We start from the raw sequence: 167754 nt of genomic DNA on the forward strand, positions 1-167754 counted from the left end.
GGGGGGGCCCGGGGGGGGGGGGGGGGGGGGGGCCCCCCCCCGGGGGGCCGGGCCGCCCCCGCCCGCCCCGGGGGGACGGGCCGGCGCGGCCACGACGCTCAGAGGACCCGCTGCACCCAGCCGTACTCGTCGGCCGCGTTGCCGCGCTGGATGTCCACCAACTGCTCGCGCAGGCTCATGGTGACCCGGCCGGGCTCGCCGCCACCGGTCAGGAACTCGCCGTCCGGGAAGCGGACCCCACCGATCGGGGTGATCACCGCGGCGGTGCCGCAGGCGAACACCTCCCGGAGGCGACCGCTCGCCGAGTCGGCCTGCCAGTCGGCGAAGCTGACCGGCCGCTCCTCGATCCGGTGCCCGGCCGCCCCGGCCAGCGTGAGGATCGCGTCACGGGTGATGCCCGGCAGGATCGTGCCGGTCAGCGGCGGGGTGACGATCGAGTCGTCGTCGTAGACGAAGAAGACGTTCATGCCGCCCAACTCGTCCACGAACCGGCGCTCCACCGCGTCCAGGAAGACGACCTGGTCGCAGCCCGCCTCGATCCCCTCCGCCTGGGCCGCCAGCGACGTCGCGTAGTTGCCGCCGCACTTGGCCGCGCCGGTGCCGCCGGGCGCGGCCCGGGTGTAGTCCGGCGAGACCCAGACGGTGACCGGCTTGACCCCGCCGGTGAAGTACGCGCCGACGGGTGAGGCGATCACCATGTAGAGGTATTCGTTGGCCGGGCGGACGCCGAGGAAGACCTCGCTGGCGAACATGAACGGCCGCAGGTAGAGGCTGCCGTGCTCGTCGGTGGGGATCCACTCCTGGTCGATCTCGATGAGCTTGTGCAGCGAGTCGACGAACACCTCCGGCGGCAGCTCCGGCATCGCCATCCGCTGCGCCGACGCGACGAACCGGGCGGCGTTGGCGTCCGGCCGGAACATCGTCACGCCACCGTCGGCCGTCCGGTAGGCCTTGAGCCCCTCGAAGATCTCCTGCGCGTAGTGCAGCACCGCGCTGGCCGGGTCCATCGGGATCGGGCCCCGCGCCTCCACCCGGGCGTCGTACCAACCCTTGCCCTCGGCGTACCGGATGGTGACCATGTGGTCGGTGAAGACGCGACCGAACCCAGGGTTGGCCAGCAGCGCGCCCCGGTCGGCGGCGGATACCGGCGTGGGATTCGGACGGATCTCGAAGTCGAGCATGTCACCACCGCTCATCGCGCTGACCTCCCTGCGGGACAACGGCATGCGGGACCGCACACCGAATTGGCTGTGCCTGAAACTTACCCGAACGGCCGTTCAGCGGGTAGCGCCGCTCGGGCGAGACCGTGCGACCCGGCCGAGCCGAGGCCGGGCCGGTCGCTGGTGGGGTCGGGGCGGTCAGGCTACCGCGTGGGCGGCGAGACGATCGCCGACCTCTTCGGTACGTAGCGTCACGCCCGGAGTGCGGCTGGCCAGCTCGGCGGCGACCGCCGCGTTGACCCGGGCCGCGGACTCGGTGTGCCCGAGTTGCTCGAGCAGCAGTGCGGCGGAGAGCACGGCGGCGACCGGGTCGGCGATGCCCCGCCCGGCGATGTCCGGCGCGGAGCCGTGTACCGGCTCGAACATCGAGGGGTACGCCCCCTCGGGGTTGATGCAGCCGCTGGCTGCCAGCCCGATCCCACCGGTGACGGCGGCGGCGATGTCGGTGAGGATGTCGCCGAAGAGGTTGTCGGTGACCACCACGTCGTAGCGCTGCGGCTGGGTGACCAGGAACATCGCGGCGGCGTCGACGTGCTGGTATTCGGTGGCGATGTCCGGGTGCTCGGCGGCGACCACGTCGAAGGTGCGGGACCAGAGCGACCCGGCGTGGGTGAGCACGTTCGTCTTGTGCACCAGGGTGACCTTGCGCCGCTCCCGGCGCGCGGCGCGGGCGAACGCGTCCCGGATCACCCGTTCCACGCCGTGCCGGGTGTTCAGGCTCTCCTCCGTGGCGACCTCGGCGGGGGTGTCCCGGTGCAGCGAGCCACCGGCCCCGGCGTAGAGGCCCTCGGTGCCCTCGCGGACGACCACGAGGTCGACCTCGCCCGGCTTGACGTTGCCCAGCGGGCCGGCGACCCCGGGCCAGAGCCGGGACGGGCGCAGGTTGACGTACTGGTCGAACGCGAACCGGAGCTTGAGCAGCAGCCCCCGCTCCAGTACACCCGGCGGAACCGTCGGGTCGCCGACCGCGCCGAGCAGGATCGCGTCGTGCCCGGCCAACTCGGTGAGCACCGAGTCGGGCAGCACCTCTCCGGTACGGTGCCAGCGGGCCGCGCCGAGGTCGTACTCGGTGGCCTGCACGTCCGGCAGCACCGCGTCGAGGACCTTGCGGGCCTGCGCGACCACCTCGGGCCCGATGCCGTCTCCGGCCACCACCGCGATCCGCGCCACGACCGCACTCCTCTGCTCAACGGTTCCGTCTCGGCAACGGTACGTCGCTGTCCCGCCTCCCGGTACGCGACGTCCAAAATGTGAGAAAGCAGGATGCACAGCAGCCTCTCAGCTGGGACTCATGAGCCGGTCATGTCCGCTGCCTACGGTGTGGTCAGTGGGTCACGGGGGCCTGCTGACAGGTGGGTCGCGACGACGCGGCGCCGAGTGCGAGGGGGCAGATGCGATGCGCATCGACGAGCAGCCGCGGACCCGCTGGCCGGATCCGTCGGCGTTCCGCAACCGTCGTCCGGACCTCCGACTCGGCAGCCGCCGCAACCGGATCGACCCGGCCGGCGCCACCGAGGGCCGGATCGCGGTGCAGCACACCGTGCGTACCGCGACCGCCGAATACACACTTCTCCTCAACGCGCCCGAGTGGCTCGGCCGCCGGGGCGTGGGCGAGGCGTTGCGGGACAGCGTCGCCGAGCTGCGCGCCGTCGACCTCACCTACGGCCCCAACCGGCCGGAGAGCCTGGTCTCCCGGCTGCGTCGGGGTGAGATCAGCCCCGACTCGTACGCGCCGCTCGCCGACCTGGTGGACCGCTGCGCGGCCATGCGCGCGGCCACCGACGGATGGTTCGACGCCTGGGCGGTGCCCGGCGGCTTCGATCCCGGGGGCCTGCTCAACGGCTGGGCGGTGGAACGGGCCGCCGAGCGGCTACGCGCCGCCGGCATCCACGACTACGCCGTACTCGCCGGAGCCGACCTCGTCGTCCGCGGCCGCGCGCCGCACGGTGGGCCCTGGCGGGTCGCGGTGCACCACCCCACCGCACCCGAGCGCGCACCGCTGGTGCTGGAGATGACCACCGGCGCGGTCGGCACCTCCGGGGTGACCGGGCGGCAGGGGCACGTGGTGGACCCGCACACCGGTGAGCCCGCGGATCAGCTCGTCGCCGCCACGGTCGTGGGCCCCGACCTGACGATCGCCGACGCCTACGCCACCGCGTTGTACGCCGCCGGCCCCACCGGCCTGGCGTGGTTTCGCGGCAACTCCCAGTATCGGGCGCTCTTCGCCCACCGGCGCTGACTGTTGCGATCGGCCCCCACGCTCTCGGCAACGACCGTGGGGGCCGATCAGCGACGAGTGCGCGTGGCTCGCACAACCGAGGGGTGCGGACCGGTCGCGCCGGATGCCGACCGCGCCACCCGAAGACGGGCCGGCGCCTCGAACTCGGCCAGTGACCGCAGTACGTACGCTAGCGAATCGACGCAACTCGCCGCAAGAGTCTCTACACCGGACCGTCGTGACGGGAGACTCCGGGCCCACTTGTTGACCGGCGGCGAGGCAGTTTCGACATGGTGAACGGCGGATGGCACGCTATCCGCCGTGAGTTTCGATCTGAGCGTGTGGGCCCTGGAGGACGGGGCGACGCCCGAGGACGTGCGGACAGCGGTAAACGGTTGCCGGCAGGGGCGACACGTGGACCGTTACCCGGACCCGCGGGTGGTCAGCTTCTACCGGGCGATCACCGCCTCCTATCCGGACCGTCACCCCGGCGCGAACAGCCCGTGGGCGGTGGCACCGCTGCACGCCGCCCACGACCATGTCGAGCTGAACCTGCACCCGACCTGCGCGGACCAGGTGCTGCTGGACATCGAGCGGCTGGCCGGCGAGCACGGGCTGATGCTCTTCGACCCGCAGGACGGCTCGGTCTACCCGCCCCCGGCCCGCCTGCCCGGCTGACCCACCGGCGGCACGCACGGAAATGACGAGGGGCCCGGCGAATCGCCAGGCCCCCCACGGTGTTTGTCGGCTGCTACTCGTCGCGCAGGTCGGCGGCGCTGGCCGCGGTGGCACCGATCGACTCGGCGGCCGAGGTGAGCAGGTCGGCGCCGAGCGCCTGGTCGACGGTGAGCGTCATCAGCGTCTCGCCGCCCGCCTCACGCCGAGCCACCTGCATGGCGGCGATGTTGATGCCCGACTCGCCGAGCAGGGTGCCGACCGTGCCGACGACACCGGGCCGGTCGGCGTAGCGCAGGAAGAGCAGGATGCCCTCCGCGCCGATCTCCACGTCGAAGCCGTCCACCTCGGTCAGTTTGAGCACGTCACGAGCACCCGAGTGGGTGACAGTGCCGGAGACACTCACCGTCCGGCCGTCCGGCAGCGCGCCGCGTACGGTGACGAGCGTGGGCTGCTCGGCCGTCTCGGCCAGGGTCGCCAGGGTGACCTCGACGCCCCGCTCCGCGGCCAGGTGCGGCGCGTTGACGTAGGTGACCTGCTCCTCGACAACCGAGCTGAACAGGCCCTTCGTCGCGGCGAGCTTGAGCACCGACACGTCGTGCGCGACGATCTCGCCGCGAACCTCGACGGTGACGCTCGCGGCGATGCCGCCGGCGACAGCGGTGAACGCCCGGCCGAGCTTCTCGGCCAGCGGCAGCAGCGGCCGCACGTCCTCGGCGACCACGCCGCCGGCCTGCACGTTCACCGCGTCCGGCACGAACTCGCCCTGCAACGCGAGCTTGACGCTCTTCGCCACGGCGAGACCGGCCTTGTCCTGCGCCTCGTTCGTGGAGGCGCCCAGGTGCGGGGTGGCCACCACGTTGTCGAAGGCGAACAGCGGCGAGGAGGTGCACGGCTCCTTGCTGTACACGTCGACACCGGCACCGGCGACCCGGCCCTCGGCGATGGCGTTCGCGAGCGCCTGCTCGTCGACGAGGCCACCACGGGCGGCGTTGACGATGCGGACGCCGGGCTTGACGATCGCCAGCTCCTTCTCACCGATCAGGCCCACCGTCTCCGGCGTCTTCGGCAGGTGGATGGAGATGAAGTCGCTCTCCCGCAGCAGCTCCTCCAACCCGACCAGGCGTACGCCGAGCTGCGCCGCACGGGCCGGCTGGATGTACGGGTCGTACGCGATCAGCCGGGTGCCGAACGCGGCGATGCGCTGCGCGAAGAGCACCCCGATGCGACCGAGCCCGACCACGCCGACGGTCTTGCCCTGCACCTCGACGCCCGTGTACTTGGACCGCTTCCACTCCCCCGCCTTGAGCGCGGCACTGGCGCTGGCGGTGTTGCGGGCGACGGCGAGCAACAGCGCGACGGCCTGCTCGGCGGCGGAGACGATGTTGGAGGTGGGCGCGTTGACGACCATCACGCCGCGCGCGGTGGCGGCGGCCACCTCGACGTTGTCCAGCCCGACGCCCGCCCGGGCGACCACCTTGAGTCGCGGCGCGGCGGCGACCGCCTCCGCGTCGATCTGGGTCGCGCTGCGCACGATGACGGCATCGGCCTCGGAGAGCGCCGAGAGCAGGGCCGGACGGTCGGTGCCGTCGACGTGCCGGACGTCGAAGTCGTGGGCGAGCACCTCGATGGCGGCGGGGGCGAGTTCTTCGGCGATCAGTACGACAGGAGTCATCGGTCCTCGTAGAGGTCGTGTTTGCGATCGGCGCGGGCGGCCGGGCGCCGCACTGCGCCCTGCGCTGATCCGTGCCGTGGCCGTCAGGTGCCGGCTGCTGCACCTACCCGCGATCGTAGGGGCCCGGCTGGGCGGCGTGTTCCGGTCTGCGGGGTGAGGGCCCTCACACGCCCGGTCGAGCGACGGACATCGGCCGTTCACCGCACCGACACGGTTGCTCGCGCCCGCTACCACCGGGTGCACAGCCCTCCGGGAGGAGCCGCCCTCGTCGCTCGCCGTGCGCGTCACGCTGCTCCGACGGCTGACCCGCGTCGATCCCGCGCGGTTCGGTCCGAGGCTGGCCGAGGCGTTGGTCACCCGGTCCCAACAGGTGAACATCCGGCGCGGCGTCGTGTCCCGACGCACCACCGCCGCGGACCAGGCGATCGAAGACCGCTGACGCGGAGCGCCACGGCCAGCGGCCGGCGACCCGCGCCGGGGAGAGCGCGGGATCGCCGGCCGCTGGTGGACCGTTGTGGGTCGTACGGGTCAGGCGGTCTCGGTGATCGGGCGGTCGACCCAGCTCATCATGCCGCGCAGCTTCTTGCCGGTCTCCTCGATCGGGTGCGCCGCGCCCTCGGCCTGCCACTTGGTGAAGTTGGGCCGGCCAGCCTCGTCCTCGGCGACCCACTCGCGGGCGAACTCACCGGACTGGATCTCACCCAGGATCTTGCGCATCTCGTCCTTGACCCGGGAGTCGATGATCCGCGAGCCGCGGGAGAGGTCGCCGTACTCGGCGGTGTCGGAGATGCTGTAGCGCATCTTCGCGATGCCGCCCTCGTACATGAGGTCGACGATCAGCTTCAGCTCGTGCAGGCACTCGAAGTAGGCGACCTCGGGGGCGTAGCCCGCCTCGGTGAGCACCTCGAAACCGGTCTGCACCAGCGCCGAGGCGCCGCCGCAGAGCACCGCCTGCTCGCCGAAGAGGTCGGTCTCGGTCTCCTCGGTGAAGGTGGTCTTGATCGCGCCGGCGCGGGTGCCGCCGATCCCCTTGGCGTACGCGAGGGCGAGGGCGAAAGCGTTGCCGGTGGCGTCCTGCTCGACGGCGACGAGACAGGGGACGCCCTTGCCGTCGGCGTACTGGCGGCGGACCAGGTGGCCGGGGCCCTTCGGCGCGACCATCGCCACGTCCACCTCGGCCGGCGGCTTGATCAGGTCGTACCGGATGTTGAAGCCGTGGCCGAAGAAGATCGCCTTACCCGGGGCGAGGTTCGGGGCGATCGACTCCGCGTAGATGGAACGCTGGGCGGTGTCCGGTGCGAGCACCATGATCACGTCGGCCTCGGCGGAGGCCTGCGCCGGCGTGAGAACCCGGAACCCCTGCTCCTCGGCCTTGGGGCGGCTCTTCGAACCCTCCGGCAGACCGATCACCACGTCGACGCCGGAGTCACGCAGCGACAGCGCGTGGGCGTGGCCCTGACTGCCGTAGCCGATGACCGCGACCTTCTTGGCCTGGATCAGGCCGAGGTCGGCATCGTCGTCGTAGTACACCTCAACGCTCATGAGAACTTCCCTTTCGTACGACGGCCGGGGCGGCCCGTCGTGGTCTGTGCGGATTATTTCGGGTACGGCCCGGCCGGGCCGACCGGTGGCGGTCAGGCAGCCCGGAGCGCGGGCCCGGCGGTGATCGAACGCGAGCCGCGCCCGATCGCCACAAGCCCGGACTGGACCATCTCCTTGATGCCGAAGGACTCGAGGTCACGCAGGAGCGCGTCGAGCTTGTCCGGGGTGCCGGTGGCCTCGATGGTCAGCGTGTCCGGTGCGACGTCGACCACCCGGGCGCGGAACAGGTTGACGGTCTCCAGCACCTGGGACCGGGCGTTCCGGTCGGCGCGGACCTTCACCAGCAGCAACTCCCGGGCGACCGAGACCTGCGGATCCAGCTCAACGATCTTGAGCACGTTGACCAGCTTGTTGAGCTGCTTGGTGACCTGCTCCAACGGAGAGGACTCGGCGTTGACCACGATGGTGATCCGGGAGACGTCCGGGTTCTCGGTCTCACCCACGGCGAGGCTGTCGATGTTGAACCCGCGCCGGGAGAACAGGCCGGAGACCCGGGCGAGCACGCCGGGCTTGTTCTCCACGAGCACGGACAATGTATGCATGGTCATGCCACGGCCTCGCTTCGCTCGGTCGTGCCACGACCGTTGGCAGGGCTGAGCCTGCTGATTCGTTCGCTGTGCTCACTCATGTCAGATGTCATCCTCGTCGAAGGTCGGGCGGACGCCGCGGGCGAACATGATCTCGTCGTTGCTGGTGCCGGCGGCGACCATCGGCCAGACCATCGCGTCCTTGCCGACCACGAAGTCGACCACGACCGGAGCGTCGTTGATCTCCATGGCGGCGGCGATCGTCTTGTCCACGTCGGCGGCGTTCTCGCAGCGCAGCCCGATGCAGCCCAGTGCCTCGGCGAGCTTGACGAAGTCGGGGATGCGGTGCTTGTGGGTGCCGAGCTCGGTGTTGGAGTAGCGCTCGTTGTAGAACAGCGTCTGCCACTGCCGGACCATGCCGAGATTGCCGTTGTTGATCACGGCGATCTTGACCGGGATGCCCTCCAACGCGCAGGTGGCCAACTCCTGGTTTGTCATCTGGAAGCAGCCGTCACCGTCCACCGCCCAGACCACCGTGTCCGGCTTGCCGACCTTGGCGCCCATCGCCGCCGGCACCGCGTAACCCATCGTGCCGAGACCGCCGGAATTCAACCAGGTGTTCGGCTTCTCGTAGGAGATGAACTGGGACGCCCACATCTGGTGCTGGCCCACCCCGGCCACGAAGATCGCGTCCGGGCCGACGATCTCGCCCAGCCGCTTGATCACGTACTGCGGGGAGAGCGTGCCGTCCGCCGGCTCGTCGTAGCCCAGGGGGTAGCGGTTGCGCAGGTCGTCCAACTGGGTCCACCAGTCGCCCAGATCAGTGCTCCGCCCCGCCGACCGCTCGACGGTCACCGCGGCGATCAGCTCGTCGATGACGTGCTTGGCGTCCCCGACGATCGGCACGTCCACGTGCCGGTTCTTGCCGATCTCCGCGGGGTCGATATCCGCGTGCACCACCGTCGCGTCCGGGGCGAACGAGTCCAGCTTGCCGGTGACCCGGTCGTCGAACCGCGCGCCGAGCGCGACGATCAGATCCGCCTTCTGCAGGCCGTAGACCGCGGCGACCGTGCCGTGCATGCCGGGCATGCCCAGGTGCTGCTGGTGCGAGTCGGGGAACGCGCCGAGCGCCATCAGCGTGGTGACGACCGGGATGCCGGTCAGCTCGGCCAGCCGGCGCAGCCCGTCCGTGGCGCCGGCCTTGAGGACACCGCCGCCGACGTAGAGCACCGGCCGGCGGGCGGCGGCCATCAGCCGCGCCGCCTCCCGGATCTGCTTGCCGTGCGGGTGCAGGGTCGGCCGGTAGCCGGGCAGGTCGAGGGTGGGCGGCCAGGCGAAGGTGGTCTGCGCCTGGAGCACGTCCTTGGGGATGTCGACGAGCACCGGGCCGGGCCGGCCGCTGCTGGCCAGGTGGAACGCCTCGGCCAGCACCTGCGGGATCTCCTCGGCGTTCTGCACGAGGAAGTTGTGCTTGGTGATCGGCAGGGTGATGCCCTGGATGTCCGCCTCCTGGAAGGCGTCGGTGCCGATCGACGGGCGGGCCACCTGCCCGGTGATCGCCACCATCGCCACCGAGTCCATGTACGCGTCCGCGATCGGGGTGACCAGGTTCGTCGCACCCGGGCCGGAGGTGGCGATGCACACGCCGACCTTGCCGGTGGCCTGCGCGTACCCGGTCGCCGCGTGCCCCGCGCCCTGCTCGTGCCGCACCAGGATGTGCCGGACGGTGGAGTCGTAGAGCGGGTCGTACGCCGGCAGGATCGCGCCGCCCGGAATGCCGAAGACGACGTCGACGTCGAGCGCCTCAAGGGACCGCACGAGCGAGCCGGCCCCGGTGACCTGGGCCGGTGCGGATGGCCGTACCGCCGGGACGGCCGGGGTGGCCGGGGTGGCCGCGGGGCGTGCGACGGCCGGGTCGACCTCGACGGTCGGGTCGGCGGCCGCACGGGCCCTGCGGGCGGAGTGGGCGAGGGTCTCGGGCGTGGGTCTCGTCATGACGGTTCTGGCCTTCGGCTGGAGTGGCTGGTGGCTAGTCAAGCGATGCGACACGGGCGGGGCCCGCCTCGCCAGGTTCCGATGGCAATAAAAACGGCCCTCGTGCAGATGCACGGGGCCAGCGCACTCTCGATGAGGGAGAGTGCGCTCAGGTAAGTACTCGCAGCGACCGGTACGACGACATGCGGCTAAGCCTGACGCATCTCACGCGATGAGTCAACTGCTCCCACATGTTGGTCAACGGACGTCGGCGAGTCGCCCGGCGACTCGCCATCGGCAGACGGGTTGACCTGCTTGTACCCGCCCGGAACACGGCGTGGCGCGGGCGGCGGCGCGGACCGCGCGCCAGGTGAGGTGGCCGCCTCCAGCATCGCCTCCAGGTGCTCGGCCGGCACCCCCCAGCCGAAGAGCGCGCCCTGGCCGAAACGGCAGCCGGCGGCCACCACCGCGGCCAACTCGGTAGGTGTGGTCACCCCCTCGGCGATCACCTCCAGCCCCAACTGGTGGCCCAGGCGCATGACGATGTCGACCATCGGGGCGAACGCCGGACCGTCCTGGCCGACCGGCCGGACCGGCTCGTGCTCGGCCACCAGACTGTGGTCGATCTTCAGAATGTCGATCGGCAGCCGGCGCAACTGCCCCAGCGACGAGTAGCCGGCCCCGAAGTCGTCGAGCGCGATCCGGACCCCGGTCAACCGCAGCGCGGTCAGCCGCCGGATCAGCTCGTCCAGGTCGGTGGCGACCGCGTGCTCGGTGACCTCCAGCACCAGCCGCTGCGGCGGCACGTGGTGGGCGCGCAGCGCCTCGGCGACCTGGACCACGTACTCCGGGGCGTGCAACTCACGCGGGGAGACGTTCACCGACACCCACACGTCGTGGCCGTCGGCCAGCCAACGGGAGAGCTGGTAGCAGGCCTGGTGCAGCACCCAGGCCCCCAGCGGGGCGATCATCCCGCACTCCTCGGCGAGCGGGATGAACTCGTCCGGGCCGATGTTGCCCAGCTCGGGGTGGTGCCAGCGCAGCAGCGCCTCGGCGCCGACCGGCCGCACCGACGGCAGCGACGCCACCGGCTGGAAAGCCAACCGCAGCTCGTCGCGATCGATGGCGCCACGCAGCTCGTGCTCCACAGTCGTCCGCCGGCGCAGCAGCTTGTCGTACGCGGCGTCGTAGCGTTCGATCCGGTTCTTGCCGCGCTGCTTGGCGTAGCGCAGCGCCAGGTCGGCGTGGCGCAGCAGCAGCTCCACGTTCGGCTGGCCGGCCCACCCCGCCACCCCGATGCTGACCGAGAGGAAGACCGGCCCCTCCGGCTCGTCGTACGGCCGGTTCAGCACCCCCAGCAACCGCTCGGCGACGCGGTCCGCCTCGGCAGTGCGGCCCTGCATCAGGACGGCGAACTCGTCGCCGCCCAGCCGCGCGGCCGCGTCGCCGGGGCGCAGGTTGCTCCGCAGCCGCCGGCCGACCTCGGCCAACACGGCGTCACCCACGTCGTGGCCACGGATGTCGTTGACGTTCTTGAAGCCGTCGAGATCGAGACCGAGCAGCACGCAGGGGGTGCCCGCCTCGGCCCTGTCCCGCAGTGCGCGCAGCAGCCCGCGCCGGTTGGCCAGCGACGTCAGCGGGTCGGTGTGCGCCAGCTCGCGGAAGTGCGCCTCGCGCTCGGCCAGGCGGCCCGCGTAGTCCCGGACGTCGCGCAGGGTGAGGTGTTGCCGCGCCACCAGGGCGAAGCCCTCCGCGCTGCTGGCCACGACGCCCGCCACCGTGAAGCGGCCGTCCTGGGCGAGGTGGTACATCGCCGAGGCGGCCATCGCGACCATCGGGGCGATCGCGTACTCGCCGTCGCGACCGATCAGATCCACCTCGATCTGCCCCGGCCGGTCGGCCCCGTGCACGGCGAGCGCGACTGTCAACAGACCGGCGGCGAGCACCGCCGCACCGGTCAACGCCATTGTCGGCCCGGTCTGGCAGAGCCCGGCACTGAGACCCATCCCGCCGCAGCTGACCGCACCGATGCCGACGCCCAGCGCGGCGAGCCGTCGACGTGGGGTGGCAGCCCGGAAGATGACGATCACCGCGAGCCCGGCACCGAGCGCGGCACTCACCGTGACCACCAGGATCGCCGGGCAGGCCGTCGGGGTGGCGGCGCCGAGCAACCGGGTGGGCTCGGAGAGGAGCACCCAGCCGACGAACCACAGCGCCGCCGCCATCACCAGCCCGTCCAGGGCGAGCCGGGCCGTGCCCGCCGCGGTCGCGGCCACCCCCGGCAGCCGGAGCAGACCGCCGGCGAAGGCCAGCCCACTCACCGCGGTGCCGATCGCCACCGCGATCGCCCAGCCGGTGCGCTGCCCCTGCTCGTGGGCCCAGTGGTGGTTCGCGCTGAGCACGGAGACCACCCCGGCCAGCAGGCTGAGCAGGGCCACCCCGGCCGCCGCCGCGAGCAGCACGTGTGCCTGCCGGCGCGGCCCGGTGCGCCGCCGGGCGACCTGGGTCAGCAGCACGGCGGCCACAGCGGCGACAAGCCCGCTGAGCCCCGCGACAGCGACCATGCCCGGGGGGAGTTGCACGCCTTAAAGAGTGCCGGATCGACGCTCCCCGTGGGGGGCTGGGTGTGCATCTGTTGGGACACGGCGCATACGCGGGACGGTCGGCGTGGCGACGGTGTCATGCTGGTACGTATGCCTGAGCTGCGGTCGAGGACCTCCACACACGGTCGGACGATGGCCGGCGCCCGGGCCCTCTGGCGGGCCACCGGGATGACCGACGACGATTTCGGAAAGCCGATCGTCGCCATCGCCAACAGTTTCACCCAGTTCGTGCCTGGTCACGTACACCTCAAGGACATGGGCGGCCTGGTCGCCGACGCGGTCGCCGAGGCCGGCGGGGTGGGCCGGGAGTTCAACACCATCGCTGTCGACGACGGCATCGCCATGGGCCACGGCGGCATGCTCTACTCGCTGCCCAGCCGGGAGTTGATCGCCGACGCGGTGGAGTACATGGTCAACGCGCACTGCGCGGACGCCCTGGTCTGCATCTCCAACTGCGACAAGATCACTCCCGGGATGCTGCTCGCCGCGCTGCGGCTCAACATCCCGACCGTCTTCGTCTCCGGTGGGCCCATGGAGGCCGGCAAGACGATGGCGATCGAGGGCGTCGTGCACAGCAAGATCGACCTGATCGATGCGATGATCGCCTCCTCGAACGAGTCGGTCACCGACGAGCAGCTCGGCGAGATCGAGCGCTCCGCCTGCCCGACCTGCGGCTCGTGCTCCGGCATGTTCACCGCCAACTCGATGAACTGCCTCACCGAGGCGATCGGGCTGGCACTGCCCGGCAACGGCTCGACGCTCGCCACCCACGCCGCGCGCCGGTCCCTCTTCGTCGAGGCCGGCCGCACCGTCGTGGAGATCTCCAAGCGGTGGTACGACGGCGACGACGACTCGGTGCTGCCGCGCACGGTCGCCTCCAAGGCCGCCTTCGAGAACGCGGTCGCCCTGGACGTGGCGATGGGCGGCTCCACGAACACGGTGCTGCACCTGCTCGCCGCCGCCCGGGAGGCGGAGCTGGACTTCGGCGTCGCCGACATCGACGCCATCTCCCGGCGGGTGCCCTGCCTGGCGAAGGTCGCGCCGAACTCGCCGAACTACCACATGGAGGACGTGCACCGGGCCGGTGGCATCCCCGCGATCCTCGGCGAGTTGGACCGGGCCGGGCAGCTCAACCGGGACGTGCACGCCGTGCACTCCCCCTCGCTGGCCCAGTGGCTGACCGACTGGGACGTGCGCGGCGGCTCCCCGACCCCGACGGCCGTCGAGCTGTTCCACGCGGCGCCCGGCGGCGTGCGTACCGTCGAGCCGTTCTCCACCACCAACAGGTGGTCGTCGCTGGACACCGACGCGGCCGGTGGCTGCATCCGGGACCGCGAGCACGCCTACTCCGCCGACGGTGGCCTGGCCATCCTGCACGGCAACCTGGCCCCGGACGGCTGCGTGGTGAAGACCGCGGGTGTGCCGGACGACTGCCTGACCTTCCGTGGGCCGGCGAAGGTCTACGAGTCGCAGGACGACGCGGTGACCGCGATCCTCGCCAAGGAGATCGTCGCGGGCGACGTCGTGGTGATCCGGTACGAGGGCCCCCGGGGCGGGCCGGGCATGCAGGAAATGCTCTACCCCACCTCGTTCCTCAAGGGTCGTGGGCTGGGCCGGTCCTGCGCGCTACTCACCGACGGCCGCTTCTCCGGCGGCACCTCCGGGCTCTCCATCGGCCACGCCTCCCCCGAGGCCGCCTCCGGCGGGTTGATCGCCCTGGTCCGCGAGGGCGACGAGATCGTCATCGACATCCCGGGCCGCTCCATCGAGCTGAACGTGCCGGCCGACGAGTTGGAGGCACGACGGGTGGCCGAGGAGAAGCGCGACAAGCCGTACACCCCGACCGACCGGCAGCGGCCGGTGTCGGCGGCGCTGCGCGCGTACGCCTCGATGGCCACCTCGGCCAGCGACGGCGCCTACCGCCGCGTCCCGGAGTAGGACGCGCGTCTATCTGATCGACACGAGATCAGCGATATCGGGGTATCCGGCCGGGCCGGATACCCCGATATCCGCGATCTCGTGTCGATCGATCGCGAAACCTCCCCCGTACGCCCGCGTCGGCCGGCGAAAAGCCGGTGCCCCTGGGTGGACCGCATGGGCTAGCGTGGCGTCCGTCTATCTGGGAGGACCCAGGTTCCTACGGGGGGAATAGCTGTGCACGTGGCACTGTGGAAGAAGACCGCCGTGGTGGCGGTCGCGGGGCTCACCGCGCTCGCCGGCACCGCCTGCGGCCCGCAGCCCGGGTCGACCGAGGCGCCCGAGAAGCAGTCCGGCGTCCTGGAGTTGCTGGCCAGTGATCTCAAGGGGTCGCTGCAGAAGACGGTGGATACCACCACCAAGACCGACTCGGTGACCGTGAAGATGGTCGGCACCATGGGCGGTCAGAAGATCTCGGTGCAGGGTGTCCTGGACCTGGGTGACACGCCCAAGGCCGAGATGAAGATGACCGACCCGGAGGGCACCACGGTCAGCGTCCGGATGATCGGCGTGGTGTTCTTCGTCGAGGTTGCCGAAGAGGACCGTGCGAGTACGGGCGGAAAGCGCTGGGTGAAGATGGATCTGAGCGCGGTGGCCGGCAACAAGGCGGGTGCGGAACTGGGCAAGCAGTTCGACGACATGGACCCGGTCAAGCAGGTCAAGACGCTGCTCGCCATCGAGGGCACGACCGTGGTGGGGCAGGAGACGGTGAACGGGGCGCAGACCGTCCACTACACCGTCACCACGCCGGTGGACACCTACCTCGCGCAGATCGACTCCAAGCGGCGAACCGAGACCGAGCAGGCGCTCGCCGCGCAGGGCGTCAAGGAGCTCAAGATCGACCTGTGGGTCGACGAGCAGTACCGGCCGCGTCGGGCCGGCCTGGGCATGGGCAAGATGGGCGACATGCTCATCGACTACACCGACTACGGCAAGGCGGTGACCATCGAGGCCCCGCCGGCGGCGGAGACCGCCGACCTGGCCGAGATGCTGAAGGGCCTGACCACCACCGGCACCTGACAAACACCGGATTGCTGCCCGGTCGGCGAGGAGACTCACCGGCCGGGCGGCGCCGTCTCGACGTGTGATCCGGCCTCCTGCCGAAGCCGCTGAATGCACACCCACCAGGCGCCAGGCGGGCAGTGCCCCGCGGATCGCTGCAGGGCACGACGTGGGCTCCCTGCGGGAGAAGGCCGGAGTTTGGCAGACGGGTCAGGCCGCGATAACGACGAACCGGACGGGTTCGTCCAGTACGGCTGCCGCTCCGGGGAGGTCCGCGAGACGTGCAGCGAGGGTGGCCCGCGCCAACCGCTCCGGCAGCGCGGTACTGAACTTCAACCCGGCGACGGCTCGGGCGTTCACCTCCGGCAGGCAGATCCGCTGCCCGGCGTCGGCAACGAGGGACCGCCAATCCTGTGGCGACAGGTCGGTACGGAGCCGGATGGTGTAGTCATCGAACCGCTGCGACGGGTCGACGACCTCGCTGAGGGTCGCCGTCAACGTCGCATTCGCCCGTAGCCCGGCCCAGGTCCACCAGAGCAGATCCCCCGCGGTGGTGCGAACGGCCAGGCTGCCGCCCGGATGTACCAGTGCCGACTGCTCATCGCGCTCAACTGACAGCCGAGTCTCCGCTCGCGTGGTCAGTTGAGCCGGCGGATCCGCACCGAGGAGGACGTCTCGCATCGCGCGAGTCAGTGCGTGTCCCGACCCGATCCAGCCCGACACGGTCCAGCGGGCCCGCCCGCCTCCGTCTGCCGACTCGACGAAGCACCGGCGACGACGCCAGTCGACGTACGTCACCCGCCAGGGCCGCCCGCCGAGTAGGAGCCGGCGTTCGCCGGGAACCTTCTCGGTGAGCAAGGTGGGGTCCACCCGCCCCAACTCGGTCCGGCCGTGCAGCACGGTGAACTCGGGCGGTCCGGTGAAGACCGCGGTCATGTCCATGAAGTGGCGACGGCCGAAGCGCCGTTCCGCCTCCGGCCCGATGAAGAGCAGTCCGCCGTCACTGTCGAGATATCCCTGGTCGAGCAGGTGGCGGACGATCGGCTCCGCGCCGGACCCGAAGGGTCCCAGCCCGTTCCATGCTGCTGACCACAGTCGGTCGCCGATGCGGTGTTCCTGCAGACAGAGCGCCATCACCTGCTGGGCAACGATGTGCCGAGGCTCGGGCGGCGGGACAACCGGCTCCACCCATCCACCTCCCCACAGCAGCAGCAACGCTGCTGCCTTGATCAGCTCCGACCCGCTGCGGCAGAGGAGGAGACAGTTCCGGGTGCTGCCCGGTCGGCGGCCCGTCCGCCCCAGTCGTTGCAGGAACGACGCCACCGTCGCGGGTGAGTCGATCTGGATGACCCGGTCGAGGTCACCGACGTCGATACCGAGTTCTAGGGTGCTGGTGGAGACGATGACGCAGTCGCGGGCCTCGGCGAATGCCTGCTCAGACCGGCGTCGCTCGTCGGCAGAGAGGGAGGCGTGCGACAGGAAGGTGGTAATTCCACGCTCGCGCAGCAACTGTCCGAGTTCCTCGACGGTCTGCCGGGACTCGCAGAAGACCAACCGCTTCTCCCCACCGTGCAGGGCAGAGATGACTTTCGCGGCGTTGGTGAGGGATCCGACGTAGTCGAGTTCGATCTGCGCGGCTGGCAGAGCGGCGACTCCTGCGGCTGGCTTGTCCCTCAATTTTGGTGCGATTACGCGACCCGCCCGGGACCCTGATCCGGATCCCTGTAGCCAGGCCAGTAGCTGCTCGGGGTTGCCGACCGTTGCGGATAGTCCCACCCGCTGCAGCGGACGGTCGGTTACCCGCGTCAATCGTTCGAGGACGGCGAGCAAATGCCATCCCCGGTCGTCCCCGGCGAACGCGTGCACCTCGTCCACCACCACTGCCCGAAGGCCGGCGAAGAACAGCCGGTGGTCGACGTTGACGCTGACCAGCATCGACTCCAGGGACTCGGGCGTGCTGAGCAGGATGTCCGGACGCTGCCAGAGCACGGCACGGCGGGCGGACATGGAGACGTCACCGTGCCACAGCGCCACGGTACGTCCCAGCCACCCGGCGTACCGCTCGATCCGAGGCAGCAGGTTGTTGAGCAACGCCTTCAGCGGGCAGAGGTACAGCAGCGAGGTGCCGGTCCAGTTCTGCTCGCCCATGCGGGACAGTAAGGGGAAGAGGGCTGCCTCGGTCTTCCCTCCGGCCGTCGGTGCGAGAAGCAGCGCGTCGTCACCCTGCACCAAGGCCCCGATCGACTCACGTTGCAGAGGCCGAAGGTCGGGCCAGCCAAGACTGTTGACGACGTGGTGCAGGACAACCGGGTTGAGTAGGCGCTCCTCGTTCACATCGACAGGTTGATGTCGTCGGCCGAGGCAGCGTTGCGCTCGACCTCGGTCAGCTCGTCGGAACGCACCGTCAGTTCGTAGTCGCGGCGCGGATCCCAGTCGTCGAACTGGTCGACACGGTCGAAGACGTCGGCGACAAGTTTCTTGAGATAGACGCGGGGTGCCACACCAACCTGGCCGCCGAGCCGACCCGCCACCGCGCGGGCCAGTTCGCCGAGGTAGGTGTTGTCAACGAGGTCAGAGACCCGGCTGCTGCCATAGATCTCCCGAACCCGAACGCCGAGTTGCACAAGTGCGTCCTCCGTGAAGCCGGACAGCCGCAGTTGAGTGGCTCGTGGGTTGTCCCAACGGGGTTCGGCCCCGAAGTCAGTGGCGAGTCGCTGCGCCAGCGGGGGGAGCCGCTGCACGCCCTGTTGACCATCGAAGAACGCCGGAGTCCCGGTGATCAAGAGGAAGAGGCCCGGGAACCGGCCGGCGTAGATGTCATCGACGAGTTGTCGGAGCGCATTGAGCGCCTTGTCCCGGGCGTCTGAGCGGACCCGTTGCAGGGTTTCCACCTCGTCGAGCACCACGAGGAGACCGGAGTGCCCGCTGTCCTGCAGCACCGCGAGCAGGCCCTGGAGGAAGCTCAATGCGCCGAAGTGATCGAGGTCGCCCTTGACACCGGCCGCCCGCCGGGCGGACGCCGCCACGTGTGGTTGCCCACCGAGCCATGCGGCGAGCCCGTCGGCGGTGGCCTGGTCACCGACGGCGACGGCGGTGCGATAGCCGCGCAGAGCCGCCGCGAAGCCAGGGGTACGCCGGGAGATACCCGCCAGACGACGTTCGAGAAGCTCGCCGACCTCCCGGTCGAGGCCCTCGGCGTCCGCCTCGGAAACCTGACCCCCGGCCAGGACGTCCTCTTCAAGCGCGAAGATCCAGCCGTCCAGCACGGGTCGGAACGCGCTCGGGGTGAACTGTTCCGTCGTCAACTGCTCGACGAGTCGTCGGTAGACGGTTTCCATTCGATGCAGCGGGGTCTCCAGCTCGGAGATCTGCACCTCGGCGACCGCGAATCCGCGCCGCTTTGCCTGCTCCCCCAGCCAGCGCGTGAAGAACGTCTTTCCGGCGCCGTAGTCGCCGCGCACTGCCTTGAAGACGCTGCCGCCTCCAGAAGCCCGGTCGAGGTCCTCCGCGAGCGCGGCTGTGAAACGGTCCAGTCCGACCGCGAGTGCATCCAGACCGTTGGAAGGAACTGCCCCGCGCCGAAGCGCGTCGATGATGTCCCGGCGCCGACGGGCGCTTACCTCGATCGTCACGTCGGCTCCAGCCCGAACTGTTCGATCATCAGCGGGATGTCCAGTTTCGCGGTCCGTCCGTCCGGGTCGAGGCTGAGAACCGGATACCCCTCGACCTGCAGCAGTCGTCGTAGAGCGGTGAACGTGCCGGGCATCCGGTGGATCGGGACGCCGGCCCGGGTGGCCAGCGTCTCCAGGCCCGCTCGTCCGTTGCCGATGATCAGCGTGATGAGCATGGCGGCCACCCGCTCGTCAGGGATCGGCGCTCTGGGGTCCCGGCGGTCCGCGTATACGGAGCTGGCCAGCAGCGCGTTGACGAGCACCAGTGCTGGCTCCGCCGGGGCCGGTGGCGCCGCGAGTGGTGGCGGAGCGGCGGGTGTGGACGAGGGCAGGTCGAACAGACCCTCGTCCTGCGCTGGTTTCTTGGGACGAGTGGGCGGCCTGGTGCCTGGTCGGGGAGCCACGACAGCGGTGTCGTTCGACGCCGGCTGCCGGATCGGTTCCCGCCACCACTCGGGGCTGGAGACCGGAGCGCCGGCCCACCCCGGCACGGCTTGCTCGTCCTGAGCGGCAAAGACCAGCAGGGGGATGACGACCTCGGCGGGTGCGGCGCCCCCGTGGTACCCGGCCTTTCGAGGGCCGTAACGCAGCTCCTCCCGCCAGGGCAGGACCACCCGACCGTCGTTGAGCGCCACCCGGCTGCCGGTGAAGATCAGTTCACCATCGCGGGGCCCTACTGTCCCTGGGCGCCACCGGTTCTCGCTGGAATCCGACGACAGCAGCACCGCCTCCGATCCACGGTCGACGACGTGGCCATGGTCGGAGACCAGCACCACCACGCGGTCCTGGGCGATCGCCAGCAGGTCGCGCAGACCATTGACGGTGTCAGTGCTCCACTCGATGGTGCCCGGGTCGCTACGGTCCAGGGCGTCGTCGATGGTGTTAATCACGGCCGCCACCATCGGGACGGCCGTGTCAGCGATCGCGGCAGCAACCTCGGGGTCAACCGCCAAGCCGGCCGGCGTACGCAGATCGGACTTGTGCAAGAGGACGCTGTCTGGGAACTGCGCAGAGAACGCATTCAATTCCGCGGCGCGATCACCGACGGTTATGCGTCCACTGAACAAGCTGCACCGGTTGACGACCGTGACGGTCGGAAGGGCGGCGAGCACCCCGGTTCGAGGACCCCCGTCGGGGGTCAGCTCGGTCCAGGCCCCACTGCGCCCCAGAGAGTCGGCGATCTCGATGCCGGCCGCCGCGCTCATGCCATCGAGAAGCAGCAGCAGGATCCGGCGGCCGTTGTCGAGGATCGGCCGGACCACCCGGTCCAGGACGTCCTCCACCCGGAGCAGGGCTCCGGGCTCCCGCTCGGCGCCGGTCATGTCCTGCAACTGCTCGGCGAACTCCCGGTCGTGTCGGGCGCGGCGCACGTCGACAGCCGCGTGCAAGGCACGGTACGCCTGTGCGACCTGCTGGTCGACGTCTCCCGCGAACACGTCGAGTCGGGCCCGGTCCACCCACCCGTCGTCGCGGATCTGCCGCTGCACGGCGGCGAGCATGGTGGCCGGCCCACGGCCCTCGCTGATCGCCAACCAGCGCAGGAGCCGCACGGCCATCCTTGCGGTCTCCACCCGCGAGCGGTCCGCGGAACGGTGTGCCTCAACCTCGGCGAGCCGGTCCTGCGCCTTCTCGATCAGGTCGCGGGCGGGTGGGACTGCGGCGGACGCGGGCAGAGCCAGCAGGACCGAAGCGCCGAAGGCACGCATCCGCTGGGTGAATCCGGCTGGCAGCAGGGTGCTGGCGACCAGCCGCTCGGTCACATCGATCTCGGCGGCGATCTCCTCGGACCGCCGCAACATCCGGTGCGCGTCATGCCGTACCGCATCGTCGCCGTCGAGTGCGCGGTAGATCCATGCTTCGGCGGCCTCGACGAACGGGGTCGCCTGACGCTCAGTGAGCCGGGTGCCGCCGAAGCGTGGCTCCAATCGGGTACGGGCGACCGCGACCTCCACAGCCGGTGCCTTTTCCGGGCTGCGCGGCCAGAGGACGCCGGCCAGGAGACCGAGCGGGATCGCATCGGTGCCGTGCCCGGCCCGCACGGCGGCCAGCACCGGAACGGCGATCGGCCCGGCGACTTCGGCCAGGAAGGCGGCGATGCCCTCGGCCCAGGCGGCGGGTAGCTCGACAAATTTCATCTGGGTGGGCGCGTCTGTGCTCCACTGGAGCAGCCCGGCGCCGTCCAGCTCGTCCGGATCCAGCGCGAGGACCGCTCCGGCGAGGTGCCGCAGCGCGTGGTCGCGGGTGAGGATGGTGCCGGCGGGGGGCGGCCAGCCGTCGGTGGGGGCCAGTTCGGTGAGCGCGTCGGCGACCCACCGACCGGTACGCACCAGGGTCGAGTCCGGCCGTACCTGACCACCGAACGCCTGCCCGACCAGGTCCCAGGGGTCGACGCTGCGGCCGGTCTGCAGGCTGACGTGGGCGAGCAGCCCGTCGCCCAGCTCGGTGTCGGTCAGGTTGGTCAGCAGGACGAGTTTTTCGTGTGCCGCCCGGTCGGCGAGCGCGGCCCGCGCCGCGATCGGTGTCGGACAGGGCACGACCCGTACCCGGGTGTCGCCGATGGTGAGGACGGGTTCGTCGGTCCACTCCGGTCGGGCGAGCAACACGATCGCCTCGGCGTCGTCCCGTTCGGCGAGCCATGCCTCGACCTTGCGGCGGACGGCGGCAGGGCGGACGGCCACCCTGGTGACGCTCACTGCCGCAACTCCTGCCGCTGCACCTGCCAGGTCACCTCGACCCGCCGGCCGGCGTTGACCTCGGCCCGGATCTGCTCGGTCAGGCGGTTCAACTCGTTGTCGTCGGTAACCAGCGTCCGGCTGACGGGCGTTGCACCGACGGGGTCGCCGGGGGTACGTGGTCCGGGGATGAGCGTTGGATTGACGACCTGCGGCGGTGTGGCCTTTCCCCCCGGCTCGATCGGCGGCGCGTCACCGCCGTTGAGCGGGACCTTGGGCGGTTGAGGCTTGTTCTCGGCCAGCAGGGCGGCGGCGGCGCCCACTGCCTGCTGGAGTGCCTTGGCCAGATCTGATCCGTGGTGCTCATCGCCGGCCGCGGCACGCAGTTGCTCGACGACGACCCGGGCACGGTCGTCGGTGTCGGCACGCGTGGCGAGCGCCGCGACCAGGGGCCACTGGGTGGCGGCGAGGGCGTGGATCAGATTCTGCGCCTGCTTGTAGACGCCGCTCGCGGCCTGCCCGTCCAGCCCTGCGAGGTGCTCCTCACCACCGGCCACGACGGCGACGAGCACCACGTCGTCCTGCTCATGGGCAACCTGGCTGAGCAGATGGGCGACGCGACGCGCGGTGGCGAGCCGGCCGGTGGTGGCCGTCTTGTCCAAGCCGAGGAGATCGCTGTGTCGCTCGAGTTCGTTGACGAGCTGCCCACCGACGCCGGTGTACTCCCTGGCCACCTTTCGCATGGTGCTGGCGAGAGTGCTGAGGTTCGCCGGGTTGCGGAACAGCGGCAGCACCTCGCCGAAGAACGGCTGACCGAAACGGACGGCGGCCTTCCAGGTGTCGTCGTCCGGCATCGGCGGGTGGCGCAGCTCGAAGCGGTCCTCGACCCCGTTGACGGCGGCAACACTGGTCTTCCCACCGTTGTCGTACCAGCTGAGCTGCTGCTCCAGGGCGAAGACTGCGATGATCAGATTCTGGAGGTCGCGGTCGAAGCCGCGGGCCTTGGGCAGGTCGAGCAGCTTGCGCAGCATGTGCACCGGGAAGTGGTCGCGGTAGTCCTCCTTGGCTGCCTCCTGCAGCAGGTGCCGACTCCAGAAGCAGGTGCTGATGTCGAGCACGTACCGGTGGTCGACCAGTTCACCGAGCTGCAGCGGGTTGCAGATCCGACGGAGGGTCTTCTGGTCCACCGGGGAGGCGACGGAGACGCCGTGGGTCGGGTCGGCGGCGGCCTTCCGGGCGTACTCGAGCACCTTGGCCAGGTCCGCCCTGGTGAGCGGCTTCTCGTCGACGGGCAGTGCCGGGGTGCCCGGGTACGACCACTCCAGCAACTCTCCGGTCAGATTGCGGAACGCGTCGGTAAGCGTGCCGCCGCGCGGGTCGCCGATGCGCAGCCCCTCGGCCAGCGTGTGCAGGACTCCGACGGTGTCGTCGTGCACGTCGGAGGGCTGCACGTTGGCAGCCCCGTACGCCTGCTTGAGTGCGGTGATCAGACCGTCGCGGAGCTGGGTCTGCCGTTGCAGCAGGTAGACCCGCCCCTGCTGCCGGTCGGCCTTGGGCCAGTCGGCGGCCAGGGTGTTCAACCGCTCCCCGGTGCCGCCAACCCCGAGCAGGTAGTTGATCTTAGCGAGCTGGGCGACCCGGCCCATCATGTCGTCGGTCAGATAGAACGGCAGCCAGAAGACGGTGTTGGAACCCCTGGGCAGTTCCTCGATCCGGGCGCGGTCGTCGCTGCGCGGGCGGTCCTGCGGGTCGAACGGGTAGTCGACGACGATCCGCCACGACTCACCGGGAGCGATAAGCGCGGCGACCGGCATGGCGTCCCGGTCCCGAACATTGCCGAACTTGACCTGGACGATATGCCGTCGGCCCCGCCAGTCGCGTGGTTGCTGAAGCTCCCCGTGGCTGCCCTCACTGCCGGCGAGCCCCATTTCCCCGCTGATCAGTTCGCGGAGCAGTTGCTGCCGTACGCCGGCGGAGGTCTCACCGAGCGGAACGAGTTCGAGCAGCTTGTCGAAGTCGACGGTGTGCAGTTTCAGCGAGACGACCGGGTCGTGGTCGTCGGTCAGGTGCAGCTCACCGGCGTCCTGCTCGATCTTGCGCAGCCGGTTGAGGACCATGGTGTTCTCGTAGCCGGGGATCGGTGCGGCAATCGAACCGAAGTTCAGGGCGTGCAGCTTCGCCGCGGTCAGGCCGTGCAGGGCCGGCACCTCGGGCACCAGCGCACCGAGCAGCACCGTCTTGACGAGCTTGTCGTCCAGCTGGAACTGCGTGCTCGAGGCGGCCTTCTCCTCGTCGGTGCCGTTGAGGGCGAGCAGGATCGGGCGCAGCTTGCGCAGGTAGAGGGACCGGGCCGCCTCGAACTGCTGCCGCAGCTTGGGCCGGTCGGGCAACTCCCCGTGCAGCACCAGCGGGTCGAAGAGGGCGGCGACTCCGATCAGGTCGTTGACCCGCAGGCTGTCCCGCCGGTCGACCAGCAGCTCGGTCATCACCTTCAACGCGGTTCGCTCTCGCTGCAGCGCCTGGGACAGCGCGACCAGGGTCGCCACGAGGGCCGGCGAGAAGGGGTAGAGCTGCCGGAAGGCGGTGGCGTCGGAGCCGATGCCGGCGTCACCGTACTGGGCGCCGAGCAGCAGGATGTCCCACACCTCGCGGTTGTGTCGAACGGCGGCGAAGGCGTTGTCGATGACGGCCCGGGCAGCGGCGTCGTTCGGCTTCAGCAGCCGGTTCTCGGTGATCTCGGGCAGGTTGGTGTCGGCGAGGATGATCTCCCCCAACCGGCCCTGCACGCTGCGCATGACGTGCGCGAGCGCCTCCCGCTCGGTGCCGCCGACCTGCGGGCCGAGGAACTCCTCCAGGTTTCGCTGGCGGGCGACGAAGGAGATCAGTGGCAGCGGTCGTGCGGAGTCGGCCGACTCGACCAGCTTGTTGAGCTTGGCGCCCTCGGTGTTGACGAAGGTGTGGTCGGCGATCCGCCCGGAGAGCCAGAGGATCAGCTCGTCGAGGAAGAGCACGATGGCGTCGTACCCCAGGGCTTTGGCATGCCGGGTGATGACGGCGAGGCCGGTGTCCAGATCGAGGTACTCGGCGCTGTGCACCGCGCCACTGAAGAAGGTCTTGGTGAGCGCGCTGACCAGGGCGTCGCGGTCCTTCGTGCCGGGCGGCTGAGCGGCGGCCTCGGCGTACCGCTGGGGGGTCCACCCTTCGGCGCGCGCCCGCAGCGCGGCAAGCCCGGCGCCGCCGGCACCGGGCCCGGCAGTACCGCCTCCGCGTAGCGCGGCGAAGAACGTGTCGTCACCCATCGTCGCGCGCAGGCCGGCCGCGTCGGTGAGCAGCGCGTCCGACCGGTGTACGGCGGGGGCTGGCGCGTCCGGGTGCAGGTCGGTGACCTGGCGCAGGTAGCCCTCCAGGATCGCCTGCTCCACGGACCGCGCGTCGAGCATGTGCAGGGTCAGGGTGAGGAACGTCCGCTGCGGCAGCCACGCGTCGGCCGCGACGACGGGCCCTTCCAACCCACGGATCTGCCGGGCCTTCGAGTTGTGCGCCAAGATCTCCCGCAGTACGGCCATGAAGTGCGACTTGCCGGAACCGAACGACCCGTGCAGGAACATCGCCTGCGACCTGCCGGTGGTGACGGCATGCCCGATCTTCTGCAGCGCGCTTGTGAAGTTTTCCCGGAGTTGGTCGGTGACGACGTAGCGGTCCAGGTCGGCCCCTTCGGCCGCCTTCACCACGAAGTCGCCCTCACCGACCGACGTCGGGATGTCGATCAGGTCGCGCAGCAGCGTCACGGGTGTTCCTCCAGCCTCCCCAGGGTGCCCGACACGCTACCCACAGGCATGGATGTCCGGGTACCACCGTGGTCGGCGCAGTCTGCCCACCAGAACCGATGGTTATGGACGGATAGTGGATCCATCGCCTGTTCGTCCGAGAAGCCGCAGATCAAGCCCGTGCCACGGGGCAGGCCCGAGCGGGCAGCCCAAATCGCGAAAGCGAGTCAGATTCCGGACAGATCTACGCCCATCGTTCTACAGCGCACGTGGACGGGTCGAACATCGGGTCCTCGATCGCCTTCAGCAGCGGTCGGGATGCCACATGCTCCGGCCTGATGTGCCGCCCGAGCACCACGACCGCCACCGACGACGCGCCAGCGCTCCTCAATGCGTACGCCAGCGACTGCGCCCGGGAACCGGTCGTCCAGGTGTCGTCCAGGATCAGCGGCCGAACGCTGACGCTCTCGACCGGAAGCTGGACCGTGAACCAGTCGCGCTGGAACGTCCGCGTCTCGGATCCGTGGCGGGGATTGGACAGCGCCGCGAGCCACGGCAGCCGAAGCCGATCCCCGATCAGATCCTGCAGGGGGTGCGGATGAGCCTGGCCCCGGGTGCTCGGCACGACCACCACGTGGGTCGGCGCACCGCCCATGCGATTAGCGACGCAATCGAGGTGTCGCTGCAGGAACAGCAGCAGCAGTGCGAGCAGATTCCACCTAGCCTGGGCCGACCCCGGCTTGGACTTGTACAAGCGCAGGTGGTGGTGATGCTGACCGGTACGCGGCGAGTAAGCGATTGGCACGACCACGTCGGCGAGCAGGCCACCAGACGCCGTCTGTTGTTCCTGGCAGGGGTAGCAGTAGTCGAACCCGGGAGTGCGGACACCGCGACACGTCGGGCAAATCCAGGGCAGGACTGGCAGGGGATTTCGAAGGAAGTTCCGCTGGGTCTCGACGTACTCCCGGACCCTGGCCCACGGGTCAGAGGCTGGCGAAATCAGGGAAGCCCTCCAACTCCGCCGCAGCCGGTGAACGGTCGAGAATGGCGTCGACCGCCTCCACCAAGTCCATGGTGCCGTGCGCTACGTGGACGCCGGGCCGCTCAGCGAAGGCGCGTGCCCAGTCATGCCGCATCACCTGACTGGTGAGCACCACGGGCCGGCCGTGTTGTAGAGCGAGCCGCGCCTGGATCCGGGCTCCACTGCGTTCGCTGGCTTCGATGACCACGGTGGCGGCGGCGTAGCCGCTCATCACCGCGTTTCGCATCGGGAAGCTCTGCTTCGTCGGGGCGGCATCGGGCCAGAACTGGCTGAGCACCAACCCGACCTCTGCGATGTGCTCCTGGAGGGCACGGTTGACCGTCGGGTAGTGGTGACGAATGCCGGTGCCGATGACCGCGACGGTGCGGCCCCCTGCCGCGAGTGCCGCCTGGTGGGCTGCGGTGTCGATCCCCTTCGCCAGACCGCTGACCACCGTCACACCACGGCGGGCCAGCGACTCTGATACTGAGCTGGCGATCTCGACTCCTCGATCGCTCGCTTCACGGCTGCCGACAACCGCGATGGCCCGAGCGTCGGGGCGCGACTCACCTCTGGCGAAGAGCACTGGCGGCATCTCGCGGATGTCACGCAGCTGGGCGGGGTAGTCGTCGTCGAAGAAGGCCCGCACTGTGATGCCCTCGGCCCGCCAGCCCGCGAGGTCGCCGGCCGCAGCCTCGATCAGCGAGTCGACAGAGCGGGTGTCGGGAAAGAGCGTGTCGGTCTGCCCGACGACCCGGCGCAGGACTGCCAGCGCGGTGCCGACCTCTTGAATGCCGTGCACGGCATCAGACCAGCCGAGGTCTGGCTGCCGCAGCAGCGCGATCAGCGCAGCCCGCTCCACCGTCACCCGGTCCATGCCCCTGATCGTAGAGGCAACTCCCGGCCGCCCGGCCCACCGGCCACGCGGAGCCGGCAGAGAAGCCCGGCGCACCTCAGATCGCCCCACATGATCGAACATATGTTCCCTCAGCCCTCAGGTCAACCGAAGATCGCGCAGGTCGGGGGCTTCGGCGAGGAGTCGTACGCCGTCGTCGTCGTGGCGGTGCACTGCGCAGCCGGCGCGGGTGAAGCGCACGGTGACCGCCTGACCCGCGTGCCGGGAGGCGAGCCGCAAGAGGTCCGGCTCGGGGTCGGCGACGAGATCGCGCGACCCCGACCACGGCATCGGGATCGGTGTCGCCGGGTCGGTGGGGGCGGCACTGGCGACGGCGTCGGTCAGGCACTCCCGGCACCAGGCGAGGGCGGCGGCCAGGCTCGGCCGGTAGGGCAGGTCGTCGGGGCTCACGGCTGCGTCGCGGGGCTTCGTCTCGACGGACCAGCGCAGGCCGTCGGCCAGCAGCGGGTCGCCGGCGTTGTGCCGCAGGTCGCAGACTGCCACCACGAGGGCCAGGTCGAGGCCGAGGGCGAGCCGCAGCAGCTCGACCAGCGGCGGCGCGTCGGGAGGCGTCGCCACCACGATCAGCCGGCCGGCTGTGGTGCCTCGCCCGGCAGCGTGCACGTGCTCACCCACCGGGTCGGAGCCGACCCAGGGCAGGGTTACGTACCCGTCGCGCAGGTCCCGGTCGAGGTCGTGCCCGCCGTCGGCGTCGCGGAGGTCGTCCGGTCGCGCGCCGAGGACGGCGGCCCAGGAGCCGAGCCGGTAGCGGTCCGGGAGCTGCACGACGGGCCGGCCGTTGGGTTGGGTGGCGACCAGCGGCGCGACCTCGGGTGTGCCGGCCTGCCAGGCCAGGTGCACCACCCGGTGCCGCAGGTCGGTGACAGTGACCGACAGGGCCCGGTGCAGGCGGTGGGTGTCGCCGCAGGTGAAGCAGTGCAGCGCCGATGGGCGCAGGCCGGCACCCCAGCAGTGCGGGCACTCCGGGTCGGCCGGGCGACCGCCGAGCCGGCAGTCGCAGGCACGTAGCCGGCTTCCGGGCCGGCAGTCCGGGCAGGGTCGCCAGTCGACCAGCTCGCCCAACCAGGACGCTTCGGGTGGCTCGTAGCCACGACTCAACGGCACCTGCACATGCCGGACCACCTGGCCGGTGGGCTGCTCCACGAGGATCTCCGCCGGCTCACCGGCTCGCAGCGTGGTGTGCCACCAGCGGCCGTCGCGCCAGAGGGCCTGCGCACCGGGCAGTTCGTCGCCGTGGACAGGGTCGACGCTGTCGGCGAGGACGCGTCGTTCGAGCTGGTCGACGTCCACGGCAGGGGCGGCGGGTGGGCGCGGCGAGTCGGGGCGCAGCAGCCGGGCGGGAGCGGCAAGGCCGCGCTTGGCAAGGCCACTGAGCGCCTTGGCAACCTCGGTGCAGGCCAACACCTCCGACAGGTCCCGGCACCAGCCGAGCGGTCCGAGCGGCACCGGGGAGCCGGGCACCTCGTACCGGATGGCCCAGCAGAACCCCGCGCCCTGCCGACGGGCCTCGACGACAAGGTCGAGCAGCAGCAGGTCGGCCAGCGCGCACAGCCGGGCCAGCCGTGCGGCCGATTCGACAGCCGCCGGGGCGGTGGATCGGCCCAGCACCAGCCGCCAGGGGGCGTGATCGGCCCGCAGGATGGCGTGGGCCTCCAACTCCTGCCGCTGCGCTGCGGGCAGGTCGGGTCGCCACTGCCGGTCCAGCCACAGCGAAGGCACGTCGGCCTCGCTCAGGACCGCGCCGACGGTGGCGGCGAGTTCGCGTACCCGATCGGTGAGGTCGACCACCCATGCACCCGCCGGGTCGCGGTGGGGGTCGAGGCCGCCGGGCACGACCTGGTGGGACGCGACCGCGCCGGTGTCCAGGTTGGCGACGGTGACCACGAGCTGCGCTCGCCGCTGGCCGCGCCGCCCGCAGCGATAACAGGGGTACGTGATGCTGCCCGCACCGCGACACTGCTCACAGCTCCGGTACGCCTCCCGGCGCGGCCCGAGCACGTCGGCGTCGGCGTCGGCGAGGAACCGGTCGCCGTAGGTGGTGCACCGGCACGGTTCCAGCGTGAAGGTCATTCCGTCGCACTCCGGGCAGACGACGACGGGCGCGGCGGTCACCGACACCGCCGGGGCGCGCAGTCACCGTCGTGCTCCACCCTCCGCACGCACCGCCGGCCGCCGTCGAGCAGAAGGTCGCAGAAGACCCGATGGCGTACGCCCTGCGCGTCCTCGGCGGACACCGTGGTCTCGCCCGCGTCCACTTCGGCGAGGAAGGTCAGGGAGCGGGCCAGGGTGCCGGCGAAGTGCTGGGCGGCCGGCAGATCGGCGGCGGTGAACGGCAGGTGTGCCACCCAGCGGGCGCTCATTGGACGGCCGCCGGCTCGGCTCGAAGAAACGCACACATACCTTCTCCTCAGTGACGGGTTATTTGAACAATCGGCGGCAGACGGGAATTGCGCGGTCATCGCCTTTGTCGGACCCATCTTGTAAGGTCAGAGGCACTATCGCAATGAATGTGGACTCACACTGTTCCATTATTTGTGGGCAACATTCCCCTGTTGCAGAGCGGCCGTCGGGATGTTGCAAAATTCAACAGGAAGGAGAGCCGCGTGACCGACGACATGGGCTCGACGGTGCCCCGACGGCAGCTCGGCAGGGCGCTACGCGACCTGCGCACCGAGGCGGGGGCGACCCTGGACGCCGTCGCCGAGGCGCTGGAGTGCAGCCGGCAGAAGGTGTGGCGGATCGAGAGCGGGCTCGGCTCGGTGCGCGGCGTCGACGTCCGGGCGATGTGCGAGCTGTACGGGGCGACGGGCGAGTTGACCCGGGCGCTGACCTCCCTGGCCGGCGAGACCAGGGCCAAGGGCTGGTGGCACGCGTACGGCGACGCAGTCCCCGAATGGTTCGAGCTGTACGTCGGCCTCGAATCCGCCGCGTCGAAACTCCGGTTCTACAAGAACACTCTCGTGCCGGGCATTCTGCAGAGTCGCGACTACGCTCGAGGCATCTACCGCATCGATCAGCCCGATATGAGCGAGGACGACCGGGAGCGGGCGGTCGAGCTTCGCCTGCAGCGGCAATCCCTGCTGACTCGCCGCCTGCCACGAGCGCCGCAGGTGCAGGTGGTGCTCTGCGAATCGGTGCTCCTCCGTCCGGTAGGCGGTTCCGAGACCATGGCGGATCAACTCCACAACCTGCTACGGCTGACCCGCCTACCTAACATCGCGATTCGCGTGTTACCCCTGATCGCGGGGCCCCACCACGGGACCGTTGCTGGCGAGTTCGTGCTCCTTAATTTTCCGCTCGGCAACCGAAGCACGCCTGAGCCGCCGTTGGTCTACAGCGAGGCGATCACTGGCGCTCTCTACCTCGACCGTCCCAATGAGTTCGCGACCTATGAGAAGGTCTGGTCGAGCCTGCTGTCGCTCGCTCTTGATGAGGGACAATCGTTCCAACTGATCAACAAGATCATCGGGGAGGTTCACCATGGTTGACCTGACGGGCGCTTCCTGGCGCAAGAGCACCCGCAGCGCAGGCAACGGCGGCGAGTGCGTCGAGGTTGCCGACAACCTGCCCGGCATCGTCGGCGTCCGCGACAGCAAGGACCCCCTCGGCCCGGCCCTCACCTTCACCCCCAACGCCTGGGCCAGCTTCGTGCGCTCGGCCCGCACTTCCCGCTGAGGACTCGGTGGGTGTCTCGGGGTCTCCTGGGACATCCACCCGGTGCGGGCCTGCATTCGCTGGCGCGGGCATCCCCACCAGCGCTCCGTTCAGTCGTCCCGTAAGGGCGCAGAGGGGTCACGAGATTGTGAGCGTGCGGAACGACTTCGGCGACCTGATCCGCGCGATGGCGCGGCGTGACTGGGGCACGGTGGACCAACTGCTAAGCGGGTTGGAAGCCTCTGGGTGGCAGGGCGGCAACCAGGTTATCGGCACCGCTTTCGCCATCGCGATCAACGACCGGTTCGGCATCACCCACTCCCCCACCGACGTCGCCCGCTTCGTCGCCGACACACGCGCCCAGTTTTCCGGCCTGGAGTCGCTGCCCACCCTGGAGATGGAAGGGCTCGTCCGCGCGGCCCTCGGTGAGGTCGGGCTGATCGACAATCTCAGCCCCGAGATCGCCCTCCAGATGCAGATCGTGATCCTCGGCAAGCTGCTCCAAGACCGCGACTTCACCGAGACGCAGCTCGAAGAGTTCATCGCCGACGTGGAGCGCATGGCCGCCGAGTACCTCTAACCAGCAGGGCTGCGTGCGCCCTTCATCTCCGATAGTGTCCGTCCGACCACGCAAACGTGAACTCGTTGCGCGATCGTCAGACGGAGGGCGGCATGGCCAGCATCGAGGAAGTCAAGGCAGCGCTGATGCAGGCCGCCGAGCAGGGCAACGCCACGATCAGCCAGATCCGGGCCGCCGCCGAGAACACCGAACAGATGCTGACCCGACTGCGCGCCATCTCCGCCGGCACCGGGCACCCGACGATCGCCGAAGCCATCGCTCGCGGCGAGCAAAGCAAGCAACGCCTGGCCGAAGCCATGGCCCTGGTGCAGGGCAGCTCGGAGGCGGCACGCCGCTACATCAGCGTCCTCGGCTGAACGCCGACCCACCCGATGAGCGTTGGCGAGGTCAAGGCGTCCCTGCGCGCCGCCATCGAAGCCGCCCGCCAGGGACGGCGGGTGTTCGACCAGGCAGCTTCCGACGCGGAGACGGCCACCCGAATGGCGGACGCCGTCCTGCGCGGGAGTCAAAACGAGGACGTGACGGCAGTCCGTAACGCGCTGGCCGCTGCGGGTGCAGAGGTGGAACCCAGCCGCCGCCGCTTCGACAACACCGTCAAACACGCAGCCGACTACCTCACCCGGCTCGGATGAGCGCCAGCATCGCTGCGCTGGTCGCGCAGCTTCTCGCCGTACGCGGAACGCTTGATGCCGCCGCCGTCACGGCGCTGCGAGCCCAAACGGATGCCGAGCAGGCCCTGGCACACCTGGTTGGGGTCCAGCGGGGCAGCACTGACCAGCGGTTGAGCGCAGCCGTCGCGGACGCCGAGGTGGCCCGCGACAAAGCCGGCCGCTACGCCCGCCTCCTGGCCGAGGCCGCCCGCCACGTCACCAGGTACATCAACACCATCGCCCCCGGCGCCGCATCCTCCGGTCCAGATGATGCCGCTTCGCCGTCCGGGGAACGTCTGGTGACTGAGGCCGAGAGGCGTGGCCGACGGGCCGACATCGCTTGGCGGAAACAGGTCCAGAAGGCCGACAGCACCGAGGACAACCTGAAGAACGCCGAGACCAGCGCCAAAGAAGTCTTCAAGTTCTTCAAGCAACAGCAGGACGGTGCCACGAGCAGCACGACGAGCCCGCAATCCACGCCGGCTCACGAACGGCCGCAGGTCGACAGCCCGGTGACCGCCGTAGTCATGGCGGCCGGCGCGTTGGCGGTGACCGCAAAGGCCATATGGAACCATGGCAAAGCTCGACGATCGAGGAAGCGAGACGATGATGATCAGGCCTGAGTTGCCGGAGTACATCCGCACCATGGTGCGTGGCGATCACGCCGCCAACGACGCGGTCGAGGCAAGGCTTGACGCCGAGGGGTGGGACGGGCTTCCCCGCTTCCTCGCGGCAGTCTTCTTCCTCGCCGTCGATCGCCGCTTTGGCGAAACCGCCGGGCGTTCGGAGGTCATCACGTTCGTCGGCGACCTCAGAGCGGGGTTCGCCGGCGGTGGGCCGGAGATCAACGCCGAAGCCGCAGAGACGCTCATCATGTCGATCATCGATCCGTCGGTCGACTACTCAATCAATCAGGACATGATCGGTCGTATCCAGGCAGCCACGGTGCAGAAGATCCTGACCGAAGAGAACCTGTCGGACGGCGAGCTGGACGCCCTGCTCGCCGAGGCGGTCAACCTGTCTTCAAGATCCTGAGAAGCGGGCAGCAGCGATGACAGGAAACGCCGGGGCATGCTTGTTAGCACAACGCCTGCCCGCCGCCGTGCGTTGCTCGCATGGATCCGCTTGCAAACCGACCATCGCTAGCTAGTCCCCCCTTCCGCAGAACCGCCGATGATGTCGAAGATTGTCGGGGTTGATCGGATGCTTCGAATGCAGCCGCAGCTTGCCAATCTTGTCGCCACTGACGGTCCATCGCACCGTGAGATTGCTGTCGATGTAGATGGCGAAGGCGTCGAACTGGACGTGGTGGTTCGGGCAGAGACAGAGCACATTGTCCATGCGATCCGAGCCCTCGTGAGGCCTGCCCAGCCCTCTGATGTGGGCAGCCTCGCTGTAGTAGCCATACCGAGTCGCCAGCCGGGTATCGCAGATCTGACAACGGTGCCCATGGAGCCGCTTGACCTTATCGACGATGGCCGAGTTGCGAATGATGCGATCTGCGCTTACCGCCCTCCGCCTTGCCGGCCCCTGACCATCTCCCTCGGACCCGGCAGTGTCCTCTGCGTCCAGCACCCCCGATGCGGAGTCGTAGCCGGCAAGACCCACGTCCGCCAGGAGCGCCGCCTTGTCGATGTCGATCGGCAGCGCAGACGACAGGACGGCCACCGCGCGGCCCCGAGTCTCCGGATCACCGAGCAGAGCCGTCACTGCTGAGGCGAAACCAATTAACGGGGCATCCGCACCCACGGCACGGGGATCCGAGCCGTGCCTTCCGTGGAAGCCGGAACGATCGACTTCCCAGAGTTCGCTGCCGCTGACGATCTCCCACAGCCCGCCGTCACGCAGCTTTCCGGATAGGTCGGTCTCGCCCGGTCTGCCGTCAGTCCCGCCGTACCGCTGAAGGATTGACTCAAGGTCGGACCTGAGGTGCTGTGGCGCCCCAGGGTGACCGTCAGCGGAGGCGATCTGCCCGATATTCCAGAGCACGGTCAGAGGCAGGCGCCTCGCGGACGGGTCGGCGTCCTGCCCATGAAAGGCATCGACGACTCGTTCCAGCGCCTTGAACAGCCGCTTGCGGCTCATCTTGGGAGGAGCGATGACGGCCGGTTGGCGGGGCGCGACCCCTGCCGCGGCCAGCAGCGGCCGGATGGTGGCGTACTCAGCGGCACTGACCAGGGTGAGGCTCCGCAACGGAACGCCCAGCCCGAGCTGACGCAGGATCGGAACGGCCGGAACGGGCTCCTCAAGGCGCTCGACGTCGCCGAGCGCCATCATGTGCTCCCAGGTCTGCCCGTCGTCGTCTGCCCCCCAGACCCGCTTGGCCGCAGCAGGGTTGTGAAGAAGGTGCAGGATCCGGGCACGCGCGCAGAACGCCATGTCGGCGTAGAAGAGCACGTCATCGCCGACCCGCCGGTCGCGCAGCGCTCGCGCCTTGTAGTTGTTCACCTGGTTCGTCGGCGTCGAACCCCAGAGGCGAGCAACCCCGTCTGGGTAGAGCGCCCTGAGTGCCGCCAGGTCGGGACCAAGCTCCGCCGCAACGTCCCGTAGGCGGATCCCCTGTTCGACCGAGTTTTTGTAGTTCTGCGGCCCACGGTCCTTGGTGCTACCTCGCGGCTGCAGGACCAGTTGGGGTACGCCGCTGACGATCTCCACGTAATCCACACTCCCAGTTGGAGAGTCTCGTCTGCCAGCATCGTCGGGTGCGACAACATGACAGTCTTGGTCCAGGCTGGCCCTCACGCACGAGCGAGACTTGAGCGATCCACTCCCAATTGCGACAGCTCCGCATCGACCAGGTCGCTGAAGAACTGGGCCGGCGAGCCGGGAAAACCAGGGCGCTCATCGGCGTACCACTGATGCAGCCACGGCTCCAGCTCAACGATGCCGGCAAGCAGCGGCAGCAGCCGGTCCGCCGGCCATGCGGCCTGCAACTTTCGGTCCAGGTAAACGGTCGCCAGCGCCTGGGCCTGGGCGAGGTGGTCCCACCCGGCCCAGCCGAGCAGCTCCGTGCCGTCCCCATCGCGGCCCGCCTTCGGGTACGAGATGAAGCGCTCCTTCGGCACGTCGAGCTTGCCGCGCGCCCGCCAGTACGACGGCTTCACGAAGTCCGCCGACGTGTACTTCGGCGGCACCGCGACCTGCACGTCCTCGCCCGCGTCCTCCAGACGCTGCTGCGCCCAGGTGCGCTCCCACTGCGCCCGCTTCCGCAGCCCGGACGGCTTGTACCGGTGAACCGGCAGGTAGGGCACATGCTCGTCGGCGACCAGCTTGGCGAGCGTCTTCGTCAGGTCGTAGTCGTCACGGCCGACCCACAGCTCGAGCACCGAACGGAAGTCCTCGTCGTGGCGCACCCGGTCGGCAAGCTGCGCCACCGACTGCGGGATCGGCCGTTCCCCCCACAGCTCAGGCGACTCCAACCGGTCGAGCAGCCAGTCCCGCAGCGCCTTGGTCTGCATGGCATCCCAGCCGTCGGTTGCCCAGCGCCGCTTGCACTCCGGCCGCTCGATCAGCGCGATGTTGCGATCCGACTCGATGACCTCGATCCGCCGCTGCACCAACGCCCGGTAGTCATTCGGCCAGTGCGCCGGCACCTCGATAATCGGCGTCGATCCGTGCCGCGCATACCACTGCGTCTCCACCTCACCAGCGGCCATCTTCCGCGCCAGCACGATTTCGAACGCCCTCTCCCCCAGCGCCAGTGCTGGCGGCTCGGCGCAGGTCAGGTCCTCGTCACGCAGCCCATAGAGCCGGTAGACCTCCCAGTCCAACTCCTCCTGCACCGCGATCATCTGGGCCCGAGTCGTGTCGTAGTCGACCTGCGCCGCCCGCAGCCGCTTCCGCGTCGGCACGCCGGACTCCCCGACGGCCGTCGGTGTCAGGCTGGCGAGCCGCTGCGCGAGCAAATCGAGCAGCCGCGCCCGCTCCAACGGGTACGCCGCCGGCAGCGGAAACTCCTGCAACTTGGTCCCGGTGAACTCGTAGCGATCAGACCACTGTTCTGCGCTCACCCGGGCACCGTCGCCACCAATCGGGTCGCCGCCCTTCGGGTAACTGACCTGCTTGAGCCAGAAGCAGGCGGTCGAGCTGTTCAGCACCCCCAGCAGCCGCAGGTGATCGTCCTCCGTCGCCCCCTTGTTCAACTTAATCACCGGAGCGGTTTGCTTAAAGACTTTCCCACCCCTATCCAGCACAAATTGATTATGCGTAGCCACGAAAGCCATGCCGATTCCGAGTGCGATCGCGAAGCGCTCCGGATGCCAGCGACTCCACTCATACCATGTGAGGCCGATTTCAGCATGAGTACCCCCTGGCTCTCTTCGCTGTTCAAGCACGCGTGCAGTGAGCCAAAGAATGCGCCCAAGCATCGGGTCATCGATTGCTGCACGAAGATTGATATCGTACGGGAAAAGCGACTCCGTGGCGGCATTCATTACCCAGTCGCGCATCGCTTCTCCAGTGACCAATGGCACAACAGCTGCGGGTGCGACCCCGAACCTACGCCAAGTACCAGGAGATGAGAAGTAGCTGTCGTCAGACCCCGTATGAGTCACTCGCCCAATAGCGGAAACTAACCCCTGAACACGGCTTTCATGCCGCGCAAGTCGATCTACCAATTCTTGTGCGCCGCCACCGGAGAGGCTCCAAGGAAACCGCGCGAGTCGGTTTCGCTCCTGGTCACGCACCGTGACCCATTCCGTCTCCGAATTTGGAAGCTCGATCTGCTGCTTGATAGCTGACCAAACCAGGCCTAAATGCGGGCTGTCCGGCCGCCCCGGCTCACCTCGAACACCAAGGACGGTACGGACCGTCGCGCCTCGGCGGCGTTCGTTCGGGCGGCCAATCAGTATGACTGTTGGGGTCCCGTGACCGGGGATGTATGCCCCGGAGGTGTCGATTATCTCGGTCAACTCAACTCGTTGCGCAAAGTAGTCCTCGATAAGTTTCCTGCCGAACTCCCGCTTCATGAAGCCGTTACCGGTAATCTGGCCGACGCGGCCCGCGCCGTCGCCGTGCTCGTCCGACCGCTTAGCCAGCTCGAAGAAGCGCTTGGCGAACGGCACTGTCAACCCGTACTGCCGATGGCAGACGTCTGGATAGATTTCCCGGTAAAGCCCGCTGCGGGCCGAGTCGCCGACGGCGATATAGGGCGGATTGCCGACCACCACCGTGTACTGCCCCTTACGCAGGTAGTCCGCGAGTACGTCGGCGTCCTCGGTCGCGTAGGAGAAGGCGCTCTGGCCTTCGAGCACCGCCAACAGATCCCCTTGGTGCCGCGACTTGCGGCCCCAGTCCAGCAGAGAGTCACCCGTAGCCACCCGAACTAGCCAAGCCGGTGTGCGTTCCAGCGACGTCAGGCCGCACACCTTCATCGCGGCAATCAGCAGCCGGAACCGGGCGATAGCCACCGCGAACGGGTTGATGTCCACACCGGTGACCTGCCCGAGCGCCCGCTCGACCAGCACCCGGATGTCGGTAGCAGGCTCCCGCTGCCGCCACTTCCCCACCAGGCGACCGAACGCACCGAGCAGGAAGTGCCCCGACCCACACGTCGGGTCGATGACCGAGGTCGCCGGCAGGCCGAACTCCCGAACCGCCGGCTCGAACGTCCGGTCGAGGATGAACTCCTCGACGAAGTCCGGCGTCTGGAGCAACGCGTACGTCTTCTTCGCGTGGGTCGACAGATCCTGGTAGAGGTCGCCCAGGAAGCGGGTGTTGAGGTCGTCGACCCGCAGCGACACCAGACCCGGCCCGCGCCGGAAGAACTCGGACAGCTTCTCGGCCGCCTCACCGGAGATGCCGAACCGCCACACCGGGTTGTGCTCGTCGAAGATCTTGCCAGTGGCCTTGAGCGTCGCCAGGTAGCCGAACGCCTCTCGCAGCCACTCCCGGTCGTTGTGCCGGGGGTTGTCGATCAGGTACTGCTGACGGTGCTGCACCGCCCGATCGACCGGCGCCGCCGGCTCCGGGCCGCCGATCCACAGCGGTTCGACAAGCGCGTTGTCCTCGCAGAAGCGCACGAACACGCAGCCGAGCACCCAGGCCACCGCCGCCTGGTCGAGGAGATCCTCCAGCCAGGTCTCGAACGTCCCCGCCGTACGCCGCGCCTCAGTCGCCTGGGCGTGCTCCTTGCGCAGCGACGACTCCAACTCGGAGTCCTGGGCGACCTGGTCGCGCAGGTCGTCGGCGAGGGCGGTGACCTGACCTTGCAGCGCCTTCAGCGCGATCATCGGGGGGTGGTCCTCTCCAGGGCGGGGGTGGGGGGCCAGTCCTCGGGCAGCCACAGCGACTGGCTGGCCGGCGAGGTCAGCGGCAGTTGCTGCCCGTCGAGCAGCACCGGCTCGGTGCGCCGGGCCGGCACCAGCAGCAGGCGGGCGGCCGGGCGGGGTCGGGTCGGGTCAGCCAACTCCTGGATCAGCCGAAGTTGCTGGTAGCGGGCCAGCGGCGCGGCCTCGGTGATCAGCACCGGGCGGTCGGTTTCGGCGAGCGCCCGCTCGATCGCGGGGACCACCTCGTGGCGCACCAGCTCGACCAGGGAACGAAAGTCCGTGTCGGTCGGTGAGCCGTTGTCGGCGGCGACGATCGCCTCCCACGGGAAGCCAAGTGTGCGCAACTCCCGCAGCAGGATCGCGGTGACGTCGACCTCCACCAGGTCGAGCCGGTCCAGCAGCGCTCGCCGGGCGCGGCCGAGCCGTCGGATCGAGGCGAGAAGCACCACGAAACCGCTTCGGTCGATCACCCCGGCCAGCCGGGCCGTCGCCTGGGCTGCGGCGTCGGGTTCGAGCAGCGGCCCGACCGTGCTCAACACCCGGGTGCCGGTGACCGACGAGGTGCGGTCCGGCGGCGTGTAGCGGCCCGCCACCGGATCCCACACCAGGGGAATCTCGCGGAGCAACGCGTCCAACGTCGGCCGGGTCGGCAGGGGCAGGGCGTGCGGAAATCGGGTGCGGACTCTGGCGCGTACCGTCTCGGGGTCGAGGCTCTGACCGACAAGCGCGCCCGCCGCGAGTCGCAGCGCGCGCTCGGCGGGCATCTTCGCCGGGTAGAGCTGGCCCTGCGCGTTGACGGCGGCCTCGCCACCGCTGCCGGCAGCGGCGAGTTGCAACAGCCGGGCATCGCTGAGTGCCGGCATACCGGTCGGCGGCGGCTCCAACGCCCGCAAATCCTCGACGGCCCGGGCCCGCGTGGGCAGCGGGTCCGCGCCGGCCAGCGCGACCGCGCGTCGACCCAGCCGAACCACGTACCCGAGCAGGTCCGCCGCCGTCTGCACAGTGCCCGGGTCGTCCGGCTCCCGACCGATGAGTACGTGGTGACTGCCGCGCAGCCGCTGCTCGGCGAGCCGGGCGTCGCCGCCCCGGGCCAACTCGGTCTCCACGGCGGCGCGGACCAGGCCGATGGCCTGGGCGGTACGCCGCGGTTCGGCGGAGTACGAGCCACGGGCCGCGATCAGCGCCTCGGCCACCTCCTCGGCCGACATGGCCCCGCCCCGAGCGTCCAGCAGCGCGACGACCTCGTCGCGAACCAGGCCCAGCGCGGCGTTCGGTTGCCAGTCCCGGCCGATCACCCGCTTGAGCAGGTTTGATATTTGCGGCTGCTGCTTGCCGGTGGCCCGGGCCACCTCGGCCTGCGACGGCCACCGCAGGAAGGTGCCGTCGACGGCGGTCTGCCCGAGCAGCACCTGCAGCGTGGCCCGCTGCCCCGCGTTGCGAGTGGTCTCCGCCGGCAGCAGGCTGGCGCAGAGCGCCTCGACGCCCTGGGCGTGCGGCCGGGCCGGGATTGGCTCGGGGTCCGACCCGAGCAGCTCGCGCAGCTCACGGGTGCGGGCCAGGATCTCCTTGCGGGTCGCATCCGGCACCCCGCGGGCCCGGGTCAACGCCGACGGCTCGGCGTCCAACAGCTCCCCGACGGTGAGGATGCCGAGCCGTTCCAGCGCCGACCGGGCACGGGCGGTCAGCTCGGTGGCTTCCAGCGGCGACATCCGGTCCACGGGCGCGACGGTGCCGATGTCATCGGTGCCCGCCGCCGGCTCCGGGATCTCCCGGAAGACCGCCCGCCAGGCGTCGGTCATCTCGTCGAGGGTGTCGAAGCGGTTCGCCGTGTCCCGGGCCAGGGCCTTGGCGAAGAAGGCGACCAGGCGGTCCGCGACGGAGACGTCGAAGGCGGCCGGATCGAGGGTGACCTCGCTGGAGATGGCCGCGGGGTTGGCACCCTCGCCCCACCGCGGCAGGGTGCCGGTGGCCATCTCGTAGAGGGTCACCGCAGCGGCGAACCGTTCGGCGGCGGCGTCGAACCGCAGCCGGCGCGGCGGCCCCAGGAACGGGTCCAGGTAAGCGGTGGTGCCGGCGGTCAGCTGATCGGCCGGCACTGCGGCGAGCGAGAAATCGAAGACGCACAGGTGTGGTTGCTTGTCCTTCGGCCGGGGCCGCGACGCCAGGTTGGCCGGCTTGATGTCGCGGTGCCACACGCCCTGCCCATCCAGGAAGGCGATGATCTCCAGCAGATCGCGGCCGTAGCGCTCCAGCAGGTCCAGCGCCAGCCGGCCGCCGCGCAGATCCTCGGCCAGGGTGCGCTGCCCGGCGTTTTCCAACAGCAGGGCCGTCCGGCCACCGACCTTGATCGGGCCCTGGACCAGGGCCGCCACCCGGGAGTCGCGCAACTGCTCGACCGTACGGGCCTCGGCGGCGAAGCGGTCGGCGAACTGCTCGTCGCGCGCCACCTTCAGCACCAGGTCGGGACTGCCCTCCGGACCGCCCCGGCTGACCAGCAAGGCGATCGCTGTGGCACCGCTGCCGAGGTTGCTGAGGACCGTCAGACCGCCGTCGAGCACATCGCCGCGGTGCGCCTGCAGCGGGTCGACCACCGGCACCGGCTCCGGGGAGGTCAGCTCCTCCCACACCAGGTCGATGCAGGCCCGGAAGTCGCCGATCCGCTTCATCCGCAGCGCCGGGTCGCCCCGGGTGGCGTCGTAGACGGCCTCCACCAGCGCGTACGGCATGCCGTCGGCGACCGAGTCGAGATGCAGTCCGCCGTCGGCGACCGCCGCGAGCAGCTCCTCCGGCGAGGTCGCCGGTTCCGCCCCTGCGAAGATCCGGTAGGCGAGCGCGCCCAGCGAGAAGATGTCGAGCTGATGGCCCGGCAGCTCGTCCAGGGTGGCCGCCTCCGGCGCCTGGTAGCGGCGAACCGCGTCGTCGAAGAGGATCTCCAGGCTGGCCGGGTCGGTCGGGGAGCCGAGCGAGGTGAGTCGGGTGCCCGGCAGCCGGCCGCCGGTCTGCCAGTCCGTCACCAAGAGGGTCGGACGGGCGCTCTCCGGGTCGCAGACATAGATCGCCCGAGGGCTCAGGGAACGGTGTGACAGTCGCCGGGAGTGTGCGTGATCGACGATCTCGGCGAGATCCTGCGCGAGCTGGAGTCGTTGGGCCAGTTGCAGCTTGCCGTCCCGTTCGCCCAACCACTGGTCCAGGCGGACCCACTCCGGCCGGTGATCGAAGACGACCGCGGGCCCCCACGGATGCTCCACCAGATCCAACGCGCGGGCGATCCCCGGATGGTGGATGCCCTGCAACAGGCGGAACTCCCGCTCGGCGGCCCGCCGGATCGCCGGCACGTCCTCCTCGGTCGCCCGGCTGGTCAGGTAGAACCGCACGCGGCGCAGCAGGGAGGTGTCGACGGTGTGGTCGGCCAGAAAGTCCTGCCAGCCGAGGCCCTCGGCGAAGGGCCGCTGGTGCAGGACCAACTGGTTGACCCGGCGGTCGGCAACTGAGGGGCGGATCCGCGCGCCCCGGACCAGCTCGACGATCTGCCGCCCGCGCACCGCGTCGACATGGTGCCTGGAGTCGACCGGCCGGGCGAGCAGCATCTCCTTCAAACCGGGCAGCTGGGACGAGTTGCCGTCGAGCCCGTAGACGTGCTGGCGGCCGATGTCGTCCAACTCGGAGCGCATGTTCCGCGCGTGCAGGAACACCGCCGCGTTGACGTAGGGGACCCGGGATCCGTGCGGGGCGTACTGCTGTAGCACACTGCGCAGCCGCTTGGCCTTGCGGTTGGCCAGGATGAGCGGGCTGTCCAGCGTCCGCCGGCTGCCGCCCGGCATCCGGCGACGCCACTGCTGGCCATCACCGGCGATGACGCCCTGCCAATGCTTCAGCTCCAACACATAGAGGCCGCTGGAGGTGAGCACCAGCGCGTCGACCTCGTTGATCGAGCCGTCGGTGCCGACAAACTCCACGTTCGCCCAGACGTGGTACGGCTCGGCGTCCGGCAGGTACGACGCCAGCTCGCGCAGACCTTCCTGCTCGTGTGGGAACGCGCTCGAGTTGATCTGCTCCCAGCGCGGCGAATCCTCACGCATACGCCACCGTCCGCGCCCGCGCAGTCATGACAACCACTCCCCACGAATGCCCTGTTTCCGGTCCCGGGGACGGTACCGTCGCTTTCGGACAGTGCGCAGTCCTCCAGATGGCGACAGGATCGACTGGCCTTGCGGCCCATTCGACCCATTGACGGTCACACCGGCCGCCGACCTGCTCGTCCTTGGCCGGTAACGCCATGGCACCCGCGCCTCGCAGAGTCCGAATTCCGACACCGTTGCTCAAGGCTCGTCGAGTTAGCCATCTGCGCTGCCCGGCGCCCTGTGCGCGGGCTGCTCCTCTCGGACGGGAGACCGAGGACTGCCCTCGGCGACCTGCACGACGCCGGGCGCGGTCTGCACCCGTGTTGTGCGGGGTGGAGGCACCAGGCCGGCGAGGAACTCCTGCGTCTCTGGGTCCACCGAATGGATCAGCGTCCCGCGCATGCCCCGCGTCAGAAGGACCTTGTAGGCGTTGCGGATCAGCCGATCCGCTCCCGCTGACACTCGCCCGTCCCTGATGATCGCGCTGTCATCGGATTTCGTCGGATCGGTGCGCAACCGTCCGTCACGGAACACCAGATCCTCGCCCAGAATCACACCCGACCAGTCGTATTCGAAACCCTGCGCCGTGTAGATGCAGCCGATCTGGTCGAAGCCCCGTGGATCGGTAGCCCAGTAGGAGCCAGACGGGATGCCCTTCGGTGGGTGGTCGCCCGCCGCGTTCCACGGCCTCCGCCACCCGTTGATGGAGACATCCGGAACAAGTTGGCCGCCGCGAGGCAGCTCGTGCCACGGCCAACAGAAGCCGGCCGAGATCCGAGCCGATTGGCCGACGACGTGGCGTGGTCGCAGCAGATCCTCCATCTGCTGCGGTGAGGCGGCCAGCGCGACGCGGTAGTCGTCGTCGGCCGGCCAGCGATAGGGGGCACCTTCGGTGAGCCCGAGCAGGTGCATCACCCAACGCTCGTACCGGGGGCTGCCGCCGCAGCGAAACTGCGCACCGAGATGGATGTAGTCCACCTCGAGGTCCAAGCTCTCCGCCGCCTCGCGGATCATCCGTACGCTTCCCACCTCGTTCGGACGAACCACCTGATTGTCATCGAGCAGAAACACCGGAACCTTGGCGACCGCGATCAGTTCGTGAACCTGCGGGACCTTCCCGCTGAACCCGCCGCGGCGGGTTGACCTGTTGCGGATGCGGTGCGCCTCATCGCAGATCAGCACGTCGAGACTGTCCGGCGGCGATTTCATGAAGTCCAGGAAGTAGTTGAACACCGGGGCGGTCCGCTGCTCCGGGTCTCGGGGCTGCCTCCTGGCGTATGCCTGCACAGTCTTTTTGAACGCCTTGGACCCGGTGGCGTGAGAGACGGGACGCTTCTCCCGAGCAAGGTCGGCCAGTAACGTGAGCGCGATGGCGCTCTTGCCGCTGCCCGGCCCGCCGGAGACCAGCACGACCCGCTTGCGCCGTCCCTGGTCCGCCCAGCGGACTCCCCGCATGACCAGCTCGTAAGCGGTGCGCTGCTCGTCCAACAGCACGAGATGACGGCGACTCGCCACCTCTTCCGCCACCACAGCCAGAAGCTGATTACTGGGCCGAGCGGAAGCGTTCAGCAACCGTTCCGCCGCCGCCCTGTACCGCCAGGGCGCAAACCGCTCGCGCAGGTAGGTGCGCAGATCCTCAGTCCGGTCCTTAGTGAAGACCATCCGCCGTTCGGCCGGCGCGGTGAGGCTGCGAGTGGGTAGGTCAGGGATCTGTTGACGGTCGGCGTTGTGCAGGAACACGAGACCATGCACCGACTCCGGCCATTCCCACAGCACGGGCAGAAAGTCGGCGAGGTAGGAGCAGTATGTCTGCACCTGCAGCGCGGGGTGCGGCTGCGGCTCCCGCATTCCGGGGACCCGCACCAGGTTCTCCGCCTCGTCGTAGACGGTCGCCCAACTCCACTGCTTGAGCTCCACCACGGCGTAGACCGGCCGGTTCGACGATCGCTCAGCGCCAGCGAGGATCACATCGATCCGCCGGCTACTGCGAGGGAGTTGGCACTCCACGAGCGCGTCGAGATCGCCGAGCCCCACCGCACATAGCTCAACGGCCAACGCAGGGAGACTCTCCTCCCAGGAGGTCCGCTCGCTGGCATTCACCTGAAAGCCCGCGGCGGCCAGATGGGCGGCTACCCGACCTGCCAACTTGCCCGCCTCGGCGAGCTCGAGAATTTGATTGGGTGTGGTCTGGAACGCCAGCACTGACAGGCCCCCGAGGCACGAAGATCTCGTGCGGTGGGGGCGTGTCCTTCGTCGGAAGCCCGTCGATCCGCTGAACTGACGGTCACAGTATCGACGCCGTGTGGCTGCCGCTACCCGGCGTCGACCTCGAGCCTGATCTCCGGTGCCCGCCGGACACGCACCAGATCGCGCAGGTAATCCCGCGTCTCCGGGTCGGTCGCGTACAGCACCGTGCCGCGCATGCCCCGGGTCAGCAACACCTTGTAGGTGTTACGAATCAAACGGTCCACTTCCGCGTCGCCGACGGACTTACGGCTGCGGATCGATGAGTCCTTCGACTCGTCGCGGCGGGTCACCAGCCGGCCGTCCCTCGCCACCAGGTCTGGGCCGATGATGACCCCCGACCAGTCGTACTCGAAGCCCTGGGCCGTGTAGACGCAGCCAACCTGGCCGAAGCCGTTCGGGTCGGTGGCCCAGAACGCGCTCCCCGGCGCCTCGCCGACACTGCGTTCGCTCCGGACGTTCCACGGTCGCGCCCAGTCACCGATTGTCACGTCCGGCACCAGAGTGCCGTCGGGTCTCGGATCGCTCCAAGGCCAGCAGTAGCCGGCCGACATCCTGGCCGTGCCGCTGGGTCCCTGCCGCTCGGCTAGGTACGCCTCCATCTCCTCCGGTGACTCGGCGACCCGCACGTCGAACCGGCCGTCGCCGGCCCAAACGGACGGCTCGCCGCCGTCGAGGCCGAGCAGATCAAGAACCCATTCCTCATACGCCTCACTGCCGCCGCAGCGGAACTGGTCGTGCAGGGAGACCACGTCGACCTCCACGCCTAGCTTCTCCGCGAAGGCGGAAATGACCTCGACACTGCCCAGCTCACCCGGCTTCACCACCTGATGCTCGTCGAGCAGGAAAACAGGCACCCGGGCGAGCGAGATGAGCTCTTCCAACTGCGGACGGGCGACGTTCCGGCGGGCCTTGGGTGTGTAGCGGTTGACCGACGTCTCCCGTACCCGGTGCGCCTCGTCGCAGATCAGCACCTCGATGTCGTTCGGGTCTGCGTCCATGAAGCTGTTGAAGTACTTGAAGAGGCTCTGCAGCCGGGGGGATCCTTTGCCGGCGTAGCGACGCAGTGTCTGGGTGAAGGACCGCGAGCCGGTGGCGTGCAGCACCGACCGGTTCTGCCGGGCCAATTCTCCGAGGACAGAGAGGGCAATGACGCTCTTGCCGCTCCCCGGCCCGCCCGCCACCACCACCGCACGCTTGTGGTTCGCCGTCCGAGCCCGCTCGACGGCGCGCATGACCAACTCGTACGCCACATGCTGCTCATCCAGCAGGGTGAAGTGCGAGCGTTCCTTCAACTCGGCGGCGGCGTACTTCAGTAGATGCCGGCTGGGACGCACGGTGCTGGTCAGGAATCGGTCCGCCGGGCCTGCTCCCGAAGCGGGTGCGAACTGGCTGCGCAGGTAGTCGAGCCACTGCCCGCGACGCTGCCCGGTGAAGACCCGGCTCTGCTCGCTGGACGCTCGGTCGAGCAGGTCGGCAACGTCACGATCCACCGCGTTGTGCAGGTAGGCGGCACCCCTCAACAGCTTCTGATCGCGGCCGAGCACCCCCAGAAAGTCGTTGAGGTAGCGACAGTAGTCCTCTACCTGAATACCCGGATGCAGGCGTGGACCATGGACCTGCTCAACAGCGACGAGCGTTTCGGAATCCTCGAAGGCCGTGGCATAGGACCACTGTTTGAGTTCGACGACGAGGTAGGAGTCATCTCCGGTATGTGGATCAACACCGGCCAGCACCGCGTCGACGCGTCGGCTGGTCAACGGAAGTTGATACTCGACGAGTACCTCGACCTCGGCCAAGCCCGCGTCGGCGAGATCCTGCGCGAGCACCGGGAGGCTACGCGCCCAGGACCGCTTCTCGGCGGGGCTCACCCCATGACCGCTGTGGCGGGCCCTCTCGTTCAGCACCTCCACCAGGGTGGCATCGCTAGCGAGACGCAACAGACCAGCAGCGGACGTGCGGTACGCCGACATCGACAGGTGCCCCCGGGCAGCACGAAGAGATCGTGCGGATGGGGGGCATATCCGTGCATCGGAAGCCCGTCGGACCGCCTTACTGCCACGACTTTAACGGGAAGATCAACCAACGGCTACGACCGTGGCGCCTTCGCTGCGGACCCCTTGGCACTTTCCACGGGGTAGCGTCGAGCTGAGTCCGCCAGTTTGTCGATCGCCGCTTCCACCAGGTCGATGTCGAGGACGTCGGCGAGCCGGACGAGATAGATCATGACGTCGCCGATCTCGGCGCGCACCCGTGCGCCCGCCAGCGGGTCTGCCATCACCTGGGCAGCCTGCTCCGGCGTAAGCCACTGCAGCTCTGCCAGCAGTTCGCCGACCTCACCGGAGAGCGCCATCGCCAGATTCTTCGGCGTGTGGAACTGCTGCCACTCGCGCTCCTCGGCGAAACGCCGAAGTTGATCGGTGAGCCGGGCGACACCTGCCGCGGATCCTGCATCCGATTGGCTGCCCATAGCGGAGATCCTCACTTGGCCGGGTTCGATCTTCTCGTCATTGTCGCCCACACCGAGCGAGGCCAAGACCGAGGGCAGGGTGAGGGCGGCGGCTCAGGACGCGGCCCACGGACCGCTGATGAACGTGCCGTTTTCGGTGAACGGACTGACGTTGGGCAGGCACCCGCCCAGGTCGATCGTCTGGGTCATCATGACCGGACCCGGCTTGCCCGGCGCGCCGCACTTCATGTGCGCGAAGCCGAGGAAGTGGCCGAACTCGTGGTTGATGACGCCGGCGTGGTACTCGTCGATGCTGACCGGGTAGCCCGGCGAGCCCTGGAGCCACCGCCGCAGATTGATCATGATGGTCTTGCCGTACTTGCAGGAGTAGACCCCTTCGGTGTCAACGCCGCTCGCACCGCACAGCCTGTCCACAGTCCTCGGCGTGGCGAGCCGGACATCGACGTCGATACGTGCGGCGCTGACCCGCTGGAAGGACCACGATGCCCGGCTCAGATTCACCGCCTCGTTGGTGACCGGGTGCTGCGCCGAATCGGCCCACCCGTTCGGCGCCGCCAACACCTGCTCGATGCTCTCGGCGAACCGGTCCGGCTTCCAGGCCGGGATGTCACCCCAGGCGATGCCCTTCTCCACCGAAACGCTGTAGCGCACCCGCTTCTTGCCCTTACCGATCACGCGACCGTTGCCGGCGGCGGTGGAGAAGGTGCCGGCTGCCCTGGTGGGAATCTCCGCGTCGGTCGGGATCTCCGGAGTCGGGCTGGAGGTCGGCGCATCGCTGAGCAGCGGCTCACTCGAACCCCAGCGCGGGGTGTCGGCGCCCCCGGAAGCCGGCGCGGACGCCAGACCACAGGCGGCGGTCGCCAGCGCCATCGCCAACGAGATCGGCACGAGCAGCCGTCCGTCGATCCGCACGTCGAAACCTCCAGTAGCGATCACGGGTCACTAAGGAACACCGGAAGGCTACGTGACTGCCTGTAAGGAAATTGTCAGGATGATCGGCGCCGGTGGCCGCGTAAAAGCGTATAGATCCGGCATGAAACACCGAAGGGGATCACCCTAGGTGACCAGTGCAGTCGGTTTGAGCGAGATCAGGCGGCTGCTACGACGTGATCGATCACCAGGTGGGCGGCACCCGTGATGCCGACGTCCTGACCGGCGGTGACCCGTTCGATGAGCAGGGTCTGGGTGGCCAGCGGGAGGCACCGCTCGTAGAGGGTGGCCCGCATGCTGGCCAGCAGCGGCTCGCAGTCGGCGAGCCGACCACCAATGGCCACCACCTGCGGGTTGAAGAAGTTGACCACCACGGCCAGGATCTCGCCGACGGCGCGGCCGGCCTGCCGGGCGAGGGCGGTGGCCTGCCGGTCACCGTCGTCGATCAGGCGGATCACACCGGTCAGGTCGGAGACCGCTACGCCCTGAGCACGGAGCGCGGTGACCAGTGCGGCACCGCTGGCGACCGCCTCCAGGCAACCGGCGTTTCCGCAGGTGCACGGTGGCGCGGGATCGGCCACCACCCGGCAGTGGCTGATGTCTCCGGCCGATCCCTGCGCGCCCCGGTGCAACCGTCCACTGGAGATCACACCGGAGCCGATCCCGGTGCCGGCCTTGATGTAGACGGCGTGGTCCAACTCGGAATGCGCGGTCCGGTGCGCGCCGAGCGCCATCAGGTTGGCGTCGTTGTCCACGATGACCGGCACGTCGACCTGGCCGGTGCAGAACGCGGCGACGTCGAAGCCGTTCCAGCCGGGCATCCGCGATGGGCTGACGATCCGCCCGGTGGAGTGCTGCACCGGACCGGGAATCCCGATGCCGACGCCGCGGAGCGCGTCTGCCGCCGAGCCGCCGGACGTGGCCACTGGATCGCTGCCCACCAGCGTGGTGACCTCGGCCAGCAGCGCGCCGAGCACCGCCTCCGGGCCGTCCTCGATGCGGACCGGCAGGGTGCGGGCCTGGACCACCCGACCGGAGAGATCCAGCGTGCCGACGCGGGCGTGATGCGCGCCGAGGTCGATGGCGCCGACCACGGCACCACCGGTGGGCACGGCGAGCTGACGGGGCCGTCGCCCACCCCGGGACCGCCCCGCGCCGGTTTCCTCCAGCAGCCCCTGGCTGATCAACGCCTCGACCCGCTGGGAAACCGTCGACGGGGAGAGCCCGGAGAGGCGGGACAGGTCGGCCCGACTGACGGCGGCACCGGTGGCCACCCAGCGCAGTAGCTCCCGGGGGCCGCCCCGGAGGACATCGCGTGGCGCGTCGTCAATCGTCACGTCAGCTTCTTAGCACCCGGAGTTTGTTCAAGCAACCGGTTGACTTAGTTTGCTGGCTACCTTTAGATGGCGCTGTTGGTTCGATATGAAGTCGACTTAGTTTTGTTGCCGAAGGAAGTGAGGCCGCCTGGTGGCACCGGAGACGACGGGTGCGGATCGACCCATGGTGTCGGTACGGGGCCTGCACAAGTGGTTCGGTCCGCTGCACGTGCTCAAGGACATCGACCTCACGGTGGCCGCCGGCGAGGTGGTCGTCGTGGTGGGGCCCTCCGGCTCCGGCAAGTCGACGCTGTGCCGCTGCCTCAACCGGCTGGAGACCGCCGGGAAGGGCAGCATCGAGATCGACGGCGAGCCGCTGCCCGCCGAGGGCCGCGCACTGGCCCGGCTGCGCGCCGATGTCGGCATGGTCTTCCAGTCCTTCAACCTCTTCGGCCACAAGACGGTGCTGGACAACATCACCCTCGGCCCCACCCGGGTCCGCCGGATCCCTCGACCAGAGGCGCGGCAGCAGGCGATGACCCTGCTGGAGCGCGTCGGTATCGCCGACAAGGCGAACCACCACCCGGCCCAACTCTCCGGCGGGCAGCAGCAGCGGGCCGCGATCGCCCGGGCCCTGGCGATGCAGCCGAAGGTGCTGCTCTTCGACGAGCCGACCTCGGCCCTCGACCCGGAAATGGTCAACGAGGTGCTCGACGTGATGGTCTCCCTGGCCGCCGAGGGGATGACCATGATCGTGGTGACCCACGAGATGGGTTTCGCCCGTCGCGCCGCCGACCGGGTGGTCTTCATGGACGACGGCCGGATCGTCGAATCCGGCGCTCCCGACGACTTCTTCGCAGCTCCGCAGACCGAGCGGGCCCGCGACTTCCTATCCAAGATCCTCCAGCACTAGCCCCCAAACGGGAGGGTGTCATGTCAATACTCAAGATGAGCTTCACCGGGCGGCGGTCGCTCGCCCTCACCGCCACCGCGGTGGCGGTGGCCCTCGCCGCCGCCGGCTGCGGCGGCGACAGCGGCGGCAGCGCTCCGACGCTGCCCGGCAACCCCGGCCTGGGCGGCGACGGCGTCATCGCCCAGTCGGTGTACGACGCCGCACCGGTCGCCACCGACGCGGACATCCCCGCGGGCTCGGCCATGGACGCGATCCGCAAGCGCGGTTACCTGAACATCGGCGGGTCCCTGGACGCGCCGTTGCTCGCCCAGCAGAACCCGGTCAGCGGCACCATCGAGGGCTTCGACGCCGACATGGCGAAGTTGCTGGCGAAGTACATCATCGGCAAGCCCGAGGTGAAGACGACGACAATCGGCACCCAGACCCGGGAGGCCATGCTCCAGGCCAAGTCGGTCGACGCTGTCTTCCAGACGTACACGATCACCCCGCAGCGGGCCACCCAGGTCGCCTTCGCCGGCCCGTACCTCACCTCCGGCCTCGCCGTCGGTGTCCGCAAGGACGACACCTCGATCAAGAGCGTCAAGGACCTCGCCGGCAAGACCGTGATCGTCGGGGCGAACACCCCCGCCGTCACCGCGCTGCCCTCCGCCGCGCCCGGCTCGAAGCAGATCGCCTTCGGCACCGACCCGCAGGCGTTGCAGGCGCTGCTGCAGAAGCGCGGCGACGCGTACGTGCAGGACTTCACGCTGCTCGCCTCGGGCGCCAAGGCGAATCCGGGGATGAAGGTGGTGGGCGAGCCGTTCACCACCGAGTCGTACGGCATCGGCCTCAACAAGGAGGACGCGCAGTTCAAGGAGTTCGTCAACAACTGGCTGAAGAAGATCCAGGCCGACGGCACGTGGGCGAAGGTCTGGGAGGGCACCCTCGGCTCGGTGGTGGAGGGTGGGGCGCCCACCCCGCCCGCCCTCGGCTCCGCCGACGGCTCCTGAGCAGCCTCCCGTACCGATGGAAGCCCTCACCGCCCACCTGAGCGAGCTTGGCCACGGCCTGGTCACGACTGTCGAACTGACAGTCGTGACCACCGTCGGCGCGATGCTGCTGGGCATCGTCGTGGCCACCCTGCGGATCGCCCCCGTCCCGCTACTGCGCGCCATCGGCACCGCGTACGTCGAGGTGTTCCAGAACCTGCCGCTGCTGGCGTTGCTGGTGCTCTTCGTGTTCGCGCTGCCGACCATCGGCATCACGTTCCCGCTGTTCACGTCCGCCGCCATCGTCATCGCGGTGTACGAGGGGGCGTACCTGGCAGAGGCGATCCGCGCCGGGATCAACACGGTCGGTGTGGGCCAGGCCGAGGCAGCCCGCGCCATCGGGCTCACCTTCGGCCAGTCCCTGCGGCACGTGATCCTGCCGCAGGGACTCCGGGCGGTGATCCAGCCGATCGGCAACATCTGCATCGCGCTGCTGATGAACACCTCGCTGGCCGCCGCCGTCGGCGTGGTCGAGCTGACCCAGGCGGCCAACAACGTGAACCTGGTCGAGGCCCAACCGATCGCCGTCTTCACCGGCGCGGGCCTCGCCTACATGCTGCTGGCGCTGATCATCGGTCAGGTCACCGGCCTGCTCGAACGAAGGCTGGCGATCGTCCGATGAACAAGACGCAACAGATCCTCTTCGACGAGCCCGGCCCCCGCGCCCAGCGGCGGATCCGGATCGCCACGGTGCTGGGCGCGATCCTCCTGGCCGGTGCCCTGGTCGTGGCCGTCAACCAGTTCGCCAGCCACGGTGAGCTGGCCGCCGCCCGGTGGGAGCCGTTCACCACCTGGCCGATCTGGCGGTACCTGCTCAACGGCCTGTGGGCGACGCTGCGCGCCGCCGCCGCGACCGCCGTGCTCAGCGCCGCGCTCGGGCTGCTGCTGGCGCTCGGTCGGCTGTCGACGCATCGACCGCTGCGCTGGCTGGCCGGCGCGTACGTGGAGATCTTCCGGACCGTCCCCACCCTGCTGCTGATCTACGTGACGCTGTTCGCCCTGCCGCAGTACGGGCTGAACTTCCCGCTGTTCTGGAAGCTCGTGGTGCCGCTTGTGGTCTCGAACTCGGCGGCGTTCGCGGAGATCTTCCGGTCCGGCATCCTGGCGCTGGACCGTGGGCAGACCGAGGCCGGCCTCGCGGTCGGGCTACGCCGGGGGCAGGTCATGGCGCTGGTCGTCCTGCCGCAGGCGCTGCTCCAACTCGCCCCGTCCCTTGTCAGCCAGCTGGTCGGGCTACTCAAGGACACCTCCCTCGGCTTCGTGGTCAGCTACACCGAGCTGCTCTACAGCGGGCAGGTGCTCTCCTCCTACACCCACCTGCTGATCCAGACGTTCCTGGTGGTGGCCCTGATCTACCTGGTGGTCAACGCCTCGCTGTCGAAGTTCGCCCGCGTACTCCAGGCCCGCAACGGCCGCTTCGGCGGCCGGCGCGGACGGCAGACCGCTGAGCTTGCCCCGCCACTTGTCGAAGGGAACACCCCCCGGTGACCATCTTCCGCTACGCCGAACTGGCCCGGGTCGTGCGCAACGGCTTCGTCGAGAGCCGGCACTACGGCAGCGTCGTGGTACTCGCCCCGGACGGGAAAGTCGCCCTCGCCGCCGGCGTACCCGACGAGCCGGTGCTGCCTCGCTCCACCCTCAAGCCGGTGCAGGCACTGGCCTGCCGGGTCGCGGCGGGTGACGAGCTGACCGGCCCGGCGCTGGCCCTCGCCGCCGGCAGCCACACCGGCGACGACCGGCACGTCGAGGTGGTCCGGGCGATGCTGACCGGGGCCGGCCTGACCGAGGACGCGCTCGGTTGCCCGGTGGACTGGCCGGAGGACGAAGCGACCCGGGACCGGCTGATCCGCTCCGGCGGACAGCGCGACCGGATTCGGATGAACTGCTCCGGCAAGCACGCCGCGATGCTTGTCGCCTGCGTCGCCCGGTCCTGGAGCACCCACGACTACCTCGACCCCGACCACCCGCTCCAGCGGGAAACCGCCGCCGCCGTCGCCCGGCTGGCCGGCACGCCGATCGCGCACCACGCGGTCGACGGCTGCGGCGCACCGCTGTTCGGTCTGCCGCTGACCGGCCTGGCCCGCACGTTCCAGGCGTTGGTCACCGCGCCCGCCGGCAGCGACGAGGCGCTTGTCGCGCAGGCAATGCGCCAACACCCGGAGTACGTCGGCGGCTGGCACGGGCACCCGAACACCGACCTGATGCGGGCGCTGCCCGGCGTCCTCGCCAAGGGCGGGGCCGAAGGCGTGCTCGCGGTGGCCGCACCGGATGGCCACGCGGTGGCGGTGAAGGCGATCGACGGTTCACCCCGAGCCACCACCGCCATCGCCCTCGCCGCCCTCGACGCCGTGGGCGTACCGGTGGGTGGGGCTACCGCACTGCGCCAGGTGCCGGTGCTCGGCGGCGGCGTACCCGTCGGCGCCGTCACGGCCGTCATCGACTGGACCACAGCATCGCCCCGCACGTCTCGCACGGAAGAGGAAGAATCATGAACACATTCGAGATCTGCATCGACAGCGTCGAGGGAGCGGTCGCCGCCGAGGAGGCCGGCGCCGACCGGGTGGAGTTGTGCTCCGCGCTCTTCGACGGCGGGCTGACCCCCAGCCTGGGCACCATCGAGACGACCCTGCGCGCGGTCAGCCGGATCCGGGTACACGTGATCGTCCGTCCGCGGGCCGGCGACTTCATCTACTCGCCGTTCGAGGTCGAGGCGATGGAGCGGGACGTCCGGGCCGCGGTTGCGGCCGGCGCGCACGGCATCGTGATCGGCGCGTTGACCGCCGAGGGCGACGTCGACGTGCCGACCACCCGCCGGCTGATCGCCGCCGCGGGCGACGCCAGCATCACCTTCCACCGGGCGTTCGACATGACCCGCGACCCGCACGCGGCGTTGGAGCAGCTGATCGAGCTGGGCGTACAGCGGGTGCTCACCTCGGGTCAGGAGGTCAGCGTGCTGGAGGGCGCTCAGCTCATCGCCGACCTGGTGCGCCGGGCCGCCGGCCGGATCATCGTCATGCCGGGCGGTGGCATCACCCCGCGCAACATCGCCCGGATCGTCGAGGCGACCGGCGCCGACGAGTACCACTTCGCCGCCCTGGTCAGCTCGGACAGCCCGGCCGTGCACCGCAACCCGGCGCCGCTGATGGGTGGCAGCCTGAACCGGCCCGAGTACGAGCGTTCGGGCACCTCCGGCGCCCTGGTCGGCCAGGTGCTCGCCGCCGCCCGCGCCTGACCCCGTCGTCAGCCTCGCCGAGCGGTGCGTCTGGAGAAGACTCCTTCAGACCCACCGCTCGGCGACCCGTCTCAGTACGCGACCAGGGCGATGATCAGCGAGGACACCGCGCCGAGCAGCAGCGCGACGCCGGTGCTGAGCCCGACCACCGCACTCACCGCCGACGCACGGGCCCGAGCCACCGGGACCGCCACGACCGCCGCCACGGTGACCAGCGCGGCGACCAGGTGGATCAGCCGGTAGCCGAGCAGCTCTGCCACCGGGAAGAGGTGGACGCCCACGACCAGGGCGACCCACGGAGCGATCAGCTCGCGACGCCGCAGCAGGGCGAGCAACCCGGCGCCGAGGGCGGCGACACCGAACTCGATGCCGACGACGATGCCGAAGGTACGGCTGGTGTCGGCGTCGAACGCCGTCCCGTCCGACCAGTGGCTCCCGGCGAGAAGACCTCCGGCGGTAGCGGTGAGCAGGGCGAGGACCGAACCGGCGATGAGCACCGGCCGCCACGGCTTCGGGGGCGATTCCTGAGCCCAGCCGAACCAGCTGGAGGCGAAGAACCCGAAGACGAACGCTGTCGCCGCCGCGTCTCGGACATGTTCGGTGATCACTGTGCTCCTCGGGGTGCCGTCCGCCGTGCCGCGCCTGCCGCTGGACTGCGATGAGCGGTATACCGCAGAGGTATAAATATGCCGCTGAGGTATATCACTCACCGCACCACCTGGTCCGGCGCGGGCCGAGCGACTATCGCCGCTCGATGTCGTTGACGCAGCGCAGCACCGGGCGGGCGGTCAGCGCAGCAGGGTCCAGCGGCCCGGACACCCGCACGGTGAAGGTCGCCGACTCGCCCGGCAGCAGCGTGACAAGTGCCGCGTCCGCGGTGGCGGAGGCGTCCAGCCGATCCGGGAACAGCGTCAGGTCGCGCAGCACCGTCCCGGCCGTGACCCGGACCCGCTGCCCGCCATCGAACGGCTCGACCGCCGCCTCCCAGGCCGCCGAGGGCCACTCCACGTCCCGGTCCTCGGCGAAGAACCACAGCGCCCGCTCGGCGGTCTCCCCCGCCTCGGCGATCACCAGCTCCCGCCGGGCGTCGTCGGGCCGGACCAGGTACGTCGGCAGCGCCAGCAGCACCGATGAGTACGCCGGGACGTCGAGGTCGACCGAGATCTTCGCCCGGGGCTCCCCGTCGAGGGTCAGCCGGGTCACCGAGGCCGACGCCTGCCAGGTGGTGCCGCCGTCGTTGACCGCGACCAGGGCCAGCCCGCCGTCGCGGGGCTGCACGGTCAACAGCCGGTCGGCGTACGCGTGGCGCAGCGCGTACCACAGGGGTTTGCGACGGCCGTCGCCGTCGACGGCGGACCAGGAGGTCACCGGCCAGCAGTCGTTGAGCTGCCAGACGATGGTGCCCGCGCAGATGCCCCGGTGGGAGCGGAAGTGCTCGACGCCGAGCTGGATCGCGCGGGCCTGGTTGAGCTGCGTCAGGTAGTGCCAGTCGTCGAAGTCCACCGGGGTGGGCAGGTGCGCGTCCAGGCCGCGCTGGAGTTTGCCGTCGCCGCCGGCGGCCTTCTGGTGGTGCGCCATCCCGGGTGAGTCATGCGCCAGCGGCTCGTCGGAGATCGCCCGGCGCAGGGTCGCGTACGCCGGTGGGGCCTGATAGCCGAACTCGGCGACGAAGCGGGGCACGTACTCCCGGTATCTCGTGTAGTCGTGGGTGTTCCACACGTCCCAGATGTGGGTGGTGCCGTGTGCCGGGTCGTTCGGGTGGATCGCCTCGGTGCCCGACCAGGGGCTGCCCGGCCAGTACGGGCGGGTGGGGTCCAGCGCGCCGACGATCCGGGGCAGCACGTCGAGGTAGTAACCACGTCCCCAGGTGCGCCCGGCGAGGGCCGGCTGCCAGTCCCAGTCGTGCCAGCCCCAGATGTTCTCGTTGTTGCCGGTCCAGAGCACCAGCGAGGGGTACGGCGCGAGCCGGGTCACCTGCTCGGCGGCCTCGGCGGCCACCTCGCCGGCGAACGGCTCCTCCTCCGGGTACGCGGCGCAGGCGAAGAGGAAGTCCTGCTGGACGAGGAGCCCGCGCTCGTCGGCGAGGTCGTAGAAGTCCGCCGACTCGTACCGGCCGCCGCCCCAGACGCGCAGCAGGTTGACGTTGGCCTCGACGGCCTGGTCGAACCGTTCGGCGAGGCGGTCCCGGGTGATCCGGGTGGGGAACACGTCGTCGGGGATCCAGTTGACCCCGCGGACGAAGACCGGGGCGTCGTTCACCGTCAGCGCGAAGGGGGTGCCGTGTGCGTCGGGGGTGGTGTCCAGTCGTACCGAGCGGAAGCCGATGCGGTGCGACCAGGTGTCCAGGGTCTCGCCGTGCGCGTGCAGGGTCACCTCGATCGGGTGACGGGTCTGGTCGCCGTACCCCCGGGGCCACCAGAGCGCGGGCTCGCGGACGGTGAGGGTCAGCACGGCCGTGCGCTGCCCGGCCGGGACGACCGTCTCGGCGTGCGCGCCGGCGACGACCGCCCGGACGGTCAGCGCGACGTCCGCGACCCGCTCGATGTCGATGTGCAGCTCGACCCGGCCGTCGCGTCCGTCCATCGTGACGAGTGGACGGACGCCGGCCAGCCGGGCGGTGGACCAGGCGTGCAGGCTGATCTCCTGCCAGATGCCGGCGGTGACCAGGGTCGGCCCCCAGTCCCACCCGAAGTTGCAGGCCATCTTGCGGATGAAGTGGAACGGCTCCGGGTACGCGTTGGGCCGGTCGCCGAGCCGTTCCCGCTGCGCCTCGGCGTAGCGGTACGCGGACTCGAACGCCACGGCCAGGTCGTTGTCGCCGTCGCGGAGCAGGGCACGGACGTCGAATCGGTAGCCACGGTGCATGTTCGCGGTGCGGCCGACCTCGACGCCGTTGACGGTGAGCGTGGCGACGGTGTCCAGGCCGGCGCAGACCAGGTCCACCCGGTCGTGGTCGCCGGTCGGGTGTCGGAAGCTCGTGCGGTAGTGCCAGTCGGTGCGCCCGATCCAGGCCAGGGCCAGTTCGTTGTCGTCGAGGTAGGGGTCTGGAATCAACCCGGCGTCGAGCAGGTCGGTGTGCACGCAGCCGGGCACTGTCGCCGGCACGGCCCGCCCGGCGATGTCGGCGGGCACCCGCGCTCCGGATGCCGCCCGCAGGGTCCAACCGTCGTAGAGTGCCTGTCGGCTCAACTCCGCACCGCACCTTCTGCATCGAAAGACGCCTACTGAACCGGATAAGCTGAGCACCGTACGGTTCGGAATTCGGACTGTCAACGGCCAGAGAGCTAAGGGAGCACGCCGGTGAAGCGGCCGACAATCGCCGACGTCGCCCGGCACGCCGGGGTGTCCAAGGGCGCCGTGTCGTACGCGCTGAACGGGCAGCCCGGTGTCTCCGAGGCCACCCGGCAGCGCATCCTGGCCATCGCCACGGAGATCGGGTTCAGTCCGAGCAGCGCCGCCCGCGCCCTCTCCGCCGCCACCGCCGGGGCGGTCGGCCTGGCCCTGTGCCGACCGGCCCGGATCCTCGGCGTCGAGCCGTTCTTCATGGCGCTGATCAGTGGCGTCGAGGCCGAACTGTCCGCCCGCTCGTACGCGCTGACGCTCCAGGTGGTGGCCGACCCGGACGCCGAGATCGCGGTCTACCGGCGCTGGTGGGGCGAACGTCGGGTGGACGGGGTGCTCGTCTGCGACCTGCGCACCGACGACCGCCGCATCGCCGCGCTGGAGCAGCTCCAACTGCCCGCGGTGGTGATCGGCGGACCCGGCGGCACCGGCGCGTTGGCCAGCCTCTGGTCCGACGACGCGGCGGCGTTGACCGAGACGGTGGAATACCTGGTCGCGCTCGGGCACCGGCGGATCGCCCGGGTCGCCGGCCTGCCCGACCTGCGGCACACCGAGATCCGCACCGACGCGTTCGCGGCGGTGTGTCAACGGCTCGGCCTGGTCGACGCGGTCACCGTCTGGTCCGACTACACCGGCGAGGAGGGCGGGCGGGCCACCCGCCGCCTGCTCAGCTCCGCCCAGCGGCCCTCGGCGGTCATCTACGACAACGACGTGATGGCCATCGCCGGGCTCTCCGTCGCCCAGGAGATGGGGCTCAGCGTTCCCGGCGATCTGTCCATCGTGGCCTGGGACGACTCGCCGCTGTGCCGGCTGGTGCACCCGTCGCTGACCGCGCTGGGCCGGGACATCCCGGCGTACGGCGCGCACGCCGCCCGGCAACTGCTCGCCGTGATCGGTGGGGAGCCGGTGAGCCGGGTGCAGGACGAGACGCCGCAGCTGACCCCCCGGGGCAGCACCGCGCCTCCCCGCGGAAGATGAACCGGTTCAGCGAGATGCGGACGGGAACTCCTCGAAGTATGCCTCGACCCGTTCGGCCGTCGCCGGGCGGGCCAGCGCGAACCCCTGCCCGTACCGGCAGCCGCCCCGGCGGGCCACCTCCACCTGCGTCGACGACTCCAACTCCTCGGCGACGATCTCGACGCCCAGTCGCTCACCGACGTTTACCACCACGTCGATAAGCGGCGGCTGCCCGTCCGGCCGAGCGCCCACCAACTCCGGACCCACCTTGAGCAGGTCGATCGGCAGCCGGCGGAGCTGGGCCAGCGAGGCGTGCTCGGCCCGGAAGTCGTCCAACGCGGTGCGGACCCCAAGCGACCGCAGACCGGCCAACCGGGCCACCACCGTCGACAGGTCACCCGCCACCTTCGGCTCGCTCACCTCCACCACCAGCCGCTCCGGTGGCACCCCGTACGCGGCCAGCACGGCCGCCGCCCGCTGCACGAAGTCGGGCGTCGTCAGCTCCCGGGTCGTGACGTTCACCGCCATCCACAACTCCCGAACGCCCACCGACCAGTCGGACAACTGCCGGCAGGCCCGGTCCAGCACCCACCACTCCAACTCGCCGACCAGGTCCAGATCCTCGGCGACCGGCAGCAGCTCGGCCGGGAGCACCGTGCCGAGCACCGGGCTGCGCCACCGCAGCAGCGCCTCCGCACCCACCGGCTGCCCGTCGGCCAGGTCGACAACCGGCTGGTAGACGAGGTCCAACTCGCCGCGGGCCACCGCACCGGGCAGTTCGCGTTCCAGGTCGAGGCGGCGTACCAACTGCTCCTCCAGGAACGCGTCATACCACTCGACCCGATCCCGGCCCAGTTGCACGGCCCGCCGCCGGGCCAGCTCGGCCTGCCGGAGCACGTCCGCGGGCCGGTCACCGCTCACCTCGGCCAGGCCGATGCTTGTCTGCGCCCGCACCACCGCACCGGCAACCTGGTAGGGCGGGGCGAGCGCGGCCAGCAGCCGGGTGCCCAGCGCGTACGCCAGCACCGGGCCGGCGGCGGTGACCACCGCGAAGCCGGCGCCCGTGCAGCCGGTGACCACGTCGTCGGAAGCGATGACGGCGCGGACCCGGTGCACCGCCTCGGCCAGCACGTCCTCCCGGGCGGTCGGGCCGATCCCGTCGGTGACGTGCAGGTCGACGAGCAGCAGCGCGCCGGACGGGGCCGGCACGTCACCGATCGCGGCGAGGGCGTCCAACAGGGCTGCCCGGTCACCGGGCGGACCATTTCCCGCCGGAACGGGCCGCCGGCTCAGCGCCGACCAGCCGGCGTCGTCCTCCGCCGGCCAGGTCGAGCCGGCGCCGTACGCGGTCAGCGGGCCAGCCGAATCGCGCTGGTCGTGCGGGTCGTGCACGGGCGCCGTCGACGGAAGATCACCGAGCCAGCGCGGCTGGACCGCGTGGCGGTGCCGCACCGGGCCGGCGGCGGGTCGGCGGTGCGCGGCGGGTCGGGCCGAGCCGGGTGCGTCACGGCCGCGCAGCAGCTCGCGCAGCACCAAAGGCGGCACCGCCGCCAGCGCCAGCACCACGCTCGTCCGATCCGGCGCGTGACCGGAGCCCAGGTGCGGCGCCGCCGCCAGCAGCAGCACCGCGGCGGGGAGCACCGACCGGGGCCAGGCCGACGCGACCGGCTCCGCCGGCGCGGTGTCGCCCGCGTCCGCCGCGTCGACCGCACCGACCGCGACGAGCAGCAAACCGAGCACCAGCGGGGGTACGACCAGCAGGGTCACCCGCCCGGTCGGCGCGGACGGCAGCGCGGCCAGCAGCACCAGCCCGCCCACGGTGAGCAGGACACCGCCGCGGCAGACCGCCGTCGGAGAACGTCGCCGCGGCCCGGCGAACGCGGTGAGCGCGGCCATGCCCAGCCCACCGAGCGCCAACGCCGCCACCAGCCGGACCGGCACCGGCGGGCCGACAGGGGGCAGCAGCAGCCAGCCGGCGAGGGCCAACCCGACGGCCGGGCCGGTCGACTCGACGAGCCCGCGCAGCCGGACCCCGACGGTCGGGCGCGTCCGTCCGGGAAGCCGGCACAACCCCGCCCCGGCGAGGGCCGCCACGAGCAGTGCCCCCACCAGCGCGGCAACGGTGCGCCAGCCGCCGCCCAGCGGCAGTGCGACGGCGGTCAGACCGGCCGTCACCACCGCCGCGTCGAGCAGCACGCCCGCCGTCCGCGGCGCCGGGTCGACGCGGCGCGAGACGGCCAGCCGGGAGAGCCGCACCCCGGCGAGGGTGGCGCCGGCGCCGGCCGACAGGGCGATCACCACCGGAGTCGGCACCAGGTCGAGGGCACCGGCGAAGAGGAGCAGCGCCACGGCCGTGGACGTGGCGGTCTCCGGTGTTCGGCGGGGGACGAGGACGCGGAACGGGTACGCGAGGAGCACGGCGGTCGCCTTCGTGAGGGGGCACGGGGCGGTACGACGGTGCGGGACATCGAACATTCCTGGTCCGCTGTCCAACAATTGTGAACGATCGGCGGCCACATCGGTTACGTGTCGGTCACCCAGAGGAGGCAACGACAGGTGTCACTGTACGACGTACCACCCCCTCGGCACCGCCCGCCGCGAGCCGCAACGGCCGGGAGTGGGATCATCGGAGGGTGAGTAAGCCCGACACGGTCCGCTTCCGACACAACCAAGCCATCCTGGTCGCCTCGGTGATCGCCTTCATCGGTGCCCTGCCGCTGGCGAACGCCCGGACGTACCTGCTGCCGGTGCTGCTCGTCCCGCTCGCCGCGGGGGTGTGGGCCTGGCGGGCCGGCACCGAAGCCGACGCGCGGGAGCTACGGCTACGGGCGTTGGTCGGGCAACGCCGCCTCACCTGGGACCGGGTCGTCGAGCTGACCGCCGACCGGCGCGGGCGGGCGGTCGCCCGGCTCGACGACGGCCAGCAGGTCACCCTGCCGGCCGTCCGTGGCGAGGACCTGCCCCGGCTGGTCGCGGCCACCGGTCAGGCGCTCCCCCACGCCGGCTGAGCTGCCGGGTCAGTAGCCGTCGATGACCGCGTTGATCAGTGGCTGCCCGGCGGCGAACCGGCGAACCTGGTCACCGACCAGTCGGTAGGCCCGCGGCAGCAGGCCTCGCACCGACCCGGCCACGTGCGGGGTGAGCAGCACGTTCGGCATCGCCCAGAGCGGCGAGTCGGCGGGCAGCGGCTCCGGGTCGGTGACGTCCAGCGCGGCCGAGATCCGGCCGGTGCCCAGCTCGGCGACGAGTGCCTCGGTGTGTGCCACCGGCCCTCGGGCGGCGTTCACCAGCAGCGCCCCGTCCGGCATCGCGGCCAGGAAGTCCTTGTCGATCAGGCCACGCGTCTGGTCGGTGAGCGGCACCAGCACCACCACCACGTCCGCCTCGGGCAGCAGTCGGGGCAACTCCTCGACCGCGTGCACCCCCTGCTCCGGGCGGGCCGTCCTGGCGACCAGGGTGAAACTCACCTCGAACGGGGCGAGCCGGTCGCGCACCGCGGAGCCGATCGAACCGGCCCCGATGATGAGCACCCGCTTGCCGGTCAGCTCGTCGGTCGGGGCGTTCCCCTGGTACGCCCAGCGCCTGTCGGCCTGGGCACGGACGAACGCCGGGAACGCCCGTAGCTGGGCGAGGATCGCGGTGACGACCCACTCGGCGGTGGACGGGTCGTGCACGCCCCGGGCATCGCAGAGGGTGACACCCGGTGGGGTCCGGCCGGCCCAGGCGTCCGCCCCGGCGGAGAGCAACTGCACCACCGCCAGGTCGGGCAGCTCACGCAGCAGCGCCGTCGCGTCGGTGCCGGTCAGGAACGGCGGCACCCAGACGCGGACGTCGGCCACCTCCGAGGGCAGCCGGTCGGCGTGCTCCAGGACCTCCACCGTCACGTCCGGGGGCAGCTCGCCCATCAGGTTCAGGCCGGCCTGGTTCGGAATCCATACCTTCACGTCAGCCGACGATAGTCCCCGCCACCGCGGCCGGCGCGGTGCGGGCGCGAACCGGCGTCGCGGGGGATGGCGCGCGGGGCTGGGGCGGGCGAGACTCAGCACACCGATGTTCGACCCGGCCCTGGACGAGGTATAACGAAGGGTCGGAGGTCCGGTCGGCCTCCGCCCCAGCAGACAGGTGCTCGATGACCGACGGCTCCCCCGGCACCGCCCGGCGTCCAACCGCCTCACCTGCGGCGCTCGGCGACCCGGAGCGGCTCCGCGCGCTCGCCGACACCGGGCTCGACGCCGCCCCGGACGAGGCGTTCGACAGGTTCGCCCGGCTGGTCAGCGACCTGCTGGACGTGCCGGTCGCGCTTGTCTCCCTGGTCTCCGCCGACCGGCAGTTCTTCCCCGGCGCGTTCGGGTTGCCGGAGCCCTGGTCGGAGCGCCGGCAGACCCCGTTGAGCCACTCGTTCTGCCAGCACGTGGTGGACATCGAGGTGCCGATGGTGCTGCCGGACGCCCGGCTCTACCCCCGCGTCCGGGACAATCTGGCCATCGACGACCTCGGCGTCGTCGCGTACGCCGGGATGCCGCTGACCGACCTCTCCGGGCGGGTGCTCGGTTCGCTGTGCGCCATCGACAGCAAACCGCGCGCGTGGACGACCGCGCAGCTACGGACCCTGGCCGACCTGGCTGCCGCCTGCTCGTCCGAGCTGCGACTGCGCATCGCGCTGGACGGCGCGCAGGAGGCACGGCGGCGGGTCGTGCAGGCACACGAGCGGCTGGAGCTGCTGGCCGGGGTGAGTGAGACCCTCGCCGGCACCCTGGACGTGGGCACCGCGCTGCGCCGACTCGCCGCCGCCATGGTGCCGCTGCTCGCCGACTGGTGCCTGCTCACCCTGATCGGCCCGACCGGCCTGCCGCGCGAGGTGGTCTCGGTCCACCGCGACCCGGCCCGGACGGCGGACATCGACCGCTTCGGTGAGTTGCTGCGCACCGGGCTGAGCCCGGACTCGTCGATCCGCGCGGTGCTGCGGACCGGCCAGCCCCGGCTCGGCAGCATCGCGTCGCTGGCCGACGTGACGAGGGGCACCACCCACCCGGAGATGGCGCCGATCGCCGCCCGCCTGGGCATCGCGTCCTACCTGAGCGTGCCGGTGCGGGGCGTCGGCGGCACCGTGCTGGGCGCGATCACCCTGGTCAACGGCACCGGACGGCAGCAGTTCGACGACCGCGACCTGCTCACCGCCGTCGAGATCGGCCGCAGGGCCGGCCAGGCCGTCGGCAACAGCTCGATGTACGGCGAGCAGCGACACGTCGCCGAGGTCCTGCAACACAGCATGCTGCCGCACCTGCCGGTCGTCCAGGAGCTGGAGCTGGCGGCCCGCTACCAGCCGGCGGCCGACCGGGTGGAGGTGGGCGGTGACTGGTACGACGCGTTCATCCAGCCCGACGGCGATCTGATCGCGGCGATCGGGGACGTGGCCGGGCACGACATCGAGGCCGCCGCGACCATGGGTCAGCTACGCAACCTGGTGCGGGGCAACGCCTTCGGCCGGCCGGACACGGTCGGGGAGCTGCTGAGCAACCTGGACGGCGCGATCCGTGGGCTGCGGCTGCCCATCGCCGCCACCGCGACGCTGGTCCGGATCTGCCCGCAGGACGCCGGTGTCCACGAGGTGACCTGGTCCAACGCCGGGCACCCGCCGGCCCTGGTGGTCCGCGTCGGCGGGACTGTCGAGATGCTCGACGCGACACCGGAGCCGCTGCTCGGCCTGGCCCGAGCGTCGTCGCGGACCAGCCAGTCGACGAGCCTGGCCACCGGCGACACCCTGCTGCTCTACACCGACGGGCTGATCGAGCGGCGGGACCGATCCATCGACGAGGGCCTTGCCGAGCTGGTGGTCCGGCTGACCGGCGCCGACACACTGCCCCTCGACGAGCTGTGCGACCTGCTGCTCGCCTCGATCCGCCACCGCGAGGACGACACCGCGCTGCTGGCCGTACGGGCACGGTGAACCGTGCACCGGCCGGGGTCGCGGGCACCCATCGGACTCGGCCGGGCCGTCCGGCGGGCTACCCTGGGCCGGGTGAGAGCCCGTCCCCCGTACCCTCGCGTCCGTAGCCTTCGGGTGGCCCTCGCGGCGTCCTGCGCGGCAGTGCTGCTCAGCGCGGGTTGCAGCTTCGGCGAACCGGAGCCCGACCCGGCCGGCGAGCCGCCCAACCTGCCGACCCCGTCCGCCTCGGCGAGCCCCGGCGGCGCCGGCCAGCAGGCGGTGGCGACGGTCCTCGCGAAGGGTCTGCGGGTGCCCTGGGCCATCGCCTTCCTGCCCGACGGGGCCGCGCTCGTCACCGAACGGGACAGCGGCCGGATCGTCCAGGTCGGCCCCGAGTCCGGGCCGGACGGTCTGCGGATCCGCCCGGTGCAGACGATCGCCGACGTGGCCGCGGCCGGCGAGGGCGGCCTGCTCGGCATCGCCGTCTCCCCCGACTACGCCCGCGACCGGACGGTCTTCGTCTACTACACGGCCGAGCGGGACAACCGGGTCGCGCGGCTGCAACTCGGTGGGCAGCCCACCCCGATCCTCACCGGCATCCCGAAGGCCAACGTGCACAACGGTGGCGGGTTGGGTTTCGGCCCGGACGGGCAGCTCTACGTCAGCACCGGCGACGCCGGCCAGCGCCCCCTCTCGCAGGACGTGAAGAGCCTCGGCGGCAAGATCCTCCGGATCACGCGGGACGGCAAGCCCGCGCCGGGCAACCCGTACGCCGGCTCGCCGGTCTGGTCCCAGGGTCACCGCAACGTGCAGGGCTTCGCCTGGGACGGCGCCAAGCGGATGTACGCCGTCGAGTTCGGCCAGAACACGTGGGACGAGATCAACCAGATCACCAAGGGCGGCAACTACGGCTGGCCGGAGGTCGAGGGGCGATCCGGTGACCGGCGGTTCACCGACCCCGTCACGCAGTGGGCGACCGAGGACGCGTCCTGCTCGGGTCTGGCCGCCACGGACCGGTTGCTGGTCACCGGCTGCCTCCGCGGCAAACGCCTCTGGGTGATGGAGCTGACCGACACCGGCACGCTGCTCGGCCAGCCCAGTGAGCTGCTCACCAACCGGTACGGCCGACTGCGCGCGGTGGCCGCCGCGCCGGACGGTTCGCTCTGGGTGAGCACGTCCAACCACGACGGGCGGGGCAACCCGGGCGGCGACGACGACCGACTCCTGCGGGTGGTCTTCGCGGGCGGCGACGGCGGCCGCAGCTGACGTTCGTCACCATCCGTTCAGGTTTACCAAGATCTTCCGACGGGCAGGTCAGAATTTCAGCATGGACGGGCAGCGCGACGAGCAGCACGACGACGCCGGGGACCGGGACACCCCGGTGACCGACGGCGATCCGCCACGCCCCACGCGTTCGCTCGTCGGCCCCGGCGGCCCGCTGCGCCGCGTCGGGCTGATCGTCGCCGTCCTCGCCGTGGCCCTGGCCGGGGCGGTGCTCGGGGTGCTGGCCGGCGGTCAGGTCGACACCGACATCGGGCCGTTCCGGGCCAACCTCAGCATCTCCCCCGCCCGCGACGGCGGCACCACCGTCGACATCCCGCCGCTCGGCGCGTTGCTGCTCGACAGCCACGACGGGCCGACCCACCTCACCGTGCGGCTGGGCGCGCTCGACCAGGGCCGCACCGAGGCGCTGATCGACGACCCGGCCAGCATCAGCCGGGCCAGCCAGAGCGCCGTGGAGGACGTCCGCTCCGGTGTGATGCGGCTCGGCCTGCGGGCCCTCGGCGCGTCGGTGCTCGTCACCCTGATCCTGGCCGGGCTGATCTTCCGCAACGTCCGGCGGACCGCCTGGGCGGGTGGCCTCGCGCTGCTTGTCACCGCCGGGAGCCTCGGCACGGCGGCGGCCACCGTCCGTCCCCAGGCGATCGAGGAGCCACGCTACGAGGGGCTGCTCGTCAACGCGCCGGCCATCGTCGGCGACGCGCGCCGGATCGCCAACGACTACACCAAGTACGCCGAGCAGCTGCAACGTCTGGTCGGCAACGTCAGCCAGCTCTACACCACCGTCTCGGCGCTTCCGCTGCTGGAGCCGACCCCGGGGACCACGCGGGTGCTGCACGTCTCCGACATGCACCTCAACCCGACCGGCTGGCAACTGATCCGGACGGTGGTGGAGCAGTTCGGCATCGACGTGGTGATCGACACCGGTGACATCACCGACTGGGGCAGCGAGCCGGAGGCCTCCTTCGTCGGCTCGATCGGCCTGCTCAAGAAGCCGTACGTGTTCATCCGGGGCAACCACGACTCCGGCAAGACCGCCGCAGCCGTCGCCCGTCAGCCGAACGCGATCGTGTTGAACAACTCGACGACCACGGTCGGCGGGCTGACCATCGCCGGCATCGGCGACCCCCGCTTCACCCCGGACAAGAACACCTCACCCGCCGGCAGCGGCCTGACCCCCCAGGTCGCCGACCAGGTGATCGACGCGGGCGAGCAGCTCGCGACCACGGTGCGCCGCTCGCCCCAGCCGGTGAACATCGCGCTGGTGCACGACCCGGCGTCGGCCGGGCCGCTCGCCGGCACCTGCCCGCTGGTGCTGGCCGGGCACACCCACGCGCGGCAGGTGTCCCGGTTGCCCCAGGCGCCCGGCCAGCAGCCCACCGCGCTGATGGTCGAGGGCTCCACCGGCGGCGCCGGCCTGCGCGGCCTGGAGGGCGAGAAACCGACTCCGCTGACGATGACGGTTCTCTACTTCGACCAGCAGAAGATGCTCCAGGCGTACGACGACATCACCGTGGGCGGCACCGGTCAGTCCCAGGTCAACCTGGAACGGCACGTGGTGGCCGATCCGGCGCAGGGCACGCAGGCGTCGGTCACCCCGACGCCGACCGGTGGCGCGCCGGAGTCACCCAACCCGCTGCAAAGCCCGACCCCGAGCCCGACCGGCTGATCCTGGCCCCACGCCGCCGGCATGGCACCACTGCGCCGGCGCGGCCGGGTCAGCGCAGGGCGATGGCGGCGAGGGCGGCGTTGACGATGCTGCCGGGCAGCAGGTCGTGCAGGTCGTACAGCTCGGCGACGGTGCCGGACTGGCCGAACTCGTCCACGCCGAGCGGCACCGCCGGCGCGCCGACGGCCGACCCGAGCCAGGCCATCGCGTGCGACGCGGCGTCGTGCACTGTCACCACCGGCACCCGATCGGCGAACGCGGACCGCAGCGCGCCCGGCACGCTGGGCACGGTGGCCGTCCGTACGCCCTGGCGCAGGGTGCGCTGCCAGGCCCGGTAGAGCCGGTCGAGGCTGGTCACGTCCACCACGTGCGCGGCGATGCCCTCGTCGGCCAGCTCCGCGGCGGCGGCCAGCACCTCGGGCAGCACCGCGCCGGAGGCGGCCAGTTGCACCACCGGGGCGTCGACCAGATGCGGGTACGCCTGGTGCGCGTCGACAAGCCGGTACGCCCCGGCGACCACCTGTCGACGCAGCACCGCGTCACCGAGCCGGGTCCGGGCCGCCTCGAACGGCGCCTGGTCCAGCGGTCGCGTGCTCAACCGGAAGTAGTACGCGCCGTCCTCGGCGGGCGCGGCGGTGGCCGCCGGTGTCGACCCACCGGCGATCTGCCCCAGCGCGTCGCAGAGCAGCCAGTCCAGGCTGGTCGCGTACGCCGGCTCGACGAAGGTCACCCCGGGCAGCTCCAGGCCCACCGACGCGGTGATCGTGGACTGGTGGGCGCCGCCCTCCGGGGCCAGGGTGATGCCGGACGGGGTGCCGGCCACCACGAACCGGGAGCCGGAGTAGGTGCCGTACAGGAACGCGTCCAGGCCGCGCAGCACGAACGGGTCGTAGACGGTGCCCACCGGCAGCAGCGGCTGCCCGGACAGGTCCCAGGACAGGCCGAGCTGACCGAGCAGCAGGAACAGGTTCATCTCCGAGATGCCCAGCTCGATGTGCTGCCCGGCGGGGCTCTCGGTCCAGCGCAGCATCCGGTCCTCGGTCCAGGAACGCTGCTCGGTGGGTGCGAACACCCCGGTCTTGTTGATGAACCCGGCGAGGTTGGTGGAGGTGGCCACGTCCGGGGCGGTGGTGACCAGGTAGCGGCCCACCTCCCGGTGTCGCGCCAGGTCGACCAACACCCGACCGAAGACCTCCTGCGTGGAGATCGACTTGGTTGCGCGTACTCCGGTGCTTTCCGGGACGGTGACCCCCAGCGCGCGCTCGCGGGGCGCGCGGGACAGCGCCTCCCGGCGGGCGCCGGCCCGGATGCCGGCCGGTGACGCCGGGTCCAGGCGGTCCCACTCGGTCTCGGCGGTCAACCCCTGCGCGGCCCGCAGCGTGTCGACCTGCTCCGAGCTGAGCAGCGCGGAATGGTTGCGCGGATTGCCGGCGATGGGCAACCCCCAACCCTTCACCGTGTACGCGAAGACGACGCTGGGACGGTCGGTGACCGCGTCGCACTGGGCGTACGCGTCGAGCATGGCGGACAGGTCGTGACCGCCCAGGTCGGTGACGAGCGGGCTCAGCTCCTCGTCGCTGACGTGGGCGATCAGCTCGTCGATGCCGGCCGGGGCGCCGTCCAGGAACTGCTTGCGCAGCACCGGGCCGGTCAACCCGAACAGCGACTGGTACTGCTCGTTGGGCATCGCATCGATCCAGTCGCGCAGCGCCTCGCCACCCGGCCGGGCGTACGCCTCGGCGAGCCGACGGCCGTACTTGACCTCCACGACGTGCCAGCCGGCCGCTTCGAACTGGCCGCGCCACTGGTTGATCCGGATGCCGGGAACCACCCGGTCCAGCGACTGCCGGTTGAAGTCGACGAGCCACATGACGTTGCCCAGCCCGGTGGTCGCCGGGTCGGCCACCGCCTCCCAGATGTTGCCCTCGTCCAGCTCGGCGTCGCCGATCAGCGCCACGAACCGAGAGTGCGGTCGGGCACCGAAGTGCGCGTCGACGTACCGCCGGGTGGCGGCGGCGAAGAGCGGCGCCGCCGCGCCCAGGCCGACCGAGCCGGTGGAGAAGTCCACCTCGTCGGGGTCCTTGGTGCGCGACGGGTACGACTGGAGGCCGCCGCGGGCCCGCAGCCGGGGCAGGTAGGAGCGGTCCAGGTTGCCGAGCAGGTACTGGATGGCGTGGAACACCGGGGACGCGTGCGGCTTGACGGCGACCCGGTCCTCGGCGTCCAGGTGCGCGAACCACAGAGCGGTCATCGCCGTGACCAGGGAGGCGCTGGACGCCTGGTGGCCGCCGACCTTCACACCGTCGCCGGTGGCCCGATCGTGGTTGGCGGCGTCCACGATCCGGGTGGCGAGCCAGAGCACCCGCCGCTGGATCTCGTCGAGGACATCGAGGTCGTGCTGGGTCACGGTGGCTCCATTCGGGCGTCGCCGTTGACGCCCTCGTGCGGGGTGGCCGCAGACGCGGACAGGGGGTGGCGGCAGGCCGCCGGGCGGCCTGTTTCGGGTGTGCCGGTCAGCCCTGGACGCCGAGGCGCTCCAGGATCAGCTCACGCAGGGTCTTCGCGTCGGCCTGACCCCGGGTGGTCTTCATGACCGCGCCGACGAGCGCGCCGACCGCCGCGACCTTGCCACTGCGGATCTTGTCGGCGATGCCGGGGTTGGCGGCGATCGCCTCGTCCACGGCGGCGGTCAGCGCGCCGGTGTCCGACACGACCTCCAGGCCCCGGCTGGTCATGATCTCGGTGGGCGAGCCCTCACCGTCGACCACGCCCTCCAGCACCGTACGGGCCATCTTGTCGTTGAGCTTGCCGGCGTCGACAAGCCCCTGCAGCTCGGCGACCTGGGCGGGGGTGGCGCCGATCTCGGCCAGCTCCACGCCGCTCTCGTTGGCCCGGCGGGACAGCTCACCCAGCCACCACTTGCGGGCCGCCGCCGGGGTGGTGCCCGCCGCCACGGTGGCCTCGATCAGCTCGACCGCGCCGGCGTTCAACACCGACTGCATGTCCAGGTCGGAGAGGCCCCACTGCTCCTGGAGCCGACGCCTGTGCACCCGGGGCAGCTCCGGCAGGGCGGCCTTCAGCTCGGCGACCCAGGCCGGGTCCGGTGCGATCGGCACCAGGTCGGGCTCCGGGAAGTACCTGTAGTCGGTGGCCGTCTCCTTCGAGCGCCCCGGGGTGGTGTCACCGGTGTCCTCGTGGAAGTGGCGCGTCTCCTGGGTGATCCGGCCGCCCGCGTCGAGCACCGACGCCTGGCGCAGCATCTCCGAGCGGACCGCCCGCTCCACCGACCGCAGCGAGTTGACGTTCTTCGTCTCGGTGCGGGTGCCCCACTCCGCGCCCGGCAGGTTGAGCGAGGTGTTCACGTCGCAGCGCAGCGAACCCTCCTCCATCCGCACGTCGGAGACGCCGAGGGTACGGATCACGTCGCGCAGCTCGGCGACGTACGCCTTGGCCACGTCGGGGGCGAGCGCACCGGTGCCCGTGATCGGCTTGGTGACGATCTCGACGAGCGGGATGCCGGCCCGGTTGTAGTCGACGAGCGACTCCGTCGCGCCGTGGATGCGGCCGGTGGCGCCGCCGACGTGCAGCGTCTTGCCGGTGTCCTCCTCGAGGTGCACCCGCTCGATCTCGATCCGCACCGTCTCGCCGCCCACCTCGACGTCCAGGTAACCGTCGACACAGATCGGCTCGTCGTACTGGCTGATCTGGAAGTTCTTCGGCATGTCCGGGTAGAAGTAGTTCTTCCGGGCGAACCGGCACCACTCGGCGATCGAGCAGTTCAACGCCAGGCCGATCCGGATGATCGCCTCGATGGCCGCCTTGTTGGCCACCGGCAGCGAACCGGGCAGGCCCAGGCACACCGGGCAGACCCGGGTGTTCGGCTCGCCACCGAAATCGGTCGGGCAACCACAGAACATCTTGGTGTTCGTGCCCAGCTCGACGTGGGTCTCCAGGCCGATCACCGGTTCGAAGCGCGCGACGACCTCGTCGTACGCGGGCAGTGTCGTGGTCATGAGACGCTCCAGGCGCGATCCGGACAGAACCGGTCCAGCCTAGTGGGGTTGTCCGATCACGGTTCGCCCGGGTTTACCGACCCACCGGCGATCGCCAAAGGCCGGGTGTGTCCGCGGCGACACCCGGGTATCCGTCGACCATGACGAATACGGGGAACGATCGATCCATCAACCAGGCCGCGCCGGGGCGTCGGCCCAAGACCATGGTGTTCCTGCTGGCGGTGCTGGCCGCGTGGGTGGTGACGCTCGTCCTCTGGCGTGCCGCCGGCGGTGAGCGGACGCCGGGAGACCTTCTGTTCCTGGTGCTCATGCTCGCCATCCCGTTCCTGGTGTGGCCCGCCGCGTCGCGGCTGGGCAGGTGGGCGGACTCGCGCAGCCGCAGCCGGGACAGGTCGTGAGGCCGGCACGCCCGGCGTCGGCCCGGCCGGTGATCCTCGCGGTGGTCGCGGTGTGGGCGGTGGCCGTCGTGGTCACCCTGATCACCTGGTTCGCCGCCGGAGAGGACCGGAACCCGGACTCGCCGGTCGCGTTGGTGCTCGGTATGGCGATGCCCGGGGTGGTGGCGGTGGCGATCGCGTACGCCCTGGTGCACCTGCTCAACCGGCGGCGTGCGGATCGGGGGCGGCGGTGACCACCGAGGAACGGACAGCCCCGGACGAGCCGGTCACGCAGGGGCCGGACCGCCGCAGCACCTACGCGGTCGCCGCGCTCGTCGTGGTCGGCGCCAGCGTGCTGGGCGCGGCCGCGCTTGTCGGCGACGGCCGGATGGACGCCGACAATCTGCTCGCGGCGTTCGCGATGATCCTGATCCCGTCGCTTGTCGGCGCGGTCGTCGCCCTCGTCTTCGGCCGCCGGCTGCTCAGCCGGCTGCCCCGGACGGCCGGTGCCGATCCGACGACGAGCCGGCGGATCGCGCAGGCACTACGCGACGGCTCCACCGACGATCCCCGCCTGGACGCGCTGGCGCGCAGGGAGGCCCGAACCCGGATCAGTCAACGCTGGCTGCTGTGGCTGTTCGCGGTGGGCGTCCTCACCCAACTACTGGCCCTGGTGAGCGCGGACCGCCCGTTCACCCGCGTCCTGGCCGTCCTGCTGATCCTGCTCTGGGGTGGTTCCGCCTGGTATCGCTGGCGTGGTCTGCGGGAGGCCCGCCGCTACCTCGCCGAGCCGCCGAACCGGCCCTGATCGGCACCCCACCTACCCGAACGCGCGATCGGCGCCGAGGGACACGTCCCCCGGCGCCGATGCGGTGACACCCGTCCTACAGCGCCGGCGGCGTGAACGTGCCGACGGCGGACTCCAACGCGGCGGCGACCCGGTACATCCGGTCGTCGGCCATCGTCGGGGCCATCACCTGCAGGCCGACCGGCAGCCCTTCGGAGAGGCCACAGGGCACCGAGATGCCCGGCCCGCCGTACAGGTTGGTCGGGATCGTGTACAGGTCGGCCAGGTACATCTGGTACGGGTCGGCGGTGCGCGCGCCGATCGGGAACGCCACCGACGGGGTGGTCGGCGAGATCAACGCGTCGACCCGCTCGAACGCGGCGGTGAAGTCGCGGGTGATGAGCGTCCGGACCTTCTGCGCCTGCCCGTAGTACGCGTCGTAGTAACCCGACGACAGCGCGTACGTGCCGACCATGATGCGGCGCTTGACCTCCGGGCCGAAACCGGCCTCCCGGGTCAACGACATGACCTCCTCCAGCGACCGGTTGCCGTCGTCGCCGACCCGCAGGCCGAACCGGACGCCGTCGAACCGGGCCAGGTTGGAGGAGCACTCGCTCGGAGCGATCAGGTAGTACGCCGGCAGCGCGTACGCGAACGTCGGGCAGGAGACCTCCACGACCTCGGCGCCCATCTTGGTCAACGCGTCCACCGACTCGCGGAACGCGGCCATCACGCCCGGCTCGGCACCCTCGCCGACGAACTCGCTCACGATGCCGAGTCGCACGCCGGTCAGGTCGCCTGTCGCCCCGAGCTTCGCCGCCGCCACCACGTCCGGCACCGGCTGCGGGATCGAGGTGGAGTCCCGCGGGTCGTGCCCACCGATCACCTGGTGCAACAGGGCCGCGTCGAGCACCGTACGGGCACACGGGCCGGGGGTGTCCAGCGACGAGGAGAAGGCGACCAGCCCGTAACGGGAGGTGCCGCCGTAGGTGGGCTTCGCGCCCACGGTGCCGGTGACCGCGCCAGGCTGGCGGATCGAGCCGCCGGTGTCCGAGCCGATCGCCAGCGGCGCCTCGTACGCGGCCAGCGCGGCGGCGCTGCCGCCACCCGAACCACCCGGGATCCGGTCCAGGTCCCACGGGTTGTGCGTCGGCCCGTACGCCGAGTATTCGGTGGAGGAGCCCATCGCGAACTCGTCCATGTTGGTCTTGCCGAGCATCACCGTGCCGGCGGCACGCAGCCGCTGCACGATCGTCGCGTCGTACGGCGGACGCCAGCCCTCCAGGATCTTGGAGCCGACGGTGGTCGGCACACCCCGGGTGGCGAGCACGTCCTTCACCGCGACCGGCACACCCGCGAGAGGGCCCAACTCCTCGCCGGCGGCTCGACGCTCGTCCACCGCGCGGGCCGCGGCGAGCGCGCCGTCACTGTCAACGTGCAGGAAGGCGTGCACCCGGTCGTCGACCGCGGCGATCCGGTCCAGGTGCGCCTGCGTCACCTCGACGGCGGAGGTCTCACCGCCGGCGACAAGCGTGGCGATCTCCGTCGCCGTCATTCTGGTCAGATCGCTCATGCCGTCACTCCGCTTCGCTCCGCGACGCCATGAGGCACCACGGCGCTGCACTGCTGATTCGCTCGCTGACGCTCGCTCATGCCGTCACTCCGCTTCGCTCCGCGACGCCATGAGGCACCACGGCGCTGCACTGCCGATTCGCTCGCTGACGCTCGCTCATGCCGTCACTCCGCTTCGCTCCGCGACGCCATGAGGCACCACGGCGCTGCACTGCCGATTCGCTCGCTGACGCTCGCTCATGAGGCCACATCCTCGGTCAGGATCCGCGGCACGCGGAACCGCTGGTCCTCGGCATCGGGCGCGCCCGACAGCGCCTCCTGCGGGGTCAGGCACGGCGTGACCACGTCCTCGCGGAAGATGTTCGTCAACGGCACCGAGTGCGAGGTCGGCGGAATGTCCGCGGCGGCGACCTCGCCGACCTGGGCGACCGCCTGGAGGATCACGTCGAGCTGACCGGCGAACGTGTCCAGCTCCTCCTCGGTGACGGCGAGCCGCGACAGGCGCGCCAGGTGCGCGACCTCCTCGCGGGAGATGGCGGCCATCCGTGCCCCCTTCTGATGTCCTGCTGGTCGGGCGGTGTGCCGGCCGCGCGACGACTGGAGCGTGACGCGCGGTGACCGGAGCGAGTCTATTGTTCCGCTCCGGTGCCGCGTCCCCGGACTCCCCCTCCGGCGGCCTCGGGTCAGCGGGTGGGGCGGCGCGCGCTCTCCGGCTGCGGGTGCCCACCGGTGGGGCGCACCGGCCGGTACCGGGCCAGCCAGGTGACCAGCTCCGCGGCGGGCATGGGTCGGGCGTAGAACCAACCCTGCGCCGCGTCGCAACCGGCGGCGTGCAGCATCCGCCAGGTCCGCTCGTCCTCGACGCCCTCGGCCACCACCCGCAACCCCAGAGCGCCGGCCAACTCGATCATCGACCGGACGATCGCCGCGTCGTCGGCGTCGTCGGCCATGCCGAGTACGAACGACCGGTCCACCTTCACCTCGGACAGCGGCAGTCTGCGCAGGTGCTGCAATGACGAGTAGCCGGTGCCGAAGTCGTCGAGCGCGATGCCCACCCCGATCCGGTGCAACTGGGAGATGGTCGCCAGCACCCGGCGCGGGTCGGCCATCAACGCGCCCTCGGTGATCTCCACCTGTAGCCGCTCGGCCGGCACCCCGGACCGGGCCAGCCGGTCGGCGATCTGGTCGGCGATCTCGCCGGTGTGCAGATCCCGCACACTGACGTTGAGCGCCGCGCGCAGGCCGATGCCGGCCGCCGACCACCTGGCGAGTTGCCCGACCACGTCGTCGACCACCCGCCGGGTGAGCAGCCGCATGACGGCGCTCTGCTCGGCGACCCGGATGAGTTCCTCCGGGTCGACCATGCCCCGCCGCGGGTGTCGCCACCGCAGCAGGGCCTCGACACCGACCACCTCGCCGGTCGCGATGGCAATCTGCGGCTGGTAATACATGGTGATTTCCCCGGCGTCGTCGGCCGGCCCGTCGTCCGCGTGCGCCCACCCCGTCGCTTCGAGCGGTCGCCCCGGTGCGTCCGACCCGATGCCCCGCCGTGGCCCGAGGTCACCGTTGCCCAGCGCGGCGACCGCCCCTCCGTTCGGCGACCGACGGCCGTTTCCGAGCCCGGCGCGTCGCTCCCGACCCGGCCGGGCTCCGGTGACCGCGGCACGGGTGTTGCGGCCCCGGATCGGGTCGGCACCGGTGGCGATCTGGTTGATCAGCTCGTCGGCGTGCAGCAGCGCGGCGTCGTCGCGCCGACGGCGTCCCCACCACCGGCCACCGGACCGGGGCGCCGTCGCGATCGCCGGCGCCGGGTCCGCGTGTGGCGCGGCCTCGGCCGCCGCCCCGGTCGGCAGCGCCGCCCCGTCACCGCCGCGCACCTCGGCCGCCGCGTCGAGGGGTACGCCGACCACCCGCTCCGTACCGGCCACCTCACCCGACACGCCGTCCCGACCCCGCCCGTCTCCCCGGTCGGCCTGGTCGGCGTGGGTGGCCCGGTCTTCCTGGTCCGGCGATCCCCCGAGGTGGCTGTGACCAGCCCGCTCGGCGTCGAAAAACCCGTCGACCGGCGGGCCGGATTCCAGCACCCGACGCAGGTCGGCGAGGAGGCCGAGGCGCTCGGCGGAGTTGTGGTCGGACTCGGGGGCGTAGACGGCCACCGTGTCGTTGCGGTGCTTGGCGTCGTACATCGCGACGTCGGCGTGGCGCATCAGAGTGGCGAAGTCCTCGCCATGCTCGGGGAAGAGGGCGATCCCGATCGACCCGCCCACGTCCAACGGAAGCCCGTCGAGCGGCACCGGCTCGGCCAGCGCCTCGACCACCTGGTCGGCCAACTCCCGCGCCTGACCGACGTCGGTCAGCCCGGTCATCACGATGGCGAACTCGTCGCCGCCGAGCCGGGCGATCATCTTCGGTCGGGGCCGGACGTCGGTGAGCCGCGCGCTCACCTCGACCAGCAGCCGGTCGCCCACGGCGTGCCCGAGGGCGTCGTTCACGTTCTTGAAGCGGTCCAGGTCGATCAACAGCAGCGCCAACTGACCGTCGGGTTCGCCCCGAGCCGTCCGGTCGGCATGCACGTGTACCTGCTCGGCCACCTCGGTCAGCAGGGCCTTGCGGTTGGGCAGGCCGGTGAGCGGGTCGGCGGCGGCGAGGTGCTGCTGTTCGACGGTCAGCCGCGCCATCCGGTAGACGGCGAACAGCGGCACCAGCACCAGCGGAATCAGCGCCGCGCTGACCCGCGCCGCCGCGACCAGCACCGGGGCGAGCAGCAGTAGCGAGCCGGTGGAGAGCAACTCGAAGCCGAGCCCCTGCCGCAGGGTGGGCCACCACCGGTCGCCGAAGCGCAGTCGCACCGCCCAGCTGACCAGCCCGTAGTTGACGACGAACCACGCCAGCGTCGCCCCGGCGACGGCGGCCACGTCGGTCCAGTGCAACCGCCCGCCGGAGAAGATGGTGCCCGGCCCGAGCAGGATCACGCCGTACGCGGCGGCGAGGGCACACGCGTACTGCCCGACGTTGAACGCCGTCCGCCACGGCGCGTGCCGCATCCGCCAACCCGAGACGACCACCCCCACCGCCTGCACCAGCACCGCCGGGCCGAGGCCCCAACCGAGCAGGATCGCGAAGGTGAAGCAGGTGGAGGGGAACACCGCCGAGGTCTGCCGGCGCCCCGGCGGGACGAACGGGCGGGCGTCGCAGATCACGGCGAGCGCGGCCATCGTCCAGAACGCCACCGGCAGCCGGGACACCTCGTCGGGAAGCGTCGCGAGTGGAACGGCGGCGGTCGCCGTGGCCACCACCAGGATGCCGACGACGAAGGCAGCGAACGGTGCCACCCGTCCCGGGGGCAGCGAGTTGCGTGGGTCGGCGACCTCCACCACACCTCCCGACCGACCGTCGGCGTGCCGGTGCGCACGCCGTGACCCAATGAAACGCCCTCGGGCCCCGGTTTCCCGGTAGGACAGTCACGAATCGGTCGTAGTCGTAATTAAGTTGGTATACGTGACCAGTCGTCGCGCGGCACCGCCCACCCGGTCAGCCGCCCGGTTGAGCGACCTCCCGTGCGGCGTCCGGGCCGGCGTCCAGCAGGAGTTGGAACCCGGCCTCGTCGAGCACCGGCACCTTGAGACTGGCCGCCTTGTCGGCCTTGGACCCCGGGTTGTCCCCCACCACCACGAAGCTCGTCTTCTTGGAGACCGACCCGCTGACCTTGCCACCCCGGCTCTGGACGGCCTCGGCGGCCTGGTCCCGGGAGAAACCGGCGAGCGTGCCGGTCACCACCACGGTCAACCCCTCCAACGGGCGCGGCCCTTCGTCGCCCGCCTCCTCCGCCATCCGTACGCCAGCGTCGGCCCACTTGCGGACGACCTCGCGATGCCAGTCCACCGCGAACCACTCCCGGAGGCTCGCCGCGATGGTCGGCCCGACCCCGTCGACCGAGGACAGCTCCTCCTCGGTGGCCGCGTCGATGGCGTCCATCGAGCGGAAGTGCCGGGCGAGCGCCTGGGCCGCGGTCGGACCGACGTGCCGGATGGAGAGCGCCACCAGCACCCGCCACAGGTCCCGTTCCCTGGCGACCGCCAGATTGTCCAGCAACTTGCTGGCGTTGCTGCCCAGGCTGCCGTCCTTGTTGACGAAGAACGGGGACCGGGACAGCTGCTCGGCATCGAGCTGGAACAGATCGCCCTCGTCCGCGATGACCTCCGCGTCCAGCAGGGCCGCCGCCCCCTTGTAGCCGAGCGCCTCGATGTCGAAGGCGCCGCGGCCGGCAAGGTGGAAAACCCGCTCGCGTAGCTGGGCCGGGCAGCTGCGGGTGTTGGGGCAACGGATGTCGATGTCGCCCTCCTTCGACGGCGCGAGCGGAGTGCCGCAGGCCGGGCAGGTGGTCGGCATGACGAACGGCCGGGCGTCGGCGGGACGCATGTCGACCACCGGGCCCAGAACCTCGGGAATCACGTCACCGGCCTTGCGCAGCACCACCGTGTCACCGATCAGCACGCCCTTGCGCTCGACCTCACGCGCGTTGTGCAGGGTCGCGAGCGCGACGGTGGAGCCGGCCACCCGCACCGGCTCCAGCACGGCGAACGGGGTCACCCGCCCGGTCCGCCCCACGTTGACGTCGATGTCGAGAAGCTTGGTGGTGACCTCCTCCGGCGGGTACTTGAAGGCGATCGCCCACCGGGGCGCACGGCTGGTCGAGCCCAGCCGGCCCTGGATGGAGACCGGGTCGACCTTGACCACCACCCCGTCGATCTCGTGCTCGACGTCGTGCCGGTGCTCGGCGTAGTAGCCGATGTATTCCACGACGCCGGCCAGGTCGGGAACGACCCGCCAGCGGTCGCTGGTCGGCAACCCCCAGGACCTGAGCGCCGCGTACGACTCGGACTGTGCGGTGGGCTGGAACCCCCGGCGGGCGCCGATGCCATGCACCACCAGGCGCAGCGGCCGGGAGGCGGTGACCCGCGGATCCTTCTGCCGAAGGCTGCCCGCCGCGGCGTTGCGGGGGTTGGCGAAGGGCGCGCGGCCCTGCTCCACCAGGCCGGCGTTGAGATCGGCGAACGCGGCGACCGGGAAGTAGATCTCGCCCCGAACCTCGACCAGCTCGGGAATGTCCGGGAATTCGGCGGACGGGGTGAGCTGGCCGGGCACGCCCCGGATGCTGCGCACGTTGGCGGTGACGTCCTCACCGGTGCGGCCGTCGCCCCGGGTGGCGGCCCGGACCAGCCTGCCCTTCTCGTAGGTCAGGTTGATGGCCAACCCGTCGACCTTCAGCTCGCACAGGTAGGGCGCCGGGCCGCCCGCGTCCCGCTCGACCCGCTCGGCCCAGGCGGCCAACTCCTCGTCGGCGAAGGCGTTGTCGAGCGAGAGCATCCGTTCGGCGTGGGTGACCGGGGTGAAGTCGGTGGAGAACGTGCCGCCCACACGTTGGGTGGGTGAATCGGGCGTCCGCAACGCCGGGAACTCCGCCTCCAGTGCCTCCAGCTCGCGCAACTGCCGGTCGAAGTCGGCGTCGGGAATCGTCGGCGCGTCCAGCACGTAGTAGCGGTACTGATGCTCGGTCAACTCCTGACTGAGCGTGGCATGCCGCTCCCGGGCCTGCGGCGTCGGCTCAGCCCCGGCCGCCGCCTCCTGCGCCGGGCTGACCTGCTGACCGATCTGCTCCTCGGACACACCGCCACCTTCGGACACGCCTGCGACCTCCCCTGATCACGCTACTCCGGCACGGTATCGGGCCGGTGGGACAATCCGTCGCCCGCCCGCCCGCCCGCCGCGCTCGCCCGCGCTCGCTCGCCCGCCCGCGCTCGCCGCGACGTTCCTCTCCGCCGCGATCCATGATCACTTAATGCTCAGCAGTTCTCGACAGGCCGATCCAACTACTCAGCATCAGGTGATCAAGGGGTGCCGCGGGCCGGTCGGGCAGTCGGTCGGGCAGCCGGGCGGGCAGTCGGGCGGGCAGTCGGGCGGGCAGTCGGGCGGGCAGTCGGGCGGGCAGTCGGGCGGGCAGTCGGGCGGTGGGGTGGTCGGGTGGTGGGGTGGTGGGGTGGTGGGGCGGTTGCGGTGTGGTTGGCGGGCGGCCCGGGCGGCGACGTGCGAGGATCGCCGGACGGTGCGGCCGGTGGGCCGCGGTGAGGGCGGAATACGTCCGCTGACAGGCACGTGGCGGAGAAACTCCGCCGACAGGCACGAGGCGGGAGTACCCGCCGGTGGGCAGGCGGCGGGGATGCGTCCGTCGGTGGGCAGGAGGTAACGCGATGCGCGAGGCACTGCTCTGGGCGGCGGCGATCCTGCTGGCAGTTGCCGCGGGTTGGGCATGGAACAGCTGGCGGCACCGGGTCTCGACCCGCCCCTCGGGCACCCGAGGGGACCGCGGCGCCACGGCCCGTACCGGTGGCCGTCGTCCCGCGCCGCCCCGACCGCGCGGCACCGACCGGCCGGCCACCAAGACCCGCTCACGCGACACCGACCGGCACGACACCCCGGCACCCGGAGAGATCTGGTGGGCAGACGTGCCGTACGCCGACGGCAGTGGCTCGAAGGTGCGGCCCTGCCTGGTGCTGCGAACGGACTCCCGGGGCGCGGACGTCCTGAAGATCACCAGTCAGGACAAGAGCGACCGGGACGACCACGTACGGATCCCCACCCTGGACTGGGACCCCGGCGCGGAGCACGACAGCTATCTCAGCCTGACCGAGCCGATCCGACTCAGCTCGGCCGCCTTCGCCGACCACGCCGGCCGCTGCGACGCCGACCTGTGGCGCAAGGTCCGCAGCCTGCGTCACCTGCCCACCCCCTGACCCTGGTCGGACCGGACGCCGACCGTACCGGCCCTCGTCGGGGCCGCGCCGGGCGCTGATCCACTCGGGTCCCCGGAAACCGCGGCATCCCAGCCCCTCGGACACCCCAACTTTCAGGAAGCCGAGTCGATCATGCCGGCGGGCCGGACCAGCCCAGCCCAGGCCAGCCCAGCCCAGGCCAGGCCAGGCCAGGCCAGGCCAGCCCAGGCCAGGCCAGGCCAGCCCAGGCCAGGGCCGGCCAGGCCGGGCGGGGAGGGCGGGCCGGGCGGGCCGGGCGGGGAGGGCGATCAGTCCCAGGCGGCGCCGAGGGTGGCGAGTTGGTCGGCGTACTCGATGCGGTCGATCCACCCGGTCGGCCAGGCGGCCATGCCGGCGGCCGCGCCCACGAAAGCGCCGGCCAGGGCCGCGATCGAGTCGGAGTCGCCGGCGGTGGTCGCGCCCCGGGACAGGGCCGCCACCGGGTCGTCGGCGTGCCGTACGGCGCAGAGCAGCGCGGTGGCCAGCGCCTCCTCGGCAATCCAGCCCTCCCCGGTGGCCCGGCACGGGTCGCCGCCGTCGTCCGGCAGGCGCAGAGCATCCGTCAGTCGGCCCAGCACCGCCAGGCACTCGTCCCAGCCTCGGGCGATGAACGCCTCCGGCGTCCCGACCCCCGGGCGCTGCCAAAGATCACCCAGCCACTGCTCCCGGTAGACCAGGCGCTGGGACCGCGCCCGCTCGGTGAGGATCGCGGGTAGCTCGGGCAACGTGGCGCCGGCGCGTAGCGCGAAGACCGCGTACGCGGTCAGCTCGCTGGCGGCCAGCCCGGTCGGGTGGCCGTGGGTCATCCCGGCCTGCAACTGCGCCAACCCGGCCATCGTGTCCGGGTCCACGTTGAGCAGGCCAACAGGGGTGACCCGCATGTTGGCACCGCACCCCTTCGACCCGGCCACGGTCGCCTCCTGCCAGCGCAGCCCACGGCTCAACTCCGCGCAGGCACGCAGGCAGGTCATGCCCGGGGCGCGGTTGTTGTCCGGGCTGACCGCCCAGGCCAGGAAGCGCCGCCGCAGCAGCGGCTCCACCACCTCCGGGGTGAGTGCGGGCGCGTCGTGCAGCGCCCAGCCCACCGCGAGTGCCATCTGGGTGTCGTCGGTGACGAGCGCCGGCTCGCCGGACAGCTCACGTGGGCCGGTCGGGCCGTACCGGTGTTCGATCTCGGCGACGGTCAGGAACTCGGTGGGCTTGCCGAGGGCGTCACCGTAGGCGAGGCCGAAGAGCGAACCGGAGGCGCGCAGCGCGGGGATGGGCATCACGGCGGCCATGATGCCCGGCCGCCGCAACCCCCGTCCGACTCAGTCCCAGCAGAGGCAGAACGGATGGCCGGCCGGGTCGGCGTAGACCCGGAAACCCTCGCCCTCGCCCGGCAGCCGCCGCGCACCGAGCGCGAGTGCCGCCTTCTCCGCGCTCTCGATGTCGTCCACCGTCACGTCCAGGTGGAACTGCTGAGGGCGCTCCGGATCCGGCCAGACCGGAGGGCGCAGGTTGAGCGCCTGCTGGAAGGCGAGACGAGGTTGGTGACCGGGCGGACCGCCCAGCACCACCCAGTCGTCTTCCGTCTCACCCTCGGCGAGAGGCACCCCGAGCAACTCGGCGTAGAACGTCGCCAGCGCCCGCGGATCCGGGCAGTCGATCACCACTGAACGCAGCTGTCCAATCATGACCGTCATCCTGCCCACCGGGTACGACAGGAAACCTCACACCTCGGCGAGCCGCCGGCCGGCGTCCCGGCACGCGGCGAGCACCGCCCTTGCGTACTCCGGGGTGGCACCGGCGAGCCCGCAGGCCGGGGTGACCACCACCTGCTCGGCGAGCTGCCGACGGGGAAAGCCCAGACGGTCCCAGACCTGGCGTACCCGATCGGCGATCTGCGCGGAGGTCGGCGCGCCACCGGCCGACGGCGGTCGGGTCGGCGCGGCCCCGGCCAACAACCCGAGGCCGGCGTCGAGCGCCTCGCCGAGCGGGTCCAGCTTGGTGACCAGGTCCAGGTCGAGGGCGACCGCGACGGCGCCGGTGGAGCGGATCAGCTCCAGCGGCACGTCCGGGGCGCAGCAGTGCACAAGCGTCGGTACGCCCACCGCGTCGACGATCGTGCGCAGCAGCGCGGCCGCGTCCACCGAGTCGACAGCCCGGTACGCGCCCAGCCCGCTCTCGGTCGGCACCCGCCCGGCCAGCACGGTCGGCAGCGACGGCTCGTCGAGTTGGAGCAGCACCGACGCCCGGGGCAGCCGCCGGGTCACCGCCGCGACGTGGGCGCGCAGCCCTTCGGCGAGGGAGCCGGTCAGATCACGGACCGCGCCGGGGTCACGCAACAGACGGCCGCCGATCGGCAACTCCACGGACGCGGCAAGCGTCAGTGGACCGGCGGCCTGCACCTTGATCGGCCCGGCGTACCCCTCGGCCTGCTCGGCGAGCTGGTCCAGGTCACGTTCCATCAGGTCACGGGCTCGACGCAGGTCGCGGCCCGGGCGCGGGGCGACCCGCCACCGTCCGGCGTACACCTCGACGGGCAGCTCGACAAGCAGCCCGGCGGACCGGCCGATCAGGTCCGCGCCGGGACCACGGGCCGGCAGCTCGGGCAGATGGGGCAGCTCGGGAAGCTCACCGAGGACCACCCGCTGGGCCTCGCCGATGTCGGTGCCGGGCAGCGAACCAATTCCGGTTGCCGCGCCGGCCGGCCAGGGCCACGCCTGATCTGTCACGGCCGAAGGCTATCCCGCGGACACCCAGGCCGTGCGGTCAGCCGGTGATGGTGGCGGAGCCGAGGACCACGTCGCCGGCCGGATCCGCCCGGTACGCGACCACTGCCTGACCGGCGGCGACACCGCGTACCGGCCGGCGCAGCTCAGCGTGCAGCAGGTCGCCGTCGAGGGCGACGGTCGCCGGCACCACGTCGCCGTGCGCACGCAGTTGCACCTCGCACTCGACAGGCGCGTCCGGGCGTGCGCCGCCGGTCCAGACCGGACGAACGGCGCGGACCTCGGACACCTCCAGCGCCTCGGCGGGGCCGACGGTCACCGTGTTGGTCTTCGGCGTGATGGAGAGCACGTAACGCGGGCGGCCGTCCGGGGCCGGCCGGTCCAGGTGCAGCCCGCGTCGCTGCCCCACCGTGTACGCGTACGCGCCGCTGTGACTGCCGACCACCGCGCCGGTGCTGGCGTCCACCACGTCGCCGGGCGCCTCGCCGAGCCGACCGGCAAGGAAGCCCCGGGTGTCGCCGTCGGCGATGAAGCAGATGTCGTGCGAGTCCGGCTTGTCGGCCACGGCCAGGCCACGCTCGGCGGCCTCGGCGCGCACCTGCGCCTTCGTCGAGTCGCCCAACGGGAAGATCGACCGGTCCAGTTGCTCGCGGGTGAGCACGGCCAGCACGTACGACTGGTCCTTGGCGATGTCGACACTGCGCCGCAGCAGCCCGTCCGCGCCGAGCCGGGCGTGGTGCCCGGTGACCACCGCGTCGAAGCCCAGGGCCACCGCCCGGTCCAGCACCGCCGCGAACTTGATCTTCTCGTTGCATCGCAGGCAGGGGTTCGGCGTGCGCCCGGCGGCGTACTCGGCGACGAAGTCGTCCACCACGTCCTCGTGGAAGCGGTCGGCCATGTCCCACACGTAGAACGGGATGCCGATCACGTCGGCGGCCCGCCGTGCGTCCCGGGAGTCTTCCAGCGTGCAGCAGCCGCGCGCCCCGGTCCGATAGGTCTGTGGATTTCGGGCCAGCGCCAGGTGTACGCCCGTCACGTCGTGCCCGGCCGCCACCGCCCGCGCCGCCGCCACGGCCGAGTCAACCCCGCCCGACATAGCCGCCAGAACCTTCACCAGCGAACCCCCTTCCCACCCCAGTTCCCCACGACAACCCTATCCACCACCCCCGAAAACCCCGGAACCCACGCCCACCCACCCACCCCACCCACGCGATCTTGCACTTTCTGCGGTGACATATGCCGCACAAGACGCGAACCGCCAACCGAAAGTGCAAGATCGCCGGAAGGAAGGGGCGGAGCCCGGGACGGGGGTGGGGGTGGGGCGAGGGCGAGAGCGGGGGTGGGGGCGGCTAGCGGGGGGTGCGGAGGGCTGCGGCTCGGCGGGCTCGGTCGACTGCTGCCGGGAGGGCCGCGATCAGGGCGTCGACGTCGGCCTGGGTGCTCGTGTGGCCGAGGGAGAAGCGCAGCGAGGAGCGGGCGCGGTCGTCGTCGGCGCCCATCGCCAGCAGCACGTGAGAGGGCTGGGCCACCCCCGCTGAGCAGGCCGACCCCGTCGAGCAGGCGATGCCCTGGGCGTCGAGCAACAGCAGCAGGGCGTCGCCCTCGCAGCCGGGGAAGGAAAAGTGCGCGTTGCCGGGCAGCCGGTCGGTCGGGTCACCGTTGTAGATCACCTCGGGCACCGCCCGACGAACCCGCTCGATCAGGTCGTCGCGGAGCGCGGCCACCCGGGCCGCGTACTCCTGCTGGCCCTTGACCGCCGTCTCGACGGCGACCGCGAAGGCCACGATGCCGGCCGTGTCCAGGGTGCCGGAACGGATGTCACGTTCCTGGCCGCCCCCGTGCAGCAGTGGCGTGGCCGGCACGTCCCGGGCGAGCAGCAGCGCGCCCACCCCGGTCGGGCCGCCCAACTTGTGCCCGGTGACGGTCAGCGCGGCGACGCCGCTGGCGCCGAAGTCGACGGGCACCTGACCGACCGCCTGGATGGCGTCGGTGTGGAACGGCACACCGTGCTCGGCCGCGACGGCGGCCAGCTCGGCGACCGGCTGGATGGTGCCCACCTCGTTGTTTGCCCACATCGCGGTGACCACGGCCACCCGGCCGGCGTGCTCGGCCAGCTCGGCGCGCAGGTCCTCCGGGTCGAACCGACCGGCGGCGTCCACCGGCAGCCAGCCGACCTCGGCCCCCTCGTGTTCGACGAGCCAGTCGACAGCGTCGAGCACCGCGTGGTGCTCGACGGCGCTGGAGACCACCCGACGGCGGTCCGGGGCGGCTCCCCGGCGGGCCCAGAAGATGCCCTTGACCGCGAGGTTGTCGCTCTCCGTGCCGCCACCCGTGAAGATCACCTCGGACGGCCGGGCGCCCAGCACCGCGGCGACCTTCTCGCGGGACTCCTCGACCCGGCGGCGGGCACGACGACCCGCCGCGTGCAGGGAGGACGCGTTGCCGACCTCGCGGGCGGTAGCGACGTACGCCTCCAGTGCCTCGTCGAGCATCGGAGTCGTCGCCGCGTGATCCAGGTAAGCCATCGCCGTTCAGCCTACGGCCGACACCGCGGCGCCCGGATGGCGGAGGGACCCGGCACCGGGGCCGGGGTGGGATTTCCCACCCCGGCCCTGGCGGCGGCCCAGGTCAGGCGGGCACCGCTGTGACAACGATGTTGTCGCGGTACTTGCGCGCCTTGGCGTCGAACGGCCCGCCACACGTGATCAGGGTCAGCCGCGGTTTGCCGTCCCGGGCGAAGTACCGGTCCAACGGAATCCTGGTCTTCGCGTACTCCTCCCGGGCGACGACCCGGTACCGCCGCGCCGTGCCGTCGCTGCCGGTCGCGGTCAGGGTGTCGCCCCTGTCGAGTTGGCGGAGTCGGAAGAACGCCCCCCTGCCCTGCGTGGCGCTGTCCACATGACCGGCGATGACCACCGAGCCGGCGGTTGCCTCCAGGCCGGGCCCGTAGCGGTACCACCCGATCTGGTCGACGCTGGGCGGCACCTCGAACTCGTTCGTCCGCTCGTTGATGCCCACCGCGTTGACGGTGGCGGTGACGTCGATGTCCGGGATCACCAGCCGTACCGGCGGGACGACCCCCGCGTCGGCCGGCAGCTCACCGACGGTGACCGGCACCGACGGCGCGCTGGCGTCCGCCGGTGGGTTGCTGGCCAGGGTGGTCGCCTCCTCGGCACCCACGTTCCCCGCCGGTTGGGAACCGCACGCCACCACGGCGGCGACGGTGAGCGCGGCAACGCCGGCGGCCAGGGCCGCCAGCGCGCCGCGGTTGCGCACCGTCACTTGCGACCGGTCCGCGCGGTCGCCATCCGCACACCGCCGCCCAGCAGCAGGAGTACGCCGGCACCGGTGAGCACGTACCACCAGGTGTCCACGCCCGTGCCGGCCTGACCGCCGTCACCGCTCGGCACGCCGCCCGGGGCGGAGTGCAGGCCGGTGATGGTCTGCGCCACCACGTCGAGGGTCTTGCCCTCGGCGGAGCCGATCGCGTAGACGATCGTGGCGGTGCCCTCCTTCAGGTTGAGGTCGGCCGGGCCGATGGCCACGGTGTCGGTGCCGGCGAGCACCACGTCGGCCTTGACGCTGCCCGCGTCGACGTCGCCCTTGGCCTCGTTCGGGTTGGTGAGGCCCTTGAAGACCGGGGTGCCGCCGGCGCGTACGTCCACCGCCGGTGCGGCCGCGGTGTGCCGGACGATCAGCCGGGCCTTGCCGGCGTCGACCTTCGAGACGTCGTTCACGAACGGGGTGATCTTCGGCTGGCCGGCGGCGTCGAGGTGGGCCGCGATGCTGATGTTCGCGCCGCCCGGAACGGCCGCGTCGTCGACCTTGAGAATCGCGCTGCCGATCGGCTCGCCCGGCTTGGTGAGCGCGATGTCGTAGTCGCCCTCCTCCAGGTTGAGCGGGCCGGCCACGTCACCGGGCTTGAAGTTCTCAAGCGTCTTCTTGCCGTTGACGTAGACGTCGACAGGGGTGTCCGGGATGCCGTGCACGACGGAAACCTTCGACGTGGCGGCGTACGCGGGGGTGGCGGTGAGTGCGCCGACTCCGGCGAAGGCCAGCGCGGCGACCGCGCCGCCCGCCGCGACCCGACGCAGGTACGAGAACTGCATGTCTGCCTCCTGGTGATTGGTGCTGATTCGTCAGGCCTGGCTTGCAGAACGGGTTACGCCGCCGTTCCGACGCGCGGATGCGGGCCGGAGGCACTTTTCTTTTTCGGCCCCACCCGCATCCGAACCGGGGTCGCGAGACGAAGAGCTGCTGAGATGACATCGACCGGGAGAGTGGGGCGGAGACTGTGGCAGCTACAGTCGGGCATGCCCCATCGAAGGCGAGCCGCCCGATGACGGCCCTGCACGAGGAACCGGACCCCCCGGTGGACGACCTCGACCCGCGCTTCCGCGCCGGTGACGACGCGGCGCTGCGCGAGGCGTACGACAGGTACGGTCGGGCCGTGTTCCACCTGGCCACCTCCATGCTGGCCAACCGCGCCGACGCCGAGGACGTCACCCAGGCGACGTTCGTCGCCGCCTGGCTGGGCCGGGACACCTTCGACCCGGCCAAGGGATCGCTCATCGGCTGGCTGCTCGGCATCGGCCGGCGCAAGGTGATCGACCGGATGCGCGCCTCGGCGCGGGAGACCCGGGTGGTGGAGACGGTCCGGCAACTGCCGGAGCCGGCACCCGCCGACCCGGACCCGGACCGCGTGGTGGACCGGTTGGTGATCGCCGACGAGTTGGCTCGTCTCCCGGACGACCAGCGACGGATGCTGGAGCTGGCCTTCTACGACGACCTGACACACCAGCAGATAGCCACAGTGACAGGCGTGCCGTTGGGCACCGTGAAGAGCCACATCCGGCGCGGCATGGCGAGCTTGAAACGCAGATGGGAGGTGGACGGTGCAGCACCTGGACCACGAGCGGCTGGTCTTTCTGGCGCTCGGTGAGAGCGAGTCGGACAACGGGGAGAGCACCCACCTCGGCACCTGCGCGCTCTGCCGCGCGGAGGTGGCGACCCTGCGGCAGGTGGCCGGCCTCGGCACCGAGACGCAGGGTCTGGCCGACCTGCCCGACCCGCCGGAGCACGTCTGGCAGGGCATCGCCGCCCAGGTCAGCGCGGCGGAACCGTCGCGGGCCGAGATCCGTCCGCGGCACATCCCCGGGCAGGCCACCGGTTCGGTGGCCGAGCCGACTGTCACCCGGCTGGATTCGGCGCGCCGGTCCCGTCGGAGCGCCGGCTGGTCGCGCTGGGCGGCCACCGCGGTGACCGCGGCAGCCGCCGCGGCGGTCGGTGTGCTGGGTACGGTCTCCGTGCTGCGGCCGGACGACCCGGCGCCCGCTCCGACGCCTGTGGTGGTGGCGAGCGCGCCGCTGGCGGCGTACGGGTCGACGCCTCCGGCGGCCAAGGGCGACGCCCGGGTTCTGCGGGACGGCCAACTACATCTGCACGTGGCGAATCTCCCGCGCGTCCCGGGGTACTACGAGGTCTGGCTGATCAATCCGACGACGATGGAGATGTTCTCGGTGGGCACCCTGGGTGGCGGTTCGGACGCGCTGCTGCCCCTGCCCCCGAATGTCGACCTCACCAGCTATTCGGTGGTCGACGTCTCCGCCGAGCGGTACGACAACAACACCCGCCACTCCGGCGACAGCCTGTTGAGGGGCACCCTGACGGGCTGATCGGCGGGCCGGTTCAGCTCCCCGGCCCGCCGATCAGCTCCCCACGAAAAAGAAGTGGCCGCCCCGATCGGGGGCGGCCACTGTCGTGTCGCAGGGTCACTTGCGCTTGCGGATCTCCTCGGCGGCCTGCGGGACGATCTTGAACAGGTCGCCCACCACGCCGAAGTCGGCCAGCTCAAAGATCGGCGCCTCGCCGTCCTTGTTGACCGCGACGATGGTCTTCGACGTCTGCATGCCGGCCCGGTGCTGGATGGCACCGGAGATGCCGAGCGCGACGTAGAGCTGCGGGGAGACCGTCTTGCCGGTCTGGCCCACCTGGAACTGGTGCGGGTAGAAGCCGGAGTCGACGGCCGCGCGGGACGCGCCGACGGCCCCGCCGAGCAGGTCGGCCAGCTCCTCGACCAGCTTGAAGTTGTCGGCGTTGCCGACGCCGCGACCACCGGAGACGACCACGCCGGCTTCGGTCAGCTCGGGCCGGGAGCCCTTCTGCTCGGCGACCCGCTCGACGACCATGGCCAGCTTGTCGGCGTCGGTGACCGACACGGTGAGCTGCTCGATCGTCGGGGTGGCCGCCGCCGGGGTGGGGGTGACCGAGTTGGGCCGGACGGTGACCAACGGCAGGCCCTTGGTGACCTTGGACTTGACGATGGCGGAGCCGGCGAAGGCGATCTGGGTCGCGGTGCCGTCGGCGTCCAGGCCGACCACGTCGGTCAGGATGCCGTTGTCCAGCTTGACGGCGAGCCGGGCGGCGATCTCCTTGCCCTCCTGGGCGGAGGCCAGCAGGACGGCGACCGGCTGCACCCGCCGGACCAGCTCGGCCAGCACGGTGGCCTTGGGGGCCACCAGGTAGCCGTCGATCTCGTCACCCTCGGCGGCGTAGATCTTCTCCGCGCCGTACTCGCCCAGCTTGCCGCTCAGCGCCTCGGCGGCGCCAGTCCCGCCGAGCACCACCGCGCTGGGCGTGCCCAGCTCACGGGCGAGGGTGAGCATTTCCAGGGTGACCTTCTTGACGCCGAATTCCTTCGTGGCTTCGACGACGACGAGAACCTCAGACATGTCAGACCCCCCTCTCACACGAACTTCTCGGTGGCGAGGAACTCGACGAGCTTGACGCCGCCCTCGCCCTCATCAGTGATCTTGGCGCCGCCGGAGCGCGGAGGGCGCTTGCTGTGCTCGACGACGGCGCTCGTGGCGCCGTCGAAGCCCACCTCGGTGGGCGCGACGCCCAGGTCGGCCAGGGAGAACGTCTGCACCGGCTTCTTCTTGGCGGCCATGATGCCCTTGAAGGAGGGGTAGCGCGGCTCGTTGATGGTGTCCCAGACGGAGACCACGGCCGGGGTGGCGGCGGTGACGACCTCGTAGCCCTCCTCGGTCTGCCGCTCGACGGTGAGCGTGCTGCCGTCGACGGTGAGCTTGCGGGCGCCGGTGAGCGCCGCGACGCCCAGCCGCTCGGCGATCATGTGCGGCATGACCTGGACCCGGCCGTCGGTGGACTCCGCGCCGCAGATGACCAGGTCGGCGTTGAGCTGACCGAGCGCGGCGGCGAGCACCTTCGAGGTGGCGACGGCACAGGAACCGTGCAGGGCGTCGTCCAGCACGTGCACGGCCTTGTCCGGGCCCATGGAGAGCGCCTTGCGGATCGACTCGGTCGCCCGGTCCGGACCCATGGTCAGGATGGTGACCTCGCCGCCGTGCGCCTCCTTGATCTTCAGCGCCTCCTCGATGGCGTACTCGTCCATCTCGTTGATCACGTTGTTCGCCGAACCGCGGTCGACGGTGTTGTCGTCATTGCGCAGGTTGCGGTCCGCGCCCGAATCAGGCACCTGCTTGACGAGTACGACGATATTCATCGCGCTTCGACGACCCTCCTGTGTGGTGATGCGATTCGCTCGCCCGGTCTGGGGCGCAGCGTCGCGCGTCGGTCGACGCCAGGTCAACCGCGGGCTGCTGTGCAGTTGCCCACGACGCAATGTTACCTGCCGGTAGCTTGCGCTCCCCGGGGCACTCCGAGTGACACAGCTCACCGACGGGCAGACGGTCAGGCCGGGTCGGCCAACGCACCCCGGATCTGGTCGATGGCCGCCGCCTCGGCGGGCGCCACCCCGGCGTGCGCCCGGGCCACCCGGTCCGCCGCACCCAACACCACCGAGCGGTACGCGTCCACGTCCCCCGGTGACTTGTCCCGCAGGATCCGCACCGCGTGCCGCAGCGCCGGCAACACCACCGACTCGATCTCCAACTGCGAGTCCCGGGGAAGCCGCGGCAGCGGACCGGTGGTGAGCGCCTCCTTGACCGTCCCGCTGGCGTCGGAGAGCGCGTTGGACGCGGCGAGGCTCTCCCGGATCACCCCCAGCACCCCCGGGTCGGCGTTGGAGACGAGGAAGACGGCACCGAAGGCACCGGTCTTGAGCGTCAACCGCTCCTCGTCCGTCAACCGCTGTTCCATGATCACGGAGTGTAGACGTACGGGGTGGTGGTGGTGACCGCGACGAGGCCGAGCCGCTGGAGGATCGGCCGGCTGTCCTCGGAACAGTCGACCTGCATGAGCGTCCGGCCTCGCTGGTCGGCCAGCCGCGCCCGGTAGTTGACGAGCGCCCGGTAGATGCCCCGTTGCCGCCACTGCGGCAGGGTCGAGCCGCCCCACAGGGTGGCGAAGCCGGTGTTCGCCGGGAACCGCACCCAGCCGGCGCTCACCACCGTCTCGTCCGTCTCGGCCACCACGACGGTGATCGAGTTCGGGTCGGCGTCGATCTCCTTGGCCAGGCCCGTGACGAGATGTGAGCGGTCCGCCTGCCAGACCTCCGCCTCCATGGCGGCGATCCGCTCCAGGTCCGCGCGCGAGATCACCTCACGCAGGCGTACCCCCTCGGGGGTGACCGGCAGCGCGGCGGCCAGCGGGGCGACCGGCCCGACCACGACGGTCTCCCGGTCCTCCGGCACGAAGCCGGCAGCGCGCAGCCGGTCCGCCAGGTCCGCCGGTTCGTCGTGCTCGTTGAGCTTCCACTCGACCGACTGGCCGCGCTCGCGGAACAGGGCCACCTGCCGGGCGATCAGCTCGTCCAGCGCGTCCCCGGTGAGTCCACCCAGGTCGCGGTAGGTGAGGAAGCCGCCGGCGTCGAGCCCGACGATGCGCACCAACGGCCCGTCCCGCTCCACCGTCACGCCGGCCGGAACCGGGTCGGGGATCTCCGGGCGGAGTTGATTGTCGTACGCGGCGCGCAGCGTCATTACGTCGAGATCAGTCACCGAGTCAGGCTAAGCGGGATGGGAAGCGGATAATCTCCGACCGTGTGGGCGGCGATCAGGCGATGGTTCGACCCGGCGGAGCTGGGCACGGTCGGTGAACAGCCCGACTACCGCTTCTCGCTGGCCAACGAACGGACCTTCCTCGCCTGGCTGCGCACCGGGTTGGCGCTGGTCGGCGGCGGGTTGGCCGCCGCGCAGTTCCTGCCGCCCCTGCCGATGAGCCACCTGCGGGAGGCGATCGCCGTCGCGCTGCTCCTGCTCGGCGGTGCCGTCGCGATCCGGGCCGTGGACCACTGGGCGCGTACCGAGCGGGCCATCCGGCTCGGTCAGGGGCTGCCCGCGTCCCGGTTTCCCGCCATCCTGGCCCTGGCCGTGGGCGCCGGCGCGGTGCTGCTGGTGATCGCCGTGCTGCTCCGAGCGGTCGGCGGGCGGTGAACACCGGACACGACGCCGGGCTGCAACCGGAGCGCACCCGGCTGGCCTGGCGACGCACCCTGCTCACGCTGACCGTGGTGACCGCGCTCGCCGTCCGGCTGGCGTCCAGTGGCGGCCCGTTCGGAGCAGTGGTCGCCGGTGCGGCCGTCCTGGTCTGGGGCGGCGCGCTCGTGCTCTGCTGGCCCCGGAGCACCGGCACCGGGGCGGCCCGCACCGGCGGCCGGACGTTGCCGCTTGTCGCGTTGGCCACCGTCGGGCTCGCGTTGCTCGGCGTGTTGGTGACCGTTCGCGGACTGTGGTGACGCGACGCGGTGCGCCATGATGGGTGCATGGTCCGGCTGTACGTTCTCCTCTTCCTGGTGCAGATTGTCCTCGCCGTCTGCGCGCTGATCAGTTGCCTCTCCGCCGAGGAGGGTCAGATCCGTGCCCTGCCCCGGATCGCCTGGGTGCTGATCATCCTGTTCTTCCCCCTGGTCGGGTCGATCGCCTGGTTCGTCGCCGGACGGGAGCCCGCGGCCCGCGGGGCGCGGCCCGTCGGCGGTGGTTCCACGGAACGGCAGCCGCGTCGCCCGCTCGCTCCCGACGACGACCCGGAGTTCCTCCGCTCGGTGCAGGACCGCTCCCGCCAGCAGGACCAGGAACTCTTCCGCCGCTGGGAGGAGGACCTGCGCCGGCGTGAGGACGACCTGCGCCGCCGCGACGGTGAGCCACCCCGTGAGGGTGACCGGCCGGAGGTGTGAACACCAGCCCGGCCGCGCCGGTACCGGCGGGCGGCACAATCGGCGGAGTGCAGATCAGCCTGCTCGGCCCGTTGCAGGTCCAGGTCGATCCGACGACGACGATCGAGATCCACGGGGCGCGGCTGCGGCGGCTGCTGATCCTGCTTGCCCTGGTGCCCGGCCGGGTGGTCAGCGTCGCGCACCTGGTCGACGCCCTCTGGGAGGACGAGCCGCCGGCCGCCGCGGGTAACGCGCTCCAGGCGCTTGTCTCCCGGCTCCGCCGGGCCGTGCCGGGGCTCGGAGTCGACGCGCGTCCCGGCGGCTACCAGCTCACCCTCGACCCGCAGGCCGTCGACCTCCACCGGTTCGAGGCCACCGTGCTCGCCGGCCGGGCACTGCTGCCCGCCGCCCCGGAAGCCGCCCGCAAGCTGCTCGACGAGGCGCTCGCGCTGTGGCGCGGGTCAGCGCTGGCCGACGTGGCCGACGCCTCGTTCGCCCGCGCCCCGCTGGCCCGGCTGGACGAGCTGCGGCTCACCGCCACCGAGGAGCTGATCGAGGCCCGTTCGGCGCTCGAGGAACCCGCACACCTGGTGCCCTGGCTGCGGGAACTGGTCATTGCGTACCCGCTGCGGGAGCGGTTGGCCGGCCAGCTGATCCGCACCCTGCACCGGGCCGGCCGCTCCTCCGAGGCGCTCGCCGCGTACGAGCGGCTGCGCACCGACCTGGCCGAGACGCTCGGCGCCGACCCCGGGCCGGAACTGGCGGCCCTGCACCTGGCGGTGCTGCGCGGTGAGCGGGCCGACCCCGCACCGTCCGACGTCGAGGCGGCGCCCCGCCCTGCGCCGTCGGCGGCGGCTCGCGCCCGGGGTGCCCTGCCGACGGCGTTGACCAGCTTCGTCGGCCGGGAAGCGGCCGTCGACCGGGTCGGGGCCCTGCTCGACCGGGCTCGGCTGGTCACCCTCACCGGGCCCGGGGGCGCCGGCAAGACCCGGCTCGCGATCGAGTCCGCCCGCGAGGTGGCGGCGCGGTTCCCGGACGGGGTCTGGCTCGTCGAGCTGGCCCCGGTGACCGATCCGGCCGAGGTGCCGCAGGCGCTGCTGGGCCCGCTCGGCCTTCGGGAGCAGGCGTTCTTCGCCGGCAGCCGGTCCCGGATCCCACCCGGGGAGGCCACCGAGCCGACCGTACGGGCCATCGACGCGTTGGCCAGCCGACGAGCGCTGCTGGTCCTGGACAACTGCGAACACCTGCTGGACGCCGCCGCCGAGTTGGCCGACCGCCTGCTCGCCGCCTGCCCGGACGTACGGGTGCTGGTCACCAGCCGGGAGCCGCTGGGCATCACCGGCGAGGCGCTGCACCCCGTCGAGTCACTGGAGCAGCCGCCCGTGGGCGCAGACCCGGTCACCGCGATGACGTACGCGTCGGTGCGGCTTTTCGCCGACCGGGCCGCCGCGGTGCGACAGGACTTCCAGGTGGACGACCGCACGGTCGGGCCGGTGGTGGGCATCTGCCGGTCGCTGGACGGCATGCCGCTCGCCATCGAGCTGGCCGCCGCCCGGCTGCGCGCCATGACGGCCGAGCAGGTCGCGACCCGGCTCGACGACAGGTTCCGGCTGCTCACCGGCGGCAGCCGGACGGCGTTGCCCCGCCACCAGACGCTGCGCGCGGTGGTGGACTGGAGCTGGGACCTGCTCGACGATGCCGACCGGGCGCTGTGGCGGCGACTTGCCGTCTTCACCGGCGGCGCGACGGCGGACGCCGTGGAGCGGGTCTGCGGCGGCGGCGAACTGGCCGCGCCCGAGGTCCTCGACCGGCTCTTCGCCCTGGTGGAGAAGTCACTGGTGATCGTCAGCGATGCCGGCGAACCGCGCTACCAGATGCTGGAGACGATCCGGGAGTACGGGCTCGACCGACTGGGCGAGGCGGGTGAGGAGCAGCGGGTCCGGCGGGCGCACGCCGACGAGTTCCTCCAGCTCGCCGAGCGGGCCGACCGGGAGCTGCGCGGTCGGGACCAGTTGCGCTGGGTCCGGTCGCTGCGCGCGGAGCACGACAATCTGCACGGTGCCCTGCGCTGGGCGATCGGGGCCGACGAGGTCACCCGGGCGGTCCGGTTGACAGGTGCGCTCGGGTGGTACTGGTGGTCGCGCGGCAACCGACTGGAGGGCGCGGACCTCGCCCGGGAGGTGCTGGCGTTGGCCGAAGGGTCCGTCGGGCGGCCGGGCGGGGACGACGGCGCACCGACCGCGACCGCGTTGGCGACCGCGTACCTCGCCGGGGCGTTGAACACCCTCAGTGCCCACGCCGACTTCGACACGGCCCAGGTCTGGATGCGCCGGGTGGTGGCGCTGGTCGACGGCGGCGCCGATTCTCCCCTGCTGCGCATGGCCGGAGCGATGACCCTGATGTTCGATCCGGCCACGCAGGTGCAGGGGCTGGCCGCGTTGCGGCGGCTCTTCACCGACCAGGACCCGTGGGTGGCCGGGGCGGCCCGCATGATGCACGGGCACACCCGGCTCAATCTGGGCACGCCGGCCGAGGGCGCGGCCGACGACTTCCGGGCCGCGTTGGAGCTGTTCAGCGGCGTCGGGGACCGGTGGGGTCTGTCCACCACGCGCTTCTCGCTGGCCGAGCTGGCCGGTCGAACCGGTGATCGGGACTTCGCCATCGACCAGCTCCGCGCCGCCCTGGGCGACATCGAGGAGTTGGGCGCCGCCGAGGATGTGCCGCAGATGCGGTCCCGGCTGGCGCAGTTGTACTGGCAGGTGGGCGAGCACGAGCTGGCCCGCACGCTGCTCACCGAGGCGCAGCAGGAGGCCGAACGGCTGGGCGCGGACGAACCGCGGGCCGGCGTCGCCGCCGTCTGGGCGGAGCTGCTGCGCGACTGCGGCGACTGGGAGCAGGCGGCCCGCTGGGCGGATCGGGCGGCGGACCTGGTCCGGCGGCGGAGCATCGCGCCGCAGTGGAGTGCCATGCTGGCCACCTCGCTCGGGCACGTCGCCGCCGCGCAGGGGGAGCTGGCGGTCGCCCGTACCCACCTCGATGAGGCCCTGGAGCTGGCGCTCGCCTCCGGCGACGCGCCGGTGGTCGCGATCACGCTTGTCGGTTACGCCGACCTCGCCCTGCGCAGCGGGCGGGCGGGCGTGGCGGCCACCGTGCTCGGCGCGGCCGACGGGGTACGCGGCGGCGACGACCACGGCGCGCTGGACGCGATCCGGGTGGCGCTGGCCGCCCGCTCGGCGCTCGGCGAGTCGGAGTTCGCCGAGGCGTACGCGGGCGGCCGGCGCATCCGGTCGGACGGGGTGCCGGAGCTGCTGCGGGTCACACTCGACGCTTGAGACCGCGCACCGCCAACGGCGCGAAGATCACCGCGATGCCGGCACCCCAGAGCAGCGTCTGGAGGACCGGACCGGCCACCGGGCCACTGACCAGGAGCCCGCGCAGCGCGTCGGCCACCACCGTCACCGGGTTGACCTCCACCCAGCTCTGCAACCAACCCGGCATCCGGTCGGTGGGTACGAAGATGTTGCTGGTGAACGTCAGCGGGAAGATCACCATGAAGCCGAAGATCTGCACCTTGTCCGGCTCGCTCACCAGCACGCCGACCAGCACCGAGATCCACGACGCGGCCAGCGTGAACGCCAGCAGCAGCGCGAACGCCCCGACCACCCCGAGCAGCCCGTTGCCGACCCGGAAACCCAGGATCGACCCGACGCCCAGCAGCAGCGCGATCGACCAGGCCTGCTTGACGGTGTCGGCGAGGATCCGGCCGGCCAGTGGCGCCCACCGGGCGATGGGCAACGCCCGGAGACGGTCGAACACGCCCTTGGTGAGGTCGTTGTTCAACCCGAACCCGGTCGTCATCGTGGCGAACAGCGCGTTCTGCACCATGATGCCGGGCAGCATGAAGGTCAGGTACTCACCTGACGATCCGGCGATGGCGGTGCCGAACACGTAGGTGAACAGCAGCACGAACATCACCGGCTGGATGCTGAGGTCGAGCAGCTCCATCGGGTTGTGCTTGATCTGCACCAGGCTGCGCCACGCCAGCGTGAGGGTGTGGCGCAGCCCCGCGGCCGGGCTGAGCCGGCGAGCCGGCGCCAGCGGGGCGGGGAGGGTGGCGGCGGTCATGCCGGGGTCCTTTCCAGGTCGGTGTCGGCCGGCGAGTCCTCGGCCCGGTGGCCGGTGAGCGAGAGGAAGACCTCGTCCAGGCTGGCGCCGCGCAGCGCCAGCTCGGCGACCGCGATCTCGGCGGCGTCGAGGCGGCTGACCACCGCGGGCAGCACGCCCGGATCGTTCACGGCGACGGTGACCGCGCTCTGGGCCACCTCGGGGACCGCACCGGACACCTCGCCGACGATCGCGGTCACGATGCCCAGGTCGGTGCTGTCGGCCGGCCGCACGGTGAGGGTCTGACCGCCGGTCTTGGACTTCAACTCCTCCGGCGTGCCCTGGGCGATCACCCGGCCGTGGTCGACGACGGCGATCTCACCCGCGAGCTGATCGGCCTCCTCCAGGTACTGGGTGGTGAGCAGCACCGTCACGCCGTCGGAGACCAGGGTGCGGACGATGTCCCACAGGTCGTTGCGGCTGCGCGGGTCCAGGCCGGTGGTCGGCTCGTCCAGGAAGAGCACCTGTGGCCGGCCGACCAGACTGGCGGCGAGGTCCAGCCGGCGACGCATGCCACCGGAGAAGGTCTTGGCGGCCCGGTCGGCGGCATCGCTGAGGTCGAAGTCGGCGAGGAGTTGGCGGGCGCGCTGTCGGGCGTCGGCCCTGCTCAGACCGAGCAGCCGACCGATCAGCAGCAGGTTCTCCGCGCCGGTCAGGGTCTCGTCGACCGAGGCGTACTGGCCGGTCAGACCGATCAACTGGCGCACCTGGTGCGCGTCGCGCACGACGTCGAAGCCACCCACCGTGGCGTGCCCCTCGTCGGCGGCCAGCAGGGTGGCGAGCACCCGCACGGCTGTGGTCTTGCCGGCGCCGTTGGGCCCGAGCAGACCGAAGACGGTCCCGGTCGGGACCTCCAGATCAACTCCGGCGAGGGCGGTGGTGGCGCCGAAACGGCGTACCAGTCCCTCCGCGCGGATCGCGTGGTCCATCGCAACTCCTGTCGTCGTCAGTGGTGACACCACTGTGGGCGACAGGGCTGACATCCCGCCGATCCCGCGCTGACGTTACGACGACGGGAGCCGATTTTCCGCTGATTTAGCTGCGGGAATACGCCGCGCCGCCGCCCGCGGACGGGCGACGGCGGCGGCGGGTGCGACTCAGGCCAGGTTCGACGACCGGGGGTACGCGTCGGTCGGGTCGGTGAGAACGTTCACCAGGTACGGCACTCCGGCGTCGAACGCCCGTTGCAGGGCCGGGCCCAGGTCGGCCGCCTTGGCGACCGTCTCCCCCGCCCCACCGAGCGCGCTGACCACCGTGTCGTAGCGCAACTCCGGTTGGAGGTCGGCGGCCACGTCGTAGCCGTACATGGCCTGCATCGGGTGCTTCTCCAGCCCCCAGATGCCGTTGTTGCCGACGACGATCACCACCGGCAGCTTCTGTCGGACCAGCGACTCGACGTCCATCAGCGAGAAGCCGGCGGCACCGTCACCCATCAGCACGCAGATCTGCCGGTCCGGGTGGCTGACCCGGGCACCCATCGCGTAGCCCATGCCGGTGCCCAGGCAGCCGTACGGGCCCGGGTCCAGCCAGGTGCCGGGCTGGGCGGGCTCCAGGTAACGCCCGGCGTACGACACGAAGTCGCCGCCGTCGCCGATGGTGATCGCGTCCGGGTCCAGCACCCGACGCAACTCGCCGTAGATCCGGGCGGGGCGGATCGGGTCGGTCTCGGCGGCCATCTCGGCGGCGTCCCGGGCCTTCGCCGCGTCCTCGGCCACGCGCAGGTCGGCGATCCAGTCGGTGTGGTCGGCCCGGTCACCGGAGTGGTCGGCCAGCGCCGACAGGATCAGGCGCAGGTCACCGGCGGGGGCGACGGCCGGCTGCACGTGCGTCGCCCGCTGGCTGGGCGCGTCGACGATGTGCACCACCTTGGCGTCGCCGAAGTCGCCGAAGCTGAGCCGGAAGTCCAGTGGGGTGCCGACCACCACGACCACGTCGGCACCGGAGAGCGCGGCCCGACGGGCCTTGGCGAACGCGAGCGGGTGCGTCGGCGGGAGGGAGCCGCGGCCCATGCCGTTCGTGAAGACCGGCACCTGCAACGCCTCGGCCGCCTCGCGCAGCGCGGCGACCGCGTCGCCCGCGTACACGTCGGAGCCGGCGATGATGACGGGTCGCTGCGCACCGGCGATGAGCAGCGCGGCGCGGCCGACCTCCTCCGGGTCCGGCACGACCGGGTCGACGCCGGAGACGGCGGGCAGGTCGACCTCGGCGACCGAGAAGACCGTCTCCAGCGGGAAGTCGAGGAAGGCCGGACCACGGTGCGGGGTGAGCGCGGCGGTGAGCGCGGCGCCCACCGCACGCGGGATGTCGTCGGTGCTGAACACCGTCTCGGCGTGCTTGGTGACCGGGGTGACGAGCGGCAGGTGGTCCATCTCCTGGAGGCTGCCGGAGCCCCAGCGGAACGCCGGCGCGCGTCCGCCGAGCACCAGCACCGGGGAGGCGTTGAAGAACGCGCTCGTCATGCCGGAGATGCCGTTCGTGACACCGGGGCCGGCGGTGAGCACCGCGAGACCGGGCCGGCGCTGCAACTTGGCCACCGCCTCGGCGGCGAACACAGCGGACTGCTCGTGCCGGACGTCGTAGATCGGGAAGTCGGTCTTGTACGCGGCATCGTAGAGCGGGAAGACGTGCCCGCCGGAGAGTGTGAACATCTCCCGTACGCCGTGCGCGCGTAGGGCCGCGAGCGCCAACTCGCCGCCGTGACCCTCGATCCGCTCCGTCATGTCGCTCCCATCGTCCGTGGCCGGGATCACAGGTTACCGGCCAGTCACTTGACCGTCCGACGGTGGTCCCGGCCGGTGGACGCTACCGAGGTCAGGGGCAGTTGGAGGGTGGACCGGCGGGTCAGCGACCGGTGAAGTCCGGCTTGCGCTTCTCGACGAACGCCGTCATGCCCTCGCGCCTGTCGTCGGTGGCGAACAGCGCCGCGAAGAGTTGACTCTCCCAGGCCAGACCCGAGTTCAGGTCCATGTCCAGACCGCCGTCGACCGCCAGCTTCGCCGCGCGCAGCGCCTGCGCCGGCCCGGTCAGGTACGGAGTGATCAGTTCCACGGCGGTGTCGTACACGTCGGCGGCCGGGACGACCCGGTCGGCCAGGCCGATCCGCAGCGCCTCCGGCGCGTCCACCATCCGCCCCGACATGATCAGGTCCTTGGCTCGGGCCGGGCCGATCAGGCGGGCCAGTCGCTGGGTGCCGCCCGCGCCGGGGATGATGCCCAGCCTGATCTCCGGCTGGCCGAGCTTGGCGTCCTCGGCGACCACCCGCCAGTCGCAGGCCAACGCCAGCTCACAGCCGCCACCGAGGGCGTACCCGGTGATCGCGGCGACCACCGGCTTGGGGATCCGGGCGATCGCGCCGAGCGCGCTGGACAGGTTCGCGGCCCGATCAGCCATGTCCACGTAGGACATCTCGGCCATCTGCTTGATGTCGGCGCCGGCGGCGAAGACCCTCTCGCCGCCGTACACGATGACGGCGCGGACCTCGGGGTCGGCGCCGGCCGCCGTGGCGGCGGCGCGCAACTCCTCCTGCACCTGGGTGTTGAGCGCGTTCATCGGCGGCCGCTCCAGCCGGATCGTGCCGATGCCGTCCCTGGTCTCCAGCCGAACGAACTCGCCCACGCTGCCCTCACTTCCTCGTCGAAGTCGCGTGCCAACCTTACGACCCGGCTCGTTTGGGTAAGTAGTGTGGTGTCAGCCCCGCGGGCGGGAGTCCAGCCATGACGACGTATTACGACGACAGGTCGGTGCAGGTCACCTCCACCACCTTCCGAGCCGACGGTCGCAGCTACGCGCTCGCCGACATCACCATGATCTGGCACCGCCGCGGCAGCCGTTCCTGGCGCGTCCTGGTGGGGCGCGGCGCGATCGGCGCCGCCCTGGCCGGTCCGTTGGTCGCGGCGGTGCTCGGCATCGGCGTGGCCGTCTGGCTGCACCGCTCACCCACCGTGACGATCGCGATCGTCGGCGCGTCGGTGCTGATCGGGCTGGCCGTCGGGCCGGTCGCCGACTTCCTCTTCGAGCACCTGGACCGCTCGTACGCCCGGGGCAGCCGTCAACTGGAGATCTGGGCCCGCTGGCGCGGCCAGCCGGTGCGGTTGCTGCGCACCGGCGACGCGTTGCGCTTCGGTCAGATCTACCGGGCGGTGCAGCGGGCGGTCGAACACAGCCAACCGGCCCGCCCCGCCAGCCGCCGATAGGGCCCCCGCTCAGAACCGGTTCGACGCGGACGGCGAGTGTCCAAGATCTGAGCGAACCTCACGCACCGGAGGCGGATGTTGCCTGTCGGTGGTTAGGCTTAGTGATGACCCTCTATTACCGGGACGACGCGGTGCAGGTGACCTCCGAGTCGATCCGGGCGGGTGGTCACGTGATCGCCCTGCCCGACGTGACGTTCGTCTGGCACGCGCGGGGGCAGAAGACCCTCGCCGTCCGGGGCCGTGTGCTGGGGCGCGGTGTCCTGGTGCTGCTGCTCTCGCTGCCGCCGTTGGTCGCCGTGGTCTGCGTGCTGTCACTGGCGTGGTCCGCTCAGGACCGGGGCAACTGGCAGCTGGCGCTGATCATCCTCGCCGCCTGCGCGGTCGGGGCGCTGGTGGCGCTGCCGTTCCTGGAGATCCCCCTCGGCTGGCTGGACCGCTCCTACGAACGGGGCAGCCACGTGCACGAGCTGTGGGTGCAGCACCACGGCCGGGAGGACCTGCTGGTGCGCACCCCGGACGCGCTACGGTTCGGGCAGATCTACCGGGCCGTGCAGCGCGCCGTCGAACAGCAGGGGGACCATCGATGACCACCCGCCGCGGCGAGGCCGTCGCCCTGGCCGGCCTGCTCGCCGCGGCCGGCGTCACCCACCTGGTACGCCCCGGCGTCTACGACCCGATCGTGCCGCGCGCGTTGCCCGGCCCGGCCCGGTTCTGGACGTACGCCAGCGGAGTGGCCGAACTCGCGGTGGCGGCGGCGGTCGCGAACCCGGCCACCCGTCGGGCCGGCGGTCGGGCCGCCGCCGCGCTCTTCGTCGCCGTCCTGCCGGCGAACGTGAAGATGGCAGTGGACTGGCGGCGCCGACGCCCGACGAAGCGGGCCATCGCGTACGGCCGGGTGCCGTTGCAGGCGCCGCTGATCTGGTGGGCGCTGCGGGTGGCCCGCGCCGACACCGCCGAACGGCACTCACGCTGACCGGCGCCGTCGGGCGGTTGTGGCACGGCCGACGCACACTTGACCCCATGGCGATCCCCCTCCCCACCCCGGCCGCCGTCGTCGGTCTGACCCGCTCCGCTCTCGACCAGGCGCTCGGCTCGGCCGCCTCGATGGCCGCCGTGCCCACCCGCGCGTTCGCGGTGCTGGACGGGGTGGAGGCGCTGCTGGCCCGGATCAACGGCGTGGTGGACCGGATCGAGACGACCCTGGACCGCACCGATCAGGTGCTCACCGACGCCGAGGCGGCAGTCCGCGAGGTGGCCGTCATCAGCGCCGCCGCGACCACCGCCATCGACACCGCCACCGAGGTGGCCGCTGCCGCCGCCGTGGTGGTCGCCGAGGCCGACCGGGTGTCCCGATCGGCCGACACGGTGGTCGCCGAGGCCGACCGGGTGGCCGGCCGGGCCGCCGCCACCGTGGGCACCGCCGCGGAGGCCGCCGCCACGGCGGCCGAGCTGCTGGCGGCGTACGAGCCGGCGCTGCGCCGGGCCGCGCCGATGACCGCGAAGTTCGTCGAGGAACTGAGCCACGAGGAGATCACCGCGGCGATCCACCTGATCGACGAGCTGCCCAAGCTCAGGGAGCACCTGACGGCCGACATCCTGCCGATCCTGGCCACCCTGGACCGGGTCGGGCCCGACCTGCACGACCTGCTCGACGTGACCCGCGACCTCAAGCTCGCCGTGGCCGGCATTCCCGGGCTGGGCATGCTGCGTCGGCGCGGCGAGAAGCTCGCCGACGAGCCAGCCGGCTGAGCCCACACCCGCGCCCGTGCGGAGGATCAACAGTCGCAGGTGATCGTCGCGGTTGGCGCGGTCAGGTCGTCGACCGGACGTCGGGTCAACCCGGTCTCCGTCACCACCGGCAGCCCTTCCCGCACCCAGTACTCGAACCCGCCGAGCATCTCCTTCACCGGATGACCGAGCCGGGCGAACTCCAGCGCCGCCCGGGTCGCGCCGTTGCAGCCCGGTCCCCAGCAATAGGTCACCACCGCCGAGCCTGGCGGGATCAGGCCCGCTGCCCGGCTCGCGATCTCGGCGGTGGGCAGGTGCACCGCGCCGGGGAGGTGCCCCTGCGCCCAGGCGGCCGCGCCCCGGGAGTCGACCACCACCAGGCCCGGGGTACGGGCCGACAGGTCGGCGTGCACATCACTGACGTCGGTCTCGACGCTGAGCCGATTGTGGAAGTAGGCGGCGGCGGTGGCCGGATCGGCCGGCAAAACGGCGAAGGTGAAGGTCATGCACCGATCCTGGCGGTCGGTCCATCGCCAGACGAGTGGCGGAAAAGACGTTCTGCGCTAACATCCCGCCATGCCGATCCTGGCCACGACAACCGGCCGGCGCCCGCTACCAGCGCCCCGACGACAGGCGGCCGCGCACCGCGTCGCCGTGCTCGCGTACCCGGGGATGTCGGTGTTCGAGACCGGCATCGTCACCGAGGTGTTCGGGTTGCCCCGACCCGAATTCGACGTCGACTGGTACGACCTGGTGCTCTGCGCCGAGCAGCCGGGGCCGGTGCCGGTGGTCGGCGGGGCCAGCCTGCACACCCCGTACGGGTTGGCCGAGCTGGCGGCGGCGCGGACGGTGATCGTGCCCGGCGTACCGGACGTGACCGCTGACCCGTCGCCTGAACTGATCACCGCGCTCCGCCAGGCGCACCGGCGCGGTGCCCGGCTCATGTCGATCTGCTCGGGCGCGTTTGCCCTGGCCGGGGCGGGGCTGCTGGACGGTAGGCGGGCCACCACCCACTGGCGGTATGCGGAGCTGCTCGCACGTCGTTATCCGCGGGTCGAGGTGGACCCGGACGTGCTCTACCTCGATGACGGTGACCTGCTCACCAGTGCCGGCAGCGCGGCTGGGCTGGACCTCTGTGTGCACGTGATCCGGCGCGACCATGGCGCGACGATCGCCAACGCGGTCGCCCGACGGCTGGTGATCCCCCCGCACCGCGACGGCGGGCAGGCCCAGTTCGTCGAGGCACCGGTACCCGCCGACCCGGACGACGACCGCATCGCGGGCAGCATCGACTGGGCCCTCGCCCATCTCGCCGAGCCGCTGAGCGTGGCCCAGCTCGCCGGGCGGGCGCACATGTCGTCCCGCACCTACCTGCGGCACTTCGCCCGGGCCACCGGGACCAGCCCGATCCGTTGGCTGATCGACAAACGGGTCCGCGCGAGCCTGACCCTGCTGGAGGAGACGGACGCCCCGGTCGAACAGGTCGCCCGCGCGGTGGGCTTCGACTCGCCGGTCACCTACCGCCACCACTTCGGCCGGGTCATGCTGACCTCGCCGTCGGCGTACCGGCGGGCCTTCCGCACGGGCGCGGATCAGCGGACGTAACCGCCGAGACGCTCAGGCCGGCGCGGTCAGGCCGGCGCGTACAGCTCGTCGATCTCGGCGCGTTGCGGTAGCGCCACCGAGGCACCGAGCTTGCGGACGCAGGCCGCGCCCGCCGCCGACGCCCAGCGCACCGCGTCGACCAGGTCGCGTCCCTCGCCCCAGCCGACGGCCAGCGCGGCGGTGAACGCGTCGCCCGCGGCGGTGGAGTCGACCACGTCGACACGTACCGCCGGCACGTGCACGTCGGTGCCGTCCCGGTCGACGTACCGGGCGCCCTCGCCGCCGAGAGTGAGCACGGCCCGGGGGGTCAGGCCGAGCAGCGCCCGGGGGTCCTCCCGGCCTCGGCCGGTGAGCGTCTGCGCCTCGCCCTCGTTGACGACCAGGACGTCCACGGCGGCGAGCAGCTCGGGTGGGAGGTCCCGGGCCGGGGCGGCGTTCAGGATGACCCGGGTGCCGGCGGCGCGGGCGGCCACCGCGGCGGCCGTCACGGTCTGCACCGGGATCTCCAGTTGGGCGATCAGGACGTCCGCCGCGCGTACCGTGGCCAACTCCTCCTCGGTGAGGCCGACAAGCGCGTCGTTGGCGCCGGGAGTCACCATGATGGCGTTCTCACCCTGCGCGTTGACCATGACCAGCGCGACCCCCGAGGTGCCGTAGACCACGCGCAGTTGGCTGGTGTCCACCCCGGCGGCGGTGATCCGGGCCCGCAGGGTGACACCGAAGGCGTCCGAGCCGATCGCGCCGAGGAAGGCGCAGGAGGCGCCGGCCCGGACCGCGGCGACGGCCTGGTTGGCGCCCTTGCCGCCGGGCACCATCACGAAGTCGGTGCCGAGCGTGGTCTCACCCACCCGCGGCAGCGCGGGCGCCATCGCGACCAGGTCCATGTTGGCGCTGCCCACCACGGCAACCCGGGTCTGCGGCACTGTCGTCTCCGCCCTGTCGTGGCGCTCAGGCGGCCCGCGCGGTGTAACGGTCGCCCGACCGCTCGACCACGAGCGGCAGACCGAACGTCTTGGAGAGGTTGTCACCCGTCAACGTCTCGGCGAGCAGACCCTGGGCGACCACCCCGCCCTCGCGCAGCAGCAACGCGTGGGTGAACCCCGGTGGGATCTCCTCCACGTGGTGGGTGACAAGCACCATCGCCGGGGCATCCGGGTCGTACGCCAGCTCGGCCAGTCGGGCGACCAGGTCCTCCCGACCGCCCAGGTCGAGCCCGGCGGCGGGCTCGTCGAGCAGCAGCAGCTCCGGGTCGGTCATCAGGGCACGGGCGATCTGCACCCGCTTGCGCTCACCCTCGGAGAGGGTGCCGTAGCGGCGCTCGGCGAGGCCACCGACGCCGAGCTGGCTCAGTAGTGCCCGCGCCCGCGCCTCGTCGGCCGGGTCGTAGTTCTCCCGCCAGCGGCCGACCACCGACCAGGCGGCGGTCACCACCACATCGGTGACCCGCTCGTCGGCGGGCAGCCGCTCGGCGAGCGCGGCGGTGGTGAGCCCGATCCGGGTACGCAGCTCGTTGACGTCGGTGCGACCGATCCGTTCGCCGAGCACGTGCGCGACACCCGTGGTGGGGTGCAGCCGGCCCGAGGCGAGGTTGAGCAGGGTCGTCTTGCCCGCGCCGTTGGAGCCGAGCACCACCCACCGCTCGTCCAACTCGACACGCCAGGTCAGGTCCTGCAGGAGGGCGGTGCCGGACCGGCGTACCCCGACGCCGTCCAGGCTGACCACCAGATCCGGGTCCACAGGCGCGGCGCCGGCAGCGCCATGGATCAGGTCACCAGTCACCACACCATCCAACCACGCAGCGCCGGGGCGCCCCCCACGGGCGGCGCCTCGGTCATAGGGTGAAGCGCCGTGTCGTTGATCACCAAACCCGGAGGACGGCTGATGTTCCGTCAAGATTCGGAGCCGCGCGGATGAGCGCGGTCATCGAGATCGAGGGTCTGCGCAAGGCCTTCCGCAGCCTGCGTAACGGCCGGCGGGTGGCGGTGGACGGGTTCGATCTGCTGGTCGAGGCCGGCCAGGTCCATGGGTTCCTGGGCCCCAACGGCTCCGGCAAGACCACCACCCTGCGGGCCCTGCTCGGGCTGGTACGCGCCGACGGTGGGCGGATGACAGTGCTCGGTCAACCGTCGCCGGAGCTGCTGCCCCGGGTGGCGGGGCAGGTCGGCGCGATCGTCGAGAGCCCGCAGTTCTTCGGCAACTTCACCGGGTACCGCACGCTGCGCCTGTTGGCTCGTGCCGGTGGGGTGCCGGTCTCGCGGGTGGACGAGGCGCTGGAGATGGTGGGTCTGCGCGACCGGGGCGACGAGCGGGTGAAGGGCTACTCGCTGGGCATGAAGCAGCGCCTCGCGGTGGCGTCCGCGCTGTTGAAGGATCCGCGGTTGCTGATCCTGGACGAGCCGGCGAACGGGCTGGACCCGGCGGGCATCCGGGAGATGCGGGACCTGATGCGGTCGCTGGCGGCCAACGGGGTGACAGTGCTGGTGTCCAGTCACATCCTGGGCGAGATCCAGTTGATCTGCGACCACGTCACGATCATTTCGCGGGGGAAGCGGGTGGCGGCGGGCCGGGTGGACGAGGTGCTGGCGGGCCACGACCGGCACGAGTTCCTGGTGCGGGTGGCCGAGCGGGAGCGCGCTGTCGAGCTGCTGCACGCGGCCCGGTTGACGGCGGTCGTCGACGGCGAGGCGCTCGTGGTGAGTGGCGTGAGTGACCCGACGGTGGTCAGCCGGGTGCTCGGCGAGCAGGGGCTGTGGGTGGGCGAGTTGACGCCGCTTCGGCCGGATCTGGAGAGCGTCTTCCTGGAGCTGACGGGGGCGTACGCGCACGCGTCGGTCCCCCGGCAGGTCGACGGCTCGGCGCTGCCGGACGGCTCGGCGCTGCCGGACGGCCAGCGGGGCGAAGCTGTGATTGATCTCGATCGGGGAGTGGACGCGTGAACCTGGTTCGTGCCGAGTTGGAGCGGCTGACCGGTCGCCGCTTCGTGCAGCTCATGGTCGTCCTGTTGGCGTTGGCGTTCGCCGTGACGGCGGCGACCACCCTGGCCGGGTCGCACAAGCCGAGCGCGACCGAGCTGGACTCGGCGCGGGCGCAGGCCGCCGAGCAGCGGCAGAGCATGGAGGTCGCGTTCCAGGAGTGCCTGGCCCGCAGGGGCGCCATGGTCCCGACGGAGGACGACGGGTTCTATCTCCCCGCCGACTGCTCCGAGTTCGATCCGGCCCTGCGGGAGCAGCTGCCGATCGCCGCCGACTTCCTGCCGGGGGTGTTCAGCTTCGGCCAACAGGCGCGGCCGCTGCTCTACTTCCTCATCGCGTTCCTGGTGCTGTTCGGTTTCCTGGTCGGCGCCTCCTACATCGGCGCTGACCTGAACTCCGGCGGGGTGGTGAACCTGCTGCTCTGGCGGCCACGCCGGTTGACGGTGCTCGGGGCCAAGTTGGGCACCCTGCTCGGCACGGTGCTGGTGCTGAGCGTGCTGGCGTCGGTGGCCTACCTCGCCGCGTTCTGGGTGATCGGGCAGACCGCCGGGTTGCCCGGTCGGTTGAGCAACGACTTCTGGAGTGAGCTCGGCGCGGTGCACGGCCGTGGTCTGGTGCTGGTGTTGCTGGCCGCCGCGCTGGGCTTCTCGATCGCCACGCTGGGTCGGCACACGTCGGCGGCGCTGGGGGCGGCGGCCGCGTACCTGGTGGTGTGGGAGTTGGGGGCCCGGCTGGTTCTGGAGATCGTCGATTTCCGCCAGTCGGACCGGTTGATGCTCTCCAGTCACATCGGGGCGTGGCTCACCGGCGAGGCGCGGTTCTGGGATGCCCAGCGGTGTTCCGGCACCGCCTACTGCGATGGCTACTACAGCCTGACCTGGGGTTCCTCGCTGCTGGTCCTGCTCGTGCTGACCGGCGGACTGACCGCCGCGGCGTTCGCCGTGTTCCGTCGCCGCGACCTGCTCTGAGTCGCGGTCCGCCGGGTCGCACGCGTGATCGCGGGCGACCCGGCGGCACCGGTCGCAACTCGGCAAGAGCTTGCAACCCGCCAAGCTGCGGTGAAATATTCCTCCACATGACCGGCGCAGCGGGCTCAGCCGACCGTGGAGCCGAAGACCTCGTCGCGTACGGCGTCCAGGGCGGTGCGCAGCGCGCCGTGCAGGATCGGCTCCTCGGTCAGCCCGGTCGGCACCACCCGCGGTCGGACCAGGGTGATCGCCGCAACCTCGTGCTGCACCCGCTCGGCGAGGGCGGCGCCGCCGGCCTGGCCCACCTCGCCGGCGAGCACGACCAGGGGCGGATCGAGCACCACGCAGGTGCTGGCCACGCCCAGCGCGAGCCGGCGGGCCAGCTCGTCGAGCATCGGGCCACCGTCGTCGCCGGCCGCGACGGCCGCGCGCACCGCCTCGGCGGCGTCGGTGTCCGGGTAGCCGTGCTCGCGGGCCACCGCGCGGACCGAATCCGCACCGATCAGCTGCTGGAAGGCGGGCTTGGCTCGGCGGGAGACGTCGCGTGGAATGGGCGCGCCGGGCACCGGCAGGTAGCCGATCTCACCTGCCGCTCCACTGCTGCCGTGGTGCAACCGCCCACCCAGCATGATCGCCAGGCCCACGCCGGCGCCCACCCAGACCAGCACGAAGTCCGCGAGCCCCTGCGCGGCGCCGGACTGCGCCTCGGCCACCGCGGCCAGGTTGACGTCGTTCTCGAAGACCACCGGGGTGTGCAGGTCGTCGCGCAGGGCGGCGAGCAGACCGCTGTGCCAGCGCGGCAGGTTGAAGGCGAACGTGATGTCGCCGGTGCCGGGGTCGACCAGGCCCGGGGTGCCGAGCACGATCCGCCGTACGCTGCTGAGCTGCGCGTGGGCGCTGCTGGCCGCCTGCACCACGGCGTTGTGCACGACGCCCACCGGGTCGTCGGTGTCCCGGGTCGACTGCTCCACCCGGCCGATGACCGCACCGGTGATGTCGGCACACGCGGCCACCACCCGGTCCGGTCCGACGTCCACGCCGACCACGTGCGCGCTGCCGGGGCTGACCGCGTAGAGCTGTGCGTTCGGCCCCCGCCCGCCGGCCTGCTCGCCGACCCGCGTGACGAGACCGCGCTCCTCCAACCGCTCGACAAGTTGGGACGCGGTGACCTTCGACAGCCCGGTCAGCTCGCCGAGTCGGGCCCTGGTCAGCGGGCCGCGTTCGAGGAGCAACTCCAGTGCCGCACGGTCGTTGAGCGCCCGCAACAGACGGGGGGTGCCGGGCAGCCGGGTCGCACTCATGACACGTCCTCTAGTTTTAGTAAACTTTGCTAACTGTAAACCGACCTGCGAACGGGTAGCCGTAGCGTAACGGCCACCCGACAGTGGGACGCTCCGCCGATTCGGCAGGGCCAGGACCACCACCGGTATGACGTTTCGTAGCCGGTGGGGCACCGAAGGGGGAAGATCACGTGGGGTTGGACGCAGGACTGCGCCGGCTGGCACTGGGCACGCTGCTCGCCGCGTACCCGGGGCCCGTTCCACCCGACTGGGCGGTCGAGCTGCTGGCCGACGGGTTGGCCGGGCACACCCTGTTCGGCACCAACGTGCACGACCCCGCCCAGGTGGCGGCGAGTACCGCCGCCCTGCGCTCCGGTCGGCCGGACGCGCTCGTCGCCATCGACGAGGAGGGCGGTGACGTGACCCGGCTGGCACATGCCACCGGGAGCCCGTACCCCGGAAACGCCGCCCTCGGCGCGATCGGCGACGTGGCCCTCACCCGGCGGGTCTACCAGTCGATCGGCGCCGAACTGGCGGCGCTCGGCATCACCGTCAACCTCGCCCCGAGTGTCGACGTCAACACCGCCGACGAGAACCCGGTGATCGGCACCCGGTCGTTCGGCGCGGACCCGGTGCGGGTGGCCGCGCACTCTGCCGCCGCCGTGACCGGGTTGCAGGCCGCCGGCGTGGCCGCCTGCGCGAAGCACTTCCCCGGGCACGGCGCCACGGTCGCCGACTCCCACCACGAGCTGCCCACCGTGGACGCTCCACCGAGCCTGCTGCGCCAACGGGACCTGCCGCCGTTCGGGGCGGTCATCGCCGCCGGTGCCCGCGCCGTGATGACCGCGCACATCCGGGTGCCGGCGCTGACCGGCGCCGATCCGGCCACCTTCAGTCGGGCCGTCCTTGTCGACCTGCTCCGCACCGACCTCGGCTTCACCGGCGCCGTCATCACCGACGCGCTGGAGATGAAGGGGGCCGCGGTCGCCGCCGGCGGGGTCGGGCCGGCCGCGGTCCGCGCCCTGGCGGCCGGCGCCGACCTGCTCTGCATCGGCGCGCGGGTCGACGCCGCACTTGTCGAGCGGGTGGCCGCCGAGATCGTCGACGCCCTCACCGACGGCCGGTTGGCGACCGCCCGGGTCGAGCAGGCCGCCGGCCGCGCCGCCGAACTCGCCGCCTGGACCCGGACCGCCGCCCGGTCGACGACGGCCGGCGACACCGAGCTGGGGTACGCGGCAGCGCGTCGCGCCATCCGGGTGGACGGCGTGCTCACCGGGCTGGACCGGCCGCTCGTGGTGCAGTTGCACACCGAGTCGACGATCGCCGAGGGCCGGGTGCCGTGGGGGCTCGGCCCGCACCTCGACGGGGTGCCGGAGATGCGCGTGATCGCCACCGAGACCGATCCGGCGACGCTGCGCGGGTTGGCCGGTGACCGACCCATCGTGCTCGTGGGGCGGCACCTGCACCGGCTGCCCGGCGGCCCGGAGCTGGTCGCCGGGCTGGCCGCCGAACATCCGGTGACAGTGGTGGAGATGGGGTGGCCGGCACAGTGGCGCCCCGCGGGCGTACGCGCCTTCGTCACCACGTACGGCGCGAGCCACGCCAACGGTCGCGCGGCGGCCGAGGCCCTCGGTCTGGCCGGCTGAGCCACGGCATTTCCGGCCGGGTCCCCCGGGCTCGGCCGGATCGGCGCTCCAGCGCCGCAGCACGGTGTCCACAGTCACCTGTCACCCCTTCTTGAACATGTTCAACATTCGCCCTAGGCTGACGACGTCGGTAGTTGAACACGTTCAAGAAGGGCGTCCACATGGACACCAAGGTCTGGATGTACGTGATCTACCTCGCGGTCAGCGTCAGCCTGACCATCTGGGTGGCGCGGGCACTGTCGCGCAACGGGCTGGTCTTCCTGGAGGAGGTGTTCGCCGAGGAACGACTCGCCCGAGCGGTCAACAGCCTCCTGGTCGTCGGGTTCTACCTGCTCAACCTCGGCTACGTCACGGTGGCGATGAGGCACTCCGACGCGGTGGTGTCGACAAGCCAGGCCATGGAGGAACTGTCCCTCAAGGTCGGCCTGGTCCTGCTGGTGCTGGGCGCGCTGCACTTCTTCAACGTCTTCGCCCTGGGCCGCTACCGCCGAACCCGCCTCCGCCAGCTCGCCACCCATCCCCCGATCGCCCCGATCGGCCGACTTCCCATGCAGCCCGCCCCGGTCGGACCGCAGTTGGTCGGCGCGTACCCGACCGGACCGCAGCCGACCGGCGCATACCCGGCCGGACCCCAGCCCGTCGGTCCGCACCCGGCCGGACCGCACCCGGCTGGTCCGCACCCGGCCGGTCCGCACCCGGCCGGACCGCAGCCCGGCGCCGGGCCGGCGAACAACCCTCCGACCCGATGACCGTGCCACCGACCGACGGCGTCGGTCGGCTCCCGGATCCCGCCGCGCACACCGACGGCGGGATCCGGGGGTTCACCGTGCTGTTCGACGCGGCCTGCCCGCTCTGCCGCGCCGCCCGCCGGTGGTTGACCTCCCGCGCCCAGCTCGTACCCCTGGAGTTCGTGCCGGCCGGGTCCGCCGAGGCCCGGTGGCGCTTCCCCGGCCTGGACCACGACGCGACGCTGCGCGACCTCACCGTGATCGCCGACACCGGTGAGGTGTACGCGGGCGACGGCGCCTGGTTCGCCTGCCTGTGGGCGCTGGCCGACCACCGGTCCATGGCCGAGCGACTGGCCCGACCGCACCTGCTGCCCCTCGCCCGACAGGCGGTGGCCGCCGCCTCGGCGATCCGGGAGCGGGTCCGCGACCCGTCTGACGAGCCGACAAACGACCTGGCGGGATACGGTGGCCTCGATGACCGAGCAGCCTGCGCAGACGACCACTGCGGGTGACCCAACCACCGCCCGAGGCGAGCAGACCCGGCAGCTCATCCGGGACACCGCGATGCGGCTGTTCAACGAACGCGGTTACGCCCAGACCACCATGCGGGCGATCGCGCAGGAAGCCGGCGTGGCGGTCGGCAACGCCTACTACTACTTCGGTTCCAAGGACCACCTGATCCAGGAGTTCTACGCCCAGTTTCAGGTAAAACACCGGGCGGCCGCCCAGCCCGTGCTCGATCGGGAGGAGGCGTTCGCCGCCCGGCTGGCCGGAGTGCTGCACGCGGGGATCGACGTGCTGACGCCGTCGCACGGGTTCGCGGCGACCTTCTTCAAGACGGCGGCCGAGCCCACCTCGCCGCTGAGCCCCTTCTCCGCGGAGTCCTCCGCCCCCCGACAGGCGGCCATCGAGCTCTTCGGCGAGGTGTTGACGGGCTCGACGGCAAAGGTCGACGCCGAGCTTCGTCCACAACTGCCCGAACTGCTCTGGCTCGCGTACATGGGCGTGATCCTCTACTGGGTGCACGATCGATCGCCGGGCCAGGCCAAGACCCGTCAGCTCATCGACGGGGCCGTACCCCTCGTCGACCGGCTCGTGGCGCTGTCCCGGCTCGGGGTTCTCCGGCCGGTGACCCGACAGGTGCTCGACCTGATTCGCACGCTCCGTCACTGACCCGGCCGGCACCTAGCGATCAGCGAAGAAGCAGGTCAAGTCCGCTTTTCGACACTCCGAACCGACAGCTCGCACCTTGCCCCACGCCTATTCGATACGTAGCGTGATCGACGCGTACCGACCCGACGCGGTCGGTACGTCCGGAACCGGGGCCTGGGGGGAGGTTGCGGACCGTGGATCCGGCCCGGGATCCACGGTCCGCGAGCGCCCGGCGCCACTCAGCGCGGATAGACCCCGTACGCCCGCCAGCCCCGATCCGGGAAACCGGCCGCGTCGGCGACCCGGGCCGAGGCGAGATTGTCCCGCTCGTGCAGGTAGGTCGGCACCGCCCCCTCGTCGAGGACCCGCCGCGCCGCCTGTGCCACGAGTCGGCGGGCGAGGCCGTGACCCCGGGCGACCGGCGCGGTGCCGATGGCCAACTCGTGCCCGTACGCGTCGTGGCGTTTGATCCCGGCGCCGGCCAGGTAGCCACCGTCCGGGTCGCGCACCACGAGCACCGGCCGGTCGAAGAGCCGCAGCCAGGGCGGCAGCCCGGGAGCCGTCGGCGGGGTCCACTCCCCCACGTCGGGTAGCGGCGCGGGGGACACGCTCCACCGGAAGGGGCCGTCGTGCACGCACCACTCGGGCAGCCCCACGGCCTGCGGCAACGCGGCGAGAAACCGGTCCGGGGTACGCCGGATCAGCGAGCGGATCGCCGCCACCCGGTCCGGCGCGACGGACAGCACGCCACTGCGCCCGGTGTCCACGGCGAGCGCGGGGCGCAGCCGGCCGTCCCAGGCCGGTGCGGCCCGTCGGTGCGAGGCGACCACGTGCAGCCCCGCCCCGGCCGGCCACTGGCCCAGCCAGGTGGCCAGGTGCAGTTGGACCCGCCGGTCGAGCATGTCCACCTCCCCGTCGGTCCACCCGTCGTGGATCACCGTACGCCGGGCTGGGCCGGCCGGGCTGCGATCCGGCAGGGCCGGGCGGGGCGCGGTGACCGCACACAGCGATCGACCGTCATATGTTTGTCCTTATCTGGACACCTTTGTTTGCAACGGTAGGGCCATGCCGAATGAGCAGTACCCCCACTACCAGCAGGATCCCGAGCGACTCTGGCGGGCGACGGAGGGCACCGCTGGCATCCCGCCGCAGCCGCGCTACTGGCATCCCCGAGCGCTCGGCGGGGGCGCCCTGTCGTGGGCGGGGCTGAACAAGCTGCCCGCCGGCAGTTCGAGTCAGCACCGCCTGAACACGCTCTGACGCACCAAACCTCACTCGAATTTGGTGCCTCGGCAGGGCCCAATCTGGTGTATCTTCACGCCATGACTCGCATCACCGTGGACGTGAACGACGAGTGGCTGGACGCCGCGAAGGAGGTGCTCGGCACCGACACCAAGGTGGCCACCATCAATGCAGCCCTGCACGCGTTCGCCGTACGCCGACAGGCTCGCGAGGTTGTTGCCGCCTTCGATCAGGTGGAGATGGACTTCTCCGGGTCCGTGGACGCCTGGCGCTACGGTGGCGGTCGCGACCTGGACTCGCTCGCCGAGCAGGCACGCAACGCCGAGGCAGCTTGATGGCTGGTCAGATCTATCTTGCGGACACCTCGGTCTATGTTCTGCAGGGGCGTCACGCGTCGGTCCGGCGGCGCTTCGAGTCGCTTCTGGCCGAGGGGCGGCTCGCCGCCTGCCACATGACCAGCCTGGAATACCTCAACAACGCACCCCACCCGAAGGGGTACGAGATCCTCTGGCAGGCACTGCGTGGAGGGCGGTGGATGGACGTGTCGGCAGCGGCGATGGACCGCGCCACGGCGGTTCATCGCCTACTCGCGGCCGAGAGCCAGCACCGCAACTTCCGGCTGCCCGACCTGATCATCGCGGCGACCGCCGAGGAGCACGGCGCGACCGTCCTGCACTACGACGCCGACTACGACCGCATCGCCGCCGTCACCGGTCAACCCAGCGAGTGGGTGGCACCGAAGGGCAGCCTCTGACCTTCGCCCGAGCGACACACCGGGGAGGTCCAGCGAGGGCTTTCGCACACCTGTCGGGTAATTTCTTGTGGTCCGGCATCCGGCCTACGACAGGAGAAGCTCCGCGCATGGGCAAGAAGACGATCCACGTCTCCGACTTCACCGGCACGGTTCTGCGGCAGGAGGACGAGGTGGTCCGCGTCGTCGTGCTGGAGCACCCGGACCTGGTCGCCGGGCCCGTGCAGTTGGACGCCACCCCGGGCGAGGTGGAAAACATCGACGACGCCGCCCTGGACGTGGCGGTGGTGGAGATCCACGACCGGCACGGTGGCGGCGAGCCGCGTCGGGTGGTGTTGACGGCCAGCGAGTTCGACGCGATGGCCACCGACGTGCCGATGGCGCAACTGTTGCGGACGGCCGAGCGGGTCCGCCCACCGAAGGCCCGCAAGAGCGCCGAGAAGATCGACTACAGCACGCTCGAGCACGCCGGCAAGCCACACCGGGGCCGGGTCACCGAGGAGGAGGCCCGGCTGGTGCGCGAGCAGCTCGACGAGGTCAACAAGCGCCTCGCCGACGCGGGCGTGCGCCAGATCGATCCGACCGATCCGGAGCACGCCCTGCGTTACGGCTTCCCCGAGGCGCCCTGACGCCGGGGCCTCACTTCGGTGCCGTGAACGCGGCGGCCAGGTCGGCCTCGACAGTCGCCTTCGCCAGGCCGAGATCGGTGAGCACGCCGGTGCCGTCCTCCTGCTCCAGCAGGGCCAGCAGGATGTGTTCGGTGCCGATGTAGTTGTGCCCGAGGCGCAGCGCCTCCCGGAAGGTCAGCTCCAACGCCTTCCTGCCGCGCGCGTCGTACGGGATGAGGTCCGGGACCTGCTCGGCGGGTGGCGGGAGGAGGGCGGCGACCTTCTCCCGCACCACCTCGGCAGTGGCGCCCCGGCCGGCCATCACCTTGGCGGCCAGCCCTTCCGGCTCGGCAAGCAGGCCCAGCACCAGGTGCTCGGGGCGGATCTCGGGGCTTCCGCTGGCGCGGGCCTCCTCCTGGGAGGACATCACCACGTTGCGGGCCCGGGGGGTGAACCGGCCGAAGGATTCGTTCGGGTCGAGGGGCGACCCGTCGGTGGCCTTCGGCACGAAGCGCTTCTGGGCGGCCTGCTTGGTGACACCCATGCTGCGGCCGATGTCGGTCCAGGAGGCGCCCGAGCGGCGCGCCTGGTCGACGAAGTGCCCGATCAGGTGGTCGGCGACCTCACCGAGGTGGTCGGCGGCGATGACCGCGTCGGTGAGCTGGTCGAGCGCGTCGGTGTGCGCCTTCTTGATGGCCTGGATCAGGTCGTCCAGCTTGACGGTGTTGCTCATCTGGAGAGGATCTGTCATGCGTCAACCATAAGTTGACGATCCGGCTCCGTCAACCTCAAGTTGACGATGTCCGGCGGGTGAGGGGCGCGGCACCCCGATACGGTGGGCTCCGGTCGAGGCACGGGTCACCGGCGGAGAGGGCGGGCATGCGTCTGCACGTGGGGTGCGCGATGTGGAGCCACAGGTCGTGGCCGGGACACCAGCTGCCACCCGCCGAGCGCCTGCGGCACTACGCCGGCTGGTGTGACGCCGTGGAGGGCAACACGACGTTCTACGCGACCCCGGCCCGGGACACCGTGGCGTCGTGGGCGGCGCAGACGGACCCCGACTTCCGGTTCGTCCTCAAGCTCCCGAAGGTCATCACCCACGAACGCCGGCTCACCGTCGTCGGCGAACCGCTGCGCGCGTTCCTGGACGCGATCGAGCCGCTCGGCCCGCGCGTACACGCCCTCTGGATCCAACTGCCCGGCTCCTTCGCCCCCGCCGACGTCCCGACCCTGCGCCGCTTCCTGGGTCAACTCCCGCCGTCGCACCGGTACGCCGTGGAGGTCCGCCATCCCGCGTTCTTCACCGACGCCGACGCGGCCCGGCTGCTGGAGACGACCCTCGCCGTCGCGTCCGCCGAGTGGATCCCCTTCGACACGACGGCCTTCTTCGCGAGCCCACCCAGCAGCGACGCCGAGCGGGACGCCTGGACCAAGAAACCGCGCGTGCCGCTCCGGTCGCTCGCGCTGACCGACCGGCCGATCGTGCGCTACCTCGGCCGGGACGACCCGGCCCGCACGGTCGAGGGGTGGCAGCGCTGGATCGACGTGACGGTGGCCTGGCTGCGGGAGGGGCGCTCGCCGACCATGTTCCTGCACACTCCGGACAACGCCGACGCGCCCGTGCTCGCCCGCCGGTTCCACGACGAGGTACGGGCCCGCGTACCCGAGCTGGACCCGCTGCCCGAGCCGACTCCCGTCGAGCCGCTGACGCTGTTCTGACCGAGCGGGTCAGCACTGCTCCCTGTCGAGCAGGTCGTCGAGGTGGGTGGCCGTGCTGATCAGCGAGAGATGGCTGAACGCCTGCGGGAAGTTGCCGATCTGCTCACCGGTCGGGGCGATCTCCTCCGAGTACAGGCCGAGCGGGCTGGCGTAGGTGAGCATCTTCTCGAACGTCAACCGGGCGTCGTCGACCCGACCGGCCAACGCCAGCGCCTGTACGTACCAGAAGGTGCACATGTTGAAGGTGCCCTCGGTGCCGGCGAGGCCGTCCGGTGAGGCCTTCGGGTCGTAGCGGTAGACCAGGCTGTCGGAGACCAGGCTGTCGTCCATCGCCCGCAGCGTCGACTCCCACATCGGGTCGGTCGGCGAGATGAAGTTCAGGCCGGGCATCGCCAGGAGCGACGCGTCCAGGATGTCCGAGCCGTAGTGCTGCACGAACGCGCCACATCCCGGGTCGAACCCGCGGGTCATGACCTGCTCGTAGATGGCGTCCCGTTCGGCGGCCCACCGGGCGGTGTCGCCGGGGCGCCCGCGGCGGTGCGCGATGCGGATGGCACGGTCGAGCGCGACCCAGGACAGCACCCGCCCGTAGGTGAAGTCCTGCCGGCCGGACCGGGTCTCCCAGATGCCGTCCTCGGGTTGGTTCCAGTGCTCGCAGAGCCAGTCCATCATCCCTGCCGTCTTGCGCCACCCCTGGTACGGCGCGATCAGCCCGCTCCGGTCCGCCAGTTCCAACGAGACGAGCGCCTCGCCGTAGATGTCGAGTTGCAGTTGGCCGGCCGCGCCGTTCCCGATCCGCACCGGCGCGGAGCCCCGGTAGCCCTCCAGGTGACCCAACACCTCCTCGGCGAGGTCTGGTGAACCGTCGATCCGGTACATGACCTGCAGCGGCAGGTTGTCGTCGCGGGCCTCGCGGATGCGATCGTTGAGCCAGAACAGATATCCCTGGGCCTCGTCGGTGAAGCCCAGGCGCAGCAACGCGTGCACCGAGAAGGACGCGTCCCGGATCCAGGTGTAGCGGTAGTCCCAGTTGCGCGGCCCGCCGATCTGCTCCGGCAGCCCGGCGGTGGGTGCGGCCACAAGTGCGCCCGTCGGCGCGTACGTCATCAGCTTGAGCGTCATCGCCGACCGCTCGACCACCTCCCGCCAGCGACCCTTGTAGCGGGAGCGGCCCACCCACCGCCGCCAGTGGTCGCGGGTCTGGGCGAGCAGGTCGCACGCCTCCTCGGTGCTCATCGCCCGGGGCGCGTGCGGGCAGGCCGTCTCCAGGACGACCCCGCCGATGTCGCCCGCGTGCAGGGTGAACGACGCGGACACCCCCTCGGCGTCGCGCCGGATTCCCCGCGCGTCGAATTTCCGTTCCGAGTCTCGGAACGGGGTGAGGGTCAGGGTGAGGGTCGGGCTCCGGAAGACGTCACCCTCGGGGTGCACCTCGATCTCGTACGAGTCGCGCCCGTAGTTGAACCGTGGGCGGCAGTCGAAGCGGAACCGCATGCTCCCCCGGACCATCCGCACCAGCCGGATCAACCGGTGCCGGTCGGTGGCACGTTCGCCGGTGACGGGCATGAAGTCCAACAACTCGCCCACGCCGTCGGCGCTGTGGAAGCGGGTGATCAGGATCGGCGTACCGGGCAGGTAGAGCTGTTTGCTCGTGTAGTCGACGCCGTCGGGCGTGAGCCGGAAATGGCCGCCCCGGTCGTGGTCGAGCAGCGCGCCGAAGACGCTCGGTGAGTCGAAGCGGGGCGCACAGAACCAGTCGACCGAGCCGTCGGCGCTGATCAGTGCGGCGGTCTGCAGGTCACCGATCAGACCGTGCGCCTCGATCGCCGGATACCTCGCTTCCACGCTGACCCCCGCCGCTCGTGATGGCAACGGCGGCGACTACCCGGCCAAGGGGAGGGCTACACGCAACTTCTGCGAACACGCCGACTATTGCGGAAGCAGAGCTTCCGCGATCGCCGATAGCGTCATCTCGAAGACATCGACGGAAGGAATTTCTGATGAGTCTACGGGGATTTGCCACACTCAACATCTGGGCCGACGACGTGGAGGCGGCAACCGCCTGGTACGCCGACTTCCTCGGCGTCGAGGCGTACTTCTCGCGCCCCGGGCCGGACGGACGCCCGGCCTACACCGAGTTCCGGATCGGCGACTACCAGGCGGAGTTGGGCATCATCGACCGCAGGTTCGCGCCGCCCGGGGCCGCGACGGGGCCCGGTGGCGTGGTCATGCACTGGTACGTCGACGACCTCGACGCCACCGTCGACCGACTGCTGGCGCTGGGCGCCACCGAGTACCAGCCGATCACCCCGCACGGCGACGAGGGGTTCATCACCGCGGCGGTCGTCGACCCGTTCGGCAACGTGCTGGGGGTCATGAAGAACCCGCACTACGAAGAGATCCTGGCCTCGCTGAAGCCGGCCTGACCCGGACGACCGTGGCGGTCAGTGGGCGGGGTTCGGCGTGTGCGGGAGTTTGCCGAGCTGACGCCAGTTGGTCTCGGCGACCTCGACGCCGTAGTGCTTGGCGGCGGCGAGGATGTTCTGGAAGGCCAGGTCCCGGTCCTCGTCGGTGACGCCCTGCACCTGATCGAACCGGGCGATGGCGTTGCGGACGTGACCCGCGTCGGTCATCGGTTCCTTGCGTTCACGGGGGAACGCGAAGACGGTCTCCGGCAGCTCGCGCTTGTCCTTGCTCGACAGCCCGCCGTGCTTCTCGTGGGGCTTCCAGGTCGACTTCATCACCCCGCATTACCCGCACGCGGTCCGCCAGCACCTCTCCGGCCGACATTTTCCGACCCCGCCAGAGCGGGCGGGGCACCCACCGTCGACCTCGACGGCGGGTGCCCCGCGACCTGGGGTGCGGATCAGCTCAGCGAGCTGCTGCCCCCGGGCTGCACCACACCGTTCACGGTGAGCTGGTACGGCGCGTACTGCCGCACCTGCTCGGTCGGCTCGTCGTACGCCACCACGGCGACGACCTTCGGGAAGGCGTCCAGCACGGCCAGCTCAAGCTTGCCGATGGTCACCTCGGAGCGGCCGTTGGACTCGAACTGCCAGGCGATCGAGTGCTTCTCGTCGATACCGACGAGCCGCAGGTTCCAGTTGCCGACCGGGGTCGGCCGGATCTCCGTCGGCGAGTCGAACGGCGCCAGGCTGGTGCCGTCGCTGAGCAGCTTCCCGCCGACGGTGATGTCGTCGAGCAGCAGGCCACCCTCGTTGGTGCCGCCGTCGCTGACGTACTCGAAGCCGAGCAGCACGGTCTTCCCGGCGTACGCCGACAGGTCGTACGAGCGCGCCTCGAAGCCGCTCGTCGTGCCGTTGAGCGCCGGACCGCGCGGCCCGTCGACGGTCTTGTCACCGGGGATCGCCGTGTACGTGGCGCCGCCGTCCGTCGACACGGTGACGTAGCCGTAGTCGTAGCCGAGCTCGGCCCCGTACTTGGCCTCAAACCGCAGCGTCGGGTCGGTGGTCGGCACGGCAACCGAGGTGACCGCCGCCGAGTCGAGGCTGTTGGCGTTGCCGGAGAAGAGCACCGCGTTGCCCGGCCGGTCCGGGTCCTGGGTGGTGGTCGTCCACGACAGCGGGAGCGCGGGCAGGGTCTTCGCGCCCTGGAACTTCACCGACCGCAGGTCGCGACCGCTGAGCACCTTGCCCTTGGCCGTGCCCAGCGGCACGTAGTCGGCTCCGTTCGGGGCAGCGCCCGGCGTACCGTTGGCCGTCGTGCTGGCCAGGTTGACCGTGGAGCGCAGGCTCGGCGTGGTGACCCGGCTCTTGGCGACGCCGAGGGTGATGCCGAACTTCGACTCGCCGACGAGCTTGTCGAGCAGCGTCATCGACTGGAAGTCGTGGATGACCTGGTAGACGTCGTGGACCCCGACCGTCTCCAGCTCGGCGTCCAGGCTCGCGAGGCCCTGCCGGGCACCGTCGCGGTGCAGCCGGGACATGAAGGCGGCGCCGTAGCGGTCGTACAGGAAGAGCATGAACGAGTACGCGCTGCCGTAGTCGGCGAGGACCGCGTTCGGGTTGGGGCTCTCGTCCCACAGGGTGAGGGAGTTCTCCGGTCCGCCGCAGTCGCGCGGGTTGGTGTTGTACGGCGTCTGGACCGTGCCGAACCCCTGGTAGCAGTAGAGGTGACTGTCGGCGCCGCGGTCGAAGACCGTGGCCTTCGAGTCGCTGTACCCGGTCAACGACATGGCGAAGTCGGAGAGACCCTCGTTGATCCAGTTACCCTCGAACGGGTCCGCGTAGTAGTGCGCGAGGTGCTGCCACTCGTGCGCGAACGTGCCCTCGTAGCTGTTCGGCCGGGCGCCCCGGCTGGTGCATAGGTCGCTCGTCGGCTCGTCCGGCGGGTTCGGCGTCATGCGGTGCAGCCAGTCGAACGCGTCGACGGTCATCACGTTGCGGTCGAGCAGCTCGTTGAACTGCGCGGAGAAGAACCCGGCGATGTACGTCGGCGCGGCCGGGAACGTGTAGTAGTTGTCGTCCCGCACGTTGTCCACGAGCGTGACGGTCTTGTTGCCGGCACCGGTGTAGACCCCGCCGTCGCCGTTGGCGTCCGGTCCGATCTGGGCGTTGGTGCCGTCCCGGTCCGGTGGGGTGCTGAAGGCGTTCGTCTCCTTCGGGTACATGTTCGTGTCGAACTCGTCGACCAGGTGCTTCACCTGCGCGTCGGTGATCTGCGTCGACGACGGCACCTGCGCCCGGCAGTCACCGGCCGGGAACGCCAGGTCGTTGGCGACCCAGACCTCGATGTGCTCACCGACGGCCCGCAGCGTGTAGTCCTTGCGGTAGACCGAGCCCTGGACGTCGTCGAGGCCGAGCCACTGACGGACGGTGCCGACCGCCGGCGTCTCGACCGACTGCGCCTGCCGCCGCGCGCCGGTGCGCGGCTGGTACCGCGCGGGCGTCTCGATCGGCCGACCGTCCAGCGTGAAGTCCTTCCGGGTGAGCTCACGCATGTCACTCGGCGGGGCGGCCTTCGGCGCGACGGCTTCCGCCGACGCCGGTGACGTCACGGCCACGACGGTGAGAGCCGGTAGGACGAGGACAGCGGCGAGCGCCCCAACCATGCGGGTGCGAGCCATGGAACCTCCTTCGGGTGTGCAACCCGGTTCCCGTGAGTCCGGTCGCGTGTCGACCGCTCACGTTGATCACTTGAACCGGGGACACGGTAGCCCGAGGCAACCTTCGCCTTCGACGGGTTGGGAAAGCGATACATATCACCCCGGGGAACGGTAATCCACGACTTTCGGCTGTGCTGCGGCCGTGGCCAGGGGCGACGCACCGACCTGTGTGGACACCGAGGCAAGCGTACTTTAAGGAAGGTTTAAGGAACTGTCGAGTACGGGCGGCGGGCACCTACCATTCGGCGGCCGTGGCCGTTCGGGTCAGCCTCATGTCGGCTCGTTGGGAGTGACAGGTGTCGTACGAGAGCCCGCCGCCGTCACGTCACCGCCTGCCGGGGTGGCCGGCCCGCACCAAACTCGGCGTGGCCGCCGGAGCGGCGGTGCTGCTCGTCGTCGCGGCCGGGGGCATGTACCTGGGCAACGGCGGGGTGCCGCCCGAGCCGTCGAACGCGGCCAACGCCGTGGATTACCCGTCTCCGTCGGCCCGACCCACCGAGTCCCCTGCGGCAGCGTCGGCCGTCGCGACGCCGTTGGCCTCCACGACCCCGTCGATCGCCGCGACCCCGTCCACCGCCGTCGCGCCGAAGATCCCCACTACCGGCTGGATTCCCGTCGACCGCGCGGCCTGGACGGCGCAGGCCGACGCGTACCGGGCGTTGACGATCGATCCGGTCCCGGCCGGTGTGGGCAACCTGCCGGAGTTTCGCGCGGACTGCCAGTACAGCCACCGGTTGCCGGATGACCCGATCGTCGCTCCCGGCCTACCGGGCGCCTCACACATGCACTCCTTCGTCGGCAACAAGGCCGTCGACGCGAACACCGTCGCCGGTGACCTGACGACGTTCACGGCCACCTCCTGCAAGCCGGCGCAGGACCACTCCGCCTACTGGGTGCCCACGCTCTACGACAACGCGACGGGCAAGCCGGTCGAGACCACGGGCTTCCGGGTCTACTACCGATCGCTCGCCAAGAACTCGACAGGCCAGATGCCGCTGCCCAACGGCCTCCGCATGATCTCCGGCGACGCCAAGAAGAAGAAGCCGACACCGCGCGGCGCGACCGGGCAGTTCTACTGCGCCTTCTACGGCCCGGGGGATCTCGACGGCGTGGCCCGCAGCACCAACGGCAACTGGCCCATCTGCGGAGGGGACGCGACGCTGCACTTCATGATGCAGTTCCCCGACTGCTGGGACGGCACGCACCTGGACAGCCCCAACCACAAGGACCATGTGGCGTACGGCAGCGGCGACGCCTGCCCGCCCAGCCATCCGGTCCGGATTCCGGCGATCACCTTCGACATCCAGTACCCGGCGAAGGGCACCCCGGCGGGCTACTACCTCTCCTCCGACAAGGAGGGCAAGAGCGCCTCGTCGATGCACGGCGACGCGTTCGTGATGTGGGACGTCGCCACCATGAACAAGCGCACCAAGAACTGCGTCCTCGGCCGCCGGACCTGCGACAACTACGGCTACCAGAAATAGCCCGGGGCCAGGCCCGTGTCGGCCTGGCCCCGGGGTCTGGTCGGTCAGCTACGCAGCGTCCACCGCTGGTTCGCGCCGCCGTTGCACGACCAGAGGATCACCTTGGTGCCATTGGCGGTGGCGGCGCCGTTGGCATCGAGGCAGAGCCCGGACTGGGCGTTCGTGATGGTGCCGTTGCTGTTGACGTTCCACTGCTGGTTCGTGCCGCCGTGGCAGTCCCAGATGATGACCGCGGTGCCGTTGGCCGTACCGGCCCCGGACGCGTCCAGGCACTTGTTGCCGTACACGGTCAGCTGCTTGCTGGCGGTCTGGGTCCAGCGCTGGTTGGCGCCGGTGGAGCAGTCCCAGAGTTGCGTCTGGGTGCCGTTCGTGGTCGAGGAGTTGGGCACCTCGACACAGCGGCCGGACTGGCCACCCACGAGCTGCCCGGCCCCCGTGCCGCCGCCACCCTGCTGTTGCCGGACGAGGAATGTCGACTCCGCCGACCGGTTGCCCTGTGCGTCGACGACGTAGAGCCGGTACTCGCCCTGGGTCGTCGGCACGGCGATGGACGTGGCGTTGCCGGCCGCCCTGGTCATCGTCGCCCCGGCGGTGAAGGTGGTCGTGCCGGACGGCGCCAGCCAGACCGACCTGGTGGCGTCGCCGGTGCTCCGGATCGGGATCGACGCCGTGGCGCCTGCGACGAACGTGCTGGCCGGCAGCACGTAGTTCGGGGCGGAGAAGGTGCTCGCCGGGACGATGTCCCGGTACGCGTCCTCAAGGCCGGAGTTCGCGGCGATGCTGTACGCCGCAGCCGGCCAGACATAGTCGGAGGAGACGAGGATGTCGGCGACGGTGCTGTTCGGCAGGTTCTTGTTCGAGACCTTGTTGATCGGGCCGTAGATCTGCGTGATGCTCAGATCGTGTTTCCGGCCGAAGTCGTCCGAGTTGATCATCCACGTGACGTTCTTGTCGATGCTCAGGACGTTGTCGCGGAACGTGATGAACGCCGATCCCTCGTCCGGGTGCAGCCCGTACTTGTGGCCCGACGGCACGCCCTGGAGATAGTTGTTGGTGATCATCGTCCCCGGCTGACTGCCGAGCGTGTAGATGGGGGCCGTGTCACTGAGGCGCTGCACCGTGTCGATGATGTGGTTGTAGCTGATGTTGTTGTTTCGGGCCGTCGTGGTGGGTCGGTTGGGCACGATCGAGCCCGATGACCCGTCGAAGTTCCACCAGCCCCAGCCGAGGGTGATGCCCGACCACGGAGTCTTCTCGATCCGGTTGTGCTGGATGGTGAGGGTGTCCGCGAAGTAGGCCGAGATGGCGCTGTGCCCGTTGAACAGGACGGCACTGTCGTACAGATAGTTGTTCTTGATGTCGATGTTCTTCGGCAGCCCCTCGACCTGCGCGGAGTACTTCTCGCGGTTCGTCGACGTGCCGTCACCGATGTAGACGTGCTGGGGGTGGCCCACCAGGATCGCGGAGCCCGCGATGTCGTTGGTGGAGTTGCCGATCAACTGCGAGCCCTGCACGTCGTTGACCATGCTGATCCCGTCGGCACCGGTGTGCTGGATCCGGTTGCGTTGCAGGAGGATCCCGTCGGCGTTCTGCACCTGGAGAATGCCGGGAGTGACGTCCACGTTGCGGTAGTAGTAGACGTGGAAGTTGCCCTTCGCGTACACCTGGGCACCGAGGTTGCCCTGCTGCGCCTGCTTGAAGGACGAGCCGGCGACGTTGAACAGGTTCCAGTCGGAGTGCTGCACCGTCAGCCCGGAGAACGTGATGTTGCGCGCGTGGCTGCTGGTCGAGGTGCCGGCGACCCGCAGCACGGTGGTGAGGTTGTTGGGCGCGTAGACCGACGCGGTCGACATGTTCTCGGCACTGGCCTTGTAGTAGTAGACCGTCTTGGTGCCCTTGTCGAAGAAGAACTCGCCCGGTGCGTCCAGGAACTCGTAGGCGTTCATGAGCTTGTGGGTGCCGCCCACCTGGGCGTTGCCGTTGAACGAGCCCTGGGCGATCGCCGCACCCGGCTGCTGGAACAGGGCGACCCGGTTCGCGCCGTCGGAACTCGTGGTCACCTGGCGGACGCCCACGATGGCCGTGGTCCAGGTCGTGCCCGTCTCGATCTCGATGTCGTCCTGGTTGCGGGCGACGGCGGGGAAATCATTCAGGTTGTATTTGGCGCCGTCGCACTGCGATCCCGACTCCCAGGCCCACGCGGCCTGGTTGGCCGTGATGTTGTACGTCCCGTAACAGCCCCCCGAGCTGATGGTCTTCGACGCCATGAAGGCACGCTTGTCGTTGACATACAGCGCACGCAGCTTGTTGGCGCGGTCCAGCGGCGCCTTCCAGATATTGCCGCTGTGCTGGGTCCATCCGGTCACCTGGACACCACCGTCGAGGACCGGCTTCTCACCGGGGTAGGCGCCGTAGCTGATCCGGAATCCGTTGGTGCCCGAATCGCTGGTGCCGAATTCGACGGTGCTGCTGATCGGATAACTCCCACCGCGCAGCAACACGTCGATGTCGCCGGTCATGTTCGTATTCACCGTGCGGACGACATCCCGCGCGTGTTGCAGGGTCTTGAATGGGGATTCGATCGTCCCCGCGTTGGAGTCGTTGCCGTCCGGGGCGACATAGTAGGTCGCCTGGACCGCGGCTGCGGCCGGCTGCTGATTTGTCAGCACGACCGGCACTGCGGCGGAGACGAAGACCGCGAGCGCCAACAATGACGTTCGAGCGGTGGATACGGCTGATTTCACGTGCTGTTCCTTCCACTTGCCGTCGACGGGATGCCGAATGCGGGTATCGAGCGACGAGCACGGAACAGCGACGCCACAAAGGACTGGCGGAGGGCTGCTGTTGCCCGACCGCACTCATTTTCCAATCGCTACGAAGCTCTCCCAGGGACTGTATGTCGAACGTGTGACGACTGCAACAGTCAATTAAGAGTGGTCAATGCGCAAAGACGCTCGTACCGGGCAGAACGCCCGACTCCCGTCGCACGCCCCAGTGGCATCGTCCGATGAATCCGCGCGGCGGGACCGACCCGCCCAGCAGGCTGAGTACGGGCACTCATCCGGTCGCTGCCGCCGCCGGGCAGGCTCGACGCCATGGCTGATCCGCATCGGACCACCTCGGACGACGTACACCAGGGCCCGGTGGCGCCCCGGACGCGGACGGGCGGATGGCGGCGGTCAACGCCGCGACCGCCTGCCGGCACCCGTCGTCGCTCCGGCTCTCCGTCGCTGGCCTGCGCGGTGCTGGCGCTCTGCCTGCTGACGGCCGGGTGCGCGGAGTACGGCGACGGCGACTCGATGGCCCGGGATCAGGCCGCGGCCGAGGCGGAGCACCTCAAAGAGCAGCTCGGTGGTCGCGATCGGGTGCGGGACGCCGAGTACATCGCCGCGACCGAGATCCTCGAACCGGCCACCGACGGCACGTCGGGAACCCACCGTGAACCGCTGGCCTGGTCGGGGCGCGTCTTCGCCGACGAGCAGGCCACCATCGACGTCCGGTTCACGGTGGCGGTGCCGGAGAGCTACGGAAACTTCGGCGCCCCCGGCCACTCCGCCGGTGAGGCCACCCGGTGCTACCGCTACCGGCTGAAGCTCTATCGCAACACGAGATCCGAGGAGATCGGCTGCCCGCCGGTGGCGACCCCCCCGGTGCCCAGGGCGAAGCCGTACCCGGCAATGCCCGTGGACGCGGTCGCCCGGCTCACCGCGGCACTGCGGACCGCCACGCCCGACACCCTCGCGGCCACGGTGCGGGCCGCCTTTCCGGAGAAGCACGTCACCGTCGACACGGCCACCCACCAGAACGCCCTGGTCGCCGTGTTGGCCGTGCCCGCCGAGCGAGACTGCCTCCTCCTGGTCCGCAAACCCGACGGAGCCATCACGACACCGGGGTACGACCGGGAGTGGCTGGAGCCGGGCGAGACGGGATGCAACACCGGGTTGTACGTCTCGCCGCCGCGTTAACCGAAAGCGCTGTCGGACGCGAGCCCGTCGCGTCCGCGACCGGCTCAGCCGTGAGCTACCCCGGTGAGGAAGTCGCTGACGATGGCGGCCAACTCCGCTGGGCGTTCGGCGACCATCGCGTGGCTGGCGCCGGCCAGCTCCAGCACCCGCAGGCGCGGGTTGTCCACGGCGTCGAGTCGCTCCCTGACCGCCCGGCGGTAGGCCGCGTACACCTCGGAAAACGGTTCCTGCTCGGGCAGGTCCTCGGTGGCGAGGACGAGCAGCAGAGGGCATCGGGTGTCCCGATAGGCCGGGACCAGGTCGAGAGACCCCATCGCCTCCCGCAACCGCACGGTCAGCTCCGGATCGGGGCGCAGCAGGTTACGGCCGTCGTCGCACGGCACGAGGTTCCGTTCGAAGGCCGCCACCCAGTCCGCCGGATCGGCACCGTACCGCCGGGCCGTCGCCCGCTGCCCGGCCAGCGCCGCGGCCAGCCGTTCGGCGGTGAGCGGCTCGGCCATCACCGCGGCCATCCCGTCGAAGACGGCCCGCAGCTCGGCGAGCGCCGTCGCCGCCTGCCCCGGGTCCATCCCGGCGAGCTGCTCCGGGCGGCTCGGCGGAGGGTTTCCGTCCAGGCTGACCGCGCCGGGACACTCCGGGTGACGCTGCGCCCAGAGCGCGGCCAGCATCCCACCGAGGGAGACCCCGACCACCGCGGGGCGGTCGAGACCGAGGGCGTCGGCGACGACGGCCAGGTCGTCCAACACCTCGTCCCACCGCCACGGGCCGTCGCCGGACCGCCCGTGGCCGCGCAGGTCGACGGCGACCACCCGGTACGCCTGCCGCAACTCCTCGGCCAGCGTCGTCAACTGGGCGAGGTTGCCGCCCGCACCGTGCAGCAGCAACAGCGAGGGGGCCGATCCACCGAAGTCGCGGTACGCGATCGGCACGCGGCCGGAGCTGACGAGGGGATCAGGCACGTCGGGTTCCTTCCCGGAGCAGTCGGTCGCGGACGGCGGCGGACCGCACGCCACCCTCGGGATGGCGGGCGAGCTTGCCACGGGAGGCCAGGTCGTGAACTCCCTGGCGGGTGATGCCGAGCATGGCGCCGGCCACCGCGTACGACACCGATTCGGCGGTGGGGTGGCCCACCCGTCGCGCGACGATCTGGCCCAGCGGCGTGCGCCACCAGTCGAGGGGCGGGTTGAACGGGCCGTCGCCGGGACAGAGCGTCGAGATGGCCCGGACGATCACGCCGTACGCGGCCTGCTCGTCGCCACCGACCAGCGTGGCGGCCCAGGAGCGCGCCCGCTCACGTACGACAACACGCAGCGAGTCGACTGCCGGGTGACCGTCGACCAGGATCTCGAGCGGATCGAGCAGCCGAACGTCGATCAATCTGACGAGCTGTGCGACAAGTTCCTCGTCCTCCGGTGGCACACCAACCCCCCCTTCGCTTGACACCCATCGTCAAGCGCTTGACGGTTAGTGTCAAGCGTGAGCGGTTGTCGTCCCGAATGCCGACCGAGCGTTGTCCGAACCCGAACAGCCAAGCCGCTGGCGTATGCGGCCAAGCCGGCTAGACTAATTGCTTAGCTAAGCAAGGGGGTCACGCCATGTCGACTGAGGCCGTGCACTACAACATGCATGACGCCAAGACCCATCTGTCTCGCATCATCGAACGGGTGGAACACGGCGAGGAGATCATCATCGACCGGGCGGGCACCCCGGTGGCGAAGGTCGTACCGCTGGTCCGGCGGGCCAATCGCACCGCAGTAGGCTCCCTCGCCGGCCAACTGGACCTGTCCGGCGACTGGGATTCACCACGGACCAACGCCGAGATCGCCACCGACTTCGGCATCGGCGCATGACCCTGCTGCTGGACACCCACGTCGCGCTCTGGGCCATCACCGGCGACCCGACCCTCGGCACCGAATTCCTCGACCGACTGCGACACGAGCCGGACATTTTCCTCTCCCCGGTCACCCTGTGGGAGATCACCATCAAACAGAGCGCGGGGAAACTCGGCGGACCCCCTGACCTTGCGGCGCGGGTAAGAGACATGGGCTTCCGGGAACTCCCGGTGACCTACACCCACGCCATCGCCGCCGGTCGTCTGCCATCACATCACCGCGATCCCTTCGACCGCATGCTGGTGGCCCAAGCAATCACCGAAAATCTGACCTTGGCCTCCCGCGACGCGTCGATAGCGCTGTACGACGTGGACGTCCTCAAGGTGTGATCGGACAGGCTCGGGTCTACGGAACGACCGGGAGGATGTCGTCGTCACGGCCGGTCTGGGGCAGTCCCGCGGCCGCGGCGATGGCCTGAACGGCCTCCTCCAGCCCGGTGCTCTCCGGCAGGACCAGCTCGTCGGACCAGCCCAGAACGTCGTGCCCGGCGTACCAACCGCTCATCTGCTCGGCACTGAACTCACTCACCTGCGGACGCGTGAGGTGCCGCCGCAGCGTCTCCGGCAGGGAAACGTCGAGGTAGCAGAACAGCGACCGCCCCCGGTGACCGTCCCGCAGGCCCGTCAGCATGCTCCGATAGCGATCGGCGTGCATGATGCCGTCCAGCACCACGTGGTAGCCATGGTCGAGCGCGAACCTGACGGTCTGCCCGATCAGCTCCGGTGCCGCGCCGCCCGGTCTGTCCCGCTCCCGGAGCACGATGCGGCGCAGGTAGTCCTGCTCGACAAGCGCACAGCCCCGGCCGTGCCGACGCCGTAGCTCGCGAGCGATGCTGCTCTTACCCGAGCCGGAGTTACCCCGGACGCAGACGAGGATCGTCTCCGGGCTGCCGGTCGGGACGGCGTCAGCGACCACGGTGCTCCCTCGCAGACAGTCGGCGCGCACGCTCGGGCCAAGACCGAGAGGCCAACTCGATGAGGTCAGGCACCTGACCCTCCGCGAGGGTAACGCCGGACAGGTCGCCGACCTCGCCGCCGCCCGACAGTTGCGCCCCTGGCCGGCAACGGCCGTCTGGATCGACATGTTCCCGCCCACTTCGAGGCCGATTGATACGACGCCATAGAGTCGCCAGAGGCGTTGCGGCTGCGTGACACGGAGGTTCTCGATGGCGTTGCTTGCCCGACTCGCAGGTCAGCTCGGAGCGCTGCGGGAGACGGTGGCGACGGATGCTCTTGGGCACCTGCTGTCGGACCCGAATGCGGCGGCTGCCCTCACGGCGGCGATCGGATCGGGTGTCGCCGAGTTGCCCCGGCCGCTGCGCTACCTCACCCAGGCTGCGGACGGCGACAGTCGGCCGGATGTCGTCGGGCGGGATGAGTATCGCGAAGTCGTCCACGTCGAGGGCAAATTCTGGGCTGGGCTGACCGATGCGCAGGCGAACGACCGATACCTTCAGCGCCTGCTGGACCAGCACAGGACCCGCGGCACCGCCAACCCGTGCCGGGGTGTTCTGGTGTGGGTGTGCCCGCAGCGACGCGTGGAGTCGCTGTGGCGCGAGGTCTGCCACACCTCGGAGGCCGACCCGCGCCCCGTCGCTGGTCGGTGGCGGTTCGCCGACACCCGGTCCGGTCAGGTGGTCGCCCTGACCGATTGGGTCGCCGTGTGCGACGTCCTCGAACAGGCAGGTGGAAAGAACCTCGCCGAGGACGTCCGCCAGTTCCGCGCCCTGATCGCGGAGGTCGACCGGCACGGCTTCGTCCCGTGGTCGGTGGGCGACGTGACCGATCAGCATGCCGCGCGGCAGTGGGTCGCGATCTACGACGTCGCGATGACGATCAGGTCGGTGGCGCAGAAACATGGCGTGGCCACGCGCGCGACCGCCACGAGGAATTCGAAGGCCTCCGGGGCGATGTGGGGCGGGCCCGCGATGCGCCTGTCGAACATCTACACCGGACTGGTCGTGTCACTGCCACTGTTCGCCGAGCACGGCACCAGCCCGCTCTGGCTGCGGTGGTGGAACGGCCCAGCGGAAGTCGCCCGCCGGGCATTCCCTGGTCAGACCGTCGAGCGCCGCAACGGCTGCGCCCTGCCGGTGCCCTTCGCCCCTGGTCGCCTCGAGTCCGAGGTGGTGGAGGACGCGGTCGCGTTCCTCGCGGAGTGCGCCGAGCGACTCGCCGCCGCCGTTCGCCCGACCGACTCGCTCGACTTCCTGGAGGACGAGGGGCCTCCGGTGGACAGCGACGCCGAGTTGCCGGAACAGCGTTGACACGTTTCTTTTGTTGGTGCGCCGCCAGGGACTCGAACCCCGAACCCGCGGATTAAGAGTCCGCTGCTCTGCCAGTTGAGCTAGCGGCGCTCACCGGCAACGGGAAGAGACGTTAACACCGCCCCGCGCGGACGCGTCGGCGACCCCACGTCTGGCCACGCGACCCGAGCGCGAAGTTGCAAATCGCCAGCGTCGGCCCCCTGCCCCCCTGCCCCCCGCCCCCCGCCCCCCTGCCCCCCTGCCCCCCTGCCCCCTGCCCCCCCGCCTCACCGAACGCGCCAACGGCCGAGCCCTGGTTGATCATGAGGTTAGCGGCGCGACACGCCGGGGCGAGTGTCTATAACCCCATGATCGACGCGGGCGTTCGCCGGGCCGGGCCGGGTGGGGCGGCGGGGCCCGGGCCGGGACGACTGTCGTCCCGGCCCGGGTTCCGGTCACCTGATGGAGAAGTCGGCCAGCCGCAGCGGGGAGTCGAACACCAGGTACACGTCGTGGGTGCCGGCGGCGCGGGCCAACTCGGCGGTGACGCTGACGTACCGGTAGTCGTCGCCGGTGCTGGGCACGGTGGCCGTGCCCAGCAGCCGACCGGTGGGCGAGCCCAGGCGAACCTGGATCGTGCCGGCGTCCGCGCCGGCCTTGGCGACGGTCGCGGTGAAGGTGTCGGCGCCCGGACGCAGCGCCGAACCGGCGAACGAGATCCACTGGCCCGCCGCGGTCGCGCCGACGGCCGTACCCTTGGCCTTCGTCTCGTCGACGAGCCGGACCCCGGCGTACCTGTCGAAGTTCTCCGCCCGGGTGGTCCGGGACAGGTCCCGGGCCGGGACCGTCTCACCGCGCACCCGAATCGCGGCGCGGGCCCGGATGTCCTCGGCGGACGCCCCCACCATCAGGTCGTAGGTGGACGACTCGACCACCCACCGGCTCCGGGTCACGTCCCAGTGCGCCAGGTCGGCGGCGGGCAAGCGCAACGTCACGGTCCGGGTCTGCCCGGGTGCGAGGTTCACCCGCTGGAACGCCTTGAGCGCACGGATCGGGGTCTTGACCCGCGAGGTGCGCTGGTGGGTGTAGAGCTGGACCACCTCGGACCCGGCCCGGCTGCCGGTGTTCGTCACGTCGACGCTCACCGTGATGGTGCCGTCGGCCGCGACCGGCCGGTCGCCGGTGCGCGCCGGGCCGTAGTGGAACCGGGAGTACGACAACCCGTGGCCGAACGGGTAGAGCGGCTTCGCGTTGCTGTACAGGTAGGTCTGCCCGGACGAGATGATGTCGTACTCCAGCAGGTCCGGTGGCAGTTGCCCGTCCGAGCGGTACCAGGTCTGGGTGAGCCGGCCGGACGGGTTGCGGTCGCCGAACAGGACGTCGGCCACGGCGTGCCCGGTCTCGGCACCCGCGTGGGTGGTCCACACGATCGCCGGGACGTGCTCCTGCTCCCAGGTCATGGTGACCGGGTAGCTGGTCTGGAGCACCAGGACGGTACGCGGGTTGGCCCGGACGACGGCCTTGACGAGTGCCTCCTGGCCGGCGCTCAGAGCCGTGGAGGAGCGGTCGTGCGCCTCGCGTCCGTTGATGAACGGGTTGCTGCCCACCACCAGCACGGCGGTGTCGGCCGCCTTGGCCGCTGCCACCGCCCGGTCGATTCCGCTGCTGATCACCTCGCGGCTGAAGTGCGTCGCCGCGGCCGGGGTGGACGCGCCGAGCTTGAGCGCGCCGTCGTCGCCGACCGTGACGTACTTCTCGGCGGCGAACCAGCTCTCCTTGGTCTCGTAGCCGGCGTAGCGCAGCACCACGGTGCCGTCGTCCTGCGGCTCCAGCTTGAACTGCTGCTGGACGTACCAGCCGTTCGGCTGCTCGTCGCGGGTGATGAACGGCCCCCAGTTGTAGCCGAGGTAACGGCCGTTGGCGGCGTTGCGCAGCGTCACCACGTCCTGGCCCCAGTCCACCACGTCGAACTGGGCGGCGGGCGTCGCCGTGGCACCGGTGGCGGCGACCGGGTCGGCGTCGGTGGTGCCGGTGGTCGTGACGTACCGGCCGGTCGCCGCGTCCTTCAGGGCGATCCGGTCCGCCCCGTCGAGCCCGTCGACGCTCGCCGAGTTGCCCAGCCGCTCGCGGATGCCGTCGAGGGCGGTCACCTGGTACGGCAGGTCACCGCCGTACCAGTCGGAGTAGAGGGTGTCGGCCAGCGGACCGAGCACGGCCACCTTGCGGGTGCGGGCCGGGTCCAGCGGAAGAGCCTGCCGGGAGTTCTTCAGCAGCACCATCGCCTCGCCGGCGGCCTGCCGGGCCAGCCGCTGGTGTTCCGGGCTGTTGATGACGTCCGGGGTGATGCCGCCGTGGCGACCCCCGCCCGGGTCGAACTCGCCCAGCCGGAACCGCACGTTCAGGATCTCCCGGATCCGGGCGTCGATGTCCGCCTCGGTCAGCAGACCTGTCGCGAGTGCCTGCTTGATGGCCGTGACCGTCGGTTGGGCGTTCGTGTCGTCGGTGATGAAGCTGTTGAGGCCGGCCTTGACGATCGCGGCGTTCGCCTCGGGCTGGGTGGCGTAGTAGCCCTGGGAGGCGACGAGGTTGTTCGGCGCCCAGGCGTCGGTGACGTTCATCAGCGGCTGGTCCGTCCAGCCGCGGACCACGGTGGCCAGGTCCGGATCCACAGTGGCGGGCCGTCCGTTGATCAGGTTGTACGCGGCCATCACGCCGGTCGCCGCGTCGGCCGCGATGGCCGGCTCGAACGCCGCGCGCTCGTACTCGTTGAGCACCCGGGGCGGCACGTTCGACGAGGTCACGTCACGCCGGATCTCGTTGTTGTAGGCCAGGTAGTGCTTCAGGGTCGGTGCGCTCTTCAGGTGGTCGGGATCGCCGCCGGTCATCCCCGAGCCGTACGCGGTGGACATCGCGGCGGTGAGCAGCGGGTCCTCGGAGTAGCCCTCCTCGTTGCGGCCCCAGCGGGGGTCGCGCAGCAGGTTGACCACCGGCGCCCAGAGGTTGAGACCCCACACCCGGGGGTTCTGCGCGTGATAGCCGCGCGCCTCGTCGCCGACGGCCGAGCCGACCCGGTTGATCAGGTCGGTGTTCCAGGTGCTCGCCATGCCCACCGGCTGGGGGAATGTCGTGCCGCGGGCCTTGACGACGGCGCCGTTGTTGTCGATGTCGGTCGACCAGGCAACCCCGTGCAGGGCTTCGGTGCCGGTCTTGAACAGGCCGATGCCCAGCCGGGGAACGGCCGGCTGGTACTGGTGCAGCCAGGAGATCTTCTCGTCCAGGGTGAGCCGGCCGAGCAGGTCGTCGACCCGGGCCTGCACCGGTAGGTGCGGGTCGCGGAACGGGTAGGTGGGTTCGGCGAGGGCGGTGCCGGGAACGGCCGGTAGGGCCAGCAGGACGAGCGCGAGCACGGCGATTCCGCGCCGAAGGCGCTTGTTCCCCATTTGCTTCTCCTCATGTCGTACGACAGACGCCCAAAGGACGCCCCGACCGGCGTGGCCAGGCTCGACACCCGGCTGACGGGCCTGGACGACGGATCGTCGAAGCGCTTCGACAATCCGGCCGCAATCACCACGGCCATGATTGTTGTGATCCGCGCAACTATAGATGCGCGCCAATGAGGCGGGCAACACCCGGACCGGTCCGGCCGCGGCGGAGGGCGGTCCGCGGGGTCGAAGAACGCGTCCGCTGGCTACGGTGAGCCGTGCCAGGCGGCCAGGCCAGCCGACGCCGACTCCGAGCCGACCGCGACGGCACGTGACGACGGCCGGTCCAACAGGTGTTCGTCGCGCAGGATCGCCTGATGCAACTGCTGCGCCTCGGCGCTCGGCCGAAGACCGAGTTCGTCGTCCAGGGTGCGATCGAGATCCCGGAAGGCCTCGAGCGCGTCGGCACGCCGGCCGGAACGGAAGAGCGCCAGCATCAGGTGTAGGCGAAGCTGCTCACGCAGGGGGTGGACGGCGACAAGCGTCTCGATCACCGGGGTGAGCCGGGCGTGCTGCCCGCAGATCAACTCGGCCTCGATCCAGGCCTCCATCGCGGACAACCGGCATCCCTCCAGCCGGCTGGCCTCCGCGCTGGTGGCCGGGGTGTCGGGGACGTCGGCCAGCGCCGGCCCGCGCCACAGCACCAGCGCCCGGCGCAGGATCTCGGCGGCGGTCTCGGCGTCGCCGTCGGCAAGCGCGCGCTGTCCGCGGGCCGCGAGGTCGGTGAATCGGTCCCCGTCCAGGTCGTCCCGATCGGCGGTGAGCAGGTAGCCCGGCGCGCGCGTGCACAACTGCCGCCCGTCCGGGTCGCCCAGGACCCGGCGTACCTGGTGAACGTACTGCTGGATCAACTTCACCGCGGTGCGCGGCGCGGCGCGCGGCCAGAGCTGCTGGCGGAGTGTGTCAGTCGAGACGACCTGGTTGGCGTTCACCAGCAGGACGGCGAGCACCGCCCGACACTTGGCCTGCGGCAGTGGGATCCAGCCGCCGGAGCTGCGGACCTCGACCGGACCGAGCATCCGGTACCGCAGTGGAGGGTCGTCATGGGCTGGTCCATGCGGCGCGTAGCCGTTGGCTCGCGGCGCCCAGTTGAGATCAAGGGTGCGGTCGTCACGCACTGCTTCCTCCCCGTTGCATGGCCCCGCCGGTCGGCGGCACCGGGTCCAGTCCAATCAGCCCTCACTCGACACCGAAAAGCCGATTGGCATCCGAGCCGTGCCAATTACCGTGATCCCGGGGTTCGATATCGTCCGGAGACCAGAGCCGAAACCGGTGAGACCCCCCACCACGCCGAAGTTATGACGGCAGACTCGACCCCGGCAAGCTGGGAAGTGTTTGCGAATGTTCGGGAGTGTGCGAGATTCACCTGACCTGCTGTTACCGCCTCGACGGCACGCTGTCGTCGACCGGGTGGCAGGGGTGGGCGACGGCGGGATCGCCTGTGCGCCAAGGGTTCGGGCAACGAGCAGCGGTCGGCGGCGGCCACCTCGGCGCTCCTCCTGGCTCAAGATTTCAGCAAGCCTCGCGGCTCCTTGTTGACGATTTCAATATTTTTCCGAAGCTTGGTCAGAAAGCGCGTCGCGACACGGCCACACGGTGGCAGCGGGTGCGCTGAGTCGATAATTCGGGGAAGATCAGCATATGGAGTCCGACCTTTACGGTAGTCCACCGGCACCCGAAGGCGCGGCCACACCAATGGAGTTCGTCGGCGCGCTGCGACAGTTGCGCCTCTGGTCGGGCCTCACCTACCGACAACTCGCGGCAAATGCGGCGGCCTCCGGGGAGATCCTCCCGTTCGGCACCATCGCTTCCGTGCTGAGCCGGACCAGCCTGCCGAGGCGGGAGTTCGTGGCGTCGTTCGTCCGGGCCTGCGGCCTGGACGAAGCGTCGATCGCCCGATGGGTACGGGAGCGCAACGCGCTCGTGGTCGACACCGCACAGGCGGGTCCCGGTGCCGTTCGGGACGAGGGGTCCGACGTGCTGCCCGGCGAACCGGCCTGGCCGGCGCCGGCCATGCTTCCACCGGACATCGCCGATTTCACCGGACGCGCCGTCGAGGTGCGGACGCTTGTCGACCGACTGACCGCCGAGCACGCCGACGGCTGCGCCCCTGCCGCACTGCCGGTGACCACCATCGCGGGGATGGGCGGGGTGGGTAAGACCGCACTCGCGACGCACGTCGCGCACCTGGTCCGGGCGTCGTACCCCGATGGTCAGCTCTGGGTCAACCTGACGAACGCGGATGCCAGCCCGGTGGACCCGGCAGAGGTGTTGGGTCGGTTTCTGCGGGCGCTCGGCATGCCGTACCGCGCCATCCCGGCCAGCCCGGCGGAACGCGCCGAGGCGTACCGGACCCGGACGGCCGACCGCCGGATGTTGGTGGTGCTGGACAACGCGGTCTCCGAGGAACAGGTCCGGTCCCTGCTGCCCGGTGCGGCCCCGTGTGCCGTGCTGATCACCGGGCGGGCTCGGTTGACCGGGATCGAGGGCGTCCGGCGGATCGACCTCGACGTGTTCCCGCCCACCGAGGCGGTCGAGTTCCTGACCCGGCTCGCCGACGACGAGCGGGTGGTGGGGCAGGAGACGGCGGCGGCCGACCTGGTGGAGCTGTGCGGGTATCTACCCCTCGCGGTACGGATCGCCGGGGCACGCCTGGCCGCGCGGCCCACCCTGCAACTCGCGCATCTCGTCGGACTGCTCGGCGACGAACAGCGGCGCCTGGACTGGCTGGTGACCGGAGACCTGGCGGTACGGGCCTCCCTGACCTCCAGCTACCGGGCGCTGGCACCGGAGTCCCGCCGGCTGTTCCGACTGCTCGGCCTCTTCGAGGTACCGGACTTTGCCGCGACACTGGCCGCCGCGGTCCTCGGATGTTCCCTGGAACAGGCGATCGAGCACATCGAAACCCTCGTCGACGCCCAACTCCTCGCCGTGGACGCACTCGACGTCTGCGGGCAGACCCGGTACCGATTCCACGACCTGACGCGACTCTTCGCCGCCAGGTGCGCCGAGTTGGAGGAGGAGCCGGGCGAACGGGCACAGGCGGTGCAGCGAGGGCTGGGCGGCTGGCTGGCACTGGCACGACGGATGGCCCGGTGGATCCCCGGCCCCTGCTATGCGGCCATCGGTGGCCCCGCACCGCACACGACGCTCGACTGGGCCGACGATTACACCGAGCGCGTCTCGCCCGAGGACTGGTTCGACGCCGAGTGCGCCGCGCTCCAGGCGGGAGTCCGCCACGCGTGCCGGCTCGGCCTTGACGACCTGGCGTTCGACCTGGCGGGCAGTTTGGAGAAGTACTTCGATCTGCGCGGCAGGTATACCGAGTGGACAAACCTCAACACCGAGGTGTTGGCGGTCTGCCGCGCCGCCGGCAATCGGTTGGGTGAGGCGGTCATGCTCCGCGGTCTGCTCGACGTGAGCACCTGGATCACCGATGACCGGGACGGTGACGTGATGGCACGTTCGAGCATCGAGGCCCGCCGCCTGTTGGAGATGTTCACCGCCCTGAAGCACGATGCCGGCGCCTCCGACGCCGCCGTCATGTACTCGTGGGCACTGAGCGCCGGCGGCGCCTACGCGGAGGCGGTGGCGGTGGCGACCCGCGCGCTGACCCTGGCCGAACGGTCGGATCACCTCGGCGGCCAGGCGCGGAGCAACCTCGCGCTGGCCATGGCCTACTACGAGCAGCAGCACGTCGACCTCGCCATCGGCCACGGTGTCGCCGCACTGGAGAACGCGCGTGCGTTGGGCAACATGCGCTGGGTCGCCACCGGTTTGCAGTACCTCGGGATCGCCTACCGGCAACTCGGTGACCACGACACCAGCGAGCGGATGCTCAACGAGTCGCTGGCCATCTCCCGCGCGCACCGCGATCACTACCCGGAGGTGCTCACCGTCCTCGCACTGGCGCGCCTGCACCTGGAACGAGGCGACAGCGCGGCGCGCGAGGCGGCCGAGACAGCCCTGCTGCTCAGCCGCAAGTACCACATGCGGCACCATCTCGCCGAGGCGTACGCGATCCTCGGTGAGATCGAGCTGCGGGACGGCCGTTCCGTCCGCGCGATCCGGCATCTCGAGGCTTCCGTCGCCATCTGGCGGACCCGGGGATGGCACTCCTTCCAGGCGGCTTCGCTGACGACCCTGGGCAGGGCGTACCTCGGCATCGACGCGCGTGCGGCTCGACAGGCCTTCGTCGACGCCGAGGCCCTCTACGCCCAGCTCGGCTACACCGACAAGGTCACCGAGCTGAAAGTGCTTGTCGAGAGCACAATGGATCGCCAGGGACCGGCGCTGCGTCTCACGTGAGGCGGCTCCGGGCCGAGCGTCGCGGGGGCCCCGGTTCCTGCGCCAGGACGGACGGCACCCGGTGCGGCGCGAGCAGTCGCAGCATGCCGTAGCCGATACCGGCGAGGCCGGTGAGCAGACCGGGTATCTCGACGTCGTCGTGCAGACCGCTGCGCCACCCCCGTTCGTCGATCGTGTCGAGCATCGTCGTGGCCTGGCACCGCACCCGCCGGAGCAGGACCGGATCCGCGGTCCGATCCGCGGCGAGTTGGAGGAAGTCCAGGCTGCCCGCGTCCCCGTGGCAGAGGGAGTGACCGTTGCCGAAGCCTTCGCGCACCGTGTCCTCGATCGCCGCGGCCAGGTCGACTGCCACGTCCAGCTGGGCTCCGGCGCGGAGTCGGGCGATCCCGATGCCGGCGGACCCATGGCACCAGGCGACCGGCCGTTCGAAGCGGACGCCCGGACCTCCGTCGAAGTCGATCTGGATCTCGTCTTCGGCATTGCTGACGTCGCGCAGGTCGTGCCAGTAACCGCCGTCGGCGTCGAAGAGGCCTCGCTCGTAGTCGAACCCACGCCGGGCGGCATCCAGGTAGGAGTTCTCCCCCAGCAGGTCCGCCGCCGTCGACAGGGCTGCGCTGATCCCGGCGGTGCCGTGGCCGAAGCCGGCCAGCGGGCGGGCGGCGACGCCGGAGGTCACCGCCCGGGAGGGCAGCCAACTGGCGCCGCACCCGTACGCCCGTTGGGTCGAGACCAGGTGGTCGGCGGTGGTTCTGAGCAGGTCGAGCACCCGCCCGGACGGCCGTGCCCGATACCGGGCGAGCAGACCGAGCAGCGCCCCCGCCGCGCCCTCCATGACCTCGTACTGCACATCGTCGGCGACGAGGGCGCCGATCTCCTCGGCGACCCTGGTCGCCTCGTCGAGCAACGCCTGGTCCGTCCAGAGAACGCCGAGATGACTCAGGGCGTACACCACGCCGCCTCGACCGGCGAACCCGATCAGGCTGCCGGGAAGGCCTCGGCGTAGCTGGGCGATGGCCGTGCGGGTCGTGTCCCGTGCCAGCTTCCTGATCTTGTCGTCGCCGACCAGTTCGGCGTGGTGGGCGAGGAAGAGTGCCATTCCCAGCAGTCCGTCGTACAGATTCGGGCCGAGCACACCGACGGCGCAGGCACGGTGCGACCCGAAGTGCGGCCCGATCCAGGTCGCCCCGCCGTCCGCACGGATCGCGAGGGCGGCCAGCCGGTCCGCGACCGCCGCCGACGCGTCGACGAGCCGGGTGTCCGAGGCGGGCTGGTCCGCCGGGCCCGTGGCGTGGCGCGTGAACGAGAACCGCCCCTCACGGCGAACGCCGTTCATCGTGATGCTGCCGTGGATCAGCCAGCTCTGCCGGGCCAGGTCTTCCTCACCCAGCCGGTCGACGAGCTCTCCGGTCACCTCCAACCCCGAGCGCACCGTCACCCCGGGCACCGCCCGCCCGCGACTGTCGCGCAGCGGCCCACCTGACACCGTCGTGGTGAAGATCGGGATGTCGCCGCACCAGAGATCCCGCCGTTCCGCCTCGGTGACCGCCGAGATGCCCGGACGGCGGACTGCGTCACTCCACAGCCGGTCGAAGTGCTGATCCCGGTCCAACCCGTCGACGAGCAGACTCGGATGGAAGGACGTGCTGAGCAGCAGGGCGTACGCCGCCGTGTCCCGGACCAGGACCCGGACCTCGTCCCCGGCGAACGGCGCCAGCGGGCCACTGCTCGCGGTGAGCGCCTCGCGGTGTGCCATCAGCAACCGGTAGACCTCGCGGAAGCCGTCCAGGACGTACCGCACCTGGTCGGCGGGCCGAACCGGGCTCTGCGCCGGAGGTCCGACCGCATCCGCCTCGGGCTGCGCCAGGCGGATCCGCATCTGGTCGGTCGCGGGACTGACGATCGTCGCCACCCGTACCGTCGGCTCCGCCCGAGCCCTCTCGGCGGTGCGCAGACCGGAGATGTCCCCGCCCCAGGGGGTCGGCCGGACCGGCAGGAAGCCGGCACGCATCACCGAACCCGACGCCAGCTCCGCCGCCCGGCGTTCCGCCTCCGACTCGCCGGCCGGCCGCAGCGAGGGCAGCTCGGGCTGGAACAGGGTTTCCAGGTCGACGAGCACGGGCTGTTCACCGGCGACGATCACGTTGTCGGCGTGGAAGTCCCCGGCGTGCACCAGGTACAGCAGCGCCAGCAGGCGGCCCTGCCGCCGGTACAACCGTTGCGTGGCGGCCCGGTCGGCCGGCTCGGTCGACTCGACGTACTCCATCCAGCCGTAGTCGCCCCGGTCCAGGCAGCGCAGCACCCGGAGTTGGAGGCCTGGGGTCCGGTCGTTCACCCACCTGAGCAGATCCTGGAAGTGCACGTCGACGGCCGCCGACCGTGGCTTGTACATGATCCGCAGCCCGGAGGCGAACCGCACCATCGACACGGTCTGCGCGCCCCGGTGCGGATCTCCCAGTTCGGCGACGATGTCGACAACGGGACCGGGGTCCGTGTGCGGTGAGAAGGTTCTCCGCAACTCGGGCAGATCGGCCGCCAGCCGGTCGACGAACACGCCGGACTGTCGCACCCAGGCGCGGCCCGTCACGACGAGTTGCCGGGCCAGGACCGGGTACCGCGTCAGCAGGCGCCACCGCTCGGCGGGCTCGTCCAACCGTCCACGGAAGGAGAGGAAGCGTTCCTCCGCCGTGTCCCCGGCCAGGACCCCGTCCCGGCGGCAGGCCGCCAACTCCAGGAGACAGGTCCGCTGGACCATCCCGTGCAGCCGCGGCGCGAGCCGGTGCAGCATCAGCTCGGCGACCACGGCGGCCGGGGGAAGGTGATCCTCCCGCACCGACCCGGTCGCCGCGGTCAGTCGTTGGTGCAGCCACCGCAGCAGCGGCTCGACCAACCCGAGGAACGGCAGGTCGACGTCGCCCGTCGGGTCCGCCGACGCCGGCCGCGTACCGGCGCCGTCGCCCGTGGCCCGCGTATAGGCCGAGGCGAGATCCGCTGCCCATTCCGGCTGCGGGCCACAATCGCCGGCGAGGATGTCCAGCAGGCGGGTCTCGCTCAACCCCGCCGCGGCCAGTCGCCGTTGCCACAGCACGTCACCGGTCGGAGCGTCCGCAGCGCCGTTCGGCGGAGCCAGGCCGAACGGCGCTGCCTGACGCCAACGCGCCCTCCGCTGCTGGGCTTGGCGAAGCCGCCCGCTCTCCACCCGCGTGGCCGGCGCGGCGACCCGCTCGACCAACGGAGCGGCTTGCCAAAGACCCCGCACCGACCGAGGTAGGTCGGTGACCGGGACAACTGGCACCTTGGACATCGGTCGGATCGCCTGGGGCTAGAGGCAGCAGATTCGAACGGCCGAGAACCAGGTCCAGAGCGCGTCGGGCTCCTGCGGGGCAAGGGCACCGTCGAGCTCGCGCATCTCGGCCTCGAGATCCCCGGCCGGGTGGTCCAGAACCCGATCCATCTCCAGTACGTCGGTACTACTCATTCTCACTCCTCCTGCCTCTGCGGACGACCTGTGCCTGCACGAGGCTAGGTAGGACTGGTTCAGCGCCGGTAGGTCAGCGGTATGGCCGCAGGTGAGACGAGCGGTGCCGGCGGCGAGCGGGCGTCGGCACCGCTCTCGCTTGCCGACGGCGAACACAAAAAAGCTCTGACCCGGGATGAGACCCCAGGTCAGAGCTTTGATGTTGGTGCGCCGCCAGGGACTCGAACCCCGAACCCGCGGATTAAGAGTCCGCTGCTCTGCCAGTTGAGCTAGCGGCGCTCGTTCGGCAACGGAGAAAACATTAGCACCCGCCTGAGCCGGGCTCCAATCCGGTTACCCGGCTCCCCCCTTCGGTCGAGCTTTGCGGGCAAAAACCCGCAAACCTACCAGCGCGCTCACGACGGGGGCGTGGGTTGGCGCGATTATGCGGCACGATGTCCGCCAGGTACGCGAGAACAGAGGTGGGGATGACACGGTTCACGCGAGCCGGGGCAGTGGTGGGCGCTCTGACTCTGGTGGCGTCGCTGGCACTGACCGGGTGCGGCGACAAGCAGAAGCAGCCGACATTCGTCGGCGGAACGCCGGTGGCGGACGCGGGCGCGGCACCTGGCTCCTCCGCGCCCTCGGCACCTTCCACACCGAGCGAGCCGAGCGGGCCGACACTCACGCTGAGCCCGGCCAACGGCGCGAACAACCGACCGGTGAGCACGGAGATCAGCGCGAAGCTGCCGGACGGCGGAAAGGTGTCCGCGGTCACCCTGACCGCGGACGGCGGGGGCGCGGTGGAGGGCAAGCTGCGCATCGACGGCTCCGCCTGGGTGCCGTCCGCCCCGCTGAAGTTCGGCACCCGTTACACGGCCACGGTGACGGCGAGCGCGGCCGACGGGACGAGCAGCCAGGGCACCAGCAGCTTCACCACGATGGCCAAGCCGAAGTCGACGATCGGATCCGGCCTGTACCTCTTCGACGACAAGAGCTACGGGGTGGCCATGCCGGTGGTCACCGAGTTCCACCCCGGCATCCCGAAGAAGGACCGGGCGGCGGTGCAGAAGCGGATGTTCGTCCGCACCGATCCGCCGCAGCCGGGGGCCTGGCACTGGGTCGACAACGGTACGCAGGCCTACTACCGGGCCCCGGAGTACTGGAAGCCCGGCACGACCATCGCGGTACGGATCGCCCTGGCCGGGATACCGCTGAGCAACGGCAAGTACGGCGACATGGACCGTAAGGCCACCGCCAAGATCGGCCGGTCGCTCCAGATGAAGGTCGACAACGCCAACAAGAAGATGACCGTGTTCGAGAACGGCGCGCTGGTACGCACCATTCCGGTGAGCCTGGGCAAGAAGAGCACGCCGTCGTCGAGCGGCACGATGGTCGTGATGGAGAAGAAGGAGGCCACGGTCTTCGACACCCGCGACGATCCGGACCCGGCCAACCGCTACGTCACCGACATCCAGTTCGCCCAGCGGCTCACCTGGGGTGGCGAGTACATCCACGCCGCGCCCTGGTCGGAGCACGTGCAGGGGCGGCAGAACGTCTCGCACGGCTGCGTGAACGTGTCGACGGCGAACGCCCGGTGGCTGTTCGAGAAGACGCGGATCGGCGACCCGATCACGGTGAAGGGCACCGAACGCAAGATCGCCGCCGGCAACGGCTGGACGGCGTGGAGCCTGAGCTGGTCGGCATTCATCAAGGGCAGCGCGCTGCCCGTACCCAGTGGTGGGGCCGGCCCTCTGCTCTGAGCCCTGCCGGCCTTCTCGCGCCGGCCCTGCCGATGGCAGGGTCGGCGCGTACCCTTGCACTCCGGCGAGGCGACGATGCCGCGGCGACCCCAGCGCCCCCCGCATGGAGACGAGCCACGCTCACGAAACGCCGGATAATAGCAAAAATCCGGCAGCATAATCGGCGTGTTTCGGTTCACCCTCGGCAACCGGGGCCAGCTCTGGCGCGTCAGTAAGAGACGATGGGGCAGCGACCACGACTGTGAGGGAATCATGCGAGCTAGCCAGGATCAGCTGATCAGGCGCCGTGGACGACGTCGCGTGTTCGCGGCGGGGTTCCTCGCCGTGGCGCTGGCCTTCACCGCCGCCTGCACCGACGGCGACGGCGGCAAGCCATCCTCGTGGCACGGCGGCGACGAGGCCCCGCCACCGAAGGCTGCGGCGACGATCAGCGAGCCGGCGGCCGACGCCAAGGACGTCCCCGCCTCGACCGGCATCACCTTCACCACGAAGGATGCCGTGGAGACCGCGGTCGAGCTCAAGGACGCGGCCGGCAAGGCGGTCGAGGGCGCAGTCGCCGCGGACGGCAAGACGTGGCAGCCGGCCGGCACGTTGGCGTACGGCACGAGCTACACCGCGACCGTGACCGCCACCGGCGACGACGGCCGTCCGGCCACCACGACGAACACCTTCACCACCATGGCCAAGCCCGACAACCAGGTGCGGGTGAGCAGCTTCCTCGGCGACAACCAGGTGGTCGGGGTCGCCATGCCGCTGATCGTGAAGTTCAGCCGGGGCATCCCGGAGGACTACCGCGACGACGTGCAGCGCCGGATGACGGTGACCTCGACCCCGGCCCAGGAGGGTGTCTGGCACTGGGTCAGCCCCACCGAGGTCCGGTACCGGCCGAAGCAGTTCTGGAAGGCCAACAGCAAGGTCTCCTACCGGGTGCGGGCCGGCGGCCTGCCGATGGGTGAGGGCTGGTACGGCCGCGCCGACCTGGCGGTAGACGTCAAGATCGGCCCTTCGGTGATCATGACGGTGGACAACAAGACCAAGCGGATGACGGTGACCCGCAACGGCGCCGTGATCAAGACCATCCCGGTCAGCCTGGGCAAGAAGAGCACCCCGTCGTCGAGCGGCACCATGGTGGTGATCGAGAAGCTGCGCAAGACGGTCTTCGACACGTTCGAGGAGCTGGGTCCGGAGGAGGGCTACCGCACCGACATCGACTTCGCGCAGCGTCTCACCTGGGGCGGGGAGTTCATCCACGCGGCCCCCTGGTCCGAGGGACAGCAGGGCAGCGTGAACGTCTCGCACGGCTGCGTGAACGTGTCGATGGCCAACGGCAACTGGCTGTTCAGCAACACGCAGGTCGGCGACCCGATCACGGTCAAGGGCACCGAGCGCAAGCTGCAGAACGGCAACGGCTGGACCGACTGGAACATGAGCTGGGACGAGTACGTCAAGGGCAGCGCCCTCCCGTACGAGCCGCCGGCCGACCCGGCCACCACCCCGACCCCGGGCGGCGCGGTCACCCCGTCGCCCACGCCGACCGCCTGACCTGAGCGATGCGAAAGCCCCCTCTTCGGAGGGGGCTTTCGCGTGGTCCCCTATCTGGCCCCTACAACGACTCAGGCCCCCTCCGAAGAGGGGGCCTGAGCAACACAACCAAACTGGGTGACTGATGGGAATTGAACCCACGACAACCGGGACCACAACCCGGTGCTCTGCCAACTGAGCTACAGCCACCATGCCGCCGTCGCCCGGTCGATCGCCCCGGGCGGGGTGCGGACCAATAATAGCCGCACCGCGGCCGGCCCCGTCCAGCGGGTATCCGGGCGGGGGTCAGAGTTCGGCGGCGATCGCCTTGGCGGTCTCGACGTCCGGGCCGGGCAGCGGGACGAAGAGCGTGCGCCGGTAGTACTCCAACTCCCGGATGCTCTCCCGGACGTCGGCCAGCGCCCGGTGCGCGAGGCCCTTCTGCGGCTGGCCGAAGTACACGCGCGGGTACCAGCGCCGGCACAGCTCCTTGATCGACGAGACGTCGATCATGCGGTAGTGCAGGTGGGCGTCGAGGCGGGGCATGTCGCGGGCGATGAAGCCCCGGTCGGTGGCGATCGAGTTGCCGCACAACGGCGCCGTCCGCGGATCTTTGACGAAGGTGCTCACGTAGTCCAGGACCAGGTCCTCCGCCTCGGCGAGGGTGACCGTCGAACGGCGGACCTCGTCGGTGAGGCCGGACTTGGCGTGCATCGTCTGGACGATCTCCGGCATCCCCTCCAGCGCCGCCTCGTCGGCGTGGATCACCACGTCGACCCCGTCACCGAGCACGTTGAGGTCGGGATCGGTGACCAGTGCCGCAACCTCGATCAGTTTGTCCCTGCCAAGGTCGAGCCCGGTCATCTCACAGTCGATCCAGACAAGGAGATCAGCCACCGGCACAGCCTACGCGCAGCCCACACCCCGCGGCTGCGCGCTCTCGGCGGACCGGACCGCTAGGGTTTCGGGGTGCCAGCCGATTCCGTAGCACCGCCCGCCGTCACGGACGACGATCCCGGCGGCCGTACGGTCCGTCGCCTGGTCACGGTGGTGGCCCTCATCGCCGTGTTGCCAGCGCTCTACCTGCCGGGCCTGAACCACAAATTCCTCGATCTCAAGATCTACATGTCGGCGGTCGACTGGTGGCGCGTCGGCCACCCGCTCTACGACTACGTCCAACCCGACCGGGTGCAGGGCGAGTTGTACTTCACCTACCCGCCCTTCAGCGCGCTGCTGCTGTGGCCGTTCGGCCTGCTGCGGCTCGACGCCACCGTGGCGATCTTCACGGTGCTCACCGTGCTGGCCGTGGTGCTGACCACCCACTGGCTGATGATGCCGGTCATCGCCCGGCACGACCTGCCCCGGGCGTTCACGCTGATCGTCGCCGTGCTGCTGGTGCTGGCCGTGGAGAGCACCCGCGAGACGATCACCTTCGGGCAGATCAACATGCTGCTGGTCGTGCTGATCCTGGCCGACCTCCTGTTCGCCGTACCGCAGGCGCGGCGCTGGGCCGGCGTCGGCGTGGGGCTGGCGACGGCGCTCAAGCTCTTCCCCGGCATCTTCATCGTGTACCTGCTGGCCACCAGGCGGTGGCGGGCCGCTGCGGTGGCGAGCGCGACCGCGGCGGCGGCGACCCTGTTCGCGGCGGCGATCGCCCCGCGCGACTCGTGGCGGTTCTGGACGCACGAGCTGTGGACGACCGATCGGGTCGGACGCAGCGACATCGTCGGCAACCAGTCGCTGTTCGGCCTGCTCAGCCGATTCACCGCGCCGGAGAAGCCGGATCGCCTGGTCTGGCTGCTGCTGGTGGCCGTGGTCGCCGCCTACGGGCTGTGGCGGGCCGCCCGCGCGGCGCGGGCCGGTGACCCGTTGACGGGGCTGACGTTGACCGGGTTGGTCGGTTCGCTGGCGAGCCCGATCACCTGGACGCACCACATCTACTGGTTCGTGCCCGCGGTGGTGTTGCTCGCCGACGCGGCGTTGAGCGCCGACCGCCCGGACGAGGCACGCCGACGTCGGTGGCTGGCCGGGCTCGCGCTGGGCATCACCGCCGTGATCGTCTACGGCGTGGTGACGTTCCAGAAATGGGGCGCGGGAGCGATCCGCACGCACGACCCGGCGGACTTCGTCCTACAGAACACCTACGTGCTGCTCTGCCTGCTGCTGCTCGCGGTCCTGCCGGTGCGTGCGGGTCGCCGTCGACGCGCCGAGCAACCACACCCTGAGGAAAAATCGCACCAAATGGACAGATCTACCCAGTAGCCGCCACCGGCGCTAATCTGGGCTCATCTACCTCAAGCGTCGCTCGGGTAGCACCGATCCCCCGGTGAGGGTGGCCCTCCGCGTCGGCAGCGCGGAGGGCCACCCGCCGTTTCGTCGACCGCCACCGGCCGCGCCGTGGCCTTCGCTCCGGCCGGCGGCCACGCGAGACTCAGCGTCACCGCCGGTGGTCGGGGCACCCGGACCGGCCTCTCCGGGTCGGCGCGGGTCGCGGACCGGGCCGGATCGACGCCGATCGACCGAGACCGCTCCCCCACACCCGAACCGACCATGGTGAGCTGCCGCACGGCCGGAACCGACGAGGCCGGTGCGGGATCCCGGGCACCCAGGCCACTCAGCGAGGTGACCCCGAGCCGGCCGGCGAGCACCGGGACCTGATCCGGCTCCACCACGAAGATCACCTCACGCGGGCGCAACGGTCGCAGCAGGAGCAGCAGGGCGCACGCCACCAGCAGGACGCCAGCGGCCAGCAGACCCCAGGTGGCGGGTCCGGTCCAGCCCGCCCGTACCTCGGCGCGCAGGTCCAGCGTCAGGTCGGCGGCACCGTCGGGGCGCATCAATACCAGGCTCATGGGCTCACCGGCCAGGTCGTCCGCGCTCCACTGCAGCGAGCCGACACCCTGGCGTACCCAGGACGGCCGAGCCGGCGGGCCGACCGGCACGACGGCGGTCGGATCGACCGGGCCACCAGCGGCGGGATCGACCGGGTCCAACCGAACCGGCAGCGGGCCCCGGGCCAGCGCCACCCGACGGACCACGGCGTGCGACACCGGCGCCAGCCAGCCACGCACCTCGGCGGTGGGCGCGAGCCCCACGAAGGCCGGGCCGTCCGCGGTACGGGCGTCCAGTCGCAGCCGGGTCTGCCCGGTACGCGCGAACGGCGCCTCCTGGCGCAGCAGGCGGTCGAGGTCGGTGACCACGACCGCGTGACCGGGCGTGCGGACCGTCTCGAAGCGGGCGGCGAAGGCCCCGTCGGGATCGGCGTGTCGTGTCACCAACCACAACGCGCCACCGGCGAACAGCGCCGGAATCCCCATGGCCACCAGCAGCACACCGACGATCGCCCGCACGACACGCATTCGCACCGTCTCCCTCCGTAGCCAGATACTCGGCCGACCTTACCGACGTAGGCGCGGTGATCAGGGGATATCCACGGCACCGCAGGGTCCGACGGCGGAAAGCGCGCTGGCCCGCCGGAACGTTCCGGCGGGCCAGCGGGTGGGACGGGGGTCAGGACGTGCTGACCGGCTTCCGACGGGTTCGGGAGAACGCCAGCCCGCCCAGCACCAGACCGGCCAGCCCGGCGACGAGACCGGCCACACCGAGGCCGACCGCGAGCCCGTTGCCGTCGTCGTCATCGTCGTCGTCGGGCGACGACACGGCGGCGGCGCTGGCCGGGGCCGAGCCTGCCGGCGCCGCGGCGGCGGCCAGGGTGAGCACCGGCGCCGGGTGCTCCGGCTCCTCGGCGCCCGGCGCGGGCGGGTCGATCCAGCGGGAGATCTCGCCGTCCGAGTAGGTCTGCAGGACCTTGAAGACCATCGAGTCGACCTTCGGCAGCGGTCCCATCGAGACGGGGAACTCCTGGAACTGGCCGGGCTTCACCGCCGCGTCGCCGGTGGCCGTCCAAGTGATCTTGGAAATCGCCTCGGTGAGCTGGCTGCCGTGCACCTCGATCGGCGGGTCCACCTTGCGCTTCTCCGTCGCGACCGTCCAGCCGGGCACCGGCATCGTCGACACCGAGCCGACCGGGGCGTTCTCCGGCAGGGTCACCTCGATCTTGTTGGTCGAGGCGGTGTCGCTCTCGTTGGGCACCCGGAACGCCACCCGGGCGTACCCGCCCTGGGCCGCCTCCTTCGGGTTGACCGTGACGTGCGCGGACGCCGATCCGGCGAAGCCGAGCACAGCGGTGGCGGCGGCGGTGAACGCCAGGGCGGCAGCGGCGGTTGCGGTACGCCGGAATCGGGTCATGGGTTTCGCGAGCCTCTCTAACGGATCGCCACGGTGGCGGTCACCGTGGCCTGGTCGATGTCTGTCGTACGGGCGGTGATCTTGATCTGCCAGTCGCCGGCGGACGGCAGGCTGATGTCGCCGTAGGCGTGGCTGTCCGTCAACGGCAGCAGCGGGACGTCGATCGGCTCGATCCCGGCCGAGGGCAGCGCGGCTGTCGCCTTCCACTCCACCACCGGCAGCGGCTGGCTGTTCTTGTCGTAGGCGTACAGGTGCACCGTGTTGTTGCCCCGCTGGGCCGGGCTCACCTCGATCTCCATGTCGTAGAGCGAGCTGGACAGCTTGGTGCTGAAGAAGCCGGCCTCGGTGCTGGACGGCCCGGCCACCGCGGTGCGGGCGGGCGTGGTCTGCACGAGCGTGGCGGACAGGCCGAGCACCACCACGGTGACGGCCAACTCCACCCAGACCGCCCGGCGGACCGGCGCCGGGCGCTGCGCAGCGACGCGCCGACGCACCAACTGCCGGGAGTACGCGGCCACGCCGATCACCACCGCGAACAGCCCGATCTTGGCCAGCAGCAGCCGCCCGTACGTGGTCTCGATAAGCGCCTGCGGTGTGGCCACCTCGATCAGCGCCTGGACGGTGCCGGCCAGCAGCAGCGCCGAGACGGCGAGCGCCGCCCAGCGCGACCAGATGGGCAGGATCGCGCCCAGCTCCCGCTCGTCGGCCTGGCGCAGCAGGAACGTGGCGAGCATCAGCAGACCACCCAGCCAGACCGCCATGCTGCCCAGGTGGACCGCGTCGACCAGCACGGAGACCGCCGGCGCCGGGGAGGCCGCCGGGTGCCCGGCCAGCGGCCAGGTCAGCAGGGCGGCGCCGCCGAGCACGGCCAGGATGCTCGCGTCGGTGCGGCCGGCCGGCCGGGTCAGCAGCGGCCGGAGCAGGAAGACGGAGGCCGCCAACAGGCCGAGTCGGATCAGGTGGGCGGCGCCGAAGGTGCTGCCGAACACACTGCCGAACCCCTCACCTGTCACCTCGAAGAGACCACCGCCGGCCGTGTAGGGCACCTGCAACCACAGGTCGGCGAGGGTGGCGACGGTCACCAGGCCGAGGCCGGTCCAGGCCAGCCGCGCCGGCCCCCGCCGGGAGAGCCGTCGCGGCCACAGCGCGGCGAGCACGAGCGCGGGCCCGACCAGCAGCACCAGACCGAGGTAGCCGAGGAAACGCGCCACCTTCACCGCCGTACCCACCACGGGGTTGGCGCGGCTGTCCGTGCCGGAGTCGACGGGCGGCGTCGAGGGCGCGCCGACCGAGTAGGTGAACGCCCCGGACACCGGGTGGCTGTCGGCGGAGATCACCCGGAAGCTGACCAGGTAGGTGCCGCGCCCGCCGGCCGGGTCCACCGGGATGCGCACCGCGCCGCCGTCGAAGGACGGCTCACCCCGGTCCGCACGGGAGCCGTCCGGCGCGATGACCCTGATCTTGCCGGGCACCTTGCGGACCGACTCACTGAACCGCAGGACCACCTCCGACGGCGCGCTCGGCACCACGGAGGAGGTGGCCGGGCTGGTGCTTTCCAGCACCGCGTGGGCGCTGGCCGGGGTGGCTGGCGCGATCAACAGGGCGACGACGGCGACCAGCAGGCCTGCGGCGGCAGCCAGCCGGGTGATCCAGCGGCGGGGGGCGACAGTCATGCCAGCCATGGTCGCCGACACGTGTGGATCTCGGCGACCCGAGTCGGGCAAAGGGTTCAACGCTGCTCAGCCGCCAGCGCCGCGCGGGAGGGGATCGCGTGTCATGAGCAGGTAGTCGGTCCGGGTGCCGAGAAAGTTCCCGACGTGGTGCAGACCATCCAGGCGCCGAAGGACCGTGACGCTGCGTCGGGTACCGCGTAACCTGATTTGTCGTGATCCCCGTCCCGCGTGACACAGGTGCCGCCGGTCCGGCAGAGCCGGCCGGTGACGTCGCCCGGGACCCGGCGACCGAGTGGGCGCTGATCGCCCGCGACGGTGACCCGAGCGCCCAGGCGGCGTTCGTCCGGCTGACCCAGACCGAGGTCTGGCGGTTCGCCGCCGCGCTCGTCGACCCGGACAGCGCCGACGACCTGACCCAGGAGACCTACCTGCGGGCGTTTCGGGCCCTGCCCGCGTTCGAGGGTCGTTCCAGCGCCCGCACCTGGCTGCTCGGCATCGCCCGCCGGGCCTGCGCCGACCACCTGCGCACGGTGATCCGCCGCCGGCGGCTCGACGAGCGGCTGGCCGCGAACGCGTACACCGACCGCCCGCACCCGGACCCGGCCGGCCAGTTCGGTGCGGCGGACCTGGTCCGCCGGCTCAGCGCCGAGCGGCGTGCCGCGTTCGTGCTCACCCAGTTGCTCGGCCTGTCCTACGCCGAAGCGGCCGAAGTCGTCGGGGTGCCGGTGGGCACCATCCGCTCCCGGGTCGCCCGGGCCCGCGACGAGCTGGTCGAGGCGGTCGGCGACGCCCTGACCGGCTGACCGGGGAACTTCCGGCGCAGACGGGACGACAAATGAGCGTGACTGCACCTTCCCCTCCGGTCGGCCGTTGGCCGGCCGTCCGGCCTTGGCTCGGCACAGCGGCACGGCTCGGCCTCGCCGCCGTCTGGCTCGTCGCCGGCGCGTCGAAGGTCGGTGACCTCGCCGCCTCCGGGCGTGCCGTCAACGCGTACCAGGTGCTGCCGTACGACGTGGCGACGGTGATCGGCGCGGCCCTGCCCTTCGTCGAGCTGGCGCTGGGCGTGCTGTTGCTGCTCGGGCTGGCCACCCGGCTGGTCGCCGGGGTGTCGGCCGCGCTGCTTGTGGTCTTCGTCGTGGGGATCGCCTCGGCCTGGGCGCGAGGGCTGGCCATCGACTGCGGCTGTTTCGGCAGCGGCGGGCAGTTGGGCGAGGGGCAGGCACCCAGTTACCTCCCGGAGATCCTTCGGGACCTGGGATTCTTGGTATTGGCCGGATTTCTGCTGATCTGGCCACGTACACCGGTATCGGTGGACGGGTGGCTGTCCGGCGAACCCGCTGTGGAGGACGAGGATGAGTAGTCGCAAGGGCAAGCGGGACTCCGCCCGGGTGGTCCGCGAGCAGCTCGCCCGCGAACGACGGCGTCGCCGCACGATCTGGGTCTCCGCCGCGGCGGTCGTCGTCCTGGTCATCGCCGGTGTCGTCGGCTGGGTCGTCTGGTCCAACCAGCGCTCCGACACCTTCACCACCCCACCCGGCGCCAACGGCCCCGGGACCGGCATCGTCACCGGTGGCGGCCCGGTCACCGTCGACGTCTACGAGGACTTCCTCTGCCCGGTCTGCAAGCAGTTCGAGCAGGCCACCGGGGCGACGCTCGAGCAGTTGGTGGCCGACAACAAGGCGAAGGTGGTCTACCACCCGGTGGCGTTCCTCAACCGCTTCTCCACCACCGAATACTCCTCCCGGTCCTCGGCCGCCTCCGGCTGCGCCGCGGCGGGAGGCAAGTTCCGGGAGTACGCCAAGGCGCTCTTCGACAGGCAGCCGCCGGAGGGCAGCGCCGGGCTCCCCGACGACCAGCTGATCGACATCGGCACCGGCGTGGGCCTCGATCGGGGCTCGTTCGGGGGCTGCGTCAAGGACGGCACGTACAAGACCTGGACCGAACACGTCACCGATGAGGCCGGCCGGAGCAAGGTCACCGGCACGCCGACGGTCGTGGTCAACGGTCAGCCACTCACCAGCCCCACCCCGGAAAGCCTCACCGCGGCCGTGGCGGCGGCCGGCAAGTGATGCGTACCCTGCTGGCTCGCGCCGGCCTGGTCGCCGCCGCCGCCGGCGTGGCGACCCTGCTCACCGCGGCCCCCGCCGCCGCGCACGGCGCGGACGCCCCCGACGGCACCGACTACCGCACCCGGACCACCGGGGTCACGCCGCAGCGGCCAGGGCTGGAGGTACGCGTCGTCGAGGCGGGCGCCCGACTGGAGCTGACCAACGACACCGGTCGGGCCGTCGAGGTCATCGGCTACTCCGGCGAACCGTACCTGCGGGTCACCCCGGACGGGGTCTTCGAGAACAGCCGCTCCCCCGCCACCTACCTCAACCGCACCATCGCCGGCGACACCGCGCTCCCGGCCGAGGCCGACCCGGCCGCCCCGCCGACCTGGCGGCGGATCGCCGACGGGACCACCGTGCGCTGGCACGACCAGCGCGCGCTGTGGCAGGAGTCGGCACCACCGCCGGCGGTCCGCGCCGCACCGGACCGGGAGCACCGGGTCCGGGACTGGACGATCCCCCTGCGGGACGGCGCCGACCCGGTGGCGATCGACGGGTCGCTGGACTGGGTGCCGCCGCCGGACGCGTACACCTGGTGGGCGGTGACGATCGTCGGGCTGCTCGCGGTGGGCGCGCTCGGCCTGGTCGCCGCCGCGGCCCCGGCCGGCGGTCGCGCGCTGTCCGCGCTCGGGGCGCTGCTGATCGTCGGCGGCGTGGCGGCCGTCGGGTACCCGGTGGGACGGGAGCTGGACGCGGGCGCCCAGGGTGTGGGCGGGGTGCTGCTCGGGCTGCTGTCCGGGCAGATCTGGTCGCTGCTCACCGGCCTCGGCGCGATCGCCGCCGGGTGGTACGCGCTGGCCCGCCGACCGGCCGCCGACTTCGCGGTGACGCTGGCCGGGGCCTGCGTGGCACTGTTCGCCGGTGCGGCGAACGCCGCCGTGTTCGCCCGGTCCATCGCCCCGGTCCCCTGGCCGGCCGAGGTCGCCCGGGTGATGGTCGCGCTGGTGCTGATCACCGGCACCGGAGCAACAGCGGCAGGAGTCCTCCGCCTACACGCCGCCCCTAGAACCCCCGCCCCCACCGCCCCTCGCCCCACCGCACCCCGCCCCACCGGCCCCGGTTGATCATGAGGTTATTGCCCCCGACACGCCGGGTGAAGCGCAATAACCTCATGATCAACGGGGGTGGGGTGGGGGTTAGGGGTTTGGGGTGAAGCCTTGGGGGAGTTCTAGGCGGTGTTGGGCCAGCAGGGGCGCGTTGTTCAGCAGGGCCGGGGTGGGGGCGTCGGCGACGATTCGGCCGCCGTCCAGGATCACCGATCGTTCGCACAGCTCCGCCGCGTACGGCAGGTCGTGCGTGACCATCAGCAACGTCACCGGCAGGCCGCGCAGGATCTCGGCCAGCTCACGACGGGCGGCCGGGTCCAGGTTCGACGAAGGCTCGTCGAGCACCAGGATCTCCGGGTGCATCGCGAGCACGGTGGCCACCGCCACCCGGCGGCGCTGCCCGAAGGAGAGGTGCTGCGGGGCCCGGTCGCGGTGCGCACCCATCCCCACCGCGTCGAGCGCCTCGTCCACCCGGGCGGCCAGCTCCGCCCCGCGCAGACCCAGGTTCGCCGGCCCGAACGCCACGTCCTCCGCCACCGTGGGCAGGAACAACTGGTCGTCCGGGTCCTGGAAGACGATGCCCACCCGGCGACGCACCTCGGCCAGGGTGGCCCGGTCCGGCGTGACCGTCAGGCCACCGACGCTCACGCTGCCCTCGGTCGGGGCGAGGATCCCGTTGAGGTGCAGCACAAGCGTGGTCTTGCCGGCGCCGTTGGGCCCGAGCAGCGCCACCCGCTCGCCGCGCGGCACGCTCAGGTCCACCCCGTGCAGGGCGACGTGCCCATCCGGGTACGCGTACCGAACGCCACGAACGTCCAGCGAGAGAGCGGTCTGCACGACACCGATCATGACAGCACGACGGCGGTGGCGGCGATGGAGGCGGCCAACACCGGCACTGTCGACGCGACCAACCACTGACCGGCGCTCGCGGCACCGTCGCCCTGCCACACGGCGGGCATCCGCCCGGTGTAACCACGCGACAGCATCGCCAGGTAGACCCGCTCACCACGTTCGAACGCGCGCAGGAACAACGCCCCGATCCCGGCGGCGAAGCCGCGCAACTGCCACAGGAAGCGCGGATCGTCGCCCCGGGAGATCCGGGCCACCCGCATCCGCCGCGCCTCACCGATCAGCACGTCGAGGTAGCGCAGCATGAACGTGGCGATCTGGGTGAGCACCTGCGGGCAGCGCAGCCGGTCCAACCCCACGATCAGGTCCCGGGTGGTGGTGGTCGCGGCGAGCAGCAGCGAGGCGAGCACACCCAGGGTGCCCTTGGCCAGGATGTTCCACGCGCCGTGCAGCCCGTCCTCGGACAGCCGCAGGCCCAGCACCTCGACCCGCTCGCCACTGCCGAGGAACGGCAGCGCCACGGCGAACAGCACGAACGGCAGCTCGATCAGCGCCCGGCTGAGCAGCCACCGCGGCCCCACCCGGGCCAGCGCCGCGACGACCGCCACCAGCACGGCGTACGCGCCGAAGGCCCAGAACGCCGTACGCGGGGTGGCCACCACGGCGATGGTGAAGACCACCATCGCCACGATCTTGACTTCGGGCGGGAGCCGGTGCACCGGCGAGTCCGACTCGCGGTACAGCACGTGCCCGTGACCGGCACCCATCGCGCGTACCCCTGCTCAGCTCGTCGCGTCGGCGCGGCGCCGGACGTCGCCGGCGTCGCCCTCGGCGGGTGTCGTCGTGTCTCCGTCGGACGGCGTCGTGCCGTCGGGCGTGGCTCCGTCGGACGGCGTGACGCCCCGGCGGCGCAGCAGCCAGAACCCACAAGCGCCGATCGCGAATGTGACAAGCACCCCGAGCACCCCGGAGAGGCCCGTGGAGACGAAGCTGTTGGACACGCCGCGCACGCCGTAGTCGGCAAGCGGGCTGTCGGCGAACTCGTGGTCGCGGGCCTGCTGAGCCGGGCAACTACCGCCGACGATGTTGTCGTCGGCGTCGACCGTGCAGCCCTTGAGCAGGGACGAATCCAGCCCGTCCGGGTGGGACGAGGCGTAGTTGCTCACCACCCCGGCGAGCAGGAGGGCGACCAGCAGGCCACCGGCCAGGAACACCCACGAGCGATTCTTCATCGAACACCTCCAGCGACCGGGACAGCGGGGGCGGCGGGGGCGCGCAGCGAGCGCAGCGCGTACACCAGGTCGGGTCGCACCTTCGCGACGGTGAGCACGGTGGTCGCGGTGATCAGGCCCTCGCCGATGCCGATCAGCAGGTGGACGCCGGCCATCGTGCCGGCCAGACCGGTCAGGTTGCTCCCGAGGTCGGTGGTGCCGCCCAGCCAGTACTGCAGGACGAAGCCCTGCGACGCGACCACCACGCTGAGCGTCGCGGCGACGAACGCGGTCACGGCCAGACCTGCCCGCGTACGGGGCAGCACCCGCAGCAGCACCGCGATCAGCACGTACGCCGCGGCGGTGCCGAGCAGCGCCATGTTCGTGATGTTGAGGCCGAGCATCGCCACGCCGCCGTCACCGAAGATCAGTGCCTGCACCACCAGGACCACGGACACGCAGAGGGCGCCGACCCACGGGCCGACGAGCATGGCGGCGAGCGCGCCGCCGAGCAGGTGACCACTCACGCCGGCCGTGAAGATCGGGAAGTTGAGCATCTGGACGGCGAAGATGAACGCGGCCACCAGGCCCGCCATCGGGGCCAGCCGGTCGTCCAGGTCGCGCCGGCCGCGCAGGACACAGACGGTGAGCGCGGCAAGAGCGAGCGCAGCGAAGATCGCCGCCACGGGACCGTCGATGATCCCGTTCGAGATGTGCATCGCACGTGTTTCCACGCGACCTCCCACACGTCAGTGGGCCCGACCGGGCCAGCGAGCGTCAGCCTATTTCCCATGAGTCGTTGTTGCCAGAGCCTGGCAACAACGCGAGGTGATGATCACCTTTCGGCCGACCAAACCCGGCGGCGCTCGGTCACCCGGACGACGAGTCGATCACCAGCCGGTGACGACGACAGGGCTCGCAGGTGGCCGTGCGATCGGCAGGCGGGTCGTGGCCGCCGCGCGTCGCCGTCGACGGCACCCGTCCGGCCGACGGTATCGTCGGGCCATGACCACGCCCGACCGCCTCTCCCCCGGTGACCCCGCGCCCGAGTTCACCCTCGCCACCGACACCGGCGACCAGCTCTCCCTCACCGACCTGCGCGGACGCAAGGTGGTCCTGTACGCCTACCCGGCCGCGATGACCCCCGGCTGCACCAAGCAGGCCTGCGACTTCCGCGACTCGCTCGCCTCGCTCCAGGCCGCCGGATACGAGGTCGTCGGCATCTCCCCGGACAAGCCGGCAAAGCTGGCGAAGTTCCGCGAGCGCGACGCGATCACCTTCCCGCTGGTGTCCGACCCGGACCGGGCGGTGCTGACCGCCTACGGCGCGTACGGCGAGAAGCAGCTGTACGGCAAGACCGTCACCGGCGTGATCCGCTCGACGTTCGTGATCGACGCCGACGGCAAGATCGAGCGAGCGCTCTACAACGTCAAGGCCACCGGACATGTCGCCAAGCTCCGCCGCGACCTCGGCCTGGACTGACTGTCACACCGGGCCGCTACGGTCCGTCAATGGTTCGCTACAAATACACGCCGGAGGCGCTGGCCGCCGCAGCCGCCGCCGCGCGCAACATCACCGAGGTGATGCGGCTGCTCGGCGTACGCGTCAGCGGCGGCTCGCACGCGCACATCAGTCGCCAGCTGAAGAGGTTCGGCATCGACACCTCGCATTTCACCGGCAGTGCACACAGCATCGGCCGGCGGGGTGAACGGCGCACCACATCCGCACAACTCCTGGTCGTGCTGCCAGAAGGGTCCCGCCGGACACCAGGCGTGCGGTTGAAGTGGGCGCTGCGCACACTCGGCGTGCCGGAGGAGTGCGAGGGGTGCGGGATTGGGCCAGTGTGGCGGGGCGCTTCACTCACCCTGCACGTCGATCACATCAACGGCGATTTCCTGGACAATCGGCCGCCGAACCTTCGCCTTCTCTGTCCGAACTGTCACAGTCAGACCGCGACCTATGCTGGCCGGCGAAACCGAACTCCTGATCTCGCCATCCACGTGGAGCCGGGCGATGGGGAGCAGCGCTCACCCGAGACGGCCGACTCCGATCGCCGACCGGCCACGCCGGAGGAGATCGTCGACCTGTTCGGTCGAATTGACGCACAGCAGATGACGGCCCTGGAGGCGGCACGGCAGTTGGGCTGGCCCTCGGCCTATCTTTACAAGGTTCGGCGGAGACTTGAGCAGGACGGCGTCCTGAGACCACGGCCCCATCGCAGTTGGCGTTCGAGGGCCCATCGTGACACGGTCATAGAACAGGCGCTGGCGCATCCAGAGGTCGGGCCGAAGAGACTGTCCGGCATTCTTCGCAACCTGCCCGACGGCGGATGCAGGGTGAGCCACGGCACGGTCTCGACCATTCTCCGGGAGGCCGGGCTCAACACCGCCGAAGCCAGACGTTCTAGACTCAGGGCGTTGGCGGGAGTGGCGTAACGGCAGCCGCGCAGGTCTTAGGAACCTGTATCCGGAAGGATGTGGGGGTTCGAATCCCCTCTCCCGCACAGGTCGGGCGCGCACCCGCCCCAGCCCGGGCTTGTCGGGCGTGTCACTGTCGAGGGTCGCGGGCCTGGTCGGCGGGTCAGGATGGCGAGCGTGAGTCTGCGCTTCGTCCTCGACCCCGACCTGACCCCACGCCTGTGCGCCGAGATCGTCACCCTCTGGACGGACGTCAGCAACGCCGGCGGCGCGGTCGGCTTCGTTCCACCGGTGACCGCCTCCGACGTGCGCGTGCTCGCCGACCCGACCTTCGCCGGCATCGCCGACGGATCGGACCGCCTGCTTGTCGGCTACGCCGGCGATCGGCTGGTGGCCCTGCTGGTCTTCACCGACAATCGCTTCCCGCTGAAGGCGCACTGGTGCGTGTTGAAGCGGGTGATGGTCCACCCGGACGCCCAGGGCACCGGTTACGGTTCGGCGCTGATGGTCGAGGCCGCCCGGTTGGGCAGGCGACTCGGCCACGAGGCGCTGCACGTGACGGTCCGCGACGGGTTGGGGTTGGACAGGTTCTACGGCCGCCTCGGCTACCGGGAGATCGGCAGGTTGCCGGGCGCGTTGCGGGTGGCGCCCGGTGACGACCGGGACGAGATCCTGATGTGGTTGGACCTGACGCCTACTGACTGAGCGGTCAGGCACCGCACCAGCGGGCGTTGGCCGCGGCCGGCTGGGCGCTCGGCGTGCCGGTGGCCGGCGCGCTCGCCTTCGCCACCTCGACCGGGCGACGGGCGGGTGTCGGCGTACCGGCAGCGGGTCGATTGGCGGGTGGTCGGGCCGACGCGGACGGTCGCGGCGTGGCGGCGACCGGGCCGCCCCCGTACATCCGGACCGTGCTGTTCTGCACCTGGCCGGGCGCCATCCGGATGCCGCTGGCGGTGGCGCGGTTGCCGTACACGTCGCTGATCCGGAGGGTGAACGGGCCGGCGCCGGCGCCGGAGGCGATCAGCCAGTAGTTGTAGTCCTGCCGGGCGGCCGAACGCCACGGCCCGCTGTCGCCCTGCCGGACCTCGACGGACCCTAGCGGGTTGCCGTGGTTGCCGACCCGGACGGCGAACCAGAACTGCGACGCCCCCTCCTTGATCCGGAAGGTGAGCGGACCGGGCAGCGGTGGGTTGACCACCGCACGGTAGGTGACCGGGACGAGGCCCTGGACCGGTTCGGCGATCCGGGCGAACGCCTCGCGGGACAGGTCGAGATGCCCGGGGGCGCACTCCGGGCACTGGTCCATGATCAGCACTCGGACGGTGCCCTTCGGTCCGGTCACGTCGAGGAAGCCACCGCAGGCGGCACCCGCCGAGTATTCGGTCGGGCCGAGCGCGACGTAGAGCTTGTTGGCCGGTGCGGCGGGGTTCGAGCAGTTGCCGCCGGCGCCGTTCGAGTCGTAGAAGGTGGCCTTGCCGCTGTGCGTGGCGGTGCCGGTGGGCGGCGCGGCGGCGAGGGTCCGGCCGGCGGCGCAGGCCGGGGCGGCGCCGGATCGCAGGGTCAGGGACAGTCCCAGGGCGGCCGCGACGACTGTGACGCCGGCCGCGACCAGCCAGGGCGTCGAGCGGGACGACGACGCCTGCGGCTGCTCGGGAGCATGGTCCAGGTCGATGTCGACAACGCTCACGTCCGTCACGTCGGCGATGCTGCCGGAACGGGACGTGGGCGGACAAGCCGGCTAAGCCAAAGCTAAGACAGCAGTGACGGACGGTGATCGGCGCGCTCCACGTGCCGATCGCGGTCGAGTCTGGTCAGGGTGCGATGACGAGCGGGGCGCCCACCGCCAGGTGGCCGGTGTCGAGCGGCACCAGGTGCAGTCCGAAGAGGAGCTTCTGCCGGACGTTGCGGTGTCGTCCGAGGGTGCGCAGCGGTTCCGTCGTGCGTACCCCGGTTTCCTGGTCGGTGGTGGTCACCACGCAACGGCCGCACGGCCCGGCGGCGCGGAACCGCAGGTCACCGAGGCGCAGCGAGCGGCCGACCCAGTCGTCCTCGGCCCAGGCCGATGCCCCGTCGACCACCAGGTTGGGCCGGAACCGGGTCATCGGCACCGGTTCCTCGCCGGCCTCGGCCAGCCAGGTGTCGAGGGCGTCGAGGGAGGCGGTGTTCGTCAGCAGCAGCGGGTAGGCGTCGGCGAAGCTGACCTGGTCACCGGTGTCGTGTTCGCGGTCCCCGGCGGCCAGGTGGCGGGTCGGCCGACCCAGCCAGACCAGCCGGACCGGTCGGCCGAGCAGCGCGCCGAGCCAGTCGTCGGCCGCTCGACCGGCCGGCAGGGCCGGCACGGGGATCGTGCGGTGGCGGAAGGTCCGCACGGGGACCGGTGCGCCGTCGGGCGGCTCCGGCACGTCGAGGTCGGGCTGCCCGTCGGCGCGCAGCGACAGACCTCCGGGGCGCACGGTGGCGTGCAGGCCGACCAGCCGGGTGGCCTCGCGCTGGGTGACGCCGACGCCGTCGACGTCCACGACCATCCAGCGCCGGTCGCCGGCCAGGCCCCACGGCTGCACGAACGCGCCGTCGTGGTCGAGCCGGTGACAGCCCTTGACGGGGTACGTGTGTATCGCCCTCAGCCGCACCTGGCTACCATGCCACGTCGATCCCGTCGCCGGGGTACCAGTGGCCGGCGGGGCTCTCCCGGCCGCTTCGGCAAGGCGGCGACCGGGGTGAATGGCGTGCGGGCGACGGCTCGGCGCGGTTGCGTGGTGTCCACCGCTGCTTCACAGCAGGTTCACCGCAACGATCGTCGGAGGAGTTTCGGTCGGGATGCGGGACCTACGACCCGGACGGGGGTACATCCCCGTAACCGGGAATCAGTAGCATCGCGGCATGCAGTATCGCCAAGAGTACGCGGAGCCCGAGACCCAGTTCATCGCGGCGCAGCAACCATCGGAGCCCACGAAGAAGGCGCGTCCGAGACGCCCCCGGTGGCAAAAGGTCGCTTTGATCACTTTCGTGGTCCTGGCGTTGCTCGGCGGTGGCGGGATGATCGCGGGCGGTTTGTACTTCCGTTCGATCAACTCCGGCATCGAGCGCGTCGACGCCTTCGACGGTGTGCCGGAGGCCGATCGCCCGCAGGTGGGTGAGAACGCCAAGGGCGCCATGAACATCATGATCCTCGGCAGCGACTCGCGCGATCCGGACAACGAGTCCGGCTCCCGCACCGACACGATCATCGTGGCCCACCTTCCGAAGGACCGGTCCAGCGCCCAGCTCATCTCGATCCCCCGGGACACCTGGGTCAACGTGCCGAAGTCGTCGAGCGGCCGGGGCGGCAAGGACGCGAAGATCAACGCGTCGTTCGCGTGGGGTGGCGTGCCGCTGCTCGTGCAGACGGTGGAGAAGTTCACCGGCGTACGGATCGACCACGTGACGATCGTCGACTTCAGCGGCTTCAAGGAGATCGTGGACGCGCTCGGCGGCATCAACGTGGACGTGGAGAAGGGCTTCACCACGTTGTACGCGCTCAACGGCAGCCGGACGTTCAAGGCCGGACGGCAGAAGATGGACGGGGCGGCCGCGCTTGACTACGCACGCGAACGGCACGCCTTCGCCGACGGCGACTTCGCCCGGATCAAGCACCAGCAGCAGGTGATCAAGGCGATCCTGGACAAGGCGGCGTCCGGCGGCACGCTCGCCAACCCGGCCAAGCTCAACTCCTTCGTCAAGGCGACGGCGGACGCGGTCGCCGTGGACAAGAAGTTGAACCTTGTGGACCTTGCCTCCGAGATGCGTGACCTGCGCAGCGGCAACCTGACGTTCCTCACCTGCCCGGTGAAGGGCACCGGCATGATGGGCACCGAGAGCGTGGTGCTGGCCGACAAGGAAAAGGCCGCTAAGGTCTTCGATGCGGTCCGCAACGACAACGTTCCGGGAATCCTTGCCGCCGCAAAGTAGGAGAAGGAACTGGCTTGGCGGCTATGGTGGCACGACCCGGTCGATCGTAGAGTTCGGTCGCCCTTCTGGTCGGGACGCATGACCGAGGGCTTTTACGGGGAGGTCCACTAGTGTCAGGCCATCCGGCGACCAGCCATTCGTCCACGCCGCCCGTCGGCGGGGACGATCTTGACGTGCCGGGCGACGAGGGCCGCCTCTACGGGGGCGCCCCACCCGTGCCGCAGACGAGGGCGCCTGGGGTTCGGGCGCAGGCCAAGGTCGAGGTGCCCGGTCTGGGCACCACCGCCGTCCTGCCGTACGCGAGGTCGCGCACCTCGTCGCGCACCCGGTGGCTGCGGGCGTGGATGATGAATGCGCCCGTCGACGCCGTCGCGCTGATCGCTCCGCTGCTGCTGAGCCAGAGCTACTGGCGCGGGACGCTTGCCAACGCCGTCCTGACCGTGGCCCTGTTCGCGGCCGGCGGCCTCTACCGGCCGCGCCGTCACGTGAGCATCCTCGACGAGTTGCCGAGCCTCTGCGGACGGCTGCTGGCCGCCGCCTCGGTGGTGGCCATCATCGCTGCGGAACGCCACGCCTCCGTGACGTACGTCAGCGGGTTCATGCGCGATGTCGCGGTGTCGGCGTTGCTGGTGATCCTCGGACGTGCGGCAAGCAGGTCCTTCACCGTCCTGTCCCGCAAGCGTCGGTGGGCGGAGCACAACGCCCTCGTCGTCGGCGGCGGGCCGATCGGCCTCGAGATCGCCCGGTTGCTGCGTCGCTACCCTCAGTACGGCCTGCGGTTCGTCGGCTGTGTCGACGCTCCGTCACGCCAGAACAACGCGGCGCTCGCGCTGAGCGGGACGATGACGGACCTCGAGCACCTCGTCCGGCTGACGGAGTGCGAAGTCCTGGTCATCGCCGACCCGGACTGCGACGAGTCGACGCTCATGGAGACCCTGCTGCAGCCCCGCAGCTCGCGCTGTGATCTCTGGGCCGTGCCGCGCCTGTGGGGCTCGCGCTCCCACGGCGGTTACCCCGACCACATCGGCGCGTTCCCGATCGTCAAGATCGGCGACATCACGCTGAGCGGCCCCCGGTGGGCCATCAAGCGGGCGTCCGACATGTTCTTCGCCGGGTTCGCGCTCCTGCTGTTGAGCCCGGTGCTGCTGCTCTGCGCCCTCGCCACGTTCATCGATGGTGGCCCCGGGATCTTCTTCTATCAGGAGCGGATCGGCCGGTACGGCAAGCCGTTCAAGGTCATCAAGTTCCGCTCGATGCGTCCTGTGAACGAGCAGGAGTCCCAGACCAACTGGTCCATCGCGCACGACAACCGGGTCGGCCCGATCGGCCGGTTCATGCGCCGGACCTCGCTGGACGAGCTGCCCCAACTGTGGAACATCCTGCGCGGCGACATGAGCGTGGTCGGCCCTCGGCCGGAGCGGCCGTACTTCGTGGAGAAGTTCTCGGCCGAATACCCGGACTATGCGGCACGCCACCGCGTCCCCGTCGGGCTCACCGGCCTTGCCCAGGTCAGCGGCTTGCGCGGCGACACCCCGATCTCCGACCGTGCCCGGTTCGACAACTACTACATCGAGAACTGGTCGCTGTGGTTGGACGTCAAGGTGGTGCTCCGCACCGTCTCGGAGGTCTTCCGCGCCGGCGGTCGCTGACCAGACGCCGAAACGCCGCGGGTGGCGGCGCCGACGGAGTTTGCATCGTCGGCGCCACCACCCGCGGCGTTGTCAGTTCAGGCGGTGGGTGTGGTCTTGAGGGGTTCCCACCAGGTGCGGTTGTCGCGGTACCAGGTGACGGTGTCGGCGAGGCCGGC

General features: G+C 71.0%; 143 protein-coding genes, 4 tRNA genes and 1 pseudogene. 70 read left to right on the top strand and 78 right to left on the bottom strand.

From position 1 onward, the window contains the following. Positions 1-98: 98 nt before the first annotated feature. Positions 99-1196: a branched-chain amino acid aminotransferase gene (locus ACPXBU_RS26385; protein WP_425760102.1), complete on the bottom strand. Its 1098-nt coding sequence runs from the start codon at positions 1194-1196 to the stop codon at positions 99-101. Between the two features lie 162 nt (positions 1197-1358). Beyond that, positions 1359-2390 (bottom strand): 3-isopropylmalate dehydrogenase, encoded by a 1032-nt coding sequence (locus tag ACPXBU_RS26390; protein WP_393372764.1) that lies wholly within the window; start codon positions 2388-2390, stop codon positions 1359-1361. A gap of 226 nt (positions 2391-2616) precedes the next feature. Here ACPXBU_RS26390 and ACPXBU_RS26395 point away from each other — a divergent pair, with 226 nt between their 5' ends. Both ACPXBU_RS26395 and ACPXBU_RS26400 read left to right on the top strand, forming a co-directional pair. After that, complete coding sequence (locus ACPXBU_RS26395) at positions 2617-3459, top strand: FAD:protein FMN transferase (protein WP_425760104.1); 843 nt, start codon at positions 2617-2619, stop codon at positions 3457-3459. 300 nt (positions 3460-3759) lie between these two features. Beyond that, on the top strand, positions 3760-4116 hold the full coding sequence (locus ACPXBU_RS26400; RefSeq protein WP_393372759.1) for a hypothetical protein: 357 nt from the start codon (positions 3760-3762) through the stop codon (positions 4114-4116). Positions 4117-4189: 73 nt separating this feature from the next. On the opposite strand, the gene serA is transcribed toward ACPXBU_RS26400, so the two are convergent. Beyond that, positions 4190-5788 (bottom strand): phosphoglycerate dehydrogenase, encoded by a 1599-nt coding sequence (serA, locus tag ACPXBU_RS26405; RefSeq protein ID WP_393372756.1) that lies wholly within the window; start codon positions 5786-5788, stop codon positions 4190-4192. Between the two features lie 277 nt (positions 5789-6065). Between serA and ACPXBU_RS26410 the strand changes: the two genes are divergently transcribed. After that, positions 6066-6227 carry a hypothetical protein gene (locus tag ACPXBU_RS26410; RefSeq protein WP_425760105.1) on the top strand — a complete coding sequence of 54 codons (162 nt, stop codon included), beginning with the start codon at positions 6066-6068 and terminating at the stop codon, positions 6225-6227. Positions 6228-6316: 89 nt separating this feature from the next. On the opposite strand, the gene ilvC is transcribed toward ACPXBU_RS26410, so the two are convergent. The 4 genes from ilvC to ACPXBU_RS26430 form a co-directional block, all read right to left on the bottom strand. Then, the gene (ilvC, locus tag ACPXBU_RS26415) at positions 6317-7330 is read right to left on the bottom strand and encodes a ketol-acid reductoisomerase (protein ID WP_393372751.1); all 1014 of its coding nucleotides are present in this window, start codon (positions 7328-7330) and stop codon (positions 6317-6319) included. 92 nt (positions 7331-7422) lie between these two features. Further along, entirely contained in the window at positions 7423-7938 is a 516-nt protein-coding gene (gene ilvN, locus ACPXBU_RS26420) for an acetolactate synthase small subunit (RefSeq protein WP_393372748.1), read from the bottom strand. 81 nt (positions 7939-8019) lie between these two features. Beyond that, positions 8020-9912, bottom strand: a complete 1893-nt coding sequence (locus tag ACPXBU_RS26425) for an acetolactate synthase large subunit (RefSeq protein WP_425760106.1) — start codon at positions 9910-9912, stop codon at positions 8020-8022. Between the two features lie 188 nt (positions 9913-10100). Continuing rightward, positions 10101-12473, bottom strand: a complete 2373-nt coding sequence (locus tag ACPXBU_RS26430) for a putative bifunctional diguanylate cyclase/phosphodiesterase (RefSeq protein WP_425760107.1) — start codon at positions 12471-12473, stop codon at positions 10101-10103. 111 nt (positions 12474-12584) lie between these two features. Between ACPXBU_RS26430 and ilvD the strand changes: the two genes are divergently transcribed. Then, positions 12585-14432 (top strand): dihydroxy-acid dehydratase, encoded by a 1848-nt coding sequence (ilvD, locus tag ACPXBU_RS26435; RefSeq protein ID WP_393372741.1) that lies wholly within the window; start codon positions 12585-12587, stop codon positions 14430-14432. 222 nt (positions 14433-14654) lie between these two features. Further along, complete coding sequence (locus ACPXBU_RS26440; protein WP_425760222.1) at positions 14655-15491, top strand: hypothetical protein; 837 nt, start codon at positions 14655-14657, stop codon at positions 15489-15491. Positions 15492-15683: 192 nt separating this feature from the next. Here the strand turns inward: ACPXBU_RS26440 and ACPXBU_RS26445 are convergent, their stop codons facing one another. The 8 genes from ACPXBU_RS26445 to ACPXBU_RS26480 form a co-directional block, all read right to left on the bottom strand. Then, positions 15684-17807 carry a DEAD/DEAH box helicase gene (locus tag ACPXBU_RS26445; RefSeq protein ID WP_425760109.1) on the bottom strand — a complete coding sequence of 708 codons (2124 nt, stop codon included), beginning with the start codon at positions 17805-17807 and terminating at the stop codon, positions 15684-15686. Next, positions 17804-19105, bottom strand: a complete 1302-nt coding sequence (gene brxD, locus ACPXBU_RS26450; protein WP_425760110.1) for a BREX system ATP-binding protein BrxD — start codon at positions 19103-19105, stop codon at positions 17804-17806. The genes ACPXBU_RS26445 and brxD overlap by 4 nt, the downstream gene beginning before the upstream one ends. After that, on the bottom strand, positions 19102-21837 hold the full coding sequence (gene pglZ, locus ACPXBU_RS26455) for a BREX-2 system phosphatase PglZ (protein ID WP_425760112.1): 2736 nt from the start codon (positions 21835-21837) through the stop codon (positions 19102-19104). The genes brxD and pglZ overlap by 4 nt, the downstream gene beginning before the upstream one ends. After that, on the bottom strand, positions 21834-25604 hold the full coding sequence (locus ACPXBU_RS26460) for a phage resistance protein (RefSeq protein ID WP_425760113.1): 3771 nt from the start codon (positions 25602-25604) through the stop codon (positions 21834-21836). The genes pglZ and ACPXBU_RS26460 overlap by 4 nt, the downstream gene beginning before the upstream one ends. Before the next feature lie 223 nt (positions 25605-25827). Next, the gene (locus tag ACPXBU_RS26465; protein ID WP_425760114.1) at positions 25828-26394 is read right to left on the bottom strand and encodes a phosphoribosyltransferase; all 567 of its coding nucleotides are present in this window, start codon (positions 26392-26394) and stop codon (positions 25828-25830) included. 172 nt (positions 26395-26566) lie between these two features. Continuing rightward, positions 26567-27481 (bottom strand): DNA-processing protein DprA, encoded by a 915-nt coding sequence (locus ACPXBU_RS26470; RefSeq protein ID WP_425760115.1) that lies wholly within the window; start codon positions 27479-27481, stop codon positions 26567-26569. A 117-nt stretch (positions 27482-27598) separates the two neighbouring features. Further along, the gene (locus tag ACPXBU_RS26475) at positions 27599-29632 is read right to left on the bottom strand and encodes a hypothetical protein (RefSeq protein ID WP_425760116.1); all 2034 of its coding nucleotides are present in this window, start codon (positions 29630-29632) and stop codon (positions 27599-27601) included. Next, a complete protein-coding gene (locus tag ACPXBU_RS26480) occupies positions 29629-29880 on the bottom strand; it encodes a hypothetical protein (protein WP_425760117.1) in 252 nt (83 codons plus the stop codon). Before ACPXBU_RS26480 ends, ACPXBU_RS26475 begins: the two co-directional genes overlap by 4 nt. A gap of 243 nt (positions 29881-30123) precedes the next feature. Here ACPXBU_RS26480 and ACPXBU_RS26485 point away from each other — a divergent pair, with 243 nt between their 5' ends. The 7 genes from ACPXBU_RS26485 to ACPXBU_RS26515 all read left to right on the top strand — a co-directional run bounded on the left by ACPXBU_RS26485 (position 30124) and on the right by ACPXBU_RS26515 (position 33439). Next, entirely contained in the window at positions 30124-31008 is an 885-nt protein-coding gene (locus tag ACPXBU_RS26485) for a helix-turn-helix domain-containing protein (RefSeq protein WP_425760118.1), read from the top strand. Then, positions 31001-31195 carry a DUF397 domain-containing protein gene (locus ACPXBU_RS26490; RefSeq protein WP_425760119.1) on the top strand — a complete coding sequence of 65 codons (195 nt, stop codon included), beginning with the start codon at positions 31001-31003 and terminating at the stop codon, positions 31193-31195. Before ACPXBU_RS26485 ends, ACPXBU_RS26490 begins: the two co-directional genes overlap by 8 nt. A gap of 133 nt (positions 31196-31328) precedes the next feature. Then, positions 31329-31754, top strand: a complete 426-nt coding sequence (locus tag ACPXBU_RS26495; RefSeq protein ID WP_425760120.1) for a hypothetical protein — start codon at positions 31329-31331, stop codon at positions 31752-31754. 92 nt (positions 31755-31846) lie between these two features. Then, positions 31847-32110 carry a hypothetical protein gene (locus ACPXBU_RS26500; RefSeq protein WP_393238181.1) on the top strand — a complete coding sequence of 88 codons (264 nt, stop codon included), beginning with the start codon at positions 31847-31849 and terminating at the stop codon, positions 32108-32110. A 15-nt stretch (positions 32111-32125) separates the two neighbouring features. Further along, positions 32126-32386, top strand: coding sequence for a hypothetical protein (locus ACPXBU_RS26505; RefSeq protein WP_425760121.1), 261 nt, complete (start codon positions 32126-32128; stop codon positions 32384-32386). Next, on the top strand, positions 32383-33027 hold the full coding sequence (locus ACPXBU_RS26510) for a hypothetical protein (RefSeq protein ID WP_425760122.1): 645 nt from the start codon (positions 32383-32385) through the stop codon (positions 33025-33027). Before ACPXBU_RS26505 ends, ACPXBU_RS26510 begins: the two co-directional genes overlap by 4 nt. Beyond that, entirely contained in the window at positions 32978-33439 is a 462-nt protein-coding gene (locus ACPXBU_RS26515; protein WP_425760124.1) for a hypothetical protein, read from the top strand. Before ACPXBU_RS26510 ends, ACPXBU_RS26515 begins: the two co-directional genes overlap by 50 nt. Before the next feature lie 111 nt (positions 33440-33550). Here ACPXBU_RS26515 and ACPXBU_RS26520 read toward each other — a convergent pair whose 3' ends face one another. The 8 genes from ACPXBU_RS26520 to ACPXBU_RS26555 form a co-directional block, all read right to left on the bottom strand. Continuing rightward, a complete protein-coding gene (locus ACPXBU_RS26520) occupies positions 33551-35059 on the bottom strand; it encodes an HNH endonuclease (protein ID WP_425760126.1) in 1509 nt (502 codons plus the stop codon). Positions 35060-35142: 83 nt separating this feature from the next. Next, the gene (gene pglX / locus ACPXBU_RS26525) at positions 35143-38634 is read right to left on the bottom strand and encodes a BREX-2 system adenine-specific DNA-methyltransferase PglX (protein ID WP_425760127.1); all 3492 of its coding nucleotides are present in this window, start codon (positions 38632-38634) and stop codon (positions 35143-35145) included. Continuing rightward, positions 38631-42752 (bottom strand): BREX system serine/threonine kinase PglW, encoded by a 4122-nt coding sequence (gene pglW, locus ACPXBU_RS26530; RefSeq protein ID WP_425760128.1) that lies wholly within the window; start codon positions 42750-42752, stop codon positions 38631-38633. Before pglW ends, pglX begins: the two co-directional genes overlap by 4 nt. Before the next feature lie 255 nt (positions 42753-43007). Further along, positions 43008-44996, bottom strand: a complete 1989-nt coding sequence (locus tag ACPXBU_RS26535) for a DNA/RNA helicase domain-containing protein (RefSeq protein ID WP_425760129.1) — start codon at positions 44994-44996, stop codon at positions 43008-43010. A 110-nt stretch (positions 44997-45106) separates the two neighbouring features. Beyond that, complete coding sequence (locus tag ACPXBU_RS26540) at positions 45107-46867, bottom strand: DNA/RNA helicase domain-containing protein (RefSeq protein WP_425760130.1); 1761 nt, start codon at positions 46865-46867, stop codon at positions 45107-45109. 260 nt (positions 46868-47127) lie between these two features. Beyond that, positions 47128-47559 (bottom strand): nucleotide pyrophosphohydrolase, encoded by a 432-nt coding sequence (locus ACPXBU_RS26545; protein WP_425760131.1) that lies wholly within the window; start codon positions 47557-47559, stop codon positions 47128-47130. 42 nt (positions 47560-47601) lie between these two features. Then, entirely contained in the window at positions 47602-48420 is an 819-nt protein-coding gene (locus tag ACPXBU_RS26550) for a DUF3152 domain-containing protein (protein WP_425760132.1), read from the bottom strand. Between the two features lie 176 nt (positions 48421-48596). Then, positions 48597-49775: an ROK family transcriptional regulator gene (locus ACPXBU_RS26555; RefSeq protein WP_425760133.1), complete on the bottom strand. Its 1179-nt coding sequence runs from the start codon at positions 49773-49775 to the stop codon at positions 48597-48599. A gap of 163 nt (positions 49776-49938) precedes the next feature. Here ACPXBU_RS26555 and ACPXBU_RS26560 point away from each other — a divergent pair, with 163 nt between their 5' ends. From ACPXBU_RS26560 to ACPXBU_RS26585, 6 genes are read left to right on the top strand one after another with little or no spacing between them, the layout of a single operon-like run. Further along, positions 49939-50667 carry an amino acid ABC transporter ATP-binding protein gene (locus ACPXBU_RS26560; RefSeq protein WP_425760135.1) on the top strand — a complete coding sequence of 243 codons (729 nt, stop codon included), beginning with the start codon at positions 49939-49941 and terminating at the stop codon, positions 50665-50667. A gap of 20 nt (positions 50668-50687) precedes the next feature. Next, entirely contained in the window at positions 50688-51656 is a 969-nt protein-coding gene (locus ACPXBU_RS26565; RefSeq protein WP_425760136.1) for a glutamate ABC transporter substrate-binding protein, read from the top strand. A gap of 16 nt (positions 51657-51672) precedes the next feature. Continuing rightward, positions 51673-52317 carry an amino acid ABC transporter permease gene (locus tag ACPXBU_RS26570; RefSeq protein WP_357710966.1) on the top strand — a complete coding sequence of 215 codons (645 nt, stop codon included), beginning with the start codon at positions 51673-51675 and terminating at the stop codon, positions 52315-52317. Beyond that, positions 52314-53183 (top strand): amino acid ABC transporter permease, encoded by an 870-nt coding sequence (locus ACPXBU_RS26575; RefSeq protein WP_425760137.1) that lies wholly within the window; start codon positions 52314-52316, stop codon positions 53181-53183. The genes ACPXBU_RS26570 and ACPXBU_RS26575 overlap by 4 nt, the downstream gene beginning before the upstream one ends. Continuing rightward, entirely contained in the window at positions 53180-54187 is a 1008-nt protein-coding gene (locus ACPXBU_RS26580; protein ID WP_425760138.1) for an asparaginase, read from the top strand. Before ACPXBU_RS26575 ends, ACPXBU_RS26580 begins: the two co-directional genes overlap by 4 nt. Continuing rightward, on the top strand, positions 54184-54927 hold the full coding sequence (locus tag ACPXBU_RS26585) for a copper homeostasis protein CutC (protein WP_425760139.1): 744 nt from the start codon (positions 54184-54186) through the stop codon (positions 54925-54927). Before ACPXBU_RS26580 ends, ACPXBU_RS26585 begins: the two co-directional genes overlap by 4 nt. Positions 54928-54998: 71 nt before the next feature. On the opposite strand, the gene ACPXBU_RS26590 is transcribed toward ACPXBU_RS26585, so the two are convergent. After that, positions 54999-55535, bottom strand: a complete 537-nt coding sequence (locus tag ACPXBU_RS26590; protein WP_425760140.1) for a hypothetical protein — start codon at positions 55533-55535, stop codon at positions 54999-55001. Between the two features lie 133 nt (positions 55536-55668). Continuing rightward, the gene (locus ACPXBU_RS26595) at positions 55669-58116 is read right to left on the bottom strand and encodes a glycoside hydrolase family 2 protein (protein WP_425760141.1); all 2448 of its coding nucleotides are present in this window, start codon (positions 58114-58116) and stop codon (positions 55669-55671) included. A 111-nt stretch (positions 58117-58227) separates the two neighbouring features. Between ACPXBU_RS26595 and ACPXBU_RS26600 the strand changes: the two genes are divergently transcribed. Next, on the top strand, positions 58228-59247 hold the full coding sequence (locus ACPXBU_RS26600) for a LacI family DNA-binding transcriptional regulator (RefSeq protein ID WP_425760142.1): 1020 nt from the start codon (positions 58228-58230) through the stop codon (positions 59245-59247). 6 nt (positions 59248-59253) lie between these two features. On the opposite strand, the gene ACPXBU_RS26605 is transcribed toward ACPXBU_RS26600, so the two are convergent. Further along, the gene (locus ACPXBU_RS26605) at positions 59254-61644 is read right to left on the bottom strand and encodes a putative bifunctional diguanylate cyclase/phosphodiesterase (RefSeq protein WP_425760144.1); all 2391 of its coding nucleotides are present in this window, start codon (positions 61642-61644) and stop codon (positions 59254-59256) included. Positions 61645-61859: 215 nt separating this feature from the next. Here ACPXBU_RS26605 and ACPXBU_RS26610 point away from each other — a divergent pair, with 215 nt between their 5' ends. After that, a complete protein-coding gene (locus ACPXBU_RS26610; RefSeq protein WP_425760145.1) occupies positions 61860-62234 on the top strand; it encodes a PH domain-containing protein in 375 nt (124 codons plus the stop codon). Positions 62235-62243: 9 nt separating this feature from the next. On the opposite strand, the gene ACPXBU_RS26615 is transcribed toward ACPXBU_RS26610, so the two are convergent. Beyond that, complete coding sequence (locus tag ACPXBU_RS26615) at positions 62244-63170, bottom strand: 2-hydroxyacid dehydrogenase (protein WP_425760146.1); 927 nt, start codon at positions 63168-63170, stop codon at positions 62244-62246. A 185-nt stretch (positions 63171-63355) separates the two neighbouring features. Here ACPXBU_RS26615 and ACPXBU_RS26620 point away from each other — a divergent pair, with 185 nt between their 5' ends. The 3 genes from ACPXBU_RS26620 to ACPXBU_RS26630 all read left to right on the top strand — a co-directional run bounded on the left by ACPXBU_RS26620 (position 63356) and on the right by ACPXBU_RS26630 (position 68102). Further along, positions 63356-65173: a SpoIIE family protein phosphatase gene (locus ACPXBU_RS26620; RefSeq protein ID WP_425760147.1), complete on the top strand. Its 1818-nt coding sequence runs from the start codon at positions 63356-63358 to the stop codon at positions 65171-65173. A gap of 72 nt (positions 65174-65245) precedes the next feature. Continuing rightward, a complete protein-coding gene (locus tag ACPXBU_RS26625) occupies positions 65246-66418 on the top strand; it encodes a PQQ-dependent sugar dehydrogenase (protein WP_393372718.1) in 1173 nt (390 codons plus the stop codon). A gap of 61 nt (positions 66419-66479) precedes the next feature. After that, the gene (locus ACPXBU_RS26630) at positions 66480-68102 is read left to right on the top strand and encodes a metallophosphoesterase (RefSeq protein ID WP_425760148.1); all 1623 of its coding nucleotides are present in this window, start codon (positions 66480-66482) and stop codon (positions 68100-68102) included. Positions 68103-68151: 49 nt separating this feature from the next. On the opposite strand, the gene ACPXBU_RS26635 is transcribed toward ACPXBU_RS26630, so the two are convergent. Both ACPXBU_RS26635 and gatB read right to left on the bottom strand, forming a co-directional pair. Next, positions 68152-70509, bottom strand: coding sequence for a transketolase-like TK C-terminal-containing protein (locus ACPXBU_RS26635; RefSeq protein ID WP_425760149.1), 2358 nt, complete (start codon positions 70507-70509; stop codon positions 68152-68154). 106 nt (positions 70510-70615) lie between these two features. Beyond that, positions 70616-72115 (bottom strand): Asp-tRNA(Asn)/Glu-tRNA(Gln) amidotransferase subunit GatB, encoded by a 1500-nt coding sequence (gatB, locus tag ACPXBU_RS26640; protein ID WP_238670992.1) that lies wholly within the window; start codon positions 72113-72115, stop codon positions 70616-70618. Between the two features lie 140 nt (positions 72116-72255). On the opposite strand from gatB, the gene ACPXBU_RS26645 reads away from it, so the two are divergent. Genes ACPXBU_RS26645 through ACPXBU_RS26655 form a run of 3 tightly spaced genes read left to right on the top strand, consistent with a single transcriptional unit; the run spans position 72256 to position 73300 of the window. Continuing rightward, on the top strand, positions 72256-72513 hold the full coding sequence (locus ACPXBU_RS26645) for a hypothetical protein (RefSeq protein ID WP_425760150.1): 258 nt from the start codon (positions 72256-72258) through the stop codon (positions 72511-72513). Further along, entirely contained in the window at positions 72510-72746 is a 237-nt protein-coding gene (locus ACPXBU_RS26650) for a hypothetical protein (RefSeq protein WP_425760151.1), read from the top strand. Before ACPXBU_RS26645 ends, ACPXBU_RS26650 begins: the two co-directional genes overlap by 4 nt. Continuing rightward, on the top strand, positions 72743-73300 hold the full coding sequence (locus ACPXBU_RS26655) for a hypothetical protein (protein ID WP_425760152.1): 558 nt from the start codon (positions 72743-72745) through the stop codon (positions 73298-73300). Before ACPXBU_RS26650 ends, ACPXBU_RS26655 begins: the two co-directional genes overlap by 4 nt. Positions 73301-73376: 76 nt before the next feature. On the opposite strand, the gene gatA is transcribed toward ACPXBU_RS26655, so the two are convergent. The 4 genes from gatA to ligA form a co-directional block, all read right to left on the bottom strand. Continuing rightward, positions 73377-74852, bottom strand: a complete 1476-nt coding sequence (gatA, locus tag ACPXBU_RS26660; protein ID WP_425760153.1) for an Asp-tRNA(Asn)/Glu-tRNA(Gln) amidotransferase subunit GatA — start codon at positions 74850-74852, stop codon at positions 73377-73379. 236 nt (positions 74853-75088) lie between these two features. Further along, entirely contained in the window at positions 75089-75394 is a 306-nt protein-coding gene (gene gatC / locus ACPXBU_RS26665; RefSeq protein ID WP_007456314.1) for an Asp-tRNA(Asn)/Glu-tRNA(Gln) amidotransferase subunit GatC, read from the bottom strand. A 140-nt stretch (positions 75395-75534) separates the two neighbouring features. After that, positions 75535-78225, bottom strand: coding sequence for a putative bifunctional diguanylate cyclase/phosphodiesterase (locus ACPXBU_RS26670; RefSeq protein ID WP_425760154.1), 2691 nt, complete (start codon positions 78223-78225; stop codon positions 75535-75537). Between the two features lie 157 nt (positions 78226-78382). Then, on the bottom strand, positions 78383-80518 hold the full coding sequence (gene ligA, locus ACPXBU_RS26675; protein ID WP_425760155.1) for an NAD-dependent DNA ligase LigA: 2136 nt from the start codon (positions 80516-80518) through the stop codon (positions 78383-78385). Positions 80519-81099: 581 nt separating this feature from the next. Between ligA and ACPXBU_RS26680 the strand changes: the two genes are divergently transcribed. Continuing rightward, the gene (locus ACPXBU_RS26680) at positions 81100-81642 is read left to right on the top strand and encodes a type II toxin-antitoxin system PemK/MazF family toxin (RefSeq protein ID WP_425760156.1); all 543 of its coding nucleotides are present in this window, start codon (positions 81100-81102) and stop codon (positions 81640-81642) included. 287 nt (positions 81643-81929) lie between these two features. On the opposite strand, the gene ACPXBU_RS26685 is transcribed toward ACPXBU_RS26680, so the two are convergent. From ACPXBU_RS26685 to ACPXBU_RS26715, 7 genes are all read right to left on the bottom strand, one after another. Next, positions 81930-82928: an ADP-ribosylglycohydrolase family protein gene (locus tag ACPXBU_RS26685; protein WP_425760223.1), complete on the bottom strand. Its 999-nt coding sequence runs from the start codon at positions 82926-82928 to the stop codon at positions 81930-81932. Positions 82929-82970: 42 nt separating this feature from the next. Then, the gene (locus tag ACPXBU_RS26690) at positions 82971-83336 is read right to left on the bottom strand and encodes a VOC family protein (RefSeq protein ID WP_393372690.1); all 366 of its coding nucleotides are present in this window, start codon (positions 83334-83336) and stop codon (positions 82971-82973) included. Positions 83337-83372: 36 nt separating this feature from the next. Next, entirely contained in the window at positions 83373-84377 is a 1005-nt protein-coding gene (locus tag ACPXBU_RS26695) for a methionine synthase (protein WP_393372688.1), read from the bottom strand. 37 nt (positions 84378-84414) lie between these two features. Next, a complete protein-coding gene (gene mnmA / locus ACPXBU_RS26700) occupies positions 84415-85488 on the bottom strand; it encodes a tRNA 2-thiouridine(34) synthase MnmA (protein ID WP_425760157.1) in 1074 nt (357 codons plus the stop codon). 235 nt (positions 85489-85723) lie between these two features. Next, on the bottom strand, positions 85724-86899 hold the full coding sequence (locus ACPXBU_RS26705) for a cysteine desulfurase family protein (protein WP_425760159.1): 1176 nt from the start codon (positions 86897-86899) through the stop codon (positions 85724-85726). A 103-nt stretch (positions 86900-87002) separates the two neighbouring features. Continuing rightward, positions 87003-87656: a class F sortase gene (locus tag ACPXBU_RS26710; protein WP_425760160.1), complete on the bottom strand. Its 654-nt coding sequence runs from the start codon at positions 87654-87656 to the stop codon at positions 87003-87005. Next, positions 87653-88483 carry a DUF4397 domain-containing protein gene (locus tag ACPXBU_RS26715; protein WP_393372678.1) on the bottom strand — a complete coding sequence of 277 codons (831 nt, stop codon included), beginning with the start codon at positions 88481-88483 and terminating at the stop codon, positions 87653-87655. The genes ACPXBU_RS26710 and ACPXBU_RS26715 overlap by 4 nt, the downstream gene beginning before the upstream one ends. Before the next feature lie 230 nt (positions 88484-88713). Here ACPXBU_RS26715 and ACPXBU_RS26720 point away from each other — a divergent pair, with 230 nt between their 5' ends. Continuing rightward, a complete protein-coding gene (locus ACPXBU_RS26720; protein ID WP_393372676.1) occupies positions 88714-89316 on the top strand; it encodes an RNA polymerase sigma factor in 603 nt (200 codons plus the stop codon). Next, positions 89270-90049, top strand: coding sequence for an anti-sigma factor (locus ACPXBU_RS26725; protein WP_425760161.1), 780 nt, complete (start codon positions 89270-89272; stop codon positions 90047-90049). Before ACPXBU_RS26720 ends, ACPXBU_RS26725 begins: the two co-directional genes overlap by 47 nt. 96 nt (positions 90050-90145) lie before the next feature. On the opposite strand, the gene ACPXBU_RS26730 is transcribed toward ACPXBU_RS26725, so the two are convergent. The 4 genes from ACPXBU_RS26730 to ACPXBU_RS26745 all read right to left on the bottom strand — a co-directional run bounded on the left by ACPXBU_RS26730 (position 90146) and on the right by ACPXBU_RS26745 (position 93295). After that, positions 90146-91105 carry an electron transfer flavoprotein subunit alpha/FixB family protein gene (locus ACPXBU_RS26730; protein WP_425760162.1) on the bottom strand — a complete coding sequence of 320 codons (960 nt, stop codon included), beginning with the start codon at positions 91103-91105 and terminating at the stop codon, positions 90146-90148. A gap of 14 nt (positions 91106-91119) precedes the next feature. Next, positions 91120-91899: an electron transfer flavoprotein subunit beta/FixA family protein gene (locus tag ACPXBU_RS26735; RefSeq protein WP_425760164.1), complete on the bottom strand. Its 780-nt coding sequence runs from the start codon at positions 91897-91899 to the stop codon at positions 91120-91122. 188 nt (positions 91900-92087) lie between these two features. Beyond that, positions 92088-92501: a hypothetical protein gene (locus tag ACPXBU_RS26740; protein WP_393372668.1), complete on the bottom strand. Its 414-nt coding sequence runs from the start codon at positions 92499-92501 to the stop codon at positions 92088-92090. Continuing rightward, positions 92498-93295, bottom strand: a complete 798-nt coding sequence (locus tag ACPXBU_RS26745) for a GNAT family N-acetyltransferase (protein ID WP_425760165.1) — start codon at positions 93293-93295, stop codon at positions 92498-92500. The genes ACPXBU_RS26740 and ACPXBU_RS26745 overlap by 4 nt, the downstream gene beginning before the upstream one ends. A gap of 42 nt (positions 93296-93337) precedes the next feature. On the opposite strand from ACPXBU_RS26745, the gene ACPXBU_RS26750 reads away from it, so the two are divergent. Genes ACPXBU_RS26750 through ACPXBU_RS26765 form a run of 4 tightly spaced genes read left to right on the top strand, consistent with a single transcriptional unit; the run spans position 93338 to position 97781 of the window. Further along, positions 93338-93730, top strand: coding sequence for a YidH family protein (locus ACPXBU_RS26750; RefSeq protein ID WP_425760166.1), 393 nt, complete (start codon positions 93338-93340; stop codon positions 93728-93730). Next, positions 93727-94032, top strand: a complete 306-nt coding sequence (locus ACPXBU_RS26755) for a DUF202 domain-containing protein (protein WP_425760167.1) — start codon at positions 93727-93729, stop codon at positions 94030-94032. Before ACPXBU_RS26750 ends, ACPXBU_RS26755 begins: the two co-directional genes overlap by 4 nt. A 27-nt stretch (positions 94033-94059) precedes the next feature. Then, entirely contained in the window at positions 94060-94470 is a 411-nt protein-coding gene (locus ACPXBU_RS26760) for a PLD nuclease N-terminal domain-containing protein (RefSeq protein ID WP_425760168.1), read from the top strand. 47 nt (positions 94471-94517) lie between these two features. After that, positions 94518-97781 (top strand): BTAD domain-containing putative transcriptional regulator, encoded by a 3264-nt coding sequence (locus tag ACPXBU_RS26765; RefSeq protein ID WP_425760169.1) that lies wholly within the window; start codon positions 94518-94520, stop codon positions 97779-97781. Here the strand turns inward: ACPXBU_RS26765 and ACPXBU_RS26770 are convergent. From ACPXBU_RS26770 to ACPXBU_RS26785, 4 genes are all read right to left on the bottom strand, one after another. Next, a complete protein-coding gene (locus ACPXBU_RS26770; RefSeq protein ID WP_425760170.1) occupies positions 97765-98574 on the bottom strand; it encodes an ABC transporter permease in 810 nt (269 codons plus the stop codon). The genes ACPXBU_RS26765 and ACPXBU_RS26770 overlap by 17 nt on opposite strands. Beyond that, a complete protein-coding gene (locus tag ACPXBU_RS26775; RefSeq protein ID WP_393372650.1) occupies positions 98571-99542 on the bottom strand; it encodes an ATP-binding cassette domain-containing protein in 972 nt (323 codons plus the stop codon). Before ACPXBU_RS26775 ends, ACPXBU_RS26770 begins: the two co-directional genes overlap by 4 nt. A 168-nt stretch (positions 99543-99710) precedes the next feature. Next, positions 99711-101333: an acetolactate synthase gene (locus ACPXBU_RS26780; RefSeq protein WP_425760171.1), complete on the bottom strand. Its 1623-nt coding sequence runs from the start codon at positions 101331-101333 to the stop codon at positions 99711-99713. Positions 101334-101454: 121 nt separating this feature from the next. Continuing rightward, complete coding sequence (locus ACPXBU_RS26785) at positions 101455-102228, bottom strand: enoyl-CoA hydratase/isomerase family protein (RefSeq protein WP_425760172.1); 774 nt, start codon at positions 102226-102228, stop codon at positions 101455-101457. Positions 102229-102326: 98 nt separating this feature from the next. On the opposite strand from ACPXBU_RS26785, the gene ACPXBU_RS26790 reads away from it, so the two are divergent. From ACPXBU_RS26790 to ACPXBU_RS26805, 4 genes are all read left to right on the top strand, one after another. Next, positions 102327-102806 (top strand): DUF6232 family protein, encoded by a 480-nt coding sequence (locus ACPXBU_RS26790; RefSeq protein WP_425760173.1) that lies wholly within the window; start codon positions 102327-102329, stop codon positions 102804-102806. Positions 102807-102910: 104 nt separating this feature from the next. Beyond that, the gene (locus tag ACPXBU_RS26795) at positions 102911-103393 is read left to right on the top strand and encodes a DUF6232 family protein (RefSeq protein WP_393372642.1); all 483 of its coding nucleotides are present in this window, start codon (positions 102911-102913) and stop codon (positions 103391-103393) included. Then, positions 103390-103779, top strand: a complete 390-nt coding sequence (locus ACPXBU_RS26800) for a hypothetical protein (RefSeq protein WP_425760174.1) — start codon at positions 103390-103392, stop codon at positions 103777-103779. Before ACPXBU_RS26795 ends, ACPXBU_RS26800 begins: the two co-directional genes overlap by 4 nt. A gap of 47 nt (positions 103780-103826) precedes the next feature. Beyond that, positions 103827-104555 (top strand): hypothetical protein, encoded by a 729-nt coding sequence (locus ACPXBU_RS26805; RefSeq protein WP_393372637.1) that lies wholly within the window; start codon positions 103827-103829, stop codon positions 104553-104555. Between the two features lie 26 nt (positions 104556-104581). Here ACPXBU_RS26805 and ACPXBU_RS26810 read toward each other — a convergent pair whose 3' ends face one another. Beyond that, positions 104582-105040 (bottom strand): rhodanese-like domain-containing protein, encoded by a 459-nt coding sequence (locus ACPXBU_RS26810; RefSeq protein WP_425760175.1) that lies wholly within the window; start codon positions 105038-105040, stop codon positions 104582-104584. Positions 105041-105110: 70 nt separating this feature from the next. Here ACPXBU_RS26810 and ftrA point away from each other — a divergent pair, with 70 nt between their 5' ends. Further along, positions 105111-106139, top strand: coding sequence for a transcriptional regulator FtrA (gene ftrA / locus ACPXBU_RS26815; protein WP_425760177.1), 1029 nt, complete (start codon positions 105111-105113; stop codon positions 106137-106139). Between the two features lie 26 nt (positions 106140-106165). Here the strand turns inward: ftrA and ACPXBU_RS26820 are convergent, their stop codons facing one another. Both ACPXBU_RS26820 and ACPXBU_RS26825 read right to left on the bottom strand, forming a co-directional pair. Beyond that, positions 106166-107062, bottom strand: coding sequence for a ribokinase (locus ACPXBU_RS26820; protein ID WP_425760178.1), 897 nt, complete (start codon positions 107060-107062; stop codon positions 106166-106168). A gap of 25 nt (positions 107063-107087) precedes the next feature. Next, positions 107088-107918, bottom strand: a complete 831-nt coding sequence (locus ACPXBU_RS26825) for an ABC transporter ATP-binding protein (protein ID WP_393372628.1) — start codon at positions 107916-107918, stop codon at positions 107088-107090. A 131-nt stretch (positions 107919-108049) separates the two neighbouring features. Between ACPXBU_RS26825 and ACPXBU_RS26830 the strand changes: the two genes are divergently transcribed. Together ACPXBU_RS26830 and ACPXBU_RS26835 are read left to right on the top strand one after the other, a co-directional pair. Continuing rightward, positions 108050-109075, top strand: coding sequence for an ABC transporter ATP-binding protein (locus tag ACPXBU_RS26830; protein ID WP_393372626.1), 1026 nt, complete (start codon positions 108050-108052; stop codon positions 109073-109075). Then, positions 109072-110079, top strand: a complete 1008-nt coding sequence (locus ACPXBU_RS26835) for an ABC transporter permease subunit (protein WP_425760180.1) — start codon at positions 109072-109074, stop codon at positions 110077-110079. The genes ACPXBU_RS26830 and ACPXBU_RS26835 overlap by 4 nt, the downstream gene beginning before the upstream one ends. 125 nt (positions 110080-110204) lie before the next feature. Here the strand turns inward: ACPXBU_RS26835 and ACPXBU_RS26840 are convergent, their stop codons facing one another. Next, positions 110205-111380, bottom strand: coding sequence for an ROK family transcriptional regulator (locus ACPXBU_RS26840; protein ID WP_393372620.1), 1176 nt, complete (start codon positions 111378-111380; stop codon positions 110205-110207). 170 nt (positions 111381-111550) lie between these two features. On the opposite strand from ACPXBU_RS26840, the gene ACPXBU_RS26845 reads away from it, so the two are divergent. From ACPXBU_RS26845 to ACPXBU_RS26860, 4 genes are all read left to right on the top strand, one after another. Then, positions 111551-113005, top strand: coding sequence for a glycoside hydrolase family 3 protein (locus tag ACPXBU_RS26845; RefSeq protein ID WP_425760181.1), 1455 nt, complete (start codon positions 111551-111553; stop codon positions 113003-113005). Positions 113006-113139: 134 nt separating this feature from the next. Further along, complete coding sequence (locus ACPXBU_RS26850; RefSeq protein ID WP_425760182.1) at positions 113140-113754, top strand: hypothetical protein; 615 nt, start codon at positions 113140-113142, stop codon at positions 113752-113754. After that, the gene (locus ACPXBU_RS26855; RefSeq protein ID WP_425760183.1) at positions 113751-114245 is read left to right on the top strand and encodes a thiol-disulfide oxidoreductase DCC family protein; all 495 of its coding nucleotides are present in this window, start codon (positions 113751-113753) and stop codon (positions 114243-114245) included. Before ACPXBU_RS26850 ends, ACPXBU_RS26855 begins: the two co-directional genes overlap by 4 nt. Then, entirely contained in the window at positions 114208-114906 is a 699-nt protein-coding gene (locus ACPXBU_RS26860) for a TetR family transcriptional regulator (protein ID WP_425760184.1), read from the top strand. Before ACPXBU_RS26855 ends, ACPXBU_RS26860 begins: the two co-directional genes overlap by 38 nt. Before the next feature lie 218 nt (positions 114907-115124). Here ACPXBU_RS26860 and ACPXBU_RS26865 read toward each other — a convergent pair whose 3' ends face one another. Continuing rightward, positions 115125-115787, bottom strand: a complete 663-nt coding sequence (locus ACPXBU_RS26865; RefSeq protein ID WP_393372608.1) for a GNAT family N-acetyltransferase — start codon at positions 115785-115787, stop codon at positions 115125-115127. Between the two features lie 163 nt (positions 115788-115950). On the opposite strand from ACPXBU_RS26865, the gene ACPXBU_RS26870 reads away from it, so the two are divergent. The 4 genes from ACPXBU_RS26870 (at position 115951) to ACPXBU_RS26885 (ending at position 117507) form a co-directional block, all read left to right on the top strand. After that, positions 115951-116145 (top strand): DNA repair protein, encoded by a 195-nt coding sequence (locus ACPXBU_RS26870; protein WP_393372606.1) that lies wholly within the window; start codon positions 115951-115953, stop codon positions 116143-116145. A gap of 62 nt (positions 116146-116207) precedes the next feature. Further along, the gene (locus ACPXBU_RS26875) at positions 116208-116462 is read left to right on the top strand and encodes a type II toxin-antitoxin system VapB family antitoxin (protein ID WP_393372603.1); all 255 of its coding nucleotides are present in this window, start codon (positions 116208-116210) and stop codon (positions 116460-116462) included. Beyond that, positions 116462-116881 (top strand): PIN domain nuclease, encoded by a 420-nt coding sequence (locus ACPXBU_RS26880; RefSeq protein WP_425760185.1) that lies wholly within the window; start codon positions 116462-116464, stop codon positions 116879-116881. Before ACPXBU_RS26875 ends, ACPXBU_RS26880 begins: the two co-directional genes overlap by 1 nt. A gap of 107 nt (positions 116882-116988) precedes the next feature. Then, the gene (locus ACPXBU_RS26885; RefSeq protein WP_425760186.1) at positions 116989-117507 is read left to right on the top strand and encodes a hypothetical protein; all 519 of its coding nucleotides are present in this window, start codon (positions 116989-116991) and stop codon (positions 117505-117507) included. Between the two features lie 10 nt (positions 117508-117517). On the opposite strand, the gene ACPXBU_RS26890 is transcribed toward ACPXBU_RS26885, so the two are convergent. Then, complete coding sequence (locus tag ACPXBU_RS26890) at positions 117518-118237, bottom strand: Clp protease N-terminal domain-containing protein (RefSeq protein ID WP_425760187.1); 720 nt, start codon at positions 118235-118237, stop codon at positions 117518-117520. Positions 118238-118389: 152 nt separating this feature from the next. Here ACPXBU_RS26890 and ACPXBU_RS26895 point away from each other — a divergent pair, with 152 nt between their 5' ends. Further along, positions 118390-119205: a DUF72 domain-containing protein gene (locus ACPXBU_RS26895; RefSeq protein WP_425760224.1), complete on the top strand. Its 816-nt coding sequence runs from the start codon at positions 118390-118392 to the stop codon at positions 119203-119205. 9 nt (positions 119206-119214) lie between these two features. On the opposite strand, the gene ACPXBU_RS26900 is transcribed toward ACPXBU_RS26895, so the two are convergent. Continuing rightward, positions 119215-121050 (bottom strand): glycoside hydrolase family 15 protein, encoded by a 1836-nt coding sequence (locus ACPXBU_RS26900; protein WP_425760188.1) that lies wholly within the window; start codon positions 121048-121050, stop codon positions 119215-119217. Between the two features lie 155 nt (positions 121051-121205). On the opposite strand from ACPXBU_RS26900, the gene ACPXBU_RS26905 reads away from it, so the two are divergent. Continuing rightward, entirely contained in the window at positions 121206-121631 is a 426-nt protein-coding gene (locus ACPXBU_RS26905; RefSeq protein ID WP_393372589.1) for a VOC family protein, read from the top strand. Between the two features lie 18 nt (positions 121632-121649). Here the strand turns inward: ACPXBU_RS26905 and ACPXBU_RS26910 are convergent, their stop codons facing one another. Both ACPXBU_RS26910 and ACPXBU_RS26915 read right to left on the bottom strand, forming a co-directional pair. After that, the gene (locus ACPXBU_RS26910) at positions 121650-121946 is read right to left on the bottom strand and encodes a DUF6582 domain-containing protein (protein ID WP_357250826.1); all 297 of its coding nucleotides are present in this window, start codon (positions 121944-121946) and stop codon (positions 121650-121652) included. A 125-nt stretch (positions 121947-122071) separates the two neighbouring features. Continuing rightward, positions 122072-124291: a peptidase M6 immune inhibitor A gene (locus tag ACPXBU_RS26915; protein ID WP_425760189.1), complete on the bottom strand. Its 2220-nt coding sequence runs from the start codon at positions 124289-124291 to the stop codon at positions 122072-122074. Between the two features lie 335 nt (positions 124292-124626). On the opposite strand from ACPXBU_RS26915, the gene ACPXBU_RS26920 reads away from it, so the two are divergent. Then, on the top strand, positions 124627-125814 hold the full coding sequence (locus tag ACPXBU_RS26920) for a DUF1996 domain-containing protein (protein ID WP_425760190.1): 1188 nt from the start codon (positions 124627-124629) through the stop codon (positions 125812-125814). A gap of 44 nt (positions 125815-125858) precedes the next feature. Here ACPXBU_RS26920 and ACPXBU_RS26925 read toward each other — a convergent pair whose 3' ends face one another. Next, entirely contained in the window at positions 125859-128558 is a 2700-nt protein-coding gene (locus tag ACPXBU_RS26925; protein WP_425760191.1) for an RICIN domain-containing protein, read from the bottom strand. Positions 128559-128909: 351 nt separating this feature from the next. Here ACPXBU_RS26925 and ACPXBU_RS26930 point away from each other — a divergent pair, with 351 nt between their 5' ends. After that, on the top strand, positions 128910-129779 hold the full coding sequence (locus tag ACPXBU_RS26930; protein WP_425760192.1) for a hypothetical protein: 870 nt from the start codon (positions 128910-128912) through the stop codon (positions 129777-129779). A gap of 44 nt (positions 129780-129823) precedes the next feature. Here ACPXBU_RS26930 and ACPXBU_RS26935 read toward each other — a convergent pair whose 3' ends face one another. Both ACPXBU_RS26935 and ACPXBU_RS26940 read right to left on the bottom strand, forming a co-directional pair. Then, the gene (locus ACPXBU_RS26935) at positions 129824-130738 is read right to left on the bottom strand and encodes an alpha/beta fold hydrolase (protein ID WP_425760193.1); all 915 of its coding nucleotides are present in this window, start codon (positions 130736-130738) and stop codon (positions 129824-129826) included. After that, entirely contained in the window at positions 130731-131198 is a 468-nt protein-coding gene (locus ACPXBU_RS26940; RefSeq protein ID WP_393372561.1) for a hypothetical protein, read from the bottom strand. Before ACPXBU_RS26940 ends, ACPXBU_RS26935 begins: the two co-directional genes overlap by 8 nt. A 176-nt stretch (positions 131199-131374) precedes the next feature. Here ACPXBU_RS26940 and ACPXBU_RS26945 point away from each other — a divergent pair, with 176 nt between their 5' ends. Both ACPXBU_RS26945 and ACPXBU_RS26950 read left to right on the top strand, forming a co-directional pair. Continuing rightward, positions 131375-131629, top strand: coding sequence for a type II toxin-antitoxin system Phd/YefM family antitoxin (locus ACPXBU_RS26945; RefSeq protein WP_393372559.1), 255 nt, complete (start codon positions 131375-131377; stop codon positions 131627-131629). Beyond that, positions 131626-132000: a type II toxin-antitoxin system VapC family toxin gene (locus ACPXBU_RS26950; RefSeq protein ID WP_393372557.1), complete on the top strand. Its 375-nt coding sequence runs from the start codon at positions 131626-131628 to the stop codon at positions 131998-132000. The genes ACPXBU_RS26945 and ACPXBU_RS26950 overlap by 4 nt, the downstream gene beginning before the upstream one ends. A 16-nt stretch (positions 132001-132016) precedes the next feature. On the opposite strand, the gene ACPXBU_RS26955 is transcribed toward ACPXBU_RS26950, so the two are convergent. Beyond that, positions 132017-132586, bottom strand: coding sequence for a kinase (locus ACPXBU_RS26955; RefSeq protein ID WP_425760194.1), 570 nt, complete (start codon positions 132584-132586; stop codon positions 132017-132019). Between the two features lie 250 nt (positions 132587-132836). Here ACPXBU_RS26955 and ACPXBU_RS26960 point away from each other — a divergent pair, with 250 nt between their 5' ends. Beyond that, positions 132837-133937, top strand: coding sequence for a hypothetical protein (locus tag ACPXBU_RS26960; protein ID WP_393372553.1), 1101 nt, complete (start codon positions 132837-132839; stop codon positions 133935-133937). A gap of 14 nt (positions 133938-133951) precedes the next feature. Here ACPXBU_RS26960 and ACPXBU_RS26965 read toward each other — a convergent pair. Together ACPXBU_RS26965 and ACPXBU_RS26970 are read right to left on the bottom strand one after the other, a co-directional pair. After that, positions 133952-134027 (bottom strand) — tRNA-Lys (locus tag ACPXBU_RS26965). Positions 134028-134371: 344 nt separating this feature from the next. After that, positions 134372-137356 carry a glycoside hydrolase family 3 C-terminal domain-containing protein gene (locus tag ACPXBU_RS26970; protein ID WP_425760195.1) on the bottom strand — a complete coding sequence of 995 codons (2985 nt, stop codon included), beginning with the start codon at positions 137354-137356 and terminating at the stop codon, positions 134372-134374. 12 nt (positions 137357-137368) lie between these two features. Between ACPXBU_RS26970 and ACPXBU_RS26975 the strand changes: the two genes are divergently transcribed. Continuing rightward, a complete protein-coding gene (locus ACPXBU_RS26975; RefSeq protein ID WP_393372548.1) occupies positions 137369-137533 on the top strand; it encodes a hypothetical protein in 165 nt (54 codons plus the stop codon). 71 nt (positions 137534-137604) lie between these two features. Here the strand turns inward: ACPXBU_RS26975 and ACPXBU_RS26980 are convergent, their stop codons facing one another. Beyond that, positions 137605-138516 carry an AfsR/SARP family transcriptional regulator gene (locus ACPXBU_RS26980; protein WP_425760196.1) on the bottom strand — a complete coding sequence of 304 codons (912 nt, stop codon included), beginning with the start codon at positions 138514-138516 and terminating at the stop codon, positions 137605-137607. Positions 138517-139039: 523 nt separating this feature from the next. On the opposite strand from ACPXBU_RS26980, the gene ACPXBU_RS26985 reads away from it, so the two are divergent. Further along, positions 139040-141706 carry an ATP-binding protein gene (locus ACPXBU_RS26985; RefSeq protein ID WP_425760197.1) on the top strand — a complete coding sequence of 889 codons (2667 nt, stop codon included), beginning with the start codon at positions 139040-139042 and terminating at the stop codon, positions 141704-141706. Here ACPXBU_RS26985 and ACPXBU_RS26990 read toward each other — a convergent pair. From ACPXBU_RS26990 to ACPXBU_RS27000, 3 genes are all read right to left on the bottom strand, one after another. Further along, positions 141699-144935 (bottom strand): type 2 lanthipeptide synthetase LanM family protein, encoded by a 3237-nt coding sequence (locus ACPXBU_RS26990; RefSeq protein ID WP_425760198.1) that lies wholly within the window; start codon positions 144933-144935, stop codon positions 141699-141701. The genes ACPXBU_RS26985 and ACPXBU_RS26990 overlap by 8 nt on opposite strands. A 90-nt stretch (positions 144936-145025) precedes the next feature. Further along, positions 145026-145181 carry a hypothetical protein gene (locus ACPXBU_RS26995; protein WP_393372532.1) on the bottom strand — a complete coding sequence of 52 codons (156 nt, stop codon included), beginning with the start codon at positions 145179-145181 and terminating at the stop codon, positions 145026-145028. A 203-nt stretch (positions 145182-145384) separates the two neighbouring features. Further along, a tRNA-Lys gene (locus ACPXBU_RS27000) sits at positions 145385-145460 on the bottom strand. A 188-nt stretch (positions 145461-145648) separates the two neighbouring features. On the opposite strand from ACPXBU_RS27000, the gene ACPXBU_RS27005 reads away from it, so the two are divergent. After that, positions 145649-146923, top strand: a complete 1275-nt coding sequence (locus tag ACPXBU_RS27005) for an Ig-like domain-containing protein (RefSeq protein ID WP_425760200.1) — start codon at positions 145649-145651, stop codon at positions 146921-146923. A 252-nt stretch (positions 146924-147175) separates the two neighbouring features. Then, the gene (locus ACPXBU_RS27010) at positions 147176-148465 is read left to right on the top strand and encodes a L,D-transpeptidase (RefSeq protein ID WP_393373074.1); all 1290 of its coding nucleotides are present in this window, start codon (positions 147176-147178) and stop codon (positions 148463-148465) included. Between the two features lie 116 nt (positions 148466-148581). On the opposite strand, the gene ACPXBU_RS27015 is transcribed toward ACPXBU_RS27010, so the two are convergent. Both ACPXBU_RS27015 and orn read right to left on the bottom strand, forming a co-directional pair. After that, positions 148582-148654: transfer RNA gene (locus ACPXBU_RS27015), tRNA-His, on the bottom strand. Between the two features lie 96 nt (positions 148655-148750). Continuing rightward, entirely contained in the window at positions 148751-149347 is a 597-nt protein-coding gene (gene orn / locus ACPXBU_RS27020; protein ID WP_425760202.1) for an oligoribonuclease, read from the bottom strand. Positions 149348-149413: 66 nt separating this feature from the next. Here orn and ACPXBU_RS27025 point away from each other — a divergent pair, with 66 nt between their 5' ends. After that, positions 149414-150706: a glycosyltransferase family 87 protein gene (locus ACPXBU_RS27025; protein WP_425760203.1), complete on the top strand. Its 1293-nt coding sequence runs from the start codon at positions 149414-149416 to the stop codon at positions 150704-150706. 32 nt (positions 150707-150738) lie between these two features. On the opposite strand, the pseudogene ACPXBU_RS27030 reads toward ACPXBU_RS27025, so the two are convergent. The 3 genes and pseudogenes from ACPXBU_RS27030 to ACPXBU_RS27040 form a co-directional block, all read right to left on the bottom strand. Further along, a pseudogene (locus ACPXBU_RS27030) lies at positions 150739-151263 on the bottom strand (hypothetical protein); the annotation flags it as partial. Between the two features lie 691 nt (positions 151264-151954). Further along, complete coding sequence (locus tag ACPXBU_RS27035) at positions 151955-152692, bottom strand: YcnI family protein (protein WP_425760205.1); 738 nt, start codon at positions 152690-152692, stop codon at positions 151955-151957. Positions 152693-152709: 17 nt separating this feature from the next. Continuing rightward, complete coding sequence (locus tag ACPXBU_RS27040) at positions 152710-154374, bottom strand: copper resistance CopC/CopD family protein (RefSeq protein ID WP_425760207.1); 1665 nt, start codon at positions 154372-154374, stop codon at positions 152710-152712. 203 nt (positions 154375-154577) lie between these two features. Between ACPXBU_RS27040 and ACPXBU_RS27045 the strand changes: the two genes are divergently transcribed. From ACPXBU_RS27045 to ACPXBU_RS27060, 4 genes are read left to right on the top strand one after another with little or no spacing between them, the layout of a single operon-like run. Next, positions 154578-155168, top strand: coding sequence for a sigma-70 family RNA polymerase sigma factor (locus tag ACPXBU_RS27045; RefSeq protein WP_425760208.1), 591 nt, complete (start codon positions 154578-154580; stop codon positions 155166-155168). 32 nt (positions 155169-155200) lie between these two features. Further along, on the top strand, positions 155201-155725 hold the full coding sequence (locus tag ACPXBU_RS27050) for a MauE/DoxX family redox-associated membrane protein (RefSeq protein WP_425760209.1): 525 nt from the start codon (positions 155201-155203) through the stop codon (positions 155723-155725). Then, complete coding sequence (locus ACPXBU_RS27055) at positions 155718-156434, top strand: DsbA family protein (RefSeq protein WP_425760211.1); 717 nt, start codon at positions 155718-155720, stop codon at positions 156432-156434. Before ACPXBU_RS27050 ends, ACPXBU_RS27055 begins: the two co-directional genes overlap by 8 nt. Then, on the top strand, positions 156434-157540 hold the full coding sequence (locus ACPXBU_RS27060) for a hypothetical protein (protein WP_425760212.1): 1107 nt from the start codon (positions 156434-156436) through the stop codon (positions 157538-157540). Before ACPXBU_RS27055 ends, ACPXBU_RS27060 begins: the two co-directional genes overlap by 1 nt. 72 nt (positions 157541-157612) lie before the next feature. Here the strand turns inward: ACPXBU_RS27060 and ACPXBU_RS27065 are convergent, their stop codons facing one another. From ACPXBU_RS27065 to ACPXBU_RS27080, 4 genes are read right to left on the bottom strand one after another with little or no spacing between them, the layout of a single operon-like run. Beyond that, the gene (locus ACPXBU_RS27065) at positions 157613-158371 is read right to left on the bottom strand and encodes an energy-coupling factor ABC transporter ATP-binding protein (RefSeq protein ID WP_393372483.1); all 759 of its coding nucleotides are present in this window, start codon (positions 158369-158371) and stop codon (positions 157613-157615) included. Further along, on the bottom strand, positions 158368-159138 hold the full coding sequence (gene cbiQ / locus ACPXBU_RS27070) for a cobalt ECF transporter T component CbiQ (RefSeq protein WP_425760213.1): 771 nt from the start codon (positions 159136-159138) through the stop codon (positions 158368-158370). The genes ACPXBU_RS27065 and cbiQ overlap by 4 nt, the downstream gene beginning before the upstream one ends. Before the next feature lie 15 nt (positions 159139-159153). Next, on the bottom strand, positions 159154-159603 hold the full coding sequence (locus ACPXBU_RS27075; protein WP_425760214.1) for a PDGLE domain-containing protein: 450 nt from the start codon (positions 159601-159603) through the stop codon (positions 159154-159156). Continuing rightward, a complete protein-coding gene (locus tag ACPXBU_RS27080; RefSeq protein WP_393372474.1) occupies positions 159600-160316 on the bottom strand; it encodes an energy-coupling factor ABC transporter permease in 717 nt (238 codons plus the stop codon). Before ACPXBU_RS27080 ends, ACPXBU_RS27075 begins: the two co-directional genes overlap by 4 nt. Before the next feature lie 271 nt (positions 160317-160587). Here ACPXBU_RS27080 and bcp point away from each other — a divergent pair, with 271 nt between their 5' ends. The 4 genes from bcp (at position 160588) to ACPXBU_RS27100 (ending at position 162704) form a co-directional block, all read left to right on the top strand. Further along, positions 160588-161064, top strand: coding sequence for a thioredoxin-dependent thiol peroxidase (bcp, locus tag ACPXBU_RS27085; RefSeq protein WP_393372471.1), 477 nt, complete (start codon positions 160588-160590; stop codon positions 161062-161064). A 29-nt stretch (positions 161065-161093) separates the two neighbouring features. After that, a complete protein-coding gene (locus ACPXBU_RS27090) occupies positions 161094-162017 on the top strand; it encodes a hypothetical protein (RefSeq protein WP_425760215.1) in 924 nt (307 codons plus the stop codon). Then, positions 162003-162085 (top strand) — tRNA-Leu (locus tag ACPXBU_RS27095). The genes ACPXBU_RS27090 and ACPXBU_RS27095 overlap by 15 nt, the downstream gene beginning before the upstream one ends. A 91-nt stretch (positions 162086-162176) precedes the next feature. Then, positions 162177-162704 carry a GNAT family N-acetyltransferase gene (locus ACPXBU_RS27100; RefSeq protein WP_425760216.1) on the top strand — a complete coding sequence of 176 codons (528 nt, stop codon included), beginning with the start codon at positions 162177-162179 and terminating at the stop codon, positions 162702-162704. A gap of 4 nt (positions 162705-162708) precedes the next feature. On the opposite strand, the gene ACPXBU_RS27105 is transcribed toward ACPXBU_RS27100, so the two are convergent. Then, positions 162709-163695: an expansin EXLX1 family cellulose-binding protein gene (locus ACPXBU_RS27105; RefSeq protein ID WP_425760217.1), complete on the bottom strand. Its 987-nt coding sequence runs from the start codon at positions 163693-163695 to the stop codon at positions 162709-162711. 115 nt (positions 163696-163810) lie between these two features. Then, the gene (locus ACPXBU_RS27110) at positions 163811-164629 is read right to left on the bottom strand and encodes an MOSC domain-containing protein (protein WP_425760218.1); all 819 of its coding nucleotides are present in this window, start codon (positions 164627-164629) and stop codon (positions 163811-163813) included. A gap of 250 nt (positions 164630-164879) precedes the next feature. Between ACPXBU_RS27110 and ACPXBU_RS27115 the strand changes: the two genes are divergently transcribed. Beyond that, positions 164880-165947 (top strand): LCP family protein, encoded by a 1068-nt coding sequence (locus ACPXBU_RS27115; protein WP_393372457.1) that lies wholly within the window; start codon positions 164880-164882, stop codon positions 165945-165947. A gap of 344 nt (positions 165948-166291) precedes the next feature. Then, positions 166292-167596, top strand: a complete 1305-nt coding sequence (locus tag ACPXBU_RS27120; protein WP_393373071.1) for a sugar transferase — start codon at positions 166292-166294, stop codon at positions 167594-167596. The last annotated feature ends 158 nt before the right edge of the window (positions 167597-167754 follow it).

The organism is Micromonospora sp. DT231 (assembly GCF_049847025.1).
GTDB lineage: Bacteria > Actinomycetota > Actinomycetes > Mycobacteriales > Micromonosporaceae > Micromonospora.

Excerpts from the sequence above, each read along its gene's own strand:
- ACPXBU_RS26805 (WP_393372637.1), top strand. The coding sequence starts at position 103,827 with ATGGCGATCCCCCTCCCCACCCCGGCCGCCGTCGTCGGTCTGACCCGC.
- serA (WP_393372756.1), bottom strand. The coding sequence starts at position 5,788 with ATGACTCCTGTCGTACTGATCGCCGAAGAACTCGCCCCCGCCGCCATC.
- ACPXBU_RS26790 (WP_425760173.1), top strand. The coding sequence starts at position 102,327 with ATGACGACGTATTACGACGACAGGTCGGTGCAGGTCACCTCCACCACC.
- ACPXBU_RS26560 (WP_425760135.1), top strand. The coding sequence starts at position 49,939 with ATGGTGTCGGTACGGGGCCTGCACAAGTGGTTCGGTCCGCTGCACGTG.
- ACPXBU_RS26770 (WP_425760170.1), bottom strand. The coding sequence starts at position 98,574 with ATGACCGCCGCCACCCTCCCCGCCCCGCTGGCGCCGGCTCGCCGGCTC.
- ACPXBU_RS26905 (WP_393372589.1), top strand. The coding sequence starts at position 121,206 with ATGAGTCTACGGGGATTTGCCACACTCAACATCTGGGCCGACGACGTG.
- gatC (WP_007456314.1), bottom strand. The coding sequence starts at position 75,394 with ATGGCCGCCATCTCCCGCGAGGAGGTCGCGCACCTGGCGCGCCTGTCG.
- ACPXBU_RS26915 (WP_425760189.1), bottom strand. The coding sequence starts at position 124,291 with ATGGCTCGCACCCGCATGGTTGGGGCGCTCGCCGCTGTCCTCGTCCTA.
- bcp (WP_393372471.1), top strand. The coding sequence starts at position 160,588 with ATGACCACGCCCGACCGCCTCTCCCCCGGTGACCCCGCGCCCGAGTTC.
- ACPXBU_RS26515 (WP_425760124.1), top strand. The coding sequence starts at position 32,978 with ATGGCAAAGCTCGACGATCGAGGAAGCGAGACGATGATGATCAGGCCT.
- ACPXBU_RS27050 (WP_425760209.1), top strand. The coding sequence starts at position 155,201 with ATGAGCGTGACTGCACCTTCCCCTCCGGTCGGCCGTTGGCCGGCCGTC.
- ACPXBU_RS27040 (WP_425760207.1), bottom strand. The coding sequence starts at position 154,374 with ATGGCTGGCATGACTGTCGCCCCCCGCCGCTGGATCACCCGGCTGGCT.
- ACPXBU_RS26395 (WP_425760104.1), top strand. The coding sequence starts at position 2,617 with ATGCGCATCGACGAGCAGCCGCGGACCCGCTGGCCGGATCCGTCGGCG.
- ACPXBU_RS26870 (WP_393372606.1), top strand. The coding sequence starts at position 115,951 with ATGCCGAATGAGCAGTACCCCCACTACCAGCAGGATCCCGAGCGACTC.
- ACPXBU_RS26630 (WP_425760148.1), top strand. The coding sequence starts at position 66,480 with ATGGACGGGCAGCGCGACGAGCAGCACGACGACGCCGGGGACCGGGAC.
- ACPXBU_RS26480 (WP_425760117.1), bottom strand. The coding sequence starts at position 29,880 with ATGAGCGCCCGCTGGGTGGCACACCTGCCGTTCACCGCCGCCGATCTG.
- ACPXBU_RS27115 (WP_393372457.1), top strand. The coding sequence starts at position 164,880 with ATGCAGTATCGCCAAGAGTACGCGGAGCCCGAGACCCAGTTCATCGCG.
- ACPXBU_RS26975 (WP_393372548.1), top strand. The coding sequence starts at position 137,369 with ATGTCGTACGACAGACGCCCAAAGGACGCCCCGACCGGCGTGGCCAGG.
- ACPXBU_RS26840 (WP_393372620.1), bottom strand. The coding sequence starts at position 111,380 with ATGAGTGCGACCCGGCTGCCCGGCACCCCCCGTCTGTTGCGGGCGCTC.
- ACPXBU_RS26425 (WP_425760106.1), bottom strand. The coding sequence starts at position 9,912 with ATGACGAGACCCACGCCCGAGACCCTCGCCCACTCCGCCCGCAGGGCC.
- gatA (WP_425760153.1), bottom strand. The coding sequence starts at position 74,852 with ATGAGCGATCTGACCAGAATGACGGCGACGGAGATCGCCACGCTTGTC.
- ACPXBU_RS26945 (WP_393372559.1), top strand. The coding sequence starts at position 131,375 with ATGTCGACTGAGGCCGTGCACTACAACATGCATGACGCCAAGACCCAT.
- ACPXBU_RS27075 (WP_425760214.1), bottom strand. The coding sequence starts at position 159,603 with ATGAAGAATCGCTCGTGGGTGTTCCTGGCCGGTGGCCTGCTGGTCGCC.
- pglX (WP_425760127.1), bottom strand. The coding sequence starts at position 38,634 with ATGATCGCGCTGAAGGCGCTGCAAGGTCAGGTCACCGCCCTCGCCGAC.
- ACPXBU_RS26985 (WP_425760197.1), top strand. The coding sequence starts at position 139,040 with ATGGAGTCCGACCTTTACGGTAGTCCACCGGCACCCGAAGGCGCGGCC.
- pglW (WP_425760128.1), bottom strand. The coding sequence starts at position 42,752 with ATGCGTGAGGATTCGCCGCGCTGGGAGCAGATCAACTCGAGCGCGTTC.
- ACPXBU_RS26810 (WP_425760175.1), bottom strand. The coding sequence starts at position 105,040 with ATGACCTTCACCTTCGCCGTTTTGCCGGCCGATCCGGCCACCGCCGCC.
- ACPXBU_RS26730 (WP_425760162.1), bottom strand. The coding sequence starts at position 91,105 with ATGTCTGAGGTTCTCGTCGTCGTCGAAGCCACGAAGGAATTCGGCGTC.
- ACPXBU_RS26720 (WP_393372676.1), top strand. The coding sequence starts at position 88,714 with ATGACGGCCCTGCACGAGGAACCGGACCCCCCGGTGGACGACCTCGAC.
- ACPXBU_RS26855 (WP_425760183.1), top strand. The coding sequence starts at position 113,751 with ATGACCGTGCCACCGACCGACGGCGTCGGTCGGCTCCCGGATCCCGCC.
- ilvC (WP_393372751.1), bottom strand. The coding sequence starts at position 7,330 with ATGAGCGTTGAGGTGTACTACGACGACGATGCCGACCTCGGCCTGATC.
- ACPXBU_RS26620 (WP_425760147.1), top strand. The coding sequence starts at position 63,356 with ATGACCGACGGCTCCCCCGGCACCGCCCGGCGTCCAACCGCCTCACCT.
- ACPXBU_RS27010 (WP_393373074.1), top strand. The coding sequence starts at position 147,176 with ATGCGAGCTAGCCAGGATCAGCTGATCAGGCGCCGTGGACGACGTCGC.
- ACPXBU_RS26885 (WP_425760186.1), top strand. The coding sequence starts at position 116,989 with ATGGGCAAGAAGACGATCCACGTCTCCGACTTCACCGGCACGGTTCTG.
- ilvD (WP_393372741.1), top strand. The coding sequence starts at position 12,585 with ATGCCTGAGCTGCGGTCGAGGACCTCCACACACGGTCGGACGATGGCC.
- gatB (WP_238670992.1), bottom strand. The coding sequence starts at position 72,115 with ATGACCACGACACTGCCCGCGTACGACGAGGTCGTCGCGCGCTTCGAA.
- ACPXBU_RS27055 (WP_425760211.1), top strand. The coding sequence starts at position 155,718 with ATGAGTAGTCGCAAGGGCAAGCGGGACTCCGCCCGGGTGGTCCGCGAG.
- ACPXBU_RS27035 (WP_425760205.1), bottom strand. The coding sequence starts at position 152,692 with ATGACCCGATTCCGGCGTACCGCAACCGCCGCTGCCGCCCTGGCGTTC.
- ACPXBU_RS27060 (WP_425760212.1), top strand. The coding sequence starts at position 156,434 with ATGCGTACCCTGCTGGCTCGCGCCGGCCTGGTCGCCGCCGCCGCCGGC.
- ACPXBU_RS26960 (WP_393372553.1), top strand. The coding sequence starts at position 132,837 with ATGGCGTTGCTTGCCCGACTCGCAGGTCAGCTCGGAGCGCTGCGGGAG.
- ACPXBU_RS26930 (WP_425760192.1), top strand. The coding sequence starts at position 128,910 with ATGGCTGATCCGCATCGGACCACCTCGGACGACGTACACCAGGGCCCG.
- ACPXBU_RS26760 (WP_425760168.1), top strand. The coding sequence starts at position 94,060 with ATGGTCCGGCTGTACGTTCTCCTCTTCCTGGTGCAGATTGTCCTCGCC.
- ACPXBU_RS27090 (WP_425760215.1), top strand. The coding sequence starts at position 161,094 with ATGGTTCGCTACAAATACACGCCGGAGGCGCTGGCCGCCGCAGCCGCC.
- ACPXBU_RS26385 (WP_425760102.1), bottom strand. The coding sequence starts at position 1,196 with ATGAGCGGTGGTGACATGCTCGACTTCGAGATCCGTCCGAATCCCACG.
- ACPXBU_RS26705 (WP_425760159.1), bottom strand. The coding sequence starts at position 86,899 with ATGGCTTACCTGGATCACGCGGCGACGACTCCGATGCTCGACGAGGCA.
- ACPXBU_RS26890 (WP_425760187.1), bottom strand. The coding sequence starts at position 118,237 with ATGACAGATCCTCTCCAGATGAGCAACACCGTCAAGCTGGACGACCTG.
- ACPXBU_RS27005 (WP_425760200.1), top strand. The coding sequence starts at position 145,649 with ATGACACGGTTCACGCGAGCCGGGGCAGTGGTGGGCGCTCTGACTCTG.
- ACPXBU_RS26490 (WP_425760119.1), top strand. The coding sequence starts at position 31,001 with ATGGTTGACCTGACGGGCGCTTCCTGGCGCAAGAGCACCCGCAGCGCA.
- ACPXBU_RS26865 (WP_393372608.1), bottom strand. The coding sequence starts at position 115,787 with ATGCTCGACCGGCGGGTCCAACTGCACCTGGCCACCTGGCTGGGCCAG.
- ACPXBU_RS26880 (WP_425760185.1), top strand. The coding sequence starts at position 116,462 with ATGGCTGGTCAGATCTATCTTGCGGACACCTCGGTCTATGTTCTGCAG.
- ACPXBU_RS26830 (WP_393372626.1), top strand. The coding sequence starts at position 108,050 with ATGAGCGCGGTCATCGAGATCGAGGGTCTGCGCAAGGCCTTCCGCAGC.
- ACPXBU_RS26565 (WP_425760136.1), top strand. The coding sequence starts at position 50,688 with ATGTCAATACTCAAGATGAGCTTCACCGGGCGGCGGTCGCTCGCCCTC.
- ACPXBU_RS26645 (WP_425760150.1), top strand. The coding sequence starts at position 72,256 with ATGACGAATACGGGGAACGATCGATCCATCAACCAGGCCGCGCCGGGG.
- ftrA (WP_425760177.1), top strand. The coding sequence starts at position 105,111 with ATGCCGATCCTGGCCACGACAACCGGCCGGCGCCCGCTACCAGCGCCC.
- ACPXBU_RS26995 (WP_393372532.1), bottom strand. The coding sequence starts at position 145,181 with ATGAGTAGTACCGACGTACTGGAGATGGATCGGGTTCTGGACCACCCG.
- ACPXBU_RS26585 (WP_425760139.1), top strand. The coding sequence starts at position 54,184 with ATGAACACATTCGAGATCTGCATCGACAGCGTCGAGGGAGCGGTCGCC.
- ACPXBU_RS26860 (WP_425760184.1), top strand. The coding sequence starts at position 114,208 with ATGACCGAGCAGCCTGCGCAGACGACCACTGCGGGTGACCCAACCACC.
- ACPXBU_RS26690 (WP_393372690.1), bottom strand. The coding sequence starts at position 83,336 with ATGATTGGACAGCTGCGTTCAGTGGTGATCGACTGCCCGGATCCGCGG.
- ACPXBU_RS26970 (WP_425760195.1), bottom strand. The coding sequence starts at position 137,356 with ATGGGGAACAAGCGCCTTCGGCGCGGAATCGCCGTGCTCGCGCTCGTC.
- ACPXBU_RS26775 (WP_393372650.1), bottom strand. The coding sequence starts at position 99,542 with ATGGACCACGCGATCCGCGCGGAGGGACTGGTACGCCGTTTCGGCGCC.
- ACPXBU_RS26795 (WP_393372642.1), top strand. The coding sequence starts at position 102,911 with ATGACCCTCTATTACCGGGACGACGCGGTGCAGGTGACCTCCGAGTCG.
- ACPXBU_RS26470 (WP_425760115.1), bottom strand. The coding sequence starts at position 27,481 with ATGGACCGGGTGACGGTGGAGCGGGCTGCGCTGATCGCGCTGCTGCGG.
- ilvN (WP_393372748.1), bottom strand. The coding sequence starts at position 7,938 with ATGACCATGCATACATTGTCCGTGCTCGTGGAGAACAAGCCCGGCGTG.
- ACPXBU_RS26500 (WP_393238181.1), top strand. The coding sequence starts at position 31,847 with ATGGCCAGCATCGAGGAAGTCAAGGCAGCGCTGATGCAGGCCGCCGAG.
- ACPXBU_RS27065 (WP_393372483.1), bottom strand. The coding sequence starts at position 158,371 with ATGATCGGTGTCGTGCAGACCGCTCTCTCGCTGGACGTTCGTGGCGTT.
- ACPXBU_RS26735 (WP_425760164.1), bottom strand. The coding sequence starts at position 91,899 with ATGAATATCGTCGTACTCGTCAAGCAGGTGCCTGATTCGGGCGCGGAC.
- ACPXBU_RS26510 (WP_425760122.1), top strand. The coding sequence starts at position 32,383 with ATGAGCGCCAGCATCGCTGCGCTGGTCGCGCAGCTTCTCGCCGTACGC.
- ACPXBU_RS26780 (WP_425760171.1), bottom strand. The coding sequence starts at position 101,333 with ATGACGGAGCGGATCGAGGGTCACGGCGGCGAGTTGGCGCTCGCGGCC.
- ACPXBU_RS26715 (WP_393372678.1), bottom strand. The coding sequence starts at position 88,483 with ATGCAGTTCTCGTACCTGCGTCGGGTCGCGGCGGGCGGCGCGGTCGCC.
- ACPXBU_RS27120 (WP_393373071.1), top strand. The coding sequence starts at position 166,292 with ATGATGAATGCGCCCGTCGACGCCGTCGCGCTGATCGCTCCGCTGCTG.
- ACPXBU_RS26505 (WP_425760121.1), top strand. The coding sequence starts at position 32,126 with ATGAGCGTTGGCGAGGTCAAGGCGTCCCTGCGCGCCGCCATCGAAGCC.
- ACPXBU_RS26570 (WP_357710966.1), top strand. The coding sequence starts at position 51,673 with ATGGAAGCCCTCACCGCCCACCTGAGCGAGCTTGGCCACGGCCTGGTC.
- ACPXBU_RS26680 (WP_425760156.1), top strand. The coding sequence starts at position 81,100 with ATGCGCGAGGCACTGCTCTGGGCGGCGGCGATCCTGCTGGCAGTTGCC.
- ACPXBU_RS26875 (WP_393372603.1), top strand. The coding sequence starts at position 116,208 with ATGACTCGCATCACCGTGGACGTGAACGACGAGTGGCTGGACGCCGCG.
- ACPXBU_RS26950 (WP_393372557.1), top strand. The coding sequence starts at position 131,626 with ATGACCCTGCTGCTGGACACCCACGTCGCGCTCTGGGCCATCACCGGC.
- cbiQ (WP_425760213.1), bottom strand. The coding sequence starts at position 159,138 with ATGGGTGCCGGTCACGGGCACGTGCTGTACCGCGAGTCGGACTCGCCG.
- ACPXBU_RS26575 (WP_425760137.1), top strand. The coding sequence starts at position 52,314 with ATGAACAAGACGCAACAGATCCTCTTCGACGAGCCCGGCCCCCGCGCC.
- ACPXBU_RS26910 (WP_357250826.1), bottom strand. The coding sequence starts at position 121,946 with ATGAAGTCGACCTGGAAGCCCCACGAGAAGCACGGCGGGCTGTCGAGC.
- ACPXBU_RS26895 (WP_425760224.1), top strand. The coding sequence starts at position 118,390 with ATGTGGAGCCACAGGTCGTGGCCGGGACACCAGCTGCCACCCGCCGAG.
- ACPXBU_RS26685 (WP_425760223.1), bottom strand. The coding sequence starts at position 82,928 with ATGCCCATCCCCGCGCTGCGCGCCTCCGGTTCGCTCTTCGGCCTCGCC.
- ACPXBU_RS26800 (WP_425760174.1), top strand. The coding sequence starts at position 103,390 with ATGACCACCCGCCGCGGCGAGGCCGTCGCCCTGGCCGGCCTGCTCGCC.